Genomic DNA, 225,369 nt, shown 5'->3' on the forward strand with positions numbered 1-225,369 from the left:
TTTCGCGGCCCCGCCGGTGGGGGGCCCGCGGGTTTGGGCTTGATGTGTCTGGGGTATGACGGGGGGCGCCGGCCGGCTTTGGCCGCCCGGAACCCGCCGGCCGGCGCCGCCGTGCGGGGTTTCCCGGGGCGGGGCGGCCGGTCAGCGCAGGACGACCGTGCGGCTGCCGTTGACCATGATGCGGCTCTCGGTGTGCCACTTCACCGCGCGGGCGAGGACCTGCGCCTCGACGTCGCGGCCGAGGGTGACCAGGTTGTCGGGGCCCTGCGAGTGGTCCACGCGGACGACGTCCTGCTCGATGATGGGCCCCTCGTCGAGGTCCGGGGTGACGTAGTGCGCCGTGGCACCGACGAGCTTGACGCCGCGCTCGTGCGCCTGGGCATACGGCCGCGCCCCCTTGAAGCTCGGCAGGAACGAGTGATGGATGTTGATCGCCCGGCCTTCGAGCTGCTTGCAGAGGTCGTTGGAGAGGATCTGCATGTAGCGGGCGAGGACCACCAGGTCGACGTCGAGTTCGTCGACGAGCTCCAGCAGCCGCGCCTCCGCCTCGGGCTTCGTCTCCCGCGTCACGGGGATGTGGTGGAACGGAATCCCGTGGCTCTCCGCGAGGGGCTCGAAGTCGCGGTGGTTGGAGACGATCGCCGGCACTTCGATGTTGAGCGCGCCGGTGGTGCGCCGGAAGAGCAGGTCGTTCAGGCAGTGGCCGAACTTGGACACCATGATCAGCGTCCGGGTCGGGGTCGCTGCCTCGTAGAGGTTCCAGGAGATCCGGTACGCCTCGGCCACGGGGGCGAAGCCGGAGCGCAGATCGTCCAGCGACGTGCCCGGATCCGGGATGTCGAAGCGCATGCGCAGGAAGAAGCGGTCCTGGAGCCGGTCGTCGAACTGCTGGCTTTCCTGGATGTTCCCGGAGTGCTGGACGACGAAGCCGGTGACGGCGTGGACGAGGCCGGAGCGGTCGGGGCACGAGACGGTGAGGACGAACTCGCGCTCGGGCTGCGGTCGAGGGGACATCGGGCCTCCAAGTAGAAGCGCAATACGCAACAGCGTGTTTGATACGCAACATGGTCCGGACGCAGCCGCTCGCGGTCAAGCCCCCGTTCCGACCTTGCCCACCTGGGAGTTGAGGTGCCGCGCACACCAGTGGACGCCGCTCCAACTCACCCGCGGAGTACCGGGGATCACCTCTTGACAGCGCTCCGGGCGGGCTGCACTGTGTGTTGCGCAACCCGATGCGCGTTGCGCATAAAGCAACTTCTTGAGGGGAGGGTGGTGGCGATGACGGGACCGCGCGCGGTCATCGTCGGTGCGGGTGTCGTGGGGGCGGCACTGGCCGACGAGCTGTCCGTCCGGGGCTGGACCGAGGTGACGGTGGTCGACCAGGGGCCCCTGCCGGTCACCGGCGGGTCCTCGTCCCACGCTCCGGGCCTGGTCTTCCAGACGAACGCCTCGAAGGCCCTGACGGAGATGGCCCGCTACACCGTGGAGAAGTTCTCCGCGCTCAAGGTGGCCGGGGAGCCGTGCTTCCTCCCCGTGGGCGGCCTGGAGATCGCCACGTCGCCGGAGCGGCTGGCGGAGCTGCAGCGCCGGCACGGCTGGGTGACGTCGTGGGGCGTCGAGGCACGGCTGGTCGGCCCCGAGGAGTGCGTCCGGCTGCACCCGCTGGTCGACCCCGGCCGGGTCCTGGGCGGGCTGCTGATTCCGACCGACGGCCTGGCGAAGGCGGTACCGGCGGTCGAGGCGCAGCTCAGGGCGGCCGAGGACCGCGGAGTGCGCCTCCTGGGCGGGCACGAGGTCCTGGACATCCGCACCGAGGACGACGGCGTTGGTGGCGACCGGGTGGCCGCGGTGGTCACCGACCACGGCGAGATCGCCGCGGACATCGTGGTGTGCTGTGCCGGCATCTGGGGCCCGAAGGTCGCCCGCATGGTGGGCATGGACCTCCCCCTGACCCCGCTCGCCCACCAGCTCGCCTGGACAGGCCCTGTACCGGCCCTGGCGGGGCAGGACGAGGAGGCCGTCCGCCCGATCCTGCGCCACCAGGACGCCGACCTCTACTACCGGGACCGCTTCGACCGGCTGGGCATCGGCTACTACGGCCACCGCGCGATGCCCGTATCGGCCGACGACATCCTCCCGGTGGACGAGGCCGAGGAGATGCCGTCCGTCCTGCGCTTCACCCCTGACGACTTCGCCCCCGCCTGGACCGAGACGCAGTCGCTGCTCCCGGCGACGCGGGACGCCGAGGTCGAGGAGGGCATCAACGGACTGTTCTCCTTCACCACCGACGGGATGCCGCTGCTGGGCGAGTCACCGCGGGTGGCGGGCTTCTGGGTGGCGGAAGCGGTGTGGGTGACCCACTCCGGGGGCGTGGGCCGGGCCGTCGCCGAATGGCTGGTGGACGGGTACTGCTCGTCGTTCGACCTGCACGAGTGCGACGTCAACCGGTTCGAGCCGCACCAGCTGGCCCCGGAGTACGTCCTGGCGCGGGACTGCCGGAACTTCGACGAGGTCTACGACATCCTCCACCCCCTGGAGCCGGCTGGTGCGTCACGACCCCTGCGCACCAGCCCCTTCCACCCCCGCCAGCAGGAGCTCGGCGCGTACTTCCTCGAAGCGACGGGCTATGAGCGGCCCCAGTGGTACGCGGCCAACGAGCACCTGCTGGCGGGGCGGGAGATCCCCACGCCCAACGACTGGGCGGCCCGCCACTGGTCGCCGATCGTCGGCGCCGAGGCACAGGCGACCCGCGAGGGCGTCGCACTGTACGACATGACCGCACTCCAGCGGCTGGAGGTCACCGGCCGCGGTGCCGCGGCCTTCCTCCAGTGGCTGACCACAGGCAACATCGACAAGTCGGTGGGCTCGGTCACCTACACCCTGCTGCTGGACGTGGACGGCGGCATCCGCAGCGACGTGACCGTCGCACGGCTGGGCCGGCAGCACTTCCAGGTCGGCGCGAACGGCGCGCTGGACCTGGACTGGTTCACCCGGCACCTCCCCGCGGACGGCTCGGTGGCGGTGCGCGACATCACCGCCGGCACCTGCTGCATCGGCCTGTGGGGCCCGAAGGCGCGGGAGGTGCTCCAGCCGCTGACCCACCAGGACTTCTCCCACGCAGGGCTGCGCTTCTTCCGCGCGAAGGAGGCGTACATCGGCTCCGTGCCCGTCACCGCGATGCGGCTGTCCTACGTCGGCGAGTTGGGCTGGGAGCTGTACACCACCGCCGACATGGGCCTGAAGCTCTGGGACACGCTCTGGGAGGCGGCGCAGCCATACGGCGGCATCGTGGCCGGCCGGGGCGCCTTCAACAGCCTGCGGCTGGAGAAGGGGTACCGGTCCTTCGGCACCGACATGACCTACGAGCACGACCCGTACGAGGCCGGCGTCGGCTTCGCGGTCCGCATGGACAAGGGCGACTTCCTCGGCCGCGAAGCGCTCCAGCGGCGCGCCGAGCGGGTGCGGCGACGCCTCACCTGCCTGACCATCGACGACCCCGGTGCCGTGGTCATGGGCAAGGAACCGGTCCACGACGGGGACCGCGCCGTCGGCTACGTCACCAGCGCCGCGTACGGATACACGATCGGCAAGGGCATCGCCTACGCCTGGCTGCCCGCGGAACCGGCCACGCCGGGCCGCACCCTGCACATCGGCTACTTCGACCGGTCCGTCCCGGCGGTCGTCACCGAAGAGCCACTGTTCGACCCGAAGATGCAGCGTCTCCGAGGCTAGGCCAGCCCACCCGGAAAGGGGAGGAACATGAGCGCAAACATCCTTGACGGCCGCCGCACCGCGGCCGCCATCCGCGCCGAACTCACCGAGCGAGTAGCGGTGTTGGCCGAGCGGGGCATCGTACCCGGCCTCGGCACGGTACTGGTCGGTGACGACCCCGGCAGCCACGCGTACGTGGGCGGCAAACACCGCGACTGCGCACAGGTCGGCATCGCCTCCATCCGCCGCGAACTGCCGGCCGACGCCACGCAGGACCAGGTCGAGGCAGTCATCGACGAACTCAACGCCGATCCGGCGTGCACCGGCTACATCGTCCAGCTCCCCCTGCCGCGCGGGCTCGACGCCAACGCCGTACTGGAGCGGATGGACCCGGCGAAGGACGCCGACGGCCTGCACCCGGTCAGCCTGGGCAGACTGGTCCTCGGCGTCGAGTCGCCGCTGCCCTGCACCCCGCGCGGCATCGTCGAACTGCTGCGCCGCCACGACGTGCCGCTCGCCGGCGCCCGGGTCTGCGTGATCGGCCGCGGTGTCACGGTCGGCCGGCCCATCGGCCTGCTGCTCACCCGCAGGTCGGAGAACGCCACGGTGACGCTCTGCCACACCGGCACCAAGGGCCTGCCCTGGCACGTCCGCGAGGCGGACATCGTCGTCGCGGCGGCCGGCTCGCCCGGCCTGATCACCCCGGACATGGTCCGGCCCGGCGCCGCCGTCCTCGACGTCGGCATCACCCGCACCGACGAGGGCCTGCTCGGCGACGTGCATCCGGACGTCGCCAAGGTCGCCGGGTGGGTCGCCCCGATGCCCGGCGGCGTCGGCCCCATGACGCGGGCGATGCTGCTCGCCAACGTCGTCGAGGCGGCAGAACGCGCCGCCGGGACCTGACCGGGACCGGCGCTCCACCGCGTCCGCCTTTCTGCCTTTACTTTCCCCTCCCCCCTTCCCCTTCCCTCTTCACGGCACTTCTCTTCGAGGTGAACCATGACTACGACCGGACTGCCGGAGAGCCTGATCGCGACTCTCCCCGGTGATGACTACACGGACCCGGAGATCTTCCGCCTGGAACAGGAACACATCTTTGAGTCGATGTGGTTCTGCGCGGCCCGCTCCGCGGACCTGGCCAAGCCGGGTGCGTTCAGGACCGTGGACGTCGGGCGTGAGAGCATCCTGCTGACCCGCTCCCGGGACCACTCCGTCCGCGCCTTCTTCAACGTGTGCCGGCACCGTGGCGCGAAGCTGTGCACGCAGGAGTCGGGCGAGGTGAAGCGCGCTTTCCAATGCCCGTACCACGCCTGGACCTACGACCTGAACGGCAAGCTCGTCGCGGCCCCGAACCTGACGAAGATGCCGGACATCGGCCGCACCGAGTTCGGTCTGGCGCACGTCGCGGTGCGCGAGTGGCTGGGCTATGTCTGGGTGTGCCTGGCCGAGAACCCGCCCTCGTTCGAGGAGTCGGTGGTCCAGGACGTGGTGGCGCGCCTGGGCGACACCGAGTCGATCAGCGCGTACGGCATCGAGAACCTGGAGCTGGGCAAGCGGATCGTCTACGACGTCCGGGCGAACTGGAAGCTGATCATTGAGAACTTCATGGAGTGCTACCACTGCGCGACGATCCACCCGGAGCTGACCGAGGTGCTGCCGGAGTTCGCCGACGGCTTCGCGGCGCAGTACTACGTGGGCCACGGCGCGGAGTTCGGGGAGGACGTCCAGGGGTTCACCGTCGACGGCTCGGAGGGTCTGGACCGCATTCCGGGGGTCTCCGAGGACCAGGACCGCCGGTACTACGCGATCACGGTGCGGCCGCAGGTGTTCATCAACCTGGTGCCCGACCACGTGATCTTCCACCGGATGTACCCGGTGGCGGCCGACCGCACGATCGTGGAGTGCGACTGGCTGTACCTGCCGCACGTCGTGGAGTCGGGCAAGGACGTCAGCCGCTCCGTCGAACTCTTCGACCGGGTCAACCGGCAGGACTTCGACGCCTGCGAGCGCTGCCAGCCGGCGATGAGCTCCCGCCTGTACGCCAAGGGGGGCGTCCTGGTGCCGAGCGAACACCACATCGGCGAATTCCACGACTGGGTACGCGGCCGCCTCGGCCTCGCCTGACCCCGGAAGTTCCCGAACAACAACACACCTCGGCCCGGTGCCGGGCGGCAAGCGGCGAGACATCCGCGCGCCGCCCGGCACCGGCGCGTGACGCCCGTCAGCGGCGCGTGACGCCCATCAGCGGGGGACCGCGGGATGCGTCCGCCGGCCGCACTCGCGCACCGCGGCCGCGTACTCCTCGTACTCCTCGGCCGTCGCCGCCGCGGCGCCTTCGCTGAGGTTTTAGGGGGTGGCGGTCCGCCAGATCTGCACCAGACAAAACTGGTGCTGTCCGTCCAGATCGGCCTCGTGGCTGCCGGGGTTGTCGAGCACGTCGAAGCAGTTCTTCAGAGGGGAAGTGAAGGCACGGCCGATGTCCGGATTGAACACCCACTGCCACCGCATCCGGTACGTGCCCGGCGACGGCAGCACCACCGGAATCTCCCACGGCCCGGCGTCCAGGGCTTGCAGTTGGAGCTCGCCTTCGGGAAGTTCCACCTCGACTTCTTCCTGCCCCGCCCACGGGCCGGGCGGCGGCGCCGGTGCGGTGGTCCACGACTCCAGGCGTATCGCCACCGTGCCCACCTCCGGCGGAGTCTGGAGATACACCAGGCCCGGCCCGGGAAGCAGCCACTTCGTTCTGTCCGCATCGTCATCGAACGTTTCGGCCGCCATGGTCGTGTCGTGCAGCCCGAGCAGCCGATAGCTCGCCGACACCTTCGCCTCGCAGGAGTCCAGCAACCTACTCAACTGACACCTCTCATCGACAGCCACGACAACAAAGCCCATTGTGCACCGGGTCAAGGCTCCCGCTGATGTGGGGAAGTACAGACCGAGCCAGCGCTTCCGAGCCTTGTCACGAGAGGCGAGCCAGGTGTCCGTAGCGGCCAGGCCGCGCCTGCCGGCCTCCGGCATGAGGCGGGCGTACTTTGGCCATTCTTCCGCGATGCCGAGTGTGATGGACCGCTTCCGCTTAGCGGTGCGGTGGGGGAACGGCGTTATGGAGAGAGGAGAGGGCCGCGTCTGGCGTGCGGGGCCCGAGTGACTGTCGGCGCGTTCCGGATCTCGGTGGGGTCAGCCACTTTCGGGCAAGCCGGGTTTGGTGCCGGGCGGCCTCGGACAGCACTTGCGCGTCCGTTTCCCCGAGTACGAGGAGAATCCTGTGATCCAGGCAGCCGTGACGTGGAAGGACCACGCCTACCTGTTCCGGGGCGATGCCTACGCCAAGTTCGACATGCCGGCCAACAAGACGGTCACCGCGACCGGCAGCATCCCGGTCGGCTGGCCCGGCCTGGCGGGCACCACGTTCGAGCGGGACATCGACGCGGCCGTCGAGTGGATCGAATTCGATGTCGACACCCGCTACATCCACTTATTCAAGGGCGACCAGTGCGTCAAGTACTACCCGGCCAAGGACGAGGTGATCCGCGGTCCGGTTTCCATCGCCGAGGCGTGGCCCGAGCTCGCGGCGGTCGGCTTCGACCGGGACATCGACGCGGTCGTGTGGACCGACAGGCCGCCCTTCGTGACGGGCCCCTACACCTTCGAGGTCTACTTCTTCAAGGGTGACAAGTACGTCACGTACGACGGCCGGAAGCACACACTGATCGCCGGCCCGAAGAGCATTGCCGGGAACTGGCCCGGCCTCAAGGAGGCCGGCTTCGACAGCGGCCTGGAGGACGCCGTCTTCTGGACGGTCAAGGAAATGTTCGGAGCCGTCCAGCACCGCTCGGTGTACTTCTTCAAGGGAGACAAGTACCTCAAGTACGACTTCGACAAAAACCAGGGCGGCAGGGCGCGGGACATCGGGGAGAACTGGCCCGGCCTCGGCGGCACCGACTTCGCCGGCGCCCAGGCCCCGGTCGTCACCGCACCAGCGGCACGGGCCACCTACACGATCACCTTCACCAACCCCGATGACGGCGAGGAGCCCGAGCCCTACGGGAAGGTCTGGCTCACGACCAAGGACGGTGTCTCCTTCCGGCTGTGGACGCAGGAATACCACCGGGTCATCCCCACGGTCCACCGCTTCTCCAACGCCATCGACCTGCCCGTCACCGCGGCGGACATCGCCTCCGTCGAAGCCTTCGTGGACGAGGACGACCCCCTCTACGACGACATCCTGGCCCGCGATGCGAAGCCGTTCACCGGCAACGGCACCTACACATGGACCACGGACGACGGATCGGTCGCGATCGACCTGACCATCGTCTGACCAGCCCGAGCAGCGAGCCCCTCCGGGACGGCGGACTCGCCGGCCCCGGAGGCGGCCCGATGCACCAAGTAGGCGGCCGGCACGACGTAGCGGACAGGACGGTGCCGGTCCAACGGTGCGGGCTGCTCACCTGACATTGCCCCGCGCTCCGCGCGGCCGCCCGAGCAGGCCGTGTGACCCAGCGGGAGCCAGCTGCTTGCGTCGCGTACGGCCAGGATGAACTTGGCCCCCGGTCAGGCGACGTCGAGCTCCTCGTCGTACGGCACGACGGCGTACGGCTCGTTCCCCGCCGGCGGGTCGGCGAGCCCGTCGAGGTGGAACTCGGCACGGGCGATGTGCTGCTGTTCGCCGGTGATCACTTGCACGCCACCCGCCCGAACACCGGCTCCGAGACTTGCTGGGTGATCACCAAGCGGGTCTGCCTCGGCCCTCCCCGCTACCATCCGTGCGCCACAGGCTGGGTGCCCTACGCCGATCCTCGCCTGCTCGGCACCCCTCTCGGGCCGCCGGCGCCCTTGCGCTCGACGCTGACCGCAGGCCGTGACCGTCAGCTGCTCCGCTCCACACGGCCCTCGTGCCCATGGCCACGTCTCGGTCACGGTGTGTGTGGCGTGCTCCAGGTCGAACGGTGGACACGGGACAAAAGCCCGCCCCGAGGCCGATCAGCCCGATTCGGTAGTCATGTGGTCTCGGAGGGGGCACGCGTGCCCGGGAGGGTCATGCTGGAGACACCTTGGGCTGCGGAGGGAGATGAGTGCCGTGACCGCCAAGGCACAGAAGAAGGGCCATGGCCGCGCTTGTGCTGCTGACAAGCGTGGCCGTCTGCCCCGCTCCGTCTATGAGAAGGAGCTCTACCGTCTCCAGGCCGCCCTGGTCGAGTTGCAGGAGTGGGTGCGGGCCGAGGGGGAGCGGCTCGTCGTGATCTTCGAGGGCCGCGACGCAGCCGGCAAGGGAGGCACGATCAAACGCGTCACCGAGCACCTCAACCCGCGCTTCACGCGTGTGGTCGCCCTGCCGGTGCCGACCGAGCGTCAGCGCACCCAGTGGTACTTCCAGCGCTATGTCGAGCAGTTGCCAGCGGCGGGAGAAATCGTGCTGTTCGACCGCAGCTGGTACAACCGGGCCGGTGTGGAACGGGTCATGGACTTCTGCACGCCGCAGGAACACCAACGATTTCTGCGCCAGTGCCCCTTGCTCGAGCGGATGCTCGTCGAGGACGGAATGCGTCTGCACAAGTACTGGTTCTCCGTGAGCGACGCCGAGCAGGAAAGGCGCTTCCGTAGGCGGCTGGAGGACCCGGTCCGGCGTTGGAAGATCTCCCGGATGGACATGGAGTCCTTCACCCGCTGGGAGGCATATTCCCGGGCGAAGGACGAGATGTTCGTGCACACGAACATCCCTGAGGCGCCCTGGTACGTGGTGGAGAGCGACGACAAGCGCGCGGCGCGCGTCAACATGATCGCCCACCTGCTCTCGGTCGTTCCCTATCGGTCGATCGAGTCCCCACTGCCACCCCTGCCCCCGCGGCCGGAGCCCACCGGATACAAGCGTCCGCCCAAGGAGCTGCAGACCCTTGTGCCGGACCATGCGGCCACACTCTCCCCTCATCAGCAGGGTGGCTCCGCGCGGTAGGGCACCAGAGCGCGGGGTAGTACCTGTGGCGCGCAGGCCGCCCACACGATGTCATGCGTTGCCCGTTGCTGCGTAGCGGTGGGAGGGGGCTACGCGTGCGACTGCGCGACGGTCGTTACCGTGCGTGCGGACCTGCGCGGGCCCGGTGACCGTTCGCCTTCCTGGTGCGATTCAGCCCGTGGGTACCAGCACCACCGGGCAGTGGGCGTGGTGGAGGGCCGCGTGGGTGACCGGGCCCAGTTGGAGACCGAAGTGGCGTGGCCGGCGGTGGGCCGCCAGGATGACGACGTCGGCCTCCCGGCTGTACTCGACGATCGCTTGGGCCGGGCTCTGGCAGACGGCCAGTGTGGATGCCCGGACGTCGGGATACTCCTGTGTCAGGCCGGCGACGGCATATTGGGGTACAGCTTCTGCGGCCTTGCGCAGCCCGGTGACATCGTCCCAGCCCAGCTGTGAGGGTCGGGCCTGTCCGCCGTGGGGCGCCGGGAATTGCCAGGCGTGCAGGACCCGTAGCTCAGCTTCGCGGCGGGCTGCCTCGTCGAAGGCGAAACGCAGGACCTTTATGTCGGAGTCCGCGTCCGATGCCAGGCCGAGGACGACGGTGCCGCGGATGCGGTCGAGGTCACCGCGCACCACCATCAGCGGGCTGATGCAGTGCGCCGCGACGCGCAGGCTGACCGAGCCGAGCAGCAGTCCGGCGAAGCCGCCGTGTCCGCGCGTACCGACGACGGTCAGTGAGGCGGTGCGACCGCAGCGCAGTAGTGCCCCGGCTGCGGATTCCGTGGTCAGTGAGGGGAACATTGTGGTGTTCGGCGCGCGTGATCGCGCGCGTTCCACGGCACCGTCCATCATGCGGCGTGCACTGCTGTAGAGCAGCTTGCCCTCGTCGTCCTGAACCCCGTAATCGGGCAGTGGGCGTTTGGGCCAAGGCCAGCCGGCCAGGATCTCCAGGGCCGTGCCACGGAGCCGGGCCTCGTCGGCCGCGCGGTCCAGAGCCCGCTCGGCGTTGGCCGAGCCGTCGAATCCGACGACCACCCGGCCATGCGGCGCTTGCGGCGGCTGGGACATACGGACCTCCTCGGATCATGGCGCCTGAGCTGATGTGGTCGGGGATCACGCGTGCGGGGCGAGTTCGGCCAGGCTTCGGGCCACGTGGGCCGCTCCGCGTTGGTACAGTTCGACGGCGTTTTCTGTGCGGCCCTCCCGGTCCACTCCGAAGGTGAGCGCGAAGCCACCCCGGTGGGCCGCGGTGATCCAGGCGGGAGCCGCGACGACGACGGCGCTGTGCTCGGGCACTGTTCGCAGTTGTCGGGTGCCTTCGGCCAGCAGGGCCGGGTCCGGGCCGGCCGGCACTCGGAGCCGGGCGCGGTCGCAGCCGTCGACGATGGCGTCGAACCGGCTGGTCAGACCGGCTGACTCCAGGAGGCGACGGCCGTGCCGGGAGGCCGAGACCGCGGCGACCGGGATGGCATGGGCGTGCATCGAAGCCACGAGATGGAGGCTGTCCGGCCACACCGGTACGCCGCATCTGCGCAACTGCTCGTCGAAGAACCGGTCCTCGTCGTCCGCCAGCGTCCGGAGTATGGACGGGGCGTCGGGACGGCCGGGGTCGTAGATGCCTCGGTCGGTGAGGAAAGCCCGGAGGCCGTCGAGCCTGGCCCGCCCCTGGAAGAAGCGGCGGAAGTCGGCCTCGGGGGCGAACGGCCGGACGGACAGGCGGTGTACGTGTCCGCGGTCCCGCAGGAAGCCGTCCAGGGTGCGTTTCCAGGCGTCGGCGTGCAGGCGTGCGGTGTCGGTCACCAGCCCGTCGATGCCGAGTAACAGGGCCCGGCACTGGAACAGCCGGGAGGGGCGTTGGAGGGCGGGCGAGATGCTTGCCGGTTCCCGGCCGTTGGCGTACGTGTTGTGCTCCTGCTGGTACGTGCTCATGGCTCACACCTCCTGAGTGCTTTCGTCGGAGCTGGGCACCCCGCGTGCGGTGGCGTCGCGGTGTCGGGAGATCTCCGTCTCCACGGCATTCGCGAGGGGTTCGACGGTCTCGGCCACCGCCGTGGTGAGGCCCGTACCGAGCGAACGGTCCGCGCCTTCGACGGCGAGGACGAGGAGACGGCCGGGCAGCCTGCCCAGTGCCTCGGAGAGTTGTAGAGCTTCGCCCAGCCCCAGACCATGAGAACTGGTGGGTGGTGTGGTCGGAGGAGAGGCCGTGAGGCTGACGCGGTGCACGCGGCCCGGATGTACGGGTTCGGCGTGGGCGGCGTCAATGACCACGGCCAGCTCCATGCCGTCCCAGAGCGCGATGAGCCGGCCCGGGTCACCGTCGCAGTCCGCGAGCCGGACCGACGGCGGCAGCGGGCGGCTGAGCGCCCGTTCGCGCAGGCGCTGGACCACGGCCGGTCCGATGCCGTCGTCGTGCCGGAAGGTGTTGCCGACACCGATCACTGTGATGCGGAACGGCTGGGCCATGGCGTTCCTCCGGTCGTCAGTGGGAGCGCTGCCCGGAGCGTTTGTGCGAATCAGATCCGGCGCAGCCACTCCTCGGTGCTGCCGTGCAGGGCTTGTTCGCTCGGTCGGAGGCGGGAGCCGTCCTCCTGGTAGCCGAGGTGGTCGATGACGTCGCCGAGGGACTGTCGTGGGCCGACTGTGACGGTGGGCTTGGTCATGGCTCCCTCCTGCTCTTGTCCGAGCGGTGGTCGGTTGAGGCCCGGCGGTGCCGGGTCAGCGTGCCCGTAGGCGACGCAGGTACGGATCGTGTGCGGTGCGCGGCACCAGGCGGATGCGTACGTCCAGGGCGGTGACGGGGGCGCCGGCGCGTGCGAGCACCGGGTTGAGGTCGGCCTCGGCCAGCTGCGGCAGATCGCAGGCCATGCGGGAGAGGCGGTGCAGCAGCTGCTCCAGACCTTCCAGGTCGACCGGGCCGGCGCCGTCCTGTCCGAAGAGCAGTGGCGCGCAGCGCGGTGCGGTGATCAGCGCGTGCACGTCCTGGTCGGTGAGCGGGGCGAGCCGTGCGGCGTGGTCTGCCAGCACTTCGGTCGCGGTGCCGCCGAGTCCGAAGAGGACCAGCGGGCCGAAGACATCGTCCTGCGCGACGCCGGCGACCAGCTCGATGCCTCGCTGGGCCATGGGCTGTACCACGGCTCCCGTCATCAGCTCATCGAATTGCTGGGCGAAGGACCGGTAGGCGATGCGTACGGCGTTCGGGCTGTTGAGGTCCAGGCGGACGGCGCCCACCTCGCTCTTGTGCACGATGCCGGGCCAGTGGGCCTTGAGCGCCGCGGGCAGGCCCAGGCGTTCCGCGGCGGTGGCCGCGGCGTCCGGGCTGTTGGCCCACGCCCAGGGCTGCTGCGGTATTCCGTACGCGTCGAGCAGGGCGCCGCACAGCCGGGGGTCGGCCCAGCCGCCCTCGGGCGAGTGCTGGAGGAAGTCCGCCACGAGCAGGGTGGCGGTCGGAGTGTCGATGCGGTCGAGTGCGGGCACCGAGCCGAGCGGTTCCGCGCGCCATCGGCTGTACTGGACGGCGTGGGCGAGTGCCCGTGCGGCATCGGACGACTCGGCGTACGTGGGTACCGACCGGCCTCCGGTTCCCGGCAGGAGGCGGACGGGTGCGGCCTGGTCGAGCAGGACCGCGGTGACCGGGCGGGGCCTCGGGCGGTTCGGCTCGGCAAGGGCGCGTACGACGGCCTCGCCGGTCGCTGGACCGATCGCGGTGGGCACCAGTACGGCCAGCACCGCATCCACCGCGCCGTGCCGCGCCAGCCGCTCCACACACTGCGAGAAGGCGTCGGCGGTGACAGCCGGTGTGGTGTCCACGGGGTTGGCCACCCCGGCTCCGGCCGGCAGCACGGCGGCGAGTTCCGCCGCCAGGGGCGCCGGCAGCTCCGGGACGGTGAGGCCGGCGTCGGCGCAGGCGTCCGCGGCCAGTACGGCGGCTCCGCCGGCGTTGCTCACGATCGCCACACGAGGCCCCGACGGCAGCGGCTGGGAGTGCAGGAGTGCCGCGGACTCGACGAGTTCGCCCAGCCCATGGGTGGGAATGATGCCGGCCTGCCGGAACAGCGCACGGCGGGTCATCGTCGGAGTGGCCAACGCTGCGGTGTGGGAAGCAGCGGCCCGCCTGCCGGCCTCGGAACGGCCCGCGTCGACGGTGAGCACGGGCATCCGCCGAGCCAGTCGCCGTGCGGTACGGGAGAAGGCGCGCGGGTTGCCGAAGGACTCCAGATGCAGCACCGCCAGGTCGGTCCGGCCGTCACACTCCCACCACTGCAACAGGTCATTGCCGCTGACGTCGTACTTGTCGCCGAGCGAGACGAAGCTGGAGACGCCGATGCCCAGCCGGGACAGCGCGCCGAGCAGCGCGATGCCCACTCCGCCGGACTGGACGGCGACCCCGGCCGTGCCGGGACGTGGTGCGGTGGCGGCGAACGTCGCGTTCAGGTGTGCCGCGGGATCGGTGTTCGCCAGGCCGAGGCAATTGGGGCCGACCAGTCGCATGCCGTGCCGTCGGCAGGCCGTCAGCAACCCGGCCGCCTCATCGTTCCGCAGTCCGGCACCGATCACCACGAGGGCCCGCACACCGCGCGCACCGCATTGCTCCGCCACATTCGGCAACGCAGGAGCGGGCACGGCGAGCACCGCCAGTTCGGGCACCTCCGGCAGCAGGGCGACGCTCGGGAAGGACGGCACGTCGGCGATGGACGCGGCATGCGGATTGACCGCGTACAGCGCACCGTTGAAGCCGCTGTGGAGGAGGTTGGTGAGAACGGCGCGGCCCACCGATGTCTCCTTGCGGCCGGCTCCGATGACGGCGACGGACCGGGGCCGCAGCAGGGGCCGCAGGCTGGCCACATCGGCGGTACGCCCCCGCGTGTCGACCGCCATGAGGTACTGCTCGTCCTCCTGCAGCTCGATGGTGCTGTACACCTCGCCCTGCTCGAAGCGCCGGGTGGTGCGCAGCCCCAGATCCGCGACGACCTTGAGCATCAGGTGGTTGTCGGCGAGGGACTCCGCCGTGAACGCGGTGACACCGGCGGTGCGTGCGGCGTGCGCCAGGTGTTCCAGGAGCAGTGTGCCGACGCCGTGACCATGCCAGTCGTCGGCGACCGTGAGACCGATCTCCGCGAGCTGCGGCCGGTCGGGGGAGTCGATGCGGTGGTACTCCGCCACCCCGATGACCTTGTCACCGACGAGAGCGAGCAGTGCCTGATCGGTGGGGCTGCCGAGTGTGCAGATGCGCTCCGCGGCCTGTTCGGCGCTGCGCCTGCTCGCGGCGAAGAAGCGCCGGCGCAGATTGTCCGGGGACATCCGCCGGTACATCTCCAGAACGCGCTCGCGGTCGTCCGGGCGGACGGTCCTGATGGACGCGGTCGTGCCGTCCGTCAGAAGCGCGTGCACCGCATCCGGTTCTCCGGCGTGCATGGCCATCGCTGCCCTTTCGCCGACGTGGGCTGAAGTCCTGAGGTCATCGTCGGACCGTGCCCCGTCCGGCATGAGGGGCCGAGCGGGGCCGCTGCGGGGCTGAACGGCCCTCCTCCGGACGCCCCGTCGGCCCCGGGCCGGGGAGAGCGGTGCTGCTGCTCATCCGCATGCGTGCATGGTCTTCGGTGGGCAGTGGTTCGCCCAGTTCGCCCGCCACGGCATCACCCATCGCCCGCAGCACGTCGAGCGTGCGCTGCGCCTCTTGCTCGTCCACGGTGGCGATGGCGAAGCCGACATGCACGATGACGTACTCGTCGACGGACGCGCCGGGGGTGTACTCCAGGCACACCTCACGGCGCACACCACCGAAGTCCACCGTCGCCATCCGCAGTCCGGCATCGTCGTGAACCGACAGGACACGGCCGGGTATACCGAGGCACATGACCGTTCACGTTCCCTTCTGCAGCAGGGCGGCGGCAACGGCTGCCTGCCCGTAACTGATCCCGCCGTCCCCGGGCGGCACGGCGCTGCCGACGTGGACCCGCACGTCCAGCGCCTGCAGCAGCCGGCGTACGTCGGTGACCAGGCGGCGGTTGGCGAAGCAGCCGCCACCCAGGCACACCGTCCTCGGCGCCCCCGCGCTGATGGCCCTCTCGACGAGTGCCGCGGTCACCTCGGCGATCGTGGTGTGGAAGGCGGCGGCGAGCCGGCCGGTGTACTGCGGCCCGGCGGACACGCACAGCGACGTGAGGGTCGGCGTCGGGTCATAGACCCACAGGTCGCCCACCCGTACCAGCCGCCAGGGCAGCGCGGGCGCGCTGAGCCGTCCCGCCGCGGCTTCCAGGGCTATCGCTGCCTGCCCCTCGTACGTCACTTCGTCGCACACCCCGAGCAGTGCCGCGGCCGCGTCGAAGAGACGGCCCGCGCTGGAGGCCCTGGGGGAGTTGATGCCGCGGCGCACCATGGTGCGAAGGGTGGCGTGCGTGTGGCCGTCGAACCGGTCGGTGAAGGCCGCAGTCGCTTCCGGCGATGGCGGGAGCGCGCCGAGGGGCTCGGCGCCGTAGAGGTAGCCCAGGGCCATGCGGTCGGGGTGGCGTACTGCCGACTCCCCGCCGGGCAGCGGAGCGGTGGCGAAGCGGCCGACCCGGCGGAAGCGTGCGTAGTCGGCGAGCAGCACCTCACCGCCCCAGAGAGTGCCGTCGTCGCCGAGGCCGAGTCCGTCGTAGGCCACGCCGAGGAAGGGACCGCGTAGGCGGTGCTCGGCGGCGCAAGCGGCGATGTGGGCGTGGTGATGCTGTACAGGTATGCGGCGCTGGGCGGGAAATCGCGTCGCCCACTGTGTGGACAGGTACCGCGGGTGGAGGTCGTGGGCCACTGTCCGAGGAGCGACGCCGGTGAGCCGGGTGAGGTCCGCGTAGGCGCGCTCGAACGCCTCCAGCGTGTTGGCGTCGTGCAGGTCGCCCGTGTGCGGTCCGAGCACGGCTTGCCGGTCGTCCGCCAGTGTGAACGTGTGCTTGGACTGGGCTCCGACGGCTATCAGGGGAGCCGGCGCGGGCTGCGGCAGGGGCAGCGGTGTGGGAGCCAGGCCGCGGGCCCGGCGCAGCGTCATACGGGTGTTGTCCACCACTTGAACAACCGAGTCGTCGTATCGCGAGCGGATGCCCCGGTCGTGGGTGAGGAAGCCGTCGGCGATCCCGGCAAGCCGCTCGCGTGCGTCGACGTCATCGATGGTGAGGGGCTCCCCGGAGACATTGCCGCTGGTGACGATGAGCGGGCGCGCCAGGTCCCGCAGAAGGAGGTGATGCAGGCCGCTGGTGGGCAGGAAGATACCGATGCGCCCGGTGCCCGGATGGACCGCCGTGCCCGGTACGGGACTTCCGGTGCGGGCGGGGAGAAGTACCACCGGCCGGTGCGGCGCGCTCAGTTCGCGGGCCGCGGCCCGGCCGACATGAGCCAGTCGTCGTGCCGCGGCAAGGCCGGAGACCATGACCGCGAGCGGCTTGTCCGGGCGGTGCTTACGTCGGCGCAGCTCATCGACCGTCCCGGGCCGGGTCGCATCACACAGGAGCTGGTATCCGCCGAGGCCCTTCAGCGCAACGATGCCGCCGACCGATACCAGCCCCTCAGCTGCACGGAGAGCGGACTCGTCCCGCAGCGAGTCCCAGATGAGCCGGGGTCCGCAGCGCGGGCAGGCGAGGGGCTCGGCATGGTGACGCCGGTCGGACGGGTCCTCGTACTCCCCCGTGCACGCCGCGCAGAGGCCGAAGGCCCCCATGGTGGTGCGGGCCCGGTCGTACGGCAGCGCTTCGATGACGGTGGCGCGCGGGCCGCAGTCCGTACAGTTGATGAAGGGGTGGCGGAAGCGCCGGTTGCCGGGGTCGAACAGTTCCCTGAGGCAGGCGTCGCAGGTGGCGGTGTCCGGTGGAATCTCGCGGATGCCGCTCTGCCTCGGGCCGGCAGCGCTGGGACTGATAGTGAAGCCCGTACCGGGTGGCGTGTCGTCCGGCGTGCGGTCGACCTCGACACTGCCGACCGTTGCCGCCGGAGGAGCCTGCGTGCGCAGCGCCGTGACGAGCCTGGACAAGGACAGCGGTGCCCCGGCAGCGACGATCACCACGTGCCCGTTGACGTTGCGTACTGTGCCGTCCAGTCCCAGACGGGTCGCCGTCCGGTGGACGAAGGGGCGGAAGCCCACCCCTTGCACCGTTCCGCGTACCACGATCCGCACTCCGTGCCGCCCTGCCGCGTCGCGGGCCGGCCCCGAGGCCCGGACCGGTCGGCCGACCCCGCCGTTCCTCCTTCGAGCTCCTGGCTCCGGCTCGTCCATAGGGCACCCATCCCTCCGCTGTGGCTGTCCACAGCATGAAGCCCGGCCGACGCGCCGCGCCCGGGGCCGAAAGGCCCTGGGCCGGAGCCGGTCCGGCCCCTGCCCGGAGCCGAACGGCAGCCCTGATGCTGGCCGTAGATTCCGGGGCTCATTGCCGAAGCCGCGGTGACGAGAAGGGGCAGCTTCATGGAACATCCGCTTGTGGTGGGGGCCGATGGTTCGAACGCCAGCCTGGACGCGGTGGACTGGGCAGCCGACGCGGCCGCGCGGTACGGCATCCCCCTGCGCATCGTGTACGCCTCGCGCTGGGAGAGGTACGAGGGACATCTCCCCGAATGGTCGACCGAGCGCTCCTCCGAACGCGTCATGGAAGAGACGATCGTCGGTGTGGCGGGCGAGCGAGCCTCTCGACGCGTGCCGGAGCTGGACGTCACCACCTACCTCGCTCCGGACGAGCCGGTGGAGGCCCTGCTGGCCGAGGGACTGCGGGCGAAGGCAGTGGTGGTCGGGCACCGTGGTCGAGGCCGGCTGACGTCGTTGCTGCTCGGCTCGGTGGGGCTGGGCGTGGCGTCCCGTGCCCACTGCCCCGTGATCGTGGTGCGCGGCCGTACGGAGAACATCCGCGGTGGTGAATGCAAGGTGGTCCTGGGGATCGGCGAGCGCGCGGCGGACACGGCCGCGGTGACGTTCGCCCTCGAAGGGGCCGCCCTCCGCAACTGCGCCGTCGAGGCCGTCCATGCATGGCGCTGCGCCGGGACCGAAGTACCCGAACAGTGCGGTGCGCACGGCGAATACCACGCGGAACACGAGCGCCGTGCGGAAAAGTTGCTCGATGAGGTGCTGAACAAGCCGGTCGCCGCCTTCCCGCAGGTGGCCGTGGAACGCCGGGCGGTCGAGGGAGCACCGGGTACCGTGCTGGTGGCAGCGTCGCACGCCGCCGACCTGGTAGTGGTGGGCGCGCATCGACGGCGTGGACATATCGGTCTGCAACTCGGCCTGGTCAGCCACACGGTGTTGCACCATGCGCAGTGTCCGGTCGCGGTCGTTCCGGAAAGCTGAGCGCTCACGGGCCGCCGCTCCGTCAGCAGAACCGGCGAGCACGGAGAGGAAGGCGAACAGCGGCCTCCGGGTTGGTCTGCCGGAAGCGGATCGTGCACGGGGGAGCGGGGAGGCTCGCCCTATGCCGCACTCAACGGACAAACAGCGGCCGATGGGCCCACAGCGGCAGGGGAAACTGCCGTTGGTTCGCCTGGACGGACTCCTGGACGAGCTGCAGGCCCGGCTCGCTGCCGCCCGCGCCACCCATGACCGTATGCACAGCCTGCTCGACGCGGTTCTGAACATTGGCGGTGACCTTGATCTTGAGCAGGTGCTGCAGCACATCGTCGAGGCCGCTGTGGTGCTTGCCGATGCCGAGTACGGTGCTCTGGGCGTGATCGGCGAAGGCCAGCGGCTCTCCCGCTTCCTGCCTGTCGGAATCGACGGGGAACCAGCAGAGAAAATAGGCCCGTTGCCCTCCGGGCACGGCATCGTCGGCGAGCTGATCCGCCGCCCGAAGCCCTTGCGGCTGACGGATCTCACCACCCATCCCAGCAGCTACGGATTCCCTGAGCACCACCCGCCGATGCGGACCTTCCTCGGGGTGCCGATACGCGTCCGTGACGAAGTCTTCGGCAATCTCTACCTCATGGAGAAGCGTGGTGGTGCACGGTTCGACGCGGAGGACCAAGCCATGCTTTCCATGCTGGCGGTCGCCGCCGGCGTGGCGATAGACAACGCGCGGCTCTACGACGAGAGTCAGCGGCGGGAGCAGTGGCTCGAAGCGCTGGGCGAGATCACCCGGACGCTGCTGTCCGGAGCCGGGACCAGCGAGGTGCTCGACCTGATCGCGCGGTGCAGTGGCGAACCGGCCGATGCGGAGTCGGCCGCAGTGTTCCTGCCGGACACTGTCACCGGCGAGCTGACAGCGGCAGTCGCACAAGGCGTGGGCGCGGACCAACTCGTGGGATCGGTGGTGCCGAGCGACGGCTCGCTCGCAGGCCTGGCTGCCTGCACCGGTGAACCGGCCGTCACCACTGACCTTGCCACTGATCCACGGGCGTACGCGGCGCGGATCCACACCTCGGCCACCGGCCCGGCCGTCGCCGTTCCGCTGCGGAGCGATGCACAGACGCGCGGCTCCCTCAGGCTTTGCCGCACGGCGGACCGGGAACCGTTCTCGGACAGCGACGTACGGCTGATTTCCGGATTCGCCGAGCAAGCCGCCCTCGCTCTGGAACTGGACCGTGGCCGCCGGGAGCCGGAGCAGATGAACGCCCTGCGGGAACGCGACCGGATCGGGCAGGACCTCCACGACCTGGCCATACAACGCCTCTTTGCGACGGGGATGACGCTGCAGAGCGCCGGGCGGCTGATCGATCGGCCGGAAGCCGCGGCGCGCGTTGCACGAGCGGTCGATGACCTCGACGAGACGATCAAAATCATCAGATCCACCATCTTCGGCCTGCGCACCTCCGCGGACCCGAGGGAGGCTGCCGGTCTGCGGCGCCGGATCCTCGACGTCGTCAGGGCGACGAGGCCGTCCTCAGTGTCACGGACGACGGGGTGGGGCCGGCCTCCGGCCACGCCGGGCGGAGGGAGGGGGCGCCAACCTCCGGTCCCGGGCTGAACTGGGCGGCGGAAGCCTGCACCTGGAAGCGCCGGAAGGGGGCGGAACCCGCCTGGTCTGGCGTGTTCCGTTGTCACGAAGGTAGGTCCCGGCGCACGGGGGAGGGGCGGTGCCGATGGGTTCGGGGGACGCCGGCACCACTCCGCCCGTGTGTCCCGTGCTCAGCAGCCCTGCCGCTTTCCTTCGGCGGCGCTCCTTGTTCCCGTACGCGTTCGGAGATGACTGCGGCCTGTATGCGCCTGCCGACCCTGAGCTTGGTGAGGATGGCGGAGATCAGGTTCTTGACGGCCCTTTCGGCAAGGTGAAGCCGCTCGGCGATCTGCCGGTTGGTGAGACCCTCGCCGATCAGATCCAGCATTTCCCGCTCACGCGGGGAGAGACGGGCGAGTTCCGGCGGACCGGTTGTGCCGCGGTCGACGGGGCTGCGGACACGGGCCAGCACACGCGCGGTCGCACCGGGGTCCAGCATCGACTTGCCTGCCGCGACGGTACGTATGGCCGTCACCAGATCCGACCCGCGGATCTGCTTGAGCACATAGCCCGCGGCCCCGGCCATGATGGCGTCGAAGAGCGCTTCGTCGTCATCGAACGACGTCAGCATCAGGCAGGCGAGATCAGGGAGGGCGGCGCGCAGGTCGCGGCAGACGCCGATGCCTTCCTGATCCGCGCCCTCCGCCGTGGTCCCCAGCCGGACATCGAGTACCGCAACGTCCGGCCGCAGGCCGGGGGCCCGGGCGAGTGCCTCGCGCACGTCGGCCGCTTCGCCGACGACAGTCAGGTCCGGCTCCGAGCTGAGCAGGTCCTGTAGTCCGCGGCGGACGAGTTCGTGGTCATCCAGCAGGAAGACCCGGATGGGAGGGGCGTCGGGTGATGCCGGACTGGCGTTCATGCTGTCGGCTCCCGTCCTCGTTCTCAGCAAGTTGCGGCCGCACTGACCAGTGGTCCTGTGCCTGCCGGATCCTCACACGCATGGGTTCAGCTGCCCCGTAAGGCCGTGAGACGGCGCTGGTACTCCTCCTCGTCGATATCGCCGCGTGCAAGGCGTTCCGCCAGAACCTGTTGCGGCGTCTGATGGGCGGACGGTGTGCCTGCGTCACGGTGGCTGCGAACGAGGTAGCGGACAAGAAGCGCTACCCCGATGAGCAGCAGGCCCCAGAAGATCAACTGCGCGACCGCCATGGCAATGAATCCCCAGCCCTGCATCCCGGTGCCGTACCCGTACATCACGTCACTCACCTCCCGGACAGTCGACTCAAGCGTGCGCTGACGGGGGGAGGGACAGCCATGGGCCGGTCAGCCCTGCGCGCTGCCGGACGGCCCTGCCGGTCCGCCCGGTCAGCAGATGCGGGGCAACTGTTCCCCCAGCGGCATGTCGATGACGCGGCGGGCGCCGACCAGCGTACGCAGCACCACACGGCCTGCATCGTCCGGCACGACCTCACCGACCCGGGTGGCATCGCGGCCTTCGGGCAGCGAGCGCAGTGCTGCCAGCGCAGCGTCGGCTGCGGAGGCGTCGATGTACGCAACGAAGCAGCCTTCGTTGGCCACGTGCAGAGGATCGAGCCCGAGCAGGTCGCAGGCTGCCGCGACCGGCACGGGCACCGGCAGACGGGCCTCGTCGATCTCCGTGCCGACCCCGGAGTCGCGGGCGATCTCGTTGAGCGTGGCGGCCAGCCCCCCGCGTGTAGGGTCGCGCAGGGCGTGCACGTGTCCGGCGAGCGGGGCGAGAGCCCGCACGAGGCGGTGCAGTGGGCGCGAGTCGGAGGCGATGTCCGCCTCGAAGCCGAGGCCCTCTCGGGTGGAGAGCACCGCGGTGCCGTGCAGGCCGATGGAACCGGTGAGCAGGACCGCGTCGCCGGGCCGGGCGCCGGTGGCGGTGGGCCGCATGAAGGGGAGACGGCGGCCGATCCCCGTAGTGGTGAGAAACATCCGGTCGACGGCGCCCCGCTCGACGACCTTGGTGTCTCCGGTGACGACGGGTACGTCCGCCCCGCTCGCCGCCTTGCCGACGGACTCCATCACCGTACGCAGCTCGCTGAAAGGGAGTCCCTCCTCCAGAACGAGGGAAAGGGTCAGGGCCACCGGCATGCCACCCCGCATGGCCAGATCGTTCACGGTCCCGTGAACGGCCAGGGAGCCGATGTCACCGCCGGGGAAGAACAACGGGCTGACCACGAAACTGTCGGTGCTGACGACGAGTTCGGGATGACCGGGGAGCACAGCGGCATCTTCCAGCGGGGTATCCGGCGCCCCGAGCGCGGGCAACAGCACAGCATCCAGCAGCTCGGCGCTGAGGCGCCCGCCGGCTCCGTGGCCGAGCAGCACCCGCTCGTCCTCGTGGTGCGGAGCAGGACAGTCGAGGGTCATGAGGCGCTCCTCGGAGTGGGTGCTCGTCCGGCGGCGTGGAACGCGGCGCAGGTGCCCTCGGCGGAGACCATGGGGGCGCCGAGCGGTGTGCGCGGGGTGCAGCGCGTTCCGTAGGCCGCGCAGTCCGTGGGGAGCCGGGCGCCGGTGAGGATGGCGCCGGCGATGCACTCGGCATGTTCGGTGGCGTGCAGGCGGCCCACGTCGAAGCGGCGGGCCGCGTCGAACTCCGCGTATTCCTCAGCGAGTTCCAGGCCGCTGCGGGGAAGTGGCCCGATGCCGCGCCAGCTGCGGTCGGTGACGCGGAAGACCAGGGTGACGACCGAGCGTGCGTCCGGGTTTCCCTGGCGGCGCACGGCGCGTGCGTACTGGTTCTCCACCTCCGCTCGCCCGGATTCGAGCTGCCGGACCGCCATGAGGATGCCCTCCAGCAGATCGAGCGGTTCGAATCCGGTGACGACGATCGGTACGCCGTACCGTGCGCAGATCGGCTCGTACTCCCGCCAGCCCATCACCGCGCAGACGTGTCCGGCGGCGAGGAAGGCCTGCACCTCGCAGTCGGGGTCCGCCAGCAGCGTGGTCATCGCCGGTGGCACCAGAACGTGGCTGACCAGGACGGAGAAGTTGCGCAGCCTCAGCCGCGCTGCTTGAAGCACGGCCATGGCGTTGGCCGGCGCTGTGGTTTCGAAGCCGACGGCGAGGAAGACCACCTGCCGCTCCGGGCGGGCGGCGGCCAGACGTACCGCTTCCATGGGCGAGTAGACGACGCGTACGTCCGCTCCCCGGGCACGCAGGGACAGCAGGTCGGTGTGCGTGCCCGGGACCCGCAGCATGTCACCGAAGCTGGTGAACGTGACGTCCGGGCGGGCGGCGATGGCCATGGCCCGGTCCAAGGTCTCCAGCGGGGTGACGCAGACCGGGCAGCCGGGGCCGTGGATCATCCGTATCCCGGCGGGCAGCAGTTCGTCGATGCCCTGGCGGACAAGTGTATGGGTCTGGCCGCCGCAGACTTCCATGATCCGCCAGGGGCGGGTCGCCACAGCGGTCAGTCTGTCCAGCAGTCGCCGGGCGAGCGCCGGGTCCCGGTATTCGTCGAGGTACTTCACCAGCCGCCTCCGGCGGGACTGTGCGTTTCAGGACGGTGCGTGGTGGCGGATACCGGTCAGCCGCATGTCGGCGTCGACCACGCCTTCCACACTGCGGATCAGCCGGGCTGCCACCGGCACCAGGGAACAGTCCTTGATCTCACCGCGGACGGTGACCACGCCGTCGGTCACCTCGATGGCGACCTCCTGCCCGTGAGCACGGAACAGCGGCCCGACGATTTCCCGGCGGACCTCCTCGGCGATGTCGGCGTCTTCCCGGAGGAACACCTTCAGCAGGTCGCTCCGGCTGACCACACCTTCCAGACGCCCTTCGGAGTCGATGACCGGCAGCCGCTTGATTTTGTAGACGGCCATGGTGCGAGCGGCTTGGGCGATCGTGGCGTCGGCGTGCACGGTGATGGCCGGCGCGGTCATGAGTTCACCGGCCGTCATGCCGCCGGACTTCACCAGGGCCTCCAGCTCCCGGGCCTGTTCGATCCGGGAGGGGGTGTGGTCACGGAACTGTTCCTTGGGCAGCAGGTCGGCCTCGGAGACGACGCCGACGACCCGGCTCTCGCCCTCCAGGACGGGCAGCGCACTGATCTTCCACTGCTCCATCGTCTTGACGATCTCCTTGAACGGCGCCTCGCGACCCAACGCGATGACCGTGCGGGTCATCACGTCGTCGACGGTGTGCGGGGACTGCGGAGCGGGCGAGACGTCAGGCATGGGGACTCCTCAGGAGCGGTCGACGGTCAGGTCGAGGAAGTGGGCCGAGCAGGAGATGCACGGGTCGTGGTTGCGGATGCCCCGCTCGCACAGGGCAGTGAGTTCGGCATCGGTCACCGGACCGCCCTCGTCGTCGAGCCGGCGCTGGACGAGGCACCGCAGGTCCTCCTCGATGGCTCCCTGGTTCTGTGCGGTGGGCGGAATCAGGAGGGCGTCGGTCACGGTGCCGTCCGCGTCCACGGCGTAGCGGTGGTACAGCAGGCCGCGCGGTGCCTCGGTCGCGCCATGGCCGGTGTCCGCGCGGGGGAGCACCTCCAGGTGGGGGTGGGGCGGCGGCCGGTACGCATCGATGATGCGCAACGCTTCGTCGATCGCGTACAGGGCCTCCACCGCCCGGACGACGATGCTGCGGAACGGATTGCGGCACGCCGTCCCGGACAGCGGATCACCGAGACCGGCCTCGTGTGCTGCCTGCCGGGCCACGGGGGAGAGCCATCGCCCGCTGAGGGCGTAGCGGGCGAGCGAGCCGGTGAGGTAGCGCTCGCCGCCGAGTGTCGCCTGCAGTGCGGTGGAGTACGGCACCTGCCGCTCGGTGACCTCCTCGGTGAAGGCGTGCACCGGGAACTGGCGGAGCGGGAGCGGCCGGTCGGTATCGCCGGTCAGGCCGTGCGTGTGCGGCGCGGCCATGACCGCCGGAATGCCGCCTTCGATGGCGTAGCGCCCCGGCTCGATCAGCGCCAGCAGCGCGTGGTCCGCGCTCGCGTCGGGGAAGTCGAAGCCGGCCACCCAGCGAACCGTCTCCCAAGCATCGTCCCGCGCTCGGGCAAGCTGTTCGCGCAGTGGGCGCAGCTCGGCCCGGTGGGGGACGCGGTGGAAGCCGCCGAGACGGACGTTGACCGGGTGGACGGCCCGCCCGCCGAGCAGCTCCAGGATCGCGTTGCCCGCCTGCTTGATGCGCAGCCCCCGCTCCACATCGGCGCGCCGGGTGCGCGCCATGTCGACGGCGCTCGCGTACCCCAGGAAGTCGGGGGCATGAAGGAGGTGGATGTGCAGGATCTGGCTCTCGATCCATTCGCCGCAGTACAGCAGCCGCCGCAGCGCGCCCAGCTGTCCGCCCACCTCCACACCGCAGGCGTCCTCGATGGCACGGCACGCACTGAGCTGGTACGCCACCGGGCAGATGCCGCAGACTCGTGAGGTGATGTCGGGCGGCTCGGTATACGCACGACCGCGCAGGAACGCCTCGAAGAACCGCGGCGGCTCGTAGATCCGCAACTCCGTCTGGGCCACCCGGCCGTCATGCAGCCGCAGATGCAGGGCGCCCTCACCTTCCACCCGGCTGAGCGCCCCGACCCGCAGCACCCGTGAGCCCCGGTGCGTCATGACGGCCGCCCCTCTCCTGAACGCGCCTCCAGCTCGGCGAAGGCGGTGGCGTTGTAGGTGCGCAGCGCCCGATGGAGGGTCGGCTCGTCCATGCCGTCCCGGCGCAGCAACGGGATCAGAGCGGGCAGGTTCGGGGAGGCCGAGGGGCCGAAACAGCCGTAGCAGCCACGGCCGTAGGCGGGGCAGATCGCCCCGCAGCCGGCGTGGGTGACAGGACCCAGGCACGGCGTGCCGTGGGCCACGGTGACGCACACGGTGCCGCGTCGCTTGCAGGCGAAGCAGACGCTGTGATCGGGGATGTCGGGCTTGCGGCCCACCAGGAAAGCGGTGATGACCTCCAGCAGCTGACCACGGTCGATGGGACAGCCCCGCAGTTCGAAGTCGACAGGGACGTGGGCAGACACGGGAGTGGAAGTGGCGAGCGTGGCGATGTATTCGGGGCGGGCATACACGGTCGCCCGGTATTCGGCGACGTCCGCGAAGTTCCGCAGGGCCTGGATGCCGCCGGCGGTCGCGCACGCGCCGATGGTCACCAGATGACGCGCGGCAGCCCTGATCTCGTGGACGCGCCGCTCGTCCTCGGCCGTCGTGACCGAGCCTTCCACGAGCGCCAGGTCGTACGGTCCGGACCCGACGGCGCTGGACGCCTCCAGGAAGTGCCGGATCTCGATGCGTCCGGCCAGTTCCAGCAGCTCGTCCTCGCAGTCCAGCAGGGTGAGCTGACAGCCGTCACAGGAGGCCAGCTTGAAGACGGCGAGGGTGGGGCGGGGCTCACGTGCTGCTGCGGGCACGGTGCTCACCTCACAGTTCCGGAACAGTCAGCAGGGGTTCGGCGCGGTGCCACCCGACCACCGGACCGTCCCGGCACAGCAGGACGGGCCCGAGCTGGCAGTGGCCGCACTCGGCCGCCCCGCAGCGCATGTTGCGTTCGAGCGAGACACGGATGCGCTGCGCCGGAACGCCTCGCGCGACCAACTGCCGAGCCGTCGCCCGGATCATCGGCTCGGGCCCACAGACGTACGCGACGGTGTCGTCCGGCCGGAAGACGGCCCGGCCCAACAGCCGGGTGACCACACCCACCGAGCCCGGCCAGCCCGGCGCCGGGCGGTCCACCGTGACCGCTACGTCCGCCGTCGCGCCCCACACCCTCGTCTGCAGCTTGTACAGCAGGTCCGCGGGAGTCCGCGTCCCGATCAGAACGCTCAGCCGACCGAAGCGCTCCCGCTCACCCAGGACGTCGAGGACGACCGGCCGCAAGGGAGCGAGACCAATACCTCCTGCGATGACCAGCACGTCCCTGCCCATGGCCATGCCGAGGTCCCAGCCTGTGCCGAACGGGCCGCGCACCCCAACCGTCTCCCCAGGAGCCATCGAGTACAGCGCATCGGACACAGCACCGACCGTGCGGACCGTGTGGACGAGCGCATCTTCACCCACCGGCAGTCCCGCAACGGACACCGGGATCTCTCCGATGCCGAAGGCGCAGAGCATGGCGAACTGTCCCGGCAGGAACGCAGGAAGCGTCTTCCCCACCGGCGTCAGCTTGAGCGTGGCGGAGTCCGCGGTCTCCGGACAGCGCCGGACGACCCGGTACGGCACCGGAACGGCGGGTGCAGCGCCGAGGCGAGCGGCGGTCGCCTCCAGGGCAGGGGGCATCACACACCGCTCCCGTAGGGCCCGTACAGATCCATCAGGCGCGTGCGCGCACACTGCAGCCGGTGCCCGATAACCTCGGCACAGGCCAGTACCAGGTCACGTCCGAGAACCGGGTCCTCGTGGCACATCCCACGCACCACTTCCGCATCGAACTCCCAGGCGCGTACGGGGCTGAGTGCCTCAGCGCCCAGATGCCACGTGCGTGGCGGGAACAGCCAGGCCCAGCCGAGCAGATCTCCCTCACCCAAGGTCTCGATCACCGCGGACCGGCGACCGGGCACGTGCAAGTCGAGCTTGACGGCACCGCTGCGGATGATCCAGAAACGGTCGGCTTTCCGGCCTTCCTCGAAGATGCGAGCGCCTGCGGGGAAGGAGACCTCGCGACCCAGCGCCATCAACTTCCTTCGCTGGTTCTCCGGGAGCCCGCCAAGCCGCTGTGTCACGGTCGTCATCGGTCCTCACCACCCTTCTGCCCGGCGGATCGCTCATGCTCCGCCGGCCGTGCGCGGCCTGCCTCCCCGGCCTGGCGCGCTTCCTCGGCCAGCGCCGCGGCCTCCTCGGTGATGTCGATGCCGACCGGGCACCACACGATGCAACGCCCGCAGCCCACGCACCCCGACTCGCCGAACTGGTCGTGCCAGGTGCCGAGTTTGTGGGTGAGCCACTGCCGGTACCGGCTGCGCCCGCTCGCCCGAACCGGCCCACCGTGCAGATGACTGAAGTCGAGATCGAAGCAGGAGTCCCAGCGCTGCCACCGCTCGGTGTGGTCGCCCGTGAGATCGGTGACGTCCTCGGTGGTGGTGCAGAAGCACGTAGGACACACCATCGTGCAGTTTCCGCAGGTGAGGCACCGGCTCGCTACGTCGTCCCAACGCCTGGCCTCCAGTGAACCGGCCATCAGCGCGTGCAGGTCGACCGGCGGCATGGACCGTCCCATGCGCTCCGCGGCGTCCGCCACCACACGTCGCGCTGCGGACTCCGTCACCGGTGCCGCGCGCTCCACCGGCAGCCGGGTCAGCAGCTCCGTCCCCGCGGCACTGCCTGCCCGTACCAGGAAACGGTGCCCGCCCCCGTCCAGCAGCTCCGTCATCGCCAAGTCGTAGCCGCGCTCCTCCGCGCCCACCGCAGGACCACTGCCCATGGACGTGCAGAAGCAGGTCGCTCCCGGATCGGTGCACTCCACGACGACGATGAACGCCCGCTCCAGTCGACGCCGGTAGGCGGTGTCGGCTCCCGGCCCGCCCCCGAGCACCCGTCCCTGAACGGCGATCGCCCGCAGATCGCAGGGACGCACGCCGAGGAATGCGTACGCGGGCACCTCGCCCTCACCCGCCCCCTGTACGGTCCACTCGCCCCCGGCGTTCCGGTCAGCGGTCCAGCGACGCACCCGCTGCGGATGCAGATACGCCTTCCAGGACTGCGGTCCCGCGCTGTGCGCGAACACCATCGCGTCCTCGCGGCGCACCAGCCGGTACCGGCCGGCCTCCAGCTCGACGCCCCAGCCATGGGGCAGCTCTGCCGCGTCGTCGATCTCGGCGAGCACGATCGCGCCGTCCCGGACCGTCGGCCCGATCACCTGCCGACCCTCGCGCGCAAGCTCTCGGACCAGGGCTGCCAGCCCGTCGTCGCGCAGTATCCAGGCATCCCGCCCTACGTCGTTCACCGAGACCTCCCGCGCGTGCTCCGGCCGTCATGCCCAGCGTCGTACGCAGGCCGGTCCCGGTGACATGGGCCGAAGAGCCCCCTTCAGGGACCGGACAGCCCCAGGCGCGCGTCCGTCGGAGGTGGCCGCACGGGTGCGGGGGTAGGAGAGCGTGGGGAAGCGCACCAGGATACCGGGGAGCGCCACGCAATTGCCTTTGCCGAAGGAGCAGTAGCTGCGGGGGCGGAAGATTCGAATGCCCGCGAGTGAGTGAGAGGAACCACGAAAGGGCCATATGGCTCTGTTTTGATTCCCTTCGGCCGCGCACCGCCATACGGCGGAGAGCGACAATACAAGTAGAAGCTCTCTTCGGGCCGACCGGCGGGAGGAGCCCGGACCCTGCTCTCTCGCGGGATAGCAGGGGACGGGCTTCCCCAACGGGAGACAGTGCCGTTGGGGGCTGCGGTCGCTGCTTCATCCTTGCAGCGGCCGCAGCCGCTGCAGGTGTCGATTCGGGGCTTCGCTCGTTCGGTAATGGCTGGGTACCTCAGTCACGGTCTGCTGCCATACAGAACGGAAAAGGTCGTCCGCTCGGCTCTTCCATGCTGCAGGCAGCCCGCGCAACGGTACGGGGCGCGGCCGTGCAGGTCCCAGCCGTCACTCCTCCCGGGGCAGGCACCCGGCTCCCACTCCCTCGATGTCCATCGCCGCGTCGTGAATCAGCAAGCGGCCCATGGCCGCCAGCGCACGGCCCGCCGCCAGTTCGTCGCCGATCTCGGGCACCGGGGCGTCGTGCGGGTTCCGGTGTGCGTGGCCTCGCGTTTCGAGGATGTTGTCGCCGGTGTCCAGCACGAGCCAGGCGGTGGTCTTTGGACCCGTCTCGTAAAGGTGCAGGCGCAGCTTCCATTCCTTGACGGCCAGCTGTTCGCTGTCGGTGGTTGCGGACATGGTGTGGTCCTCCTCTGGCGCCGGTGCTCCGGGGCGTGAGTACCGACCGGGGCCATTGCAGTGTCTTCACAATGGCGTCTCCGGCAGCGAGGCACATCGGGCCGAATGGCCTTCGCGCGTGGGCGTCTGCGGTGGATCTGCAGGCGAACCGTCCCCAGCGGCAGCGGCAGAATCTTCCGGCCGTGCGGAGGGCGGCATGATGAAAGCGCCGACAGACCGCGGCCGGATGCGCACCGGGCACGCGACTGCTTGCCGGGATTTGCCCACCGCCGAGAGGGGCCGGACTACCCTGGGGCCAGAGCGAGCGGGCTCGCGCTTGCCGGGCTCGTCATCGCCGAGAGGAGGCGCGCGATCCCGGTGGCACCGCTGGACACGAAGACCGTTGTGGCTCTCGTCCGCGACGCGACTGCCGCCCCGTCCATGCACAACGCCCAACCGTGGCGCTTCCGGTATCTCACCGAACGCCAGACCCTGCAGCTTTCCGCCGACCTCGAAAGAGCCATGCCCCGCAGCGACTCCGTGCACCGGGGGCGACGGCGCCGAGCACACCGGCCTGGAGCCGCGTGCGCACCTGCTGCCCGATGCCGCCGATCCGCAGTTGCTCGCCGATGTGCGTCTGACCGAGCGCGCAAAGGGTGATGCTGCCCTCGTTGCTCTGCACCCGGCCATCCGCAGGCGGCACACGAGTCGTTACCCGTTCGCGGACAAGGAGATCCCCGAGGCGGTGCGGGCAGCACTGAGCGAGGCTGCCCGGTTGGAGGGCGTCCGGCTGGATTTCCCCACTCCCTGGCACACCCGGTCGCTGCTGGAACTCGTCAGTGACGCCGGGGGGCGTGACACGCTGGATCCGCGCAATGCCGAAGATCTGAGCCGCTGGACCCGCATCGGAACTGCCGAGGCCGACACCGCTGTGGATGGTGTACCGGATCATGCCTTCGGGCCGCGCAAGTGGTATGGCGGCGCCCCGGTCCGTGACTTCGCCGGCCGTCGTCCGGTGGCCGACCGCGCGACCGTGACCTTCGAGAACGCGCCTCATCTCGCCCTGCTGAGTACCGCCAGGGATGGCACCGAGGACTGGTTCCGCGCGGGTCAGGCGCTGGAGCGCGTCCTTCTGCTCGCCACTGCACACGACCTGGCCACCTCCCTCACCTCCCATGCTCTGGAGTGGCCCGACCTGCGGTGGCTGGCCCGCGACCCCCGGTCGGCGACCGGCTTCGTGCAGATGGTTCTCCGCATCGGTTATGGCGCTCAAGGTCCTGCCACCCCGCGCCGCCCGGTGCGGGAGGTACTCGACATCGAGTGAAGTGACGTGCGGCGTGGAAGACCGGGGTCCTTGAAGGCCGTTGTCGGCGCGATCGGTGTCACGGGTTGTGTGTCGGCAGTCATGTGCGCCTGCGTCCCCAGCGGGGACCGACTTCGGCCCACTCGCGCTCCCACTGCTGCGTGCGGTGGTGCTCCAGCCACAGGTGAATTCCGTACAGAGCGCTCAGCACGAGGCTGCACCAGCCGATCGCTGCAACGGTTCCGGCCAGCGCCGCCTCGATGGCACTGATGACCGGGCCGGGAGGCCGCGTGGTGAGCCGGCCGTGCTCGTCGACCCAGACAGTGATCTTCGTGCCGGCCGGACGGTCCGGCTCGACCCGCGTCGTCCCCGTACGGGAGGTGCCGTTCCGGTCCTGCCAGCGGACCGTGACGCTCACCTTGGTGTCACCGGTCCGGTACGCGGTGCCGGAGGGCCGGTCGGGTGCGTCATCGACCAGTACGGCCGTGGTCGGAGTGCGGCCCTGGCGCTGTTCGTGGAGGTTGCTTCTGGCTGTCTGCCCGGTCACGATCGCGGCGGTGAGGCCACCGGCCAGGAGGAGCAGGACCGCCACGAGAATGATCCTCGCCTCCAGGATGTCGCAGGGCCGCCTGAGCGGGTTGCTCCGCCAACGCCACAGTAATCTCGTTTGCTTCATCGTCCGGCCTCCCTGTGACCGCGAGCCGGCGCGCTCGCTAAGGCTGGTGTGCGGCTCCCGCCGCAAGCCAGGAGACGGCGCGACTGATGTCCGAACGCGACACGATGCCGACGAGGCCGCCGGTCGTGGGCAAGATGACCAGGGCGCGGCGCCCCGCACCGCTTTCCAGTAGCGGCAGCAATTTCACCACCGGGGTGTCGGGGAGGGCGGTGGCCACGTCGGCCAGCGGGCTCATGATGTCGCCGAGCGTGGTGGTGGCGCGGCGGCCCGTCGGGGTGTGGTCGATCTGTGTGACGGAGACCAGGCCGACCGGCGCCCCGTCCATGTCTGCCGAGGGCATGACGGGAAAGGCCATGTGGCGGTAGTGGCCGGTGGGCAGGTGCGCGAGGAAGTCCTCGACGGTGGCTGTGGCGGGGACGGTAACGGGGTGCGGAGTCATCACCTGCCGTACCGGGACGCCGGACAGCGTGCTGCGGAGCTGGGCCTGCTGGCCTTCCGCTGTCGCCGTCGCGATCATGAACCATCCGATGAGTGTCAGCCAGAGCCCTGACAGGTCACCGCCGAGCAGAACCGACGCGAACCCGAGCAGCACCAGGATCCAGCCGACGAAACGTCCGGCGGCAGTGGCGCCGAGGGCGGCCTTCAAACGGTCGCCGCTGCGCCACCACAGGAACGCCCGCAGCAGCCGTCCACCATCCAGAGGGGCGGCGGGCAGGGAGTTGAAGACCGCCAGCAGGATGTTGACGGCGGCGAGCCAGCCGACGGCCTCGGTGAGGAGCTGTGGGGCGGGCAGGCGGTCCAGCCACAGGAACAGGCCGGCGAACAGAACTCCCAGTACGGCGCTGGTCAGCGGGCCCACCCCGGCGATGCGCAGCTCGGCGCGCGGGGTGGAGGCTTCGTCGCGCAGACGCGCCACTCCGCCGAGCATCCACAAGGTGATGTCTTCGACCTTGACGTGATTGCGGCGTGCCACGACGGCGTGCGCCACTTCGTGCATCAGTAGCGAAGCAAGGAAAACCACGGCGGTTCCGAGAGCCACGGCCCAGTAGCCCGCGGCCGAGTAGCCGGGATTGCCGGCGGGAAGACGCCCTTGGGCAAGGGCCAGCGTCACCAGTGCCAGGATGACCAGGACACTCCAGTGGACGCCGACCCGTACGCCGGTGATCCGGCCGAGGGTGAGTGTTCCCTTCACAGCCCTTCCCCTTCAGATGTCCGGCGGCCTGCTCGCGCTGCCGCGGAGACCTCTAGGTGGTTGGGGTCTCATGTTCGGCGCCGCCGCAGATGCGGCAGGTCGCGCGGCGGGCGGAGCGCTTCCCCCAAGCGGGGCCGGTACCCGCCTCGTGGTGTACTTCCTCGGTCGCGAGGAGCAGGTGCTCGGCACAGATTCCCGTGCCGCAGTGACAGCAGATCGCTACCGCTGGGGTGCTCTTCTGCTGTTGTGTGCAGTCGAAGCAGTTCATAGCGAGAACCTCGGTGTTCGGACTTCTCACTTCGCCCTACGGCCAGTGTGCAGCGCGGTGCCGCACGGCACTTGAGGCCGGATGGCCTCATGTGCGCGGCAACCGGCTCTGGACATGGGGCTCAAGACCTTCCTCACTCGATGTCAATACGCCGTCCGCTGATACGGAGCGGCTTGATCGACACCCAGAGGGGGCGGTCTCCGCCCGCCCACGGCAACGAAGGAGCATGAGCGGACAGGAGATCGGCGGCCGGTCCTGTCACGCGTCGCGCAGGCCCGACCAGCAGTACGCTCCAGCCCCGGCTCATCGCCTCGTCGATGTGATCCACCTGGAACGCCGCCAGTTTCCCCACCGCAGCGGCTGGGACGGTGCCCGGCGCCGTGCGGTAGACGACGGTCTCATCCAGTAGCGCGTAGTTCACAGGTATTACCTGTGGCCCTTCGGCGGTCGTGATGGCCAGGCGTCCCACGCCGCGTGAAGACACCAGGCGCAGGCATTCCTCCGGCCCGAGTTCGCGAAGGCGCGGATGGTGGGCCGCACGGCCCGCGCCCGGAGGCCGCTCCACACCGGCGCCCCGTAGCGCATCGGGTGTGGTCTCCAGCGCGGCTGCCAGGCTCAGCACAGTGGCGGCCGACGGGTCGGCCGGCTGCTGTTCGAGATAGGCGAGGTAACCCTCGGCCATCCCTGCCCGGGCGGCCACCTCGGCCCGGCTCAGGCCCAAACGCTGCCGTTCGTGGGCCACGCGGCGTCCGAAGTCGCTTCCGGGAGGGGACGGGGCGAGTGCCATGTCCGGAACGCGGGGAGGGGCCGCGTCAGCAGCCTCTGGCGGGTGCGTACGCCGGATGCGAGCATCCGGTCCCGGGTAGACGAGCGTCACCTGCCCGGTGTCCGACCAGCGCACGTCGTAGGGGGGAGAACCGTCCGTGTGATGCAAGCCGACGATCTCTCCGTCCCGCACACGGCTTTTGGTGGTGGGGCTTTCCACCACCAGTTCGTCACCGAGTTGGGCTCGCATGCGTGCCACTCTCCTCTCCCGCTCCTCCGTTGCTGGTGTCCTCGGCGGGGGGACTAGGCCGTCAGCACGACTTTCAGCGCGTCCGTTTCGCCCGCCCGCGCGAAGGTGTCGTACGCCTCCGCCATCTGCCCGAGGGAGAAGGTGTGCGTCACCATCGGTGTGGTGCGGAGCCGGCCGTCGGCCGGCATGCGCAGCAGAGCGGGCGTGGTGTGGGTGTCGACCAGCCCTGTCGTCAGCGTGATTGCTCCACAGGTCTTCCAGGTGCAGTGTCGCCGGCTTGCCGTGCACGCCGACGTTGGCCATATGGCCACCGGGCCGCACCATGCGCCGGCGTCCCGGTCGCTCACGGCGCTCGGCAGGGGGTGCACGGAGAGGTCCGCCAAGGGCACGCGCACGTACTCGGCCTGAGTGCCGTGCAGGGTGTGACCCAGGATCCAGCCGCCCCCACCGCGGCACTGGCCGTAGGCGCCCACCCGGCAGTAGCTGCACCGGCCGCACGCAGAGATGCACGACACCAGCACCCGGTCCCCGGACCGCACGCTGTGCACCTCGCTGCCGGTCTCGACCACCTCGCCGACGGCCTCGTGGCCGAGCACCGCCCCCGGCCGTACCTCAGGTACGTCCCCTTTGAGTATGTGCAGGTCGGCCCCGCAGATGGCGACGGCCGAAACCCGCACGGTCACGTCGGCGGCGCCCTGGATCACGGGCTCCTTCACGTCTTCCCAGTACGACCGGCCCGGTGCGTGAAAGACGTACGCCTTCATGGGGTCCCCTTGGCTCCGTTCGCTGCGAGCGCGGCGCTTCGGTACGTACACGGCCGCCCGAACCGGCCGTGGCTCCAGCTTTCGCGCATACCAGCATCCGCACCAGGGCCGAACGGGCCCGGCCGCTGCCGACCGGCGGCCGGCCGGCCCAGGAAAAGGGCCCTCGTCCGGGGCCGGATCGGCCCTCCCCGCAACTACCCGCATACGCGAGGGTGTCGCTCGGGTCCTGGAAATCCCGGGGCTCGCGGGGCGGCGAAAGGACGACATGGTGGATCACCGTCCTGTGGTCGTGGGAGCCGATGGTTCGGCATGGAGTCTGCGCGCCGTCGACTGGGCTGTCGACGCGGCAGTGCGGTATGGCGTGGGGCTGCGCATCGTGCATGCCTTCAGGGAGGAGGAGCGGCACACCGGGCGTGTTCCCGGCCGCTCCCCGATGGAGTTACCGGGAAGCCTCGTCAGCGCTGCGTACGAGCATGCCTCCCGGCGCGCTCCGGGGCTGGACATCACCCCGCACCTGATGGCGCACGATCCGGAGTTGGCCCTGACGGCTGAGAGCCGGGAGGCCAGGATGGTGGTCGTCGGTCACCGTGGCCGCGGACGGCTGGCATCGTCGCTGCTCGGCTCGGTGGGGTTGTACGTGGCCGCCCGCGCGCACTGTCCGGTGGTTGTCGTACGGGGCCTCCCGGCGAACATCGCAGGGCGTAACCGCCGCGTATGCCTGGGAATCGGCAAGCGGCCGGGCGGTTACGGAGCGGCAGCGTTCGCCTTCGAAGAGGCAGCGCTCCGCCGTGGGCACATGGAAGCCGTCCACGCCTGGCTGTGCACCAGCGTGGAAGGACGCGAGCGGCACGGCCTCCTCAGTGAGTGCCGGGCGGCTCATGAACGGCGAGCCAAAACACTCTTCGACGAGGTGCTGAACGAACAGGTCAGGGCGTACCCGCGGCTGGACGTCCAGCACCGGACGGTGGAGGGGGCGCCGGGCACCGTTCTGACAGCCGCGTCGATGAGCGCCGACCTGCTGGTGGTGGGCGCCGGCCGCAGGAAGGCGCCCTTCGGCCGCCACCTCGGCTCGGTCGGCCACGCGGTACTGCACCACGCACTGTGCCCGGTCGCAGTCGTCCCCGAAGGCCGGCCTCGGTGAACGACGGCCGTGTCCCTCGGTGGTGGTCGCTGTCCGACCGGCTTGACCGTGGACGCCAGTCATTTCGGGGCGGGGACCGGACACATGGTCCGCCGCAGGGGCCGACCGGCCCCTGGCATCGGTCCGACCCGGTACCGAAAGTGGAGCCCCCGGGGTGGGCAACCGCCACCTTCCACCGCGACAGGAGGAGAAGCCATGGCTGGAGCAGTCGAGCGTTTTCCGGGGTGGCCGCCGATGCTGCCGGACATCTTCGACTGGATCGAGGCCGGAATTCCGGGCCGTCGGGCCTCGGGACCACACGGCATACGTGTCGAGGAGGAAGTGACGGACACGGAGTACCGGCTGCGGGCCGAGATCCCTGGTGTCGACCCTGAGAAGGACATCGAGCTGAGCGTGTCGGGCGACGTCCTGACCATGCGTGCCGAGCGGTCCGAGCGCACCGAACACCGGCACCACTCGGAGTTTCGGTACGGGGTGTTCTCCCGGTCGGTGCAGTTGCCGTCCGGAGCCCGCCCGGAGGAAGCCACCGCCACCTACACGCAGGGCCTGCTGACTGTGACGGTGCCATTGGCCGAGGCCAAGACGGGTTCGCGAACGATTCAGGTGCAGCCTGGGTGAGGACGACTGCCTGGCTGGGTGGTTCCCGATGCAGAATCCGCGGGCTTCACCACATGTCCGCTCGGTGTGCGCGGGCGGCACACCGAGCGGACGGAGACCGCCGATGTCAGGGCCCGAGGCGCATACGCCGGCTTCCGCGGTCCGGGAGCAGGGAGACAGCCGACGTGAACGGTGCGGAGAAATCGGAGGCCGTGCGTGAGCACGCCCGCGCGAAGCTTGCCGGTCGTCTCCGTGACGTACGAGCCGTGGTGTTCGACACGGACGGTGTGCTCGTCGATTCGGCACGGTTGCATGCCGCCGCCTGGAAGGAGGCCTTCGACGCATGTCTGCGTACTCACGCGCCCGATGACCCGGCGCAGCGCCGCCCCTTCGACGAGCGGGAGGACTACCGGCGGTACGTGGATGGCAAGTCACGGTTGGACGGGGCGCTCGCCTTCCTCGAATCTCGTGGACTGCGGCTCCCTGAGGGCGAGATGGGGGAGCGGCCGGGCACGGAATCGGTGCGCGCCGTGGCGGCGGAGAAAGAGCGGCGCTTCGTGGCGCGGCTGCACGCCTCGGGAGCACGGACCTGGCCGGGCACCGTTCGCCTGTTGCGTTGCCTGCGAGCTGCGGGCATTCCTTGCGCCGCGGTGTCGGCTTCCCGGCATGCACGGGAGTTGCTGACGACGGTGGACCTGATGGAACTGTTCCGCACTGTCGTGGACGGGCAGGAAGCGGCTCGGCTCGGCCTGCGCGGTAAGCCCGACCCGGCGCTGTTCCTCGAAGCGGCCCGGCGACTGGAGGTCACCGCCGCCGCGTCGGCAGTGGTGGAGGACGCGCTGGCCGGCGTGGCGGCCGCGCGGCGCGGCGGCTTCGGCCTGGTGGTGGGCGTGGACCGGACGGCGACGCCGGAGAGCGCCCGCGACCTGCGCGACCACGGAGCCGATGCCGTGGTCGGCGACCTGGGGGAGCTGCTGACAGCTGCACCCGGAAGCGCGGAGGACTGAGGGGATGGCGGGCTGGACGTGGGAGTACGAAGGATACGACCCGCAGGAGGAGCGGCTTCGCGAGGCGCTGTGCACGCTCGGGAACGGCTACTTCGCCACGCGGGGCGCGGCGCCCGAGACCCCCGCCGGCCCCGTGCACTACCCGGGTACGTATGCAGCGGGCTGCTACGACCGGCTGCTGTCGGACGTGGCCGGCCGCCAGGTGGAGAACGAGGACCTGGTCAACCTGCCGAACTGGCTGCCCCTGCGATTCCGCGTCCGCGATGACAGAGACTCCGTACCGTCGTGGTTCACGTCGGACGACGGTTCCCTGCTGGCCCACCGGCAGGTGCTGGACCTGCACGGCGCCACTCTCACCAGGTATCTGAGAGTGCGAGTGGGCGGCGGTGCCGGGCGGGAACTGCGCGTGGTCCAGAAGCGGCTGGTCCACATGGGCGATCCCCATCTGGCCGCGCTGCGAACCGAGTTCACCGCCATCGGCTGGTCCGGCACGCTGGATATCGAATCCGCGCTCGACGGTGACGTGACCAACGCCGGTGTGGACCGTTACCGGGATCTCGCCGCCCGCCACCTCACCCGCCTGCACACCGGCACGGTCGACCCCAGCACCTGCTGGCTGCGCTGCCGCACCGTGACCTCCGACGTGCGCATCGCCCTAACCGCCCGGACCCGGGTGACCGCCGGCTGCCTCGTCGGTTCAGACCCGCTGCGGGAGGTCTCCCGCACAGGCCGGCGGCTGACGGCGGAGGTGACCGACGGCACGCCGCTGGTGGTGGAGAAGACCGTGGCCCTGTACACCTCCCGTGACCCGGCCATCAGCGATCCCTTGCTGGCCGCGCTCGACAGTGTGAGCCGGGCCGCGGACTTCCCCGGTCTGCTGGCGACGCACCGCGCGGCCTGGAAACGCCTGTGGCGACGAGCCGAGCTGGAGGTACCGGGCCAGGCCGGCGATGTCCTGCGGCTGCACACCTTCCACCTGTTGCAGACGCTCTCGCCGCACACCGCGGAGCTGGACGTCGGTGTACCGGCGCGTGGACTGCACGGCGAGGCGTACCGGGGGCACGTCTTCTGGGACGAGCTGTTCGTCCTCCCCTACCTCAACCTCCACTTTCCCGAGGCCTCCCGTGCGCTGCTGGACTACCGCTACCGACGGCTGCCGCAGGCCTGCCGGTCGGCGGACGCGGCCGGCCGGGCCGGTGCGATGTACCCCTGGCAGAGCGGCAGCGACGGCCGGGAAGAGACCCAGGTTCTGCATCTCAACCCGCGCTCCGGCCGCTGGCTCCCGGACCATTCCCGGCTCCAGCACCATGTCGGTTCGGCCGTGGCGTACAACGTCTGGCGGTACTGCGAGGCCACCGGCGACACGGCATACCTGCACACCAGGGGAGCGGAGATGGTGTGGCGGATCGCCCGCTTCTGGTCGAGTGCTGCCACGTACGACGCTGCGCTGGACCGCTACCGCATCCGGGGGGTGGTCGGCCCCGACGAGTACCACGACGGCTATCCGGGCGCGGCCGAGCCGGGACTGGACGACAACGCGTACACGAACGTCACCGCGGCCTGGGTGCTTACCCGGGCCCTCGACCTCACCCAACTCCTCCCGGCCCCTCGGAGACGAGAGCTGCTGGAGCAACTGGACATCGACGACAACGAACTCGACCGCTGGGGCGCCCTCTCCCGCCGGCTCCACGTGCCCTTCCACGCCGGCGTGGTGAGTCAGTTCGACGGATACGGTGACCTGGCCGAACTGGACTGGCCGGCGTACCGCGCACGCTACGGCGACATCCGGCGCCTGGACCGCATCCTGGAGGGCGAGAACGACACGCCCAACCGCTACCGGGTCTCCAAACAGGCGGACGTCCTGATGCTCGGCTACCTGTTCTCCCCAACGGAGCTGGCGGCGCTCTTCCAGCAGCTGGGCCACGTGATGAACGAGGAACTGTGGCGGGCCACGGTCGATTACTACCTCCGACGTACCGCGCACGGCTCGACGTTGAGCAGCCTCGTGCACGGCTGGGTCCTGGCCCGGGCCCGGCGACAGGAAGCCTGGGAGCACTGCCTGGAGACGCTGAAGGGCGATGTGGCCGACACCCAGGGCGGCACCACGGCCGAAGGCATCCACCTCGGGGCGATGGCCGGCACGCTCGATCTCGTGCAGCGGGGGCTGACGGGCCTGGAGACGCGAGAGGACGCCCTACGGTTCGACCCCGCCCCGCTCCCGGAACTCTCCGACTTCGGTTACCGGCTGCGGTACCGGGGCCACTGGGACATCGGGGTGCGGGTCGGCGGCGGACGGCTGCTCGTCACCGTGCCGCTCTCGGAGCAACGCCCGGTTCCGGTCGTATGCGGGGGACGGTCGCTGATCGTGTCGCCGGGTGAGACACGGGAGTTCGCCCTGGACGCGCCGCGCGGCCATCGCCTCGCACCGTAGAACGATCGCTGTGCCTGCCTGGTGCCGCCGTATTTCCTCAGCCGGGGCCGGTCGGCCCCGGCTGTGACCGACCGGCCTGCTGCCGCCGCGCGCCGACGGACGGATGCTGTGGTGAGGCGACGCGGGAAGGACACGGCGACGCGTGACCGACGCCCTTCTCCCCATGGAGGTGACGACCGTGCCGGATTGCATAGTTGCCGGACTGGACGGCTCCAGGGAAAGCCTGGCCGCCGCGGACTGGGCGGCCAGGGAAGCCCGGCGGCGAAGTCTGCCCCTGCGGCTGGTCCATGCCTGGGAAGGGCTGACCTCCGCCGGTGCCGACCCGGACCTCCCGGAGCTCGCCGTTCCCCGCCGTTGGGCTCACCAGATCCTGAGCGAGGCCGCCGATGCGGTGACTCAGCGCTACCCGGACGTGCATCTCACCTGTGAGCAGGTCGGCAGCGTCCCCACAGAGGCGATGCGCGAGGCAGCCGAGAACGCAGAGCTGCTGGTGCTCGGCTCCCGAGGTCTGGGAGGTGTGGCCGGCGTCCTGGTCGGCTCCGTGGCGCTGGCGACGGTTGCGCATGCCAGGCGGCCTGTGGTGCTGGTACGAGCCGGAGAAACAGCTGGGGACGAACGGCTGCCGCCCAGTGGCGGGCAACAGGGGAGGGACACTCCGTACCGCGAGGTGCTGCTCGCGCTGGACCCGGACTCCGCATGCGACGCGCCGGTCGCGTTCGCCTTCGATGCCGCGGTACGACGCAGGGCACCGCTGCACGTGCTGCATGTGTGGAACCCGCCTGCGGGATACGGTGACCTGCCGACCACCGCTTACGCGCTCGGTATCGACTCCGAGCTGGAGGCCCGGGCACGGCGGGCGGTGGCGGCAGTCCTGCACCCGTGGCGGGACAAACTGCCGGAACAACCCGTGATCGAGACGGTCACCATGGGGCGAGCCGCGAACAGCGTCCCGGCGGCCGCGCACCGCGTCGGCCTGCTCGTGGTGGGCCGACGCATCCGGCACTCGGCCGTCGGCGCGCACATCGGGCCCGTCACCCACGCGGTCATCCATCGCGTCCACTGTCCGGTCGCGGTCGTGCCGCACGAGTGAGCCGCCGGGGTACACAGGGGCCGGGCCGTTCCTCGTGGTGCACCCGGTAAGTCGGACCACCTGTCCAGAGGGCAGTACCCGTGGTGTTGCGGTTGTGGGGTGACACTTCCCGAATATCCCTTTTTCTGTGACCCTCCACAGGATTCAGGTTGCGTTGTCCGTCCGGCGGTTGCACAGGTACTGAGGACGGGGGCGAGGCGCAGCGAAGGATTCTTGCAGGGAGTTCTCGACACGGTTGAATACGAGGAAGATGTTGGACCGGGGGAAAGGGGTGATGTTGCCTGTGGATCCATGCATGAGGTTCGAGTCGAACATCACCGCGAAGCCGGCCGGTCCGGTGATCTGCTCGATTCCATGCTCGGCTGCCATCTGCGACAGGTGATGCCGCGTAGGCGAGCCCACTGCCATGCGCTCGTTGGCGAGTGACTGCTTGTGGCTGTCCGGTGGGGTTTCACCTACCGAGGGGTAGAACGTGTGGTGGGTTCCCGGCATCACCATGAGCGGACCGTTGAAGGGGAAATTCTCGCTGAGGGCGATTGACATGCTGAAGGCCCGGGGCAGTGGCATGCCGTCTTCGGCGTGCCAGGTCTCGAAGTCGGAGTGCCAGTCCCAGCCGGAGCTGGCGTAGCCCGGTTTGCAGTTGATGCGGCTCTGGTGGAGGTAGACAGACCTCTGAGCCGAGGACCTGCCGGGCGATGTCCCACAGGTACGGTGCATTGATCAGTTCCGCGAAGACGTCGCTGACCTTCTCCGGCTCGAAGACTGAGCGGACCTGCTCCGAGTCCGTCTCCAGCACGATGCGTTCGCTCCCACGCAACTCCGCGTCCTCGCCGAGCCGCTGCAGTTCGTCGGTGCAGGCGGCTACCTGATCCAACGTGAGAACGTTGGCCAGGGGCAGGTAGCCGTCCACCGCGTAGCGGCGCAGCACCTGCTGCTCCAGGGGCCCCGGTCCGTGGCCCCACACGATCGGCTCCGCACGGGGCCGGGGGACAGCTTCTCCGGTGATGCGGGTGGGATACGGGTCCGAACGTACGGTGGCGGTCATGGAGGTTTCCTTCCCGGTGGGTTCGGTATGGGGAGAATCCCTCGTCGGTCAGCAGATGCTTCTCGTGGCCGTGCAAAGCAGGGGAGAACACGGAGATCAGCACCAGGTCCTCGTCGGCTGAGGCCACGAGATGGCATGACCTGGCAGTTGCCATAGCCGGTGCCTTCTCTTCGGGTCCGACGGCTTGGAGGGCCGAGTCGTGAACTCGGCCGGCCGTTTGGGGTGCGGCGTCACGAACGACACCCGAACCGCCTTGCCGAAATCCTAGTGCGGATCAGCCCGGTCGACTCCGATGGCACGTCCCGCTCCCATTGTGAAGCCGATCGGTGGGTGCAAGACGTGGTGGACCTTGACCTCAGAGCGCCTCGCTGAGCGGAGAGGACGCGCACCACGTCGCGGAGGTGACCAGCCCAGTCGGCCAATCCTCGCGTGAGGAAGCAGGCATTGGCGTCGCACCGTCGGCTTGCCCGTCGAGCTTCCAGACGCTCCTCCAGCAAATGGCTCGCATCCAGGTACTTGAGAGGCCTGCCACGCGTGGCGAAGTACATCAGGAAGAACGGCTCGGTGAGGTCGCGGAGGTGGCTCAGCTTTTCCGCCTCCGAACGGTCGGAGAGCATCACCATGCGCGCGGTGCCGGCAAACCGCGTGGCGAGTGCCCCCAGCCGTGTGCCGGGGTAGGTCAGCGCGAAGTGCTCGAAGTTGTCCACCAGGTAGCGCGTGACCTCGTCGATCTGCTCACGCCATCGGTCCCGTTCCTTCTCCTGGGCCTCCGTATGGTCGCCTGGTGTTGTGACCGCATACGTCCACCGGGTTGGTGACCCCGGGCGTCAGGAACTGCTGCTTCTAGAGTGAGGCGTCACGTTTCAGCAGCAGGATGGGTTGGGCGTATGTCGGAGGTCGAGGTTCCCGGGCCAGAGCCGGAGACTGGGAACGTGCTCCGGAATTCCAGACGCCCGGGCCAGCAGGACGTGGGCGATGACGGTGCCCTGGTCGTCCTCGGCGACGGGGGAGAGCTCAGGGACCAAGCAGTCGTCGGCGCGCGGGGCGTCGACGCGGTCGGCGGCGTCCTCGGGGGAGTCGAATGCATAGGTGATGACCTCGTGTACGTACGGGTGCCGGCCGGGGTCTCTGTCCTGATCTTCATGGCGAGGATGTCCTTCCAAAGTCGTTGTAGTGGCGTTGAGTTGCGGGGCGGCCCGTACCGGTCGGGCCACGGGGGTCGGCGTGGTGCCGGTGGTTCCCGTGGCCCGGCGTGTGGTCACAGGGTGAGCAGCGCGCGCTGTGCGATGCCGGTCCCCGTGCCCTGGAGCGGTCTGAGGACCAGACGCACCAGAGCGAGTGGGTTGTCGTCGCCCGCGATGCGGTTGACGCTCAGCTCACCGCAGCTCAGGCACTGGTGGATGAGCATCCACTCACCGTCGGGGCGCGCGGACATGCTCAGCGCCTCCATGCGGCCCCGGCACGAGGCGGCGCGGTCGCCCGGGACGCGGGCATCGACATGCAGGCTGGCCAGGCAGTGGGGGCAGTGGTTGCGGTGCCCGGTGCCCGGCGCGTCCAGGGACACGTCGAGGCGGCAGCCGGCGCATTTGAAGTCGTGTCCGCGGTGCCCGCCGTGCTCGTGGAGCACGTCCTTGTGCCGCTGCGGACGGCGGCGTACGGAAGCCTGTCCTCGTGCGGTGTTGCGTCGAGGCATGGTCGTCTCCTCCTCCCGGCCCGCTACAGGGCGCCGAACGCTTCGAGCGGGAACGGCGGTTGGGCGAGCGGACGCACGGCCATGCGCATCAGGACGAGCTGGTTGTCGTCCGCGCAGATCGGGTTGGAGGTGAGTTCGTCGCAGCGTACGCAGCGGTGGATGAGCATCCAGTCGCCGGTGCGCAGAACGGCGATGGCGATCGGCGCCATCCGGCCGTGGCAGTCGCCGGGGCCGCCCTCGACGTGGTCGGTGACGTGCCGCGAGTGCAGACAGGACGGGCAGTGGTTGCGACGAACGCCGTCGCTGGCAGTGGCGGACACGGTCAGGCCGCACCACGCGCAGGTGAAAGTGTCGATCTTGAGGGTGTGGTACGGGTCGCTTTGGCGAGCGGAGTTGTTGCTGGGCACCCGGGTGCTCCTTGCTGAGAGGTCAGACATGACAGCAAGAGCAGGCCGAGCGGCCTCGGTGAAGGAGGATGCGCCGACACACCATACCCACGGAGAAGGGGCGCAGGGGCACAGGCGATTCAGGGCACCGGAAACTCAGGTCCGGCTGCCGCGCTCAAAACGGCGGCAAAGAGAACGGACGGTTATGCGGTGCGGCGAGGCGCGCTCGGCGCGGTCCGGGGCATCAAACACTCTTCCTAGGGCACACGGGCCCGGTTCATGATCCGCGACCTGCGGACTTTGACCACCGTAACAAGGACACCGAAACGCGAGCCAACGATTTACCGGGCGTGGTCCGGATGCGACCGCACACCAGGACCGAGATCATCCCGCTGACCATGGTCTCGTGGCCCCTGCAACTCGGAGCACGGCCCCTGTTTCCGTCGAGTCTGAACCTGTGTGCTTGCGGTGCTCGACGGCCCGGGGCGGGGGTCAGTTTTCAGGCCGTGCCGGTGTGGAAAGGGCGGCAGTGGCGAGGGTATGGAGGTCGTCGAAGGCTTGGAGGAGGTGGGCGTCCAAGCTCTGTGCGGGGTCGTCGATCCAGGCTTGGGCCGCTTGGTGGAAGGTGGCCCACCCGGTCTGGGCCGCCAGGCCGGCCAGCCGGGGGGCGACACCGCGCTGCCGCAGTGCCTCGGCCAGTGCGTCGATGAGCGATGCGGCTTTGGCCAGGTCGCGTTCGCGGAGTGCCGGTGTCGCCGCGATGATGCGCAGTCGCGGTTCGGCGAACGGGCGATTGTCCTCAAGGATCCGCCGGACCTTTCGGAAAGCGCCCAGCAGTACGTCGAGCGGCTGGAGTCCCTCGGGCGCTTCGGCCACCGCCCGTGTCAGCGCGGCGCGCAGGTCGGCTTCGCCGTCGAAGAGCACCTCGCGCTTGTCCGGGAAGTGCCGGAAGTAGGTGCGCTCGTTGACGCCGGCCCGGGCGGCGATCTCGGCCGTGGTGGTCTGGTCGAATCCGCGTTCCTGGTACAGCTCCAGGGCCGCCTGCTGGAGGCGGCGGCGCGCTTCTAGACCGGCCCCGCAGTCGTCACCGAACTCATCACGGCCGGCCACACCATCACCGCTCTGGCGCGCTCGGACACCGCAGCTGCCCGGCTGAAGTCACTGGGCGCCACACCGCACCGGCTCCCTGGACGACCTCGACAGCCTGCGCAACGGCGCCGAAGCCGCAGACGGCGTCCTGCACATGGCCTACGGCGGCGACTTCTCCGACCTCGACGGCATGATGCGACGCGACCGGTCCGCCATCGAGGCGCTCGGCCGGCCGCTGGAACACTCGGGCAAGCCGCTCGTCATCACCTCGGGCACCCTGGTCATGCCCGCCGGCCGAGAGACCACCGAGAAAGATGAGCCCGACGCAGCCGGCATCGCCGCCTTCCGCATCGCAGGCGAGCGAGCCTGCCTGCGCTTCGCCGCCCGGGGAGTGCGTGCGAGCGTGGTCCGCCTCGCCCCCACCGTCCACGGCCCGGAAGACCACGGCTTCATCCCCATGCTCATCGCCACCGCGCGAAAGACCGGCGTCTCCGCCTACGTCGGAGACGGCACCAACCGGTGGCCCGCGGTGCACCGGTACGACGCGGCGGTCCTCTTCCGTCTGGCAGTGGAGAAGGCACCTGCAGGCAGCGTGCTGCACGGAGCAGCCGAAAGCGGCGTCACCTTCAAAAGCATCGCAGAGACCATCGCCCGAGGCCTGGACCTGCCCATGACCTCGCTGACCCCCGACCGGGCCGCCACGCACTTCATCAGCCCATTCATGGCCATTGCCTACGGCTTCGACGGCCCCGTCTTCAGCACCCACACCCAAGAACTGCTCGGCTGGACGCCCAGCCACCCCACACTGCTCGCGGATCTGGAACACGGCGACTACCTGACCACGACCGCCATCTGACCCCTCACACCGAGGTCCGCAGGTCCGCGGACGAGCCGGCTCACCCGGTCAACGCGCCGTCACCGTCGAACTCGCTGGACTCAGCGTTTCTCCTCTCCAAGGTGGCGGTCACCCACGACCGCCGTCAGGACTCACCGCCGGCCGGGAGGCCTGGGCGTCGGACCGGGAACGACCTAGGCCCCGTACTTACGGATGGAGACATGTTGAAGCGACACAAGCGCTCGGGAGCTTCGGTTCGCCTGCTGGGCCTGTCGGCGGCGGCGCTGTCCGTGGCCGCAGCCGCCTTCACGTATACGTCTACGGCGGGCGCCGTGGGAGTGAACGAGGCGACGGGACGGAGCCCGGTTGTTTCCTCCGGGGCCACGAAGACGGTCCGCTACGACGTGGGGGATGCGGCCTGGCATCTGCCACAGACGGGCGAGCCGGTCGAGTTGACCGGTGTGGTGCGCTATCCCGCCGACCTGGGCACGGGGCGTCATCCGCTGATCGTGATGATGCACGGGTTGCACGAGACGTGCGCCGACCGAAAAGCCGACGCAGCGCGCACGGCTGCGGAGCACAATGGTGACGACGCCGCGTATGAAGCTGCCACCGTGAAGCTGGTCGCCTGGCCGTGCGCACCGGGAACACCCACGTTGCCCAATGAGCTCGGGTACGACTACCTGGCCCGGACGCTGGCCGGACAGGGGTTTGTCGTGGTCTCGATCGGCGCCAACGGCATCAACGCCTCCTCCGTGACGGGCGATGACAACGCCGCCGCGCGGGCGGATCTCCTCAACCGGCAGCTGCGAAGGACACCCCGGGCAGTGCACTGACCGTGAGGGTGCGGCGCCGGCCAGGCAGCTGACCGAGCCGCAGCAGCGCCACGTCGGTACCACGTACCTCGGTGCCTTCTTCCGCCGCTACCTCCTCGGCGACACCGGGCAGGACCAGGTACTGACGGGGGCGCGGCATCCCGACGCGGCCATCACGGAGGTGGACGTCATCACCGCTCCCTGAACGGGCAGCCGTCTGCGAAGAGATGCTCTATTCGCGCACCGCCCGGTCCGCAGGACATCTCCTCGCCTCGTGTACGGGGCAGCAACCACGCAAGGTCCGAACCCGGTGCACCCCTCATGCGTGCGACGGGAACCGGCTTGTTCACCACACCCAACTCCGCAGCCCACCCCCGAGCCTCAACCATCCCCACCATGCACCGACAACGACGACCGCCAACTCAGAACACGAAGCGCTGCTGCGTCGCCGGCACCACCGTCCCGCGACGGGCGAAAATCCTGATGTTCCTTGGTGCGGCTAATCGGGTCAGCACGTGGCCCGCCTGGAGGCGGAGACCCTGCTGACCGCCCTCGCCCGCCGCGTCCACCGCATCGAGCTCGCGGACGAGCCGCGCCGCCACCTCGACAACACACTCCGCTCGTGGGCGTCGCTTCCCGTGCGCGTCGGATCGGCGGTATGACGCGGCGCCGAGGCCGGGCGCTCCGGCCCGGCCCTGGCCGCGGGCGGAGCCCGAGACCAGGGCTGCTTTGTCCTCTGGCCACCTATGAGGTCCCTGAGCGCAGAGCGTCGGAGACCGACTTGACCCCGCCGTGTGCTGTCAGGCCCCCGTCCACGGGAATCTCGGCTCCGGTGATGAAGGACGACTCGTCCGAGAGGAGGAAGACCACAAGCGGCGCGACCTCGTCGACGGTCCCGGTGCGGCCCAAAGGGGTCTCACGGACGTTGGCCGCACGGAATACCGGGGCTGCTGAGGTGGCCATGTCGGTCTCGATGTAGCCGGGATGGATCGTGTTGACGCGGATACCGCGCGGGCCGAGTTCGGTGGCCGCGGTCTTCGACAGGCCACGCAGCGCCCACTTGCTGGTCGTGTAGGCGACCGGGTAGTGCGCGGTGAGAGCCGCGGAGGAGCCGACGTTCACGACCGAGGACCCGGGATCCATGAGCGGCGCGAGATGCTGGATGCCGAGCAGGGGACCGGTGACGTTCACCGCGTGGACGCGTGCCATGTCCTGGGGGCGAACGTCATCGATGCGGGCGCGCCAGGTGATGCCGGCGTTGTTCACCAAGCCGTCGACCCGTCCGTATGTTGCCCGTAGTTCGGCAGCCAGTTCGGCCCAGTCGTTCTCATCGCTGACGTCGAGGCGTCGGCAGCCCTCCGAGGGCTCGACGCCGGTGGCGATGACGCGAGCGCCCTCGAGGGTGAGTGCCGCGGCCTCCGCTGCCCCCTGGCCGCGGGCGGCACCGGTGACGACCACGACCTTCCCGAGCAGTCTTTTGGGAGGCTGGTCGCTCACGGCCGCTCCCGGTTGCGACGCCGGCCGGTCGGCAGGGGCACCGGTTCGACACCGGGGCGGACCGTGTTGGTGAGCGTGCCGATGCCTTCGACGGTGAGGGCCACGGTGTCTCCCGGCTTCAGTGGCGACGGGTTCTGCTCGCCTCGCAGGCCCCACAGTTCGGCGAGGCAGCCGCCGTTGCCGCAGGTGCCGGAGCCGAGTACGTCGCCTGGCACGACGCGGGTGCCCCGGGAGGCGTAGGCGGTCATCTCCTCGAAGGTCCAGCTCATGTTGGACAGCAGGTCCTTGCCGATGACCTCACCGTTGAGCTCGGCGGTCAATGCCAGGCGCAGAAACCCGTCGGGGTCCCGGTAGCGCTCCAGCTCGTCCGCGGTGACGAGGTACGGGCCGAGAGTGGTTGCGGTGTCCTTGCCCTTGCACGGGCCGAGACCCACCTTCATCTCAGCGGATTGCAGGTCGCGTGCGGACCAGTCGTTGAAGACGGTGTAGCCGACGATGTGTTCGCGGGCCTGCTCCGCGGTCAGGTCGCGTCCCTCGCGACCGATCACGGCACCCACTTCGAGCTCGAAGTCGAGCGTGGCCGAGCCCGGCGGTACGGGTACGGAGTCACCGGGGCCGTAGATCGCGTGGGGGTTGGTGAAGTAGAACGTCGGGGCTGCATACCACTGTTCGGGTACGCCGGCCACACCGTCGACTGAGCGGCGCACGCCCTCGACATGTTCTTCGAAGGTGACGAAGTCGCGCACCGACGAGGGCTGCAGAGGTGGCAACAGCCGCACCTGGGATACGTGCGGGCCAGGTGGCACCTCGAGCGCCGCCGCGCCGGCGGCCAGCAGCCCCGGCAGGCCGTCGGTCTGCGGCAGGAGAGCGGTGAGCGACGTGGTGTCGGGCAGTGGGTGGAGCATTCCGTCGTCCGCCACGACGGCAAGTCGGTTGCGGTGCTGATGCTCGTAGGCGGCAAAACGCATGGTGTGACTCCTGCGGAAGTAAGGGGTCAGTCAAGGGTGATGCTGAGCCAGGGCGTTCGTCAGGGACGTCGAGCCCTCGGCGTAGGGGCGCTCGCTCAGACCGGCGGGGCGACGAAGCAGCCGCGGTCGGGGTCGTTGAAGGACTCCTTGGCGACGAGTTCGTTCATGGGGTTGGCCGTGCCCCACTGGTCGGTGACCTCGGGCTGGGAGAAGTCGTAGACGTGCGGGTGCCAGGTGTCCTCGTCGAGCGTCTCCAGCTCGGTGGTGTACTCGACGGTGTTGCCGTGCGGGTCGAGGAAGTACGTGAAGGTGTTGTCGCCCGCCATGTGGCGTCCCGGCCCCCAGATCTTGCGGTACCCGGCCCGCATGACGCGTCCGGAGCCGCGCATGTACTCGTCCAGGCCGCGCATCTCGAAGGAGACGTGGTGCAGCGCGGTGTGCGGCCCCTGGGCCAGGGCCATGGAGTGGTGCTGGTTGCTGATCCGCATGAAGTGCATGACCTCGCCCATGTGCGGAGAGCTGAGCGTGTCGCTGAGAGCGAAGCCGAGGTGGCGCTCGTACCACTCGCGGGTGCGGTTCAGGTCGGGGGAGTTGAGGACGACGTGGGAGAGCTTGACCGGGATGGCCTCCTTCTCCTCGATCTTGCGGTGCTGCCGGACCGCGACGTCGGCGGAGACCTCGATAGTGCGCCCGTCCACGTCGAAGAAACGGAATCCGTAGCCGCCACCGGGGGTGTCGACCTTGCCCGGCCGGGTGAGCAGCTGGACGCCACTCGCGAGCAGGCGCTCGGCGAGCGTGTCGACGTCGGCCGGGCTCGCGGCACCGTAGGACACGAGGTCGAGACGCTTCTCGTCGGCCTTGCGCAGCCGTACGACGTACTGCTCGGGGGAGCCTTCAGCGGCGAGGAAGGAGATGCCGGAGTCCTCGGCGACTTTGGTCAGGCCCCAGACGCCGGCGTAGAAGTCGAGCTGCTTGTCGTAGTCGGGCACGGCGAGGTCGACGTGGCGCAGGTGGGTGAGCAGGCGTGCGCTCATGAGTTTTCTCCTCGGACGAGGGGTTGGTCGAGCAGGGCGGCGGCGTTCCCGCCGCGTACGGCATCGAGGTCGGTGTCGGGCAGCCGAGCGGCCCGTAGCGCACCGACGGGGTCCTCGGTGCCCATGTCGAAGGGGTAGTCGGAGCCGAGCAGGACCCGGTCCGCTCCCGCGACACGCACCAACTCCCTCAGTGCGTCCGGGTCGTGGACGAGGGAGTCGAAGTACAGCCGCCTGAGGTAGCTGCTGGGCGAGTGGGCACAGCCGGCGCGGGCGTCGGTGCGGGCGGCCCAGGCGTGGTCGCTGCGGCCGATGTGGGTGGGAAGGTAGCCGCCGCCGTGCGCCGCGATGATCCTGAGGCCGGGGTGGCGGTCCAGCACCCCGGAGAAGATCAGGTGGGAGAGGGCAACGGCGTTCTCGGTGGGCTGGCCGACGGTGTTGGACAGATACCACCGGTCCAGGCGCTCATCGAGGGTGCACCCGAAGGGATGCAGGAACAGCAGCGAGTCGGTCTCCGCGGCCCTCGCCCATAGTGGCTCGTACGCCGGGTCCGACAGTTCCCGGCCCGGTGCGTGGCTGGAGATCTCGGCGCCCAGCAGCCCGAGCGCCCGCGCGTGGTCCAGCGCCTCGACCGCTCGCTCCGGATGCTGGAGCGGTACGAGCCCCAGGCCGCGCAGCCGGTCGGGGGCGGCCGAGCAGTGTGCGGCCGTCGCCTCGTTGGCGAGCCGGTACACCTTCTCGGCCGTGTCCTGGTCGGTCCAGTAGTGGTAGTGCGAGGGGGAGGGGCTGACCAGCTGGATGTCCACGCCCTGGGCGTCCATGGCGGCCAGGCGGACGGCGGGGTCGGTCAGCTTCGGAATGCGGTCGCGCACCATGGGGCCGCTCACGGCGAGAGCGGTGGGACCGTTGCGGCGGGCGTCGAGGGCCTTGGCCGTGTCGTGGCCGGGCCGACCGGCCACCAGCGCCTCGATCTCGGGCAGCAGGACGTGCGCGTGTACGTCGACGGTGGGAGCGGCGGCTCCCTGCGGGGCGGGCAGTGCGTCGGTGGTCACGGCAACTCCCTGAGCATCGTCATGGTGCGGCCCATCAGGCCCGCGACATCGGCGTCCCGTACCCCGTCGAGCTGCCACTGCCCGATCTGCACGGACGCTTCCACCACCGGGCGCACACGCCGCACACGCCGTTCGTAGTACGTCCGGAACAGCGCGTCGTCCCACTGCTCGGTATCGGTCAGCAGCTGAGCGAGCACCCAGGCGTCCTCCAGGGACAGGGCGGCGCCCTGTGCGAGGGTGGGCGGGCAGCAGTGGGCGGCGTCGCCGACGAGGACGACGCGGCCGCGGTGCCAGGAGCCCTCGACCAGCATCCGTTCGAACCAGGTGTAGTTGACCTTCTCCGGGTCGGTGATGTGCCCGGTGATCTCCGGCCAGAAGCCGCCGTAGCCGGAGGTCAGGCGGCGCATCTCGTCGGCGTACGCCTCCGGCGGGATCGCGGCGCGGTCGCGGTTGGCCTCCACGACGTAGGCGTACAGGGTGTGCTCACTGGTGGGGCAGTAGCCCGCGATGTAGGCCGGTCCGCCGTAGGCGAGGTCGGTGCGGGTCACGCCGGCCGGGCGCGGGGCGGCGACGCGCCAGATGGCCATGCCGGTGGGCTCGGGCCTGTCCGCGATGCCGACGGCGGCGCGGGTGGCGGAGCCGAGGCCGTCGGCGGCGACGACGAGGTCGTAGCGGCCTACGGTGCCGTCGCCGAGGCGGACGGAGACACCCTGGGCATCCTGAGCGAGGATCTCCGCCGTGGTGCCGAGGCGGACGGAGGCGCCGCTCGCGCGGACGGCGTCGATGAGGATCTGCTGCAGGTGAGGGCGTTGCATCCCGACGGTGGCGGGCAGGTCGTCGCCCCCGGTACGCAGGTCGTCCTGCACGTGCAGGACGGTGCCGTCGGGTGCGGTGATGCCGACGGGGTTGAAGCCGAAGCCGGACGCCTGCACCTGCTCCCGGACGCCCAGTTCGCGCAGGACTCGCAGGGCGTTGCCCTGGAGGGTGATGCCGGAGCCGGCCGTGGCGTTCCAGTCGTCCTTGGCCTCGATCAGGTCCACTGCGATCCCGGCGCGGCGCAGCAGAACGGTCACGGCGTTGCCGGCCGCGCCGCCACCGATGACAAGGACGGTACGGGAGGTGGTCATGGGGAAAGTCCTCGTTCTGCTGGTTACTTGACGGCGATCGGGTTGACCGGGGAACCGACGGCGCCGGTGATGGGCAGCGGGGCGGCGGTGAGCCAGAAGTCGTACACACCGTCGGCCGCGCAGTCCGCCGCGAGCGCGTCCAGGTCCCACATCTCGCCGATGAGCAGACCCATGTTGGGGATGACGACCTGGTGCAGCGGCTGGAAGGCGTGCGCGAACTCGTTGGGCCGTACCTCGAAGCCCCAGGTGTCGGTGGCGAGGGCGGCGAGCTCCGTACCGTGCAGCCAGCCGGCGGTGGTGAACGACAGTCCTGGTGCGGGGCCGCCTGCGTACTCTCCCCACCCGTCACGGCGGACCCGCGTGAGCTGTCCGGTGCGTACCAGGACGATGTCGCCGCGTCCCACGGTCACGCCGTGGGCCTCGGCGGTGGTGGTCAGGTGCTCCTCGGTGATCGCGAACCCGTCGGCCAGCTCGCCGTCGGTGCCGATCACCCGGCCGACGTCCAGGAGCACGCCGCGCCCGGCGACGTGCGGTGCCATGTGCTCGATGCCGGTGACCAGGTCGCCGTCGGAGGTGACGACCTGGTCGGCGGGGCGTCCGTTCCAGGCCCTGCCGTGGTCGAAGATGTGTCCGAGCCCGTCCCACTGCGTGGAGCACTGGAGCGGCATCGTGATGACATCGTCGGCGCCGCCGAGGCCGTGCGGGAAGCCCTGGTGGCCCGCGGCGGCGTCGGTGCCGGTGTCGAGCATGGTGTGCACCGGATTGGTACGCCGCCGCCAGCCTTTCTGCGGGCCGTTCATGTCGAACCGCTGGGAGAGCGAAAAGCTGACGCCCCGTCGGACGAGCGCGGCGCCTTCCCGGCGCTTGGCCTCGTCGAGGAAGTTGAGCGTGCCGAGTACGTCGTCCGCTCCCCACCGGCCCCAGTTGGAGTACGCCTTGGCGGCCCGGGCTATCGAGCCCTCGGGGTCGTTCCGGTCGAGCCTCATACCGCCTCCGCCACGCAACGGGTCCGCTGAGCACCGAGGCCGGTGATCGATCCCTCCACGATGTCGCCGTCGCGCAGCAGCCGCCCCCAGCGCATGCCGTTGCCGGCCGGACTGCCTGTCAACACCAGGTCGCCGGGGAGCAGCCGGGCGGTCCGCGAGGCGTAGGACACCATGTGAGCCACGTTGAAGATCATGTCCTTCGTGGACTCGTCCTGCATCACCTCGCCGTTGAGCTTCAGCGTCAGCTGCACGTCGTCCGGGGCGCCGACTGAAGCGGCGGGCACGATCCACGGCCCGAGCGGTGTGAAGCCGGGCGCGTTCTTCGACCGCAGCCAGTCGGTGCCGATCTGCGGCATGTCCCGCCGGAAGACGCTGGCGCGGTCGGTCAGGTCATTGGCGATGGTGTACCCGGCGACGTACTCCAGCGCTTCCGCCACCGAGACCTGGTAGGCGGGTCGGCCGATGACCGCCGTCAGCTCCAGCTCCCAGTCGGGCTTCTCTGCCCACGCGGGGAGGACCACGTCGTCGTACGGCCCGGTGATCGCGCTCGGCAGACCGATGAACACGTACGGCAGGTCCTCGGCCGCCCGCCGGTCCATGAGCTCCGCGGCCTCGGCGCGCCGTTCCTCCTCGGGGCGGTCGTCCCCGGGGGCACGGTGGGCGACGTGGAGGTCGATGACGTGCCGGCGGTAGTTGGCACCGGACTGGAACACCTGCCGCGGCTCCACCGGTGCGTGCACCCGGAAGTCGTTCAGCGGCTGCCGTTCCAGGTTCCTGTCCACGGCCAGCCGGTGCAGCCGGGGAAGGGCCGCCTCCCAGTCCTCCAGCAGTGAACGCATCGTCAGCTGGGGGTTATCGAAAGCCTTCCGGAGGTCGAGTGCGCGCCCGTCCGGAGTGACCAGCGCGGGAAAGCCGGGTCCTGGCGGGACGGAGAGTGTGCTGAGAGCAAAGGGGCCCAAGAAAGTCGTGGACGCGGGGGCGGGTGCGGATTCCACAGGTCATACCTTCCGGTCGTGAGGTGACTAGTGTGTGCGCGACCCCATCGATCATGGAAATAGATTTCATGGATCACTACCATCCATGCGGTGAATGGCCGGGCTCGGTCATCGGCCCCACGTGCGCTACCTGGCCCTCATCAGTCCTCTGGAGAATTCGTGAATCTGGCGAGTCTCGACCTCAACCTCGTCGTCGCGCTGCGCGCCCTCCTGGAGGAGCGCAATGTCACCCGCGCCGGCCGGCGAATCGGCCTCAGCCAACCCGCCATGAGCGCCGCCCTGGCCCGCCTGCGCCGGCACTTCGACGACGACCTGCTGGCCAGAGTCGGCGGCCACTACGAGCTCACCGCCCTCGGCCAGGTGCTCCTCGACCGCACCTCTACCGCGTACGACCTACTGGAGCGTCTCTTCTCCAGCCAGGCCGACTTCGATCCGGCCGTGGAGAAACGCGAGTTCACGCTCCTGGCGTCCGACTACGCCGTCACCGTCTTCGGCACCGAGCTCGCCCGCGTCGTGCACGAAGAGGCTCCGGGCATCCGGCTGCGCTTCACCCAGACGCCGCCCACCGTGGTGGACGACACCGCCACCCTGCTGAGTGCGACCGACGGCCTGCTCATGCCGCACGGCGTCATCAGCGACTTCCCCGCCACCGACCTCTATGACGACCGCTGGGTCTTCGTCGTCGCGGACGACCACCCCGGCATCGGCGACCGGCTCACCCGCAAAGACCTGGCCCGGTTGCCGTGGGTCACCTATCAGCGCACCTACGACGCGCCGGCCGTACGCCAACTCGGCATGCTTGGCATCGAACCCCGCGTCGAGGTGTCCGTCGACAGCTTCCAGCTCCTGCCGCTGCTGGTGGCCGGCACCCGGCGGATCGCCCTGGTGCAAGAGCGTCTGGCCCGGTCGCTCGCGCCGCTGGCGCCGGTACGTGTGTTGGAGCCTCCGTACGAGGCGGTACCGCTGCGCGAAGCACTGTGGTGGCACCCGGTGCATACGCACGACGCTGCCCATATCTGGCTGCGCGAGACGGCTGCACGGGTCGGGAGCCGACTGCCCGACTCGCCGCAGGCATGAGCGGTGGCTGGCGGAGCGGCTTCCCACGCCTCGGCAGCAGGGCCGGCGGGCCATCCACGGTTTGGATCGACGCCATCGGAAAATGAGGTGGCTGTGTGGGCTCACCCAGCTCACCGAGAACCGCCATCTGTACGAGGTTTTCGCCGAATTCTTCGATCCGGAGGGCTCGGAGACCTACCTCAAGCCCGCGACGGACTGGCTGCCCGGTGTGCAGGCGGACTTCGCCACCGTCATCGAAGCGGTCCGCCGTCGCAGCGATACACCATCGGCTATCGGCTTGCCCGTCTCGCCGAATTCTGTTCTGACATGTGTTTCTGGCCTGGCTGGCCACCCAGAACAAGGCCAGCCCGTCCCCCCCGCCAGGCTGCTGAGGTGAGGCCCAGGACGCGGTGATCCGGGGCCCATTTCGTAGGCGCATGCCGCTTCACCCCATTCCGCCCCACGTGACGTCCCCGGTGCCGTCGGGGCCATCCTTCCCCTCGGAAGAAGCCACGGCCGAGGGGTGCGTGGACGCTGCCACGCTGATCGCCGAGCCACTGTCCTATGAGGTGGCCTGCCGTGGATCTCGCTGCCCTGTTGATGATGCCGGCCCCAGCCTGACGGGTGCGACTCGAGTATCAAGGCGTGCACGCGAACGCGGTGTGACGAGTTATCAAGTGGGTAAGCGCGCACCGGCCAAACGCACCAGACGTACGTGGGGAATCGCATGAATGTGAAGAATCGCTCAGTGATAGTTGGCGCCCTCGCAGCTGCCACGTTGGCGTCGTTCGCCGTCGCGCCAGCTCAGGCCAAGGCCACCCACGCGTACACCAGCAACAAGTGCGGTGGGCTGACATTCGACGATGTGGGCGAGTACTTGGTGGTCCAAGACTTCTGCGCGGATGGGGCCGGGGTGGTTGGGTACTACTCCGCGGCGGGAAGCTCCGGCCACGACAAGGCAGTCAGCCTCCCCGGCGGGGAGGACAGCAACAGGGTGGTGAACAAGAGCTGGCCCGAGGGAAGGCTGATGAAGTTCAAGGTCTGCCAGTATCAGCCGGGCACCGTCTACGGCTGCTCGAAGTACATGCAGCGCTGGACCTGAGCTACCTGCTGTCATCAGATGACCGCCGCGGGCCAGGGCAAGGGAAACCGGCCTGCTCCTGCCTGCCCAGAGGCGCGAGCCGATCCCGGTGCCGACGGCTCGATTGACGCTGCTTCCACCACGGATCGCGCCATCGAGGCAGTGGGTCGGCACGGCGACATCGTCATGCCCCCGTATCGAGGGCTGCGGCGCACTGGCCGAGGACGAATGCGCCGAAGCCCGACCCGCTCATCCAAGTGTTGGTGTCTTCGACGACGTGGTGCGTGATGCCGTAGTTGCGCTCCCGTAGCGGAACGTTTTCATCGACTGGGGCCCGGCTCCGGGGGCTCATGTGGATGCGGCGTGCTGCGGGGGTGCCAGGTGGTGACGCAGGTCTTGCAAGGGGTGCCAGGTGAACCACCACTCGGCTGGTCCTCGCGTTGGAGAAGACCAGGTCAGGGGCCGGACACGGACAGGCAGGGACACCCCAGGGACTTTCCGTCGCGGAGAAGGGCAAGTCCGTGACAGCGTTGAAAGTTGCAAATCACCCCGTCGGAAGGCCTCCGCTCAGCACTCGATGACATTCACCGCCAGCCCGCCCCGCGCCGTTTCCTTGTACTTGACCTTCATGTCGGCGCCCGTGTCCTTCATGGTCTTGATGACCTTGTCGAGGGAGACGTGGTGGCGGCCGTCGCCGCGTCGGGCCATGCGGGCGGCGGTGATGGCCTTGACCGCTGCCATGCCGTTGCGTTCGATGCACGGGATCTGGACGAGGCCGCCGACCGGGTCGCAGGTGAGGCCGAGGTTGTGTTCCATGCCGATCTCCGCGGCGTTCTCCACCTGTTCCGGGGAGCCACCGAGGACTTCGGCGAGGCCGCCGGAGGCCATGGAGCAGGCGGAGCCGACCTCGCCCTGGCAGCCGACCTCGGCGCCGGAGATCGAGGCGTTCTCCTTGAAGAGCAACCCGATGGCGCCGGCCGCCAGCAGGAACCGCACGATGCCGTCGTCGTCCGCGCCGGGGACGAAGTCGAGGTAGTAGCGCAGGACGGCGGGGATGATGCCGGCCGCGCCGTTGGTGGGCGCGGTCACGACGCGGCCGCCTGCCGCGTTCTCCTCGTTGACGGCCATCGCGTAGAGGGTGACCCATTCCATCGCGCGGCCCGCCGGATCGCCCTCCGCCCGCAGTGCCTTGGCCGCGGCGGCGGCCCGGCGGCGGACGCGGAGCCCGCCCGGCAGGATGCCCTCGCCGGTCATGCCGCGCGCCACGCACGCCGCCATCGCGTGCCAGATCTCCAGCAGGCCGCCCCGGATCTCGCTCTCGGTGCGCCAGGCCCGTTCGTTCTCCAGCATCAGGGCCGAGATCGACAGCCCCGTCTCCCGGGTCAGGCGCAGCAGTTCGTCGCCGCTGCTGAAGGGGTACTTCAGCACCGTGTCGTCCGGCTTGATGCGGTCCTCGCCGATCGCGTCCTCGTTGACGACGAAGCCGCCGCCGACGGAGTAGTACGTCTTCTCCAGCAGCGGTTCGCCGTCCGGGCCGTACGCGAAGAGCGTCATGCCGTTCGCGTGGTACGGCAGGGAGCGACGGCGGTGCAGCACCAGCCGGCGGTCCGGGTCGAAGCCGATCTCGTGGGCGTCGCCGACGTCGCGGCCCAGCAGCCGCAGCCTTCCGGTCGCCATGATGCGCTCGACGTCCTGCTCGGCCCGCGCCACGTCGACCGTGTGCGGCTCGTTGCCCTCCAGGCCGAGCAGGACGGCCTTGGGCGTGCCGTGGCCGTGCCCGGTGGCGCCGAGCGAGCCGAACAGCTCGGCCCGTACCGATGCCGTCCGGGCCAGCAGCCCCTCCTCTTTGAGCCGGACGACGAACATGTGGGCGGCCCGCATCGGGCCGACGGTGTGCGAACTGGAGGGGCCGATGCCGATGGAGAAGAGATCGAACACGGAGATGGCCACGGGTGGGCTCCCTTGTCTGCGCCTCGGTGCGGTGGACGGGGCCGACGAGGTTCGTCTCTGATGACGCAACCACCATCGCTATACGCAACAGCCTTTCTCGCGGGTTCAGGCGCTGTCAAGGGGGAGGAAGCGCCCCGCGCCATGGCGTGTGCCGCCGCTAGAACGCACTGTCGTCCCACTGGTCCAGCAGCGCGTCACCCAGGTCCTCGCCGGCGTCGGACGCCGGGCCGCGCAGGGACTGTTCGGTCCAGATGACCTTGCCGCGGGCGGTGTACCGCGTGCCCCAGCGCTGCGCGAACCGGGCGACCAGGAACAGACCGCGCCCGCCCTCGTCGCCCGTCTTCGCGCGGCGCAGATGGGGCGAGGTGCTGCTGCCGTCGGCGACCTCGCAGATCAGGGTGGCGTCGTCGTACAGCAGGCGGAGCCGGATGGGCTCGGCGCCGTAGCGGACGGCGTTGGTGACCAGCTCACTGACCAACAGCTCGGTGGTGTAGGCGAGCTCCTCCAGCCCCCAGGCCGCCAGCCGTCGGGCCGCCTCGGCGCGCACCCGGGAGACGGCGGCGGGATCGCGCGGCACGTCCCAGGCGGCGACGCGGTCCGGGTCCAGCAGCCGGGTGCGGGCGACGAGCAGCGCGACGTCGTCCGCCGGCCGCGCGGGCAGCACCCCGTCGATGACGGCGCGGCAGGTCTCCTCCGGGGTGCGGCCGGGGTGGGCCAGGGCGGTGCGCAGCAGGTCCAGGCCGGTGTCGATGTCGCGGGCGCCGTCCGTGAGGAGGCCGTCGGTGTACAGGACCAGCTGCGCACCCTCGGGCACCGGGAACTCGGCCGTCTCGTACGGCAGGCCGTCGCCCAGGCCCAGCGGCGGGGAGACGGGCACGGCCGGGTACTCCACGGCGCCGTCCGGGTGGACCACGGCCGGTCCCGGGTGGCCGGCCCGGGCGAGCGTGCACGTACCGGGGACCGGGTCGTAGATGGCGTACAGACAGGTGGCTCCCGTGACCTCCGTGCTGTCACCCTCGGGGGCCTCGTCCGCGTCCAGGCGGGTCACCAGCTCGTCCAGGCGGCCGAGCAGTTCGTCGGGGGGCAGGTCGAGGGAGGAGAAGTTGTGCACGGCGGTGCGCAGCCGGCCCATCGTCGCCGCGGCGTGCAGCCCGTGCCCGACCACGTCGCCCACCACCAGCGCCACCCGGGCTCCGGGCAGCGGAATCACGTCGAACCAGTCGCCGCCCACCCCGGCCCGCGCCGGCAGATAGCGGTGGGCCACCTCGACGCCGGAGTGCGCGGGCAGGGCGTGGGGCAGCAGGCTGCGCTGCAGGGTGACCGCCATCGTGTGCTCGCGGGCGAAGCGGCGGGCGTTGTCGAGGGACACCGCGGCGCGGGCGGCCAGCTCCTCGGCGCCCGCCAGATCCTCCGGGGTGAAGGGTGCCTTCTCCGAACGCCAGAAGTTGACCGCGCCCAGCACCGTTCCGCGCGCCCGCAGCGGCACCGAGATCAGCGAATGGATGCCGTACTCCAGGACCCGCCGGGCGCGGTCCGGCTGCTGTGCGCGCCAGCCCTTGGAGGCGGCCAGGTCCGGTTCGAGTACCGCGTGCCCGCTCGCCACGGCGACGGCCATCGGTCCGGCGGGCGCCGACCGGACCACCGCGCCGACCGGGAGGAGGGGCTGGTCGGTACGGATGCCGCGGAGCGCGGTGCGGCGCAGCTCGCCGCTCGCGACGTCGGGCTCCTCCCCGCGCGCGACGGCCTCCAGCAGTTCGACGCTGGCGAAGTCGGCGAAGCGGGGGACCGCCACCTCGGCCAGTTCCTCGGCGGTGCGCTCCGCGTCCAGCGTGGTGCCGATGCGCGCCCCGGCGTCGTAGAGCAGCTCCAGGCGCTGCCGGGCGACCTCGGCGCGCCCCGCCAGCGCTCGCAGATCGGTGGTGTCGCGGAGGGTGACCACGCTGCCCGCGCGGTCGCCGCGGTCGTCGACCGGCCGCACATTGACCGCCAGCAGCCGGTCACCGGCCGGATGCACCTCGTCGGTGGCCGTCCGGCCCGACGCCAGGAGTTCGGCGGTACCCGCCGCCAGCCCCAGGTCGGTGACGGGCCGCCGCTCCGCGTCCGGCGGCAGGTCCAGCAGGCGCTGCGCCTCGTCGTTGGCCAGCAGCAGCCGGCCCTCACCGCTGAGGACGAGTACCCCTTCCCGGACCGAGTGGAGCACCGCGTCGTGGTGCTCATACATCCGCGTCATCTCGGCCGGCCCCAGGCCGTGGGTCTGCCGCAGCAGCCGCCGGCTCACCCAGGCCGACCCGGCCGTGGCCAGTACCAGTGCGCCGGCGGCGGAACCGAGCAGCAGCGGCAGCTGGTCCGTCACCCGCGCGTTCACGCTCTCGACCGTGATGCCGACGGACACCAGCCCGGCGACCTTCCCCTCGCCGTCGACGACGGGAACCATCGTGTCCACCGCGCGGCCCACCCCCGGCGTCCGGTACGTGGTCTGGTAGACGTTGCCCGCGAGCGCTTCGGAGTAGGGGCCGACGACGTGCTTGCCGATCAGCTCCGGGTCGGGGTGCGTCCAGCGGATGCCCGCGGGGCTGAACGCGATGATGTAGGTGACCCCGGACCGCTTCCTGGCCTCCTCGGCGCGCGGCTGGAGCAGCGCACTGGGGTCGGCGGACCGCATGGCGGCGAGCGTCCCCGGGGCGTGCGCGAACGCCTCGGCCCCGGCGAGCGACCGGCTGCGGGCCTCCTGCAGGCTCGACGCCCTGGCCTGCAGGAAGAGGGCCACCACGGCGGCGAGGACGAGCAGCAGCACCACCCCCAGATACAGCAGGAAACCCTGTCCGGCGACGCTCCGCGCGCTCATCAGCGAGCGGGGGCGGCCGTCCGTCGAGGGACGCCGGTTCCGTGCGCGCCGGCCGGCGAGGCGGCGGGAGGGCGACAGGGAGGACAGCCGGAAGGGGGACATATCCATACATCCAGTATGCTCGGCGATCGTTGGGCGGCCGCGGTGCCGGGCCGGTCCCCGGCAGACAGCCGGCCGGCCTCGTCGGAGGCCGGCCGGCTGTCTGCCGCGTGGAGCGGTGCCCTTACGGCGTCAGGAATTGTCGAATTCGTCTTCCCGGAGGCGCAAGCGGTGCTCCTCACCGGCCGTGGCGGGATGCGACGCGGGGAGGGCGCTGGTCTCCGCCAGTGTGCGGCCGCGGGTCTCCTCGGCCCACAGTACGGACACCAGCCAGCCCACCAGGGTGATGCCGGCGCCGATCAGCATGGTCACGCCGATGCCGAGCTTGCTGAGCGAGATGGGCAGCAGATAGGTGCCCGCCGCGGCCCCGACGCGGCTGATGGAGGTGGCCACGCCGCCCGCCGTCGCCCGGATGCTGGTGGGGAACAGCTCGTTGGGGTAGGTCCACTCCAGCACGGTGGGCCCGCCGGAGAAGAGGGCGTAGGCGCAGAAGCAGAGCACGACCACCGCGAGGGGCAGCGAGGAGCCGCCGCCGAGCACCACGAGCGGCACCGCCATGAGGGCGAACGACCAGATGATGACGGGCCGGCGGCCGACCCGGTCCACCAGCCGCAGCGCCGGCAGGCAGCCGAGCACGAACACGATGCTGATCAGCGCCGAGCCGAGGTTGTTGTCGTTGCCCTCCCCGAGGCCGAAGGAGCCCAGGATGGTGGGGCCGAAGGTGTACAGCGCGAACATCGGCGTGATCTGACACATGTAGAACAGGCCGCAGAACAGCGTGCGCCGCAGATACCGGCCGTGGAACAGGTCACGGAAGCCGTGCTGTTGCAGCGACTGCTCGGTGGCCGAGGCGGCGAGCAGCTCGTTGGTCGGGACGGTGCGGCCGAGGGCACGCTTGATAGCCTTCTGCGCTTCCTCGGTACGGCCCTTGTTGACCAGCCACAACGGTGATTCGGGTGTGCCGATGCGCAGGAGCAGGATGAGTGCGCTCAGTACGGCGGAGGAGGCGATCATCCAGCGCCAGGTGCCGGACCCGCCGATCTCGGCCAGCACGTAACCGACGGCGTACGCGGCGGCCGCGCCGATGTACCAGGCGAGGATGAGGACGCCGAGCAGCCGGCCGCGGTGCTTGTTCGGCACCCACTCGGCCAGCAGCGAGGTCGCGATCGGGTAGTCGGCCCCGATGGCCACGCCGAGGATGAAACGCAGGATGACGAACTGCCAGGTTTCGGTGGCGAAGACCGACAGGACGGATCCGCCGACCAGCACCGCCAGGTCGATGGTGTACATCGCCTCCCGGCCGAGCCGGTCGGTGACGGCCCCGAAGAAGAGGCCGCCGATGAAGATGCCGACCAGGGCGGCGGCGCCGATGAGGCTCTCGTCCGCGGTGGTCAGGTGCAGTTCGTTGCTCATGCCGATCAGCGAGACGCCGATGATGCTGAGCAGGTAACCGTCGAGGAACGGGCCGCCCGCGCAGGCCCAGGTGAGTTTTCGATGGAACGTGTTCAGGGGTGCCTCGTCGATGGCACGGATGGACATCACGGATCTCCCGGGGCAGGGGACGGTGGACGGCGCGGGCCGCGCAGCGCGACGCCCGTCCCGCCGTCGGCCGCACCCGGCCGTGCGGTCGGGGGATCGCCCCGAGGCACGGCAAAGCGGGTCGTGCGGCGGTACGAGGGGCCGGAGCGCGTGGTCGTCGGCTGTCCTGAACGGCGCCGTCGCGCCGGCGGCTCACACGGTGAATATGTTTCTCATAGAGCGACGTGTTTCTGCATACGCAACGGAACATCGAGAGCTCGTTCACGTCAAGACCGCCAGCCGAAGATCTCTCGGACCGTCGACGGCCCCCGTGCGGCACGGCGCAACGGCCGCCGCCGACGGGGGATTCGATTGCCTTGACACGGGTTCGGAGCCGCCCGCAGACTGGCATCGCGCTGTTGCGCTGACCGCAATCCGTTTCGCTATACGCACCGAGGTGTCATGATGATTCCCGCGTGCCGTCTCGAGGACCTGCCCCGAGGCGAGGCCTTCCGGCTCGACATCGATCCGCCCATCTCGGTATTCCATACCGACGACGGCGAGATCTTCGCCATCGACGACACCTGCACGCACCAGGACGCCTCGCTCGCCGACGGCTGGCTGGAGGGCTGCGAGGTGGAATGCCCCCTGCATTCCTCGAAGTTCGACCTCCGGACCGGAAGCGTGGACGCGCCGCCGGCCCGGCGTCCGGTCCGTACGCACGAGGTGCTCGTCGCGGACGGCGTGGTCTACATCGAGCCGTCCACGGCAGCCCCCAACCTGCCGCCCTGCGTCGCGGCCCGCCTCACCGCGGGAAGCGTCTGAGGAGCAACGGCGCCGCACGACGCCGAACCGCGGCAGGCTTCACCTGGATGGGCTAATCGGGGTGAGGTCGGCCGGGCGCCGCATCTGTTGGGGGAGCGAGGATCCGCCGGTCGCCGGGGCGCACCGCGCCCGGTGACGAATTGCGGGCAGCCGGCCGCCTGCCCAGCCTGAATGCCGGAGACGCAGCCAACGCCACCGCGGTGTGCTCTCTCCGGCGAGGAGCGTGGGCGGCCGACCGGCTGCCGCTTCGTCCCGCGGGGCACCCGACCGAGGTTCGGTGATCCACGCGCATGTGCAGAATCTTCGGACACTTCGACGCCCGGACCACACCGCACGAGCTCCGGTCGGTGGCCGCGCTCCAGCGGCACGGCGGCCCCGACGCGCAGACCCGTACGACCGGCGCCGGGTGGGCCCTGGGCGTCGACCGGCTGGCCATTGTGGACCTCGACGGAGGTGAGCAGCCCTACACCCTCGGCGAGGGCATCGTGGCCGTCTTCAACGGCGAGATTTACAACCACGACGAGCTGCGCGACCTCCTCACCGGCCGCGGCCACACCTTCGCCGACCGCTGCGACGGTTCGGTGATTCCGGCGCTGTACCAGGAGTTCGGCCCCGCCTTCGCCGAACACCTCGACGGCATGTTCTCCGTGGCGGTCGTCGACCTGCGTACGGAACCCACCCTCTGGCTCGTCACCGACGACGTCGGCATGAAGCCGCTCTACTACCACTGGGACCGGGCGCGCGGGCACCTGCACTTCTCCTCCGAGCTGCCTGCATTGCTCTCCTTCCGCGCCGTCGCCGCGCGCCCCTGGGAACCGGGGCTGGACGCCTACCTCGCCACCAAGACCCCCTTCGGCGAACAGACCATGTTCGAGGGGGTCAAGGTGCTGCCGCCCGCCACCACCGCCCGCTTCACCCGCTCCGCCGGACTCCGCCTCGTCCGGCGTCCGGCCGCCGGGCCGCCGGACGAGGCCGACGCGAGGCCGGGCCCGGAGGAGGCCGCCGAACGGACGCTGGGCCTGCTGCGCCGGGAAGTCCACCGGCTCACCCGCGCCGACGTCCCGGTCTCCGCCGTCACCAGCGGCGGACTCGACTCCAGTCTCGTCACGGCCCTCGCCGCGGAGAAGGTCGCCGACCTGCACACCTTCAACATCGCCTACCGCGGCACCTGGCCCTTCGACGAGCGGGACTTCGCCCGCGAGGTCGCCGAACGCTGCGGCACCCGGCACCACCAGGTGGAGATCGACCCGGCGGACTTCCCCGGCCTGCTGCCGGACGTCATCTGGCACCTGGGCCAGCCCAACGCGGACCCGATCACGCTCAGCACCTACGCGTTGTTCCGTGCGGTGCGCGACGCCGGCTTCAAGGTGGCCCTCACCGGTGACGCGGCGGACGAACTCTTCGGCGGTTACGGCCGGATGAGAGCCGCGGTCGACGCACCGTCAGGTACCGACTGGGTGGACCCGTACGTCGAGGCGCTGGCCGCCGTGCCCCGCGCGCTGCGCGAATCGCTCTACACCGAGGACTACCGCGCGTTCGTGCGGCAGGAGGGCTCCGTGGCCGACGGCATCGCCGAGCGGCTGCGCTCCGCCGGCACCGGCCGGCTGCGGACGCTCACGGACTTCGAGATCGCCTCCCGGATGCCGGCCTACCACCTGCGCCGCGTGGACCATCTGTCGATGTCCGCCTCGGTCGAGGTGCGGCTGCCGTTCTGCCAGCCCTCCGTCCTCCGTTACGCGCGTACCCTGCCGCAGGCGCTGAAGATGGCGGGGGAGCAGGGCAAGAAGGTGCTCTACGGGGCGGCCGCCGGCCGGCTGCCCGACTCGGTGCTCCGCCGGCCCAAGCAGCCCTTCACCCTCCCGGTCACCGCCATGCTGCGGCCCGGCGAGGCGCTGATGGCATACGCGCGGGACCTTCTCACCGGTGAACGGCTGCGTCGGCGCGGCCAGTTGGACCCGCAACGGGTGGCCGGGCTGTTCAAGCAGCAGGCCGACACACCCAACGACACCGCCGCATTGGCCATCTGGTCGTTGCTGGTGCACGAGCTGTGGCTGGAGCAGTTCTGCCCCGCCACCACCGGCCTGCCGGACGGCGGCGCCGGTGCCGTGGGGAGCCCGATGACCGCGCACATCGCGCAGGCGGAGGGCGCACCGTGCCCGACCGTGGTGCTGGACGCCGCCCGGCTGCCGCGGAACGAGGACGTCCTGCGGCCGGCGCTGACCACCGTACGGGAGTGGCTGACCGACACCGGCCGGGGACATGTGCTCAAGATCGCGCTGGTCAACCCCTCGGAGCACCCGCTCTTCGACCTGGACTACCGCTTCGTGCAGGCGCTCCCCGGCGGACTGGACCGATTCGACTTCCGGGGCAGCTGCGGACACTCCATCCTCGCGTCCATCGTCGCGGCGGAGGAACGCGGCTGGCTGCCCCGGCTGGCACCCGGCGGCCGCGTACGCGTCCGCGTGCTCAACAACGGTGATCACGTGGTGTGCGAGGTGGACGAGGTACGCCGCCACAGCGGCAGTTTCACCGTGCACTTCGTCCAGGACACCGCGCTGCCGCTCGCCCGGCTCCTCCTCACGGGCCGCACCACCGACCAACTGCTGACCCGGGCCGGCGCGCTCGATGCCTCACTCGTCGCGGTGGGCAACCCCTACGTCTTCGTCGATGCCCGATCGCTCGGCCTGACCAGCAAGGAGGCGCTGTTCGCCGCGGGGGAGCAGGTCTTCGGCCGGCTGCAGGACATCCGCACCGCCGCCACCGAACTGCTCGGCCTGCCCGGCGGCGGGGCGTTCCCGAAGATCGCGGCGGTGGGGGGTTACGAGTCGGGCCGGCTGGCCGTCCGCGCCGTCTCCGTACCCGGCTGGCATCCCAGCGTCGCGCTGACCGGGGCCACCTGCCTGGCCGCCGCGACCACCATCGCCGGCACCGTCCCGCACCGGCTGGCCAGGGAAGCGGGCTGTCCCCGCGGTGCGATCGAGATCGACACCCCGAGCGGTTCCACCGCCGCCACCGCGGCCGTCGTCCCCGCGGCCGATCCGGCACCCGGCGAGGACAACGAGTCCCTCGCGCTCCAGTGGGTCAGCGTCAGCCGGAAGCTCGCCCACCTGACCGGCAGCGCCCGCATCACCTCGCTGTGCGACTTCGGCCCGGAGGAGGACCCGGTATGCCGGCCGCTGACCGCCTGACCAGAGGCGGCGACGGCGCCGCGAACGGGGGCCACGACCTCCTGGTGAGCAACGCGCGGGTGGTCACCCCGGACGGTGTGCTCCGCGCCGGCGTGGCGGTCGACGGCGGCCGCATCACCGCGCTGACCGCACCGGACGCCCGGCCCGCCGCGCGGTCCGTACTGGACGCCGCCGGCCGCCATCTGCTGCCCGGTGTGATCGACTCGCACGTGCACTTCCGCACCCCCGGCCTGACCCACAAGGAGGACTGGGAGCACGGCAGCCGGGCGGCGGCGGCAGGGGGCGTGACCACCGTCATCGACATGCCCAACACCGAGCCCCCGCTGACCGATCCGGAGCAGGCCGCAGGGAAGGCCGCGCTCATCGGCGGCGCCTCGCTGGTGGACTACCGCTTCCACTTCGGAGTGACCGAGGCGACCGTGGACCACCTCCGCCACCTCACCCCGCAGCACGCGACCTCGGTGAAGGTGTTCATGACCGGGCACCACACCGCACCGCACGTCATCCGCGACCCGGAGGCCCTGGACCGGATCTTCGCCATCGCCGCCGAGCGTGGCCTCCGCCTGGTCCTGCACGCGGAGGACGACGGGGTGTTCACGCTGCTCGACGCGTTCCTGGCCCCGCCGGACAGCTACGAGTCCTACGAGTCCCGCCGGCCGCGCAGCGGTGGGATCGTGGCCGCTGCCCGCGTCATCGAGCTGGTGCGCAAGCACGGCACAGCGGCGCACGTCGTGCACGTCTCCTCCGCCGAGGAGTCCGACCTGCTGCGCGCCGCGGCCGCTGCCGCACTGCCCCTCACTCATGAAGTCACCGCGCACCACCTGTCGTTCTCCGCCTCCGACACCCGGCGGCTGGGCGCACGGCTCCGGCTCAGCCCGGCCATCCGCACGTCCCACGACCAGGACCGGCTGTGGGCGGCGCTGATGGCCGGCGGCGTCGCCACGATCGGCAGCGACCACGCGCCCCACACCATCGAGGAGAAGGTGCGGGCGGTGCCGGACGCACCGCCCGGACTGCCCGGCACGCAGGAGCTGCTGACCGCCGTCCACACCGGTATGCGGCGCCGTCACCCCGGGCTGACGGCCGACGAGGCGCTGCTGCGGGTCGCCCGGCTGGCCTCCGCCGCGCCCGCCGACCTGTTCGGCCTGGGCGGGCGCAAGGGGCGCATCGTTCCGGGGCTGGACGCCGACTTCGTGCTCTTCGACGCCGAACGCACCTGGTTCATGTCCGGGGAACACGTCCGGTCCAAGTGCGGCTGGTCGGCCTACGAGGGCTGGACCTTCACCGGCCGCCCGGACGTCACCGTACGCCGCGGCGAGGTGATCTACGACGGACGCGGCGCGCAGCCGCGGTTCGGCTCGCCCGACGGGATCTGGCTGTCCGCCGGAGCGGCCGGCCCGGACCGTACCGGCTCCGCCGGCGGTCCGTCCGGCGGCCGGTGAGCCCGGTGGCGCGGAGCGGCGCGCCACCGGGGGCCGTCAGGTGTCCGGTCAGCCGGCGAGGGCCCGCGTCACGTCGTCGAGGACGGTACGCGCGGCGATCGGTCCGCCGGAGCTGTTCCACGCCGAACCCTCGACCACCACGGTGTGCTTCTTCCGCACCGCCTTCAGCTCCGTGAAGTTCGCGACCTTCCGGGCCTCGCCGTACGCCTTCCTGCCGTCGGCCTCGCTGCCGAGCGTGCCGAAGAACAGCCAGTCGCCGTCGATGGTGTCCAGCTTCTCCAGGCTCACCGGCTCGCTGTGCCCGGTGCTGGCCCCCTGCTGCTCCTTCGGCCGTTCGAGGCCGAGTGCCGACAGGGTCGACCCCACGTGCCCGACACCCTTGCCGACCACGGACGGCGCGCCGTCCTGCCAGCGAATCACACTGGTGACCGCGCCGGCGTTGGCACCCAGCCGCTTCTTCGTCCGCGCCACGTCCGCGTCGAACGAGGAGAGTTCCTTCTCCGCCGCCGGCTTCTTGTTCAGCGCGTCGGCCGTCGCGACGAACGCCTTCTTCCAGTCCTCGTTGAGCTTGGCGGTCAGCACCGTCGGCGCTATCCGCTGGAGCTTGTCCAGTACGCGCTTGGAGCCGGTCGTCTCGTCGAGGAGGATCAGGTCGGGCTGGAGCGTGGCGAGCTTCTCCATGTCGGGCTCGGCCACGGTGGCGACGACCTCGGCGTCCTTCGCCTTCGCCGACAGGTAGCTCGACACGCCCTGCTGGCCGCGTCCCGCGGTGGCCCCGACCGGCTGGACGCCCAGCGCGAGTGCCGCGTCGAGGGTGGGCTCGCTCAGGGTGACGACCTTCTTGGGGGCGGCCGGCACCGTCACCTTCCGGCCCTGCGCGTCGGTGATCTTCCGGGTGGCGGAGCCGGCGTCCGCGGCCTTGTCCGACCCGGAGTCCTTCGCGTCACCGCCGCACGCGGTGAGTGTGACGGCGCCCGCGAGGAGGGCGGCGAGCAGGGCGGCGGGGCGGTACGAGCGTCTGGCGAGCATGGGAGTGGCAGTCCTTTGCGGAGAGTGGGGGATGGGTGGGTGGTGGACACGGCGGCACCTGTGTGCCGTCGTGTGCTGTCGGTCAGGCGGGGGTGTCGCCGAGCAGGTGCGCCAGGCCGTCCGCCAGGGCACCTCGCCAACAGGCGTAGTCGTGACCGCCGTTGAACTCGGTCAGCGTGACGTCGTACCGCAGGGAGCGCAGTGTGTCGTGGAGGGCCCGGGCCTGGTCGACCATCGTTCCCTCGTGCAGCCCGACGTCGAGCCGCACGCGCAGGGGGCGTTGCTCCGCCGCCGCGTACCGGGAGAGGAGCCAGGGGGGTGCGGCCGCGGTCTCCTGGGGGATTCCCGCGGCCAGGCCCGGGCGCCACCAGAGGGACGGCGAGTGGGCGAGGGCGTTGCCGAAGCGGTCCGGGCGGGTGAGGCAGGCGTACAGCGCGGTCACCCCGCCGAGGCTCTGGCCCGCGACGACGGTGCGTGCCGGGTCCGCGGTGACCGGCCGGCGCGTGGCCGCCCAGGGCAGCACCTCGTCGGCCAGGAACGTGACGTACGCGTCCCGTCCGCCCAGCTCCTGCCACCGTGTGGCGTTGTCCACGGCGTGCGGGGCGAGCACCGCGAACGGCGGTACGGCCGCGTCCGCGATCAGGGCGTCCAGGGTGTCCTGGAGGTCGAGTTTGCCGAACCACATGTCGCCGTCGCCCAGCACGAGCACCGGCAGGTCGTCGTGGTGGTCGCCGGGCGGCAGATACGCCCACACCTCGCGGTCGCAGCCCAGTGCGCGGCTGGTGACGCGGTGGCGTTCCGTCCGGCCGCGCGCGATGCCTGCCCGGCGGCCGGCCCAGGGCTGCGGCGGCGCGTGCGGCAGGGCGAAGACGGAGTTCTGCGTGTGGTCCCACCGGGAGGCCAGGGTCTCCTTGTTGAGCGGGTCGGGCACCGCGTGCCGGGTCAGCGCGCGAAGGTGTGACTGCAAGCCGCGGGGGTCGGTGGGTGGTTTGTGCGGGCCCGTGTCGGGCGCCATGCGGTAGGAGCCCCGGTGGTCGTCGCGGAGCCGGTACGTCAGGTACCAGATGTCGGTGCCGGGCAGGCGGGACAGCAGGGATCCCGCGAGATGCTCCCGGTCGCCGAGCCGGTTGGCCACGAGCAGCACCTGGCGGGTGCCGGGCTCGCCGCGCCACAGGAAGGTGACCGCCCGGTGGTCCGGTGCGTCCGGCAGGGGTTCGATCAGCGGCGTGCCGGCCTGTCGCGCCGCGGCCCAGAAGGCTTCGACCAGTGCGGCGCGGTCACCGGACGGTGTGGTGGCGAGCCGTTCGCGCAGCAGCTCCACGGAGAGGCTGCCGGCGAGCGCCGGGCGGGCGGACCCGGGAGTGCCCGGTGTGGCACCCGCGCGCCGGACGGTGACCGTCTCCGTGCCGGTCATCGCAGGTCACCGTGGCTGCGTGCCAGCTCGACGAGACGTGGCACGGTCTCCGCGGGGCTGGGCATGGACGCCATCTCGCGGGCGACGTCCCGTGCGGTGGTCCGCAGGGCCTCGTCGGTGAGCAACCGCGTGACGAGCTTCGCGTCGAGGCCGTCGGGGGAGTCCGGTACCAGTCCGCAGCCGCGCCCGGCGACGGCTGCCGCGTTGGCCGGCCGGTCGGCGCCCTGCCCGAGGACGAGCTGCGGCACTCCGGCGTCGAGGGCGGTGAGTGTGGTGCCGGCGCCGCCGTGGTGGATCACACCGTCGCTGGCGGCGAGCAGGGCGCCGAGGGGGATCCAGTCGAGCGGGCGCACGTTGTCCGGCAGCGTGCCGAGTTCGGACAGGTCGGATCCGCCGAGGGCCAGGACGAACTCGGCGTCGGTCTCCCGCGCCGCCGCCACCACGCCGTGCAGCGGTGAGATGCCGTCGACGACGGGCTGGACGGTGCCGAGCGTCACCGCGACACGGGGCCGGGTACGCGGCTCCAGCAGCCAGCCGGGCAGTTCGGCGCCGCCGTTGAAGGGGACGTACCGCATGAACCAGCGGCGCGGCTCGTCGGTGGTGCTCATGCTGGTGGGGGCGATGTCGAGCCAGGCGGCGACCGGTTCGGGGCCCGGCAGGCCGTGCCGCTCGTAGGCGTCGGCCAGTGCGTTGTTCACCATGCCCACATGCGCCGACGTGTGGCCGAACCCGACGGCGTGGAGCACCGACGGTACGCCGAGCCGGGCGGCGACGAGCTGTCCGACCACCCCGATCGGCGGGTGGACGACCAGATCGGGACGCCAGGCGAGAGCGACCTCTGTCATCCGGTCGGCCATCTCGTCGCTGAAGAAGGAGAATCCCTTCCCCTTCGGGGCCGCACCGGCTTCTCCGGGGCCGGGTGGCTTGCGCCCCTGTCTGTCGCGCTCCATCCGCCGGTAGACCGCGTCGGGGTCGGCACCGGGCGCGCAGTCCACGGTGAGCAGGCCCGCGTGGGCCAGCTGTTCCCGTGCGGCGCCGCACGTGGCGACGAGGACGTCGTGCCCCGCCGATCGCAGCGCGTGGGCGAGCGGAACCATCGGGTAGTGCAGGCCGAAGAAGGGCGGACAGGCGAAGAGGACACGCATACGTTCCCGCTTTCTGGGGGTCCCGAGAGGCAGCTCGTACGTCAACTGACCGGCGGCGTCGGCAGAAAGCGAGCGCCGAAAGCGTGATCAGCGGTACTTAGGATAGCCTAAGCTAAGTTCATGCTTCACGGATCTCGCACACCATCCGGAGGGCTGGGCAGACTTGCGCTTGCCTGCCGCCGACATCCGGGCCTGCTCACCGCCGTTCTGCTCAGCTCCGTCCTGGGTACGGGGCTGGAAGCCTTCGGGCCGATGCTGGCCGGCATCGCCGTGAACGACGCCGTCGCCGGGCACACGCACCAGGTCGGCGTGCTGGCCACCGTCCTGTGCGCGCTCGCCGTCGTGCAGTTCGCCGCCGAGTTCACCCGCAGGTTCGCCGCCGGCAAACTGGCCCTCGCCGTCCAACACCGCCTGCGCACAAAGGTGTTCGCCTCGGTCCAGCGCTACGACGGCGTCAAGCAGGACGCACTCCGCACCGGCCAGGTCGTCTCCCGTGCCAACAGCGACCTCCAGCAGGTACAGATCCTGCTCGGCATGCTGCCCATCCCCATCGGCGTGAGCGCCCTCTTCCTCGCCTCCGTCGCCGCCATGCTGTGGCTCTCCGCGCCCCTGACCCTCGTCGCGCTGCTGGTCGTCCCCTCGCTCGCGGTCATCGCGGCGCGCAGCCGGACCCGCATGGTGCCCGCCACGCGTGCCGCGCAGGCGCAGGCCGCGACCGTCGCCGAGCACGTGGAGGAGGTCGTCACGGGCGTCCGCGTGGTCAAGGGACTCGGCCAGGAGGACCGCGAGACCGAGCGCCTCGCCCAGCGGGCACGGGCCTTGTTCGCGCGCCGCCTCCGGCTCGCCCGCCTCCAGGCCACCGTCACCGCGATCATGACCGCGCTGCCCGCCGCCGGCCAGGTCGGCATCCTTGCCCTCGGCGGCTGGCTCGCCCTGCGCGGCAGCATCGACGCCGGTACCTTCCTGGCCTTCGCCGGCTATCTGACCCTCCTCACCGGGCCGGCCAAACTCCTCGCCAACTTCACCGTCACCGCCCAGCAGGCCCGCGCCGCCGCCGAACGCGTCCACGAACTGATCGACGCCACCCCCGACATCACCGATGCCCCGGACGCCGCGGACCTCCCCGCCGGCCCGCTCGCCGTGGAGCTGCGCGACGTCACCTTCGGGTACGCACCGAGCGACCCGGTCCTGAGGGACGTGCACCTCACCGTCCGCGCCGGCGAGACCCTGGCCGTCGTCGGACCGCCGGGCTCCGGCAAGTCCACGGTCTCGCTCCTGCTCAGCCGCTTCTACGACCCCCAGGCGGGCAGCGTACGCATCGGCACCCAGGACGCCACGGCAGACCTCCGCGACGTACGCCTCGCCTCGCTGCGCACCACGGTCGGCACCGTCTTCGAGGACCCGTTCCTCTTCTCCTGCTCCCTCCGCGACAACATCGCGCACGGCCGCCCCGAGGCGAGCGACGAGGAGGTACGGGCCGCCGCGCGCGCCGCGGACGCCGACACCTTCATCAGCGCACTGCCGGACGGATACGCCACCGAGGTGGGGGAGCGGGGCGCCCAGCTCTCCGGCGGCCAGCGCCAGCGGATCGCCCTGGCCCGGGCCCTGCTCACCGACCCGCGGGTGCTCGTACTGGACGACGCCACCTCCGCTGTCGACCCGGCCACCGAGGCCGCCATCCAGCACGCCCTGCGCACGGTGTGCGCCGAACGCACGACCCTGCTGATCGCCCACCGCCGCTCCACCCTCGCGCTGGCCGACCGCATCGCCGTCCTCGACGCGGGCCGGGTCGTGGACGTGGGAACCGAGGAAGAACTCAGCCGTCGCTGCACCGTCTTCCAGGAACTCCTGGCGGGCCCCGGCGGCTCCGTCGACGAACGCGTCGGCGTCCGGCACGAAGCGGCCGACTCCGGCATCACCCCGGAACTGTGGCCCGAACCGGTCGCCGCCGACGCCGGACCGGCACCACGGTCGCCCGGCGACCGCACGCCCGCGGCGCGGCCCGCGGCCGGCGCCACCGACAACCAGGAACCCACCGAGGACCCGGCGCTCGACGAGACGGACCTGCGGACGCCGCACGCCCGCATCACCCTCGGCCGGCTGCTGCGCCCCGTCCGCGCCGCGCTGCTGCTCGGACTCCTCCTGCTCGCCACCGAGACCGCGGCCGGCCTGGCCCTGCCCCAGTTCGTCCGGCACGGGCTCGACAACGGGGTGAGCAAGGGGGACGGCTCCACACTGACGCTCTACGTCGTACTCGCCGGCGCGGCCGTGCTCATGGCCTTCGCCGCACTGGCCGTACACGGCCGCCTCACCCGGCGGGCCGGCGAGCGCGTCCTGTACGGGCTGCGGGTGCGCTCCTTCGCCCATCTCCAGCGACTCGGGCTCGACTTCTACGAGCGCGAACGCGGCGGGCAGATCATGACCCGCGTCGTCAACGACATCGAGGCCCTCGCCTCGTTCCTGCAGACCAACCTGCTCGCCTCCGTCGCCTCCCTCGCCACCGTGGCCGGCGTCGTGTGCGCGATGATCGCCATCCACCCGCCCCTGGCGCTGGCCGCGCTCGCCCTGCTGCCCCTCGTCCTCGCCGCGACCTTCGTCTTCTGGCGGCTGTCCTCGGCCGCCTACACCGACGCACGCAAGCGCATCGGCGAGGTGAACTCCACACTCCAGGAGAACGTCAGCGGACTGCGCACCGCCCAGGCCAACGCCCAGGAGAAGGGCGCAGCACAGGACTTCGGACGGCTCTCCGACGCCTACCGCACCGCGCGGCTGCGGGCCCAGCGCTACGCGGCGGTGTACTTCCCCTCCGTCAACCTCACCGCCGAACTCTCCCGCGCCTTGGTGCTGTTCGTCGGCGCGCACCAGGTCGCCGCAGGCGACATCACCTCCGGTGTGCTGGTGGCCTTCATGCTGTACCTCGGCATGTTCTTCTCGCCCCTCCAGCAGCTGTCGCTCGCCTTCGACAGCTACCAGCAGGCGTCGGTGGGACTCCGCCGCATCGTCGAACTGCTGCGGGTGACGCCGTCCGTACCGCAGGAACCCACCGACCCGGCGCCGCTGCCCGACCGCATCCGGGGCGCGGTGGAGCTGACCGGCGTCGGGCACTCCTACCCCGGGGCCGGGGCACCCTCCCTCACCGACGCGAATCTGCGCATCGAACCCGGTCGCACCGTCGCGCTCGTCGGCGCCACCGGCGCGGGCAAGTCCACCGTCGTCAAGCTCCTCGCCCGGTTCTACGACCCGACCGAGGGCAGTGTGCGCATCGACGGGACCGACCTGCGCGGCTGGGCCCCGTCCGCGTACCGCCGGCTCATCGGGTACGTACCGCAGGAGGCGCACCTGTTCACCGGCGACATCGCGAGCAACATCCGCTACGGACACCCCGACGCCACGGACGCGGAGGTGGAGGCGGCGGCCCGGGCGGTCGGCGCGCTGGACGCCGTCGCGGCCCAGCCGAACGGATTCCGGCAGCCGGTGGGCGAACGCGGCCAGTCCCTCTCCGCCGGCCAGCGCCAGCTCATCGCCCTGGCCCGGGCCGAGCTGACCTCCCCGGGACTGCTGCTCCTGGACGAGGCGACGGCATCGCTCGACCCGGCGACCGAACGCGCGGTGGCCGTGGCACAGGAACGCCTCTCCCGGGACCGCACGACGGTGGTGGTGGCCCACCGCATGGCCACGGCAGCGCGCGCCGACCTGATCGTCGTGCTGGACCAGGGGCGCGTCGTGGAACAGGGCACCCACACCGACCTCCTGGCGGCCGAGGGCACGTACGCCGGCCTGTGGCGGCACGCCCAGGAGGACGCACCCGGACCCGGCCCGGCCGCCGACCCCTCCCTCCCCGTCAGTTCCGCATCAGCGTCAGGAGTGACCCCCTCATGAAGGCCCTCGTCCTCGCCGGCGGCACCGGCAGCCGCCTCCGGCCGATCACCCACACCTCCGCCAAGCAACTGGTCCCGGTCGCCAACAAGCCCGTGCTCTTCTACGGCATCGAGTCCCTGGTCGCCGCCGACATCACCGACATCGGCATCGTCACCGGAGACACCTCGGCGGAGATCGAGGCAGCGGTCGGCGACGGCTCCGCCTTCGGCGCCCGCGTCACCTACCTCGCCCAGGAGAGACCCCTCGGCCTCGCCCACGCCGTACACATCGCCCGCGACTGGCTGGGCGACGAGGACTTCGTGATGTACCTCGGCGACAACTTCGTCGTGGGCGGCATCAAGGAACTCGTCGACACCTTCCGGGCCGAGCGCCCCGACGCCGGCATCCTGCTCACCAAGGTGGCCGACCCCAGCGCCTTCGGCGTCGCCGAACTCGACGCCGAGGGACGGGTGGTGAACCTGGAGGAGAAGCCCGCCGCACCACGCAGCGACCTGGCCCTGGTCGGCGTCTACCTCTTCTCGCCGGCCGTGCACGAGGCGGTCGCCGCCATCGGCCCGTCCGCCCGCGGCGAACTGGAGATCACCGACGCCATCCAGTGGCTCGTCGAGCACGGCCGGCACGTGCAGCCCACGGTGATCAGCGGCTACTGGAAGGACACCGGCAACGTCACCGACATGCTGGAGGTCAACCGCTCCGTCCTGGAGCAGGTCGAACCCGCCCGCCTCGGTGCCGTGGACGACGCCAGCGAACTCATCGGCCGGGTCCGCATCGAACCGGGCGCCAGCGTCGTACGCTCCCGCATCGTCGGCCCCGCCGTCATCGGCCCCGACACCACCGTCATCGACTCCTACGTCGGCCCGTCCACCTCTGTCGACGGCGACTGCGTGATCACCAGCAGCGAACTGGAGTTCTCCATCGTCCTGGGCGGCTCCCGCATCGAGCACGCCGGACGCATCGAAGGCTCCCTCATCGGCCGCGGCGTCCACGTCACCGGCGCACAACGCGCCCCGCGGGCCCACCGGCTCGTCCTCGGCGACCACAGCCGCGTGCAGATCACCACATGACGCCGCCGCCTCCCGCACCGGCCGCAGCCGCCGCTGCACGCACCGCACAGGAGACACCCATGCGCCTACTCGTCACCGGCGGAGCCGGCTTCATCGGCTCCCACTTCGTCCGCTCCCTCGTCGCCGACGGCGCCTCCGCCCACGGCGCGGCCCCCTGCGCCGTCACCGTCCTCGACGCCCTGACCTACGCCGGGAACATCGCCAACCTCGGCGCCGCCCTCGCCGACCCCTGTGTCGACTTCGTCCAGGGCGACATCCGCGACCGCCCCCTGGTGGAAGCCCTCATGGCGGACCACGACGCCGTCGTGCACTTCGCCGCCGAGTCCCATGTGGACCGGTCCATCGCCGACGGCGCCGACTTCGTCTCCACCAACGTCCTGGGCACCCAGACCCTCCTGGCGGCGGCGGTACGCGGCGGCGTCGAGAAGTTCGTCCACGTCTCCACGGACGAGGTGTACGGATCACTCGACGTCGGCTCCTGGAGCGAGGACCAGCCACTCGCCCCCAACTCCCCGTACTCCGCGTCCAAAGCCTCCTCCGACCTGCTCGCGCTCGCCCACCACCGCACCCACGGCCTGGACGTCCGCATCACCCGCTGCTCCAACAACTACGGCCCGTACCAGCACCCGGAGAAGGTCATCCCGCTCTTCACCACCCGGCTCCTCACCGGCGGCCGGATACCCCTCTACGGCGACGGCCGGCACAGCCGCGACTGGCTGCACGTCGACGACCACTGCCGCGCCCTCCGCCTCGTACTGAACGGCGGCCGCCCCGGCGAGATCTACAACATCGGCGGCGGCACCGAACTCACCAACCGCGAACTGACCGGGTACCTGCTCAAGGAGTGCGGTGCGTCCTGGTCCAGCGTCGACCACGTCACCGACCGCAAGGGCCACGACCGGCGCTACTCCGTCGACTGCTCCAAGATCCGCGACGAACTCGGCTACCGGCCGCAGCACACCTTCGAGGACGGCATCGCCGACACCATCGCCTGGTACCGCGCGAACGAGAGCTGGTGGCGACAGTGAACCGATGGCTGGTCACCGGCGCCGCCGGCATGCTCGGACAGGAGGTGTGCGAGGCGCTGACCGAGGCGGGCCACGCCGTACTTCCCCTCGCCCGCACCGACCTCGACCTCACCCACCCCGGCGCCGTCACCCGCACCCTCCACCGCGCGCGCCCGTCCGTGGTCGTCAACTGCGCCGCCTGGACCGATGTCGACGCGGCGGAACACGCCGAGGCCGACGCGCTCCGCATCAACGGTGCCGGTGTGCGCACCCTGGCCCGGGCCTGCGCCACCGTCGTCGCCCGCCTGCTGCACGTCTCCACCGACTACGTCTTCGCCGGGGACACCGATGTGTCCCGCGCCGAGGACGCCGCACCGGACCCGCGTACGGCATACGGCCGCACCAAACTGGCCGGGGAACGGGCGGTCCTGGAGGAGCTGCCGCACCTCGGCACCGTCGTGCGCACCGGATGGCTCTACGGACGCCACGGCCCCAACTTCGTCACCACCATGCTCCGCGAGGCGGCGGCGGGCGAGCGCGTACGCGTCGTCGACGACCAGCACGGACAGCCGACCTGGGCACGTGATGTGGCCGAGGCGCTCATCGGCCTCGGCACCCTGCCCGACCGGCTCGCCCGGGGCGTCTTCCACGCGACCTCCGCGGGCCGCACCACCTGGCACGGCCTGGCCCGGCACGTCTACCGGGCCGCAGGCGCCGACCCCGGGCTGGTCGATGCCTGCTCCACCGCCGAACTGGGCCGCCCCGCACCCCGCCCGGCCCACTCCCACCTCAGCCACCGCCGCTGGGCACTGACCGGCCTGCCCGCGCCACGCGCCTGGGAGGACGCCCTCGAAGCCGCCCTGCCCGCACTCGGCGTCCCGCCCGTCCCCGCAGCACGACACCACTGACAGCACACGAGGAGGACCACCATGCGCCCCTTGAGCATCGAAGGAGCCTGGGTCCGCACACCCACCGTCCACCGCGACGGCCGCGGCAGCTTCCACGAGTGGTTCCGCGACGACGAGTTCCGCGCCGCCTGTGGCCACCCGGCCGCCCTCGCGCAGGCCAACTGCTCGGTCTCCGGCCGCGGCAGCCTGCGCGGCATCCACTTCGCCGACGTACCCCCCGGCCAGGCCAAGTTCATCACCTGCCTCCGCGGCGCCGTTCTCGACGTCGTCGTCGACCTGCGCGTGGGATCGCCCGGCTTCGGCACCTGGGAGGCGGTGCGCCTGGAAGCGGACAAGGGCGAGGCGGTCTCTCTCTCCGAAGGGCTGGGCCACGCCTTCCTCGCCCTGACCGACGACGCCACCGTGGTGTACCTGTGCTCCACACCGTACCGCCCGCGCAACGAACACACCGTGCACCCGTTCGACCCCCGCCTCGCCATCGACTGGCCGGCGGACATCACACCGCAACTGTCCGACCGCGACGCCGCGGCCCCCACCCTCGCCGAGGCGGAGGAGCGGGGCATCCTGCCCTCGTACACCGAATGCACCCGGTACCGGGCCGCCCGCGCCGCCGAAGCGGCCGTCCCCGTCGTCGCCGCGCACAGGCCACGCCCGTGACCGCCCGCGTCACCCCCGGGCCCGCGGTCGCACCGGCCGCGGGGGAACCGGCCCCCACCCGACGGAAACGCTCCCGCCGCGTGCTCGGGCTGGGCCTCGGCGTCGTCCTGCTCGTGGCGGCCCTGGCGGTCTCGCTCGCCGTGGGCACCCGGCAGATCCCGCTCGACCAGGTGTGGACCGCGCTCTTCGACCCGGCCCACACCGAGAACGACGCCATCGTGCGCCGGCTGCGCCTGCCCCGCACCCTCATCGGTGCGGCGGTGGGCGCGGCCCTCGGCCTCGCCGGCGCCGTGATGCAGACACTGACCCGCAACCCGCTCGCCGACCCCGGACTGCTCGGCGTCAACGCGGGCGCCTCGGCCGCCGTCGTCACCGCGATCAGCGTCCTCGGCATCGACAGCTTCAACGGCTACCTCTGGTTCGCGCTCGCGGGCGCCGCCCTGGCCGCCGTACTCGTCAACGCCCTCGGCGGCAGCCGCGCCGCGACACCCGTACGGCTCGCGCTGGCCGGCACCGCGGTCAACGCCGCGCTGTTCGGCTACGTCAACGGCCTCCAGCTCGTCGACCTCGCCACCCTGGACCGGATGCGCCACTGGACCGCCGGCACCCTCGCGGGCCGCGCCCCGGACGCACTGTGGCGGGTCCTGCCGCTGCTCGCGCTCGGTGCCCTGCTCGCGTTCGCCCTCGCCCGCCCGCTCGGCGCGCTGTCCCTCGGAGACGACACGGCCCGCGCGCTCGGCTCCCACCCGGGTCACACGCGGATCCTCTCCATCGCGGCCATCACCCTGCTGTGCGGCAGTGCCACCGCCGTGTGCGGCCCCATCGGCTTCATCGGCCTGATGATCCCGCACGCCGTCCGCCCGCTCAGCGGCCCCGACCCGCGCTGGCTGCTGCCCTACTCCGCGCTGTACGCACCGACGTTGATGCTCGTCTCCGACGTCGTCGGCCGCGTCGTCGTCCCGCCCTCCGAGATCGAGGTCAGCATCGTCACGGCGTTCCTCGGCGGCCTCCTCTTCATCCACCTCGTGCGCCGACGGAAGGCAGTCCAACTGTGAGCACCGCCAACAGGGCGACCGGCAGCCGTACGGCACACCCACGCGCACACCTCGCGCGGGACCACGTCCGGCTGGGCATGTGGTCGCTGCGGTTCGGGCGCCGCGCCGTCCTGGTCTCCCTCGTCCTCTGCCTCGTCTCCCTCAGCGCCGCCGTGCTCGCCATCGGCACCGGCCGGTTCGCCATCGACCCGGTGGACGTGCTGCGGACCCTGGCCGGCGGCGGACCGCCGGGCGCGGAGTTCATCGTCATGGACCTCCGCCTGCCGCGCGCCCTGGACGGACTGCTCGTGGGCTTCGCGATGGGCATGGCAGGCGCCGTCTTCCAGTCCCTCACCCGCAACCCGCTCGGCAGCCCCGACATCACCGGATTCGGCAACGGCGCCTCCGCAGGCGCACTGGTCGCCATCATCCTCTTCGACTCGGGCACCCTGCAGACGGCCCTCGGCGCCGTCGGCGGCGGCCTGGCCACAGCCGCCGCCGTGTACCTGCTGGCCTGGAAACGAGGCGTGCACGGCTACCGGCTCGTGCTGGTCGGCATCGGCGCCTCCGCCGTCCTCGGATCGCTGACCAGCTTCCTCTTCGTACGGGCCGACATCGGCAAGGCCGCCCAGGCCGCCACCTGGATGGTCGGCTCCCTCAACGGACGCGACTGGGGCGACGTACGCATCGCCGCCGTCGGACTGCTCCTCCTCGTCCCCGTGGTACTGGCGCACGCGCGCAGGCTCGCCCTGCTGGAGATGGGAGACGACTCCGCGGCCGCACTGGGCATCCCCCCGGAGCGCACCCGCCTGGTCCTGCTCACCACCGCGACCGGACTGACCGCCATGGCCGTCGCCGCGGCCGGCCCCATCCCCTTCGTCGCGCTGGCGGCCCCGCAACTGGCACGCCGGATCACCCGCACCGCCGGCCCCAACCTGCTGCCCGCGGCATGGACCGGCGCCGTCCTGGTCTGCGGCTGCGACTGGGCCACCCAGCGCATTTCGCACTCCGCGCTGCTCCCGGTCGGCGTGGTCACGGGCGTCGCCGGCGGGGCCTACCTCGGCTGGCTGCTGTGGAACGAGCGCACGTCGGGCCGCCTGTAGGGAGCAGCGCCGGGCACTCGGGGCGGGCGCACAGGGCTGTCCTATAGTGCCGCGCATGCGTACAGAAACACCCCGCGGTGCGGCCCTCGCACCGGACGGCCACCACCGCCCCCGCACCCCGGCCGAGCCGCACCTTCCCGCCCGGCGGGCGACGTCATGACGCTGAATCAGCTGCGGGCGTTCGCCGAGGCGGAGCGGCTCGGCTCCTTCACCGCCGCGGCGGCCGCCATGGACATCGCGCAGGCCTCCGTGTCGGAGCTGGTGCGCCGCCTGGAGGAGGAACTCGACGCCGTCCTGTTCGTCCGCGGCAGCCGCCGGCTCGCCCTCACCGCGGCCGGGCGCGAGCTGCTGCCGTACGCGCAGGAAACGCTGCGCGCTGCGGACGGCGGAGCGAAGGCGGTGCGGTCCCTCGGCTCGCTGGGCGGCGGCACCGCCACGTTCGGCGTCCTGCGCAACGCCGACTACTACCTCCTCGCCAACCTCGCGCAGACCTTCCACGCCCGGTACCCCGCCGTCCGCGTACGGCTCGTCGGCCAGAACTCCGCCGAGACCGCCCACGCCGTCGCCGCCGGGAAGATCGAGGCGGGCCTGGTGGTGCTGCCGATCGACGACGAGGGCCTGGTCGTACGGCCGCTCATGCGGGACGAGGTCTTCTACGTCACCGCGGACCCGGAACGCGCAGCGGCGCCCGTGACCATCGAGGCCTTCGCCGCGGCGCCCCTCGTGCTGTACGACGCCCACTACGGCTGGCAGGACCCGACCCGGCGGCAGATCGCCGAGCGCGCCCAGCTGGCCGGCGTCCGGGTGGAACCGCTGATGGAACTGGAACGCGTCGAGGCGGCGCTGAACCTCACCGCCGCCGGGGTGGGCGACACCATCGCCAGCCGAGCGGTGATCGACAGCCCCGGCTTCCCCGCCGGGCTGCGCACCGCGCCCTTCGCCGAGCCGCTCTACGACACCATCGCCCTGGTCAGGCGGCGGGGCCACCCCCTGTCCCGGGCCACCCGGGAGCTCGCCCGCCTCGCGGAGGACACCATCCGCGAGCTCCGTGACGAGGCGCAGCGGGTGACGCAGGAGCCATAGGGAAAGCCTGTGGGAAGCCCAGGAATCACTCCTCTGGTCCTGTGGCGGAGCCGCGTCTACCGTCCCTGACATGCAGATCACGCACCACGAAGCGCAAGCACTCGCCCCGTTCCAGTGGCTCAAGAAGCCGGCCGTCGACGGCCCTCCCGCGCAGCGCGACCCCAAGGTCGTCGAGCGCGTATCGGAGATGCTCTCCACCATCGAGCGCAAGGGCCTCGACGCCGTACGCGCCTACGCCGAGGAGCTCGACGGCTGGTCCGGGAAGCTGGAGATCGGCGCCGAGGAGCTGAAGAAGTCCGGCGACGCGCTCCCGCCCGACGTCCGCACCGCGCTCGAAATGGGCTACGAGCGGACGAACCGCTTCGCCACCGCTCAGCGCGAGCACCTGACCGACTTCGAGATCGAGCTCGCCCCCGGAGTGCGGGGCGGCCAGCGGTACGTCCCCGTCACCCGGGTCGGCGCCTACCTCCCGGCCGGCCGCTTCCCCCTGCTGGCCAGCGCCTTCATGACCGTCGGCGTGGCGAAGGCCGCCGGGGTGCCCACCGTCGTGGCATGCACCCCGCCCTCGGGTGAGCACGGTGCGCACCCGGCCGTGCTGTACGGCGCCTACCTCTCGCAGGCCGACCGGGTCTTCGCGGTCGGCGGCGTGCAGGCCCTGGGCGCGATGGCCTTCGGGCTGCTCGGCGAGGCCCCCGTCGACATGCTCGTCGGCGCCGGCAACGCCTTCGTCACCGAGGCGAAGCGGCAGCTCTTCGGGCAGGTCGGCATCGACCTGCTGGCCGGCCCCTCCGAGGTCGCCGCCATCGCCGACGACACCGCCGACCCGGCCTGGGTCGCCGCTGACCTGCTCGGCCAGGCCGAGCACGGGCCGAACTCGCCGGCCGCGCTGATCACCACCTCCGAGGAGCTGGGCCGCAAGGTCATCGCCGAGGTCGACCGGCAGCTCGAAACCCTCACCACCCGGGAGATCGCCGGCGCCGCCTGGCGCGACTACGGCTCCGTCATCGTCGTCCGCGACGCCGCCGAGGCCGTCGCCGTGTCCGACGTCCTCGGCCCCGAGCACCTGGAGATCCAGACCGAGGACGACGACTTCTACCTCCGGAACCTGACCAACTACGGGTCGCTGTTCATCGGCCCGTGGAGCACGGTGGCCTACTCCGACAAGGGCATCGCCGGCACCAACCACGTACTGCCGACCGGCAAGACGGCCCGGTACAACGCCGGGCTCTCGGTATCCCGCTTCCTCAAGCCGCTGACCTACCAGCGGGCCGCCAAGGAAGGCACGGCAGCGCTGGCCCCGGCCGTCGAGCGGATCTCCGCCTTCGAGGGCCTCGCAGCGCACGGCGCCACCGCTACCCTGCGCATCGACGAGATCGGCCGGCGTTCGGGCGCCTTCGACTCCGTCCCCGCGGCCCTGCGCGACCAGCTGTAGCCTCGTCCGCCCCGCCTCCGCGGCAACCGGGAGGCGGGGCCCGTCACACGTCCCGAGGACCACCCCATGCCACACGAGTCACCCGTCCCACCGCCATCCGGCGAACCCGGCAGAGCAGAGCTCACCCAGGGGCTCAAGGGCCGCCAGATCACCATGATCTCCATCGGCGGTGTGATCGGAGCCGGCCTGTTCGTCGGTTCGTCCACCGCCGTCGCCACCGCCGGACCCGCCGTCATCCTCGCGTTCCTTGCCGCCGCCGCGCTGGTGGTCCTGGTCATGCAGATGCTCGGCGAGATGGCCGTCGCCAACCCCGACACCGGCTCCTTCTCCACCTACGCCGACCGGGCGCTGGGACGCTGGGCGGGATTCTCCATCGGCTGGCTCTACTGGTGGTTCTACGTCCTCGTCATCCCCATCGAAGCCATCGCAGCGGGCGAGGTCCTCGGCGGCATGGCCGGGGTGCCGACCTGGATCCCCACCTTCGCGGTCATCGCCGTACTGGCGGGCACCAACCTGCTCGCCGTCCGCAACTACGGCGAGTTCGAGTACTGGTTCGCGCTGTTGAAGGTCATCGCGATCGTGGGCTTCCTAGTCCTCGGCCTCCTCGCGGTGTTCGGCGTGCTGCCGGGCTCGGGCACCAGCGGGGTGTCGAACCTCTGGAGCAACGGCGGATTCGCGCCCAAGGGCGGCATCGCCGTACTCGCCGCGCTGCTCACCGCGATGTTCAGCTTCCAGGGCAGCGAGATCGTCACCATCGCCGCCGCCGAGTCGGAGGACCCGAAGAAGAACATCAAGAAGGCCATCAAGGCCGTCGTCTGGCGGCTCGGCCTCTTCTACATCGGGTCGATCTTCCTCGTGGTCAGCCTGGTGCCGTGGAACGCCGACGGGCTGGCCAACGGCTCCTACCAGGCCGTCCTGGAGCGCATGAACGTCCCGGGCGCCCGCCAGATCATGGACGTGGTGGTCGTCATCGCGGTCTGCAGCTGCCTGAACTCGGCCATCTACACCGCCTCCCGCATGGCCTTCTCCCTCGCCAGGCGCGGGGACGCCCCGGCGGCCTTCGCGACCGTCTCGCGCGGCGGCGTACCCCGCAACGCGGTCGCCGCCTCCACCGTCGTCGGCGTCGTCGCGGTGACCGCCAACTACGTCGTACCGCAGGTCTTCACGTATCTGCTGGCGTCCAGCGGTGCGATCGCCCTGATGATGTACCTGGTCATCGCGGTCACCCAGTACGCCACCCGGCGCCGGCAGGAGGAGCCCGCAGAGGTGCGGATGTGGCTCTTCCCGTACCTCACCGTGGCCACGATCGTGTTCATCGCGGGAGTGCTGGTGCTCATGGCGATCCTCCCCGGGCACCGCCTGGAACTGTGGCTCTCGTTCGGCCTCGCCGCGGTCCTCGTCACCATGGGCATGCGGCTCCAGCGCAAGTACGGCAGCGGCACCGGCCCCGGCCACTCCGACGGTGCGGAACCGCCGGACGCCGGCGCCCATGACCCGGCCGCCCGGCACGAGACCGCGCCGCAGCGCTGACCGGCGATCCGGCGAGTGGTTCAGTGCAGACGCGCGTGGGTCGCCCGGGGGACGAATTCGGTCGGCAGGACGAGGCGTTCACCGGCCGGATCGGCCTCCCCGGTGATCCGGCGCACCAGCAGGCGCGCCGCCTGGCGGGCCAGCTCCCGCAGGTCGTGGCGGACCGTGGTCAGGCGGAACACCTCCCAGTCCGCCATCGGGAGGTCGTCGAAGCCGATCACCGTCAGGTCGTCCGGCACCCGAAGCCCGGCCGCGATGGCGGCGTTGAGCACGCCGATGGCGACCACGTCGTTGCCGCAGAAGACGGCGGTGGGCGGCTCGTCGGCGGCCAGCAGCCGGGGGAGTGCGTCGTACCCCGTCGCGTACTCGAAGGCCCCGCGGACGACGCGGCTGTCCGGCAGGCCCAGGCCCGCTTCGGCGAGCGCCAGGCGGAAGCCGAGCTCACGGTCCCGGCCGGTGGTCGTGTTGGGCGAGCCGAAGATGCCGGCGATGCGGCGGTGGCCCAGCTCGGTGAGTACGCCGGCCACGAGCCGGCCGCCGCCCTCGTTGTCCACGACGGAGGCGTAGTCGCCCGGCTGTCCGGTGTCGCGGTTGAGGAACACGTAGGGGATGTCGCGGCGGTCCAGCTGGGCCGGCAGCCGGGACTCGGTGGTCGCGGTCGCCAGGACCACCCCGTCCAGGGACTGGTCCAGGAGCTTCTCGCCCGCCACCGCCTCGTCGGACCGCTCGGTGATCAGCATCATGCGGTAGCCGAGGGCCTGGAGTTCGTCGTGCAGCGGGGCGACGACATGCGGGTAGAACGGGTTCGTCAGATCGGTGACGATCACCCCGATGCGGCGCGTGGCGCGGGTGGACAGGGTGCGTCCCGCCTCGCTGGGGAAGTAGTTCAGCGCCTGCGCGGCCTGCCGGACCTTCTCGCGGGTGGCCGCCGAGACCCGGTGGTCGTCACGGAGCGCACGGGACACCGTGGCCTGCGATACGCCCGCCAGCCTCGCCACATCGTGACTCGTGATCGCCACCCGTCCTCATCCCCTCGCCATGGTCCGCGCGCTGTCCCGCACGGCCATGAGTATACGTATGTACCTTCCGGTGCGGGTGGCGGCCCCAGGGCCCGGCCCCATGGCCCGATCTCGTCAGGCATACGTCTGCAATCGATCCCTGTTGACCCCTTGACAGTGCAGGAGGCGTGGTTGTCAGATCAATGCATACGTATTCCACGGGGAATTCCGAGAGAAGGAGCGACCGTGACCGACGCCGTCGTGACCACCGAAGAACTGGATCGCCGCACGATCCGCCGCAGCGACTTCGTCTCCTGCAACCAGGCCTTCATCGACTGCCGTACGCCGGGCTCGGACCGGAAGGAGAACTACGCGATGATCGGGCCCGGGGTCTCGCAGTCCTCCGGGCAGCACGTCAACCTCCGCCTGCCGCACGGCTTCCAGATCGGCGCCGCGGCGATGCCGAACGGCATCACCAACAACCTCCACCTGCACTACACCGCCGAGGTGTTCGTCTGCACCGAGGGCGAGTACCTGCTGCGCTGGGGCGCCGACGGCACCGAGGGCGAACTGACCCTCAAGGCCGGCGACGTGGCATCCGTCCCCACCTGGATCTTCCGCGGCTTCACCAACACCGGACCGGACGACGGCTGGATGTTCACCGTGCTCGGCATGGACAACACCGGCGGCATCATCTGGGGCCCCTCGGTGCTGCGCGAGGCGGAGGGCCACGGCCTGTACCTCACGGCCGACAACAAGCTCATCGACACGGTCGCCGGCGACGAGGTGCCCGCCGACACCGAGCTGACCAAGCCGATGGCGCAGGAGTACATCGACCGGCTGCGCAGCTACAGCCCCGAGCAGATGAAACGGCGCATCGCGGCCTCCGACGAACTGGTCTGGTCCGACCGCCCCTTCCTCGACAGCACACTGCCCGGCGGCGGAGCGCGGCTGAGCTGCGTCATCGGCTACGGCATGACCGAGGACCTGCACCAGGAGCCCCGGATCCACAACCCGCACGGCCACAACGCCGCCTGGCTGCGCGCCGAGCCCGGCCAGGGTGTCTCGCCGCACCGCCAGCAGGAGACCCAGACGCTGATCGTCAAGGACGGGCTCTGGGAGGTCACACTGAACCGCACCGACCCCGTCTCGGTACGCCTGGGGCCGCGCGACATCCTCTCCGTCCCCGAGGGCGCCTGGCGCACCTTCCGGAACGTGGGGGAGTCGGAGGGCGACGTCCTGATCGTCAACGGCGGCGACGCCCGGGTGCGCCTGGAGTGGGACGAGGAGGTCGTCAAGGCCGCGGCCGACGCCGGTCTCGGCGTCGACCACAACGGCTACGTCGCCCCGTACGCCCTGCTGCCCCGCTCCGCGCGACGCTGATGGCCGGCGCACTTCCGGACGGGGCGCCCGGCCCGCTGCCGCTCGTGGTGGTGCCCGGCATGCTGTGCGACCACGGCCTCTGGTCCGGCGTGGCGTTCCCCGAGCACCACCAGGTCCGGCACGTCGCACTGACCCGGCCGGACATCGGCCGGCAGGCGGAAGAGGTGCTGTCGGCGGTACCCGGCCCCTTCGTCCTCGTGGGGCTCAGCCTCGGGGCGATCGTCGGCTTCGAGGTGCTGCGCCGGGCGCCCGAGCGGGTCGCGGGCTTCTGCGCGATGTCGACGAACGCGGGGGCCCCGCGCCCCGAGCAGTACGCCGCCTGGCGTGCCATGGACGGGCTGATCGCCGAGGGCCGCTTCGAGGAAGCCGTTGCGCAGACGCTGCCCGGCATGTTCGATGTGCCCGCCCCGCCGCCCGAACTGGCCTCCCGCTACCGGGACATGGCGTACCGGGTCGGCCCGGACGCCGCCCGCGCCCAGCTCGCCGCCCAGGCCACCCGCTCGGACGCGCACGACGCACTGCGCACCGCCCGCTGCCCCGTGACCGTCCTGTACGGCACACGGGACGCGCTGTGCCCGCCGGACTTCCACCGCGCGATCGCCGACGCCGCACCGGACGCCCGGCTGACCGCGGTCCCCGGCGCCGGTCACCTGCTGCCGGTCCAGCAGCCAGCGCCCGTCACCACCGCGCTGCGCGCCCTGGTCGCGGCGGCGGAAGGGGCCCGGCCGGCACCCCGTACACCCGGCGGCGCCTCGGCGTTCCGACCCAGTTGACCTGCGGTTTCGCCGCTCGCGCCGGCCCCCGTCCGAGCACCCCCTGCCCACCGCCCGCACAACGCCACCGCTTTCCGCACCCCTGCTTCCGCACCCGAGGAGAGTCCGTCATGCTCCGATGTCCACCACCCACCGAACCCACCGGAGAGGCGGGCGTCCACAACGGCACACCGCCGCGTCACACCGGAGGTGCCGCATGACGGCCGCGGCGGGGCCGCTGGCCGGGCGTACCGCACTCGTCAGCGGTGGCGGCAGCGGACTGGGGGCCGCCATCACCCAGGCCCTGCTGGCGGATGGCGCGCGAGTGGTGATCACCGGCCGCAACGAGCGCGCCCTGAAAGAGACCGCCGCGCGGCTCGGCCCCGGCGTCTTCCCCCGCGTGTGCGACGTGTCCGACCCGTCCGAGGTGGCCGCGCTCGCCGACGGCCTCGCCGGTGAGGAGATCTCGGTCCTCGTCAACAACGCCGGCATCGCGGGACCGGTGGCCCCGCTGACCGAGATCCGGGCGGACGACTGGGACGAGGTCTTCGCGGTCAACGTCCGCGGTGTGTTCTTGATGTGCCGCGCCTTCCTGCCCGCCATGACGGCGCGCGGCGCGGGCGACGTCATCAACATCGCCTCGGTGTCGGGGAAGCGGCCGCTGTTGCGCCGCACCCCCTACTGCGCGTCGAAGATGGCGGTCATCGGCCTCACCACGACGCTCGCGGGCGAGGTGGGCCCGCAGGGCGTCACGGTGAACTCGCTCTCGCCCGGCCCGGTCTCCGGCCCCCGGATGGCGCGCAACTTCCGGCTGGAGGCGGAGCGGACCGGCAGCAGTTACGAGGAGGCCGAAGCGGCCTTCGTGTCCCGGTCGGCGCTCGGCCGGATGGTCACCGAGGAAGAAGTGGGGGCCGCCGTGACGGCGATGCTGCGGATGCCGGGCCTGTGCGGTGCCGACATCGACCTGTCCGCGGGGATGGTGGCGCGATGACGGACGCGACGGAGGGGCGCCCGGCACCGCGGCCGCGTCCCTCGCTCAGACAGCGGCTGGCCGCGGGGGAGCGGCTGTACGGCGCGCTGTTCCGGCTGCCGTCGGAGACGCTGGTGGAGATGGCGGGGGTGGCGGGCCTCGACTACGTGGTCATCGACTGCGAGCACGGTCCGGCCGACACGACGGCGCTCCAGCACCATCTGACCGCGGCCGCCGCGCAGGGCATCGACGTACTCGTCCGGGTCGGTTCCGCCGAGCCCGCGCTCGCCCTGCGCTGCCTGGACCTGGGGGCGGCCGGGATCATCCATCCGCACATCGACAGCGCGGCGGACGCCCGGCGGGCGGTGGCGGGGGACCGTTATCCACCGCTGGGGGAGCGGGGGTTCGCCACGTACAGCAGGGCGGGCCGTTTTGGTACGGTCACCGCGGCCGAGCATCTGGCGGCGGCGGAAGAGACCCTGGTCGTCGCGATGGTGGAGACGGCGCGGGCCTGTGCGGCGGCCCCGGAGATCGTCGCGACGGAAGGCGTCGACGCGGTCCTGGTCGGCCCTGCCGACCTGGCCGTGGACTGCGGCTTCCCGCCGAAGGAGACCCTCGACGGGCTCATCGCCGCGACGTACCGGGCGGCGCACGATGCCGGTACCGCGGTCATGTCCATCGTGCCCGGCATCGCCGCCGCCAGGGCCGCCGAACGGGCCGGGGCCCAGCTGGTGCTCTACAACGCGGCGCAGGTCCTGATGGACACCTTCCGGGCCCTCACCGCGCCCGGTGCCGAGGCGGCCGGAGAAGACGGCCGCTGACCCGCGTCACACCTCTTGACGCTCCCCACCGCCCTCTCTAGTGTCGGCGCATCGCATTTCATACGTATGCACATCGCGTGTGCATACCTCGCACGTACCTCCCCCCACCGCCCTGTGAACCCCCTCTGACTCCCCCATCGCGCGAACGGAGAAGCCATGTCCGCTGTAGCGCCACCCACAGCTGTCGACGGCACGCAGACCGCCGACCCCGAGAAGCGGAAGGCGATACGCCGGGCCATCGGCGCAGGCAGTATCGGCAATTTCGTGGAACAGTTCGACTACGGGCTCTACGGCTACCTGGCCCCGATCCTCGCCCCCGCCTATTTCCCCGCGAGCAACCCCACCGTCGCGGTGCTCAGCACCTACGCGGTCATCGCGATCGCCTGTCTGTTCCGCCCCCTCGGTGGCAGCCTGGTCGGCCGCTGGGGCGACCGGGTGGGCCGCAAGAAGACGCTGCTGTGGACCATCGTGGTCATGGGCGTGTCCACCGCCATGATCGGCGCGCTGCCGACGTACCACCAGATCGGGCTCGTCGCGCCGCTGCTCCTCCTGGTGATCCGCATCGTCCAGGGCATGGTCTCCGGCGGGGAGTACGTCGGCGCGGTGGCCTTCGTCGTGGAGTGGGCCGAGCCCCACCGGCGCGCCTACTACGCGTCGTACGCCTCGAACAGCTGCTTCTTCGGCATCCTCGCCGGGGCCGGCACCGCGGCGCTGACCAGCGCGGTGTTCCAGGGGGAGGCGCTCGACTCCTACGGCTGGCGCATCCCGTTCCTGCTCGCCCTGCCGCTCAGCGCCGTCGGCGTCTGGCTGCGGAAGCGCATCGAGGAGACCCCCGAGTTCGTCCGCGCCACCGCGGACGGCGCCCAGGTCGTCAAGGCGCCGATCCGCGAGGCGCTCCGGTCCCAGCTGCGGCCGATCCTCGTCTACTGCGGCGTCTCGATCATGCTGGCGATCCTGTCGTACAGCTGGGTCACCTTCTATCCCGAGTACCTCACGGGGACGCTGGGGCTGCCCCGCTGGATGGCGCTGGCGTCCAACGCGATCTCGGTCGCGGTCCTCATCCCGCTGCTGCCGCTCGCCGGCATCCTCTCGGACCGGATCGGCCGCAAACCGATGCTGATCATGGGTGCCGTCGCCTGCATCGTGCTGGTGCCGCTCGCCTTCTACGTCGGCGAACAGGCCACCTTCGGCGCCGCGATCGCGAGCCAACTCATCTACATCATCCCGGAGTTCTTCCTGACCGGCATCGTGACGGTCTGCCTTTCGGAACTCTTCGCGACCCGTACCAGGTTCAGTGCCGGCGCGATGGCGTACAACGCCTCGTTCTCCATCTTCATGGGCATCACGCCCTTCGTGGCGACGCTGCTGGTCTCCTCCTTCGGCACGATCTACGCCGTGTGGGTCTACCTCGCGGCGGCCGCGGTACTGGCCCTCGTCGTGGTGACCTCCTTCATGACGGAGACGTACCGGAGCCACCTGGGCGCGGACAAGTTCGCGCGCTGAGCGCCACCGTCCCGCGGCCCGACGCACCGTCAGGAACCGCGCCGGGCAACCTGATCCGAACCCCCTGACCGACCCCTTCGTGCATACGCATTCATCTCTGGAAAGGAACAGCACCATGGCACTGGATCCCGTCGCCTACCGCCCCTACGAGGACCCCGACGACTTCATCCGCGAGGTCACCGACCGCATCTGGGTCGGCCGGGACATCTCCTACATCGTGGACAACTACGAGCCGGACTCGATCGTCCACACGAGCCTCGGCACCGTCGTCGGCCGCGACGGCGTGATCGAGGGCAGCACGATGCGGATGGGCAGCACGCCGCAGCACATCGGCCAGGCCGAGGACGTGGTGTGGGAGGCCCGCGGGGACGACGCCTTCCTCAGCTCGCACCTGGTCTTCTCCGCCGACGAGCACCTCGTGGACGGCAAGAACGTCCGGATCCGCAAGCGCACCATCCCCAACTGCCTCTACCGCAGGGGCCGGATGGTCGAGGAGTGGGTCGTCCGCGACGAACTCGCCGACTGCCTCCAGCGCGGCCAGGACCCGGACGAGGCGGCCCGTGCCCTGCGCTTCCAGGGCTGGACCGGCTCGATGCTCGACGCGCCGCCGAAGGACGTCCTCGCCGAGGGCGTCAGCGGGCCGCGCCCGGACGACTACCGGCCCGAGTGCGAGATGGTCCTCGAATTCATCGACGAGGTGTGGACTCAGCGCCGGCTGCAGAAGGTCAACGACTTCATGGCGCGGGACCTCTTCCTGCACACGATCGGCGACCGTACCGTCATCCGTCCCGAGCGCTACCAGCGTGACCTGCTGGCCATGGTCGGGCCGTTCCCCGACGCGCGCTTCGAAGTGCGGGACGTGCAGACCAACTACGCCGAGCGGTACGCGGGGCTGCGGGTGGCCGTCATGTGGACGATGCAGGGCACCTACCGCGGCAACCCCGAGTTCGGCCCGCTGACGGGCAAGCCGGTCACCGTGCTGGGCATGTCCCAGTTCCTGATCCAGGGCGGCCGGATCGTGAAGGAGGTCCGGGTCTACGACGAGATCGCGCTCCGGGCGCAGATCGACAGCACCCGCAGCGACGGCCCGTCCGTCGACGCCAACATCTACTGATCCCGCGACGGACCGACCGCTCAACGGGAAGACGCCTCTCCAGCAGGACGCGAAAGGGCCCGGACTCCCAGGAGTCCGGGCCCTTCCTGTCAGTGCTCCCGCGGCGTCACGGTACGTCCGCGCCGCTGTCGTCGCAGAGGCCGTTCTCCCAGCTCCAGGCGGCGATCTCGACGCGGTTGCGGGCGGCGAGCTTGCGCTGGACGTTGCCGAGGTGCGTCTTGACGGTGGAGAGGGTCACATACAGCTCGGCGGCGATCTCGTCGTTGGTGCGGCCGCGCGCGACGAGGCGTACGACGTCCCGCTCCCGCTCCGTCAGCGGTTCGGACGGTGCGGTGGTCCGGGGCGCGGCGCCCGTGCGGGAACGGGCCGTGGTGCGGGGCGGCTCCGGCGGTGCCATGTGCCGGAGCAGCCGGACGGTGATGGCGGGCGAGATCAGGGAGTTGCCCTTGGCCGCGGCCCGGACGGCCTCGGTCAGCAGGGCGGGGGAGCCGTCCTTGAGGAGGAAGCCGCAGGCGCCGTTGCGCAGCGCCCGGTACACGTACTCGTCGAGGTCGAAGGTGGTGGCGATGAGGACGTGCAGCGGATCGGGGACGTCGGGCCCCGCCAGCAGCCGGGTGGCTTCCAGGCCGTCGAGCTCCGGCATGCGGATGTCGAGCAGGCAGACGTCCGGGCGGTGCGAGCGGGCCAGCTCCACCGCGGCAGCACCGTCCGCCGCCTCCGCCACGACCTGCATGTCCGGCTGGGAATCGAGGATCATGCGGTAGGCGGACCGGATCATCTCCTGGTCGTCGGCAATGAGCACCCGGATCGTCATGCCGTCCATGATGACAGCCCCCGGCAGCGGGATCCGGGGACCCGGCTTGACCCTCACGTCGCGTGAGGCCGGAGAGTCGGGTGCATGAGCGACTACTACAACGCGTTCGAGATCAGCCCCGTGCCCGCTCCCGGCCCGGACGCCGTTCCGCCGGAGCCGTTCCGCGGCATCTACGGCATGCCGGCGTTCCCGACGATCCCCACCGGCGACCTGGCGGCGTCGGTGGACTTCTGGACCCGTGGACTCGGGTTCTTCGAGCTGTTCGCCATCCCCGGCCGGGTGGTGCATCTGCGCCGGTGGGCGTTCCAGGACGTACTCCTCGTCCCGGCGGCGAGCGTTCCGGAGCAGGCGCCGGCGGTGAGCTTCAGTTTCGCGTACGTGCTCAGCCAGGTCGATGCGCTTGTCGAGGCCTGTCGCGCGCTGCGCCCGGACTCGGTCGAGGGCCCACGGGACACCCCCTGGAACACCCGCGACGTGGCGGTGACCACCCCCGAGAACGTACGGATCGTGTGCACCGCGGCGAAGCCCTTCGATCCGGCCGGTCAGGAGGCACGGAACCTTGCAGCCGTCGGGATCACCCCACCGGGCACCGGCCGCGGCGACAATGAGAAGCATGCATGATGCCACCGATGCCGATGGCCTGACCGTCGGTCAGGTCTCGGCGCAGCTGGGCGTGACGGTCCGCGCGCTGCACCACTGGGACGAGATCGGCCTGGCGCGGCCGTCGCTGCGCACGGCTGCCGGATACCGGCTCTACACCGCCGGCGACCTGGAACGCCTGCACCGCATCGTCGTCCACCGTGAGCTCGGTCTCGGCCTGGACAGGATCCGGACCGTCCTGGACGGCCCGGCAGCGGACGTGCCCGGCGCACTGCGCGCGCAGCGCACGCAGGTCGCGGAACGGATCGACCGTCTCCAGCAGCTCGGCGCCGGACTGGACCGGATGATCGAAGCGCACGAGCGCGGCCTGCTGCTCACCGCCGAACAGCAGGCCGCGATCTTCGGCCCCCGGTGGAACCCGGACTGGCCCGCCCAAGCCCGGCAGCGCTACGGAGACACCACGCAGTGGCGGCAGTACGCCGAACGCTCGGCCTCGCGCGGTCCGGAGGAATGGCAGACCATCGCCGACGCCGTCGCCGACTTCGAACGCGCCCTTGGTGAGGCGATGGACTCCGGTGTCGCACCCGGCAGCCCGGCAGCGAACCGGCTCGTCGAGCGGCACCGCGAGGTCTTTGCCTCGTACTTTCCCCTCAGCAGGCAGATGCAGGTGTGTCTCGGCCGCATGTACGAGGCCGATCCGGGGTTCGCCGCCCACTACGACGGCATCCGCACCGGCCTCGCCACGTGGTTCCGTCACCTCGTCGACGCCAGTGCGCGCGCCCACGGCATCGACCCCGACACCGCGACCTGGGAGTAGCGCGACCGGGGACGCCTAGCGGCGTCCGGCCCCCAGCGGCAGGTCCGCGACCACCCGCCAGCCGCCGCCCGCCCCGGGCCCGGCGGTGAAGTGCCCGCCGGCTCCTTCGATCCGTTCGGCCAGGCCGAGCAGGCCGTAGCCGCCGTCGCCCCGCGTGCGGTGACCCGGCCGGGCCGCCCGTCCGTCGTCGGCCACGGTGATCTCCAGGCGGCCCGCGTCCTCGGGGCTCAGCCGTACGTCGACGGTGACGCGGCCCACGTCGACGCCGTGCTTGCGGATGTTGGTCAGGCTCTCCCGGGCCAGCCCGTGCACCGCCGTGGTGACCGCGGGCGGCAGCGTACGGTCCGCCAGCCGCGGGTCGAGGGTCAGCTCCGCCGGCGGGCCGGTCCGGGCGAAGTCCGCGACCAGCGGGCGGATCCGGTCCAGGGTGCCGCCGGGCCGGGTGTCGGCCGGGTCCGCCGAGGTGCGCAGGACGGAGACGATGCCCCGCATCGACTCCATCGCCTCGGAGCCCGCCTCCTCGATCCGGCCGAGCATGGTGTCCAGCTCGGCGGGGGCCGGGGCGTGCCCGGATGCGGTGGCGAACCGTACGGCCTTGGTCTGCGCGACGATCGCGGTGATGTGGTGGGCCACGAAGTCGTGCAGCTCCCGGGCGTACTCCAGACGCTGATCCTGCCGGTCGGCGAGGAGCTCGCGCTCCCGCAGGGTGTCGAGCACGCGCAGGTACAGGCCCAGAACGACCGCCAGCGCCGCGCCGAGAAGGACGACCGGCGCGAGGACGGTGCCGGCCGTTGGCCACTCGGTACCCGGCAGCCGCAGCAGCAGGAGACCGGCGGCGCACGCCGCGGCGGGGACGAGCACCACGGCGCGCAGCAGGGCCATCAGCCGGACGGCACGGGCGGTGAGCAGCAGCAGCGCGCACAGCTCGACCATGCCCGGCGTGTTCTCCGGACGGTGCGTCAGCTGCGTGGTGACCACGGTGAGGACGACCGAGGCGGTCACCGCGACGCCCGCCGCGAGCGGAAAGCGGACGGGCCGTACGACGAGCGCCGCCACGCACAGCGCACCGGTCAGCACGGTGGCCACCGCGGTGGGCACGAAGCCGGTGTTCGCCCCCTCGGCGACGAGCAGGGAGAGCACGGCGGCAGCGGCCAGGAGGAGCAGGGCCTGCTGAAGTACGGAGCGGTTCCGGAACGTGCGGATCATGTCCTCGACGTTACGGCGGACGGGCGCCGCCGGCCTCGGCCTTTCGGTCGACCCGGACGGCCCGCGCACCCCGCAGGCTCGGCAATACGGCTGATCCGCGGGGTGCGGTCGGCGCCGGATGATCGCATCGCGGGCCGATTCCGGTCCGCGCAGCCCTGCCGCGGCGCGCCTCCCGGACCCGTGACGCCGTGCCCCGACCGACCCACTGGAGCGTTCTCCCATGCAGCTGAGCCCTGCCACGGCCGCCGTGGCCACCGCGGCCGGCCTGACCAAGATCTACGGAAGCGATGACACCCGCGTCGTGGCGCTGGACGCCGTCTCGGTGGAGTTCCGGCGCGAGCAGTTCACCGCGATCATGGGACCGTCCGGCTCCGGAAAGTCCACGCTCATGCACTGCATGGCCGGCCTGGACACGGTCTCGCACGGCTCGGCGCGGATCGGCAGCACCGAACTGGGCACGCTGAAGGACAAGGAGCTCACCCGGCTGCGCCGCGAGCGGATCGGCTTCGTCTTCCAGGCGTTCAACCTGCTGCCGACGCTCACCGCGCTGGAGAACATCACACTGCCCCTCAGCATCGCCGGCCGCAGCCCCGACCGGTCGTGGCTGGAGCACATCGTCGCCACGGTCGGGCTCGGCGCCCGGCTGGACCACCGGCCGAACCAGCTCTCCGGTGGCCAGCAGCAGCGCGTCGCGGTGGCCCGCGCCCTGGCCGCCCGGCCCGAGATCGTCTTCGCCGACGAGCCGACCGGCAACCTCGACTCGCGGGCCGGCGCCGAGGTGCTCGGCCTGCTGCGCGGCTCCGTACGGGAGCTGGGCCAGAGCGTCGTGATGGTCACCCACGATCCCCTCGCCGCCTCGTACGCGGACCGGGTGGTCTTCCTCGCCGACGGCCGCATCGTCGACGAACTGGCGCGCCCGGACGCCGACTCGGTGCTGGAGCGCATGAAGGCCCTCGACCACGCCGGCTGACCGCCCGCCCGGCCGCGCCGGCCCCGACCCGCCCGTCCGCACTCGTCCGAAGGCCCCTTGTCATGCTCCGCACCGCTCTGCGCTCCTTGCGCGCCCACCGGCGCCGCTTCCTGCTGCCCGCCCTGGCTGTCCTTTTGGGGGTGGCGTTCACCTCCGGTGCCCTCCTCTACACCCAGTCCGTGCGTACGGCGCTGACACAGGCGCGGACCGCCGCACAGCCCGACGCGTCCGTGACCGTCCGGCCGGACCCCTCCGCCGACGACACCGGCAAGGCCACGGCACCGGCGCTCGACGAGCGGCTGCTGAAGCGGCTGCGCACACTCCCGGACGCGGCCGCCGCCCGCGGGACGGCGGAAGGCACCGCCTTCGTCGTCGGCCCCGAAGGCGAACTGGTCGGACCCCGGCAGGCGGCGGGCGGCGCCAACTTCGTCGCCCTGCGCGGCGGCGACGATCCGCGCTACCCGCTCACCGCCGGCCGCGGCCCCCGTACGGCGGGCGAGGTCGCCCTGGACGAGTCCACAGCGCGTCGGGCCGGCCACCGCGTCGGCGACGACGTACGCATCGTCGTACGGGGCCGGGCCCGCACCGCGCGGCTGGTCGGCATCGTCACCGCCCACGACCCGCGGCTGGTCTCCGGCGGGACCCTGGCCCTCTTCGACACCGCCACCGCACAGCGGTGGTTCGCGCCCGCCCCGGACGCCTACACCGCACTCACCCTCACCGCCCGCGACGGCACCTCCGAGCAGCGGCTCGCCCGCGAGGCCGCGGCGGTGCTGCCGGACGGGCTGCGTGCCGTCACCCGGCAGGACCTGAACGCCGAGCAGGAGGCGGCATCGGGCGGCGACGAGGACAAGCTGACCGGCATCCTGCTGAGCTTCGGCGCCATCGCGCTGCTGGTCGCCACCTTCCTCGTCGCCAACACCTTCACGATGCTCAGCGCGGCCCGCGCCCGCGAACACGCACTGCTGCGCGCGGTCGGCGCGTCCCGCCGTCACGTGCTCCGCCTGGTCCTGACCGAGGCGCTGCTGATCGGCACCCTCGCCGCGGTCCTCGGCCATCTGCTCGGCATCGGTGTCGCGACCGTACTGGGCCGCCTGTTCGGCGCCACCGACGGGCCCGGCGCCCCGCTCCAGGTCCTCGCGCCGCTGCCGCTGGCCGCCGCCTTCGGGGTCGGCATCGTGGTCACCCTGCTCGCCGCGTACGTACCGGCCCGCCGCGCCGCCGCCGTACCGCCCGTCGCGGCGCTGCGCAGCGGTGAGCCGCCCACCCCGGCCTCCCTCCGCCGCCGCCATCTGGCCGGCGCGGCCGTCACCGTACTGGGAGTGCTGCTGGTCGTCGCGGCATCCGGCACCGAGGACCCGGGCTTCGTCACGGTCGCCGGCGCGGTCCTGCTGCTCGGCCTGATCATCTTCACCCCCGCCGTCGCGCTCGGCGCGACCGGCCTGATCCGTCGCCCGCTGACCCGGCTCACCGGCATCCACGGCACGCTCGCCGTGGAGAACGCCCGCCGCAACCCGCGCCGCACGGCCGCCACCGCGGCGATGCTGATGATCAGCCTCGCGCTGATCAGCGCCGTCACGGTGGCGGCCGCCTCGCTCAGCAAGGCCTCGGCAGCGGAGGCCGAGCACGCCATGGTCGCCGACCTGCGGGTGACGCCCGTCGACTACGCCGAGCTCGACGCCGGCGCCGCGGCGCGGATCGCCCGGCTGGAGGGCGCCACCGCGGTCACACCCACCGTCTCCGCGTACCTGGAACTGCCCGGCGGGAACTACCTGGACGCGACCGCGGTCGACCCCCGCACGGTCGGCCGGACCGCACAACTGACAGCCCTGGAAGGCTCGTTGGACCGGCTCGGCAACGGAATCGCCGTCACGCGGGAGGAGGCGCGGGCACACGGCTGGCACCTGGGCTCCCGGATCACCGGCACCGTCGAAGGCACCGGCGAAAAGATCGGGCTGCCGGTCGTCGCGCTCTACGACGGCCCCGAAGCGCTCGCCCCCGCCCTGCTGCCCCTCGGCGCCCTGCACATCCCCACCGACCCCGCCGTACAGGGCCCGCGTACCGAATCCGTACTCGTCAAGGCGGCACCGGGACGCACCGCCGCCCTCCGCGAGGACATCCGCGAGACCCTGGACAACCCGGCCCTGCTCGTCCAGGACCGTGCCGAGGCCGGACGCGAGGCGGTACGCCCGTTCACCCCGCTCCTCAACATCGTGTACGCACTGATGAGCCTGGCCGTGCTGATCGGGTCCCTCGGCGTGGTCAACACCATGGCCATGGCCGTCTTCGAACGCGTCCGGGAGATCGGCACCCTGCGCGCCATCGGCCTCGAACGCGGCCGGGTCGCCGCCGTCCTGCGCCTCGAATCGCTGCTGATCTCCCTCCTCGGCGCCGCGCTCGGCGTACTGTCGGGCACCGCGATCGGCCTCGCCGCCGTTGCCGGACAGGAAGGTGCCCCGTTCGTCCTTCCCTGGGGGAGGCTCGCCCTCTTCTTCGCGGTCGCCGCCGCCGTCGGTGTCCTGGCCGCCACCTGGCCCGCCCGGCAGGCCGCCCGCGTGCCCGTACTGCGCGCCGTCCGGACGGACACCGAATGAGCCGGACGACGTGGCGGTGGGGGCGCCGCTGACGCTCAGACCCCGGGCCCGTCACCAGGGCTCGGGGGCCTCCGGGGGGTCCACCACTCGACGAGCGCCCACTCCCCGAGCCCGAGCGCGGCCACCGCCGCGAGCGCCGCGACCCAGGGCCGCCCCAGCCAACGGTGGGTCAGCACCAGGACCAGGAGCGGCAGCAGGGCGCCGCCGAGCAGGACGAGCGGCAGGTCGATGAAGAGCACACTCGGGTCACGGGATTCGTTCTCGAATCCGCCGTGCACGCTGATCGCCGCGCGCGGCGCCCACACCAGCGCCGCCGTCGCCGCACCGAAGGCGCCGAGGGCGCATCCGGCGCAGCCGGCGGCGTCCGAAGGGCGGCCCGTGCTCCGTATCCGTGATTTCCCGCTCATGCCGGCCACAGACGCGCGTGACGGGGTGCGCGGTTCCCCGGAGCCCCGCGCCGAAGTCCGAGGTCCCGTCAGCCGGTGGCCGTTGCCGGGGTGCTCTTCTTCCGGGCCCGGTAGGCGGCGGCCTTGATCCTGTTACCGCAGGACTCCATGCCGCACCACTGCCGGCGCATGCCGCGCGAACGGTCGATGTAGGTGCGGGTGCACTCCGGATTGCCGCACTCCTTCAGCAGGGGGACATCCGGGCCGCTGAGCAGTTCCACCCCGTACCGGGCCACCGTGGAGAGTGCCTCCCGCGGCGTCGCCGCCGTCCACCGTCCGGAACGCGTGAGCCGCGGCGCCGCCGGAGCCACGCGGGCCGCCTCGTTCACCACGGCCAGCGCCTCGTCGTCGTATTCCTCTTCGAGGCGCCGGGCCGTGATCAGCCGGTAGAGGGCCTCCCGCAACGCTTGTGCCGCCGCCACGTCGGCTTCTCGGCAGGGGGAGACGGCATCGACGATGCCCGATTCCACGTACCAGGCGGCCAGTCGGTCCGGTGCCGCGAACATCTCGAACCGCGTGGTACGTCTGGCCCGGAGCGTGGCGGCGAAGTCGAGGGCCGGATTGCCGCAGACGAAGACGTGTTGCGGGTTCACGGTGCCAGATCCGCCGCCAGGCAGGCGAAGGACCGCCACGAGCCCTCGGGGTCGTGGGCGTCGCGGGCCGGGTCCCGCGGCGCGCCCGGCCGCTCCTCGACCATGTCCTCGTAACGGACTCGCGCGGGCAGGACGCCGAACCGCGCGCGGCGCGCCGCGGAGGCGTGGTGTTCTGGGGTGTGGTGTTCGGGGGTGTGGTGTTCCGTCACGTCATGGATGCCCATCGTCATCTCCACTCGATCGGTGGTCGTTGGTCAGTGGTTGTCGGACGTCGGTCGTCGGTTCAGAGGTGATCCGCGTCGACGACGGCCCGGACGAAGGCCGCGGGGGCCTCCTGCGGGAGGTTGTGGCCGATGCCTTTCAGGGTGCGGTGGTCGTACGGCCCCGAGAACCGGTCCCGGTACGAGGCGCCGTCGCCCGGCGCGGTGAAGGGGTCCCGCTCGGCATCGAGGGTGATGGCCGGCACCTCGATGACCGGGCGGGTGGCGAGCTGCTTCTCCAGCCGGTCGTAGCGGCGCTCGCCGTCCGCGAGGCTCAGCCGCCAGCGGTAGTTGTGCAGCACGACGGCGGCGTAGTCCGGGTTGTCGAAGGCGGCGGCCGTGCGCGCGAAGGTGGCGTCGTCGAAGTCCCACGTCGGCGACACGGTCTTCCAGACGAGCCGGGCCAGGTCGTGCCGCTTCTCCTTGTCCTCCATGGCGATCCGGCCCCGTTCGGTGGCGAAGTAGTACTGGTACCACCACGCGTACTCCGCTGCCGGTGCCAGCGGTTGGAGGTTGGCTTCGAGGTCGGTGATGAGGTAACCGCTCACCGACACCAGTGCCTTGCAGCGCTCGGGCCACAGTGCCGCGACGATGTCGGCGGTCCGGGACCCCCAGTCGAATCCGGCGAGCACGGCCTTCTCGACGGCGAGGGCGTCCATCAGCGCGATGATGTCGAGGGCGATGGCCGACTGCTGGGCGTTGCGGAACGTCCGCGCGGAGAGGAAGCGCGTCGTGCCGTGCCCGCGGAGGTAGGGGACGATCACGCGGTACCCCTTCGCCGCCAGCAGCGGGGCCACCTCGACGAAGCTGTGGATGTCGTACGGCCAGCCGTGCAGGCAGATGACCACCGGCCCGTGCGCGGGCCCCGCCTCTGCGTAGCCGACGTTCAACAGCCCGGCCCTGACCTGCTTCAGCGAGGCGAAGGACGGAGTGTCGCCGGTGCCGGCCGCGGGGGCATTCGCCGGCTCGGCCGCCTGCGCCGTGGCGGCGGAGGCGGCCGGGAGGCCGGGCGGACCGGTGAGTGAAGCGGCGGCCGCGGTGCCCGCCCCCACCCCTAAGACCTTGCTGAACGTACGCCTGTCGATCATGCAAAGCCTCCGCGCGTTCGTCACCGCTCTTGCCGTGCGCCATGACTCTGGCACGCGGTGCGTCACCGGTCAAGCCGGTGACGCAGCGGGAGGGGAAGTGGGAGTCAGGCGTCCGGGGCCAGCGCCTCCCGGATCAGTTGGACCGGGTGCCAGGCCGTGCGTTCCGTGCCGTGGAAGATCTGCTGGCGGCAGGAGACGCCGGAGGCGACAACGACCGTGGCGGTGGGTTCCGCGGCGATGGCGGGGAAGAGGCGGTCGCCGCCGACGGTCATGGAGAGGTCGTAGTGCTCCGTCTCAAAACCGAAGGAGCCGGCCATCCCGCAGCAGCCGGCGTCCAGTTCGGCGACCTCGACGCCCGGGATACGCGACAGCAGTGCGACCGTCGCTGCCGTCCCGACCTCCGCCTTCTGGTGGCAGTGCCCGTGGTACAGGAGCTTCCGCCCGCGCAGCCAGGAGTCGGCACGCAGTCGCAGCCGGCCGTCGTCCAGCGCCTCGGTCAGCAACTCCTCCACCTGGCGGACGCGCCCCGCGATGTCCTGGACGGCCGTGTCGTCCGGGAGCAGTGCGCGGTGCTCGTCCCGCAGCGTCATCACGCAGGAGGGCTCGCAGCCGACCACGGGCGATCCGGGCGGCGCGTACCGGGCGATCCGGTGGGCGAGGTCGTGCGCCTTGTCGCGCGCGTCGTCGAGCAGCCCCTTGGAGAGGCTGGAGCGGCCGCAGCAGCCGCCGCTCTCCAGCCGGACGTTCCAGCCCGCGCGTTCCAGGAGTTCGATGGCGGCCCGGCCGATCTCCGGCTCGGTGTAGGTGGTGAAGGAGTCCGCCAGCCAGGTCACCGTCCCGGCGGGCCGCGTGTCCGCCGCCGCGGTACGGCCACGGAACCAGCGCACCAGGTTCCGCCGTGCGAAGCGGGGCAGCGGCCGGGCCGGTGCGATGCCGAGCCGGCGGTCCAGCAGCCGGCGCAGCACCCCGGTGCGGCCGGGCAGGTTGGACAGCGGTGCGGTGGCCGAGCCGAGCCGGTTGAGCAGGCGGATCGCGCCGAAGACGCGGGAGCGCAGCGGTACGCCGTGCAGGTCGTGGTGGTGGGAGAGCGCCTCGGCCTTGAGCGAGGCCATGTCCACGCCGAGCGGGCACTCGCTCTTGCACGCCTTGCACATCAGGCACAGGTCGAGCACCTCGTGCAGCCGCTCGTCGCCCAGCGCACGCTTCGGCTCGGGCTCGGACAGCGCCTTCACCAGGGCGCCGGCGCGCCCGCGCGTGGAGTCCTCCTCGTTCCGCGTCGCCATGTACGAGGGGCACATCGCCCCGGATTCCGCCTTGCGGCACAGGCCGATGTTCATGCAGCGGTCGGCCGCGCCGCGCATGCCGCCGACCACTTCGAAGTCCAGCCGGGTGCGGAGGGCGGGCGCGGGCGGCAGGGCCGGGTCGCGGAGGTGGTCGGTGAGGGCCGGCGCGTCCACGATCTTCCCCGGGTTCATCCGGTTCTCCGGGTCGAAGATCCGCTTCACCCGGCGCATCGCTTCGTACAGGTCCGGGCCGAACAGCTCCCGGTTGAACTCGCTGCGTGCCAGCCCGTCCCCATGCTCGCTGGAGTTGACCCCGCCGTACTCGGCGACGAGGTCCTTGACCTCCTCCGCGACGGCGCGCATCGTCCGCTGCTGGTGGGGGTCGGTGAGGTCGATGAACGGGCGGACGTGCAGACAGCCGACCGAGCAGTGGCCGTAGAAGCCCGCCGTCAGCCCGTGCCGGTCCAGCACCGCCTTGAACCGGCGGGTGTAGTCGGCGAGATGGGCCGGGTCGACCGCGGTGTCCTCGACGAAGGCCAGCGGCCGTTTGGTGCCTTCGCTCGCCGCCATCAGCAGGCCCAGGCTCGACTTGCGGACCTTCAGCAGCGCGGACTGCTCCGCCGGGGTGACCGCCTGGAGCGTGTGGTAGCCGTGGCCGTGCCGGTCCCACAGCGCCGCCAACCGTTGCAACTGCCCGCGGAGTTCGGCCTCGTCGTCGCCGGTGAAGGAGACGAACAGCAGTGCTTCCGGATCGCCGTGCAGGATGGTGCCGAGCGAGGCGTACTCGATCTTCTGCCGGGACAGGTCGAGGATCGTCCGGTCCATCAGTTCCACCGCGGCCGGGTCGCAGGCCAGCGCGTCCTCGGTGGCGCCGATGGCCCCGGCCACGGAGGTGAAGTGGCCCACGGCGATGACGGTGTGCGCCGGCTTGGGGACGAGGTCGACCAGGGCCCGGGTGACGACGACGAGGGTGCCCTCGGAACCGACGACGAACTTCGCCAGATCGAACGGGGTGTCCTCGCGGGCCAGCCGGTCGAGGCGGTAGCCGCCCGCGCGGCGCCAGAAGCGCGGGAAGCCCTCCTCGATGGCGTCGGCGTTCTCCCGTACGAGCGCCGGGAGCTCGCGGTAGAGGCGGCCTTCGAGCGTGGCGGCTTCGGCACGCCGCCGGCGTTCCTCCTCCGTCACCGGGCCGAGGCGGGCGGTCGTCGCGTCGGACAGCACCACGTCCAGGGCGCGGATGTGGTCGATGGTCATGCCGTAGCGCAGGGAGCCGCTGCCGGCCGAGTTGTTGCCGGCCATCCCGCCGATGGTGGCGCGGTTGCTGGTGGAGGTGTCCGGGCCGAACATCAGGCCGTGCGGCGCGGCGGCGCGGTTCAGCTGGTCCTGGACCACGCCCGGCTCCACCAGCGCCGTACGGGCCTCGGGGTCCAGCTCCAGGATGCGGTTCAGGTGCCGGGACAGGTCGAGGACCAGCCCGGGGCCGGTGGTCTGGCCGGCCAGGCTGGTGCCCGCTCCGCGCGGCAGCAGCGGTACGCCGTGCTCCGCCGCGGCCGCCACCGCGGCCCGTACGTCGTCCGCGTGGCGCGGGAACACCACCCCGAGCGGTGTGATCGCGTACATGCTCGCGTCCCGCGAGAACAGGTGGCGGGTGTACTCGTCGAACCGCACCTCCCCGTCGAGGTCCTCCCGCAGCCGCCGCTCCAGGTCGCGGGCGTGACCGGCGGGCGCCTCGGTGACGCCGGTCCGGGGAGCGGGGGTGCCGTCGCTGATCGCTGTCATGGGTGGAGACTCCAAGTGAGCGATGGATGCGGGGAGTTGTGGTGTGTGCTGATGCGGGGCTCGCACCGGACGTCCAGCACGAGGGGGAGGCGGCATGCGTGCGCGGGCTCGGGTCCGCCTTCGGGTCACGCCGCGCGCAGGTGCTCCAGGGCGGCGAGGGTTCCGGCCGGGTCGACGGGTACGCCCGCGAGCTCCAGGCCCATCTGGACGCCCGCGAGCGTGCCCGCCAGCGTCAGGTCGTTGAAGTGGCCGAGGTGGCCGATGCGGAAGACCCGTCCGGCGAGCCGGCCGAGGCCCGTACCGAGCGACATGTCGAAGCGGTCGAGGATGACCTTGCGTACGGCGTCGGCGTCGTGGCCGTCGGGGAGCAGTACGGCGGTGAGCGAGGCGGAGTGTTCGTGCTCGTCGGCGCAGAGCACTTCGAGGCCCCAGCCGCGGACGGCCGCCCGGGTCGCCGCGGCGTGCCGCTGGTGGCGGGCGAAGACGGCCGGCAGCCCTTCGTCGGCGAGCATGCGCAGCGCCTCGTCCAGGCCGTAGAGGAGATTGGTGGCCGGGGTGTACGGGAAGTAGCCCCGCTCGTTCGCCTCGATGATCGGGGCCCAGTCGAGGTACGCCCTGGGCAGCCGGGCGGTGCGCGCGGCGTCGAGGGCCTTGCCGCTGACGGCGTTGAAGGCCAGGCCCGGCGGGAGCATCAGGCCCTTCTGCGAGCCGGCGACGGTGACGTCGACCCCCCACTCGTCGTGGCGGTAGTCGATCGAGCCGAGCGAGGAGATGGTGTCCACCAGCAGCAGCGCGGGATGATCCGCCGCGTCCATGGCCGCGCGGATGTCGGCCACCCGGCTGGTCACGCCGGTGGAGGTCTCGTTGTGCACGACGCAGACGGCCTTGACGCGGTGCGCGGCGTCCGCGGCCAGCCGGTCGGCGAGCGTCTCGGGGCTCGCGCCGTGGCGCCAGTCGCCGGGGACGAAGTCCACCTCCAGCCCGAGCCGGAGCGCCATCTCCCGCCAGAGGGTGGCGAAGTGGCCGGTCTCGAAGCACAGCACCCGGTCGCCGGGGCTGAGGGTGTTGACCAGGGCGGCCTCCCAGGCCCCGGTGCCGGAGGACGGATAGATCACCACCGGTCCCGTCGTACCGAAGACCGGCTTGAGGGCGGGGAGCAGACGGTGCGTCAGCTCGGCGAACTCGGGGCCCCGGTGGTCGATGGTGGGTGCCGCCATGGCGCGGAGCACCTGATCGGGGACGTTGGTGGGGCCGGGGATCTGCAGGAAGTGGCGGCCGGTGCGGGAGGTCATGCGGTCAACTCCCCTTCCACGCTTGTGCCGTGAGACGGCACGGCGTATCGTCTTGTGGCACGCGGAGCATAGGTGTGGTCCGTGGAGGGAGTCAACGGGTGCAGAACGTCCTCAACGCACTGCGGGCACTGGAGGAGATCGCCGCCCGGCAGCCGGTCGGCGTCGCGGACCTGGCCCGGGCCATGGAACTGCCCAAGAGCACCGCCCAGCGCACGCTCACGACGCTGCGCGCCGCGGGCTGGATCAGGCCCGCGGCGGGCACGCCGACCCGCTGGGTCCTCACCACCAAGGCATTGCTGGTCGGACGGCGGGCGGCCGGTGAACTCGGCCTGCGGGACGTGGCCGTACCGGTGATGGAGGAGCTGCGCCGCCGCACCGATGAGACGGTCCACCTGGCCGTTCCCGAGGGAGAGCGGGTCATCCTGATCGAGCGTCTGGAGACGAGCCAGCCGGTCCGGATCATCCTGCCGCTGGGCCAGAACCTCCCCGCGCACGCCTCCGCCAACGGCAAGGCCGTCCTGGCCGCGCGCTCCGACGACGCCGTGGAGCGCTATCTCGCCGAAGGGCTCGCCGGCTACACCGGCACGACGATCACCGATCCGGCCCGGCTGCGCGCCGAGATCGAGGGGATCCGGCGGCAGGGCTATGCCACGAACGGCGGGGAGTGGCGCGCGGACGTCTCGGCGGTGGCCGCTGCGGTACGGAACGACGCCGGTGTCCCGGTCGCGAGCATCAGTGTGAACGTGCCGACGAGCCGGATGGCCGCCACGTCCGAGAAGGAACTCGGCGCGCTGGTCGCCGCGGCGGCGAAGGAGGTCGAAGCCGCACTCGGTCAACTCCCGGGCGGGCGCCGGGGCTGAGGGGTTCGTACGGCACCCCTTGACGCGGTGTGGCGCCGCTCACATACTCGCCCCGGATTGGAAGAAGTGTTCCGCCATGCGGAACACCTTTGGCGTGCGCGGACGCGCTCCGACGACGCCTGCCACCGGTGGCGGGCGGCCCGTCGGCACGGCCGGCCCCGTGGCATGAAGGGGAGTCGCGCGCGCCTCTCCTCATGACCGTCGACCGAAGGCGAGGCAGCCTCGTGTCAGATCACGTCATCTCCATCATCGCGCTGGTGGTGGTGTTCGCCGTCGCCACCCTCACCTCCGTACACATGGGCGCCCTGGCCATCGTGGCCGCCTTCGTGGTGGGTACCGCCGTCGCGGGCGAGACCGCGGACGACATCTTCGGCGGCTTCCCCGGCGACCTGTTCGTCGTCCTCGTCGGCGTCACCTTCCTCTTCGCCATCGCCAGGAACAACGGCACCGTCGACTGGCTCATCCACACCGCGACCCGCGCCGTCCGAGGCCGCATCGCACTGATCCCCTGGATGATGTTCCTGGTCACCGCGGTGCTGACCGGCGTCGGCGCGGTCGTCCCGGCAGCCGTCGGCGTCGTGGCCCCCATCGCCATCGGCTTCGCCACCCGCTACCGCATCAGCCCCGTCCTCATGGGCCTGTTCGTCATCAACGGCGGCAGCGCGGGCGGCTTCTCCCCGATCAGCATCTTCGGCAGCATCACCAACGGCGTGGTCGCCCGCAACCATCTGCCGGGCGACCCCGTGCTGCTGTTCGTCGCCTCCTTCCTCTTCAACGCCGTGCTCAGCGTCCTGGTCTTCTTCCTCTTCGGCGGTCGCAGGCTGATCGGGCGGCGGGCGCGGGACGTGACGGCGGAGGATCCCGGCACACCCGCGGCCGACGAACGGCCCACGGGCGGCACCGGAGCCCCGGCACGGCCGGCCGCGTACCCCAACGGCTCCACCGCGGCGACCCTCGCACCCGCGACCGCGCCCGCCGCGACCGGAGCGGACGGCAGCCCCCTCGCCGCCGCGCCCGTCACCCTCGACCGGATGCGCGCCCTCACCCTCCTCGGCCTGCTCTGCCTCGTCGTCGGCGCGCTCTTCTTCGACCTCGACGTCGGTCTCATGGCACTCACCGTGACCGTGGTCCTCGCGCTCTTCTCACCCCGCGCCGCCAAGGGCGCGGTCGACCGCTGCGCGTGGTCCACTGTCCTCCTGGTCTGCGGCATCGTGACCTATGTCAGCCTGATGGAGCGCATGGGCACCATCACCTGGCTCGGCGACAGCGTCGCCTCGGTCCGGGCCCCGCTGCTCGGCGCGCTGCTGATCTGCTTCATCGGCAGTGCGGTCTCCGCCTTCGCCTCCACCACCGGCATACTCGGCGCGCTGATCCCCCTGGCGGTGCCGTTCCTCCTCGGCGGCCACGTCGGCGCGGTCGGCATGATCACCGCGCTGGCGATCTCGGCGTCCGTGGTGGACTCCTCACCGTTCTCCACCAGCGGCGCCCTGGTCACCGCCAACGCCCCCGAACCCGTCCGGGACCAGGTCTTCCGGCGGCTCATGGCCTGGGGGATGAGCATGACGGTGGCCGCGCCGCTGGCCACCTGGGCGGTCTTCGTCGTACCGGGATGGCTCTGAGAGCTCGCGCGCCGCGGCGGCAGGGGCGCCTCAGCGCCCCGTCCACCTCGGCGGCTCCTTGCGCAGGAACGCCTCGACGCCGTGGTGGAAGTCCGCGCTGCCGAACACGGTGGAGACGATGTCGTCACCGTCGGGCACGGCCGCCCGGCGCAACCGCGCCACCGCCTCCTTCGCCGCCCACATCGACAGCGGGGCGTGTGCCACGAGCGTGCGTACCGTCTCCTCGACGGCCTCCTCCACCGTGTCGTCCGCGCACACCCGGGTGACGAACCCCGCGGCCGCCGCCTCCTCCGCGTCCAGCAGCCGGGCCCGCAACAGCAGATCGAGCGTGCGCCCGCGGCCCAGGTGCTGGACCAGCAGCGACATGGTGTTCATGGACAGGCAGTTGCCGAGCGTCCGGGCGATCGGTGCGCCGAAGCGCGCGGCAGGTGTGGCGATGCGCAGGTCGCAGACGGCCGCGAGGATCAGGCCGCCGCCGACGCAGGGGCCGGTGACCATGGCAACGGTCGGCACGGTGACCGACTCCAGCCGGTCCACGACCTCGGTGATCCCCGCTTCGTACGCCACACCGTCCCGCCCGTCCCGGAACTCCCGGAACCGACCGATGTCCGTACCGGCCACGAACGCCTTCCCACCGGCGCCGCGCAGCACCAGTACGCGGATGCCCTCCTCCCGGTCGGCCCGCTCGCAGGCCTTCCGCAGCCCCTCGTACATCCGCCACGTCATCGCGTTGTGCTGGGCCGGCCGGTTGAAGGTCACGGTGAGCACCGGCCCGCGCCGGTCCACCAGCAGTTCGTCGTCCGGCGCCGTCTCATCCATCGCCGCGCTCCTGTCCGTCGTCGTGGAATTGGTCCGGGCCGTGCACGACCCCGTCAGCCATCAGCGCACTGATCCGCTCCGCCGGGTACCCCAGGTCCGCCAGCACTTCGGCGGTGTCCGCGCCGAGCACCGGCCCTGCCGTGTCCCGGCGGGCCGGCGTCGCGGAGAACCGCATGGGGGAGCCGAGCTGCCGCACCGGGCCCAGCAGCGGGTGGCCGGCGTCCCACAGGAAGTCGCGCTCGGCCAGGTGCCGGTCGGTGAAGACCTGGTCGGTCGTCGAGATCGGCGCGCACGGCACCCCGGCCGCGTCCAGCCGTCCGACGATCTCCGCGCTGTCCAGCGTCGCGGTGACGGCCTCGATCGCCGGGATCAGTGTGTCGCGGTGCGCGTGGCGGTCGGTGGTGGTCGCGTACCGCGGATCGGCCGACAGCTCTTCCAGCCCGAGCGCGGTGGTGAAGTCCTTCCAGGTCCGCGGTGTGATGGCACCGACCGTCACCCAGCCGTCCCGGGAACGCACCGCCTGGTACGGCGCGTTGGTCTGGTGCGCGGACCCCAGCCGCTGTCCGGCCTCACCGGTGGCGAAGTAGCGGCCCGCCTCCCAGATGGTCAGCGACACCGCCGATTCGAGGAGCGACACGTCGATGTACTGTCCCTCGCCGGTGACGTCCCTGGCCCGCAGCGCGGACACCGCCGCCAGCGCGCCGTACAGCCCGCACACGAGATCGCACACCGGGACCCCCGCCTTCACCGGACCGCTGTCCGGCTCACCGGTGATGCTCATGATCCCGGACCGGGCCTGCGCCATGATGTCCAGGCCGGGGAGGTGGGCCAGCGGCCCGTCCTGGCCCCAGCCGGAGGCGGAGACGTAGACCAGCCGCGGACAGGTGGCGCGCAGGTCCTCGTAGCCCAGGCCGAGCCGCCGCATCGCGCCCGGCCGCAGGTTCTCCACCAGGACGTCGGCGGTGCCGGCCAGATCCCGCAGCAGCTCCGCGCCCTGCGGGGTCTTCAGGTCCACCGCCAGGGACCGCTTGTTGCGGTTGAGCCGGAGGAACGGCGAACTCTCCGTCCCGACGAACGGCCCGTTGGCACGCGTGGGATCGCCGGTGCCGGGACTCTCCACTTTGATCACCTCGGCGCCCAGGTCGGCGAGCTGCATCGCCGCGAACGGGGCGGCCATGTACGCACCGATCTCGACGACCCGTACGCCGCTGAGCGGGGCTGTGCCGTCCGGGGAGGGGGGCATGCGGTACCTGCCTCTCAGCCGGGCCCGGCCCGGCGGTACGGTCGGTTCTGCTGCGCCGTCCCGTGTCTACAGTCGGCACAACCCCTGAGCAAGAGGGCAGTGGTGCCCGGGTTCCGGGCGGCTCAGCGGAACAGTGCGCCCGACACCTCCGTCGCCCACTGCCACGGTGCGGCCGTGCCGCCCGGCTCGGAGTTGAAGTACTCCCAGCCGGCCACTCCGCCGAAGCCGCTGTACTTCGCGCGCAGCTCGGCCAGCGTCCGGGTGAGGGCCGGCACGTCGACGTAGCCGTTGCCGTTGCCCGGGGAGGTCAGCGCGCCGGCGACCACCTTGTCGGCGGGGATCAGGCCGCGGCCGACGATCGCGTCGTAGTCGCGGGTGGCGGTCATGCTGCCCCAGCCGTTGTAGAACTGGGCGTTGAACCAGGCGATGTCGCCGCCGCGGTCCCGGTACAGCTGCTCGTAGTCGAAGCCGGAGAGGTTCCCGCCGCCGCCGAGCGCGCTCGCCACCGGCGCGAGCGTGATGAGGAAATCCGGTCCGAAGTCGGCCCGCAGCGCGTCGACGACCCGCTCGATCCCGGCGAGCGACATCCGCTCCTCGACATCGAGGTCCACGCCGTCCAGACCGTAAGCGCGCAGGAAATCCCGCAGCAGCGGATAATACGTACTGAATTCGGAGTCCAGCCGCTGGAAGCTGCCCGGTGCCGCGCCGCCCAGCATGGCGAGCACCCGCACGCCCTGCCCCTGCATCGTCTTCAGGTCCCGCCACATCGGGGCGAACTTCGCCGCCTCCGGAGGATCGTCGTTCAGATGCACCGGCGCGTACGGCCCGTTCACGTCGTTGAGATGAACTGCCGCCACCAGTACGTGTGTTGTGCCCGTACCGTGCTCGGTGAGGCCGAGCGGGGAGACGTACGTGCCGTTCGTGTACTGCGTCTGGTAATAGACGGCGAGCCGCCGGCCCGGCGCGGCGGAACCCGCCGCCCACGCCGGTGCCGCCGCGGTCATGGACAGTGCCATGGACGCGAGGAGTACGCCACGTCTGGTCATGTGCATCGGGTCTCTCCCTCTTTCCGGACGAACACGGGCCGGGCCGCGGGCAATTCTGGCGAGGGAGGAATGCGGAAGGCCAGACCCCGGCGACAACTAATGCGCTTTAGTCGCCGCCGGGCGCGGCGCCTCAGAAGGACCGGGGCGGGAGCAGTACGGCGAGTTCCTGGGCCGCGTTCGCCAGGGCGGGGCGGAATGCCAGGAGTTCGTCGAGCGGCATGCGGAAGGCGGGGGCCGCGATCGAGAGCGCGGCGTGCGCGACGCCGTCCGGGCCCGGGATGGGGACGCCGAGCGCCCGGATGCCGGGCTCGTGCTCCTCGTCGGCGACCGCGTGCCCCTGGGCGCGTACCGTCTCGATCTCGGCCCGGAACGCGGCGCGGTCGGTGAGGGCGTGGGGGCCCAGTGCGGTCAGTTCGACATTCTCGACGAGCGCGTCGCGCACCTCGGGCGGGGCGAACGCGATCAGCACCTTGCCCATCGAGGTGCAGTGGACCGGACCGTGCTTGCCGGGCTCGCCGCGCACGCTGACCTGCTGCGGGCCCTCCACGTGATGGATGTAGAGCTGCTTGTCGCCGTCCAGTACCGACATCAGGACCGCTTCCCGGCAGGTCTCGGCGAGCTTGCGCATCACCGGGAGCGCGACGCCCGCGAAGCCGTGCGCGTGCGAGACCCGCTGGCCGAGCTGGTACACCCGCAGGCCGAGCGTGTAGTGCTTCGCGCGGGTGTCGAACTCCACGAAGCCGTCCCGGGAGAGGGACTTCAGCAGGCGGTAGCACGTGCTGGTCGGGAAGCCGGAGGCGCGGGCCAGCTCGGAGAGGGTGACGCCGGCCGGGCGTTCGCCGAGCAGGGTGAGGACGTGCAGGGCCTTGCCGACCATGTCGGAGGGCGGTGCGGGGGAGGGGGCACTGGCGGACATGCCGCCAGTTTCGCACATCGCTTCTCGCATCGCGGCAAGGTTTTCTTCCATGCGGAAACAATCCGTTGACAGGCAGAAACGCGCCCGTCATTCTCTTTTTCAACTTGCGGAAGCCCTTGCCGCATCGTGGCAAAACTACTGCTCTCTGCCCACCTGCCGTCTCGGGAGAAAGGCCTCCTGGATGTCGACCCCGCCTCCGGCCGCCGCTCCGGCGCCCGCCGCCGCTCTCAGCCGCCGGCGCTGGACCCGGCTGATGCCCGTGGTCTTCGTGACCTACAGCTTCGCGTACCTGGAACGCTCCAACTTCTCCGTGGCCGCCGCCGGCGGCATGGCCGACGACCTGCACATCACCGGTTCGGTCTCGGCCCTGCTCGGCTCGCTGTTCTTCCTCGGCTACTTCGCCTTCCAGATCCCCGGCGCGATCTACGCCGAGCGACGGAGCGTCAAACGGCTCATCGTCTGGTGCCTGCTGCTGTGGGGCGTGCTCGCCACCGCCCAGGGACTCATCCCGGACGTACGCGTGCTGATGGTGGTGCGGTTCCTGCTCGGCGTCTCGGAGGCCGCCGTGCTGCCCGCGATGGTCATCCACATCACCCACTGGTTCACGTCCCGCGAGCGCGGCCGTGCCAACACCTGGCTCATCCTCGGCAACCCCGCCACCGTCCTCTGGCTCACCGTCGTCTCCGGCTACCTCGTCGAATGGGTCGGCTGGCACGGCATGTTCATCGCCCAGGGCGTCCCCGCGCTGATCTGGGCGTTCGTCTTCCACAAGACCATCGACGACCACCCGCGCGACGCCAGGTGGCTCACCCCCGAAGAGCGCACGGCCCTCGAAGGCGCCCTCGCCGCCGAACAGCGCCGGCTGCCGCCCGGCGCCGGCGGCTACCTCGCCGCACTCCGCTCCCGCAACGTCCTCCTGCTCTCCCTCCAGTACTTCCTGTGGAGCCTCGGCGTCTACGGCTTCGTCTTCTGGCTGCCCTCCATCGTCCGCGCGGGCAGTGACGAGGGCATCGGCCTCACCGGACTGATCTCCGCCCTGCCGTACCTCTTCGCCTGCGCCGCGATGCTCTGGAACAGCCGCGCCTCGGACCGGGCCGGCGCACGCAACCGCTACGTGTGGCCGTGGCTGCTGCTCGGCGCCGCCGGCTTCTACGGCTCCTACCTCCTCGGCGACGCCTTCTGGCTCTCCTACCCGCTGCTGTGCCTCGCCGCCGCCGGCATGTACGCGCCGTACGGCCCCTACTTCGCCACCATTCCCGAACTGCTGCCGCAGAAGCTGAGCGCCGCCGCCGTCGGCCTCATCAACTCCTTCGGTGCGCTCGGCGGATTCGCCGGCAGCTACCTGATCGGCACCCTGAACGACGTCACCGGCTCCACCGCCGCCTCGTTCCTCACCATGGCCGGCTGCCTGGTCCTCGCCGCGCTGCTGATGTTCGCGGTACGGGCGCCCCGGAGCGAAGCGGCCCCGGACGCCGTCCCGGAGCCGCGGCCCGTCCCCACCCCGAAGGACGCCTGACAGCAGCATGCGCATCGCTCGAATCGCCCACGCCGGCGGCACCGCCCACGCCGTACTCGACGGAGACACCGCCGAACTGGTCGCCGACCCCTTCGCCGACGGGGGAGCGGCGGACGGCGCAGCCGGCCCGGCACCCGTACGGCTCGGCCGCCGCCTCCCGCTCGCCGAGGCCCGGCTGCTCGCGCCCGTCGAGCCGTGCACCGTCGTCGGCATGGCCCACAACGCCGGCCCGGCCGACCGCGCCCTGCCGCCGCAGGCCTTCCTCAAACCCGCCCGCTCCGTCATCGGCCCCGGCGAGCCGGTGCACCTCCCGCACGGCATCGGGCGTGTCGACGCCGAGGCCGAACTCGCCGTCGTCCTCGCCGCGCCGCCCGCCGGACACACCCCCGACACCGTCCTGCGGACCGTCTTCGGCTGGACCGTCGCCAACGACATCACAGCCCGCGACCTGCAACGCAGCGATCCGCTGTGGACCTCGGCCAAGGGCCGGCCGGGCTTCACCCCGCTCGGCCCCTGGATCGAGACCGACCTGCCCGCACCCGACGACACCGAGGTGGCCCTCGCCCTCGACGGCGTACCACTGCGCCCCGCTTCCACCGGCGGCCTCGCCCGCTCGATCGCCGAAATCCTCTGCTACGTCGGAGAGTTGCTGCCCCTCGGTCCCGGTGACGTCGTCCTCACCGGCGCGCCGGGGGAGTACGGCCCGCTCGTTCCCGGCGGCCGCGCCGACGCCACAGTCGCCGGCATCGGCACCCTGACCACCCCCGTACGCGCCGGAGGCCCCCGATGAAACCCGCTCTCGTACGCGCCGGAGGCCCCCGATGACCCCCACCGCCGCTCCCGCGGCCCGGCCCCGACTCGATGTGGTCACGTTCGGCGAGATCATGGGGATGCTCGTCGCGGCCGACGCCGGACCGCTGGCCGACGTCACCCACTACACCCGCTCCCTGGCCGGCGCCGAGATCAACGTCGCCACCGGGCTGGTCCGTCTCGGCCACACCGCGGGCTGGGTGGGCCGCGTCGGCGACGACCCGCTCGGCAGCCACGCACGCGACGCGCTGCGCGCGGAAGGCGTGGACATCAGCCGGGTGACCGTGGACCCCGAGGCCCGTACCGGCTTCCAGCTCAAGAGCCGCGTCCTGGAGGGCGACCCGGAAGTGGTGTACTTCCGCAAGCACTCCGCCGGCAGCCGCCTCGCCCCCTCCGAAGCCGCCGACGCCTACATACGCGACGCCCGCCACCTCCACCTGACCGGCATCCCCGCCGCCCTGTCACCCACGGCCCGCGCCTTCACCCACCGCGCCCTCGCCGCGGCCCGCGACGCCGGCCGCACCGTCTCCTTCGACCCGAACCTGCGGCCGGCGCTCTGGCCGGACCCCGCCGAGATGGTGCGGACCGTCAACGACCTCGCGGTGCGCGCGGACTGGGTGCTCCCCGGACTGAGCGAGGGCCGGCTCCTCACCGGCGCGCGGGAACCGGCCGACGTGGCCCACTGGTACCTGGAGCGAGGCGTCCGCCGTGTCGTCCTGAAGGACGGCGCCCGCGGTGCCACCCTGTACGACGCCACGGGCGGGACCTGGGCGCAGCCGGTGTTCCCGGTCCGCGCCGTGGACACCGTGGGGGCCGGCGACGGCTTCGCGGCCGGGCTGATCAGTGCCCACCTGGACGGCCTCGGCCCGGCTGAGGCGCTGGCGAGGGCCGCCGCCGTGGGCGCGCTCGCCACCACCAGCCACGGCGACCGCGACGGCCTGCCCACCCGCGCCCGGCTGGCCGCCTTCCTCCACTCCCGCGCCGCCGCCTGAACCACCGAAGTACCCGAGTAACACGAGGAGTTGGCCACATGGCCGTACAGCTGCAGATCGCCCTGGACCGGATGCCGCTGGCACGGGCGGTGCGGATCACCGAGGCCGTCGCGCCGCACACCGACTGGATCGAGGTCGGCACCTCGCTGATCAAACACTTCGGGATGCGGGCCGTGACCGAGGTCGCCGCGGCGGCCGGGCCCGTCCCCGTACTCGCCGACCTGAAGACCGCGGACGACGCGGTGTTCGAGTTCACCCTCGCCTACGACGCGGGCGCCGCCTCCGCGACCGTCCTCGGCACCGCCGCCGACGCCACCCTGGACGCCGCCGTACGCGTCGCCGCCGACCGCGGCACCGAGACCGTGGTCGACCTGATGCAGACCACCGAGGAGCGGCGGACAGCGCTCGCCGCGCGACTGCCCGCCCGCACCGTGCTCGCCGCGCACGTCGGCAAGGACGCCCAGCACACCGGCGGCAGCCCCGCCGACCTTCTCGGGGACTGGCGGCACGGCCGCCGGGTCGCCGTCGCGGGCGGCCTGACCGCCGCCGACCTGCCGTCCTTCACCGGCCCCGACCCCGTACGCGTCATCGTCGGCTCCGCCGTGACGGCCGCCGACGACCCCGAAGCGGCGGCCCGCTCCCTCGCCGCGGCCGCCGCCCGCTGACCCACCGATCCACCCACCACACAAGGAACCATCACCATGACCGACCGGCCGGAACTCCCCACCACCGCGGCCCTGCTGAACACCGTGCAGGACGAGATGCGCGGCGTGCTCGGCGCCGTCGACACCGCCTCGCTCGACACGCTCGCGGCCGTACTCCTGCGCGCCCGCCGCGTCTTCGTCGCCGGCGAGGGCCGCTCCGGCTTCATGGCCAGGGCCTTCGCCATGCGGCTGATGCACCTCGGCCTGCCCGTCCACGTCATCGGCGAGACCACCACCCCGGCCGTCGGAGCCGGCGACACCGTCGTCGCCGTCTCCGGCTCGGGCACCACCGCCGGCCCGGTCCGGGTGGCCGAACAGGCCGTCAAGGCCGGCGCCGACGTGCACGCCGTGACCACCGCACCGGACTCCCCGCTCGGCTGTCTGGCCGCCACCGTCCTGCTGCTGCCCGCCGCGACGAAATACCGCCGCGCCGGTGAGGCCGCCAGCGTCCAGCCGCTGTCCAGCCTTTTCGACCAGGCGACCCACGTCACCCTGGACGTGGTGGCACTCCGCCTCGCGAACCTCCTGGAGGTGGACAACGACCGCGCCCGCGCGGCCCACGCGAACACCGAATGACCGACGGGGTACGGGTGTGCGCTCGCGCCGCGCCCGTACCCCGTCTGCCGCCCGCCCTCAGTCGTTGGCCGGATTGCCCGCCGTCAGCGCCGGGTCCCGGGTCGCCACCGGGGCCAGGATCTCCTCCATGGCCTTGAGCAGGTCGGCCTCCAGCCGCACCCCGGCCGCCTCGACGTTCTCCGTGACCTGCTCGGGCCGCGAGGCACCGATGATCGCGGCGGAGACATTGCGGTTCTGCAGCACCCACGCCACGGCCAGCTGCGCGAGCGAGAGCCCCGCGTCCTCCGCGAGCGGCCGCAGCTGCTGGACCCGCTCCAGCACCTCGTCCCGCAGCCAGCGCGCGACGAACGTCGCACCGCCCTTCTCGTCCGTGGCCCGCGTCCCCGCCGGCAGCGCCGCGCCCGGCAGGTACTTGCCGGTCAGCACGCCCTGCGCGATCGGTGACCACACGATCTGGCCGATGCCCAGCTCCTCGCTCGCCGGCACCACCTCCGCCTCGATCACCCGCCACAGCGCCGAGTACTGCGGCTGGTTCGAGATGAACGGGATCTTCAGCTCGCGGGCCAGCGCATGTCCCGCGCGCAGCTGGTCGGCGGTCCACTCCGACACACCGATGTAGTGCGCCTTGCCGGAGCGGACCACGTCGGCGAAGGCCTCCATGGTCTCCTCCAGCGGTGTGGAGTGGTCGTACCGGTGTGCTTGGTACAGGTCGACGTAGTCGGTGCGCAGCCGGCGCAGCGACCCGTCGATCGACTCCATGATGTGCTTGCGGCCCAGCCCCCGGTCGTTCCGGCCGGTGCCGGTCGGGAAGTAGACCTTGGTGAAGATCTCCAGGCCCTCGCGCCGCTCGCCCTGGAGCGCGGTGCCCAGCACCGACTCGGCCCGCGTCTCGGCGTAGACGTCGGCGGTGTCGAAGGTGGTGATGCCCGCGTCCAGTGCGGCACGGATACAGGCGGTCGCGGCGTCCTGCTCCACCTGCGAACCGTGCGTCAGCCAGTTGCCGTACGCGATCTCGCTGATGGTCAGGCCACTGCGGCCCAGGCGGCGGTATTCCACGGTGTCAGCTCTCCATCCATCGGACGTGAAGTCCCTGCGGGGACCATCCTGCCCCGCTTCGCCCCGCCCATCCGGTACGCCCCGGCGATCACATCCGGCCACAGGAGTTTCCCGCGCATCTGCATGACTCCGGCGTGCTGGGTACCCGGCGGACCGATCCCCGGGGCAGGCGCGTGGCGCGCCGGCCCTCACGCGTGTCCGCGATGACGCGGACCGCGTGTACACGGCAGAAGGACGGGTGACCGGGGCCCGTGGCTGAAATGAAGGAGGTCCCTTGACCAGGAAGAACATCTTTGTCGTCGGTATGGACGAGGGAAACCGGCAGGAACTGGAAGCCGTTCCCGACGCCGCCGCATACGCATTTCACGGCCTGCTCACCCCCGAAGAACTGCAGGAGGGGGAGGTGTCCGTGCCGGAACTGCTGGAAAAGGCCTACGGAATTCTGGACGCCTTCGAGGGCAGCATCGACGCCATCGTGACCTACTGGGACTTCCCCGGCTCCACCCTCGTACCGATCCTCGGCGAGCGGTACGGCACCCGCCACACCTCCCTGGAATCCATCGTCAAGTGCGAGCACAAGTACTGGAGCCGGCTGGAGCAGCAGAAGGTCATCGGCGAACACCCGCGCTTCGGCCGGGTGGACCTCACCGCCGAGCACCCGGAATCACCCGAGGGCGTACGGTTCCCGATGTGGCTCAAGCCCGCCCTCTCCTATTCCTCGGAGCTCGCCTACGGCGTCAAGAACGAGGCGGAATTCCAGGAGGCGGTCGAGAAGATACGGCAGGGCATCAGCCGGGTGGGGCGCCCCTTCGAATACATCATGGGGCAGCTGGAGCTGCCCCCGGAAATGGCCGGGGTCGGCGGTCAGGTCTGCCTCGCCGAAGAGGCGATCGAAGGAATCCAGGTGGCCGTGGAGGGCTACGTCCGCGACGGTGAGGTCACCGTGTACGGCACGCTGGATTCCATCAATTACCCGGACAGCTCCAGCTTCCTCCGCCATCAGTACCCCTCCACCCTGCCGCCCGAGGTCGTCCAGCGGCTGCGGGTCGCCAGTGAACGGGTGATGCGGCAGATCGGCATGGAAGCGGCGACCTTCAGCATCGAGTTCTTCTACGATCCGCACACCGACCGGATCAACCTGCTGGAGATCAACCCCCGGCACTCCCAGTCGCACGCCGAGCTCTTCCATTACGTCCACGGCGAACCGAACCACCACGTCATGGTCGCCCTGGCCCTCGGCGAGCACCCGGGGTGGACGCCCGGCCCCGGCCCGTACCGCATGGCCGCCAAGTGGTACTACCGCTGGTTCACCGACGCGGTGGTGAAGAACGTGCCCACCCCGGCGGACATCGAGCGCATCGAACAGGAGATACCCGGCGTTCAGATCGAGATGGTGCCGGAAGAGGGCAGGCGCCTCTCCGACAGTTCGCAGCAGGACAGCTACAGCTGCGAACTGGCACACATCGTCACCGGCGCCGACAGCGTCGCGGAGATGACCGAGAAGTACGACCGCTGCGTGGCCGCCCTCAACCGGCACTTCGAAGGCACCCCGCCGCCGGCGGCCACCGCCGCCTGAACACCCGCCCCCGTCGGCACGGCGAGCGCACACCGGCACATCGGAAAGGAGTACGGCAGCCGCATGCAGTACGTGAGCGACCTGCCCTACGCGACCAAACAAGAACACCACGTCGCGATCCCCATGCCCGACGGCACCCGGCTCTCCGCACACATCTGGCGCCCCGTCACCTCCGACGGGGAGCCGGTGCCGGCCGTCGTCGAGTACATCCCGTACCGCAAACGGGACCTGACCTCCGTCCGCGACTCGGTCCACCACCCCTACCTCGCCGGCCACGGCTACGCCTGCGTCCGCGTCGACCTGCGCGGCACCGGCGACTCCGAAGGGGTCCTGCTGGACGAGTACCTGGAACAGGAACAGGCCGACGCCGAAGAAGTGCTCGCCTGGGTCGCCGACCAGCCCTGGTGCGACGGCAACACCGGCATGATGGGCATCTCCTGGGGCGCCTTCGCGGCGCTCCAGGTCGCCGCCCGGCAGCCCGCGAGCCTCCGCGCCATCGTCATCGCGTCCTTCACCGACGACCGGTACAGCGACGACATGCACTACATGGGCGGCGCCCTCCTCTCGGACAACCTCGCCGAGGCCGGCACCATGTTCGCCTACGCCACCTGCCCGCCCGACCCCGCCGTCGTCGGCGACCGCTGGCGCGACATGTGGCACGAACGCCTGGAAGCCACCCGCCCCTGGGCCCTGGAATGGCTCCGCCACCAGCGCCGCGACGACTACTGGCGGCACGCCTCGGTCTGCGAGAACTACGACGCCGTACAGGTACCCGTACTGGCCTCCAGCGGCTGGGCGGACGGCTACTCCAACGCCGTGAGCCGCCTCCTCGGCAACCTCGACGTACCCCGCAGGGGACTCATCGGCCCCTGGTCGCACAAGTTCCCCCACCTCGGCGAGCCCGGCCCCGCCATCGGCTACCTCCAGGAAGTCGTGCGCTGGTGGGACCACTGGCTCAAGGGCGCCGACAACGGTGCCATGGACGGCCCCATGCTCCGCACCTGGATGCAGGACAGCGTCCCGCCCTCCACCGCCTACGAGGAGCGCCCCGGCCGCTGGGTCGGCGAACCCACGTGGCCCTCCCCGCGCGTCAAGCGGACCGTGTACCCCCTCACCCGGCACCGCATCGGCCCGCCCGACGAAGACACCGCGGTGGACGACACCCGGGACGAAGCCCGCGGCGACGCCCTGCGGGGCGACGCGCTGACCGTCGAATCACCCCTGTCCGTCGGCCAGTTCGCCGGCAAGTGGGCCTCCTACAACGCGCCCCCGGACCTCCCCTACGACCAGCGCGAGGAGGACGGCGGCTCGCTCGTCTTCGACAGCCCCCCGCTCAACGAACCCCTGGAACTCCTCGGCACCGCCACCGCCGAGCTGGAGGTCTCCGTCTCCGAGCCGGTCGCCATGGTCGCCGCCCGGCTCTCCGACGTCGCCCCCGACGGCAGCGCCACCCGCGTCACCTACGGCCTGCTCAACCTCACCCGGCGGGACGGCACCGGCACCCCCCAACAGCTCGAACCCGGCCGCCGCTACCGCGCCACCGTGCAGCTCAACTCCATCGCACAGGCGTTCCCCGCCGGCCACCGACTGCGCCTCTCCCTCTCCACCTCCTACTGGCCGCTGGCCTGGCCGCCGCCCCGCCCCGTCCGCCTCAGCGTCTACGAAGGCACCAGCACCCTCACCCTGCCGGTGCGCCCCAACGACGTACCCGACGACGTACCCGAGCCCGCGTTCGGCGAGCCCGAAGGCACACCGCCGATCCCCACCACCCAGCTGCTCCCCGCCGAACAGCGCTGGGACGTCAAACGCGACCTGGTGAACTACCACAACGCACTGGAGATCGTGAAGGACGCCGGCCTCGTCCGTTACGAGGAAGCGGGCATCGACGTGGCCCGCCGCGCCTACGAGCGGTACACCTCCGTCGCCGACGACTTCTCCTCCGTACGCGGCGAGACCACCTGGACCATGCGCTTCCGGCGCGACGACTGGGACGTCCGCATCGTCACCAGCCAGGCCCTCCGCTCCGACGAGGACAGCTTCCACATCGACGCCACCCTCGACGGCTACGAAGGCGACCGCCGGGTCTTCTCCCGCACCTGGAACGAGACCGTCCCCCGCGACTCCCTGTGACGACGGGTACCCGGGCAGCGCGTCGACGGTGAAAGGGCGAACATGCGGTGTTTTGATGGCAGCATGGCGCGGCGCCGGATGCGTGACACGGTCGAGGTGGCGGTGTGGTGGGCCGCCCTCCTCGCCCTGTGGGCCGTCCTCATCAGCACTGTCGGCACACTGGAGCTCCTGGTCGGGGCCGCCGTCTCCCTCGTGGGCGCGGTCGCGGCCGGAGCCGCCCGGCGGGCGGTGACCGACCGGTGAACGGCTGGCTCGCGGCCGCCGCCGCGCTCATGGCACTCGGCGTCACCCCCGTCCTGTGGTACGCCGCCACCGGACCACTGCGCCGCCGCGTCGCCGCACAGAACACCGGCACCCTCCTCGTCTGCCTCGTACTCCTGCTGCTCGCCCGCGGCTACGACCGGCCCCCCTACACCGACGTCGCACTCGTCGTCGCCCTCCTCGGCCCTGTGGGCACCCTCGTCTACACCCGGCTGCTCGGCCCCGAAATGGGCGACGACCCCCAGCAGGGCCCCCGCACCACCGCCTTCGCCGTGGCCGCCACCCTCGCCGTCCTGCTGCCCCTGTGCCTCGCCGAGCCCCCCGGCCGCTCCCTGATCAAACTCCTCGTCATCGGCGCCCTCCTCGTCGGCGGCAACCTCGTCTCCGCCAAAGCCCTGGCCGGCGCCCGCCCCAAGGAGGCGGACGACCATGGCTGACCTGCTCATCGCCCTCGCACTGCTGCTCGTCGCCGCGGCGGCCACCGCCGCCGTCGCCGTCCGCGAACCCGCCCGCCAGTCCCTCGCCCTCTCCCTCCTCGGCCTCACCCTCACCCTCCTCTTCACCGTCCTCCAGGCCCCCGACGTCGCCCTCTCCCAACTCGCCGTCGGCTCCGCACTCACCCCCCTGCTCGTCCTCCTCTCCGTACGCAAGGCCCGCCGCCGCTCCCTCGACCGGACACACGCCGCACAGAAAGCGGAGGAGCGGCCATGAGCCGACGACAGCGGTGGTGGGTACTCCTCCTCGGCCTCGCCGGCGTCGCCGCACTCCTGATCGCCGCCGCCTTCCGGCTTCCCTCCTTCGGCACCGACCACCACCCCTACGGCGACCGCGCCGTCCACGAAGCACTCGCCCGGCACACCGCCAACGCCATCGCCGCCGTCAACTTCGACCAACGCGCCTTCGACACCCTCGGCGAGGAATCCATCCTCTTCGCCGCCGTCCTCGGCACCGTCGTCCTGCTCCGCCAGGCCCGCGACGAACACCAGGTCGCCCCCGCGCCCGCCCGCGTCTCCAAACCCGTACGCCGCTACGCGCTCGTCCTGCTCCCCGTCACCCTCGTCACCGGGCTCTACATCGTCGCCCACGGCCAGCTCACCCCCGGCGGCGGCTTCCAGGGCGGCGTCGTCGCCGCCACCGCCCTCCATCTGCTCTACATCGCCGTGGACTACCGCGCACTCGAACGCATCCGCCCCCTGAGCGTCTTCGAAGTGGGCGACGCGGCGGGCGAAGCCGCCTACCTGATCACCGGCGCCGCCGGACTCCTCACGGGCACCGCCTACCTCACCAACGTCCTCCCCTTCGGCACCCTCGGCTCCCTCGCCTCCGGCGGCACCGTCCCCCTGCTCAACGCCGCCATCGGCATGGAAGTCGCCTGCGCCGTCGTCGTCCTGCTCGCCCGCTTCCTGGACCAGGCCGTCGAGATCGAGGAGGAAGGCGGAGAGTGCGGGGGAGAGGGCGGCGGAGAGTACGGCGGAGAGGAAGGCGAAGTGGAAGGAGAAGAACGACGATGACAGCGCACCCGGCGCACCCGGCGCACCCGGCGCACATGACGCGCATGGCCCACCCCGCGCACCTCGCGCCCCCGGCGGACAGGAGGAAGACGCCATGATGGACGTCCTGCCCTACCTCGTCGCCGCCTGGATCTTCCTCGTCGGCTGCTACGGCCTCGCCACCAGCCGCAACCTCATCCACGCCGTGGGCTGCCTCGCCGTCTGCCAAGCCGCCACCTACGTCCTGCTGCTCGCCGTCGGCTACCGCGACGGCGGCACAGCCCCCGTCTTCGCCGACATCGCGCCCCACTCCCGCCCCGTCGTCGACCCCGTCGTCCAGGCCCTCGCCCTCACCGACGTTGTCGTCGGCGCCACCGTCACCGCGCTCCTCCTCGCACTGGTCATACAGGTCGCCAAACGGCACCACACCCTCGACCCGGACGAACTCCAGGAACTGCGCGGATGAACCACCTGCTGCCGCTCGTCATCGCCACACCACTCTTCGGCGCCGCCCTCCTCGTCGCCGCCGGCCGCTTCGTCCCCCGCCCCGCCGCCGAAGCCCTCGCCTGCGCCTTCACCGCCGCCACCGCGGCCCTCGCCCTCCACCTGCTCCTGCACGCACCCGCACCCGTCATCGAATGGCTCGGCGGCTGGACACCCCGCCACGGACACAGCGTCGGCATCGTCCTCCACGCCGACCACCTCGCCCTCGGCATGGCGGCCCTCGTCTCCCTCCTCGTCCTCGCCGTCCTCGTCTACTCCTGGCGCTACTTCGACGAACCACCCCGCAAACACGCCGGCTCCTTCCCCGCCCTCGTGCTCCTCTTCCAAGCCGGCATGTGCGGCTTCGTCCTCACCGGCGACCTCTTCAACGCCTTCGTCTTCTTCGAACTCATGGGCGTCGTCGCCTACGCCCTCACCGGCTACCGGGTCGAAACCGCCAAAGCCGTCCAGGGCGGCCTCACCTTCGGCGTCGTCAACTCCCTCGGCGCGTACGCCATGCTCATGGGCATCGGCCTGCTCTACTCCCGCACCGGCGAACTCGCCATGCGCCACATCGGCGCCGCACTCGACGCCCGCGGCGCCCCCGACGCACTGGTCCTCGCCGCCTTCGTCCTCCTCCTCACCGGACTCCTGGTCAAGGCCGCCGCCGTCCCCTTCCACTTCTGGCTCCCCGACGCACACGCCGTCGCCCCCACCCCCGTCTGCATGCTGCTCTCCGGCGTCATGGTCGAACTCGGCCTCTACGGCACCGCACGCGTCTACTGGACCGTCTTCGCCGGCCCCGGCGGCATCCCGCCCGAATCTGTCACCCGCACCCTCCTCACCTTCGGCGTGCTCTCCGCCGCCGTCGGCGCACTCATGTGCTGGTACCAACGCCACATCAAACGGCTACTGGCCTACTCCACCGTCGCGCACACCGGCCTCTTCCTCATCGGCCTCGCCCTGCTCACCCCCGAAGCCACCGGCGGCACCGCCCTCTACCTCCTCGGCCACGCCGGAGTGAAAGCCGCACTCTTCGCCTGCGCCGGCATCCTCCTCGACCGCTACGGCTCCATCGACGAATACGCCCTGCACGACCGCGCCCGCGAACTCCGCCTCACCGCCGTCTACTTCACCGCCGGCGGACTCGCCCTGGCCGGCCTCCCGCCCTTCGGCACCGGACTGGGCAAAGCCGTCACCGAAGAGGCCGGCGGTCCCTGGCTCACCGCCCTCTTCGTCCTCGTCTCCGCCGTCACCGGGGGAGCGGTACTCCGTGTCGCCGCCCGCGTCTTCGGCGGCTGGGGCACCCCGCCCGCCCACGACGAAGAGCGCGAGACCAGCGGCGAAGGCGAACAGCCCGAAACCCAACAGCAACTCACCCGGGTACCCGCCACCATGCTCGCCGTCCCCGGCCTCCTGCTCGCCGGCGCCCTCCTCACCGGCCTGCTGCCCGCCCTGCACAGCGCGGTGGGCAGCGCCGCCGACGAAGCCCTCCCCGGCGTCACCGTGTCCCTCACCCCACCGCACTGGTCGGCCGCCGGCCTCCTCCTCGGACTGCTCTCCGCCGCCGTAGCCACCGGCCTCGCCACCCTCGCCGTACGCCGCCCCCAGCACACCCGCAGCCGCCACTGGCTCGACCCCCTCCGCCTCCTCCACTCCGGCCACATCGGCGACTACATCGCCTGGACCCTGACCGGCACCACCCTCTTGGGCGCCCTCACCCTGACGGGGCTGCTCTGATTTCGTACCCCGCCGGCACGGCTGCCGGGCCCGATCAGCGGGCCGTGGTCAGCCGCCCGCCACCCCCGAAGCGTCACTCGCCACCGACGCGTCCTCGGTGCCCGCCGGGGCTTCGGTGATGTCCAGGAAGACGTGGTCCGCCTGCGGCCATGTGCGCTCGACCTCATGCTTGATCCGCACGCAGACGAGTTCCACCCGCTCGCTGTCCATCCCCGGCGCCAGATCGATGCGGGCAGCCAGTAGCCAGCTGTCCTCGCCGAGGCGCATCGTCAGCAGCTCCGCGACGTTGTCCACCTCCGGCTGCCCCATCAGCAGCTCCTTGATGCTCTCCCGCAGCTCCGCGTCGACCGACTCACCGATCAGATGGTCCCGAGCCTCCTTGCCGAGCCGGTACGCCACGAACACCAGCAGCAACCCGATGGCGAAGGACGCCGACGCCTCCCACACCGCCTCGCCCGTCACCAGGTGCAGCACCATCCCGGCCGCCGCCAGCAGCACACCCAGCACGGCCGCACCATCCTCGGCGAGCACCGTACGCAGCGCCGGATCGCTGCTGCCGCCCTTCTGCACCCGCAGCTGGTACACCGCACGGACCAGCGAACTGCCCTCCGCGACGAACGCCACGCCCAGCACGATCAGCCCGGCCGTGTAGCCGCTCTGTGTCTCGTGCGACCCCTCGCTCAGCGCGTCGAAGCCCTGGAAGAAGGAGAAACAGCCGCCCATCACGAAGATGCCCACCGCGGCGAGCAGCGCCCAGAAATAGCGCTCCATGCCGTACCCGAACGGGTGCCGGTGGTCGGCGGGGCGGCGGCTGCGGCGCAACGCGGCGAGCAGGAAAAGCTCGTTCAGACTGTCCGCGACGGAATGCGCCGCCTCCGACAGCAACGCGGGCGAGGCGGACAGCAGACCGCCGACGGCCTTTGCGACCGCGATGAGGAGATTCGCCGCGAGTGCCACGACGACCGTCACGCGGGTCCGGCCGTCGGAATCCTTCCGCTTCACCATGAATCACCGCCGCCATTCGGGGGACGCGGGGGGTGCGATCGATCGGTAATACACATCGACGGAGCGTGTACCCGGTTCGATGAATGAGAACCGCGGAGGGATTTCCGCAACCAGCCGAATGCCGAAAAGGTGAGTGACGATGGTGGACGTCGGCTACACGATGATGACCGAACAGGCGGGCCCGCGCGAACTCGTCGACCACGTGGTCCTGGCCGAACGCGCCGGTTTTGATTTCTCGGTCACCTCGGACCATTACTTTCCCTGGCTGGCCTCCCAGGGCCACGCCCCGTACGCCTGGAGCGTGCTGGGCGCCGCGGCGCAGGCCACCTCGCGCATTCCCCTGATGACGTACGTGACCTGCCCGACCACCCGCTACCACCCCGCGGTCGTCGCCCAGAAGGCGGCGACGATGCAGCTGCTCGCGGAGGGCCGGTTCCGGCTCGGCCTCGGCTCGGGCGAGGCCCTCAACGAGCACGTCGTCGGGCAGGGCTGGCCCACGGCGCCGGTCCGGCTGGAGAAGCTGGAGGAGGCCATCGAGATCATCCGGGCGCTGTTCTCCGGTGACGAGGTGACGTACCACGGCGAGTACTTCGACGTGGACCAGGCCGTGCTGTGGGACCTGCCGGACAAGCTGCCGGAGATCGGCGTCGCGGTGTCCGGCGGCCTGTCCTGCGAGATCGCGGGCCGCTTGGGCGACCTGGTGATCGCCACGGAGCCGAAGAGCGAGCTGCTGCGGAAGTTCGACGAGCACGGCGGCAAGGGCAAGCCGCGCATCGGCCAGATCCCGGTCTCGTACGACACGGACCGGGACGCGGCGATCGCCCGGGCGCACGACCAGTTCCGCTGGATGGTCGGCGGCTGGCCGGTCAACAGCGAGCTGCCGGGGCCGTCCGGTTTCAGTGGCGCGACGCAGTACGTACGCAAGGAGGACATCGCCGAGGCGTTCCCGTGCGGCGACGACGTCGAGACGTACGTGAAGGCGGTCAAGGCGTACGCGGACGCCGGCTTCACCGAGGTCGCTCTCGTCCAGATCGGCGGCGACCAGCAGGAACCGTTCATCGACTGGGCCCAGAAGAACCTGCTGGACGAATTGCGGGCGTTGTAGGGGAGAGGGGCGGGGGCTACCTGCCTTCGCGCTCCCGGCGGCTCTGCCGTTGGGGCTCCACCGTGTACCTCGGGTCTTTCGCCGAGGCGATGCCCGCGTGGAAGACGGCGAAGCGGGTGAGGGCCGAGCCGGTGAGCAGGGCGAGGCCGGCCGCGGCTGCCGCCGGGCGGCTGCGGCCGCCGAGCAGGCCGGCGGTCGCCGCGCCCGCGACGGTGAGTGCCTGGGCGCAGCGCATCAGCCGGCCGGCCTTGCCCGCGCGGTACGTCTCGGCCACCATCCCCAGCCGCCGTTCGGCCGCGGTCGTCGCCGCCTTGTCGGCCGCCGCGGCCAGCAGCGCGGCGTACCGCGCGGGCGCGTTCTCCCCGGTGGGGGAGGCGACCAGGGCCATGCCCGAGGCGGCCGCTGTCGCGGAGGCGGCGAAGAGGTACGGGAGTTCGCGGTGCGCGCCGTGCCAGGCGGGCACCGCCGTGTCGGCCGCGAGCACCGCGGTGTACGTCGCGACGGCCGGGCCGAGCAGCGCCGCGGCGCCGGTCGCGGCGGCTCCGGCGCGTGGCAGCCGGCCGGTCACCGCGCTCGCCGCCGCCGCGCCCGCCATCGGCCCGTACCCCGCCAGCAGCCAGGAGCCGACGCTCATCGGGGAGGTCGGCTTGCAGACGCGGAGCATGTTGGCGAAGCGGGACGGGCGGCCGAGGTCGTTGACCAGGGCGGCGGTGGAGAGGGAGAGGGCCGCGAGGGAGGAGATCTTCATCGCCCTGGCCATCGTGGGGCGGCCGGTGAGGTGGGCGCCCGCGGCCAGTACGGAGCCGGCGCCCGCCAGGCCGCCGGTGAAGAAGTACCCGGCGATGTCCCGGGCCGCCCACGACGGGGCCTTGATGACGGGCCGGCCGTAGTACGAGTCGAACTCGGCGCGGGGCACCATCAGTTCCTCGCCCTTGCGGCGCCGTCCGCCGTCCTTGCCGCCTTTGGGCCGGGTGCCGGTCGTCCCGCTCATCGCCGTCCCTTCCGTCGCAGGAGTGCGGGGAGTACGAAGGAGGCGGCGGCGCCGGCCGCCAGGGACAGGGCCGCGGCGCCCGCGTGCTTCCACATCGTGGGCAGGTCGCGGGTGGTGACCACCGGGTCCGGCGGCAGCCCGTACACCTCCGGTTCGTCCAGGAGGAGGAAGAACGCGCCGTCGCCGCCCACGCCGTCCTCCGGGTCGTGCCCGTAGAGCCGGGCCTCGGGAGTGCCGGCCTCGTGGAGCCGGTCGACGCGGAGTGCGGCGCGTTCGCGCAGTTCGTCCAGGGGGCCGAACTGGATGGAGTCGGTGGGGCACGCCTTCGCGCAGGCGGGTTCCTGTCCGGCGCCGAGCCGGTCGTAGCACATGGTGCACTTGAAGGCCCGGCCGTCGTCCTTGCGCTGTTCGATCACGCCGTACGGGCAGGCCGGTACGCAGTAGCCGCAGCCGTTGCAGATGTCCTCCTGGACGACGACCGTGCCGTACTCGGTGCGGAAGAGCGAGCCGGTGGGGCAGACGTCCAGGCAGGCCGCGTGCGTGCAGTGCTTGCAGACGTCGGAGGACATCAGCCAGCGGATGTCCCCGGCGGGCCGCCGCGGACCGTCCTCGGCGAGGGGGAGGGACGTACGGCCGTCCGGTGCGGGCGGCTCCGCCGGGACCTGGCGGGGTGCGGACTGTTCGATGAACGCGACGTGCCGCCAGGTGGAGGCGCCGAGGCCCTGGGTGTTGTCGTACGACATGCCGGTGAGCGACAGCCCGTCCTCGGGGAGCGCGTTCCACTCCTTGCACGCCACCTCGCAGGCCTTGCAGCCGATGCAGACGGAGGTGTCGGTGAAGAAGCCCATGCGCGGGGGCGGGTCGGGGTGTCCGGCGTCGCCGGCCGGGTCCGGCTCCGGGCCGCTGAAGAGGCTGCCGGTCTCGAAGAAGACGCCGGTCATGTCTGCTGCTCGCTTCCCGTGCGATCGGTGATACCGGCGCGCCGCCGGTAGTCGGCGACCAGCCGGGGCAGGTCGGGTCCGCGCGGCCGGCGGCCGGGGCGGATGTCGGCGGTCAGCGCCTTGTCCTCCTGGATGTGCGCGTTCGGATCCAGCGCGATGGCCATCAGTTCGTTGGCGGCGTCGCCCGTCACCGTGCCGTTGGGGCCCCAGTGGAACGGCAGGCCGATCTGGTGCACGGTGCGGCCCTGTACGGTAAGCGACTTGATCCGCTCGGTCACCAGGACGCGGGCCTCGACGGCGTTGCGGGCCGTGATGATCGTCGCCCAGCCGGTGTGCGTGAGGCCGCGTTCGGCGGCCAGCTCCGGGGACACCTCGCAGAAGAACTCCGGCTGGAGTTCGGAGAGGTACGGCGACCAGCGGCTCATGCCGCCCGCCGTGAAGTGCTCGGTGAGCCGGTGGGTGGTGACCACGTACGGAAAGATGCCCGCGCCGGGCTCGTCGCCGCTGGGGTGGTAGCGGTTGCCGGGGCGGGAGTGAAGCTGCCGGGCGGGGGACCGTGGGCGGTCGGGATACAGGGCGTTGGTGAACGGGGAGTCCTGCGGCTCGTAGTGGGTGGGCAGCGGCCCGTCGAGCAGTCCGGCGGGCGCGAACAGCCAGCCCTTGCCGTCGGCCTGCATGATGAACGGGTCGTCGCCGCGCAGCGCGTCGGCGCCCTCGGCGCCGTCCGCCGGTACGTACCCCGGTTCCTTGTCGGGCACAAAGTCCGGGATGTCGTGCCCGGTCCACCTGCCGGCCTCGGCGTCCCACCAGACGTACGCCTTGCGGTCGCTCCAGGGGGTGCCGTCGGGCGCGGCCGAGGCGCGGTTGTAGAGGATGCGGCGGTTGGCGGGCCAGGCCCAGGCCCACTCGGCGGCGACCCAGTCCTGTTCGGTGTGGGGCTTGCGGCGCGCTGCCTGGTTCACGCCGTCCGCGTACACCCCGCAGTAGATCCAGCAGCCGCAGGCCGTCGAGCCGTCGTCCTTGAGCTGGGTGTACGCGGAGAGCGGTGCGCCGTCCGGGCCGCGGCCGTTGATCTCCGCCAGTACGGCGTCGGCGACCGGCTCGTCCAGCTCGCCCTGTACGGGGTAGTCCCAGGCCAGGTCCTGGATCGCGCGGTCCATCGGGTCGGTGGAGGCGGCCAGCTTCTCCTTGATGCGGCGGCCGAGGTGGTACGTGAACCACAGGTCGCTGCGCGCTTCGCCGTCCGGCTCGACGGCGGCGTGGTGCCACTGGAGCCAGCGGTTGGTGTTGGTGAAGGAGCCGGACTTCTCGGTGTGCGAGGCGGCGGGGAGGAAGAAGACCTCCGTACCGATGTCCTCGGTGCGCAGTTCGCCGGACTCGATCTCCGGGCCGTCCTGCCACCACGTCGCCGACTCGATGAGGGAGAAGTCGCGGACCACCAGCCAGTCGAGGTTGGCCATGCCGAGCCGCTGGAGACGGGTGTTGGCGGAGCCGACGGCCGGGTTCTCGCCCATGAGGAAGTAGCCCTTGCAGGCACCGTCCAGCTGTGCGAGGACGATGTCGTACGCGCCGTGCGAGCCGGTGAGCCGGGGCAGGTGGTCGAAGCAGAAGTCGTTACCGGGCTGGGCCGCGTCCCCGTAATAGGCCTTGAGCAGGCTGACGAAATAGGCCCGCATATTGTTCCAGAATCCCTTGTCCGTACGGCTCGCCGTGACGAACGTGTCGAGATCCTCATGGGCGTGGGCATGCGGCATCGGAAGATATCCGGGCAGCAGGTTGAAGAGCGTCGGAATGTCGCTGGAGCCCTGGATGGAGGCGTGGCCGCGGAGCGCCTGGATTCCGCCGCCGGGCCGTCCGATGTTTCCCAGCAGCAATTGCAGGATGCTGGCCGCGCGGATGTACTGCGAGCCGACGGTGTGCTGCGTCCAGCCCACCGCGTACGCGAAGGCGCTGGTGCGGTCCGGGCCCGAGTTCTCGGTGAGGGCTTCGCAGACGCGCAGGAACGTCTCCTTGGGGACGCCGCAGATCTCGGCCACCATGTCGGGGGTGTAGCGCGCGTAGTGCCGCTTGAGGATCTGGAAGACACAGCGCGGGTGCTGGAGCGTCGGGTCCCGTTCGGGGTCGGGCTCGGCCTGCGGGCCGCCCGAGCCGTGCGTCTCGGCGTGGGCCGCCTCGTGCAGCCGGCGGCCGGTCTCGGGGTCCTTCTGCAGGCGCTGGTCGTGCCGCTGTTCCACGTCGCCCGCCGGGGCCTGGACGCCGCCGCCCGCGTACTGCCAGGTCTCCGCGTCGTACTGGTGCCGCTCCTCGTCCAGGCCGGAGAAGACGCCGTCCAGATCTTCGGTGTCCTGGAAGTCCTCGCCGACCAGGGTGGCGGCGTTGGTGTACGCCAGGACGTAGTCGCGGAACTCCTTGCCCCCGGCCAGGACGTGGTTGATGATCCCGCCGAGGAACGCGATGTCGGTGCCGGCCCGCAGCGGTACGTGCAGGTCGCACAGGGCGCTGGTGCGGGTGAAGCGCGGGTCGACGTGGATGAGGGTCGCGCCGCGTGCCTTGGCCTCCATGACCCACTGGAAGCCGACGGGGTGGGCCTCGGCGAAGTTGGAGCCCTGGATGACGATGCAGTCGGCGTGCTGGAGGTCCTGCATGAAGGTGGTCGCGCCGCCGCGGCCGAAGGACGTGCCGAGGCCGGCGACCGTGGAGCTGTGGCAGACCCGCGCCTGGTTCTCCACCTGGACGATGCCGAGGCCGGTCAGCAACTTCTTGATCAGGTAGTTCTCTTCGTTGTCCAGCGTGGCGCCGCCCAGGCTGGCGATGCCGAGGGTGCGGGCCACGCGCGCGCCCTCGGACTCCCACTGCCAGGTGTCGCGGCGGGTCCCGATCACCCGGTCGGCGATCATGTCCATCGCGGTGTCGAGGTCGAGCGGCTCCCAGTCGGTGCCGTGCGGCCGCCGGTACAGCACCTGGTGCCGCCGCGCTTCGCCGGTCGTCAGCTGGAGCGTCGCCGATCCCTTGGGGCAGAGCCGGCCCCGGCTGACGGGCGAGTCGGGGTCGCCCTCGATCTGCACGACCCTCTCGTCCTTGACGTACACCTGTTGGCCGCAGCCGACCGCGCAGTACGGGCAGACCGACTGCACCACCCGGTCGGCGGAGTCCGTGCGGGGCCGCAGCCGCTCGGTGTGCTCCGACATCGCGGCGCGTCCGCGGCCGAGCGGGTCCTTGCCGGTGAGCTGCCGGTACACGGGCCAGTCGCGGATCAGCCGCTGTACGCCCATGGATCCTCCAGCTGTCGGCGCCTGCTGAGCGGGTGCGGGGGCGGAACTAATGCCTCCAGGGTTGCCCCAGGTGCGTACGGGTGCCCGGCGACATGCCGCTCACACCCGCCGAACGGGGGAGCGGCCGCGGAAGCCGGCGGCCGGACGGAGACCGGCGTGTCCGAGGTGAGAAGCGCGGCCCACCGGTCAACCCTGAAGGGGTGAGTACTACCGCCCTGATCGTCATCGACATGATCAATACCTACGACCACGAGGACGCGGAACTGCTGCTGCCGTCGGTGCGCAAGGCGCTGCCCGCGGTGGTCCGCCTCATCGACCGGGCCCGCGAGGACGGCGTACCGGTGATCTACGCCAACGACAACTTCGGGGAATGGCGCTCGCACCACGGCGAGATGCTGGAGACGGCGCTCGCCGGGCCGCACGCGGAGCTGGTGGACCCCGTCCGCCCCGACGACTCCTCGCTGTTCATCGTCAAGGCCCGGCACTCGATCTTCTTCGAGACCCCGATGACCTATCTGCTGTCGCAGCTGGGCATCGACCACGTGGTGCTGTGCGGCCAGGTCACCGAGCAGTGCGTGCTGTACTCGGCGCTGGACGCGCACATCCGGCACCTGAAGGTCACCGTCCCGCACGACGCCGTGGCACACATCCACCCGGACCTCGCCGACGCGGCGCTGCAGATGATGGAGCGCAACATGAACACGCATCTGTGCACGGTCGACACGCTGGACTGGGAGGCGGCGGCGCGGCGTGATTGACCGCCGAGGCGCCGGGCACCCGGGGCGGGAAAAAGCCGAGCGGAACGCGAGGCGCGTTCCGCGGGAGGAAGGGAGCGCATGATGCCCAGCGGCTCCAGCGCCAAGCGCGAACGGCAGTACGAGCACATCAAGGAAGGCGCCGAGAAGCGGGGCTCTTCCACCGGCCGGGCGAAGGAGATCGCCGCGCGCACGGTCAACAAGGAACGGGCGCGCTCCGGCGAGGCGAAGAGCGCGAGCAAGGAGTCCATCCGGGACCCGAAGTCCGCGCCCGAGCGGGGCGGCCGGCGAGCGGGCAAGGGCACGGGGCCGAAGGGCCCGACCAAGGACCAGCTCTACGCCGAGGCCAGGCGGCGGAACATCGACGGCCGCTCCTCGATGACCAAGGACGAACTGGCCGAGGCGCTCGGCCGCTGACCGCCCGCGCCGCCTACCGGCCGTCGCCCGGGTGCGCCAGGTCGTACGGGCGCGGATAGGGCCCCGGGCGGAAGGCGAGGTAGCGCGCCGCCGTCGTCGGGTCGGACCGCCGCGCCTCCGCGTTGAGCGCGCCAGGCGCGGTGTCGCCCCACCGTCCGGTGCCGGCCCTGCGGTCGACCGTGTGCAGCGCGGCGAGCTGCTCGGCGGGGGTGAACGTGCAGTGCCCCGCGTTGTCGACGAACCCCTGGCGCAGCATCCCGCCGGCCCCGGCAGCGGTGACGGCACGGCGGTGCGCCGAGGTCACCTGGACGGGGACCAGCGGGTCGCCGGTGGTGTGCACGTCCAGCTGCGGGGTGCGCAGCCTGCCGGTGAAGGCGATGTTGCGCGTCATGTAGCGGACGGCCGCGGGGTCGGCCTTGATGCGGGGCGCGCCCGCGAGCGTCCGCAGGTCCTCGTCCAGCGACAGTCCGGCCGCCGCGTACAGCGCCTCGACCTCCGCGTACCCGGCCGACCGGCGCAGCATCGCGGTGTAGTCCACGCCGGTGTTCCACGCCATGTTCCCGCCCGCCCGCTGCTCGGCTTCCTGGCGGCGCCGGAAGGCGGCGTCCACCAGCATCGTGCTGACGGCCCGGTACTGGTTGGCCTGCTGCGCCTCGTAGTCGTCCGGTGCGGGCCGGTCCTGCTTCGGGTCGTTCCAGCCGGGGATGTTGTGCAGGGCGGCGGCCAGGGCGATGCGGGCCCGGCCGGCGGCGCTTTCCTGGGCCCGGGAGAGGACGGTGCCGAGGCGGCCCGCGGCCCGGTCCGCCGCGTCGGCGTCGGCGAAGCCGGTCAGCGGGATGCCGGAGCCGGGTGCCAGCAGCGTCTTCAGCGCGAAGGCCGGGTCGAGGGTGGAGTTCCAGTTGGCGACGCCGCCCTGGACGAGGCCGCAGAGGGACAGTGAGCCGTCGATGCGGCCGGGGTGCCGCTCGGCGATCGCGGTGGTGACCAGGCCGCCGTAGGACTCGCCCCAGGCGAGTGTGCGGCGGGCCGGTCCCACCCGGCCGGCGAAGGCGTCGAGGGTGGCGACCTGGTCGGGCACGGCCTGCTCCACCGCCCAGCCGGTGCCGGCGTACGAGGAACCGGCGAGCGCGTACCCCTCCTCCAGCAGCAGCTTCTTCGTGGCGTCGTCGGAGGCGTCCACGGCTTCGTTCGGGGCGCCCGCCGGCCGGTACCCGTGGCTGAACAGCAGCAGGGTGCCGTTCCAGCGGGCCGGGGTGTCGATGACGTACGTGGCACCGGAGGGCAGTGCGCCTTCGAGGTGGCGGGGTCCGGCCGGCGCGGCGGTCGCGGGCGGCACCGCGGCGGTGAGGAGCAGCGCGGCGACGGCCGCGACGATCCCCGCCCGGTTACTTGCTCTCATTGACGGGTTCCTTCCGGTCGGAACGGTTCTCCTGGTGCTGCCCGGCGCCGAATGGGTCGTGGCTGGTCTCCCTGACCCGCCACACGGTGAGCGCGGTGACGGCGGCGCCCGCGGTCAGCAGCAGGGCGACGGGCGTGCTGCTCCCGTACGCGGTGAGCAGGCTGCCGGCGATCAGCGGGGAGAAGCCGGCGCCGAGCAGGGTCGCGGTCTGGTAGCCGAGCGAGGCGCCGGTGTAGCGGACCCGGGTGCCGAACATCTCGGTGAGCAGCGCGCCCAGCGGCCCGTACATGGTGGACTGGGCGACGCCGTGCCCGAGGACGAGCGCGAGGATCAGCAGCCCGGGGCGGCCGGTGTCGACCAGCGCGAACACCGGGAACGCGGTGGCGGCCGAGAGGACCGCGCCGGCCAGCACGACCGGCCGCCGCCCGAACCGGTCGGACAGCGCCCCGGCGGCCGGCAGCACGAGCAGGGCCGTGCAGGAGGCGAGGGTGACGCCGGTGAGGACCTGGGTGCGGGAGAAACCGTGGCCGACGGCGTAGGACACCATGAAGCTGGTCAGCAGCGACTGGGCGGTGAACGCCCCGATGCCGGCGCCCGCCGCCATCAGTACGGCGCGCGGTCTGCGTACCACGTCGAGCAGCGGCAGCCGGGCCGGCGCCCGCTCCTCCTTCAGCGCGCGGAACAGCGGGCTCTCGGTGACCTTCAGCCGTACGTACAGGCCCGCGAAGAGCAGGACCAGGCTGAGCAGGAACGGTACGCGCCAGCCCCAGGCGCGGAACTGCGCGTCGGGCAGGGCGGCGACGAGGGTGACCACGGCGGTGGACAGGACGGTGCCGAGCGGCGCGCCCAGCTGGGTGAGGCTGGTCCAGCGGCCGCGCGGCCTCCCGCCCGCGTGCTCGGCGACCATCAGCGTCGCCCCGCCCCACTCGCCGCCGATGGCGATGCCCTGCACCACGCGTAGCAGCACCAGCAGGACCGGCGCCCACACGCCGATCGCGTCGTAGGTCGGCAGCAGCCCGATGAGAAAGCTGCCGACGCCCATCAGCACCATCGTCGCGAGCATCATCGACTTGCGGCCGAGCCGGTCGCCGAAGTGGCCGAAGACGATGCCGCCGAGCGGCCGGGCGACGTACCCGGCGGCGAAGGTGCCGAACGCCGCGACGGTGCCGGCGGCGGGATCGGCGGCGGGGAAGAACAGGTCGCCGAAGACGAGCGCGGCGACCGTTCCGTAGACCAGGAAGTCGTAGAACTCCACGGCCGTGCCGAGCAGGCCGGAGAGCGCGACCCGTCTCAGCTGCCGGGCGTCCGTGGCATCGCGCACGGCGGTCATCCGTAGAAGCGGGAGAGGCTGCGCAGGACGCAGGCGGGCTTGGTGCCGTCCTCGATCTCCACCGTGCCATCCACCGCGATCTGCACTCCGCCCTTGACCTCGTCGACCGAGGCGAGCGCGGCGGCCAGCCGGATCCGGGAGCCCACCGTCACGGGGGAGGGGAAACGGACCTTGTCCAGGCCGTAGTTGACCTTGGTGGTGACGCCCCGCACGTCGAGCAGTTCCGTGAAGAGCGGTATGAACAGCGAGAGCGTCAGGTAGCCGTGCGCGATCGGCGCGCCGAACGGGCCCTGCGCCGCCTTCTCGGGGTCGGTGTGGATCCACTGGTGGTCGCCGGTGGCGGCGGCGAAGGTGTCGATGCGGTCCTGGGTGACCTCGGTCCAGTCGCTGGTGCCCAGGTCGCTGCCGGCGAGCTTCTTCAGTTCGTCGAGGCCGTTGACGGTGACGGTCATGAGAGTTCTCCCTGAGTGGTGAGGTGCTGTTTTCCGCGCATGCGTGACGATGCGTCAGCCGAGGTCGCCGTACAGCGCGCGGACGCGGGGCTTGAGGAGCTTCCCGGAGGCGGTGCGCGGCAGTTCGTCCGCCACCACGAGCGACTTGGGGATCTTGTACTTGGCCAGCCGGCCGGTGAGCGAGGCGAGCACCTCGGCGGGGTCCGGGGCGCAGCCGTCCCGGGCCACGACCACGGCGCGCGGCACCTCGCCCCACCGCTCGTCCGGTACGCCGATGACGGCGCACTCCGCGATGGCGGGATGGGCGAGCAGAGCGCCCTCGACCTCGGCCGGATAGATGTTCTCGCCGCCCGAGATGATCATGTCCTTGAGGCGGTCGACGACGGTGACATAGCCGTCCGCGTCGACCCGGGCGGCGTCCCCGGTGCGGAACCAGCCGTCGGCGAGGGCCGCCGCGCTCTCCTCCGGCAGGCCCCAGTAGCCGGCCATCACGTTCGGGCCGCGCACCAGCACCTCGCCGGGCTCGCCGACGCCGGCGGGGGAGAGGTCGGGACGGACGACCCGTACGTCGGTGAAGAAGTGCGGCACCCCGGCCGAGCCCGCCTTGCGCACGGCGTGCTCGCCGTCCAGGAACAGCGCGCCGGGCGCGGCCTCGGTCATGCCGTAGCCCTGCTGGAAGGTGAGCCCGCGCTCCTGATAGGCGGCGATCAGCGGCGCGGAGACCGGGGAGCCGCCGCAGGTGAGGATGCGCAGTGAGGAGAGGTCGGCGGCCGGCCAGCGAGGGCTGCGCGCGATCCGCTCGAACATGGTGGGCACGCCGAACATGAAGGTGATCCGGTGCTCGGCGATCAGGTCGAGGGTGGCGTCCGGGGCGAAGGACTCCACCAGGACGCAGGTGCCGCCCTTGAGCAGCACCGGCAGGGTGAGCATGTTCAGCCCGGCGGTGTGGAACAGCGGCGCGGAGACCAGTGCCACCTCGTCCGCCGTGAGGTCGGTGTCGACCAGCACGTTGACGGCGTTCCAGGTGAGGTTGGCGTGGGTGAGCATCGCGCCCTTGGGGCGGCCCGTGGTGCCGGAGGTGTACATGATGATGCACACGTCGTCGCCGGAGACCGGTTCGTCGAGCGGCCCGTCCGCGGCCCCCGCGAGCAACTCCTCGTATTTCGGCCCCACTTCGAGGTACGTGCGGACCGGCCCCGCCGGGTCCCGGAGCGCGTCGACGAGGCCGGCCTGCTCGGGGGTGTGGACCAGGGTGGCGGCGCCGGAGTCGGCCAGCTGGTAGGCGAGTTCGGGCCCGGCCAGTCGGGTGTTGAGCGGGACGAACACGGCGCCCAGCGCGCCGGCGGCGAAGAACGTCTCCAGGAAGGACGGGTGGTTGGGGCCGAGATAGGCGATCCGGTCGCCGCGCCGGACGCCGGTGGCGCGCAGCGCGCGGGCCAGCCGGGTGGTGCGGTCGTGCAGCTCCGCGTAGGTGGTCGCCGCGCCCTCGTGGCGGACGGCGATACGGTGCGGGGTCTTGCGGGCCCGGCGGGCGGGCCACGACCCCAGTCCCTCGTTGCGCACAGCGGCTCTCCTTGCGGTGGGGTCAGGCGAGCCCGAGCAGCCGGGCGGCGTTCTCCTTGAGGATCTTGGGCCGGACGGCTTCCTTGATTTCCAGCTTCTCGAAGTCCGCGAGCCAGCGGTCCGGCGTGAGCACGGGGTAGTCGGAGCCGAACAGCACCTTGTCCTTGAGCAGGGTGTTGGCGTACTGCACGAGCTGCGGCGGGAAGTACTTCGGCGACCAGCCCGACAGATCGATGTGCACCCCGGGCTTGTGCGTGGCGACGGCCAGCGCCTCGTCCTGCCAGGGGAACGACGGATGGGCCAGGATGATCTTCAGGTGCGGGAAGTCGGCGGCCACGTCGTCGACGTGCAGCGGGTTGGAGTACTTCAGCCGGATCCCGCCGCCGCCGGGCACGCCCGCGCCGATCCCGGTCTGCCCGGTGTGGAAGAGGGCGATGGCGCCGGTCTCCTCGATGACCTCGTACAGCTCGTACGCCAGCCGGTCGTTGGGGAAGAACGCCTGGATGCTCGGGTGGAACTTGAAGCCGCGTACGCCGTACTGCTCCACCAGCCGCCGGGCCTGCTTCACGGCCGCCCTGCCGCGGTGCGGGTCGAGCGAGGCGAACGGGATCAGCACGTCGGCGTTGTCGGCGGCGGCCTCGGCGACCTCCTCGTTGGGCACCGGAGCGGTGCCGGTCGCGGACTCGGCGTCCACGGTGAAGACGACGGCCGCCATCCGCCGCTCGCGGTAGTACGCGGCCATCTCCGGCAGTGTCGGCCTGCGGTTGCCCTCGACCTTGAAGTACGCGCTGGAGGCGTCGGCCAGCCCCTCGTCCAGGGAGGCCCGTCCCTTGCTGGACACCTCGGCGTGCGTGTGCACGTCGATGGCCACCAGCTCGTCCACGTTCATCGCAGGGGTCGTCGTCATGGCTCAGGCCTCCGCGATCACGGGGGCGGGGATGCCCACGGACTGCGGTTCGCGGCCCACGGACGTGTGCCAGGCCGCCGCGACGGTCTCCGGGCGCCAGCCCCCGTCCGCGTACGCCACCGCCACCTCCTGCGGGTGCGACCACAACGCGAGCCTGTCGCCGCCGATGCCGACACACTGGCCGGTGACGTCCTGCGCGGCGTCCGAGGCGAGGAACGGCACCAGCGCGGCGCAGTCCTCGGCGGTGCCGAACCCCTCGCCCTTGCGCAGGAAGTCCGGCAGCGGCTCGCCGCGCCGCATCGCCTCGATGTACGGCGCGAACGCCGGGATGGTCTCCGTCATCGCCGTCGCCGCGACGGGCACGATCGCATTCACCGTGATGCCCGCTCGTGCCAGCTCCATCGACCAGGTACGGGTCATGGCGGCGATGCCGGCCTTCGCGGCGGCGTAGTTGGTCTGGCCGAAGTTGCCGCGCTGCCCGGCGGGGGAGCCGACCAGGATCAGCCGGCCGCCGCCGCCCTGCTCCCGCATCCGTACGGCGGCGGCCCGGGCGCATGTGAAGGTGCCCCTCAGGTGCGTGGTCAGCACCTCGTCGAAGTCGTCGTCGGTCATCTTCCACAGCACCCGGTCGCGCAGGATGCCCGCGTTGGTGACCATCACGTCGAGGCGGCCGAACTCCTCGACGGCGCGGGCCACCAGCCGGTCAGCGGCCTCCGCCGTGCCGACGGCGGCGGCCTCGGCGACGGCCCGGCCGCCGGCCTCCGTGATGCTCTTCGCGGCCTCCTCGGCCACGGCCTCGTCGAGGTCGTTGACGACGACGGAGGCGCCGGCGGCGGCGAGCGCCGCGGCGTACGCGAAGCCCAGGCCGCGGCCGGAACCGGTCACGACGGCGACCTTGCCGGTGAGGTCGAGGGGGTCGGGGGAAGCGGGTCCGGGCATGGCGAAGTCCTCTCAACAGGCATGCGAAGTACGGGTGTTGGCGTCAGGGGTGAAGGGCGGTCCGGCTGCCGGTTCGGTCGGCGGCCCCGCCGTGATCGAAGCTAAGACCAATCATTGTTGACGTCAATGGTTGTTCTCGTAATCAAAAATGCGGCATGCTGGGTCCGCTGGTGAGATGGAGAACCGGAAAGACCGCCCCGCACCGGGGGCACGGAACAGGGAGCGCCATGACCGCCCAGGGAACGCCCACCGCGCAGGCCAGGCCCGTCGACGCCGACGAGCCGTGGATGCGGGGGCTGCACGCCGACACCGGATACCTGCTCTACCGGCTCGGCCTGCGCTCGGGGCAGCTCTTCAACGCCGCCCTCCAGGAATCGGGCCTCCGGCTGCGTCACTACGCGGTGCTGCGGTACCTCGCCACGGTCGAGGGCGCGCCGCAGCGGGAGCTGAGCGAACGGCTCGGCTACGACCCGAGCGCCATCGTCGGCCTCGTCGACGACCTCGAACGCCTGCACCTCGTGGAGCGCCGCCCGGCCCCCGCCGACCGGCGCCGCCGCATCGTCGTGCTGGCCGACGCGGGACGTACGTACCTCCGTGACACCGACGAGGCCAGCCACCGCGTCACCGACGAACTGACCGGCCCCCTCACCCCCGAGGAATCCGCGACGCTGCACGCACTGCTGCTGCGGGTCGCGCAGACGGGCGACGCGTAGCCCCGGGGGCGGTCTGCCTGTGGTGCCCTAGGGCACGAACTTCAGCGTGGCGGGGCCCTCCTGCGACGTCACTCCGGCGCCGGAGCAGGCGGTCGGGTCCAGCGCGGGCAGGACCACTACGCGGGTGGCCTTGCTGCCCGCTCCCAGGCCGCTCGTGACCTCACCCACCGAGGTGACCGTGGTGATTCCGGTGCCTGCGCGCACGACGTTGGTGACCTTGAACGCCACGGTACTGGTCTTGCCGTTCCTCCACCCGTACTCGATCACGTCGGTCCGGCCCGGCTGCGCGGTCACCAGGCAGCTGGCCTTCTCCTCGAACGACGCTGTGCCGTCACCACCGTTGATGCCGCCCGGCGCCGGGGCGCATGTGTCGTAGCTCTCCGCGATCGTGGCGGTGAGGGTCTGCTCCTTGTTGGTCATTGCGGGGCTGTACGAGGCGGTCTGTTTGCCCTCGCAGCTGAGAAGAGTCGGGGCGGCGTGAGCGGAGGGAGTCAGGAACAGGGTCCCGGTGGTCATACCGAGCAGTGCTGCCGTACAGCGCGCGAACTTGCGCATGAACCCATCCTTGTGTCGGTCGGTCGGCTTTCCCGGAACGACGAGCACAGCCAACCCAAGCGACACCGGAGGGGCCGGACAACACAGCACCGTACGGCCGCACCGTGAACCGGCCAGCTGCACGGCACTGTCCGTGCACCACACGCACCAACGCACTGGCCGGCAAGGCAGCGGCCCGATCGGTCACTTCTGCGAGGCGACTGAGATCCCCTCACTCACACCAGTGAACCGGTGTGCGGCTCAGGCCGTGGGAACGCGGGTGAAGCGCCCCGCGATGTGCAGGTCCGCCTCGATGCCGGCCACGGCGGCCCGCAGCTCGGGCAGGACGTCCGTGAGGCACTCCTCGGTGCTGCGCCGGACGGTGTGCATCGCGACGTTCACCGCCGCCACCACCTCGCCCGCACCGTTGTGTACCGGCACCGCGAGCGACCGCAGGCCCTCCTCCAGCTCCTCCTCCACCAGTGCGCAGCCCTGGTCGGCGACCCGGTCGAGGAGCGCGGCGAGTTCGGCGGGGCCGGTGACCGTGTGCGGGGTCAGTGGCCGCAGTCCGGTGCGGGCGAGCCGTGCGTGCCGCTCGGCGGGCGGCAGGCCGGCCAGCATCACCCGGCCCAGTGCGGTGGCGTACGCGGGCAGCCGGGTGCCGGTGGTGATGTTCACGCTCATCACGCGGGTGGTGGCGACCCGTGCCGTGTACTGGATGTCGTCCCCCGCGAGCACGGCCAGCGACGCGGAGTCGTGTACGCGCGCGGCGAGCGTGGCGAGGTGCGGTGCCGCGATCCGGGGGAGCGTGGTGCGGGAGAGCGGGGGGTAGCCGAGCGCCAGCACGCGCGGGGTGAGCCGGAAGGCGCGCCCTTCGGAGGCCACGTACCCCAGGTGCTCCAGGGTGATCAGGGCGCGGCGGGCGGTGGCCCGCGCCAGGCCGGTCGCCTCGGCGGCCGCGGACAGTGTCAGTTCGGCCCGGCCTTCGCCGAACGCCGTCAGCACGGTCAGGCCGCGGGCCAGCGACTCGATGAACTCCCGCCCCAGCTCCTGCTTGGAGGCGGCGGTCCAGGCCGCGAGCGGCGCGGGCGACGGGACGTCCGCCTCCCGCGGCGCCTCCTGTGCCCGGACCAGCTCCCGCTCCATCGCGGTCACCGTCTCGCGCAGCCGGGGCAGCAGTGTGTCGCGCAGGGAGGCCGCACTGTGCCGACTGGTGTGGCTCACCACGCTCGCGGCGCAGGCGACCGAGCCGTCCGGGGCGCGCACCGGCACGGCCAGCGCGACCAGTCCGGGCTCGATCAGCTGGTCGTCCAGCGCCCAGCCCCGCGCACGCGCCTGCCGGGCGCGTTCCTCGAAGCCGTCGCCGTATGCCGCGGCCCGGACGGCGTCGTACGGCGGTACCGCCGGGAAGCCGCGGTGCTCCGGATCGGCGGCCCGGCGCTCCCGCCAGCGTGCCCACTCCTCCTCGGACCATCCGGCGGCGAACAGCGAGCCCGGTGCGGTGCGCTCGGCGGGCAGCAGGTCGCCGATGCGGAAGCTCAGGGACATCGCGCGGCGCCGGGTCGCCTGGTGGAGGAAGCGGATGCCGTCCCGGTCGGGCACCGCGAGCGACACCGACTCGTCCAGCGCGTCGGCCAGCGCGTCGGCGTGCCCGCCGAGCAGGCCGGGCAGCCGCAGCGCGGCGAGGTAGGCGTTGCCCAGCTCCATGACGCGCGGGGTGAGCACGGCGTCCCGGCCGTCCAGCCGTACGTAGCCCATCCGCGCCAGGGTCGCGGTCACCCGGTCGACGGTGGAACGGGCGAGGCCGGTGGCGCGCTCCAGCTCGCTCGGGCTCAGTGTGCCGTCGGCCTCGGTGAGCCGGCGCAGCACGGAGACGCCGCGCATCAGCGGCGTGACGGCCTCGGCCGGCACCTCGTCGGTGGCGGCGGGCGGCGTGGTGTCGGTCGGTGGCATCGGCTCTCCGTCGCGGTCTGTGCAGGACACCGTAAGGAATGCGGGCGGCCGCCCGCACCGCGGGTCCGCGGCGCGGTGGCCCCGGTCCGTTGCCGGCGAACCGTTGACAGGCGGCGGCGCCGCGCGCAAACTCTGCGGAACGTCAGTGAATAATACTTCACCACGCGAACATCCTGCACAAGCCCGCTTCCTGGGACGACGGAGAGCGGGCCCGTCCTCGACGACGAGGAGAGACGTATGCACACCACCGTCGGGATCATCGGCGGCGGCCCCGCCGGCCTGCTGCTCGCCCGCCTGCTGCACACCGCCGGCATCGACAGCGTCCTGCTGGAGCGCCGCGACCGCCAGTACGTGGAGCAGCGCCAGCGCGCCGGAATCCTGGAACAGGCCACCGTGGACGCCCTCCGGGCGTGCGGTGCCGGGGCCCGGCTGGACGCCGAGGGCATGGTCCACGACGGGATCGAGCTGCGCTTCGACCGGCGCGCCCACCGCCTCGACTTCCCCGCGCTCACCGACGGCCGGCGGGTGACGGTGTACGCACAGACCGAGGTCGTCAAGGACCTGATCGCGCTCCAGCTCGCCGAGGGCGGCCCGCTGCTCTTCGAGGCCGAGGTGCACGCGGTCGACGGCGCCGACACCGGCCGGCCGTCGATCCGCTACACCCACGAGGGCAAGGAACAGACCCTCACCTGCGACTACGTCGTCGGCTGCGACGGCTTCCACGGCGTCGCCCGCAATGCCGTACCGGAACGCCTGCGCACCACGTACGAGCGCGTCTATCCGTACTCCTGGCTCGGCATCCTCGCCGACGCACCGCCCGCCGCCGACGAGCTGATCTACGCCCACTCCGACCGCGGCTTCGCCCTCGCCAGCATGCGCTCCCCGTCCGTCAGCCGGCTCTACCTCCAGGTCCCCAACGGCACCGACCCCGCCGACTGGTCCGACGACCGGATCTGGGACGAGCTGGACGCCCGCTTCGCCCTCGCCGCCGACCCCGGCCGGCGCCTCGAGCGGGGCCCGATCACCAGCAAATCCGTCCTGCCGATGCGCAGCCACGTCACCGAGCCGATGGCGTACGGCCGGGTCCTGCTGGCCGGCGACGCCGCCCACATCGTGCCGCCCACCGGCGCCAAGGGCCTCAACCTCGCCGCCGCCGACGTCATCGTCCTGGCCCGCGCCCTGACCCACTGGCGCACCACCGGCGCCACCGACCTGCTGGACTCCTACTCCGACACCTGCCTGTGCCGCGTCTGGCGCGCCGAGCACTTCTCCTTCTTCATGACCACGACGTTGCACACCGCCCCCGACCAGTCCCCCTTCGAGACCCGCCTGCAGCTCTCCCAGCTCGACCGCATCGCCACCTCCCCGCACGCCGCGGCCGAGCTGGCCGAGAACTACACGGGCCTGCCGCTCCCCACGGCCGCCACGGCCTGAGCCGACCCCGACGGCCGGCGGGCTGCCCGCACCACCGTGCGCCCGACGGCCGCGCCCGGCCTCACCCGTTCGGACGGCGGCGGTCGGCGGTGGTGCGGGGGCGTGGTCACGCTGTGACGGGTACGCGGGTACTCCGCAGCCCCCGGACGGAAAGGCACAGCCATGGCACGCGCGGCACTCTTCGACGTGGACGGCACGCTCGCGGACACCAACCATTTGCACGTCACGGCCTGGTGGGAGGCGTTCCGGCAGCGTGGGCACCAGGTGCCGATGACCACCATCCACCACGCGCTCGGGCGCCCGTCGAACGACCTGATCGGCCACGTGCTGGGGGAGGACCGGGACACCGGCCAGGACGCGGACATCAGCGCCGCGCACAAGACGCTGTACGGGACGTACTTCGACCGGCTGCCCGCGCTGCCGGGCGCCGGCGACCTGCTGCGCGCCCTCGCCCGGCGCGGCTGGCACAACATCCTGGTCACCTCGGCGGGCGGCTACGAGCTGGGCGCGCTGCGCCGTGCCATCGAGGCCGACGACGCCATCACCGACACCGCGAGCGCCGACGACGTGAAGGAGGGCAAGCCCGCACCCGAGCCCGTGGAGTACGCCAGGGAGCTGGCCGGGGTGACCGCAGGGCAGGCGGTGTTCGTGGGGGACTCGGTCTACGACATGCAGGCCGCGACCCGGGCCGGGGTCCGGGCCGTCGCCCTGCTGTGCGGCGGGATCCCGCGCGCCGACCTGGAGGAGGCCGGCGCCGCCGAGGTGTACGCCGACCCGGCGGAGCTGCTGGACCGGCTCGGCGACAGCCTCTTCGCCGAGGTGGCGGACGAGGAGGGAGCCGGGCGGAGCGCCCCGTGATGCCGGATATGACGTGTCCCACCATCATGAATCGAGGCCCCGCGCGGAGGGCACCCGGACGGTCCCCGCACGGAAGGAACGGAGTGTGATGACCCGGAAGAACGAGCAGCACGAGAACGGCCACAGCGCGGCGAAGGGCGCGGGCCGGGGCGACGGCCGGGACCGCGACACCGCGGCGAAGGAGGTGCTGGCCGAGTTCGAGGACGCCGAGACCCGAGTGGCGGAGCCCGAGGAACGGCGGCACGTCGTCGGCGAGAGCGGCGACCCCCTGACCACCAGCCTGGCCGCGCAGGAGTCCGTCGACGAGGACGAGCGCGCCGAGGCCGGCACCCGGCGCGACCCGCATCGGTCCCGGCACGCCGGGCCGCCGCGCGCGGACGAGGACTGAGCGCGGTGGCGGTGGTCCCGTCCGCGCTGTCCGACAGCACCCTCCCGCTCCTGGTGGAGGGGTACGCCTGGCTGCCCGACCGGCGGCGCCGCAACGGCGGCGCGCCGGTCCGCACCCGGCTGCTGGGCAGGCCGGCGATCGCCCTGCACGGCCCCGACGCCGTGCGGTTCTTCTACGACGAGAGCCACATCCGCCGGCGCGACGCACTGCCGGGCCCGGTCCTCGACACACTCTTCGGCCGCGGCGCCGTGCACACGCTCGACGGCGAGCGGCACCGCGTACGCAAGGCCCTCTTCGTGCACCTGCTCAAGGACCGGGAGAGCATCGCCGACCTGACCGAGCGCGCGACCGCCGAATGGGAGCGCGCCCGCGCCGACTGGGCCGGCCGGTCACAGGTCGTCCTCTTCGACGCGTTCGCGCTGCTCCTCACCCGTACCGTCTGCGGTTGGGCAGGCCTCCCGCTCGACGACGAGGAGGCCCGGGAGACCGCGGACGACCTGGTCGCCATGGTGGACGGCTTCGCGACACCGGGGCCGCGCCACTGGCGGGCCCGGCGCGCCCGCCGCCGCCAGGAGGAGCGGCTGGCCCGCCGCATCGAGGACGTCCGGCGCGGCGGCCCCGGCCACACCGAGCAGGGCGCCCCGGCCGGCGCGGCGCTGACGGAGGTGGCCCGGCACCACGAGGCCGACGGCGCCCCGCTGGACCCGCACACGGCCGCCGTGGAGATCCTCAACATCATCCGGCCGACCGTCGCGGTCGCCTGGTTCCTGACCTTCGCCGCGCACGCGCTGCACCGCCGGCCCGAGCAGGGCGCGCCGCTCGCCAAGGGCGACACCGGGTACGCCGGCGCCTTCGCCCACGAGGTACGCCGCTTCTACCCCTTCGTGCCGTTCCTCGGCGGGCTCGCGGCCCGCGACCTGGAGTGGCGGGGCGAGCCCGTCGCGGCCGGCACGATGGTGCTGCTCGACGTCTACGGCCACCTGCACGACCCCGAGCTGTGGCCGAGCCCGTACACCTTCGACCCGACGCGCTTCACGGACGCGGAGCCGGGGCGCGACGACCTCATCCCGCAGGGCGGCGGCGAGGTCTCCGGCGGTCACCGCTGTCCGGGCGAGGACATCGTGCTCGCTCTCCTCCGGACACTCGTCCCCCTGCTGGCCCGGCTGGAGTACCGGGTGCCGCGCCAGGACCTGAGCATTCCGCTGCACCGCGTGCCGACCAGGGTGAACAGCGGCTTCGTCGTCACCGACGTGCACTGAGCGGTCCGCGCGCACGCGGGCGGCCCGGCCTCCCGCCGGACCGCCCGCCCTCGCCCGCCCGGACTCACGCCGCCCGGGGCCGGTGAAGCCGCCGATGACGAACTCCTGGCCGCGGGTGCACTTCAGCTTGAGCCAGTCGCCGGAGCGGCGCGGCACGTACGGCCCGTCGGCCCGCTTGGCGATCAGCCCCTCCCACCCCCGCTCGCAGGCGTCGGCCAGCTCCTCCGGGCCGCCCTGGTTGCGGTGCGGGTGAAGCGCAGCGGGGAGACGAAGCTCAGGGTGCGGCGGAGCAGTGACTTGCGGGTGCGCAGCGGCAGCCGGGTGCGGTCCTGGCCGTCCAGCCGCAGCCGGGTGCGGTCCTGGCCGTCCAGCCGCAGCAGGTCGAAGACGTAGTACGTGACCGCCACCGAACTGGCGCGGGCCTGCGCGCGGTCGGTGATGCCCATCCGCTGCTGGAGGCGGGAGAACTCGGTGCGGCCGCCGGAGAACGCGACGACCTCGCCGTCCACGGCGAAGTCCCGGCAGTCCTGGGCGGCCAGCGCGTCGACGATTTCCGGGTACGTGCCTCCATGGAGCGACCAGTCCGGGACAGCAGCTTCGCGCGGTCCCCGTCGCGTACGGCCAGCGCCCGTACGCCGTCGAGCTTGCGTTCGAAGATCCAGTCCCGGTCGAAGTCCCGGAGGTCGGAGAGGACCGCGAGCATGGGGTGGGCTGCCAGCTCCTCGCCCGGAGGCGCGGCCGCCAGCAGCCGCCGTTGCGCGCCGGGCAGCGACTCCAGCGGTTCTCCCGCCACGGTCAGCTCTTCCCGTCCGCTTCGGTGCCCTCGTCGGCCGCGACCTGCTTGAGCGTCCGGCCGCTCCGTGCCGACCTGGCGCGGCGCGGGTCCGGGGCGCCGCGCCGCCCGGCCCGCTCGTCGTTCTCCTTCACCAGCAGCCAGGACTCCCGGCCCTCGGACTCGGCCGTGCGGAAGCGGGTCAGCGCGTACCCGCCGTGCAGCTTCTCGCCGTCCATCCAGAACGTCACGTGCCCGTGCTCCAGCCGCTCGGCGAAGGTGGCGTCGCGGTCCTTGCGCTTCTTCGGCGGCAGCGGGCGGTACGTCCCCCGGTCCCACACGATGACCGTGCCGCCGCCGTACTCGTCCTGCGGGATCACCCCTTCGAACTCCCGGTACTCCATCGGGTGGTCCTCCGTGGGCATGGCCAGCCGCTTGTCGTGCGGGTCGGTGGACGGGCCCTTCGGCACCGACCAGGACTTCAGGACGCCGTCCACCTCCAGCCGGAAGTCGAAGTGCATCGTGGAGGCGTCGTGGATCTGCACGACGAAGACCGGATCTGCGCCGTCGGCGGACGGCGCGCCGGCGTCCTGCTGCCCCTGCGGCTCACGGGTCCGCTCGAAGTCGCGCTTGCTCCGGTACGTCCCGAGGTCTCGCTCGCTCTGCACGCCAACCCCTTCCCTGCCGGTGCCCGCTGTGGTCACTCTCGCTCACGGGCGCGTACGGCGCATGCGGGAGCGGCGGGCCGGGCGGTCACGCTGAGCGCAGGGTGAAGGGGTGGCCCGCGGGGTCCCGGAAGGTCCGCAGCTCGTCGGTGCCCTCGCTGCGCGGGGAGTCCATGGGGCTGCCGCCGTAGTCGATCACCTGGCGCTCCACGTCGTCCATGCGGTCCTTGGGCACCGTCAGGTGCAGATGGGCCTGCTGGGAGTCGTCGGGCCGGGGCCAGGAGGACGGCGCCGCGCCGTGGTCCCGCCGGAACGCCATCAGAGTGCCGTTCCTGCTGGTGATCTCGATGAGCTCGACGCCCAGCTCGGCCGGCAGGTCGGCGCCGAGGAGCTTGGCGTAGAACTCCGCGACCGGTTCGGGCTCCGCGCAGTCCAGCACCAGTACCGCGGCGTCCACGTGGACGGGGGGTTCCTGGAAGGGGCCGGCGCCCGGGTTCTCTGTCATCACCTGTGTCTCCCGTTCCGGAGCCGTCCGGCGGTGCCGCCCGCCGGAGTGGGCCGCCCGGCCGTCGCCGGGTGGTGCCGGTCCGGGTATCCGCGTGCCGCGGCTTCATGCACCGGGCGGGGCGGGAGCGAGGCCGGGAGAACCGTGCGTCGGCCGGTCCGCGCGCGGACCGGCCGACCTGTCCGGTGTTCGGCTGTCGAGGTGCTTCCTTTCCTTGTTCCGCCCTCCGCTACGACCGCTTGCCGACTTTCGCGGCCGCGCCCGCACAGGTCATCCCGAGCAGCACGGTGAGGGCGCCGACGATGACGTTGTTCCAGATGACCCCCGCGTCGGGGCTGCTGCCGACGATCCACGGCGAGAGGATCAGCCACACGCCGATGGCGGACATGGCCCAGCTCATGCCGTACATCCGCTCCGGCGTGACGGTGAATCCGAGTGCCAGCAGGCCGAGCGCGATGCCCAGGATGAGGTTGTGGGCCACGAGGGCCGGCTGGTTCGCGGTGAAGTGGAGTGTCCACGGCGAGATGGCGCAGTACAGGCCGATGAGGAAGACCGGTCCGTCCACGAGCGCCACGTCGCGACCGCCGAGCATGCGGGCGTACCGGTCCCGCATCTCGGGAACATCAGGGTGACTGGCGATATCGCCTCTGGTGTGTGAGACGTCTGCCATCAGACTCGTCTCCTTCGATCTCTTCTCTGCGGCCCTGTCTCCTGAAGTGGCAAGCGCCGCTACGGCTATCTTGCGCTTATTTCGCCCTTATGTGTAGCGGAGAGCGGTAGACGCGGTTCCGGGCCGTCCACGGCCCCGCGGTGCGGCCGGTTCCGGCCGTCTCGGGCGCCGGGGCAGGGGTACTCGCCCGCCGTCCCGCACGACGAGACGAGAGGGGCCCGCACGACATGGCCGAGAAGCAGAAGAACGTCGTGGAGCTGCTCGAACAGCAGCACCAGCAGATCCGCCGCCTCCTGGACGACGTCGTGAACAGCAAGGGCGAGGACCGCAAGGCCGCCTTCCACCGCGTCGTACGCCTGCTGGCGGTGCACGAGACGGCGGAGGAAGAGGTCGTCCACCCCTACGTCCGCGATCACATCGAGGGCGGCGAGAAGGTGATCGGCGAACGGCTGGCGGAAGAGAAGCGCGCCAAGGAGATGCTCAGCAGGCTGGAGGACATGGACACCGAGTCCCAGGAGTTCCTCGACCTCTTCAAGGAGCTCAGGACAGCCGTGCTGGAGCACGCCAAGGCGGAGGAGAAGAGCGAGTTCACCCACCTGCGCGCGGTTTCCGACCAGCGTGCGATGAGGGGGCTGGCCAAGGCGGTCGAGGCCGCCGAGGCAGTGGCGCCGACCCACCCGCACCCGGGCACCGAGTCCGGGCTGAAGGCCGCGGTCACCAGTCCGGTGGCGGCGGTGGTGGACCGCACCAAGGACGCGATTCGCGCCGCCATGGGGAAGCACTGACCGGCCGGTCCTCCGTAACGACCGGTGAACCGGGCCGGTGAACCACAGACGGCCCCGCCACCTGGGCGGGGCCGTCGGCCCGTGGCGCCGGGACCCGGCACGCCGGGCGCCACGGAGCTTTCCCGTCACCGGTCTCTCACCGGTGCGCCTCCTACCGGTCCTCCTCCCGCGGCAGCAGCGAGCCGAGCGGGCCCAGGTCGAGGTTCAGCTCGTCGCGCCCCACGTCGTACCGCGTGCACAGCTCGTCCATCCGGCGCTCCAGCAGCATCAGCGTCATGCCGATGCGCTCCTCCTGGTCGTCGGAGAGGTCGCCCTGGTCGACACGGCGCAGCGCCTGCCGCTCCATGAGCTGATGCAGCAGCTCGACGACGGTCAGCACGAGCCGTACGAGATCCCGCTCGACGCTCTCCTCGTCCAGCTCCACCCGCCTGCTCACGGCCGCACCGCCTCCTCGACCCGTACCGTGGCGGCGGCCCGCGCGCGGCCCGTCACCCGGGGCGGATCCGACCCGGCCGGCTCCTCAGGGGCGAGCCCGGCGAACGGCGACGGCACGTTCTCGTTGACCGAGCTGATCAGGGCCCGCAGGTCCACCCGCACCAGGTCCACGTCGGCGATGCGCAGGGTCAGGTCCCCGGCGATCACCACGCCCCCGGCCAGCAGCCGGTCCAGCAGATCGATCAGGGCCACGGGAGTGCTGGGGGAGGGGGTGCTCATGGTGCCTCCTCCGGCAGATCGGTGAAGGAGTACGGCGCCCACGGACCCGTCAGCTCGATCCGCAGGGCGGGGGAGCGGGCCGCCAGCTCCCCGACCCGCTCGGCGAACTCCCCGGCCTGCTCGCGGCGGACCAGGTAGGCGCCGTTCAGGAGGTTCGCGCCGCGGGTCACGGCGGCGCGGGTCCCGGCGGGCGCGTGGCCGTCGGCATCGGCCGCGCCGGACGCGGCGACGGCCTCGGCCAGCCGCGGGTCCTGCGGGCGGTGCAGCCGGCTCTCCTCCGCGGCCTGCGTCAGCGTGTCGTGCACCGCCCGCGCCAGCCCGTCGGACTCCTGCCGTGCGGTGTCCCGGACCTTCCGGTCGCGCAGCCGCCGCCGCAGGAAATCCCGGCCGGACTCCGCGCCGGCCGCCGGCCGCGCGGCGGACTCGTGGCCCGCCGCCGGCCGGGAGTCCTCCGAGGCGCGGGCGTACGCCTTCACGCCCCACTCCAGCCGGCCGTCCAGCCGCGCCAGCAGCAGTTCGAACCGCTCCGCGTTCGCGGCCAGCACGGCCCGGACGGAGTCCTCGTCGTGGTACACCGTGACCAGCCGCAGCGGCAGCACGCCGACCTCCGCCGCGGTCTCGTCCACGACCCGGCGGTGCGCCCGCGCGGTGGATTCCAGCCACGCCAGGTCCTCCAGGCGTTCGCGGACCTGCGGCTGGTCGAACTCGGCCGCGGGCACCGTGGAGACCAGCGCCGCCAGCGGCCCCTCGGCCACGGTGTGCACGGGCGCGTCCCCGATGCCGAGCAGGCCGCCGGGCGGCCGCGCGCCGCTCCGGAGAACGGCGTAGGCGTACATCAGCCCGCCGTTGTCGTGAGGCGTGGTCACGGTGCCTCTTCCTTTCCGTCCTCCAGGGCGTCCCGCCGGCCCTCCAGGGCGGCGATGCGTTCGCGCAGCTCGGCGTTCTCCCGGGCCAGTTCCCGCTGCTCCCGGTCCTCCCGGTCCAGCTCTCGGCGGCGGGCGCCGGCCGACAGCGACGGGTCGTCCCGCCACCAGTCGATGCCCATCTCTTCGGCACGTTCCACCGACGCCACGATCAGCCGCAGCTTGATGGTCAGGAGTTCGATGTCGAGCAGGTTGATGCGGATGTCACCGACGATCACCACGCCCCGGTCCAGGACGCGTTCGAGGATGTCGGCCAGGTTGGCGCCGCCGGCGCCGGTTGCGGGATACGACATGGGGCGCGTGCTCACCTCACCCGTTCCGGCTCGGGCTCGTCCTCGTACTCCTCGGCCTCGGCCTCGGCGTCAGCATCCTCAGCGTCGGCGTCCTCGTCCTCGTACGCCTCCGGCTCCTCGTCGGCGTACTCCTCCTCGTCGCCGGCTTCCTCGTCGCCGAACTCCTCGTCGTCGTAGGCCTCTTCCGGCTCCTCCAGGTCCTCGGAGTCCTCCGGGGCGTCCTGGTCCGCCGGTTCCGCGGGCGCGTCCTGCTCGTCCCGCTCGTCCGCTGCCGCGTCGGGCGACTCCGGCTCCTGTTCCTCCTCGCGGTCCACCGCGTCCTCGTGGGACTCGACGACCTCACCGTCGCGGATCTCCCCGCGCCAGCTGCCGGTCGGCTCGCCGCGCAGCATCACGAAGCGGCGGAAGTGCTTCAGGTCCAGCCGCGCCCGCCGCCCCTGCGCGCGCCAGAGATTGCCGGTCCGCTCGAAGAGGCCCTTCGGGTAGTACTCGATGACCAGCAGGACGCGGGTCAGCTCCGGCGCCAGCTCGTGGAAGGTGACGACCCCCTTGAGGGACGCCTTCGCCCCCTGCGCCGTCCAGGCGATGCGCCGGTCCGGCAGCTGCTCGGTGACGCTCGCCTGCCAGCTGCGGGTGGACCAGAAGACCTTGGCGCGCCAGTTGGACGTGGTGTCGTCGGTGCGGTCCACGTTCTGCACGCCCTTGGCGAAGGAGCTGAACTCCTGGAACTGCGTCCACTGGTCGTACGCGGTGCGCACCGGCACCCCGACGTCCGTGTCCTCGACGACGGTGACGAACTTGCCCTGTCCGGTGCCCGTCCGGGTGCCGCCGCCCACCTTCCGCAGCGTCTCCTTGATGCGCTCCTTCGCGCCGGTCGCACCGGCGCCGACGGCCGCCCGCAACGGCCCCTCGCCCTCGGCGAGGCGACGGCCGCCGTCCAGCACCATCCGGCCGAGGCCGGGGCCGTTGCCCTCGGCCATGTCCTGCAGCCGGGTGGTGGCGGAGCCCAGCTTCCTGCCGCCGGCGATCAGCAGCCGCTGGGCCTGGGCCGCGGCGAACGCGGCGGCCTCCTCCTTGAGCCGGTCGGTCGCCGGGCCGTTGACGATGGTGTCCTTCAGTTGAGTGGCGGTGCCACCGCCCTTGTCGTCAGCCATCGCTGCGCTCCCGGCTCCGGCCGGAAGACGACCGGGTACCGCCCGTCGTCCGGGTGCCGGCCTTGCCACCAGACCCGGTGCCCGTCCTGGTCCCGGACCTGCCCGTGGCCTTGGTGCCGGACCTGCTCACGGCCTTCGTACCGCCCTTCGCCGCGGCCCGCGCGGGGCGCCGGGCAGCGGTCGCCTTGCCGGCGGCCTGCTTGCGCGGCTTGCGCGGCGTGCGGTTCCCGGCCGGTGTGCGCTCCTCCTCCGGCTCGTCGCCCCCGGCTTCGCCGTCCGCCGTGCGGTCCGCGTCCTCGGGCTCCCGGTCCGGTGCCTGCTCGGCGTCGTCGTCCCGCTGCTGCGGGAGCGTGCCGCCGGCGATCCGGTCCTGGACGCCGAGGGTGCGTTCGTGGAGGCTGCTCGCCAGCCCGTCGATGCGGCGGTTGACGAACGCGCCCGCCGCCGCGCGGCCCACGCCGCTCAGGTCGTTCCGCAACTGGTCGCGCAGCTCCGAGAGTTGCGGGTCAGCCTTGAGCCGTTCGTCGACCAGGCTCAGCAGCCGCTGCGGATCAAGTTGCAGTCGCCGTCCCAGGACCATGCCGCCGACGCTGAGCGCGAGTTTCATCTTCTTCGTGCGGCCCAGTGCGTATCCTCCGGCGACGGCCAATGCCAGTGCCGCCCGGTTGTTCATCTCACCCGTCTCCTCGTATTTCCCGTTGGCCGTGTGATGCCTGTCCTTGCGATGTCCGTTGTGCCGGTGCCGGTCCTCGCGGTGCCTGTCCCCGTGCCACCGCGAGCCGGTCCAGCAGCTCGTCCTCACGCCGGTCGAACTCGGCCTCGTCGATCAGGCCGTCGTCCAACTGCCGTGCCAGCGCCCGGAGTTCCTTCTGAACGACCTGCGGGTCGTAGTACTGCCGCTCCGCCTCCGCCACGACCTGGCGCAGCACCCACGCGGTGCCGCGCACGGGGGCGGCGGGCAGCAGCAGCAATTCCTTGAGCAGACCCATCAGCCCCGGCCCGACCCTTCCGGAGTCCGCTCCCGAAGCTCCCCGCCCGCGGCCGAGTGGGCCGGGCGGACGAAGCTGTACGGCGGGAGCGGGCCGTTCACCAGCAGCTCCAGGTGCGGCTGCGCCTCGGCGAGCCGGTGTGCCGCCTCGGCGAAGGACGCGGTGTCCGAGCGCGGCAGCAGGAAGGAGAGGTTGACCAGCCAGCCCGAGCCCTCGGGGCCGGGCGCCGACTGCTCCGCCAGGGGTGTCAGCGTGTGTTCGACCGTGTGGGCGTCGCGCACCTCGCGGGCCCGTACGCCGTTGGCCACCAGCTCGCCCAGCCGTACCCGCTCGGGGTAGCTGCCGCCGCCGGCGGACTGGAGGGCCTCCGTGAGGCGGCGGACCTCCGGCTCGTCGTCGACGACGAGCCGCAGCACGGCTTCCTCGCGATGCGCCGCCTTGACGTTGAACTCCACGCGGCCGGCCAGCTCGGCCAGCTGCGTCTTGTAGTGCTCGGTGTGTTCGCCGAGCGCCCCGCGCACCGCGTCGTCGTCCGTCGAGAGCGAGCCGAAGCGCAGCGGCAGCACCGCCCCCGTGCTGCCCATCTCGGTCAGGACGTGCTGGTGGGCCAGCAGATCGCGGCGCTTGGGGCGCAGCCCGTCGGGGCAGTCGCTGACCACGGCGGCCAGCTCGCCGGCCCGCACGATGCGCACCGGGCGGGGCGGGTCACCGACGCCCAGCACCTGCTGCTCGGGCGTGGGGTGTTCGGCGTGCGCTATGCCGTAGACGTACGTGGTCATCAGCTCTCCTCCTTCTTGCGGGAGCTGGTGGTGCGCCGGGTGCGGCGCGGGGCTTCCTCGCCGTCCGGCGCGGACGATCCGTTCCGTCCGCCGGCCGCTTCCCGGCCCTGGCCGATGGCGTCGGCGAAGGTCTCCGCGGCGCCGGAGAGGGCGCCCTTGCTCTTGCCGCGGGCCCCGGATTCGGTGATCTCGCCGACCAGGCCGGGGAGGCCGGGGTCCTTCTTCGGCCCGGACTCCAGGTCGAGCCGGTTGCAGGCCTCGGCGAAGCGGAGGTACGTGTCCACACTCGCGACCACGACACGTACGTCGATCTTGAGGATTTCGATGCCGACCAGGGAGACACGCACAAAGGCGTCGATCACCAGGCCGCGGTCCAGTACGAGTTCGAGGACGTCGTACAGGCCGCTGGAGCCGCCTCCTCCCCGGCCGTTCTCCTGCTGAGCGGGAACCACGGTCATGTCACTGGTGTCCTTTCGCTCGTTCGTAACGGCCGACGCGCCGGTACCCCGTGAGCTGGCCCTCGTGGTCCAGGACCAGCTCGTAGAGCGCCATGAGACTCATCGTGTCGGGCACCCTGGCCAGCTCCAGCACCTCCGCCTCCAGCAGCCAGCCGTCCTCGGTCCTCTCGAACCGGGTGACGGTCTCCGGCTGGAGTCCGGTGAGTTCGGCGAGCTGGGCTCGTGCCGCGCGCATCAGCTCGGGCAGTGCCGGGGGCTTCTTGGCGGCCCGCCGGTCGCCTTCGTCCGGTGTGTTCGTCATGAGGCCACCCCGATCGGGGTTCTCCGTCCGGGAGCCTCCGCAGGGAAGTCCATGAGGCACCGGGTACCGCCCCGGGACGAAAGGAAACCCGTCGGTCTCGGGTTCCGCCCCGTGTCTCCCGGGTGACGCCCGGTCGCCGATCCTGCCGGGCGGCCCGATGACGGGGTGAGGCCTGTCGGCCGGCGTGCCGGGTGTTCCGGCCGAAGCGCCGTCAGTAAAGGTGATGTACCGTCAGGAGGCTTTACTACGGCGGGAGTTCTTCGAGCCGCTGCCGGAGAGGGCCTCGATCAGTTCGTCCCGGCTCATCGATGAGCGGCCGGATACGCCGGCGTCGGTGGCCCGCCGGTACAGCTCCGTCCTGGTGAGTCCGTCGAGGCCGTCCCGGCCGGACCCCCGGCCCCGGTCGGACTTCCGTGTCCCCCCGGATTTCGCCTTTCCCCCGGTTTTCGCCTTCCCACCGGACTTCCGGCGGTCCTTCGCGCGGTCCACGCTGGCCTGGAGGGCCTCGCGCAGGTCGATGACGTTGGTCGGCTCCGGAGCGGGCTCGGCCTTGTCCACCGACTCGCCGGTACGTTTGGCCTCGATGAGCCGGCGCACCTTCTCCTGGTACGTGTCCCGGTACTCCGCCGGATCCCACTCGACGGTCAGCGCGTCGACCAGCGCCACCGCGGTGTCCAGCTCCTTCTTGTCGGGCTTGGTGCGCCCCGGCAGCGTCGGCAGCTCCTCGTGCGGGTCGCGCACCTCGTCGGCCCAGTGCAGCGTGTGCAGGGCCAGGATGTCGTCCTCGGCCTTCACGGCGACGAGGTACTCGCGGTTGCGCATCACGAAGGTGGCGATGCCCGCCTTGTTCGCCCGCGCCAGCGCCTCCCGCAGCAGGCCGTAGACCTTGGCGTACTCCTTGCTCTTGGGCGCGAGGTAGTACGTCTTGTCGAAGTAGATCGGCTCCACCGCGTCGAGGTCGACGAAGCCGGAGATCTCCAGCGACTTGGACCGGCCCGGCGCGATCTCGTCCAGCTCCTCCGGCTCGACGAGCACGTACTCGTCCCCGGCGTCCCAGCCCTTGACGATGTCGTCGTACCGGACTTCCTTGCCGGTGCGTTCGTTGACGCGTTTGTTGCGCACCCGGTCGGAGGTGCCGCGCTCCAGCTGGTGGAAGTGGACCGTGTGGCTCTCCGTCGCGGTCACCAGCTGCACCGGCAGGGCGACCAGCCCGAACGAGAGCGCACCGGACCAGACCGCGTGTGCCACGTACCGCCACCTCCTCCGCCCCATCGCACCCCGTACGGGCGGCGGCCGCATCCCGGCGTGCGCCGTACGGCGGTCCGGGGAGGGGGTGGTTTGGGCGCGCGGGAGTGTGGCACCCGGCACCCCGGCCGAGCTGCCGGCCACTGGGAGATGGGAAAGCGCCGGGCCGGAAGGGAGATCCGGCCCGGCGCACTCCTGCCCGGGGAAGGCCGCCGCGGCGGTCGGCGCGAGGTGTCCGCCGGTCCGGGTCAGGTCCGCCGTTCCTCGACGCCCAGGCCGAGCGCCCGCGCGATGTCCTGGACGTTGGCGAACGGCTGCCCGCCGGGGAGGTGCTCGGCCCGCGCCAGGACGCTGTCGGGCGCGTTGTTGCCGCGCAGGGACTCCAGCACCGTGGCCCGGTCGGCGGGGTAGATGCTGGGGTCGAGGTGGCGGGCCAGGTCCGAGCGGATCTCCACGTCGTCCCCGGTCATGCCCGGCGGTGTGCCGCCCTCGAAGGCGCCCTCGGGGGAGCGCCGCACCGCGGGCTGGTCCTCACCCGCGGGCTCGGGCTCGTGCTCCTCCTCCATCCGGATGCCACGATTGGCCCGCAGCTCGCCCTCCAGGCGCTTCTTCGCCTCGTCGTCGCGCAGCGGGCTGTCCGGCCCGCTCCCCTTGTCGGCCATCTCTTCCTCCAGAGGTTCGGTACTGATGGGCCGCGTGCCGCCGGGACCGTCCGCGGCGCGCACAGCGGCGCGGTGACCGGCCCGCGGCGCTCCCGGAGTGCCCGTCACCCCGCACCGGGAAACTCGTGAACGATCAAGTTCGGCCCAACGGCGCAGCGGCCCGGAGAGCGGCCCCGCGCACCTCGCCCGTCAGGCGGTCTTCGGCCGGGTCGCCAGCGGTGGCGTGGGCGCTCCGCTCGCGTTGCGCAGGCCGCTGAGCAGCGCGTCGACCGCCTCGGTCGCGGTGCGTTCCGGCCGCCAGCCCAGCTCCTCGCGCGCCCGGCGGCAGTCCATCAGCGGCAGTCCCAGTACCGCGTCGAAGAGATGCGGCGAGGCACCCACCAGCCGCAGCCGCCAGCCGGCGCCCAGCGCGGCGCGGGCGGCCGCCGCGGGCACCCGTACCGTACGGGCCTTCAGCAGCCGGGCGAGGAAGGGCATGTCCACCGGCGGCTCGGCCGCGAGGTTGAAGGCGCCGCGGGCCTCGCCGAGGACGGCCAGCCGGTAGGCGCGGGCCGCGTCGTCGGTGTGCAGCACCTGGAAGCGCAGCCCCGGGATGTCCGGCAGGAACGGCAGCAGCCCGGGCCGGGCCAGCTTGCCGACCCGCGCGGGTGTCGCGATGCCGCCGAAGATGCGCCGCTGCTCGGAGGCCGACTCCTCCTTGAAGAGGAACCCCGGGCGCATGCGGACCACGCGCATGTCGGGGTGGGCGCGCTCGAAGCCGTCCAGGACCCGTTCCAGATACGCCTTCTCGCGGCAGTACGCGGCGTCCGGCCAGCCGTGGGTCGGCCAGTCCTCGGCCACCTTGTGGTCCTTCGGACCGGGGGAGTAGGCGCCGACCGACGAGGCGTGGACCAGCGCGGGCACCCCGGCCGTGGCCGCCGCCTCGAAGACGCGCATGCTGCCGAGCACATTGGTGCGCCAGGTCTCCGGCGGGCGGTGGGTCGGCTGGAAGGCCCACGCGAGGTGGACCACGGCGGACGCGCCGGCGAAGTCGGCGGCGAGGTCGTACTCCTCGTCCGCGATGTCGGCCGCGGTCCAAGTGGTCTTCTCCGGCGAACTGCGCGGCATCCGGCGCGCGATGCAGTGGACCTCGTCGATCCCCGGGTCCTCGCTCAGCACACGGACCACACTGGTGCCGACGTTTCCGGTGGCGCCGGTCACCACGACCCGCCGCTGGGAAGCACTGCTCATCAGCTGTTTCCTCTCTGCGTGCACGAGGCCGGCGAGGCGGACGGACGGTGCCCGTGCTGGGTTCCCCGCGCGCCGCGCGTTACACGTCGGAGCCGACGTCGAGCTGCTCCAGCGGGTGCAGCGCCGGACCCTGCAGTACCGTGCCCTCCGTGCCGAAGCGGGACCCGTGGCAGGGGCACTCCCACGCCGTCTCCGCCGCGTTGAAGGCGACCAGACAGCCCAGGTGGGTGCAGCGGGCCGACACCGCCTGCACCGTGCCCTCCTCGTCCCGGTACACCGCGCAGCGCCGGCCGCCCACCCGGACCACCGCGCCGGTGCCCGGCGGGATGTCCGCGACGGAGTCGACGTGCGTGGTGTGCAGCCGGTCGCCGATGAAGTGCTTGCCGACCTTCGCCTGGTGGCTGAGGAAAGCGGGCGCCTCGCGGACCGGGCCCCACAGCCGCCGCGGGTCGTACAGCCCGGTCCACGGGGGCGGGTCCCCGGTGATCAGCCCGGCGATGAGGCGGCCCGCCATCACGCCGCCGCTCAGCCCCCAGCCGCCGAAGCCGGTCGCCACGTAGGTGTGCCGGGCGCCGGGGTGGAAGGGCCCGACCAGCGGCACCGTGTCGGTGGAGTCGTTGTCCTGGGCGGCCCACCGGTAGGCGACCTCGGTGCCGGGGAAGTTCCGCACCGTCCAGTCGGCGAGCTTCTTGAACCGCTCGATGGTGCCGCCCGCGCCGGGGGTGAAGGTCTCGCCGGTGACGACGAGCAGCCGCCGGTCCTCGCCGTACGGGGCGGTGCGCACCGAGCGCTTCCCCTCCTCCTCGGTGATGTACATCCCGCCGATGTCCCGGCCGGTCTCGATGGGCGCGGCCACCACCAGTTCCCGGCGTGGCGCCAGCCGGGTGAACAGCAGGGCCCGGTCGAACACCGGGTAGTGGGTGGCGACGACCACCTCGCGGGAGGTCACCGTCGCGCCGGTCTCGGTGGACACCCGGCACGGCGAGCCCTCGTGCAGCCCGGTGGCGCGCGTGCGCTCGTACACCGCGCCGCCGTGCCTCCGCAGGTCCTCGGCGAGCGCCAGCAGGTACTTGCGGGGGTGGAAGAGGATCTGGTCCTCGACCCGCACGGCACCGGCCACGTCGAACGGCAGCTCCGTCCTGGTGACGTACGAGGCGGGCAGGCCCGCTTCCCGCGCGGCGTCGGCCTCGGCGCGCAGCTGGTCGGTGCCGGCCGGGTCGCGGACGTAGGTGAAGGCGGGAAACCGTTCCAGCTCGCAGTCGATGCCCAGCTCCTGCGCGACCTCGGCGACCCGCTCGACCGCGCCCTGCTGCGAGACGGCGTACTGCAGCGCGGCGCCGCTGCCGCGGGTGCGGCGCAGCCGGTCGTAGACCAGGGTGTGCAGCGACGAGAGCTTGGCCGTGGTGTAGCCGGTGACGCCCGCGGCGATCCGGTCCGCTTCGAGGACGACGACACGCCGGCCCGCTCTCGACAGCTCCCATGCCGTGCAGAGCCCCGCGATGCCGCCCCCGATCACCGTCACGTCGGCGTCGGTGTCCTCGGTCAGCGGAACGTACGACGTGGTGTCCGCGCTGGCCATCCAGTACGACTCGTCGATGCCGGGAAGGTCTGAAGTGTGGAACATGCGGGGACGGGTGCCCCTCCCGGCCGGGACCGAAGCCTGCCGGGCCGGTGATGCGCCCGTACGGAGGGGCGGGTGCGGGGCCTGCGGGGCCGGCGCCCGGTGTTGCGGGTTCCGCCCGGTGCCGGACGATGGAGGGGAAGCAGAGAAGGGCGGCAGCATGGGCGGCGACCTGCTCGCGGCGGTGCGGACTTCGGGGCGCTACCGGACCGCGGTGGAGGCCGAGCGGGCGGTCCGGGAGGTGCTGGCGGCCTTCGCGGGACAGCTCACCGGCGAGGAGCGCGTCGCGTTCCTCGGCGCCCTGCCGCCCGAGACCGCGGCGATTGTCGCGGGGGCGGTGCGGGACGAGCGGCGCCGGACCGCCAGTGCGTTCGTGGACCGGGTGGCGGCCCGCACGGAGGGCGCCACGCACGCGACCGCGCGCTGGGACACCAGCACCGTCCTCACCGCCGTCGGCGCCCACCTCGGTGCGGAGCTGCTGGAGCGGGTGCTGGCGCAGCTGCCCCGCGGATACGCCCTGCTGTTCGGCCGGGCCGACCTGACCCCCACCGTCTGACGAGTCCCTCCCGCACCACCCTGGCCTGCCGGTACCGGGGAATTTTCGGCAGGAGGAGGTTTGACCCCGCCGCGGCATGGGACCCGGACGCCGGGCCATGGGGTCCATGGGATGGGAGGCGCCGGGCCGGTAACCGTCGAGCCGGCCCGGCGCGCATCCTTGCGCCGAGGCACACCGCCTTGTGCCGAGGCACCCTCCTTGTGCGGAAAGTGGCCTGTTCGGCCCAATCCTTTCCGGTCGGTCGAGTTGCGGCGTTACGCCCCCGAGGTATCGGGAACTCGTCCGGGGGCGCCCGGAAGGACCGGTCGCGCCGCTTCGGCGAAAGGTGGCAGCACTCATGGGGCACGGCGGCGACGTCATCGAGGAACTGACCACCGACCACCGAGAGGTGACGGAGCTCTTCGGCCGCATCGAGGGCGCCGTACCCGGGTCGGAGGAGCGCAAGCGCCTGGCCGACGAGCTGACGATCCAGCTGGTCCGGCACTCCGTGGCCGAGGAACAGCACCTCTACCCCGCCGTGCGCAAGCACCTCCCGGAGGGCGACGCGCTCGCCGACAAGGAGATCGCCGACCACGGCCGGGTCGAATCGCTGCTGAAGGCCCTGGAGAAGACCGGGGCCGGGCACCTCGACTTCAGCCATCTCATCGTCAAGCTCCGCACCGAGGTGACCGCACACCTCAGGGACGAGGAGAACCACCTCTTCCCGCAGCTGCGCGACGCCTGCCCGCAGGAGGAACTGGACGCGCTCGGCGAGAAGATCCGCAGCGCGAAGAAGACGGCGCCCACCCGCCCGCACCCCAAGTCCCCCAGCACCCCGCCCGCCAACAAGCTGCTGGCCCCGGGCGCGGGGCTGGTCGACCGGGCGCGGGACTTCGTCACCGGGCGCGGCAAGTAGCCACGGCCCTGGCGCCCCGGCGACGACGGCGGTACCGAGGCGGGGACGGACGAGGAGGTGACCATGGCGCCTGATGAGCGGGCGGCGTTCACCGAGCGCAAGAGCGCGATGCCCGACGGCGTGGACCTGGATGTGGTGGCGCTGGAACGGGCGCTGCGCGAGCGGGTCGAGGGGGAGGTGCGTTTCGACGCGGGCAGCCGGGGCGCGTACGCCACCGACGGCTCGAACTACCGGCAGGTGCCCATCGGCGTGGTCGCTCCCCGGAACGTGCGGGCGGGTGCCGAGGCCGTCGCGGTCTGCGCGGAGTTCGGCGCTCCGGTGCTCTCCCGGGGCGGCGGCACCAGCCTGGGCGGCCAGTGCACCAACACCGCGGTCGTGATCGACTGGACGAAGTACTGCCACCACCTGGTCTCGGTCGACCCCGAGCGCCGCACCTGTGTCGTCGAGCCGGGCATCGTGCTCGACGAACTCAACCGGAAGCTGGCGGAGTACGGCCTGAAGTTCGGCCCCGAGCCGGCCACGCACAGCCACTGCGCGCTCGGCGGCATGATCGGCAACAACTCCTGCGGCGCCTCGGCACAGGCGTACGGCAAGACCGCCGACAACGTGCGCCGCCTGGAAGTGCTCACCTACGACGGCACCCGGATGTGGGCCGGAGCCACCACCGACGCGGAGTTCGAGGAGACCGTCGCCGCCGGCGGCCGCAAGGGAGAGCTGTACCAGGGGCTGCGCCGCATCGCCGACCGCTACATGGCCGACATCCGGCGCGGCTACCCGCGCATCCCGCGCCGGGTCTCCGGCTACAACCTCGACGCGCTGCTGCCGGAGAACGAGTTCCACCTCGCCCGCGCGCTGACCGGCAGCGAAGGCACCCTGGTCACCGTCCTGCACGCGGAGCTGGAGCTGGTACCGGTACCGGCCGCCGAGGCGATACTGGTCCTCGGGTACGACGACATCTGCGCCGCGGCCGACGACGTGCCCCGGCTGCTGAGGCACTGCCGGCCCACCCAGCTGGAGGCGCTGGACGGGCGGATGGCCCAGCTCATGCGCGAGGAGCACGCCTTCCTCGACTCACTCGAACGCTTCCCCGAGGGCGAGAGCTGGCTGCTGCTGCAGTTCAGCGGCGACAACCAGGAGGACGTCGACGGGCAGGCCTGCGACCTGCTGCACGCGATCGACCGCGGCGAGGGCGACCCGGACGTGGCCTTCTCCGACGACCCCGCGCGCGAGCAGAAGATGCTCAAGGCCCGCGAGGCGGGGCTCGGCGTGACCGCGCGGCCCCCGGACGGCCGGGAGACCTGGGAGGGCTGGGAGGACTCCGCCGTACCGCCGGACAGGCTCGGCGACTACCTGCGCGACCTCAAACGACTGTTCGCTGAGTTCGACTACGACCACCCGTCCCTCTACGGGCACTTCGGGCAGGGCTGCGTGCACACCCGCATCCCCTTCGAGCTGAGGACCGCCGACGGCATCGCCGCCTTCCGGGAGTTCCTGCACCGCGCCGCCGACCTCGTCGGTTCCTACGGCGGGTCGCTCTCCGGCGAGCACGGCGACGGGCAGGCCCGCGGCGAACTGCTGCCCAAGATGTTCGGCGACCGGCTGGTCACCGCGTTCGGCGAGCTCAAGGCGCTGTTCGACCCGGACGACCGGATGAACCCCGGCAAGGTCGTGGCGCCCCACCGCGTGGACGAGAACCTGCGGCTCGGCGCCGACTGGCGTCCCGAGAGCCGCACCACGCACTTCGGCTACCCCGAGGACGACCACTCCTTCACCCGCGCGGTGCTGCGCTGCGTCGGCATCGGCAACTGCCGTACCCACTCCGGGGGCGTGATGTGCCCCTCGTACCGGGCGACCGGTGAGGAGGAGCACTCCACCCGCGGCCGGTCCCGGCTGCTGTTCGAAATGCTCGGCGGGCACCACGACTCGCCGGTCACCGACGGCTGGCGCTCGACAGAGGTCAAGGACGCCCTCGACCTCTGTCTGGCCTGCAAGGGCTGCAAGTCCGACTGTCCGGTCGGCGTCGACATGGCCACGTACAAGGCCGAGTTCCTCGCCCACCACTACGAAGGACGGTTGCGGCCCGCCGCGCACTACTCCATGGGCTGGCTGCCGCTGTGGGCCCGGCTCTCCCGCGCGGCCCCGCGGCTGGTCAACGCCGCACTCGGCGCACCCGGCCTCGGCCGGCTCGGCAAGGCCGCGGCCGGTGTCACGGGGGAGCGCCCCGCGCCGGTCTTCGCCGAGGAGTCGTTCGTGCAGTGGTGGCGGGCGCGCCACACACCGGAGCCCGACCCTGCCGACCCCCGTACGGTCCTCCTCTGGCCCGACACCTTCAGCACGTACTTCCACCCGGGCATCGCCAAGTCCGCGGTGCGTGTGCTGGAGGACGCGGGCTTCCGCGTCGCCGTGCCCACCCGGGCCGTGTGCTGCGGGCTGACCTGGATCTCCACCGGGCAGCTGCGCACCGCCAAGCACGTCCTCGGCCGCACCCTGGAGGTCCTGCGGCCCTGGCTGGCGGCCGGTACGCCGGTGATCGGGCTGGAACCGTCCTGCGCGGCCGTCTTCCGCGCCGACGCGCCCGAGCTGCTGCCGGAGAACGAGGATGTCCGGCGGCTCGCCGGGCAGTTCCGCACCTTCGCCGAGCAGCTGCTCCACCACGCGCCCGGCGACTGGCGGCCGCCCCGGCTCGCCCGCAACGCCACCGTGCAGACCCACTGCCACCAGCACGCCGTCCTCAAGGACGACGCCGACCGGGAGCTGATGCGCCGGGCGGGCATCCAGGCCGAGGTGCTGGACGAGGGGTGCTGCGGACTGGCCGGCAACTTCGGCTTCGAGCGCGGCCACCACGACCTGTCGATGAGCGTCGGCGAGCTGGGTGTACTGCCCGCCGTACGGGGCGCGGCGCCCAGCGACATCGTCCTCGCCGACGGGTTCAGCTGCCGTACCCAGATCGAGCAGGGCGGTACGGGGCGGCGCGCGCTGCATCTCGCCGAGGCGCTCGCGCTCGGTCTCGACGGGCCGCTGCCGGCCACCCGGCCCGAAGCGCTCGCCCAGCGGCCCGCCGTCAGCACCCGCGACGGCCGGCTGTTCACCGCGGGCGTGCTGGCGGCGCTCGGCGCCGCGGCCGCCGTCGCCCTCCGGTCGGCCCGCCGCCCGCACCCCATGTCACCCACCGGAAAGTGAGAGGTAAGCCTAGTGTCGATCAAGGTGTCCGACTACATCCTGCAGCGGCTGCGCGAGTGGGACGTCGACCACGTCTTCAGCTACGCGGGTGACGGGATCAACGGGCTGCTGGCCGCCTGGGGGAGGGCCGACAACAAGCCGGAGTTCGTCCAGGCGCGGCACGAGGAGATGGCGGCGTTCGAGGCCGTGGGGTACGCCAAGTTCTCCGGCCGGGTCGGCGTCTGCGCCGCGACCTCCGGGCCCGGTGCCATCCACCTGCTGAACGGCCTCTACGACGCCAAGCTCGACCACGTGCCCGTCGTCGCCCTCGTCGGCCAGACCAACCGCAGCGCCATGGGCGGTTCCTATCAGCAGGAGGTCGACCTCGCGAGCCTGTACAAGGACGTCGCCTCCGACTTCTGCGAGACGGTGACCGTCCCCGAGCAGCTGCCCAACGTCATCGACCGGGCCATGCGCACCGCCATCGCCCGGCGTACCGTCACCGCGGTCATCGTCCCCGCCGACGTGCAGGAGCTGGACTACACCCCGCCGAAGCACGCGTTCAAGATGGTGCCCTCCAGCCTGGGCATGGCCGACTACGCGCCGCTGCCCGCGAAGCCCGCGATCGCCGAAGCCGCCGAGGTCATCAACGCGGGCGAGAAGGTCGCGATCCTCATCGGGCAGGGCGCGCGCGGCGCCCGCGCCGAGGTCGAGGAGCTGGCCGACGTCACCGGTGCCGGCGTCGCCAAGGCGCTGCTGGGCAAGGACGCGCTGCCGGACGACCTGCCGTACGTCACGGGCGCCATCGGCCTGCTCGGCACCCGGCCCTCCTACGAGCTGATGATGGAGTGCGACACCCTCGTCGTCATCGGCTCCAGCTTCCCCTACACCCAGTTCATGCCCGAGCTGGACCAGGCACGCGCCGTCCAGATCGACATCGACCCGCACATGGTCGGCCTGCGCTACCCCTTCGAGGTCAACCTCGTGGGCGATGCCAAGGAGACCCTGCGGGCGCTGCTGCCGCAGCTGAAGCGGAAGAAGCACGGCGACTGGCGCAAGAAGATCGAGAAGAACACCAAGCGCTGGTGGGAGGTCATGCAGCGGCGCGCCGCCGTGGACGCGGACCCGGTCAATCCCGAGTACGTCGTGCACGCGCTGGACCAGCTGCTGCCCAACGACGTGATCCTCGCCGCCGACTCCGGCTCCGCCGCCAACTGGTACGCGCGCCACCTGCGGATGCGCGGCGCCATGCGCGGCTCGCTGTCCGGCACCCTGGCCACCATGGGCCCCGGCGTGCCCTACGTCATCGGCGCCAAGTTCGCCCACCCCGGGCGGCCCGCGCTGGCCCTCGTCGGCGACGGCGCGATGCAGATGAACGGCATGGCCGAGCTGATCACCGCGGCCAAGTACTGGCACCGGTGGTCCGACCCGCGGCTCATCGTCGCCGTGCTGAACAACCAGGACCTCAACCAGGTCACCTGGGAGATGCGCGCGATGTCCGGCGCCCCGCAGTTCGAGCCCTCGCAGCACATCCCGGACGTGCCGTACGCCGACTTCGCACGCTCCATCGGGCTCGGCGGCGTCCGCGTCGAGAAGCCCGGAGACGTGGAGTCGGCGTGGCGCCAGGCCCTCTCCGCCGACCGCCCGTTCGTCATCGACTTCCGTACCGACCCGGCCGTCCCGCCGATCCCGCCGCACGCGAGCTTCGACCAGATCGAGGCCGCCGCGACCGCCGTCCTCAAGGGCGACAGCGACCGCGCCGACGTGATCAAGCAGGGCCTCAAGGCCAAGGTGCAGGAGATGCTGCCCGGCAAGCGGCACCGCGAGGACCGGCCGGGCACCGAGGGCGGCCGGAACGAGTGAGACCGCCCGGCGGCCGCACGACGGCGCCGGCGGAACGCCAGCGGGAAGGGGAAGTTGAGACCTTCCGCCGGCGCGGCGCCGGTGCCGACGGCGGGCCCGAACGGCCCAGCTCCTCTCGCGGACCGCGGAGGTGAGAGGTGGAGTGGGACGTGCCGCGGGCCCGCCCTCCCGGCGGGCCGAGGCCGACCACGAGGAGACATGACATGCCGCAGGGCTCCAGCAAGAAGCGCGAGCGACAGTACGAGCACATCAAGGAGGGCGCCCAGAAGCGCGGCACCTCCACCGGCCGGGCGAAGGAGATCGCCGCGCGCACGGTCAACAAGGAGCGGGCCCGCACCGGTGAGTCGAAGACCGCGAGCAGGACCTCCACCCGGGACCGCAAGTCCGCACCGCAGCGCGGCGGCGAGCGGTCGGGCAACCGCATGGGCCCGCAGGGACCGACCAAGGACCAGCTCTACGCCGAGGCCAGGAAGAAGAACATCGACGGCCGTTCCTCGATGAACAAGGGCGAGCTGGCCAAGGCGCTCGGCCGCTGACCTGCCGTCCTCCCCGGGCCGGAGCCGCGCGCCGCGCTACGAGCGGTCGACCGTGATCGATCCATTGCTCGTCGTCAGGTCGAGCCGGTACCGGCCGTCCGGGTCGTCGGACACCCCGATGCGCTTGTCGCCATTGCTGGTCCGCGCGGACACGTCGTACCGCGCGGCCGGCACGGTGAGCGTGATGGCGCCGTTGGAGGTCTCCGCCCGTACGTCCTGCGGCCGTTCCGGCGCCAGGTCGATCTCGCCGTTGGTCGTCCGCGCCGTGATCGGCCCGCCTGCCAGGCCGCGTCCATGGATCCGGCCGTTGCTGGTCCGTACGTCGACGGAGCCGCTGACGCCGGTCAGCTCGACAGCGCCGGAGTCGGTGCTGACACCGACCCTCCCGACCCGTTCGAGGCGGATCGCGCCGGCCGACGTGCCGCCGGTGACCGGCAGACCGGCCGGCAGGTCGACGGTGTACGTCACCGAGCAGCGCTCGCCGCAGCCGCGCAGCACCAGGACGCCGTCCTCGACACGGTGGCTCGCGCCGCGCGGCCGGTCGCCCCGGTAGCTGACCTCGCGGTGCACGGACACCCGTGTGGTGCCCTTCGCGCCGTGCAGTTCGACGGCGCCCGCGCGGGAGTCCAGCCGTACCGCCGTGATCTTCTGCGACACCTCGGCGTCGTCCTCGAACGTCCGCCCAGGCACGGCGTCGCACGCGGCGAGCGCGAGCGCGCCGGCCCCGGCGGCCACGGTGAGCATGATGAGGCGGCGCGGCCGCTGACGCATGGATCCCCCTGGTGGAAAGGCCGTTGCGGCGCCCTCTCAGGTCCGGGGCCGCGATCCGCCGAGCCTACGGTGAGCTGCCGGGGCCGGACCATCGGGTAAACCCCCGGATCATCCTTACGGGGTGCCCCCGCTTCCCGGCGGGCGCCGGGGCTTGGCGGGCCGGGCGGTACAACTCCGGGGCCGGGCCGTGCGTCAGGGGGCGCCCGGGGCGGTCCAGCCCGGGGGGAACGGGTCGGGGCCGGCGGCCGGGGGCGCGGGCTCGCCGGCCGCGGTGGCGAAGGCGGTCAGCGCCGACACCAGTTCGGCGCGGTGCGCGGCCGGCATCCGCCCGACGATCTCCGCGATCTCGGCGTGCCGCCGCGCGGTGACCTCCTCGACGATGTGCCCGCCCGCTTCGGTCAGCTGCAGAATCGTTTCTCGGCGGCTGCGGGGATTGACCTCGCGGCGCACGAAACCGGCCGCGATCAGCCGGTCGACCATCCGCAGCGCGGTGGAGGGATTGACCCCCAGCAGCTCCGCGACGGTCACCAGCTTGGCGCCCCCGTGCGCGGACAGCACGGCCAGCAGCCGGAACTGCGGCAGCGTGACGGTCTCCCCGATGGCGGCCAGCGAGCGCGCCGAGACGGCCACCAGCACTTGGGACGCGGTGAGCACCGCTCGTGTCACCGCGTCCACGTCGTCGTGTGCCTGCCCGGCGCCCTCGGTCATGACCCCTTTCTACCCTGTCAGCGCAGCGGCGGGGACTGGTCGTCGGTCACGTTCTCGTCGTCCACGACATGCACCGCGGCCTCCTCGGCGCCCGCCGCGCCGCCGTCGATGCCCACGTCCCGGGCGACGACGTCGTTGGCGTTGCGGCCGCGGTCCGGGAAGCCCTGGTCGCCGCCGACGATCCGTCCGGCGCGGTCCTCGCCGACCTGGTCGTCGATCGGTTCGCCGTCCGTGTCCAGTGCGTCACCGATGCCGTCGCCGTCGGGCGCGGTCACGTCCGGCACCTCCTCGGCGAGCCGCTCGTCCAGGCTCTCGCCCTCGCGCTGCTCGTTCGCCGTGGTGCCCTTCTTGTTCACCCCGAGGGGCTTCTCGGGCGGGGAGTATCCCTGGTCCAGCTGCTCGTCGGCGTCCGGTTCGTCGAGGGCGTCCTGCATGTCGAGGTCGTCGGGCTCGGCCGGCCCCTCGCCGGCCGGGGGCTGGTAGACCTCGTCACCCATCGCCTCGTCGGACATGGCCGCTCTCCTCTCCTGGACTGCCGTTCCGCGGGATCGCGCCGGTGCGTTCTCCGGTGTGTGCTCCCGGCCGGTGCGGAACGGGTGCCCGTTCCTGTCCCCGTGCACCCCACCCTGCGGAACCGTCACATATCGCGCAAACGCAACGTCGTGCGGTGGGCGAGTACCCGTGTGCCACCGGCTCACCGTCCGCTGCGGGAATCCGCACCCGCTCGGCGGATCCCTTGGGGCGCAAGGGATCCGCTGCAGGGTGCCGGCCGGGGCCCGGTGGCGCCTCCGTCGAGCGCCACCGGACGGTGCGCGTCATCGGACGGTGAGGACCAGCTTTCCGGTCGTGCGCCCGGTCTCGCCGGCCGTGTGCGCCGCGGCGGCGTCCGCGAGCGGGAAGGTCCGGTCGACGTGGACCCGCAGCGCGCCCTCCTCGACGAGGCCGGCGATCGCCCGCATGCTCGCGTGGTCGGCCTCGACCATCATCGCCTTCAGGCCGACCCCGAGTTCCGCCGCCTTCGCGGCGTCCTCAGGGGTGCCGCCACTCAGGATCGACACGAGGGTGCCGCCCTTGCGCAGGACGCCGAGGGACCGGGTGAGGGTCTCGCCGGCGAGGGTGTCCAGCACGACGTCGACCTCGCCGGCGGCCTCGGTGAAGTCCGTACCGCGGTAGTCGATCAGCTCGTCGGCGCCCAGCCCGCGCAGGAATTCGTGCTTGCCCGCGCTCGCCGTGCCGATCACATACGCGCCGCGCGCCTTGGCGATCTGCACGGCGAGGTGGCCCACCCCGCCCGCGGCCGCGTGGATCAGTACGCGCTGCCCCGGCCGGACGCCGGCGGTGTCGACGAGCGCCTGATAGGCGGTGAGTGCGGCCAGCGGCAGGGCGCCGGCCCGGACGTGGTCGAGGCCGGCGGGCTTGCGGACGAACGCCCGCGCGGGCCCGGTGACGTACTCGGCGTGGGTGCCGACGCCGTGCGGGTAGGGCACCATGCCGAAGACCTCGTCGCCGGGCTCGAACAGGGTGACGCCGAAGCCGACCGCCGTCACGACCCCGGAGACGTCCCAGCCGAGGACCAGGGGCAGCCGGTGGACGAACCGCCCGCCCGCGCGGTGCTTCCAGTCGGTGGGGTTGACGCCGGCCGCGTGGACGGCGATGAGGACCTGGCCCGGACCGGGCTCCGGCCGCGGGAGCTCGGTCTCCTTCAGCACCTCGGGACCGCCGTGCACGTCCTGGCTGATGGCTCGCATGGTGAATTCGTTCATGCCCCCAGCCTCGCGAGGCGGGGAGAGCGGGACAATGGCATGAATGCCAACAACCGCTAGGATCGTGCCATGTCCGCGCATCGAGTCGTGATCCTGGCCCTCGACGGGGTCTTCCCCTTCGAACTCGGCATCCCCAGCCGCATCTTCGGTGCGGCGGACGGCCGCTACGAAGTGCTGACCTGCACCCCCGACGGCCGTCCGGTCCACGGCGAGTCCGGCATCACGATCGCCTCCGAACACGGCCCGGAGATCCTGGCCACGGCCGACACCGTGGTGGTCCCCTCCATCGTGCCGTCCCGGGTCACCGAGCGGCTCACGGAGCCGGTGGCCGCCGCGCTCGCGAGGGTCCGGCCCGGTACCCGTACCGTCTCCATCTGCACCGGCGCCTTCGTGCTGGCCGCCGCCGGGCTGCTCGACGGCCGCGCCGCCACCACGCACTGGGAGCTCGCGGACCTCTTCCGGCGGTGGTTTCCGCGGGTCGCGCTCGACCCCGATGTGCTCTTCGTCGACGACGGTGACGTGCTGACCTCGGCCGGCGCCGCGTCCGGCCTCGACGCCTGCCTGCACATCCTGCGCAACGACCACGGCAGCGAGCTCGCCAACCACGTGGCGCGGCGCTGCGTGGTGCCGCCCTTCCGCGATGGCGGTCAGGCGCAGTACATCGAGGAGCCGGTGCCCCGGCCCACCGCGACCGGCACGGCCGCCACGCAGAGCTGGGCCCTGGAGAACCTCCACCGGCCGCTGACCCTGGCCGATCTCGCCGGCCACGCCCGGATGAGTCTGCGCACCTTCGCCCGCCGGTTCCGGGAGGAGACCGGCGTCAGTCCCGGCCGCTGGCTCACCCAGCAGCGGGTGCTGCGCGCCCGTCGCCTTCTGGAGACCAGCGACCTCCCGGTGGACCGGATCGCGGGGCAGGTGGGCTTCGCCACGGGTGCGTCGCTGCGTCAGCACCTGCACGCCGCCATCGGCGTCTCGCCGGGGGCGTACCGGAGCACGTTCCAGCAGGCCCGCTGAGCCCGGCGGCGCTGCGGCCGGACTCAACGGACCCGGGTTCGGTGGGCCGAGGGTTCAGGAGCTTTCCGCCGCCACGTCCTCCACGACGTCCTTCTCCAGCGCGGCGCGTACCAGGGCGGCGGCGAAGGCGGCGGTGTCGTCGGCGGACACCAGCCGCGCCAGCGCTTCGGGGTCCTTGGGGAGCCCCAGCCGCTCCGCGCCCTGCAGGGCCTTGCCGTCGATGTACGGGGTGAGGTCCGGCCAGACGGCCTGGGCCTCGCGCAGGAAGATGCCGGCGCCGGCCGGGCCGAGCCCCGGCACCTTCTGGAGCAGGGCCCGCAGCCGGCCGACGTCGCCGCCGGCCTCCTCGCGGAGCTTCCGCAGATCTCCCTTGTAGTGGTCCAGCAGCAGTTGCGCTCCGTCCCCGAGCTGGGTGGCGGTGCGCTCGTCGTAGCGGCGGTAGCCGCCCCGTCCCAGGGCGTCCACCCGCTGCTGCCAGGTGGCGTCCCGCATGCTCCGGGCGTCCCGCATGCCGGCCTCGAACAGCTCGTGGGCCGCTGAGACCGCCACCGAGGCCCGGATGCGGGCGCTGAGCAGGCAGGACAGGACGAGCAGCTGGTACAGCGGCTGTGGGGTGTCGCGGAGCGTGATGCCCGCCTCCGCCGCGTACGTCTGCGCGTGCGTCCTCAGCAGGGCCTGCGCGGTCTTCCGCTGGTCACCCGTCATACGCAGGGCTCCTCGTGCAGGTCGGTTCGCGTGGGGGCCGCGTGGGGACTAGTGCGCGCCTCGCGAGGCGCCGCCGAAGAGGCGGGCGAGTGCGCGGAAGGGGAGCGTCACCACGGCGGCGAGGGTGCTGCCGATGGCCCGCAGAACGTCGGCGATGGCGCTGAGCACGATTCCTCCTTGTATGGGTGGACTGTTCCTGTCCCTCGGGTTACCGGAATCGCGGAACGTAATCATGGCCGGTGGGACGTGCGGGGTCCACGCAGTTCAGCCGGGCGGGTCACCCGGTCGGCAGGGTGGATCGGGGGCCTCGGCGGCGTACTCGGCAGGCGCACCCGGGCCGTCGCCGGTAGAACGGTACGAGATACGTGAGGGTGCCGAGAGGTGACACCCAGTGATGCTGTCCACCCGCGTGCTCGTCCCGCCGTTCGCCGTCGCCCACCTGTTGCGCGGCGAGCCGGCCCACCGCCGTACGACGTCCTGGCGAGGTGCCGCATGACCGAATCCGTTCACGACGGCGCGCCCCGCGCGGGCGGCCGTCCCGCCGGGCGGCACGAGCGGCCCGCCGCCGTGCTCTTCGACCGTGACGGCACGCTCATCGAGGACGTGCCCCACAACGGTGACCCGCGGCTGGTCCGCGTGCTGCCCGGCGTGCCCGAGGCGCTCCGGCTGCTGCGCGACGCCGGCATCCCCACCGCCGTCGTCAGCAACCGGTCGGGCGTGGGCCGCGGCCTGCTGACCGAACAGCAGGTGCGGCTGGTCAACGCCCGGGTGGACGACGCGCTCGGCGGGTTCGGTACCTGGGTGTACTGCCCGCACCGCACCGACGCCGGCTGCCACTGCCGCAAACCGAAGCCGGGGCTGGTGATCGAGGCGGCCCGCCGGCTCGCCGTACCGGCCGAGAAGTGCGTGGTCATCGGTGACATCGGGGCCGACGTGCTGGCGGCGCAGGCCGCCGGGGCCCGCGCCGTCCTCGTCCCCAACGCCGTCACCCGCTCCGAAGAGGTCGCGGCGGCGTCCTGCACCGCACCCGACGTGCTCACGGCCGTACGGGGGCTGCTCGGCCCCGGCCCCGAGACCGTGCCCGTCGTCGCCGAGACCTGGGGGTGGGACCGGTGATGTCCCCCGTGGCACGCCTCGTACGCTTCGACAGGATGGTGTGACATGACCGCCGCAGCCGAACCCACCGGACCCTGCTCGCCCCGGCCCCGCCTGCTGGTGCTGCGCGCGCTGGGCCTGGGCGACCTGCTCACCGGCGTACCCGCACTGCGCGGCGTCCGCCGGCACTTCCCCCACCACGCCGTCGTGCTGGCCGCGCCGCCGGCGCTGACCGACGCGGCGCTGGCCACCGGCGCGGTGGACGCGGTGCTCGCCGCGCAGGCGCCGGGCCGCGGCGTCCCCGCGCTGCGGCACTGGCCCGGCGCGGCCCCCGACGTCGCCATCGACCTGCACGGCAACGGCCCGGACAGCGCGGACGTACTCGCGGAGCTGCACCCCGGGCGGCTCATCGCGTACGCGGCGCGGGACTCGCCCGCCGCGGCGCTCGGCGTCTGGGAGCGCGGCGAGCACGAGCGCACCCGCTGGTGCAGCCTCCTCGCCGCGTACGGCATCGCCGCCGACCCCGAGGACTACCGGCTCCCGGTACCGGCGGACCCCTCGCCCGCGCCGGGCGCCGTGGTGATCCACCCCGGGGCCGACGCCGGGGCCCGCCGCTGGCCGGCCCACCGCTTCGGTGCGGTCGCCGAGCGGCTGCGGGCCGCCGGACGGCGGGTGGTGGTGCTCGGCGGGCCGGGGGAGGAGGACCTGGCCCTGACCGTGGCGGCGGCCGCGGGGCTCGGGCCGGGCGAAGTCCTCGCCGGCGGGCTGCCGTTCGGTGAACTGTCCGCGCTCGTCGCGCGGGCCGCCGTGCTCGTCGGCGGCGACACCGGAACCGCCCACCTCGCCACCGCGCACGGCACGCCCTCGGTCACCCTCTTCGGCCCCGTCCCGCCGCGCCTGTCGGGGCCGCCGCCCGGCGACCGGCACACCGCCCTGTGGCACCCGGGCCCGCCCGGCGACCCGTACGGCACCGAGCCCGACCCGCTGTTGCTGCGGATCGGCGTGGACGAGGTGGTGGAGGCGGCGCTGTGGCACGACCGCGGGGTCGCCCCCATGCCGCGGATCACCGAAGCCGGCGGCGCGCCGATCGGCCGCTCCCGGCTGCGGCGCAAGGTGCGGGCGCCGGGCACGCTCCCGCACCGCGGCGCTCCCGGTGCACGGCCCCGGGCGACCGGGGAGGTCGGACCGTGACCGCCGGGCGGCAGGCGTCCTCATCGGGCGTGCGTGCGCCCGGCAGCCGCGGGTACTGCGACAGCGGGTCGCCGCCGCCCGGCGGTACGTGGGCCGGGCAGCCCGGAGGCGTGTGCGGAATCAGCCGGCACGCATGATCCACCGTGAGCGTGGAACTCTGGACAAGGCGCTCATAACGCCCACTTGTTTCCGATGATGCGTGAGGACGTGAACACCATGCAGGTGGCATTCCTGGTGGCCCCCGAAGGCGTCGAGCAGGTCGAGCTGACGGAGCCCTGGCAGGCAGTGCAGGACGCCGGTCACGAACCGCGGCTGGTCTCCACGAAGTCCGGGACGATCCAGGGCTTCCACCACCTCGACAAGGCCGACACCTTCGACGTCGACTCCGCCGTCGCCGACGCTCGGGTCGAGGACTACGGCGGCCTCGTGCTGCCCGGCGGTGTCGCCAACCCCGATTTCCTGCGCATGGACAAGAAGGCCGTGGCCTTCGTCAAGGGCTTCTTCGACGCGGGCAAGCCCGTCGCCGCGATCTGCCACGCCCCCTGGACGCTGGTCGAGGCCGACGTGGTGCGCGGCCGTACCCTCACCTCCTGGCCCAGCCTGCGGACCGACATCCGCAACGCGGGCGGCGTCTGGGTCGACGAGCAGGTCAAGGTGTGCACCGGCGGCTCGAACACCCTGATCACCAGCCGCAAGCCGGACGACCTGAGTGCCTTCAACGGCGCCCTCGTCAAGGAATTCACCGCCCAGGACCACCGGTCCTGAGCCGACCCCTCACCTGACCCACGGCTCTCCGCGAGCGGGAGGCAGCGATGCGCGCCCTCACCTGGCACGGGAAGCGGGACGTACGGATCGACACCGTGCCCGACCCGAAGATCCAGGATCCGACCGACGTGCTGGTGAAGATCACCTCCACCGGCATCTGCGGCTCGGACCTGCATCTGTACGAACTGCTCGGCCCCTTCCTGGAACCGGGTGACATCCTCGGCCACGAGCCCATGGGCATCGTCGAGGAGGTCGGCCCCGAGGTCACCCGGCTCAAGGCGGGGGACCGGGTCGTGGTGCCCTTCAACGTCTCCTGCGGCACCTGCTGGATGTGCTCCAAGGGCCTGCACTCGCAGTGCGAGACCACGCAGGTCCGGGAGCGCGGCAAGGGCGCCTCGCTCTTCGGCTACACCAAGATGTACGGCCAGGTGCCCGGCGGCCAGGCGGAGTTCCTGCGGGTGCCGTTCGGCGACCGGCTGCCGATCAACGTGCCGCACGGCCCCCCGGACGACCGGTTCGTCTATCTCTCCGACGTACTGCCCACCGCCTGGCAGGCGGTGGAGTACGCGGACATCCCGGCCGGCGGCACCCTTACGGTCCTCGGCCTCGGCCCCATCGGTGACATGGCGGCGCGGATCGCGCTCCACCGGGGCGCGTCGCAGGTCATCGGCGTCGACCTGGTGCCCGAGCGCCTCGCGCGGGCGCGGGCCCGCGGCGTGCACACCCTGGACCTCACCGAGTACGGCAAGGACACCGCCGACGAGATCCGCCGGCTGACCGACGGCCGGGGCACCGACGCCGTCGTCGAGGCCGTCGGCATGGAGGCGCACGGCACGCCGGGCGCGAAGCTGGCCCAGCAGGCCGTGGGACTGCTGCCGAGCGCGGTCGCCCAGAAGGTCACCGAGCGCGTCGGGGTGGACCCGCTGGCCGCCCTGAACCTGGCGATCGATGCGGTCCGGCGCGGCGGCACCCTCTCCATCTCGGGCGTCTACGGCGGCAACGTCGACCCGCTGCCGCTGCTGACCATGTTCGACAAGCAGATCCAGATCCGCATGGGCCAGGCGAACGTCCGCCGCTGGGTGGACGACATCCTGCCGCTGCTGGACGACGCGGACGTCCTCGGCGTCGAGGACTTTGCCACCCACCGGCTGCCGCTGGAGGAAGGCCCCCGGGCCTACGCCACCTTCCAGGCCAAGAAGGACGGCATGGTCAAGACGCTGCTCCAGCCGTGAACTGACGCTGCGTCACCGCGGGCGTACCGCTGCGGGCCCGCCGGACTCCGGCCGACCCGCAGCGGTACGCCCGCGTCCGTGCTCCTCAGGCCGGCAGGCCGAACTCCGCCGCCCAGCGCATGATGTCCCCGGGCGAGGCGTTGCCGCCGCACAGCACCAGGCCGATCCGGGCGTCGTCGCCGACCCGCTCGATCACCCGGCGGGCCGCCGGGAGCAGGCAGCCGGCGGCCGGCTCGGCCCAGACCTTCGCGTGCTCCGCCAGGTCGAGTACGCCCCGCACGGCCTCCCGGTCCGGCACCACCAGCACCTCGTGCACCAGCGCCGCCGCGTGCTCGTACGTCAGCTGCGAGGCCGCCGGGGCGCTCAGCGTGGAGACGATCGAGGACAGCCGCACCGGCACCGGGCCCCCGGCGGCCAGCGCCTCGGACATGGCCTGCGCGCCTTCCGTCTCCACGCCCCAGACCCGCACGCCGGGCCGGAGCGCGTGCAGCGCCGCAGCGACGCCCGAGATCAGCCCGCCGCCCCCGATGCTGACCAGCACGTCGGTCAACTCCCCGGCGTCCTCGGCGAACTCCTTCCCGACCGTGCCCTGCGCGGCCACCACGACCGGGTCGTCGAAGGGGTGCACCAGCGTCAGGCCCTCCGCCTCCAACTCCTGCACCAGCTTGAACGCGCCGTCCATGTCATCGGTCAGCTGCACCGAAGCGCCGGCGGTCGTCGCGATGTCCACGGCCCTGGCGGGCGCGGACCGCGGCATCACCACCGTCGCCTTCAGCCCCAGCACCCCGGCCATCACCGCGAGCCCGATCCCGTGGTTGCCGCCGCTGACCGCCACCACGCCCGCCGCGCGGTCCGCCTCGCTCAGCGAGAGCAGTTTCGCCGTCGCGCCGCGCGCCTTGAAGGAGCCGGTCCGCTGCAGCAGTTCGAGCTTGGTGGTCACCGGCGCGCCGAGCAGCGCGGAGAGGCCCGGACTCGGCACCGTCGGGGTCCGCACGACGTGTTCGCCGATCAGGCCGGCCGCTGCCTCGATGTCCGAGATGCCGATCACGGCACCCTCCCTCTCCATTGGCGTCCGCTCCGCTGCCACCTGCGCTTCCGCGACGGCGGCGCCCTCGACCCTACAACCGGTCGGCGGGGGCGGAGTCCGGCTCAGGACAGCTCGGCCGACGGGGCCTGCGTGCCGGCGAAGTAGGCGGTGGGCGTCGTCCCGAGGGCACGGTGGAACATCGCGGTGAAGGCGCTGGGCGTGGCGTACCCGACGGCGCCGGCGACGGTGGTGACCGGCGTACCCCGGGCGAGCAGGGTGACCGCGTGCACGAGCCGGGCCTGCTGCACCCAGCGGGCGAGGCCCATGCCGGTCGCGGCGGCGAACCGGCGGTGCAGGCTGCGCGTACTCAAGTGCGCGGCGGCCGCGGCCTCCGAGGCCGTCCACCGCTCGCCGGGACGCCGCTGGATCGCCGCGCACACCTCGGCCAGCTGCGGGTCGGACGGCGCCGGGAGGTGCAGCGCCGGGACCGGGTGCGGGGTGAGTTCGAGCAGCAGCAGATCCATGAGCTTCCCGTCCCGGCCCGCGCGGTCGTACAGCACCGGCAGCCGGGTCGCCTCGTCGATGAGCTCCCGCAGCAGTGGGGAGACCGAGACGACGGTGGGCACGTCGGGCAGGCGCAGGGCCGCCCGCCGCTCGATGTAGAGGGTGCGCATGGCGACCGGTCCCGCACAGGTCATCGCATGGGTGAGGCCGGGCGGCAGCCAGACGCCCCGGGTGGCGGGCACCACCCACGCGCCGTGCGCGGTGGTGACCGTGATGGCTCCGGACGTGCCGTAGATCAGCTGCGCGCGGACGTGCCGGTGCGCGGGGATGTGGTGCCCGTCGGGCAGATCGCGCGCCATGGCGGCCAGGGGCCTCGGCACGTGCTGGTAGTCGTCGCGGTTCTCGCTCTTGCCGTACATGGCGCAATCTCGACAGGTGATGGCGGGACAGCGAAAGTATGCCACCGGCGGGCGTCCTAGCGTCGACGTACGTGAACGCACCACTGACCGCAGCGCCGGGCCGCGAGCAGGCCCGCACCCCGACCCTCCTGCTGGCCGCCACCAGCGCCGTGACGGCCGCCAACGTCTATCTCGGCCAGCCCCTGCTCGGCTCCGTGGCCGCCTCGATGCACGTGGCACCCGACGCCCTCGGGGCCGTGCCGACCGCCACCCAGCTGGGGTACGCGGCCGGCATCCTGCTGATCGTCCCGGCCGGCGACGGCCGCGACCGGCGCCGCCTGATCCTCGGCCTGGGCACCGCCTCGGCGGTGGCCCTCCTCGCCTGCGCGCTCGCCCCCTCGGTGTGGTGGCTGACCGTGGCGGGCTTCGCCCTGGGCGTGCTCTCCCCGGTCCCGCAACTGGTCGCGCCGCTCGCCGTCGCGCTGTCCGGGGCGCCCGGCGGAGGGGGCAGCGGCCGGATCGTCGGCACCGTCCAGGGCGGCCTGCTGGTCGGCGTACTGGCCTCCCGCGCCTACGCCGGCGCCCTCGCCGACCTCGCCGGATGGCGCGCCGTGTACCTCTGCTCCGCGGTGCTGACCCTGGCGCTCATGGCCGTGCTCCGCCGGACCCTGCCCGCCGCCCCGGTCGCCGCCACCACCCCGTACCGGGCCTCGCTCGTCTCCCTTCCGCGGCTCGTCCGGCACCCGCTGGTGTGGCGGGTCGTCCTCTCCGGAGCCCTGGTCGGCATCGCGTTCGGCGCCTTCTGGACGACGCTGACGTTCCTGCTGGCGCACCAGTACGGGCTCGGCGCGACCGCCACCGGGCTGTTCGGGCTGGTGGCCGCGGTCAGCGCCCTCGCCTCGCCGTACGCCGGGCGGGCGGCCGAGCGCCTGGGGCGCCGCGGCGCGCTCGCCCTCCTCACCGGCCTGGTCGTGGCGGGCTGGCTGATCATGCTGCCGGGCGGCACGGCGCTCGTCCCGCTGATCGTGGGCGTCGTCGTGCTCGACGTCGGCGTCTGGGGCGGCCAGGCCGTCTGCCAGACCGTCCTGTTCACCCTCGACCCCGCCGCCCACAGCCGGCTGAACACGGTCTATTTCACCCTGCGCTTCCTGGGCATCGCCCTCGGCTCGCTGGCCGGCACACTGGCCTGGGCGGCCGGCGGCTGGCCCGCCGTGGTCGGCACCGGCGTCGCCGCCGCGCTGGCCGGCCTGTTCATCGGCGTGATACCGACCGGTAGGCAACCTTTTCGGGACCTCGGCGGTCTCTGAGGCACGCACGTCCAACGGGGGAGTCGCGCATGACCGGAAGCCGCTTGATCGTCAGCCTCATCGGCGCCGTCCTCGCTCTGTGGGGCCTCGTCATCTACGGACAGAACCAGAGCGCGGCCGGCCCGGCCGACCGGACGGCCGTCAGCGCCGGTGACGACCGGTACGGCGGCTTCGCCGCGGTCGGCACCGACAGCACCGGCCCGGCGGCGAGCAGCGCCGACGCCGAGCTGGTCCAGCAGGGCAGGACGCTCGGCATCGGCATGGCCGGCGGCGGTGTGCTGATCGGCGCGGTGCCGTGGATCGTACGGCGCCGCGCCGCCTGACGCGGACCCCGCGCCGGTCGTCGCGGGGACCGCGTCACGTCGAGGGGCTACGTCACCAGGCCGACCGCAGCGGCCACACCGTCAGCCGCTCGACCCGCACCCCGCCCTCCTCGGCGAAGGTGCCCAGCCCCGTGGCGTCCGGACCGGGGAAGATCTGGTCGGTCAGGCAGACCGCGCCGCCGTCCGCGAAGACCTCCACCGAGGAGCGGTCCACGAGCACCCGCAGCTTCAGCACGCCGTCCGTGAGCGCCAGCGGTGCACGGTGCACGGCCGGAAAGTCCGCCGAGAACCCGACGTCGCCGGAGGCGGTGCGGTCCACGTACAGCTCGCCGCCGGCGGTGTCGTAGCCGATGCGGGTGCGCTGCCCGCCGCCGGTCCGCACCTCCAGGCCGCAGCGCCGCGCCCCGTCCGGCCGCAGCTCCGCCTCGATCTCGTACGTCAGCGCCGCGTCCCGCAGCAGCCGGGCGGTGCCCGCGGCGATCCGGCGCCCCGTGATCCGCAGGGCGGGGCGCCTGCGCAGCGCGGCCAGCTCGGCGACCGGCTGCTGCACGAGGACGGCCGCGCCGTCCGCCGCGGCCCGCAGCCCCAGCTCCCGGGGGAAGCCCATCGCGCTCCGCCACGGGTCGGTGGGGATCTTCTCGCCGTACAGCCAGTTGTTCATCCAGGAGACCAGGACGCGGCGGCCGTCCGGCGCGTCGTTGTAGGTGACGCCCGCGTACGCGTCGGCGCCGTGGTCCAGCCAGCGCGGCGCGTCCTGCGGATCGGCGGTGAAGGTGGTCCCGTCGAAGTCGCCGGTGAAGTACTGCCCTGCCGAACCGCCCGCCGGGCCACCGGGGTTGAGGTTGACGATCAGTACCCACCTGCGGCGTCCCGGGGCGCCGGCCACGGGCAGCTCGAACAGGTCCGGGCACTCCCACACGCCGCCGGTCGCCCCGCTCGGCCCGAAGTCGCTCAGGTGCGTCCAGGTCTTGAGGTCGGGCGAGGCGTAGAAGCGGATGCGGTGCTCGGCGGCCATCGCCACGGCCATCACCCAGCGGCCGGTTGGCGCGTGCCAGAAGACCTTGGGGTCGCGGAAGTCGTTCGAGCCGATGTCCAGCACGGGGTTGCCCGCGTACCGGGTCCAGGTGTCGCCGCCGTCCGTGCTGAAGGCGAGCGACTGGCGCTGCCGCCCGGTCGCCTTGACCATGCTGGTGTAGACGGCGACCAGCGGGGGAGCGGTCGCGCTGCCCAGGCCGCTGGTGTTGTTCCGGTCGAAGACCGCACTGCCGGAGAAGACCATCTCCTCGTCGTCGTGCGCGAGGGCGACCGGCCGCTCCTCCCAGTGCACGAGGTCGGGGCTGGTGGCATGGCCCCAGGACATGTTGCCCCAGGTGTTCCCGGCCGGGTTGTACTGGAAGAAGAGGTGGTACGTGCCGTCGTGGTGTAGGAGCCCGTTGGGGTCGTTCATCCAGTTCCGGGCGGGGGAGAAGTGCACCTGCGGGCGGTGGGGCTCGTTGTACGCGCGGAGTCCGGCCGCCGTGGCCGGTGCGGTGGACCAGGTGGTCAGGGCGCCGGTGCCGGCCAGGGCGAGGGCGGCCGTCAGAACGTTCCGCCGGCTCACGGGGCGGTGCGGGGTGTCGGGCATGAGGTGCCTCCAGTCGGGCAGCGCAATGCGGGCTGCTACCAGGGAAGGTGGGCCGTACCAGGGAGGTGGCCCGCGTCCTCGGCTCCCGACGAACCGGACGGCTGAGCGGTCGATCGCGCGGCGGCCGCTGCCGACGAATGGCGGCCGCACCGCGGGACGTTGCCCGGCGACACCCGGGTGCGGTCCGCCGCAGACTGTAGGAGGCCGGACCGGCCGTGTCCAGAGGGGCGGTCAGCGCACCGGCTCGGCGGGGCAGCCGCAGGACGTGCGGTGCACCAGCGTCGGTTCCAGCAGCACGGTCCGCTTCGCGCCGTCCGGGTCCGCGAGCCGGTCGATCAGCATCCGTACGGACCGGGCGCCGATCTCCTCCACCGGCTGCGCGATGGCGGTCAGCTGCGGCTGGAGCAGATCGGCCCACTCGAAGTCGTCGAAGACGCTCAGGGCGACGTCCTGCGGCGCCTTGAGGCCCAGCCGGGACAGCGCGCGCAGCACGCCGAGCGTCATGTGGTTGTTGCCGACCACCAGCGCGGTCGGCGCGTCCTTGCCGCGCAGCAGCTTCTCGGTGACCTGCTCGGCCATGTACGCGTGGCTGTGCCCGGGGACGACCAGTTCCTTGGCCGGGTCCAGGCCCTGCCGCCGCATGCCGCGCTGCCAGCCGCGCACCCGTTCCGTGCTGGTGCGGATCCCCCGCCGCCCGGCCACCATGCCGATGCGGGTGTGGCCGAGGTCGGCGAGGTGGTCGACCAGCCGGGCCGTGGACTCCACGTTCGCGGTGCCGATCTGGTCGAAGGCGGCGGAGGCGCAGCGGTCGATCAGGACGGTGGGCAGGCCGGTGTCCTTGAGGTAGCGCAGCGCGGCACCGCGGGCGCCGGCCGCGGTGGCCAGCAGCAGGCCGTCGACGCGGCGCTGGTGGAGGTTCTGCACGACCCGCAGCTCCTCGGCCGGGTCGTCGTGGGTGTCGGCTATCAGCAGGGTGTAGCCGGCGGCGCGGGCCGTGGCGTCGATGGACGAGACCATGTCGGCGAAGTGGAAGTTGGTGACGGCCGAGACCGCGAGCCCGAGCGTCTTGGTGCTGGAGGTCACCAGCGAGCGGGCGATGGTGTTCGGGATGTAGCCGGTGTCGCGCATGGCGGCGTGCACCTGGTCCCGGGTCTCCTCCTTCACGAACCGGGTCTTGTTGATCACGTGGGACACGGTCGAGACCGAGACACCGGCCCGACGTGCCACGTCGGCCATGGTCGCCATGCGTGCCTCCTCAGCGGTCTGTGCGTCCCCGCGATCGTACGTGAGGCCGGGCTCGGGAAAAGCGCTTGCGCAAACGCTTGCGCGAAATCGCTCGACAGGTCACGATGCCGTACCGGCGGTCACTCCCGACCGGAACTCCGGCACCCGGCGTCGCGTGCCGGAGTTCCGTGACCGCCCCCTCCGGCTGCCGTGACGCGGCACCGGCTCCCGCCGCCCGTCCCGCCGACGGACGGCGGCGGGAGCAACCGCACGCACCGGGCCGCCGGACGACCGGCCCGGCGCGTGGGGCGCACCGGTACCAGCTGACCGCGCGTCAGCCCACCTGAAGGAGAGCTGTCTTGTCCCGCACCGACACCGTCCTTTCGCCCGATCCGGGCGCACCGCCGCGCACGCGCGGCCGCGCAGCGGTCCTCGGCGCCTCCGCCGTCGCCGCGCTCGGCGGCTTCCTCTTCGGGTACGACACCGGGATCATCTCCTCGGCGCTGCTCCACATCACGCCCGAATTCCACCTCAGCGCCGGCATGCAGCAGATCACCGTGGCGTCCCTGCTGCTCGGTGCGATCGTCGGCGTACTGGTCAGCGGCGCGGTCACCGACGCGGCGGGCCGCCGCCGCACACTGCTCACCGCCGCCGGCATCTTCACCGTGGGCGCCTTCGGCTGCGCCGTGGCGCCGGGTGTCGGCGTGCTGACCGGCGCCCGCTTCGTCCTCGGCCTCGCCATCGGCACCGCCTCGCTCGCCGTCCCCGCGTACATCGCCGAGATCGCGCCCAAGGAGAGCCGCGGCAAGCTGGTCTCGCTCAACCAGCTGATGATCACCGTCGGCATCTTCGTCTCCTACCTCGTCGGCTACGCCTTCGACGACGTGGCGCAGGGCTGGCGCTGGATGCTCGGCCTCGGCGCCGTACCGTCCCTGCTCATGCTCGTCGGCGTGGCGCGGCTCTCGGAGAGCCCGCGCTGGCTGCTCACCCACGGCCGCCCCGACGAGGCGCGCGCGGTCCTGCGGCGTACGCGCACCGACGAGGAGGCCGAGCGCGAGATCCGTGAGATCGAGACGCTGGCGGCCCAGGAGTCGAAGATCGGCTACCGGGACCTGCTGCGCCCCGCCATGCGGCCTGCCGTGCTGCTCGGCGTGGTCGTCGCCGCGACGAACCAGCTCGTCGGCGTCAACGCCGTCATCTACTACGCCCCCACCATGCTCCAGCAGGCCGGCTTCGCCAGCTCCGCCGCGATCCTCTCCTCGCTCGGCATCGGCCTGGTCAACATGGTCCTCACCGGCGTCGCGCTGCTCCTGGTCGACCGGGTCGGCCGCCGCCCGCTGCTCCTCGGCGGCACCGCCGTCGTCGTCCTCGCCCTGGTCCTGCTCGGCGCGCTCTACCTCGCCGGCGACGGACAGCCCGCGCACAGCGGCCTGCTGGTCGCCGGACTCTGCCTCTACATCGGCGCGTTCGCGCCCAGCCTGGGCCTGGCGATCTGGCTGATCAACAGCGAGATCTTCCCCACCGCGGCACGCGGCAAGGCGTCCTCCTTCGGCAACGTCACCCACTGGGGCCTGGACTTCGCCATCTCGCTCACCGTGCTGACCACCATCCAGGCCCTCACCCCCACCGGCCTGTTCTGGCTCTACGCCGCCTTCGGCCTCCTCGGCGTCGCCTACCTCCACCGCAAGCTCCCCGAGACCAAGGGCCGCAGCCTGGAGGACATCTCGGCGTCGCTGCGCGGGGACCGCACGCGGGCCGGGAACTGACCGCCACCACGGCTACTCGTTCACAGAGGTGTCCCGGCGCTCACAGCCGCCGGGACACCTCTGCCGCCGCTTGACACACCGCCGGCGCGAACTCCTGCAGCTGATCCTCCGTCACCAGGAAGGCCAGCGCGGACACCGACACCGCGCCCATCGGGTAGCCCTCGCCGTCCAGTACGGGTGCGGCCACCGAGCACACTGCGCCGTCGGCCTCCTCGTACTCCGTCGCGAAGCCCCGCTCCCGTACCGTCGCCAGCTCCGCCGCCAGCCGGTCCCGGTCGGTGATCGTGCGGGGCGTCCGGGCGGGCAGGCCCGCACGGTCCAGCAGCGCGGCCGCCTCGTCCGCCGGGAGATGCGCCAGCAGTACCTTCCCGGCGGCGCTGGCGTGCAGCGGGAGCGCCATGCCGACCTCGGTGGCGATGCGGTACGCGTGCCCGGGGTCCACCTTGTGCGTGTACGTCGCCGAGCCGCCGCTGAGCGCCGCGAGGTGCACGGTCTGCCCCAGCCGCTGCTGGAGCGCGCGCAGTACCGCCTCGATGCCCGTCGCGTCCTCGGGCAGCACTTCGGAGGCCAGGGCGCGGAGTTCGGGGCCGATGCCGTACCGGCCGTCGCCGTCGGCGCGCGCGTACCCCTCCTCGATCAGCGTGGCCAGCAGGCGGTGCGTGGTGGCCTTCGGGACGCCGGCCCGGTCGGCGATCCCGCTCAGTTTGCGGGGCGTTTCGAGCCCGGCGAGCGCGCGCAGGACGCGCAGCGTCTTCGCCGCGGAGCTCAGCGGTTTCGCGGGCACCGACTTCGCCTGATCCATTGACCCTCCGTGCTGCGTGCAGCTACTTTGCCGTGCATGCGCGGTCCGTTCTACGGAATGCTAATCCATTCTACGGAACGGACCGACATCCCGCGGCGGTTCCACCCCGCCGTCCGGCTCACCGGGAAAGGCGGTCCGCCATGCACCCTCCCGACCCGTACCGATTCGACCTCGTCGTCCGCGGCGGCCTGCTGGCCGACCCCGAACGCGGCACCCTCGCACCGGGCGAACTCGCCATCCGCGGCGGCCGGATCGTCCGCACCGGACCGCCGGGCAGCCTGCGGGACCCGCGGGCCGAGCGGACATACGACGCCACCGGTCTCCTCGTCACGCCCGGCCTCATCGACCTCCACACCCATGTCTACGGCGGTCGCACCGGACTCGGCGTGGACGCCGACGAGGTGGGCGTCCGCCAGGGCGTCACCACCGTCGCGGACGCCGGCAGCTGCGGCAGCGACCACTGGGACGACTTCGCCGCGCGGGTCCTCGCGCCCGCCCGCACCCGCGTCCTGAGCTGGCTCAACATCTCCCGGCACGGCCTGGTGCACGGGACGCGTGAACTGGCCGGCGGCCCGGCCGACATCGATGTCGACGCCACTGCCGCACTGCTCGTACGGGAGCGCGCCGCCATCCGCGGCATCAAGGTCCGCATGAGCGCGTCCGTACTGGGCGACAGCGGCCTGGCACCGCTCCGCGCCGCCAAGCGGCTGGCCGCCACGGCAGCGCCCGAGCGCGGCCGGGTGCCCGTCATGGTGCACGTCGGCAACGCGCCGCCCGCACTCGGCGACGTGCTCGACGAACTGGGCCCCGGCGACGTCGTCACCCACGCCTTCCACGGCAAGCCGGGCGGCCTGTTCGGCGGCGGCACGGCACCGGTCCCGCAGGCCCGCGCGGCATACGAGCGAGGCGTGCGGTTCGACGTGGGGCACGGCAGCGCCAGCTTCTCCTTCGCCACCGCCGAACGTGCCCTGGACGCGGGCCTCCGCCCGTACACGATCAGCACGGACCTGCATCGCCGCAACGTCGGCGGCCCCGTCCACTCCCTGGCCACCACCCTCGGCAAGCTGCTCGCCCTCGGCCTGCCGCTGACCGACGTGCTCGCCTGCGCCACCGCACACGCCGCCGACGTGCTCGGCCTCGCGGACGGCCTCGGCACCCTGCGCCCCGGCGCCGTCGCCGACCTCGGCCTGCTGGAACTGCGCGAGGAGGAGCGCGTACGGCTGACCGACGCGGCCGGCGCCGTACGCGAGGCGCCGCGGTGTCTCGTGCCCCGCGCGGCCGTACGGGCGGGCACCGTCCACCCCCTCGCCCCCACCCCGAAGGCGGCCGTATGACCCCGACCTCCCACGAAGCGCCCGACATCGAGCGGCTGGCGGCGGCCGTCGCCGGCACTGCCCGCCCGCTGACCGGCCAGGACCGCGCCGAACTCGCCGAGCTGCTGCCGCTGGTCGGCCGGCACGCGCGGGATGCCGGGCTGCGCCTGGAGGGTGACCGCCGGCTCGCCGTCACCGTGCACGCCCTCGCCTTCCTCCGCCGGGTCCGCGACGGCGAACGCCTGGACCCCCTGGGCCCCGAGGTGCACGCCGAGATACCGGCGGCGGGCCTGAACGCGGCGCGCGTACTGGTCGCCGCGTACTGCGAGCCGCGCGGCCGGGCCGCCGACGACACCGAAGCCGCGCTCTTCGCCCTGCACTTCGAGGCCGCACGGCGCGCACCCGAACACTCCGACACCGAGGAGACCGCCATGGCAGTGAAGATCGTCATCGGACACCGGCTCGGCAAGGGCCAGGCCGTCGCCGAGGGCGTCCGCAAGGCCGGCGCCGAGCCCGTCCTCATCCCGGGGCCCGGCGCCGACATGAAGGTCGGGGACGTGATGGCCGCGGAAGGCGCCGTCCTGGGCATCTCCTTCTGCGGCAGTGGCGGGGCCGGCGCGGTCACCGCGAAGGCGAAGTACGGCCACGACATCGAATTCGGCATGCGGTCGGCGCAGGCCGGGGTGACCGCCGTCCAGCAGGGCCGCACCGTGCTCGGCTTCGGCTTCCTGGACACCGAGGAACTGGGCTTCGCGGTGACCGAAGCGCTGCTGAAGAAGCTGGGGGAGGAGGAATGACGGACTCCCGGCTGACGGTGCGGGTGGCCGGCTCGGGACCCACCCGCGAGCGGGCCTTCGCGGCCGCGATGGGCGAGGTGCGGAAGCGGGTCGGGGAGGCGGCCCCGGGCGTCTGCTACCGCGTCGAACCGCTCGCCCTGGACGTCGTCTCGGCCGTCGAGCACCGCTGGACCGAACGGTTCCTCGGAGTGCTCTTCGCGCGGCAGCGGCGCCGCTACGACCTGGAGTTGCGGGTGACCGTACGGGCGGGCGCGCTGGACCTGGCGGCGCTGGACTTCGCCGTCCGGGAGGAGCGGCTCTCCCCGCTCCAGCACGCGCTGCGGATGAGGTGAGCGCGCCGTGCCGCAGACACTGACGATCCTGCTGGAGTCCGCCGTCATCGGGGCGCTGATCGGCTTCGGCGCCTCCGCGGGCGTGGCCCGGATGTTCCACGCGCCCAAGGTCCAGGGCATGGGCGCCTTCCGCACCCTCGGCGAGCTGAACGCCTGCGAGAACGACCCCGTGGCCCACTTCTCCTTCGGCCTCGGCTTCTTCTTCAACGCCTGGGCCAGCGCGGTCGGCACCGGGGCACTCACCTCCGACGTGGACCACCGCATCGTCCCGCACTGGGCCGCCGCGCTCTCCATGGCCAGGAACCGCAACCTCGCCGAGACCCTGCACAATCCCCGCCGGATGGCCTTCTTCGGCGCCGGTGTGGGCATCGTGCTGGTCTCCGTACTGAACACCACGGCGGCCTCCATCCCGTCCTCGCTGCAGAAGGTCGCGGCGGACGTGCTGGGGCCCGCGTCGGAGTGGCTGATCAACCCCGTGATGCCGATCGTCTTCTGGATGGCCGCCGTCGACGCGGGCCGCCGCACCGGCGGCTTGGGCACGGTCCTCGGCGGCCTCGCACACGTCGTCATGGGCAACGCCGTACCGGGCATCGTGCTCGGCATCGTCGTCGGCAAGGCCGTGGACGACCTCGGCTGGACCCGGGTGTCCCGCGTCCTGGCCGGCGCCGTCGTCCTGCTCTTGGCCGCCAGCGCCTTCCTGCGCGGCGTCGACCTGCAACTGCTCGCCCAGATGAAGGTGTCCGCACCCGGGTGGCTGAGCCATCTGCACGCGGTGACCGGCACCGAACCCGCGCCGTGAGGAGGAGCACGTGAGCACAGACATCAGTGCGGAAGGGGCGGGCCGGACCGCCGAGGAACGGTTCTGGCTGGCCGAGTGGTCCTTCCCCGTGTTCGTCGCGCTGCTGGCCGCCGGGATCTTCGCTGGCACGCATCTGTACTACGTCTACCGCACCGGCACCTTCAGCGACGTCGCCGTCACCGCCATGCTCAAGGCGGGCATGGAGAACGGCAGTTACGGCGCGGCCGCCGCCTTCGGCGCGGGTTTCCTCTTCGCCCGCGTCATCGAGGGCCCGATGGTCGGCATCCTCGACATCGGCGGCTCGCTCCAGACCGGCGTCGGCATCGGCATCCCCGCGATGCTGCTGGCCGCCGGGGTCACCGCACCACTGGAGCACTTCTGGCTGGCGGTCCCCACGGGCGCGCTCTGCGGCGGCCTCATCGGCTGCGTGATCCTCGCGATCCGCCGCGCCACGGTCAACTCCACGGGCGGCACCTCCACCTTCGGGGCCGACGTCATGATGGGCGCGGGCAACTCCGCAGGCCGCTACCTCGGCCCCCTCGTCATCATCGCCGCCGCCACCGCCTCCCTCCCGGTCGGCCTCGGCTCGACCGCGGGCGCCGCCCTCTTCTACTGGTGGAAGAAGCCGCTGACCGGCGGCGCCATCCTCGGCGCGATGGTGGCCGGGTTCTTCTTCCCCCTCACCGGCACATGAGCACGAGGAGCCGAAACATGGCGGACAACGCCTTTTATGCCTCGCTGGGCCTGACGCCCGCCGTCAACGCCAACGGGAAGATGACAGCGCTCGGCGGCAGCCGGCCGTCCGACGCGACACTCGCCGCCATGGCCGAAGCGGCCCGCGGCCACGTGGTCATGGACGACCTGCTGACCGCGGCCGGGCGCGAACTGGCCGAAGCGGCCGGGACGGAGGACGCCTGCCCGACCACCGGCGCCGCCGCCGGCATCGCCCTCGCCGTGGCGGGGCTCGTGGCCGGCACGGACCTGGCCCGCATCGAACGGCTCCCCGACCCCGGCGACCGGCCGAACGAGGTGATCCTGCCGAAGGGCCACGCGGTCCACTTCGGCGCGCCCCTGGTCCAGATGATCGCCCTGGGCGGCGGCCGGGCGGTCGAAGCGGGCGCCGTCAACAAGGTCCGGCGCGCCCATCTGGAGGCGGCCATCGGCCCTCGTACGGCGGCGCTGCTCTACGTACAGTCGCACCACGCCGTGCGGACGGGCACCGTCACCCTCGCCGAGACCGTCGCCACCGGGCGCGCGCACGGCATCCCCGTCATCGTGGACGCGGCTGCCGAGGAGGATCTGCGGGCCTGGCCCGCGACCGGCGCCGACCTGGTGATCTACAGCGGCGGCAAGGCCCTCGGCGGCCCCACCTCCGGCTTCGTCTGCGGCCGCGCCGACCTGATCGCCGCCTGCCGGGCCCAGTACGCGGGCATCGGGCGGCCGATGAAGGTCGGCAAGGAGACGGTGGCGGGCCTGGTCCAGGCCGTCCGCGCGTACGGCACCCGCGACCACGCGGAAGCGGCCGGGACCGCGGCGGAGCAGCATGCCCGTATGACGGGGCTCGCCGCGCGGCTCGGCACCCTGCCGGGCATCCGTGCCGACGTCGTACGGGACGAGGCCGGGCGGCACATCCACCGCGCCCTGCTGACCGTCGACCCCGAAGGCGCGGGCCGGGACGCGGAGACGCTCGCGGCCGAGCTGGCGGCCGGCACCCCGCCGGTCTTCCTGCGCGGCCACCACGCGGCGGAGGGGCGGCTCGCCGTCGACCCGCGCGCCCTGACCGCCGAGGAGGAAGAGCTCCTCGTCCGGCGGCTCACCGCCCTGCTGACGGGGGCGCCCGCATGACCGGAACCGCCGAGCCGACGGGAGTGCCCGCATGACCGGAACGTCCGACCGTCCCGCCGCTCCTCGGGGAGGATCCGCCGTGCCCACCCTGGAACGCCGTCTGGTGGTGACCGGGGACGCCGGGCTGCACGCCCGCCCGGCGGCCGCCTTCGCGCAGGCCGCGGCGCGTGCCGCGGCCGAGGTGACGGTCGCCAGGGCCGACGCGGGAGCCGCCGCGCGCCCCGTGCCGGCCCGCAGCGTCCTGTCCCTGCTCGGTCTCAACATCCGGCGCGGCGACGAGATCGTGCTGCGGGCCTCGGGCGCGGACGCCGAGCGCACCCTGGACGCCCTCGCGGCCATCGCCGCCCCCACCTGACCGGCGGTTCCCGCCCGCCACGCCGCTGCCATGACGCTCACACGGCCCCGGTCGGTGGACACACCGTCCACAATCGCCGCGCGCGGCGAACCCGTTGGTCGTTGACCCTCCCCGCCCCTCTCCCACAAGGTGAGTAGAAGCCTGTGTCCGATCCATCCGGGATCGGGCATCGGCGCACCGTCCATCCGCACCGCCTCAACGCCGTGGGAGAGAGCTGTCGTATGAGCCACCTTTCCGAGCATCTGCGCCAGGCCACACCCGTCGTCGCCGAACGCGGCGAGGGCGTCCACCTCTTCGGTACGGACGGCCGCCGCTATCTGGACTTCACCGCCGGCATCGGCGTCACCAGCACCGGCCACTGTCACCCGCGCGTGGTCGCCGCCGCCCAGGAGCAGGTGGCCACCCTGATCCACGGCCAGTACACGACCGTCATGCACCAGCCCCTCCAGAAGCTGGTCGAACGGCTCGGCGACGTACTGCCGCAGGGGCTCGACAGCCTGTTCTTCGCCAACTCGGGAAGCGAGGCGGTCGAGGCCGCGATGCGGCTCGCCCGGCAGGCCACGGGCCGGCCCAACATCGTCGTCTGCCAGGGCGGCTTCCACGGCCGCACGGTGGCCGCCGCCTCCCTCACCACCTCCGGCACCAAGGTCCGTACGGGCTTCGGCCCGCTCATGAGCGGCGTACATGTCACGCCCTTCCCGAACACCTACTACTACGCCTCCCGTTACGGCTGGGACGAGGAGGCCACCACCCGCTTCGCGCTGCGCGAGCTCGACCACCTCCTGCAGACCGTCACCGACCCCGACGACACCGCCGCGATCATCGTGGAGCCGGTGCTCGGCGAGGGCGGCTACACCCCCGCCAACACCGCCTTCCTCCAGGGGCTGCGGGAGCGCGCCGACCGGCACGGCATCCTGCTGATCCTGGACGAGGTGCAGACGGGCGTCGGCCGCACCGGCCGCTTCTGGGGCCATGACCACTTCGGTGTCCGGCCCGACGCCATCATCACCGCCAAGGGCCTGGCCAGCGGCTTCCCGCTGTCCGGCATCGCCGCCTCCGACGAGGTGATGTCCAAGGCCCGGCCCGGCTCGCAGGGCGGCACCTACGGCGGCAACGCGGTGGCCTGCGCCGCGGCCCTCGCCACCCTCGACGTGGTCGAGGACGAGGGACTGGTCGCCAACGCCGCCACGATGGGGGCCCGGCTCCGCGCCGGCCTGGAGGACGTGGCCGCCAAGACCCCGGCCATCGGGGACGTACGGGGACTCGGCCTGATGCTGGCCAACGAGTTCGTCACCGACGACGGGGAGCCGGACGCGAAGACCGCCGTCCGCGTCCAGCAGGCCGCCGTGGACGAGGGACTGCTCCTGCTGACCTGCGGCCCGTGGGGCAACGTGGTCCGGCTGATCCCGGCGCTGATCGTGTCCGAGGAGCAGATCGACGAGGGGCTGCGGGCCTGGTCCGCAGCCGTCCAGGCGGGCTGCGCCGACCGCTGAGGCGCCGCACCGACCGGACCGGCCGGCCCCCGCACGACAGGGGGCCGGCCGTACGGGCAGGGCGCCGGCCGCCCGTACCCCTGTCCGTACGGCGCCGGCGGCCCGTCCCCCGTCCGCACTCCGCCCGCTCCGCGCACCGAACCGCCGGGAGGCACCGATCATGACCACGACCACCAGCACCCAGCCGTCGGGCGCCGCGGACGCACCGCGCTCCGGCATCGGCGTCGTCGACGCGGCGCCCAAGCAGCTGTTCCTCGACGGCCGGTGGCAGGACGCCGCCGGCGGCCGCACCCTGCCCGTCGACGACCCGGCCACCGGGCGCGAGCTCTGTCAGGTCGCCGACGCCGCACCCGAGGACGGCCGGCGCGCCCTGGACGCCGCGGTCGCGGCCCAGGAGTCCTGGGCGGCCACCGCGCCGCGCGCCCGCAGCGAGATCCTGCGCCGCGCCTACGAGCTGATCATCGAACGCAAGGAGGACCTCGCCCTCCTGATGACCCTGGAGATGGGCAAGCCGCTGGCCGAGGCGCGCGGCGAGGTCGGCTACGCGGCGGAGTTCTTCCGCTGGTTCTCCGAGGAGGCCGTACGCATCGACGGCGGCATGTCGCGCACCCCCGACGGCGCCAACCGCGTCCTGGTGATGCGCCAGCCCGTCGGCCCCTGCATGCTCATCACCCCGTGGAACTTCCCGCTCGCCATGGGCACCCGCAAGATCGGCCCGGCGGTCGCGGCCGGCTGCACGATGGTCCTCAAGCCGGCGCCGCAGACGCCGCTCTCCAGCCTGGCGCTGGCCGCCATCATGACCGAGGCCGGGCTGCCGCCCGGCGTCCTGAACGTCGTCACCACCACGGACGCGGCCGGCGTCGTGGAGCCGCTGCTGCGCAGCGGCGACATCCGCAAGCTGTCCTTCACCGGCTCCACCCAGGTCGGCCGCATCCTCCTGTCCCAGTGCGCCGACACCGTCGTACGGACCTCGATGGAGCTGGGCGGCAACGCGCCGTTCCTCGTCTTCGCCGACGCCGACCTGGACAAGGCCGTGGACGGCGCGATGGTCGCCAAGATGCGGAACATGGGCGAGGCCTGCACCGCCGCCAACCGCTTCTTCGTGCACCGCTCCGTCGCCGACGCCTTCGCCGCCCGGCTCGCCGAGCGGATGGGTGCCCTCACCGTCGGCCCCGGCACCCAGGACGGCACGGACGTCGGCCCGCTGATCGACGCGGCCGGCCGCGACAAGGCCGCCGGCCTGGTCCAGGACGCCGTACGGCGCGGCGCCAAGACCGTCATCGGCGGTGAGGCGCCGGACGGCGCGGGCTATTTCTACCCGCCCACCGTCCTCACCGGCGTGCACCCGGACTCCGAGCTGATGTCGACGGAGATCTTCGGCCCGGTCGCCGCGATCCTCACCTTCGACGACGAGGACGAGGCGGTCCGCGCCGCCAACGACACCGAATGGGGCCTGGTCGGCTACCTCTTCACCGAGAACCTGGACCGCGCGCTGCGGGTCGGCGAGCGGCTGGAGACCGGCATGGTCGGCGTCAACACCGGCCTGGTCTCCAACCCGGCCGCGCCCTTCGGCGGCGTCAAGCAGTCCGGGCTGGGCCGGGAGGGCGGCCGCGTCGGCATCGAGGAGTTCCTGGAGTACAAGTACCTGGCCATCCCGACCGGGCAGGGCTGACCGGGGGACGCCCGTGCCCCGTTCGGCCCGATGTGCTACTGCAATCAGGCGGTCCCGGCGCTTTCCAGGTGGCGAACCAGCCGCGAAGGGTCATTCTCCCAATGAACAAGCACCCCTCTTCACGGGAGAGAACATGTCCATCCGTACCGCCCTCGCGGCGACCGCACTGGCCGCAGCGACCGTCCTCGGCGGCGCCACCGCCTCCTTCGCCGACGCCAACGCGGGAGGCAAGGCCCACGGCAGCCCGGGCGTCCTGTCCGGAAACGTCGTCCAGGTGCCGGTGGATGTGTCCGCGAACGTCTGCGGCAACAGCATCAACGTCATCGGCCTGCTGAACCCCGCGGCCGGCAACAGCTGCGCCGCGGACTCGGACCACCACGGCAAGCACCACAAGAAGCGCTGAAGTCGCAGCTGACCGGCTGACGCCACACCGCATCCGCCGCCGGGTCCCGGACCCGGCGGCGGATGCGGCTGTGTGCTTCCGGGCAGGACTCAGGGTTTGAGCAGGAAGGTGAAGTCGCCGGAGAGCCTGCCGTTCAGCCGGGCGGCCGACACGAGCTTCCCCTCCGTGAGCAGTCGCCCGACCTCGGCCCGTGAAAGACCGCACCCTTCAGCGATCAGGCGCACCGGCCGGACGGGAATCCGGGCAGCGAAGCGGACCGAGACGTCCAGTACCTCGCGGTCCGGGTCGTCCGATCCGCCGGTGTCGAGGCGCCAGGCGCCGGCCCAGTCGAGGGCGATGCGGTTGCGGCGCCGTAGGACCGGGTCCTGGAGCAGCTCGGCCGCCAGGCCGGGGTCGTTGTCGTGCATCCGGTCCAGCAGCTCGGGCCGTACGGAGCGCACATGCGTCCGCTCCAGGACCGTCAGCTTCGCCGTGTCCCCGCAAGCGGTGCAGAGCACGAGGAGCCAGGCGTCGAGGAGCTTGTGGTGGGCGTTGACGCGGAATTTGCCGTTCGCCCGGAAGCGCTCGGACGCGCACGCGTGGCAGCGGCGGAGAACGGTCGGCAGGCAGGTGGGCATGACCACCCAGTTCTTGAGCACAGAAGTACACCGGTTTCAGTGAGAAGTCCGCAGCAAAAAGCAGCGCGGCGCACATGCGCGACGCGCGACAGATCAGCTCTCGGGAGGTCTCACAGGGTGTACAACGGCACGTCCTTGCCTTGACGACTCGGGTCGGCAGCACGGTAGGGCCGGCAAGTGGCGCTGTGCCACTGGTTTTTCGAGGGCCTCAGGCGTTGGTCGTCGCCGGCAGCGTCGCCACGACCGGTCATCGATCGATGGGGTGGTGGGAAGGCGAGGGGAGGCCCGCCAGGGCCTCGACGTGGTCGCGGTGGTACGGCGTGGGGCCGTGCCACTCCACCAGGAGGACGGTGGCGTCGTCGTCCAGCCGACCGTGGTGGTAGTCCAGGTGACGCCGGATCAGCCGGCGCAGGGTCTCGGGGAGCGGCAGACCGTCCGCGTGGCGGCGGATGAGGAAGTCGGTGAAGCGGTCGAGCCCGAACTCCTGGCCCTCGGGGTTGCGGGCCTCGGTGATGCCGTCGGTGTAGAGCAACAGCCGGTCCCCGGGCTCCAGTTGGTCGTGACAGAGCGAAGGGGACGGTTCCAGGTCGGTGCCGAGCGGCGTGCTCGGCGGGCAGTACAGGGAGAGCGCCGTACGGCCGCCGCGGATGATGACCGGCGCGGGGTGTCCACAGCTCGTCCAGCGCAGGGCGCCGCTGGTGAGGTTCAGGTCGGCGAGGATTCCGGTGGCGTAGCGGCTGCTGTCGAACTGCGTGGCCAGCGCGTGCTCGACGGCCGCGGCGGTGCGCAACATGCCCGACCGCTGGCGGCGGTGGTTGCGGCAGGCGGCGAGCGCGAGGTTGGCGGTCAGCCCGGCGGCGGTGTCGTGGCCCATCGCGTCGAAGATGGCCAGATGGACGGTGTCACCGGCGATGCCGTAGTCGAAGACGTCGCCGCTGACCTCGTACGCCGGCTCCATCACGGCGCTGATCAGTACCCGGTCGGTGGCGAACGTGCGCGGCGGCATCAGCCGCCACTCCATCTCGGCGGCCACGTTCATGTCGCGGCGGCGCACCAGCCGGGAGTACGTGTCGCTCGTACCGCGCTTGCTGACCAGCATCAGCGCGATCAGGGAAGCGAGGTTGCGCAGGTCGTGGGGGAGGGCCGGGTCGGTGGGCGCTTCGACCCGCAGGACGCCCATCCGCTCCGTGCCGTTGACCAGCGGTACCCACCACTGGCCGCCGCCCGCCGCGTTCGCGGGCACGATCGTGCCGAGCTGGAAGGCGCGGCCCGCGACCGTCCCGTCCACCCGCAGTTCGGCGGGCCGGTCCGCGCGCACCTGGCGGGCCGGGCCGTACATGGCCCGCGGGCCCCGGTCGGTCAGCAGATGCAGCATCTGCTGCTGCAGGTCGGCGAGGTAGATCAGCACGCCGGGCCAGCCGGCCCGCGCCGCGTGCCGGGCGACCAGGCCGGGCAGTTGCTCCAGCGTGATCAGATGGCTGGCGGCAAGGAGGTCGCCCAGGAGGTTCTCCCGGGCGGCCGAGGTGCTCATACGGGGCCCTCCCTCGGCGTGGAGGCACGGCGGCCCCGAGACGGTCGCCGTGTGCCCGCAGTACCCGCTGCCGGTACCTCCGTAACCCCCTGGGGTGCGACACCGGGAGGAAGCCCGTACAACCGGAGGAACCAGGCGTTTGCCGCGTGAGGCCCGGTGGTACGGCTGTGGGCGCACGCCCGGCGCCCTGTCGGGCCGGGATGACCGGCAAGCCCGCCGGACCGCCTGAAGACCGTCGAAGGAGACAGTGCCGTGGCCTCGAAAGCCGACTCGAAGCTCGCCTATACGGTTCCGGGCATGAGCACCTCCGCAGGCTCGGAGGTCGTCCAGCTGCTGCGGATGCGGCTGCACGCGCTCAACGACCTGGCGCTCACCCTCAAGCACGTGCACTGGAACGTGGTCGGCCCGCACTTCATCGCCGTGCACGAAATGCTCGACCCGCAGGTGGACGCCGTACGCGACATGATCGACACCACCGCCGAGCGGATCTCGACGCTCGGCGGCGAGCCCGCCGGCACGCCCGGCGTCATGGTCGCCGAGCGTACGTGGGGGGACTACGCGATCGGGCGCGCCGAGTCCATCGAGCACCTGGGCGCGCTGGACGTGGTGTACACCGGTGTCATCGAGGACCATCGCGAGGCGGTGCGCGCCACCGACGAGCCCGACCCGATCACCCAGGACATGCTCATCGAGCAGCTCCGCAGCCTGGAACTGTTCCAGTGGTTCATCCGCGCCCACCTGGAGAGCTCCGGCGGCAAGCTCAGCACCGCCAGCGAGACCAGCGAGGAGGGGGCCGCGCGGGCGGCCGGGAGGCAGGCGCGCCGGCAGCCCTGAGGCTCCGGAGGGCCGGGTGGCGTGTGCGTCGCCTGAATCGTTTTTCGCTGTGCCCGGCCGTGGGGTGGCCGGGCGCAGTGCTTCGTGCGGACACCCTCTTGACGCTCTCTCCTTCGGCGGCCTAACTTAGGCGTACTGAAACGATTCAAAAAGCGTTTCGCCGTCGCACACCGCCGAGGTGACCCATGCCGAGCACGCCCGCCCCGTCCGCCGTGAAGGCCGCCCTGAAGGGACAGGTGATCGAGACACCGTCCTGGGGTTACGGCAACTCCGGCACCCGCTTCAAGGTGTTCGCGCAGCCCGGCGTCCCCCGCGACCCGTACGAGAAGCTGGACGACGCGGCGCGGGTGCACGAGTTCACCGGGGTCGCGCCCCGGGTGTCGCTGCACATCCCGTGGGACACCGTCGAGGACTACGGGAAGCTCGCGGAGTACGCGGCGCAGCGCGGCCTGACGCTCGGCGCCATCAACTCCAACACCTTCCAGGACGAGGACTACAAGCTCGGGTCCGTGACCCACCCCGACCCGGCCGTCCGCCGCAAGGCCGTGGACCATCTCCTCGCCTGTGTCGACATCATGGACGCGACCGGCTCGAACGATCTGAAGCTGTGGTTCGCCGACGGCACCAACTACCCGGGCCAGGACGACATCGCCGGCCGCCAGGACCGGCTGGCCGAGGCGCTGGCCGAGGTCTGCGCACGGCTCGGGGACGACCAGCGGATGCTGCTGGAGTACAAGTTCTTCGAGCCGGCCTTCTACACCACCGATGTGCCGGACTGGGGCACCTCGTACGCGCACTGCCTGAAGCTCGGCCCCAAGGCGCAGGTCGTCGTCGACACCGGACACCACGCGCCCGGCACCAACATCGAGTTCATCGTCGCCTTCCTGCTCCGCGAAGGGAAGCTCGGTGCCTTCGACTTCAACTCGCGCTTCTACGCCGACGACGACCTGATGGTGGGTTCGGCGGACCCGTTCCAGCTGTTCCGCATCATGCACGAGGTGATCAAGAACGGCGGGCTGGAGCCCGAGCGCGGCGTGAACTTCATGCTCGACCAGTGCCACAACATCGAGGCGAAGATCCCGGCCGTCATCCGCTCCGTCATGAACGTGCAGGAGGCAACGGCCAAGGCGCTGCTGGTGGACACGGATGCGCTGCGGGCAGCGCAGCGTTCCGGCGATGTGCTCGCGGCGAATGGCGTCCTGATGGACGCCTACAACACCGACGTTCGGCCGCTGCTCGTCGAGGTACGGGGGGAGATGGGGCTGGACCCCGACCCGATGGCGGCGTACCGGGCCTCCGGCTGGCAGGAGCGGATTGCCGCGGAGCGGGTGGGGGGCCGGCAGGCCGGGTGGGGCGCGTAGGCGCCTGCCGCGCCTGAGGTCCTGCTGCGCCTGAGCGTCTGCCGCGCTCTGTTCATCGGCGACTGCGGGCCGTCTGTGGCTGGTCGCGCAGTTCCCCGCGCCCCTGACGGGGCGCGTCAATCCACTCTCTCGTCTCGAAGGACGGACATGCTCATGGCCCCGCACCCCGAAGTCAGCGCACTCCTCGCGCGTGCCCACCGGCTCGGCTCCGACCCCCGTAACACCAACTACGCCGGTGGCAACGCCTCCGCCAAGGGGGTGGCCACCGACCCGGTCACCGGCGGGGATGTCGCGCTGATGTGGGTCAAGGGCTCCGGCGGCGACCTGGGCACCCTCAAGGAGTCCGGGCTGGCCGTGCTCCGGCTGGACCGGCTGCGCGCGCTGACCGAGGTGTACCCGGGCGTCGAGCGCGAGGACGAGATGGTCGCCGCTTTCGACTACTGCCTGCACGGCAAGGGTGGTGCGGCGCCCTCGATCGACACCGCGATGCACGGCCTCGTCGACGCCGCACACGTCGACCATCTGCACCCGGACTCCGGCATCGCGCTGGCATGCGCCGCCGACGGCGAGAAGCTGACCGCCGAGTGCTTCGGCGACAAGGTCGCCTGGGTGCCGTGGCGGCGCCCAGGTTTCCAGCTCGGCCTGGACATCGCCGCCGTCAAGGAGGCCAACCCGCAGGCCGTCGGCGTGATCCTGGGCGGCCATGGCATCACCGCGTGGGGCACCACCTCCGAGGAGTGCGAGCGCAACGCCCTGTGGATCATCCGCACGGCCGAGAAGTACCTCGCCGACCACGGCAGGGCCGAGCCGTTCGGCCCGGTCGTCGAGGGGTACGAAGCGCTGTCCGAGGACGCGCGCAAGGAGCGGGCCGCAGCGCTGGCCCCCGTCGTCCGCGGCCTCGCCTCCGCCGACAAGCCGCAGGTCGGCCACTTCACCGACGCCGAGCCCGTGCTCGACTTCCTGGCCCGCGCCGAGCACCCCCGGCTCGCCGCGCTCGGCACCTCCTGTCCCGACCACTTCCTGCGCACCAAGGTCCGGCCGCTCGTCCTCGACCTGCCGCCCACCGCCCCGCTCGACGAGGCGATCGCCCGCCTGAAGGAACTGCACGCGGAGTACCGGGAGGAGTACCGCGCCTACTACGAGCGGCACGCCACCCCCGACTCGCCGCCCCTGCGCGGTGCCGACCCGGCGATCGTGCTGATTCCGGGCGTCGGCATGTTCAGCTACGGCAAGGACAAGCAGACCGCCCGGGTGGCGGGGGAGTTCTACCTCAACGCGGTCAACGTGATGCGCGGCGCCGAGGCGGTGTCCTCGTACGCGCCGATCGAGGAGGCCGAGAAGTTCCGCATCGAGTACTGGGAGCTGGAGGAGGCCAAGCTGCGGCGGATGCCCGCGGCCAAGCCGCTGGCCACCCGCATCGCGCTGGTCACCGGCGCGGGCTCGGGCATCGGCCGGGCCATCGCGCACCGGCTGGCCGCCGAGGGTGCCTGCGTGGTGGTCGCGGATCTGAACGCCGACGGTGCCGCCACGGTGGCCGAGGAGCTGGGCGGCGCGGACAAGGCCGTCGCGGTGACCGTGGACGTGACCGACGAGGAGCAGATCGCCGCGGCCTTCCGTGCGGCCGTACTCGCCTTCGGCGGCGTCGACCTGGTGGTCAACAACGCCGGCATCTCCATCTCCAGGCCGCTGCTGGAGACCAGCGCCAAGGACTGGGACCTCCAGCACGACATCATGGCCCGCGGCTCCTTCCTCGTCTCCCGCGAGGCCGCCCGCGTCATGACCGCCCAGGACATGGGCGGCGACATCGTCTACATCGCTTCCAAGAACGCCGTCTTCGCCGGCCCCAACAACATCGCCTACTCCGCCACCAAGGCCGACCAGGCCCACCAGGTGCGCCTGCTCGCCGCCGAGCTGGGCGGGCACGGCATCCGCGTCAACGGCGTCAACCCCGACGGCGTGGTGCGCGGCTCCGGGATCTTCGCCGGGGGCTGGGGCGCGCAGCGCGCCGCGACGTACGGCATCGAGGAGGAGAAGCTCGGCGAGTTCTACGCCCAGCGCACCCTCCTCAAGCGCGAGGTGCTGCCGGAACACGTCGCCAACGCGGTGTTCGCGCTGACCGGCGGCGACCTGACCCACACGACGGGACTGCACGTCCCCGTGGACGCCGGGGTCGCCGCGGCGTTCCTGCGCTGAGGGGACGACGTGACCAGCACCCGTACCTTCGCCGCCGTCGACCTCGGTGCCACCAGCGGGCGCGTGATGCGCGCCCGGGTGGGGCCCGACAGACTGGAACTGACCGAGGCCCACCGCTTCCCCAACACCCCGCTCCGGCGGCCCGACGGGCTGCGCTGGGACGTGGACTCGCTCCACCGGGGCATGCTCGACGGGCTGCGCGCGGTGGCCCGGACGGGCGGCGCCGACTCCGTCGGCATCGACACCTGGGCGGTGGACTACGGCCTGCTCGACGCCGAGGGGGAGCTGCTGGACCAGCCGTTCCACTACCGCGACGCGCGCACCGAGGACGTGGCGGAGCGGGTGCGCGCGTCGGTGGGACCGGCCGAGCTGTACGCGGTCACCGGCCTCCAGCACCTGCCGTTCAACACCGTCTACCAGCTGGCCGCTGACCGTGACAGCGGCCGGCTCGCGGCCGCCCGCACCCTGCTGCTGATGCCGGACCTGCTGGTGCACCGGCTCACCGGGGAGGCGGCAGCGGAGGCGACCAACGCCTCCACCACCGGCCTGTTCGACGCCCGCACCGGCACCTGGTCGAAGGAGCTGCTCGGCCAGCTCGGCCTCGACCCCGCGCTGTTCCCGCCGCTGCGCCGCCCCGGCGAGCCGGCGGGCACCCTGCTCCCGCACGTCGCCGAGGCCACCGGGCTGCCGGCCGGTACTCCCGTCACCGCCGTCGCCTCGCACGACACCGCCTCCGCCGTGGCCGCGGTCCCGGCCGAGGAGCCGGACTTCGCGTACCTCTCGTGCGGCACCTGGTCGCTGGCCGGCCTGGAGCTGGCCGCGCCCGTGCTCACCGAGGAGTCCCGCGCCGCGAACTTCACCAACGAACTGGGCATCGACGGCACCACCCGCTACCTCCGCAACATCATGGGCCTCTGGCTGCTGGCCGAGACCCAGCGCACCTGGCAGGACCAGGGGCTTCCGCACGCGCTGGGCCCCCTGCTGGCGGCGGCCGCGCAGGCCCGCCCCTTCGCCGCCGTCATCGACCCCGACGCGCCCGAATTCCTCGCCCCCGGTGACATGCCGGCCCGCATCGCGGCGTACTGCGTCCGGACCGGCCAGCGCCCGCCCGAGGACCAGGGGTCACTCGTCCGTACCATCCTCGAAGCGCTCGCCCTGGCCCACGCCCGCACCCTGCGCCGCGCCGCCGAACTCGCCGGGCGGGAGATCCGCACCGTCCACCTGGTCGGCGGCGGCAGCCGCAACGAGCTGCTCTGCCGGCTCACCGCCGACGCCACCGGGCTGCCCGTCGTCGCGGGCCCCGCCGAGGCCACCGCGCTGGGCAACGTCCTCGTCCAGGCCCGCTCGCACGGCCTCGTCCCGGACCGTACCGCGATGCGCCGCCTGGTCGCCGGAACCCAGCCGCTCCGCCACTACGCCCCGGGCGGCGACCGCGCGGCCTGGGACGCCGCGGCACGCCGCATCGGCCTGGACTGACGCCTCCCGGTTGGTCCGAGCGAGGTGTGGAGCCGGTTTGTCCGTTTTCGGGTGAGGCCTTCAGGGGCACTGGTGACTCCATGAGAAGCACGGAGGGCACAGGCGGCGCGGACACCACCACCGCGCTCACCCTGCACATCAACGGCGAACGCCAGGAACGCACGGTCGACAACCGCACCTCGCTCCTCGACCTGCTCCGCGAGGACCTGCGGCTGACCGGCGCGAAGAAGGGCTGCGACCACGGCCAGTGCGGGGCCTGCACCGTCCTGCTGGACGGCCGGCGGGTCAACTCCTGCCTGCTGCTCGCGGTGGCCGCCGACGGCACGGAAGTCACCACCGTCGAGGGCCTGGCCGACGGCGACGCGCTGCACCCGCTCCAGGAGGCGTTCCTCGCGCACGACGGCTTCCAGTGCGGCTTCTGCACCCCCGGCCAGCTCTGCTCGGGCGTCGCCGCGATCGCCGAGGCGCGCGAGGGCTGGCCCAGTGCGGTGACGCCGGACGGCGTGCCCGACGGGCCGGTGGAGCTGACCGGCGGCGAGGTGCGCGAGCGGATGAGCGGCAACATCTGCCGCTGCGGCGCGTACGTGAACATCGTCGACGCGGTGCGGGAGGCGGCCCGGTGAAACCCTTCCGGTACGAGACGGCCACCGACCCGGCAGCCGCCGTCGACCTGCTCTCCCGTCGGCCGCGCGCGGCTTTCCTCGGCGGCGGCACCAACCTGGTGGACCTGATGAAACTCGGGGTCGAGGTGCCCGAGATGCTGGTCGACGTCAGCCGGCTGCCGTTCGACGAGATCACCGAGACCGAGGACGGCGGGCTGCGGGTCGGCGCCACCGTACGCAACAGCACCCTCGCCGTGCACCCGCTCGTCCGCGAGCGCTACCCGGCGCTGTCCCAGGCGCTGCTGGCCGGCGCCTCGCCGCAGCTGCGCAACCTCGCCACGATCGGCGGCAATCTCCTCCAGCGCACCCGCTGCGTGTACTTCCAGGACATCGGCAAGCCCTGCAACAAGCGGCGGCCCGGCTCCGGCTGCCCCGCGCGCAGCGGCATCCACCGCGACCTCGCCGTCCTCGGCGCCTCCCAGCACTGCGTGGCCACCCACCCGTCGGACATGGCGGTGGCGCTGACCGCCCTCGACGCGACGGTGCACTGCGTGTCGGTCGAGGGCACCCGGACGCTCCCGGTGGCCGAGCTGCACCGGGTGCCCGGCGACGCACCGGACCGCGACACCGTACTGGAGCACGGCGAGCTGATCACGGCCGTCGAGCTGCCGCCGCCCGCGCCCGCCGCCCGCTCGGCGTACCGCAAGGCCCGGGAGCGCGCCTCGTACGCCTTCGCGCTCGCCTCGGCCGCCGCCGACCTGCGGGTGAGCGAGGGCACCGTACAGCACGTGCGGCTCGCGTTCGGCGCGCTGGCGGCCAAGCCCTGGCGGGCCCGGGCGGCGGAGGCCGCGTTGCTCGGCGGGCCCGCCACCGAGGAGTCCTTCGGCCGGGCCGTGGACCAGGAACTGGCGGCCGCCGAGCCGCTCCGCGACAACGGCTACAAGATCCCCCTGGCCCGCCGGCTGGCCGTCGCCCTGCTGACGGACCTGACGGAAGCCCACGCGGGAGGTGCGCGATGACGACCCTGCCCCGCACCCTGGGCGCGGACACCGCGCGGCTGGAGGGCCGCGCGAAGGTGACCGGCACGGCGCGGTACGCCGCCGACCACGGACACCCCGACGGCCTGTTCGCCTGGGCGGTACCCGCCACGATCGCCCGTGGGGAGATCACCGGCGTGGACACCGGCGCCGCGCTAGCCGACCCCGCCGTCCTCACCGTGCTCACCCACGAGAACGCGCCCCGCCTCGAAGAGGGCGAGGACCCCACGCTCGCCGTCCTGCAGTCGTCGCGCGTCGCGCACCGCGGCCAGATCGTCGCCCTCGCGGTCGCCACCTCCCTGGAGGCGGCCAGGGCGGCGGCCGGCGCGGTCCGCCTGGACTACACCTCGGAGCCGCACGACGTCCTGCTCGGCCCCGACCACCCGGGCCTCTACGCGCCCGAGACCGCCAACGGCGGCCACCCCGCCGACCGGGAACGCGGCGACTTCGACACCGCGTACGACGGAGCGGCCGTCCGGCACGACGCCGTGTACGAGACCCCGCCGCTGCACAACCACCCGATGGAGCCGCACGCCGCCACCGCCTGGTGGGAGGGCGAGCGCCGGCTGTGCCTGTACGACTCCAGCCAGGGCTCGTCCACCGTCCAGCGGATGCTGGCCCAGCTCTTCGGGCTCGGCCCGGAGCAGGTGCAGGTCACCAGCGAGCACGTGGGCGGCGGCTTCGGCTCCAAGGGCACACCGCGTCCGCAGTCGGTGCTCGCCGCCATGGCCGCCCGCGTGACGGGTCGCCCGGTGACCCTCGCCCTGCCGCGCCAGCTGCTGGAGGCCGTCACCGGCCACCGTGCCCCCACGATCCAGCGACTCCGCCTCGGCGCCGACCGCGACGGCCGCATCCAGGCGTTGGCGCACGAGATCGTCACCCAGTCCTCCACGGTCCAGGAGTTCGTGGAGCAGGCGGCGTGCCCCAGCCGCACGATGTACGTCTCGCCGCACAGCCGCACCACCCACCGGGTGACGCGGCTGGACGTCCCCACGCCCTCGTGGATGCGGGCGCCCGGTGAGTGCCCCGGCATGTACGCGCTCGAATCGGCCATGGACGAACTGGCCCTCGCCTGCGGCCTGGACCCCGTCGAGCTGCGGCTGCGCAACGAACCCGACCGCGAGCCGGACTCCGATCGCCCGTACAGCAGCCGCCACCTCGTGGCATGCCTGCTGGAGGGGGCCCGCCGCTTCGGCTGGCGGGACCGCGATCCGGCGGTCCGGGGCCGCCGCGACGGCCGGCTGCTGCTCGGCACCGGCGTGGCCGCCTCGACGTACCCGGTGCTGGTCGCTCCGTGCCGGGCCGAGGCGCACGCCCGCGCCGACGGAATGATCGACGTACGGGTGAACGCCACCGACATCGGCACCGGCGCCCGGACCGTGCTGGCCCAGATCGCCGCCGACGCACTGCGGATGCCGCTGGAGCGCGTCCGCATCCACGTCGGGTCCAGCGACCTGCCCACGGCCCCCGTGGCAGGCGGATCGGCGGGCACCTCTTCGTGGGGCTCCGCGGTGCACAAGGCGTGTGACGGGCTGCGGCGGCAGCTGGAGGAACACAGCGAGGTACCGGAGACCGGCCTGACGGCCACCGCCGACACCACCGAGGACGCCAAGCGCGGCGCGGAGTACGCACGGCACGCGTACGGTGCCCAGTTCGTCGAGGTGCAGGTGGACACCGTGACCGGCGAGACGCGGGTACGGCGGCTGCTCGGCGTCTTCGCCGCGGGCCGCATCCTGAACCCGCGTACAGCCCGCTCGCAGTTCCTCGGCGGCATGACCATGGGGCTCGGCATGGCGCTGACCGAACACAGCACGATGGACCGGGAGTTCGGCGACTACGCGGAACGCGACCTGGCGATGTACCACGTGCCGGTCTGCGCCGACGTGCCCGACATCGACGTGCACTGGCTCGACGAGGAGGACCCGCACCTCAACCCGATGGGCTCCAAGGGCATCGGCGAGATCGGCATCGTCGGCACAGCGGCCGCCGTCACCAACGCCGTTCACCACGCCACGGGCGTCCGCGTCCGTGCCCTGCCGGTCACCCCGGACGCGCTGCTGCCGCACCTGTGACGGCGCCCGTACCTGCGACGGTGTCCGGCCGCCCGGTGCCTGTGACGACGCCTCGTATCTGATGCACCGTCAGTGTCGCGGCAGGGCGGCGGCGAAACGGGTCGCTATGGCGGCCGGCGCGGTGATGGCACCGCCCACGACGACGCCCCACGCCCCGGCCCGAACCGCGGCCGCAGCCTGCTCCGGCGTGTGCAGCCGGCCCTCGGCGAAGACCGGCACATCCACGCGGGCCGCCAGCTCGGCGACCAGCTCCAGGTCCGGGCCCGGCTGCCGGCGGCTGTACGGGGTGTAGCCGGAGAGGGTGGTGGAGACGACATCGGCGCCGAGCGCGGCGGCCGCCACCCCCTCCGCCACGGTCGAGACATCGGCCATCAGCAGCCCGCCCAGGCCGTGCACCGCCTCGACCGTCTCGCGCAGCGGCCGGCCGTCCGGACGCGGCCGGTCCGTGGCGTCGACGGCCACGATCTCGGCCCCGGCCTCGGCGACGGCCCGCGCGTGCGCCGCGGTCGGAGTGATGTAGACACCTTCGGCGCCGTCCTTCCACAGCCCGATGAGCGGCAGGTCCACCACGGCCCGTACGGCCTCGATGTCCGCCACGCCCTGCACCCGGACGCCCGCGACCGGCGCGCCCGCGGTCACCGAGGCGGCCACCGCCGCCATGTGCTCCGGGGACCGCAGCGGGTCACCGGGCGGCGCCTGGCAGGAGACGACCAGCCGGCCGCGGAGCCCTTCGAGCAGCTCGCGGGCGCGGTCGGCGGGCATGGTGGTGCGGCCGGGGCCCCGGTCGTGTGCGGGGCCGGGAGTGGTCTCGGTCATGCTCAGTCCCTCGTCGTCCTTGGTCGCGTACGTGCGGTGGTTGTTCTGCTCCGTGTGTCCCGTGCTCACCGGTGCTCCGTGCGCGGTTCGCCGGCGTCCGCGACGCCGTCCTCCTCCAGCAGCAGTGCCGCCGCGCCGACCACCGCGGCGCGCGGGCCGAGCGCCGCCGGTACGGGACGCAGCCCCGAGGGGCCCGGCAGCAGCTCCGCGGTGAACGCCTCGGTCAGCGGTTCCCAGAACGGTGCGCCGATCGAGGCGACCCCGCCGCCGACCACCACCCGTTCCGGGTCCACGGTGTTGACGAGCCCCGCCAGGGCACGGCCCAGCGCGCCCGCGCCCTCCGCGAGGGCGGCCCGGGCGGCCTCCGCACCCGTCCCGGCCGGCCCCTCGGCCAGTGCCGCGACCTTCCGGAGGTCGTGCACGTTCCCGTCCCCGGTCAGTTCGCGGAACCGGGCGGTGATGGCGGGGCCGGGCGCGACGGCCTCCAGGTGCCCCGGCCGGCCGCAGTTGCACGGCCGGCCCGCGGCTTCCGCCACCGCGAGGTGGCCGAACTCGCCCGCCGTCCAGTGCGCACCGCGCAACAGCCGCCCGCCGCTGACCAGCCCGCCGCCGATGCCGGTCCCCACGCTCACGTACAGCGCGGAGACGCACCCCGCGCCGGCGCCGTAGGTCTGCTCGGCCAGTGCGAAGACGTTCGCGTCGTTGTCGGCGGCCACCGGCAGCCCGAGCCGGCCGGCCAGCTCCTCGCCCAGCCGGGTGCCCGCCCAGCCGGGGAGCAGTGCGTTGGCCGACAGCACGACGCCACGGGCGCGGTCGATGACGCCGCCGGTGCCGATCCCGAGGCCCACCGCCCCCTCCCGGCCGGGCAGCTCGCGGACGGCCGCCGCGATGGCGTCCAGCACCGCGGTCCGGCCCTCGGCGGCGGGCGTGGGCCGGACGACCGTCGCGAGGAGGGTGCCGTCGGGCGCGACGACCCCGGCGGCGATCTTCGTTCCGCCGACGTCGACGCCGAGCAGCGGGCGCGGCGCGGGGGAGGCGGGCCCGGACTCCGGTACGTGCCGCGGTCGCGGCTCCCGCGCGGCCGTCACGGCTGCGCCCTGCGGACGGTGAAGCGGATGTCGTAGCGGTCGGCGCGGTAGATCGTGGTGGTCGCCTCGACGGGGGTGTCGCGGCGGTCCAGGCCGACCCGCTGCACCCGCAGCCCCGAGCTGCCCAGCGGCACGCCGAGGAGGGCCGACTCGGTCTCGTCGAGGTCGACGGCGCGGATGATCTGGTCGGCCGCGCGGATGTCGAGCCCGTAGCGCGCGTCGAGCAGGGCGTAGAGCGAGCCGTTCAGGTCCTCGTCGACGAGGCCGGGGACCCGGTCGGCGGGGAAGTGGACGTTCTCCAGGCACATGGGGGAGCCGTCCGCCAGCCGCAGCCGGGAGACCCGCACGACGTCGGAGTCGGGGGCGATGCCGAGCCGGTCGGCGATCTGCCGGCCGGCCCGTACCGTCCCAGCGGCCAGCAGCCGTGAGGCCGGTTCGAGGTCACGGGCGCGCATGTCCTCGGAGAACGAGGTGAGGGTGAGCGACTTGGACACCACGGGCGGGGCGACGAACGTCCCCGCGCCCTGCACCCGGTAGACGTTGCCCGCCGCTTCCAGCGCGTCCAGCGCCTGCCGGACGGTGTTGCGCGAGACCCCGTGGTCCGTGGCGATCTCCCGCTCCGTGGGCAGCGGCGTGTGCGGGGGAGCCCCGGCCGTCTCGGCCAGCAGCGCCAGCCGCAGTTCCTCGTGCTTGGCCTGTCGGGCCACGCTTCACCATCCCGGGTCGTTGTGATTGGTGCTGACCAATACCGAAATTATTACGGCAGATCTTGTGCAGCACCAAGCCGAGTGTCAGATTGGTACCTTCCAATCTCTGGCTGAGCGAAAGGAAGCGCGATGGCGTCGCTCGATACGGCAACGGTGACGCGGAGCGGCGGAGGCACCACACTGCGACCGGTGATCGGCGTGGCCCTGGTCACCGCGCTCGGCGGCCTGCTGTTCGGCTACGACACCGGCGTCATATCCGGCGCCCTGCTCACGATCGAGTCCGACTTCGGGCTCACGGCCTTCGGCTCCGGCGTCGTGGTGAGCGCCATCCTGGTCGGTGCGATGGCCGGCGCGGCCGCCGCCGGCAACCTCGCCGACCGCTACGGCCGCCGCCCCGTCCTCGTCGCCGCTGCGGGCATCTTCACCGCCGGCGCCGCCCTGGCCGCCCTCGCGCCGTCCGCCACCGTGCTCACGGCGGCCCGCCTCGTCCTCGGCCTGGGCATCGGTACGGCGTCCAACCTCGTCCCGGTCTTCCTCGCCGAGGTCGCCCCGCCCCGCTACCGAGGGCGGCTGGTGGGCCTCAACCAGCTGATGATCACGCTCGGCATCGTCCTCGCCTACGTGGCCAACTACGCCCTGGCACACGCCACTCACGGCTGGCGCTGGATGTTCGGCATCGCCGCCGTGCCCGCGCTGCTCTTCGGCGCCGGCATGCTGCTGATGCCCGAGTCCCCGCGCTGGCTGGCGCTGCGCGGCCGTACCGAGCGCGCCCGCGCTGTCCTGGCGCGGCTCCGCGGTCCCGGCGACCCCGCGGCGGTCGATGCGGAGCTGGCCGGGATGACGGCCGGGCGCGCGGACGGTACGGCGCCGGCCCGCCGTGGACGGTGGCGGGCCCTGGCCGGCCGCTCCGTGCGCCCGGCGATCATCGCGGGCGTGGGCCTGCAGATCCTCGGCCAGGCGTCCGGCGTCAACACCGTCATCTACTACGCCCCGAAGATCTTCGAGAGCAGCGGCCTCGGCTCCTCCTCGGCCGTCCTCGCCACCGTCGGCGTCGGCGTGGTCAACCTGGTGATGACCCCGGTCGGGATGCTCGCCGTCGACCGCATCGGCCGCAAGAAGCTGCTGGCGTCCGGCGCCGCGGTGATGACGCTCGCCCTCGCCGGGCTGGCGGCCACCCTCGCGGCCGGCGGCCGGGACTCCTCGTTCGGCTGGCTCGCCGTGGCGTTCGTGGTCCTCTTCATCGCCGCGGTCGCCACCACGCTCAACGTGGTCGTCTTCATCATCCCCTCCGAGCTGTACCCGCTGCGCATCCGGGGCACGGCCATGAGCGCCACCATGTTCGCCAACTGGACCATGAACTTCCTGGTCTCCCTCACCTTCCTCACCCTGCTCGACGCGCTCGGCGGGGCCGCCACCTTCACCGCGTACGCGGTGGTGTGCGCGCTGCTGACCCTGTTCACGGTCCGCTGCATCCCGGAGACCCGCGGCAAGAGCCTGGAGGAGATCGAGCGCGAGCTCACCCGGGTATGACGGCGCGTCAGCGGGTGGCCGCGCGCTCGGCCTCCACCTGCTGCAGCGACTTGCCCGCCGTGTTCGGCATGAACAGGCCGATGACGGCGCAGATGAGGAGCGAGGCGGTGAGGAAGGCGGCGACCGGCGCGATACCGGTGCTCGCCAGGGCGGGCACGAAGAACGACCAGATGCCGAGCACGACGCGGGAGGTGCCGAAGGTGATGCCCTGCGCCGTGCCGCGCAGCATCGTCGGGAAGACCTCCTGGCTGATCGTCTTGTAGACGGCCTCACCCGCCATGGCCTGGCCGACACCGAACAGCACCACGTTGAACACGATCACGGGCAGCGTGAACGGCAGGAAGAGGAAGACGCCGTACGCGCAGACCTGCATGACCGACCCCGCGATCCACATCGCCTTGCGGTACCGGTGGCCGCGGTCGGCGTACCGCATGTAGACCGCCACCGTACCGACGATCACCAGCGCGAAGCTGGCGCAGGAGAGGCCCACGCTGGTGGCCTGGCTGCCCGCGCCCAGGCTCTTGACCATGTACGGGGTGAAGATGCCGTTCGTGCCGGCCGCGAGGTTCCAGAAGAGGTAGATGCCGCCGGTGAACAGCAACGCCCGCAGATGGGCGCCGCGCAGCAGGTCACGCACCTTCGGGCGGGCGGCGGCACCGGCCTGCGCCGCGGTCCGCCAGACCGCCGACTCGACCATGCCGCGACGCATCGCGTACGTCACCAGCGCGACCACGAACAGGTGCAGGAAGACGATGCGGATGCCGAGCAGCCCGAGGTCGGACAGCGCCAGCGCCAGCAGCAGCACGACCACCGGGCCGAGGCTCCAGGTCACCTGTGTCAGCCCGAGCAGCTTGCCGCGCGCCTTGGCGGGCGAGAACTCACCGACGAGCGCGAGCGAGGTCGGCACGTCGGCACCGACGGCCAGGCCCACGATGAACGTGCCGGCGAAGAGCATCAGCGGGTTGACCGCGAAGGCGATGAGCAGGATGGCCGCCGCGTACACCAGCAGGTCGTACTGGTAAATGCGCTTGCGGCCGAGCTTGTCGCCCAGCCGCCCGCCGATGAACGCGCCGATCGCCGCGCCGATGGCGTTGGGGCCGATGGCGGTGAGCGCGCCGAGTCCGTTCTGGGAGAGGCCGAAGCGGTCCTGGAAGAAGGCGAGGCCGGAGCTGAGCGCGACGATCGACCCGGCGTCCAGGTACGACGCCATGCCGGCCAGCCCGGTCCACTTCCACTGCTGCCGCGATACGGCCCCGTCCCCGCCCGGGGCGTCCTCGGCGGGTGGGGTGCTCTGCAGGGATGTCACCTGGACTCCTTCGTCCTCGCACTGTCGTGAAGCGGGCTGCGCGAAGCAGCCGTGTTACGCCGTCTTGAAACGACTCAAACAATGAGTGCGTGTAGCTCGGGGGTCAATACCCAGTGTGCAACTTTCCTCTGAAACCTTTCAATAACTTCCTGGTGCTGCCGGGACGGGAGTGCCGACCGGGTGGGCCGGAGGTGAGCGCGACCGCGGGCCCGGCTTCCCCTCCGGGTCACCGGGCCGCCTCGCAGGCCCTCGCGAACCCTCTCCAAAAAGTGTCTCCAGGGGGTCACAAATGCCCTCTGGCCAGCGACTTTTGTCAGTGGGGCGGGGTAATATAGAAGCAGTGTTCGAGAGAGCCCACGGGGGGATCCGGGGCTCTCGACCACGACAGGAGGGACCCTGTGACGGCTGCCGCAATGACCCCGACGTCCGCTCTGTTCGACCTTCCGTACTCCCCGCTCGCCAAGAAGCCGCTGCCCGCCGGCCGGCCCCGCGAGTGGTACATCGCCCACAACCGCCGACTGAAGGCCATGCGCCTGGCCATCGCGCTGCTCGACTCCGGCGTGCACACGCCGGACCGCGCACCGAACCGGCTCATCCGCGACACCGCCGCGCTCGTCGGCATCCACCGCCCGTCCGACACCACCTGCCACATGGTCCGCACGCTGATGCGGTACACCCGCTGACATCACTCCTGAACGCACACGAAGGGGCGGCCCGCTCTCCCGGGCCGCCCCTTCCGCGTGTACGGCCCCGCCATACCGCCCGCCGCGCCGGGCTGTTGCTCCGCCGACTGCCGTGGTTCTCTGGGTACTTGACGTTGCACTCGGCGACGGGGGGAACGATCGCCATGACCGAACTCGCGGAACTGGCCTCGGCCGGTGCCCTTGCGGTGATCCAGGCCGCGGGCACCGACGCCTGGTGGACGATGCGGGACGGACTGGCCCGTGTGTTCGGGAGGGGAGACGCGGCCGAGGCCCGTGCCACCGCCGCGCGCCTCGACCGTACCGCCGCCGAACTGACCGCCGCCGACGACAACCAGTACCGTCCGGCCCGCGAAGCCGCCCGTGCCGCCTGGTGCGTACGCCTCACCGACCTGCTGGAGGGCATGCCGGAGGGCGAGCGCGCCGAAGCCGTGGAACAGCTCGCAACACTGCTCGCCGCCGTGCCGGCGCCCGGGGCACCCTCGCCGACCGCCGGCGACGGCGGACTGGCGGTGCACGGGGACGTGTCCGTACAGGCGGAAGGGGGGTCCGTCGCCGGTGGCGTCATCAACGGGGGCGTACGTGTCGGGGACCCTTCCCGGCCGGGTGGCACGCCGGGCTGAGGCCACCTGGAACGCCGCAACCGCACATCGAAGCCCGTACCTCACTCTTCGCGCACACCGGTGCGGTCGCCGCCGGGCGCGTCGGCGCCCTGCACGTCCATGCGGCCGTCCCGCCGGCGTCGGGTACGCCGGGGAGCCGGTCCCTCGCGGTACCCGCCGGGCGGCTGGACGACGCCTTCACCGGTCGCGAGCCGCTGCTGCGCGAGCTGGACCGGGTGCGGGGCGCCCCGCCGGGCGACTGCCGGAACCTGGTGCTGTGCGGTCTGGGCGGCTGCGGCAAGACCACCGTGGCGATCGCCGCCGCCCGCTCCGCCGCGCGGAACGGCGTCGAGGCGTGGTGGGTCTCGGCGGCCACTCGACCCGAACTCCACGACGGCATGCGCCAAGTGGCCGTACGGCTCGGCGCCGGCGACGCCGAACTCACCCGCGCCTGGAGCGGGATGGACAGCGCGACGGACCTGCTGTGGCGGATGCTGGGGCGGCATCCCCGGCCGTGGCTGCTGGTGGTCGACAACGCGGACGACCCGGAGCTGCTGGCCGCCGAGGGAGGCGCCTTCGCGGACGGGACCGGATGGCTGCGGCCGGTGGCCGCGGGGGCCGGGACCGTGCTCGTCACCAGCCGCCATCGCAATCCGCGGGCCTGGGGCGCCTGGTGGCGACTGCGGACGGTCGGCCCGCTGACCCGGCCGGAGGCCACGCGGGTCCTGATGCGGGTGGCCGGACCCGGTGCGGGCACAGCGGCCGACGCGGCGGCGCTCGCCGACCGGCTGGGGCGGCTGCCACTGGCACTGCGGCTGGCCGGGGCACAGCTCGCCGCGGCGTCCGGAGCCCCGTGGTCCGACGCCGTCACGACCTTCGACGCCTACGGGCGGCAGCTGGCGGCGGGCGGCTGGCAGCAGCTGTTGGAACCGGAGGAGGCCGCGATGGCCGAAGCGGACCGTGCGCCCCGGCGCATCGTCAGCCGGACCTGGGAACTCTCGTTGGACCACCTCGCCCGGCGGGGCATGCCGGAGGCGCGGGAACTGCTGAGGCTGCTCTCCTTCTTCGCCGAGGCGCCCGTACCGTACGCGCTGCTGACCCCGTCGGTCCTGGGTGCGCCCACCGGCGTACTGCCCGGCCTCGACGGAACCCGTCTGTGGCGGCTCCTGAGAGCGCTCGCCGACCTGCACCTCGTCGACATCCCGGAAAGCGGCCCCGGCGGCGCGCCGTCCGGGAACAGCGCCGGGAGCGAGGGCGCGGACGAGGCCCCGGACGACGACGGTGCCGAAGCGCCGCGCGACGCCGTTCGCCTCCACCCTCTGGTACGTGCCGCCGGCCGCCTCCGGGGCGAGGCGACGATGCGGCAGGCCGCGTACCTGGAGGCGGCGACGGACCTGCTCGTCTCGGCCACTCAGGGCGAGTCGCACGTCTCCCCGGAGGATCCGGCGCGCTGGCCGCTGTGGCAGGCGATCACACCCCATGCCCAGCACCTCCTGCGCGAGACCGGCGCACACGCGGCCGGTTCCGCACGGGCGGTGGCACAGGCGGTCCGGGTGGCCGTGGCCACCGGGCGCGCTCTCCGGGCCCGCGGGCTGTACGGCCAGGCCGAGGATACCTTCGCCGCCGCTTTCGAGACCGGACGGCGCGTCCTGGGTGAGGGGCACGACGCCACGCTGACCGCCCATCATGAGGTTGCCGCCATGCACCACGCCCGTGGCCGGCTGGCGGAGGCGGAAGGCGGTTTCCGGGACCTCGTGCGCCACCGGAGCGCGGCGCTCGGGCCGGACCATCCGCAGACACTCCTGGGCCGCCACATGCTGGCGTACGTCCGGCACGACCAAGGACGGCTCACGGAGGCGGAAGCGGAGTACCGGGCGGTGCTGCGGACCCGCACCCGCGTGCTGGGCGAGGCCGATCCGCTGACCATGGCCACCCGCTATCGCGTGGCCCGCGTCCTGGGTGACCTGGGCCGCCCGGCGGAGGCCGAGACCGAGTACGCGGCAGTGCTCGCCCTGCGGACCGAGGTGTTCGGCGCCGCACACCCCCGCACACTGATCGTGCGCCGCGAACTCGCCCGACTGCACCACGACATGGGCCGCCCGGACCTCGCCGGACCGGAATTCGACGAGGTCATCGCGGTGCAGCGGCGGGTGCTCGGCAACACCCACCGCGACACACTTCTCAGCCGCAGCTGCCGCGCGCGGCTCTGGCAGGCACAGGGCCGGACGACGCGGGCCGCAGTGGAGTTCCGGGAGGTGCTCCGGGACCTCGCCACGGTGATGGGGGAGGACCATCCGTACACCGTGACTGCCAGGCGCTACCTGGCAGAGGCGCTCGACGAACCGACCGGGCCACCCAGGACCGGCGGCAGGCCCCCCGGCTGATGCCGCATCCGGTCCGTGACGTACCCGGCCGGGCCTCCTCGGTCAGGGCAGGGCGACCGAGGGTGTTTTCGCCGGGGGGAGGGCCGGGGGGCGGTCGGTGTCCTGGGGCGGGGGGAGCAGGAGGGTGAACCAGACCGTCTTGCCGACGGTGGTGGGGCGGGTGCCCCAGGCGGCGGCGAGGGCCTCGACCAGGATCAGGCCGCGGCCGTTCTCCTCCATGCTCTCCGCGAGGCGGGCACGGGGCCGGGGCACGCTGTGGTCGCTGATCTCCACGCCCAGTTCGCGGACGCTGTGCCACACCCGCAGACCGATCGGCCCCTCCGCGTGGCGCACCCCGTTGGTGAGGAGTTCCGAGGCCAGCAGCAGTGCGGTGTCCGCCAGTCCCGCCAGGCCCCAGGCCTCCAGGTGCTGCCGCAGGAAACGCCGTCCGGCCGGTACCGAGACGGCCTCGCCTGGCAGCTCCGTCTCCGCGGTCTCCAACGGGGCCGTGGGGAAGCTGACGAGCAGCAGGGTCACGTCGTCGGCGTACGCCGCGGTGTCCGGCAGGAGGGTGTGCAGGACCCGGTCGGCGGCCTCCTCCAGGCCGTCGGCGGTGTCCCGCGACCCTTCGGCGGTGGTGGTGAACGACTGCTCCAGCGTGGTCGCCAGCAACGCCAGCTGGTGGTCGAGGTCGCCGTGCGCGGTCTCCACCACGCCGTCGGTGTACAGCGCGAAGGCCGTGCCCGCCCGGAGCGGGAAGCGGACCTGCTGGTGCGGTACGCCGCCCACGCCCAGGGGGATACCGGTCGGCATCGGCAGCTCACGGACCGGCGCGTCCGGCTCGATGAGGAGGACCGGCAGATGGCCGGCCGAACAGGCCGTCACCTCGCCCCGCGCCGGATCGGCCTCCAGGTAGACACAGGTGACGAACTGTTCGGGCAGGTCGTGGGTGAACGCGTCCAGGGCCCGCATCAGTTCCCACGGCGGAAGGCCGGCCAGCGCGAGGGCACGGGCAGCGGACCGCAGCTGGCCCATCACCACGGCCGCGTCCAGGCCGCGCCCCATCACGTCCCCGACGAAGACCCCAACCCGCCCGGCGCCCAGGTCGATCAGGTCGAGCCAGTCGCCGCCGACGCCCTGTCCCTGGGTCGACGGCAGGTACCGGCTGGCCGCCCGGGCCCCGGGGATCTGCTTCGATGCCCCCATGAGGTTCAGCGCCAGGGAGATGTGCCGTTGCTGTGCGTACAGTTCGGTCAGCTCCGCCTCGGCGCGTTTGCGGTCGGTGATGTCGCGCATGATGGAGCAGGCAGCGGTGATCCTGCCGTCCTGGGTGCGGATGGGCCACAGAGTGACGTCGATGTCCAGGACGCGCCCGTCCTTGGTGGTACGGCGGGTCTCGTAGTGCTCGATCCGCACGCCGCGGGCGATGCGCCCCAGCAGCTCGTCCTCCTCGCTCTTGAGGTCGGGGGGTACGAGCATGCCGACGTGGCGGCCGACGGCTTCGGCGGGTGCGTAACCGTAGAGGCGCTGGGCGGCCGCGTTCCAGAAGGTGATCTCCCCGCCGAGGGTCTTGATCAGGATCGCGTCCTGGGAGGACTCGACCACCACCGCCAGCTCGTCGACCCGTGCCTCGGCGCGTTTGCGGTCGGTGATGTCGCGCATGAGGGAGCAGGCGGCGATGACGGTGCCGTCCTCGCCGCGGAGGGGCCACAGGGTGACGTCGATGTCCAGGACGCGGGCGTCGCCGGTGGTACGGCGGGTCTCGTAGTGTTCGATCCACTCGCCGCGGGCGATGCGCCCCAGCAGCTCGTCCTCCTCGCTCTTGAGGTCGGGGGGTACGAGCATGCCGACGTGGCGGCCGACGGCTTCGGCGGGTGCGTAACCGTAGAGGCGCTGGGCGGCCGCGTTCCAGAAGGTGATGACCCCGTCGAGGGTCTTGATGAGGATCGCGTCCTGGGAGGACTCGACGAGCCCCTGGAACAGTCCGTACCGGCTCCCGTCGCCCCGCAGCGCTTCGATTGACAATTGGTGCCTCGCTTCACATGGCGGCGCCGCACTCGGGCGACGAGGCCACGGCCCCCTGTTCGCCCTGCGTTCCGCGCCGTCCAACACCTGCTGAGATGCCCGACATTGCAGCACATCGCCTGTCAGTAGCGTTAACTTGCAGGTATTTGACCGCGCCGGTTCGTAGTTGAACTCTTTATGCACCGCTCGGGAAGATCACGCAGCGCATTGGGACCACTGGAACCACCAGAAGCGATCCGGGGGAATTGCCGACGAACGGCAGCCGGTACGGCCCGTACCGGTCGGCCTCAGCTCTTCCGCAACGCGTCGATCAGCTCCTCCTCGCGGTCCTTCGTGAGCGACGTACGGAGCACGACGGGCTCGAAGGGGCGCAGCGCCTCCCGTACCCGGTCCGGTGTCGACCGCCGTACGAGGGCGAAGACCGCCGCCCTGCCCGGCTCCAGCGTGCCCGCCACCTCTTTGATGAACGCGTCGTTGACCCCGACGTCGGTGAGCTTGCCGAGGAGCCCGCCGGAGGCGGCTCCGACGGCCGCGCCGAAGACGGGCATCAGGAACAGCATGCCGAACAGCGTGCCCCAGAGGGCACCGCCCGCGGCCCCGGCGGCAGCGGGGTGGTACGTCTGCTGCACGTGGATCTTGCCGTCCTGCGTCCGCCAGGCCAGCGCGGCGTCCTCCAGGTCGAGCAGCTCCTGGCGGGAGAGGTCCTTCCCGAGCCGCATGACGGCCTCGGCCTTCTCCTTGTCGGGGAAGCCGAGCACGACGAGATCGGTCATCGCAACCTCCTACGGATCCGACGGATCCCGGGTCCCATTGAGCCGCCGTACGCGCCGCCGGGCGTCACCCGGAACGGGTGAGGTCGCGCCCCGGAGATCCGCGGTACCAGTCGTGCACCACCGTGCTGGCCGCGACCACGTCCTGGAGCGACCTGCCGTGCCGGCTGACCGGGATCCAGAGCAGGCCCCAGGGGAAGACGACGCACAGCACCGCCCGCAGCAGGGCGCGGCCGGGGCCGAGCGGCCGCCCCGACCGCCCGGCCACCCGAAGCCCCATGAGCCGGCCGCCGACGGTGCGGCCGGCCGTCAGCCAGCTTCCCGCGAGGTAGCCGACGGCGAGCGCGGCCGCGCACGCGGAGCTGACCCGGGGCGGCAGGTGCGGCAGGGCGAACGGCGGCCCGGTCACCATGAACCGGAGGGCGCCCGCGGCCAGCAGCGTCACGAGTCCGAGGGCGAGCACGACGCCGGTGTCGACGACGGCCGCGACGGCACGGGAGACGAGCCCGGCCGCCCGCCCCTGCATCGCGGCCGGGCCGGGCGGCGGCGCGGACGCCGTCACGGCGCCCCGGGGTGGGTGGGGCCCGGGGGAGGGGCGGGTGCGGGACCCGCGCCCTCGCCCCTGCGCAGCAGCCGTCCCGCGGCCCGGTTCACGAGGTGGTCGGCGCGCATGGCCCGGAGACGGAACGCGTCGACGGTCTCCTCGGCCATCCCGCCGCCCGTGTCCCGCACGATCCGGCCGATGTCGATCTCCTTGAGCACCTGCTCGACGATGGCCGCCAGATCGATCCGCGCCAGCACCGCGTCGATGTCGACACGCTCGGCGATCCGGTCCACGTCCACCCGCTCGGCCACGCGATGGACGTCGACCCGGTCCGCGATCCGGTTCACGTCCACCCGGTCCGCCACGCGGTGGACGTCGACCCGGTCCGCGATCCGGTCGACATCCACCCGCGCCACCACGGATTCCACATCGGCCCGCGCCACCACGGCGTCCACGTCCACGCGGTTCACCACGGCGTCCACGTCCACCCGTGCCACTGCCGCGTCGAGGTCCACCCGTGCCACCACGGCGTCCAGATCCAGTTGGTCGAGGACCGCATCGACCATGGCGCGAACCGCCGAACGAATCGTTGACCGGATCGCGGACCGCACCGTCGCCCGGAGCGAGGAGTGGACCGCCGTTCGCATCGCCGAGCGCGCCGCAGACCGGGCCGCGTCCGCCGCCTCCGTCACGCCGGCGGGTACGAGCCACCGTGTCACGGCCCGGCTCCAGGTGACGGCCCGTCCGCCGAGCGACACCGCGCCGAGCACGCCGTACTCGGCGTGCCGGCACAACGCCGCCCCGACATGCCCCTTCACCCCGGCATCGCAGCACACCGGCCGGCGGCCCGCCTCCTCCGTTGCGGGTGACCGGATCGGTGGCGGGGCGAGGCGGGGAGGCGGCTCAGCTCCGGTACACGTCCACGATCCGGTCGATCACCGCGGCGGTGGTGCGCAGTTCCTCCTCGGAGAAGCCGTGCAGCGCGTCGGAGAGCCACTGCCGGCCGGTCGCCTCGGCGCGCAGTACGACGTCCCGGCCCCGGTCGGTGACCTCGGCGCGGCGTACGCGCTGGTCCCCGGGCTCGGGCGTGGTCCGCACCAGGCCGAGGTCCTCCAGGCGCCGGACCTCGCGCGTCACGTGCGGGGCACGGACCAGCAGCGCCTCCGCGAGTTCGCCCATGCGCATGGGGGAGGGGGCGGCGGCGAGCGCCCGCAGCAGGGCGAGGGAGCCGCGGTCGACGGCTACTCCCGACTCCGAGCGGAGCCGCTTGTGTGTGCGGTTTCCGGCCATTACGTAGGCGAGGCCGGAGAGTGCGGCGTGCAGGTCGGTTATGGGTTCCCGGTCGGGGGTTTCGGTGTGGTCCACGCCCCGATCATGTCGCAGTGGCGGGGAGCGTGGGCAGCACGGGGCGCACATAAGGGCTGGCGAAAAACGTGCCTCTTGCACGTACCGGCTTGGACGAGGGGATTCCGGTGCGCTGATCGCGGTGTTAGCGTCAGCGGCACGTAGTTACTTTTGTTAAGTAATACGCAGGCAATGCCCGTCAAAGGAGTCGGCAAGAAACGCTCGAAGAAGTGTCAACTTCCGCTCTGTGCAACCGAATCAGCGGCCCTACCCGCGCGGAGTGCGCTCCGCGGGGGAGCAGGAGGAGAAACCGTGCGCATCATCATCGACGAGGACAAGTGCTGCGGTGCCGGGCAGTGTGTGCTGGCGGCGCCCGAGGTGTTCGACCAGCGGGACGAGGACGGCGTCGTGGTCCTGCTGGACGCCGAGCCGCCCGCCGACCAGCACGCGGCCGTCACGGAGGCCGCGCAGATCTGCCCCGCTGCGGCCATCGCGCTCGCCTGACCCACCGTCACCACCGGCTCCTGCCCGCCCCACCGTGGAAGGACAACCATGACCGAGGCTCCCGCCGCCCCTGCCCCCGCCCTCACCACCCGACGCGCCCCCGGCTGCCCCTTCGATCCGCCTCCCGTGACCCAGGAGCTGCGCGAGCAGGCGCCCGTGACCCGTGTGTCGTTGTGGAACGGCTCGACGGCGTGGCTGGTCACCCGGCACGAGGAGCAGGTCGCGGTGTTGCGCGACCCGCGGATCAGCGCGGACAGCCGGCATCCCGGCTACCCCAGCGTCAGCGCGTCGTTCGAGGCGACCCGGGCCCACAACCGCACGTTCATCACGATGGACGAGCCCGAACACAACGCCCAGCGGCGCCGGTTCACCGGTGACTTCACCATCAAGCGCACGCAGGCCCTGCGGCCGCGCATCGAACGGATCATCACCGACCTGCTGGACTCCATGGAGCAGACGGGCCCGCCGGCCGATCTGGTCACCGCGTTCGCGCTGCCCCTGCCGTCCCTCGTGATCTGCGAACTGCTCGGCGTGCCGTACGAGGACCACGACTTCTTCCAGCGGTGCAGCGCCGTCATGATCGACACCCGCAGCGCGCCGGAGGCCGCCCTCGCCGCCTCCCAGGAGCTGCTCGACTACCTCGAAAAGCTCGTGGAGGCCAAGGCGGCAGAGCCCGGCGACGACCTCCTGAGCCGGCTCGCCGCGCAGTACCTGCTCACCGGCGAGAGCACCGTCGACGAGTGCGCCAAGCAGGCCCGGCTGCTGCTGGTCGCCGGGCACGAGACCACCGCCAACATGATCGCGCTCGGCACCTGCGCCCTGCTCCAGCACCCCGAGCAGCTGGCCGCGGTCCGGGACGGCAGCCCGCAGCGGGTCGCGGGCGCGGTCGAGGAGCTGCTGCGGTACCTGACCATCACGCACATGGGGCGGCGCCGCGTCGCGGTCGCCGACATCGAGGTCGGCGGGCAGCTCATCCGGGCCGGTGAGGCCGTGATCTGCGCCAACGACCTGGCCAACCGGGACCCCGAGGTCTTCGCCGACCCCGACCGGCTCGACGTGGACCGGGCCGCCCGGGCACACCTCGCCTTCGGGTCGGGCCCCCACCAGTGCCTGGGCCAGAACCTCGCCCGCATCGAACTCCAGCTCGCCTACCCGGCGTTGCTGCGCCGCTTCCCGGGCCTCCGGGTGGACCGCCCCCTGGAAGAGCTGCCCTTCCGTACGGACATGGCGGTGTACGGCCTGCACGAACTGCCGGTCAGCTGGTGAGACCCGGGCCGGCCCCACGGATCCGGCCGTGCCGGGTACGGACCCGTGGGGCCGGCCGGTACGTCAGCGGTGCGGTCAGCCGACCGGGAGCCGGCT

At 72.2% G+C, this 225,369-nt stretch carries 208 protein-coding genes and 5 pseudogenes (1 of these 213 only partly in view); 102 read left to right on the forward strand and 111 right to left on the reverse strand.

Annotated features, from left to right (window positions below):
- Positions 1-141: 141 nt before the first annotated feature.
- Positions 142-1,014 (reverse strand): formyltetrahydrofolate deformylase, encoded by an 873-nt coding sequence (gene purU, locus ACZ6WH_RS00585; RefSeq protein ID WP_432850782.1) that lies wholly within the window; start codon positions 1,012-1,014, stop codon positions 142-144.
- A 264-nt stretch (positions 1,015-1,278) separates the two neighbouring features.
- Here purU and ACZ6WH_RS00590 point away from each other — a divergent pair, with 264 nt between their 5' ends.
- From ACZ6WH_RS00590 to ACZ6WH_RS00600, 3 genes are all read left to right on the forward strand, one after another.
- On the forward strand, positions 1,279-3,732 hold the full coding sequence (locus ACZ6WH_RS00590; protein WP_469724916.1) for a GcvT family protein: 2,454 nt from the start codon (positions 1,279-1,281) through the stop codon (positions 3,730-3,732).
- Positions 3,733-3,759: 27 nt separating this feature from the next.
- Positions 3,760-4,614: a bifunctional methylenetetrahydrofolate dehydrogenase/methenyltetrahydrofolate cyclohydrolase gene (locus ACZ6WH_RS00595; protein ID WP_469724918.1), complete on the forward strand. Its 855-nt coding sequence runs from the start codon at positions 3,760-3,762 to the stop codon at positions 4,612-4,614.
- 96 nt (positions 4,615-4,710) lie between these two features.
- Positions 4,711-5,835, forward strand: coding sequence for an aromatic ring-hydroxylating oxygenase subunit alpha (locus ACZ6WH_RS00600; protein ID WP_469724919.1), 1,125 nt, complete (start codon positions 4,711-4,713; stop codon positions 5,833-5,835).
- A 222-nt stretch (positions 5,836-6,057) separates the two neighbouring features.
- On the opposite strand, the gene ACZ6WH_RS00605 is transcribed toward ACZ6WH_RS00600, so the two are convergent.
- Positions 6,058-6,588: a hypothetical protein gene (locus ACZ6WH_RS00605; RefSeq protein ID WP_469724920.1), complete on the reverse strand. Its 531-nt coding sequence runs from the start codon at positions 6,586-6,588 to the stop codon at positions 6,058-6,060.
- A 388-nt stretch (positions 6,589-6,976) separates the two neighbouring features.
- Between ACZ6WH_RS00605 and ACZ6WH_RS00610 the strand changes: the two genes are divergently transcribed.
- Entirely contained in the window at positions 6,977-8,029 is a 1,053-nt protein-coding gene (locus tag ACZ6WH_RS00610) for a hemopexin repeat-containing protein (RefSeq protein WP_469724922.1), read from the forward strand.
- A gap of 233 nt (positions 8,030-8,262) precedes the next feature.
- On the opposite strand, the gene ACZ6WH_RS00615 is transcribed toward ACZ6WH_RS00610, so the two are convergent.
- The gene (locus ACZ6WH_RS00615) at positions 8,263-8,388 is read right to left on the reverse strand and encodes a hypothetical protein (protein ID WP_469724923.1); all 126 of its coding nucleotides are present in this window, start codon (positions 8,386-8,388) and stop codon (positions 8,263-8,265) included.
- Between the two features lie 400 nt (positions 8,389-8,788).
- Here ACZ6WH_RS00615 and ppk2 point away from each other — a divergent pair, with 400 nt between their 5' ends.
- Entirely contained in the window at positions 8,789-9,661 is an 873-nt protein-coding gene (gene ppk2, locus ACZ6WH_RS00620) for a polyphosphate kinase 2 (RefSeq protein WP_469724924.1), read from the forward strand.
- Positions 9,662-9,832: 171 nt separating this feature from the next.
- Here ppk2 and ACZ6WH_RS00625 read toward each other — a convergent pair whose 3' ends face one another.
- From ACZ6WH_RS00625 to hypF, 7 genes and pseudogenes are all read right to left on the reverse strand, one after another.
- The gene (locus ACZ6WH_RS00625; protein WP_469724925.1) at positions 9,833-10,729 is read right to left on the reverse strand and encodes a universal stress protein; all 897 of its coding nucleotides are present in this window, start codon (positions 10,727-10,729) and stop codon (positions 9,833-9,835) included.
- A 45-nt stretch (positions 10,730-10,774) separates the two neighbouring features.
- The gene (locus ACZ6WH_RS00630; RefSeq protein WP_469724926.1) at positions 10,775-11,590 is read right to left on the reverse strand and encodes an HAD family hydrolase; all 816 of its coding nucleotides are present in this window, start codon (positions 11,588-11,590) and stop codon (positions 10,775-10,777) included.
- Between the two features lie 3 nt (positions 11,591-11,593).
- A complete protein-coding gene (locus tag ACZ6WH_RS00635) occupies positions 11,594-12,124 on the reverse strand; it encodes a hydrogenase maturation protease (RefSeq protein WP_469724928.1) in 531 nt (176 codons plus the stop codon).
- Between the two features lie 50 nt (positions 12,125-12,174).
- Positions 12,175-12,321, reverse strand: a complete 147-nt coding sequence (locus tag ACZ6WH_RS00640) for a hypothetical protein (RefSeq protein WP_469724929.1) — start codon at positions 12,319-12,321, stop codon at positions 12,175-12,177.
- Between the two features lie 55 nt (positions 12,322-12,376).
- Positions 12,377-15,079 (reverse strand): bifunctional acetate--CoA ligase family protein/GNAT family N-acetyltransferase, encoded by a 2,703-nt coding sequence (locus ACZ6WH_RS00645; protein ID WP_469724930.1) that lies wholly within the window; start codon positions 15,077-15,079, stop codon positions 12,377-12,379.
- Between the two features lie 181 nt (positions 15,080-15,260).
- A pseudogene (locus tag ACZ6WH_RS00650) lies at positions 15,261-15,515 on the reverse strand (HypC/HybG/HupF family hydrogenase formation chaperone); the annotation flags it as partial.
- Between the two features lie 6 nt (positions 15,516-15,521).
- Entirely contained in the window at positions 15,522-17,792 is a 2,271-nt protein-coding gene (hypF, locus tag ACZ6WH_RS00655; RefSeq protein WP_469724932.1) for a carbamoyltransferase HypF, read from the reverse strand.
- 294 nt (positions 17,793-18,086) lie between these two features.
- Here hypF and ACZ6WH_RS00660 point away from each other — a divergent pair, with 294 nt between their 5' ends.
- Together ACZ6WH_RS00660 and ACZ6WH_RS00665 are read left to right on the forward strand one after the other, a co-directional pair.
- Positions 18,087-18,959, forward strand: a complete 873-nt coding sequence (locus ACZ6WH_RS00660) for a universal stress protein (RefSeq protein WP_469724933.1) — start codon at positions 18,087-18,089, stop codon at positions 18,957-18,959.
- Between the two features lie 181 nt (positions 18,960-19,140).
- Complete coding sequence (locus tag ACZ6WH_RS00665) at positions 19,141-20,568, forward strand: GAF domain-containing protein (RefSeq protein WP_469724934.1); 1,428 nt, start codon at positions 19,141-19,143, stop codon at positions 20,566-20,568.
- Positions 20,569-20,641: 73 nt separating this feature from the next.
- Here ACZ6WH_RS00665 and ACZ6WH_RS00670 read toward each other — a convergent pair whose 3' ends face one another.
- The 11 genes from ACZ6WH_RS00670 to ACZ6WH_RS00720 form a co-directional block, all read right to left on the reverse strand.
- A complete protein-coding gene (locus ACZ6WH_RS00670) occupies positions 20,642-21,457 on the reverse strand; it encodes a response regulator (RefSeq protein WP_469724935.1) in 816 nt (271 codons plus the stop codon).
- An 86-nt stretch (positions 21,458-21,543) separates the two neighbouring features.
- Positions 21,544-21,804: an SHOCT domain-containing protein gene (locus ACZ6WH_RS00675; RefSeq protein ID WP_469724937.1), complete on the reverse strand. Its 261-nt coding sequence runs from the start codon at positions 21,802-21,804 to the stop codon at positions 21,544-21,546.
- 99 nt (positions 21,805-21,903) lie between these two features.
- Positions 21,904-22,935, reverse strand: a complete 1,032-nt coding sequence (gene hypE, locus ACZ6WH_RS00680) for a hydrogenase expression/formation protein HypE (protein WP_469724939.1) — start codon at positions 22,933-22,935, stop codon at positions 21,904-21,906.
- Entirely contained in the window at positions 22,932-24,038 is a 1,107-nt protein-coding gene (gene hypD / locus ACZ6WH_RS00685) for a hydrogenase formation protein HypD (RefSeq protein WP_469724940.1), read from the reverse strand. Before hypD ends, hypE begins: the two co-directional genes overlap by 4 nt.
- 27 nt (positions 24,039-24,065) lie before the next feature.
- Positions 24,066-24,746 carry a CBS domain-containing protein gene (locus ACZ6WH_RS00690; RefSeq protein WP_469724942.1) on the reverse strand — a complete coding sequence of 227 codons (681 nt, stop codon included), beginning with the start codon at positions 24,744-24,746 and terminating at the stop codon, positions 24,066-24,068.
- A 9-nt stretch (positions 24,747-24,755) separates the two neighbouring features.
- Positions 24,756-26,129 (reverse strand): Ni/Fe hydrogenase subunit alpha, encoded by a 1,374-nt coding sequence (locus tag ACZ6WH_RS00695; RefSeq protein WP_469724943.1) that lies wholly within the window; start codon positions 26,127-26,129, stop codon positions 24,756-24,758.
- Positions 26,126-26,920 carry an NADH-quinone oxidoreductase subunit B family protein gene (locus ACZ6WH_RS00700; RefSeq protein WP_469724945.1) on the reverse strand — a complete coding sequence of 265 codons (795 nt, stop codon included), beginning with the start codon at positions 26,918-26,920 and terminating at the stop codon, positions 26,126-26,128. The genes ACZ6WH_RS00695 and ACZ6WH_RS00700 overlap by 4 nt, the downstream gene beginning before the upstream one ends.
- A gap of 10 nt (positions 26,921-26,930) precedes the next feature.
- Positions 26,931-27,785, reverse strand: a complete 855-nt coding sequence (locus tag ACZ6WH_RS00705) for an FAD/NAD(P)-binding protein (RefSeq protein ID WP_469724946.1) — start codon at positions 27,783-27,785, stop codon at positions 26,931-26,933.
- Positions 27,785-28,237: a Crp/Fnr family transcriptional regulator gene (locus ACZ6WH_RS00710; RefSeq protein WP_469724948.1), complete on the reverse strand. Its 453-nt coding sequence runs from the start codon at positions 28,235-28,237 to the stop codon at positions 27,785-27,787. Before ACZ6WH_RS00710 ends, ACZ6WH_RS00705 begins: the two co-directional genes overlap by 1 nt.
- Entirely contained in the window at positions 28,234-29,448 is a 1,215-nt protein-coding gene (locus tag ACZ6WH_RS00715) for a 4Fe-4S dicluster domain-containing protein (protein ID WP_469724950.1), read from the reverse strand. Before ACZ6WH_RS00715 ends, ACZ6WH_RS00710 begins: the two co-directional genes overlap by 4 nt.
- A 636-nt stretch (positions 29,449-30,084) precedes the next feature.
- Positions 30,085-30,375: a dsRBD fold-containing protein gene (locus ACZ6WH_RS00720; protein WP_432850060.1), complete on the reverse strand. Its 291-nt coding sequence runs from the start codon at positions 30,373-30,375 to the stop codon at positions 30,085-30,087.
- Positions 30,376-30,726: 351 nt separating this feature from the next.
- On the opposite strand from ACZ6WH_RS00720, the pseudogene ACZ6WH_RS00725 reads away from it, so the two are divergent.
- A pseudogene (locus ACZ6WH_RS00725) lies at positions 30,727-31,678 on the forward strand (Acg family FMN-binding oxidoreductase).
- A 79-nt stretch (positions 31,679-31,757) separates the two neighbouring features.
- On the opposite strand, the gene ACZ6WH_RS00730 reads toward ACZ6WH_RS00725, so the two are convergent.
- From ACZ6WH_RS00730 to ACZ6WH_RS00750, 5 genes and pseudogenes are all read right to left on the reverse strand, one after another.
- Entirely contained in the window at positions 31,758-32,333 is a 576-nt protein-coding gene (locus tag ACZ6WH_RS00730) for an Rv1733c family protein (protein ID WP_469724951.1), read from the reverse strand.
- Positions 32,334-32,370: 37 nt separating this feature from the next.
- Positions 32,371-33,525: a site-2 protease family protein gene (locus tag ACZ6WH_RS00735; protein ID WP_469724953.1), complete on the reverse strand. Its 1,155-nt coding sequence runs from the start codon at positions 33,523-33,525 to the stop codon at positions 32,371-32,373.
- Positions 33,526-33,577: 52 nt separating this feature from the next.
- The gene (locus tag ACZ6WH_RS00740; protein WP_469724954.1) at positions 33,578-33,793 is read right to left on the reverse strand and encodes a DUF2180 family protein; all 216 of its coding nucleotides are present in this window, start codon (positions 33,791-33,793) and stop codon (positions 33,578-33,580) included.
- A gap of 133 nt (positions 33,794-33,926) precedes the next feature.
- Positions 33,927-34,808, reverse strand: coding sequence for a DUF1918 domain-containing protein (locus tag ACZ6WH_RS00745; protein ID WP_469724956.1), 882 nt, complete (start codon positions 34,806-34,808; stop codon positions 33,927-33,929).
- A gap of 53 nt (positions 34,809-34,861) precedes the next feature.
- Positions 34,862-35,572, reverse strand: a pseudogene (locus ACZ6WH_RS00750) (alcohol dehydrogenase catalytic domain-containing protein).
- A 268-nt stretch (positions 35,573-35,840) separates the two neighbouring features.
- On the opposite strand from ACZ6WH_RS00750, the gene ACZ6WH_RS00755 reads away from it, so the two are divergent.
- From ACZ6WH_RS00755 to ACZ6WH_RS00775, 5 genes are all read left to right on the forward strand, one after another.
- Entirely contained in the window at positions 35,841-36,713 is an 873-nt protein-coding gene (locus ACZ6WH_RS00755; protein WP_469724958.1) for a universal stress protein, read from the forward strand.
- Positions 36,714-36,908: 195 nt separating this feature from the next.
- Positions 36,909-37,331, forward strand: coding sequence for an Hsp20/alpha crystallin family protein (locus ACZ6WH_RS00760; RefSeq protein WP_469724960.1), 423 nt, complete (start codon positions 36,909-36,911; stop codon positions 37,329-37,331).
- A gap of 164 nt (positions 37,332-37,495) precedes the next feature.
- On the forward strand, positions 37,496-38,317 hold the full coding sequence (locus tag ACZ6WH_RS00765) for an HAD family hydrolase (protein WP_469724962.1): 822 nt from the start codon (positions 37,496-37,498) through the stop codon (positions 38,315-38,317).
- Between the two features lie 4 nt (positions 38,318-38,321).
- Positions 38,322-40,748, forward strand: coding sequence for a glycoside hydrolase family 65 protein (locus ACZ6WH_RS00770; RefSeq protein ID WP_469724964.1), 2,427 nt, complete (start codon positions 38,322-38,324; stop codon positions 40,746-40,748).
- A 142-nt stretch (positions 40,749-40,890) separates the two neighbouring features.
- The gene (locus tag ACZ6WH_RS00775) at positions 40,891-41,838 is read left to right on the forward strand and encodes a universal stress protein (RefSeq protein WP_469724966.1); all 948 of its coding nucleotides are present in this window, start codon (positions 40,891-40,893) and stop codon (positions 41,836-41,838) included.
- A gap of 144 nt (positions 41,839-41,982) precedes the next feature.
- Here ACZ6WH_RS00775 and thpD read toward each other — a convergent pair.
- From thpD to ACZ6WH_RS00800, 5 genes and pseudogenes are all read right to left on the reverse strand, one after another.
- Positions 41,983-42,883: pseudogene (gene thpD, locus ACZ6WH_RS00780) on the reverse strand (ectoine hydroxylase).
- Between the two features lie 230 nt (positions 42,884-43,113).
- Complete coding sequence (locus ACZ6WH_RS00785) at positions 43,114-43,590, reverse strand: hypothetical protein (RefSeq protein WP_469724968.1); 477 nt, start codon at positions 43,588-43,590, stop codon at positions 43,114-43,116.
- Positions 43,591-44,141: 551 nt separating this feature from the next.
- Positions 44,142-44,576, reverse strand: coding sequence for an RNHCP domain-containing protein (locus tag ACZ6WH_RS00790; RefSeq protein ID WP_469724970.1), 435 nt, complete (start codon positions 44,574-44,576; stop codon positions 44,142-44,144).
- A 23-nt stretch (positions 44,577-44,599) separates the two neighbouring features.
- A complete protein-coding gene (locus tag ACZ6WH_RS00795; protein WP_469724971.1) occupies positions 44,600-44,983 on the reverse strand; it encodes an RNHCP domain-containing protein in 384 nt (127 codons plus the stop codon).
- Between the two features lie 471 nt (positions 44,984-45,454).
- Positions 45,455-46,072 (reverse strand): TetR/AcrR family transcriptional regulator, encoded by a 618-nt coding sequence (locus ACZ6WH_RS00800; protein ID WP_469724972.1) that lies wholly within the window; start codon positions 46,070-46,072, stop codon positions 45,455-45,457.
- Between ACZ6WH_RS00800 and ACZ6WH_RS00805 the strand changes: the two are divergent.
- The 3 genes and pseudogenes from ACZ6WH_RS00805 (at position 46,058) to ACZ6WH_RS00815 (ending at position 48,363) form a co-directional block, all read left to right on the forward strand.
- Positions 46,058-46,907 (forward strand): annotated as a pseudogene (locus ACZ6WH_RS00805) (SDR family oxidoreductase). The gene ACZ6WH_RS00800 and the pseudogene ACZ6WH_RS00805 sit on opposite strands and share 15 nt — an antisense overlap.
- Before the next feature lie 200 nt (positions 46,908-47,107).
- Positions 47,108-47,722, forward strand: coding sequence for a hypothetical protein (locus ACZ6WH_RS00810; RefSeq protein ID WP_469724974.1), 615 nt, complete (start codon positions 47,108-47,110; stop codon positions 47,720-47,722).
- Positions 47,723-48,216: 494 nt separating this feature from the next.
- A complete protein-coding gene (locus ACZ6WH_RS00815) occupies positions 48,217-48,363 on the forward strand; it encodes a hypothetical protein (protein ID WP_469724975.1) in 147 nt (48 codons plus the stop codon).
- 82 nt (positions 48,364-48,445) lie between these two features.
- On the opposite strand, the gene ACZ6WH_RS00820 is transcribed toward ACZ6WH_RS00815, so the two are convergent.
- The 7 genes from ACZ6WH_RS00820 to ACZ6WH_RS00850 all read right to left on the reverse strand — a co-directional run bounded on the left by ACZ6WH_RS00820 (position 48,446) and on the right by ACZ6WH_RS00850 (position 55,201).
- Positions 48,446-49,198: an SDR family NAD(P)-dependent oxidoreductase gene (locus ACZ6WH_RS00820; protein ID WP_469724976.1), complete on the reverse strand. Its 753-nt coding sequence runs from the start codon at positions 49,196-49,198 to the stop codon at positions 48,446-48,448.
- Entirely contained in the window at positions 49,195-50,166 is a 972-nt protein-coding gene (locus ACZ6WH_RS00825; RefSeq protein WP_469724978.1) for a fumarylacetoacetate hydrolase family protein, read from the reverse strand. Before ACZ6WH_RS00825 ends, ACZ6WH_RS00820 begins: the two co-directional genes overlap by 4 nt.
- 95 nt (positions 50,167-50,261) lie before the next feature.
- Positions 50,262-51,200, reverse strand: coding sequence for a VOC family protein (locus ACZ6WH_RS00830; RefSeq protein ID WP_469724979.1), 939 nt, complete (start codon positions 51,198-51,200; stop codon positions 50,262-50,264).
- Positions 51,197-52,249 (reverse strand): amidohydrolase family protein, encoded by a 1,053-nt coding sequence (locus tag ACZ6WH_RS00835; RefSeq protein ID WP_469724980.1) that lies wholly within the window; start codon positions 52,247-52,249, stop codon positions 51,197-51,199. Before ACZ6WH_RS00835 ends, ACZ6WH_RS00830 begins: the two co-directional genes overlap by 4 nt.
- Complete coding sequence (locus tag ACZ6WH_RS00840; RefSeq protein WP_469724981.1) at positions 52,246-53,376, reverse strand: FAD-dependent oxidoreductase; 1,131 nt, start codon at positions 53,374-53,376, stop codon at positions 52,246-52,248. The genes ACZ6WH_RS00835 and ACZ6WH_RS00840 overlap by 4 nt, the downstream gene beginning before the upstream one ends.
- Before the next feature lie 23 nt (positions 53,377-53,399).
- Entirely contained in the window at positions 53,400-54,362 is a 963-nt protein-coding gene (locus ACZ6WH_RS00845) for a cyclase family protein (RefSeq protein WP_469724982.1), read from the reverse strand.
- Positions 54,359-55,201: a fumarylacetoacetate hydrolase family protein gene (locus ACZ6WH_RS00850; RefSeq protein ID WP_469724983.1), complete on the reverse strand. Its 843-nt coding sequence runs from the start codon at positions 55,199-55,201 to the stop codon at positions 54,359-54,361. The genes ACZ6WH_RS00845 and ACZ6WH_RS00850 overlap by 4 nt, the downstream gene beginning before the upstream one ends.
- Positions 55,202-55,516: 315 nt before the next feature.
- On the opposite strand from ACZ6WH_RS00850, the gene ACZ6WH_RS00855 reads away from it, so the two are divergent.
- The 3 genes from ACZ6WH_RS00855 (at position 55,517) to ACZ6WH_RS00865 (ending at position 57,515) form a co-directional block, all read left to right on the forward strand.
- Complete coding sequence (locus ACZ6WH_RS00855; RefSeq protein WP_469724984.1) at positions 55,517-56,434, forward strand: LysR family transcriptional regulator; 918 nt, start codon at positions 55,517-55,519, stop codon at positions 56,432-56,434.
- 82 nt (positions 56,435-56,516) lie between these two features.
- Positions 56,517-56,810 (forward strand): hypothetical protein, encoded by a 294-nt coding sequence (locus tag ACZ6WH_RS00860; RefSeq protein WP_469724985.1) that lies wholly within the window; start codon positions 56,517-56,519, stop codon positions 56,808-56,810.
- Positions 56,811-57,140: 330 nt separating this feature from the next.
- The gene (locus ACZ6WH_RS00865; protein ID WP_469724986.1) at positions 57,141-57,515 is read left to right on the forward strand and encodes a hypothetical protein; all 375 of its coding nucleotides are present in this window, start codon (positions 57,141-57,143) and stop codon (positions 57,513-57,515) included.
- A gap of 546 nt (positions 57,516-58,061) precedes the next feature.
- Here ACZ6WH_RS00865 and ACZ6WH_RS00870 read toward each other — a convergent pair.
- The 3 genes from ACZ6WH_RS00870 to ACZ6WH_RS00880 form a co-directional block, all read right to left on the reverse strand.
- Positions 58,062-59,444, reverse strand: coding sequence for an L-serine ammonia-lyase (locus tag ACZ6WH_RS00870; RefSeq protein ID WP_469724987.1), 1,383 nt, complete (start codon positions 59,442-59,444; stop codon positions 58,062-58,064).
- Positions 59,445-59,601: 157 nt separating this feature from the next.
- The gene (locus ACZ6WH_RS00875; RefSeq protein ID WP_469724988.1) at positions 59,602-62,397 is read right to left on the reverse strand and encodes a SpoIIE family protein phosphatase; all 2,796 of its coding nucleotides are present in this window, start codon (positions 62,395-62,397) and stop codon (positions 59,602-59,604) included.
- A 123-nt stretch (positions 62,398-62,520) separates the two neighbouring features.
- Complete coding sequence (locus ACZ6WH_RS00880) at positions 62,521-63,927, reverse strand: MFS transporter (protein ID WP_469724989.1); 1,407 nt, start codon at positions 63,925-63,927, stop codon at positions 62,521-62,523.
- Between the two features lie 441 nt (positions 63,928-64,368).
- Here ACZ6WH_RS00880 and ACZ6WH_RS00885 point away from each other — a divergent pair, with 441 nt between their 5' ends.
- From ACZ6WH_RS00885 to ACZ6WH_RS00895, 3 genes are all read left to right on the forward strand, one after another.
- Positions 64,369-64,731 carry a bifunctional 3-phenylpropionate/cinnamic acid dioxygenase ferredoxin subunit gene (locus tag ACZ6WH_RS00885; RefSeq protein ID WP_469724991.1) on the forward strand — a complete coding sequence of 121 codons (363 nt, stop codon included), beginning with the start codon at positions 64,369-64,371 and terminating at the stop codon, positions 64,729-64,731.
- A 290-nt stretch (positions 64,732-65,021) separates the two neighbouring features.
- Entirely contained in the window at positions 65,022-67,919 is a 2,898-nt protein-coding gene (gene asnB / locus ACZ6WH_RS00890; RefSeq protein ID WP_469724992.1) for an asparagine synthase (glutamine-hydrolyzing), read from the forward strand.
- Positions 67,898-69,361, forward strand: a complete 1,464-nt coding sequence (locus ACZ6WH_RS00895) for a dihydroorotase (protein ID WP_469724994.1) — start codon at positions 67,898-67,900, stop codon at positions 69,359-69,361. The genes asnB and ACZ6WH_RS00895 overlap by 22 nt, the downstream gene beginning before the upstream one ends.
- Before the next feature lie 48 nt (positions 69,362-69,409).
- On the opposite strand, the gene ACZ6WH_RS00900 is transcribed toward ACZ6WH_RS00895, so the two are convergent.
- The 3 genes from ACZ6WH_RS00900 to ACZ6WH_RS00910 all read right to left on the reverse strand — a co-directional run bounded on the left by ACZ6WH_RS00900 (position 69,410) and on the right by ACZ6WH_RS00910 (position 72,949).
- A complete protein-coding gene (locus tag ACZ6WH_RS00900; protein WP_469724995.1) occupies positions 69,410-70,390 on the reverse strand; it encodes an ABC transporter substrate-binding protein in 981 nt (326 codons plus the stop codon).
- Positions 70,391-70,472: 82 nt separating this feature from the next.
- Positions 70,473-71,804, reverse strand: a complete 1,332-nt coding sequence (gene fes / locus ACZ6WH_RS00905; protein WP_469724997.1) for an enterochelin esterase — start codon at positions 71,802-71,804, stop codon at positions 70,473-70,475.
- Positions 71,801-72,949, reverse strand: a complete 1,149-nt coding sequence (locus ACZ6WH_RS00910; RefSeq protein ID WP_469724998.1) for a nucleotide disphospho-sugar-binding domain-containing protein — start codon at positions 72,947-72,949, stop codon at positions 71,801-71,803. Before ACZ6WH_RS00910 ends, fes begins: the two co-directional genes overlap by 4 nt.
- Before the next feature lie 120 nt (positions 72,950-73,069).
- Between ACZ6WH_RS00910 and ACZ6WH_RS00915 the strand changes: the two genes are divergently transcribed.
- The 10 genes from ACZ6WH_RS00915 (at position 73,070) to ACZ6WH_RS00960 (ending at position 86,646) form a co-directional block, all read left to right on the forward strand.
- A complete protein-coding gene (locus ACZ6WH_RS00915; protein WP_469725000.1) occupies positions 73,070-76,828 on the forward strand; it encodes an ABC transporter ATP-binding protein in 3,759 nt (1,252 codons plus the stop codon).
- On the forward strand, positions 76,825-77,892 hold the full coding sequence (locus ACZ6WH_RS00920; RefSeq protein ID WP_469725002.1) for a glucose-1-phosphate thymidylyltransferase: 1,068 nt from the start codon (positions 76,825-76,827) through the stop codon (positions 77,890-77,892). Before ACZ6WH_RS00915 ends, ACZ6WH_RS00920 begins: the two co-directional genes overlap by 4 nt.
- Before the next feature lie 59 nt (positions 77,893-77,951).
- Complete coding sequence (gene rfbB, locus ACZ6WH_RS00925) at positions 77,952-78,920, forward strand: dTDP-glucose 4,6-dehydratase (protein WP_469725004.1); 969 nt, start codon at positions 77,952-77,954, stop codon at positions 78,918-78,920.
- Positions 78,908-79,807, forward strand: a complete 900-nt coding sequence (gene rfbD / locus ACZ6WH_RS00930) for a dTDP-4-dehydrorhamnose reductase (protein WP_469725006.1) — start codon at positions 78,908-78,910, stop codon at positions 79,805-79,807. The genes rfbB and rfbD overlap by 13 nt, the downstream gene beginning before the upstream one ends.
- Positions 79,808-79,828: 21 nt before the next feature.
- Positions 79,829-80,464 (forward strand): dTDP-4-dehydrorhamnose 3,5-epimerase family protein, encoded by a 636-nt coding sequence (locus tag ACZ6WH_RS00935; protein ID WP_469725008.1) that lies wholly within the window; start codon positions 79,829-79,831, stop codon positions 80,462-80,464.
- Positions 80,461-81,519: a FecCD family ABC transporter permease gene (locus ACZ6WH_RS00940; protein ID WP_469725010.1), complete on the forward strand. Its 1,059-nt coding sequence runs from the start codon at positions 80,461-80,463 to the stop codon at positions 81,517-81,519. Before ACZ6WH_RS00935 ends, ACZ6WH_RS00940 begins: the two co-directional genes overlap by 4 nt.
- Positions 81,516-82,601 carry a FecCD family ABC transporter permease gene (locus ACZ6WH_RS00945; RefSeq protein WP_469725011.1) on the forward strand — a complete coding sequence of 362 codons (1,086 nt, stop codon included), beginning with the start codon at positions 81,516-81,518 and terminating at the stop codon, positions 82,599-82,601. The genes ACZ6WH_RS00940 and ACZ6WH_RS00945 overlap by 4 nt, the downstream gene beginning before the upstream one ends.
- Positions 82,602-82,757: 156 nt before the next feature.
- Entirely contained in the window at positions 82,758-83,684 is a 927-nt protein-coding gene (locus tag ACZ6WH_RS00950) for a LysR family transcriptional regulator (protein ID WP_432850723.1), read from the forward strand.
- Between the two features lie 70 nt (positions 83,685-83,754).
- The gene (gene hisD, locus ACZ6WH_RS00955; protein ID WP_469725013.1) at positions 83,755-85,116 is read left to right on the forward strand and encodes a histidinol dehydrogenase; all 1,362 of its coding nucleotides are present in this window, start codon (positions 83,755-83,757) and stop codon (positions 85,114-85,116) included.
- Positions 85,117-85,182: 66 nt separating this feature from the next.
- Entirely contained in the window at positions 85,183-86,646 is a 1,464-nt protein-coding gene (locus ACZ6WH_RS00960) for an amino acid permease (protein ID WP_469725014.1), read from the forward strand.
- 20 nt (positions 86,647-86,666) lie between these two features.
- Here ACZ6WH_RS00960 and ACZ6WH_RS00965 read toward each other — a convergent pair whose 3' ends face one another.
- The gene (locus ACZ6WH_RS00965) at positions 86,667-87,665 is read right to left on the reverse strand and encodes a LacI family DNA-binding transcriptional regulator (RefSeq protein WP_432850717.1); all 999 of its coding nucleotides are present in this window, start codon (positions 87,663-87,665) and stop codon (positions 86,667-86,669) included.
- A 225-nt stretch (positions 87,666-87,890) separates the two neighbouring features.
- Between ACZ6WH_RS00965 and ACZ6WH_RS00970 the strand changes: the two genes are divergently transcribed.
- The 6 genes from ACZ6WH_RS00970 (at position 87,891) to ACZ6WH_RS00995 (ending at position 94,187) form a co-directional block, all read left to right on the forward strand.
- Positions 87,891-89,027, forward strand: coding sequence for a cupin domain-containing protein (locus ACZ6WH_RS00970; protein ID WP_432850715.1), 1,137 nt, complete (start codon positions 87,891-87,893; stop codon positions 89,025-89,027).
- Complete coding sequence (locus ACZ6WH_RS00975; RefSeq protein WP_469725016.1) at positions 89,027-89,800, forward strand: alpha/beta fold hydrolase; 774 nt, start codon at positions 89,027-89,029, stop codon at positions 89,798-89,800. The genes ACZ6WH_RS00970 and ACZ6WH_RS00975 overlap by 1 nt, the downstream gene beginning before the upstream one ends.
- A 196-nt stretch (positions 89,801-89,996) precedes the next feature.
- Positions 89,997-90,770, forward strand: a complete 774-nt coding sequence (locus tag ACZ6WH_RS00980; protein WP_469725017.1) for an SDR family NAD(P)-dependent oxidoreductase — start codon at positions 89,997-89,999, stop codon at positions 90,768-90,770.
- On the forward strand, positions 90,767-91,570 hold the full coding sequence (locus ACZ6WH_RS00985) for an HpcH/HpaI aldolase family protein (RefSeq protein ID WP_469725018.1): 804 nt from the start codon (positions 90,767-90,769) through the stop codon (positions 91,568-91,570). Before ACZ6WH_RS00980 ends, ACZ6WH_RS00985 begins: the two co-directional genes overlap by 4 nt.
- A gap of 156 nt (positions 91,571-91,726) precedes the next feature.
- Positions 91,727-93,073, forward strand: a complete 1,347-nt coding sequence (locus tag ACZ6WH_RS00990) for an MFS transporter (protein WP_469725019.1) — start codon at positions 91,727-91,729, stop codon at positions 93,071-93,073.
- A 115-nt stretch (positions 93,074-93,188) separates the two neighbouring features.
- Positions 93,189-94,187: a nuclear transport factor 2 family protein gene (locus ACZ6WH_RS00995; protein ID WP_469725021.1), complete on the forward strand. Its 999-nt coding sequence runs from the start codon at positions 93,189-93,191 to the stop codon at positions 94,185-94,187.
- Positions 94,188-94,293: 106 nt separating this feature from the next.
- On the opposite strand, the gene ACZ6WH_RS01000 is transcribed toward ACZ6WH_RS00995, so the two are convergent.
- Positions 94,294-95,010, reverse strand: a complete 717-nt coding sequence (locus ACZ6WH_RS01000) for a response regulator (protein WP_469725023.1) — start codon at positions 95,008-95,010, stop codon at positions 94,294-94,296.
- Between the two features lie 75 nt (positions 95,011-95,085).
- Here ACZ6WH_RS01000 and ACZ6WH_RS01005 point away from each other — a divergent pair, with 75 nt between their 5' ends.
- Both ACZ6WH_RS01005 and ACZ6WH_RS01010 read left to right on the forward strand, forming a co-directional pair.
- Positions 95,086-95,622 (forward strand): VOC family protein, encoded by a 537-nt coding sequence (locus ACZ6WH_RS01005; RefSeq protein WP_469725025.1) that lies wholly within the window; start codon positions 95,086-95,088, stop codon positions 95,620-95,622.
- Positions 95,615-96,418, forward strand: a complete 804-nt coding sequence (locus ACZ6WH_RS01010) for a MerR family transcriptional regulator (RefSeq protein WP_469725027.1) — start codon at positions 95,615-95,617, stop codon at positions 96,416-96,418. The genes ACZ6WH_RS01005 and ACZ6WH_RS01010 overlap by 8 nt, the downstream gene beginning before the upstream one ends.
- A gap of 15 nt (positions 96,419-96,433) precedes the next feature.
- Here the strand turns inward: ACZ6WH_RS01010 and ACZ6WH_RS01015 are convergent, their stop codons facing one another.
- Positions 96,434-97,624: a sensor histidine kinase gene (locus ACZ6WH_RS01015; protein ID WP_469725029.1), complete on the reverse strand. Its 1,191-nt coding sequence runs from the start codon at positions 97,622-97,624 to the stop codon at positions 96,434-96,436.
- Positions 97,625-97,844: 220 nt separating this feature from the next.
- Between ACZ6WH_RS01015 and ACZ6WH_RS01020 the strand changes: the two genes are divergently transcribed.
- Positions 97,845-98,594, forward strand: a complete 750-nt coding sequence (locus tag ACZ6WH_RS01020; protein ID WP_469725031.1) for an ABC transporter ATP-binding protein — start codon at positions 97,845-97,847, stop codon at positions 98,592-98,594.
- Positions 98,595-98,656: 62 nt separating this feature from the next.
- Complete coding sequence (locus ACZ6WH_RS01025) at positions 98,657-101,188, forward strand: ABC transporter permease (RefSeq protein WP_469725033.1); 2,532 nt, start codon at positions 98,657-98,659, stop codon at positions 101,186-101,188.
- 35 nt (positions 101,189-101,223) lie between these two features.
- Here the strand turns inward: ACZ6WH_RS01025 and ACZ6WH_RS01030 are convergent, their stop codons facing one another.
- From ACZ6WH_RS01030 to ACZ6WH_RS01055, 6 genes are all read right to left on the reverse strand, one after another.
- Entirely contained in the window at positions 101,224-101,595 is a 372-nt protein-coding gene (locus ACZ6WH_RS01030) for a hypothetical protein (RefSeq protein WP_469725034.1), read from the reverse strand.
- A 68-nt stretch (positions 101,596-101,663) separates the two neighbouring features.
- Positions 101,664-102,227, reverse strand: coding sequence for a CGNR zinc finger domain-containing protein (locus tag ACZ6WH_RS01035; protein ID WP_469725036.1), 564 nt, complete (start codon positions 102,225-102,227; stop codon positions 101,664-101,666).
- Positions 102,224-102,451 (reverse strand): hypothetical protein, encoded by a 228-nt coding sequence (locus ACZ6WH_RS01040; protein WP_469725038.1) that lies wholly within the window; start codon positions 102,449-102,451, stop codon positions 102,224-102,226. Before ACZ6WH_RS01040 ends, ACZ6WH_RS01035 begins: the two co-directional genes overlap by 4 nt.
- 59 nt (positions 102,452-102,510) lie before the next feature.
- Entirely contained in the window at positions 102,511-103,575 is a 1,065-nt protein-coding gene (locus ACZ6WH_RS01045; RefSeq protein ID WP_469725040.1) for an alpha/beta fold hydrolase, read from the reverse strand.
- 104 nt (positions 103,576-103,679) lie between these two features.
- A complete protein-coding gene (locus ACZ6WH_RS01050) occupies positions 103,680-106,637 on the reverse strand; it encodes an FAD-binding and (Fe-S)-binding domain-containing protein (RefSeq protein WP_469725041.1) in 2,958 nt (985 codons plus the stop codon).
- 125 nt (positions 106,638-106,762) lie between these two features.
- Positions 106,763-107,929, reverse strand: a complete 1,167-nt coding sequence (locus ACZ6WH_RS01055) for a pyridoxal-phosphate-dependent aminotransferase family protein (RefSeq protein WP_469725042.1) — start codon at positions 107,927-107,929, stop codon at positions 106,763-106,765.
- 98 nt (positions 107,930-108,027) lie between these two features.
- Here ACZ6WH_RS01055 and ACZ6WH_RS01060 point away from each other — a divergent pair, with 98 nt between their 5' ends.
- Together ACZ6WH_RS01060 and ACZ6WH_RS01065 are read left to right on the forward strand one after the other, a co-directional pair.
- Entirely contained in the window at positions 108,028-108,789 is a 762-nt protein-coding gene (locus ACZ6WH_RS01060; protein ID WP_469725044.1) for an IclR family transcriptional regulator, read from the forward strand.
- A 224-nt stretch (positions 108,790-109,013) separates the two neighbouring features.
- Positions 109,014-110,408, forward strand: a complete 1,395-nt coding sequence (locus ACZ6WH_RS01065) for an SLC13 family permease (protein ID WP_469725045.1) — start codon at positions 109,014-109,016, stop codon at positions 110,406-110,408.
- Between the two features lie 30 nt (positions 110,409-110,438).
- On the opposite strand, the gene ACZ6WH_RS01070 is transcribed toward ACZ6WH_RS01065, so the two are convergent.
- The 4 genes from ACZ6WH_RS01070 to ACZ6WH_RS01085 form a co-directional block, all read right to left on the reverse strand.
- Positions 110,439-111,227, reverse strand: coding sequence for an enoyl-CoA hydratase/isomerase family protein (locus ACZ6WH_RS01070; RefSeq protein ID WP_469725047.1), 789 nt, complete (start codon positions 111,225-111,227; stop codon positions 110,439-110,441).
- Complete coding sequence (locus ACZ6WH_RS01075; RefSeq protein WP_469725049.1) at positions 111,220-112,470, reverse strand: CaiB/BaiF CoA transferase family protein; 1,251 nt, start codon at positions 112,468-112,470, stop codon at positions 111,220-111,222. Before ACZ6WH_RS01075 ends, ACZ6WH_RS01070 begins: the two co-directional genes overlap by 8 nt.
- A gap of 122 nt (positions 112,471-112,592) precedes the next feature.
- Positions 112,593-113,522: a glycosyl hydrolase family 18 protein gene (locus ACZ6WH_RS01080; RefSeq protein WP_469725051.1), complete on the reverse strand. Its 930-nt coding sequence runs from the start codon at positions 113,520-113,522 to the stop codon at positions 112,593-112,595.
- Between the two features lie 124 nt (positions 113,523-113,646).
- The gene (locus tag ACZ6WH_RS01085; RefSeq protein ID WP_469725053.1) at positions 113,647-114,432 is read right to left on the reverse strand and encodes an IclR family transcriptional regulator; all 786 of its coding nucleotides are present in this window, start codon (positions 114,430-114,432) and stop codon (positions 113,647-113,649) included.
- A 181-nt stretch (positions 114,433-114,613) separates the two neighbouring features.
- Between ACZ6WH_RS01085 and ACZ6WH_RS01090 the strand changes: the two genes are divergently transcribed.
- The 5 genes from ACZ6WH_RS01090 to hxlB are packed head-to-tail and all read left to right on the forward strand — an operon-like array spanning position 114,614 to position 119,030.
- Positions 114,614-115,948 carry an MFS transporter gene (locus ACZ6WH_RS01090; protein WP_469725054.1) on the forward strand — a complete coding sequence of 445 codons (1,335 nt, stop codon included), beginning with the start codon at positions 114,614-114,616 and terminating at the stop codon, positions 115,946-115,948.
- A gap of 7 nt (positions 115,949-115,955) precedes the next feature.
- Positions 115,956-116,738 carry a fumarylacetoacetate hydrolase family protein gene (locus ACZ6WH_RS01095; protein ID WP_469725055.1) on the forward strand — a complete coding sequence of 261 codons (783 nt, stop codon included), beginning with the start codon at positions 115,956-115,958 and terminating at the stop codon, positions 116,736-116,738.
- A 31-nt stretch (positions 116,739-116,769) separates the two neighbouring features.
- Entirely contained in the window at positions 116,770-117,750 is a 981-nt protein-coding gene (locus tag ACZ6WH_RS01100) for a sugar kinase (RefSeq protein WP_469725056.1), read from the forward strand.
- A gap of 38 nt (positions 117,751-117,788) precedes the next feature.
- The gene (locus ACZ6WH_RS01105) at positions 117,789-118,415 is read left to right on the forward strand and encodes an orotidine 5'-phosphate decarboxylase / HUMPS family protein (protein ID WP_469725058.1); all 627 of its coding nucleotides are present in this window, start codon (positions 117,789-117,791) and stop codon (positions 118,413-118,415) included.
- Between the two features lie 36 nt (positions 118,416-118,451).
- A complete protein-coding gene (gene hxlB, locus ACZ6WH_RS01110; RefSeq protein WP_469725059.1) occupies positions 118,452-119,030 on the forward strand; it encodes a 6-phospho-3-hexuloisomerase in 579 nt (192 codons plus the stop codon).
- Positions 119,031-119,087: 57 nt separating this feature from the next.
- Here the strand turns inward: hxlB and ACZ6WH_RS01115 are convergent, their stop codons facing one another.
- Entirely contained in the window at positions 119,088-120,086 is a 999-nt protein-coding gene (locus ACZ6WH_RS01115; protein WP_399711923.1) for an aldo/keto reductase family protein, read from the reverse strand.
- 304 nt (positions 120,087-120,390) lie between these two features.
- Between ACZ6WH_RS01115 and ACZ6WH_RS01120 the strand changes: the two genes are divergently transcribed.
- From ACZ6WH_RS01120 to ACZ6WH_RS01155, 8 genes are all read left to right on the forward strand, one after another.
- A complete protein-coding gene (locus ACZ6WH_RS01120) occupies positions 120,391-121,662 on the forward strand; it encodes an ATP-grasp domain-containing protein (protein WP_469726199.1) in 1,272 nt (423 codons plus the stop codon).
- 63 nt (positions 121,663-121,725) lie between these two features.
- Complete coding sequence (locus tag ACZ6WH_RS01125; protein WP_469725060.1) at positions 121,726-123,792, forward strand: CocE/NonD family hydrolase; 2,067 nt, start codon at positions 121,726-121,728, stop codon at positions 123,790-123,792.
- A gap of 63 nt (positions 123,793-123,855) precedes the next feature.
- Complete coding sequence (locus ACZ6WH_RS01130) at positions 123,856-124,035, forward strand: hypothetical protein (RefSeq protein WP_469725061.1); 180 nt, start codon at positions 123,856-123,858, stop codon at positions 124,033-124,035.
- Positions 124,032-124,490, forward strand: a complete 459-nt coding sequence (locus ACZ6WH_RS01135) for an MrpF/PhaF family protein (RefSeq protein WP_469725062.1) — start codon at positions 124,032-124,034, stop codon at positions 124,488-124,490. The genes ACZ6WH_RS01130 and ACZ6WH_RS01135 overlap by 4 nt, the downstream gene beginning before the upstream one ends.
- Complete coding sequence (locus ACZ6WH_RS01140; protein WP_469725064.1) at positions 124,483-124,764, forward strand: Na(+)/H(+) antiporter subunit B; 282 nt, start codon at positions 124,483-124,485, stop codon at positions 124,762-124,764. Before ACZ6WH_RS01135 ends, ACZ6WH_RS01140 begins: the two co-directional genes overlap by 8 nt.
- Positions 124,761-125,564 carry an MnhB domain-containing protein gene (locus tag ACZ6WH_RS01145; protein WP_469725065.1) on the forward strand — a complete coding sequence of 268 codons (804 nt, stop codon included), beginning with the start codon at positions 124,761-124,763 and terminating at the stop codon, positions 125,562-125,564. Before ACZ6WH_RS01140 ends, ACZ6WH_RS01145 begins: the two co-directional genes overlap by 4 nt.
- Positions 125,565-125,658: 94 nt before the next feature.
- Positions 125,659-126,009: a sodium:proton antiporter gene (locus ACZ6WH_RS01150; RefSeq protein WP_432850648.1), complete on the forward strand. Its 351-nt coding sequence runs from the start codon at positions 125,659-125,661 to the stop codon at positions 126,007-126,009.
- Positions 126,006-127,766: a complex I subunit 5 family protein gene (locus ACZ6WH_RS01155; protein WP_469725068.1), complete on the forward strand. Its 1,761-nt coding sequence runs from the start codon at positions 126,006-126,008 to the stop codon at positions 127,764-127,766. Before ACZ6WH_RS01150 ends, ACZ6WH_RS01155 begins: the two co-directional genes overlap by 4 nt.
- Positions 127,767-127,814: 48 nt before the next feature.
- On the opposite strand, the gene ACZ6WH_RS01160 is transcribed toward ACZ6WH_RS01155, so the two are convergent.
- Positions 127,815-128,771 (reverse strand): cation diffusion facilitator family transporter, encoded by a 957-nt coding sequence (locus ACZ6WH_RS01160; RefSeq protein WP_469725070.1) that lies wholly within the window; start codon positions 128,769-128,771, stop codon positions 127,815-127,817.
- Between the two features lie 139 nt (positions 128,772-128,910).
- Between ACZ6WH_RS01160 and ACZ6WH_RS01165 the strand changes: the two genes are divergently transcribed.
- Positions 128,911-129,876 carry an LLM class F420-dependent oxidoreductase gene (locus ACZ6WH_RS01165; RefSeq protein ID WP_469725071.1) on the forward strand — a complete coding sequence of 322 codons (966 nt, stop codon included), beginning with the start codon at positions 128,911-128,913 and terminating at the stop codon, positions 129,874-129,876.
- A gap of 16 nt (positions 129,877-129,892) precedes the next feature.
- Here the strand turns inward: ACZ6WH_RS01165 and nrfD are convergent, their stop codons facing one another.
- From nrfD to fdh, 3 genes are read right to left on the reverse strand one after another with little or no spacing between them, the layout of a single operon-like run.
- Positions 129,893-130,867, reverse strand: coding sequence for an NrfD/PsrC family molybdoenzyme membrane anchor subunit (gene nrfD / locus ACZ6WH_RS01170; RefSeq protein WP_469725073.1), 975 nt, complete (start codon positions 130,865-130,867; stop codon positions 129,893-129,895).
- On the reverse strand, positions 130,864-131,808 hold the full coding sequence (locus ACZ6WH_RS01175) for a 4Fe-4S dicluster domain-containing protein (RefSeq protein WP_469725074.1): 945 nt from the start codon (positions 131,806-131,808) through the stop codon (positions 130,864-130,866). The genes nrfD and ACZ6WH_RS01175 overlap by 4 nt, the downstream gene beginning before the upstream one ends.
- Entirely contained in the window at positions 131,805-135,080 is a 3,276-nt protein-coding gene (gene fdh / locus ACZ6WH_RS01180; RefSeq protein WP_469725075.1) for a formate dehydrogenase, read from the reverse strand. The genes ACZ6WH_RS01175 and fdh overlap by 4 nt, the downstream gene beginning before the upstream one ends.
- Positions 135,081-135,280: 200 nt before the next feature.
- Between fdh and ACZ6WH_RS01185 the strand changes: the two genes are divergently transcribed.
- Together ACZ6WH_RS01185 and ACZ6WH_RS01190 are read left to right on the forward strand one after the other, a co-directional pair.
- A complete protein-coding gene (locus ACZ6WH_RS01185; RefSeq protein ID WP_432850633.1) occupies positions 135,281-135,838 on the forward strand; it encodes a cysteine hydrolase family protein in 558 nt (185 codons plus the stop codon).
- Positions 135,839-135,919: 81 nt separating this feature from the next.
- A complete protein-coding gene (locus ACZ6WH_RS01190) occupies positions 135,920-136,252 on the forward strand; it encodes a plasmid stabilization protein (RefSeq protein WP_469726201.1) in 333 nt (110 codons plus the stop codon).
- Positions 136,253-136,265: 13 nt separating this feature from the next.
- Here the strand turns inward: ACZ6WH_RS01190 and ACZ6WH_RS01195 are convergent, their stop codons facing one another.
- The 6 genes from ACZ6WH_RS01195 to ACZ6WH_RS01220 are packed head-to-tail and all read right to left on the reverse strand — an operon-like array spanning position 136,266 to position 142,842.
- Positions 136,266-137,651, reverse strand: coding sequence for an alpha/beta hydrolase family protein (locus ACZ6WH_RS01195; RefSeq protein WP_469725076.1), 1,386 nt, complete (start codon positions 137,649-137,651; stop codon positions 136,266-136,268).
- Positions 137,638-138,981, reverse strand: a complete 1,344-nt coding sequence (locus ACZ6WH_RS01200) for an MFS transporter (protein ID WP_469725078.1) — start codon at positions 138,979-138,981, stop codon at positions 137,638-137,640. The genes ACZ6WH_RS01195 and ACZ6WH_RS01200 overlap by 14 nt, the downstream gene beginning before the upstream one ends.
- Positions 138,978-139,433 (reverse strand): MaoC family dehydratase, encoded by a 456-nt coding sequence (locus ACZ6WH_RS01205; protein WP_469725079.1) that lies wholly within the window; start codon positions 139,431-139,433, stop codon positions 138,978-138,980. Before ACZ6WH_RS01205 ends, ACZ6WH_RS01200 begins: the two co-directional genes overlap by 4 nt.
- A gap of 54 nt (positions 139,434-139,487) precedes the next feature.
- Positions 139,488-140,996, reverse strand: a complete 1,509-nt coding sequence (gene menE / locus ACZ6WH_RS01210; RefSeq protein WP_469725080.1) for an o-succinylbenzoate--CoA ligase — start codon at positions 140,994-140,996, stop codon at positions 139,488-139,490.
- Positions 140,997-141,018: 22 nt separating this feature from the next.
- Complete coding sequence (locus ACZ6WH_RS01215) at positions 141,019-141,885, reverse strand: amidohydrolase family protein (protein ID WP_432864062.1); 867 nt, start codon at positions 141,883-141,885, stop codon at positions 141,019-141,021.
- A 21-nt stretch (positions 141,886-141,906) separates the two neighbouring features.
- On the reverse strand, positions 141,907-142,842 hold the full coding sequence (locus ACZ6WH_RS01220) for an SDR family NAD(P)-dependent oxidoreductase (RefSeq protein ID WP_469725081.1): 936 nt from the start codon (positions 142,840-142,842) through the stop codon (positions 141,907-141,909).
- 227 nt (positions 142,843-143,069) lie between these two features.
- Between ACZ6WH_RS01220 and ACZ6WH_RS01225 the strand changes: the two genes are divergently transcribed.
- Positions 143,070-143,555, forward strand: a complete 486-nt coding sequence (locus ACZ6WH_RS01225) for a MarR family winged helix-turn-helix transcriptional regulator (RefSeq protein ID WP_469725082.1) — start codon at positions 143,070-143,072, stop codon at positions 143,553-143,555.
- Between the two features lie 27 nt (positions 143,556-143,582).
- On the opposite strand, the gene ACZ6WH_RS01230 is transcribed toward ACZ6WH_RS01225, so the two are convergent.
- Together ACZ6WH_RS01230 and ACZ6WH_RS01235 are read right to left on the reverse strand one after the other, a co-directional pair.
- Positions 143,583-144,110, reverse strand: a complete 528-nt coding sequence (locus ACZ6WH_RS01230) for a hypothetical protein (RefSeq protein WP_469725083.1) — start codon at positions 144,108-144,110, stop codon at positions 143,583-143,585.
- Between the two features lie 240 nt (positions 144,111-144,350).
- Entirely contained in the window at positions 144,351-146,042 is a 1,692-nt protein-coding gene (locus tag ACZ6WH_RS01235; protein WP_469725084.1) for an IclR family transcriptional regulator domain-containing protein, read from the reverse strand.
- A 237-nt stretch (positions 146,043-146,279) separates the two neighbouring features.
- Between ACZ6WH_RS01235 and ACZ6WH_RS01240 the strand changes: the two genes are divergently transcribed.
- From ACZ6WH_RS01240 to ACZ6WH_RS01255, 4 genes are all read left to right on the forward strand, one after another.
- Positions 146,280-147,476 carry a 4-hydroxybenzoate 3-monooxygenase gene (locus ACZ6WH_RS01240; RefSeq protein WP_469725086.1) on the forward strand — a complete coding sequence of 399 codons (1,197 nt, stop codon included), beginning with the start codon at positions 146,280-146,282 and terminating at the stop codon, positions 147,474-147,476.
- A gap of 162 nt (positions 147,477-147,638) precedes the next feature.
- Positions 147,639-148,334 carry an HAD family hydrolase gene (locus ACZ6WH_RS01245; RefSeq protein WP_469725087.1) on the forward strand — a complete coding sequence of 232 codons (696 nt, stop codon included), beginning with the start codon at positions 147,639-147,641 and terminating at the stop codon, positions 148,332-148,334.
- A gap of 88 nt (positions 148,335-148,422) precedes the next feature.
- A complete protein-coding gene (locus ACZ6WH_RS01250) occupies positions 148,423-148,722 on the forward strand; it encodes a hypothetical protein (protein WP_469725088.1) in 300 nt (99 codons plus the stop codon).
- A gap of 26 nt (positions 148,723-148,748) precedes the next feature.
- The gene (locus ACZ6WH_RS01255; protein ID WP_469726203.1) at positions 148,749-149,981 is read left to right on the forward strand and encodes a cytochrome P450; all 1,233 of its coding nucleotides are present in this window, start codon (positions 148,749-148,751) and stop codon (positions 149,979-149,981) included.
- A 182-nt stretch (positions 149,982-150,163) separates the two neighbouring features.
- Here the strand turns inward: ACZ6WH_RS01255 and ACZ6WH_RS01260 are convergent, their stop codons facing one another.
- The 4 genes from ACZ6WH_RS01260 to ACZ6WH_RS01275 all read right to left on the reverse strand — a co-directional run bounded on the left by ACZ6WH_RS01260 (position 150,164) and on the right by ACZ6WH_RS01275 (position 152,593).
- Positions 150,164-150,490 (reverse strand): ATP-dependent DNA ligase, encoded by a 327-nt coding sequence (locus tag ACZ6WH_RS01260; RefSeq protein ID WP_469725090.1) that lies wholly within the window; start codon positions 150,488-150,490, stop codon positions 150,164-150,166.
- Positions 150,491-150,776: 286 nt separating this feature from the next.
- Positions 150,777-151,421: a DNA polymerase ligase N-terminal domain-containing protein gene (locus ACZ6WH_RS01265; RefSeq protein ID WP_469725091.1), complete on the reverse strand. Its 645-nt coding sequence runs from the start codon at positions 151,419-151,421 to the stop codon at positions 150,777-150,779.
- Positions 151,422-151,506: 85 nt separating this feature from the next.
- Positions 151,507-151,923, reverse strand: a complete 417-nt coding sequence (locus tag ACZ6WH_RS01270) for a VOC family protein (RefSeq protein ID WP_469725093.1) — start codon at positions 151,921-151,923, stop codon at positions 151,507-151,509.
- 229 nt (positions 151,924-152,152) lie between these two features.
- The gene (locus ACZ6WH_RS01275) at positions 152,153-152,593 is read right to left on the reverse strand and encodes an SPW repeat protein (RefSeq protein WP_469725094.1); all 441 of its coding nucleotides are present in this window, start codon (positions 152,591-152,593) and stop codon (positions 152,153-152,155) included.
- 227 nt (positions 152,594-152,820) lie between these two features.
- Between ACZ6WH_RS01275 and ACZ6WH_RS01280 the strand changes: the two genes are divergently transcribed.
- Positions 152,821-153,378 carry a hemerythrin domain-containing protein gene (locus ACZ6WH_RS01280; protein ID WP_432850609.1) on the forward strand — a complete coding sequence of 186 codons (558 nt, stop codon included), beginning with the start codon at positions 152,821-152,823 and terminating at the stop codon, positions 153,376-153,378.
- Between the two features lie 151 nt (positions 153,379-153,529).
- On the opposite strand, the gene ACZ6WH_RS01285 is transcribed toward ACZ6WH_RS01280, so the two are convergent.
- The 14 genes from ACZ6WH_RS01285 to ACZ6WH_RS01350 form a co-directional block, all read right to left on the reverse strand.
- On the reverse strand, positions 153,530-153,814 hold the full coding sequence (locus tag ACZ6WH_RS01285; protein ID WP_361562138.1) for a gas vesicle protein K: 285 nt from the start codon (positions 153,812-153,814) through the stop codon (positions 153,530-153,532).
- Entirely contained in the window at positions 153,811-154,092 is a 282-nt protein-coding gene (locus ACZ6WH_RS01290; protein WP_469725095.1) for a gas vesicle protein, read from the reverse strand. The genes ACZ6WH_RS01285 and ACZ6WH_RS01290 overlap by 4 nt, the downstream gene beginning before the upstream one ends.
- A complete protein-coding gene (locus ACZ6WH_RS01295) occupies positions 154,089-154,958 on the reverse strand; it encodes a GvpL/GvpF family gas vesicle protein (RefSeq protein ID WP_469725096.1) in 870 nt (289 codons plus the stop codon). Before ACZ6WH_RS01295 ends, ACZ6WH_RS01290 begins: the two co-directional genes overlap by 4 nt.
- The gene (locus ACZ6WH_RS01300; protein WP_469725097.1) at positions 154,955-155,308 is read right to left on the reverse strand and encodes a gas vesicle protein; all 354 of its coding nucleotides are present in this window, start codon (positions 155,306-155,308) and stop codon (positions 154,955-154,957) included. The genes ACZ6WH_RS01295 and ACZ6WH_RS01300 overlap by 4 nt, the downstream gene beginning before the upstream one ends.
- A gap of 11 nt (positions 155,309-155,319) precedes the next feature.
- Positions 155,320-156,462 (reverse strand): SRPBCC family protein, encoded by a 1,143-nt coding sequence (locus tag ACZ6WH_RS01305; protein ID WP_469725098.1) that lies wholly within the window; start codon positions 156,460-156,462, stop codon positions 155,320-155,322.
- Positions 156,455-157,135 carry a DNA primase gene (locus ACZ6WH_RS01310; RefSeq protein ID WP_469725099.1) on the reverse strand — a complete coding sequence of 227 codons (681 nt, stop codon included), beginning with the start codon at positions 157,133-157,135 and terminating at the stop codon, positions 156,455-156,457. Before ACZ6WH_RS01310 ends, ACZ6WH_RS01305 begins: the two co-directional genes overlap by 8 nt.
- 1 nt (position 157,136) lies before the next feature.
- Complete coding sequence (locus ACZ6WH_RS01315; RefSeq protein ID WP_469725101.1) at positions 157,137-157,451, reverse strand: gas vesicle protein GvpG; 315 nt, start codon at positions 157,449-157,451, stop codon at positions 157,137-157,139.
- Positions 157,451-158,230: a GvpL/GvpF family gas vesicle protein gene (locus tag ACZ6WH_RS01320; protein WP_469725102.1), complete on the reverse strand. Its 780-nt coding sequence runs from the start codon at positions 158,228-158,230 to the stop codon at positions 157,451-157,453. Before ACZ6WH_RS01320 ends, ACZ6WH_RS01315 begins: the two co-directional genes overlap by 1 nt.
- Positions 158,230-158,688, reverse strand: coding sequence for a gas vesicle structural protein GvpA (locus ACZ6WH_RS01325; protein WP_432850593.1), 459 nt, complete (start codon positions 158,686-158,688; stop codon positions 158,230-158,232). Before ACZ6WH_RS01325 ends, ACZ6WH_RS01320 begins: the two co-directional genes overlap by 1 nt.
- 1 nt (position 158,689) lies before the next feature.
- A complete protein-coding gene (locus ACZ6WH_RS01330; protein ID WP_469725103.1) occupies positions 158,690-158,989 on the reverse strand; it encodes a gas vesicle protein GvpO in 300 nt (99 codons plus the stop codon).
- Positions 158,990-159,220: 231 nt separating this feature from the next.
- On the reverse strand, positions 159,221-160,237 hold the full coding sequence (gene ku / locus ACZ6WH_RS01335) for a non-homologous end joining protein Ku (protein ID WP_469725104.1): 1,017 nt from the start codon (positions 160,235-160,237) through the stop codon (positions 159,221-159,223).
- A gap of 245 nt (positions 160,238-160,482) precedes the next feature.
- Complete coding sequence (locus tag ACZ6WH_RS01340) at positions 160,483-160,896, reverse strand: DUF2795 domain-containing protein (protein ID WP_469725105.1); 414 nt, start codon at positions 160,894-160,896, stop codon at positions 160,483-160,485.
- Positions 160,897-161,085: 189 nt separating this feature from the next.
- Positions 161,086-162,126: an SDR family oxidoreductase gene (locus ACZ6WH_RS01345; RefSeq protein ID WP_469725106.1), complete on the reverse strand. Its 1,041-nt coding sequence runs from the start codon at positions 162,124-162,126 to the stop codon at positions 161,086-161,088.
- A gap of 79 nt (positions 162,127-162,205) precedes the next feature.
- Positions 162,206-163,750 carry an FAD-dependent oxidoreductase gene (locus ACZ6WH_RS01350; protein ID WP_469725107.1) on the reverse strand — a complete coding sequence of 515 codons (1,545 nt, stop codon included), beginning with the start codon at positions 163,748-163,750 and terminating at the stop codon, positions 162,206-162,208.
- Between the two features lie 157 nt (positions 163,751-163,907).
- Between ACZ6WH_RS01350 and ACZ6WH_RS01355 the strand changes: the two genes are divergently transcribed.
- The 5 genes from ACZ6WH_RS01355 (at position 163,908) to ACZ6WH_RS01375 (ending at position 170,756) form a co-directional block, all read left to right on the forward strand.
- A complete protein-coding gene (locus ACZ6WH_RS01355; protein WP_469725109.1) occupies positions 163,908-164,303 on the forward strand; it encodes a DUF2267 domain-containing protein in 396 nt (131 codons plus the stop codon).
- A 337-nt stretch (positions 164,304-164,640) separates the two neighbouring features.
- On the forward strand, positions 164,641-165,198 hold the full coding sequence (locus ACZ6WH_RS01360) for a hemerythrin domain-containing protein (RefSeq protein ID WP_469725110.1): 558 nt from the start codon (positions 164,641-164,643) through the stop codon (positions 165,196-165,198).
- Between the two features lie 108 nt (positions 165,199-165,306).
- On the forward strand, positions 165,307-168,378 hold the full coding sequence (locus tag ACZ6WH_RS01365) for an FAD-binding and (Fe-S)-binding domain-containing protein (RefSeq protein WP_469726205.1): 3,072 nt from the start codon (positions 165,307-165,309) through the stop codon (positions 168,376-168,378).
- Between the two features lie 18 nt (positions 168,379-168,396).
- The gene (locus ACZ6WH_RS01370) at positions 168,397-170,220 is read left to right on the forward strand and encodes a thiamine pyrophosphate-requiring protein (RefSeq protein ID WP_469726207.1); all 1,824 of its coding nucleotides are present in this window, start codon (positions 168,397-168,399) and stop codon (positions 170,218-170,220) included.
- A gap of 203 nt (positions 170,221-170,423) precedes the next feature.
- A complete protein-coding gene (locus ACZ6WH_RS01375) occupies positions 170,424-170,756 on the forward strand; it encodes a plasmid stabilization protein (RefSeq protein WP_469725112.1) in 333 nt (110 codons plus the stop codon).
- A 36-nt stretch (positions 170,757-170,792) separates the two neighbouring features.
- Here the strand turns inward: ACZ6WH_RS01375 and ACZ6WH_RS01380 are convergent, their stop codons facing one another.
- The 4 genes from ACZ6WH_RS01380 to ACZ6WH_RS01395 all read right to left on the reverse strand — a co-directional run bounded on the left by ACZ6WH_RS01380 (position 170,793) and on the right by ACZ6WH_RS01395 (position 173,983).
- On the reverse strand, positions 170,793-171,527 hold the full coding sequence (locus tag ACZ6WH_RS01380; RefSeq protein ID WP_469725113.1) for a DUF4097 family beta strand repeat-containing protein: 735 nt from the start codon (positions 171,525-171,527) through the stop codon (positions 170,793-170,795).
- Positions 171,528-171,719: 192 nt separating this feature from the next.
- On the reverse strand, positions 171,720-172,235 hold the full coding sequence (locus ACZ6WH_RS01385; RefSeq protein ID WP_469725114.1) for a MarR family winged helix-turn-helix transcriptional regulator: 516 nt from the start codon (positions 172,233-172,235) through the stop codon (positions 171,720-171,722).
- Between the two features lie 17 nt (positions 172,236-172,252).
- On the reverse strand, positions 172,253-172,747 hold the full coding sequence (locus ACZ6WH_RS01390; protein ID WP_469725115.1) for a DUF5709 domain-containing protein: 495 nt from the start codon (positions 172,745-172,747) through the stop codon (positions 172,253-172,255).
- A gap of 303 nt (positions 172,748-173,050) precedes the next feature.
- Positions 173,051-173,983: an NADP-dependent oxidoreductase gene (locus tag ACZ6WH_RS01395; protein ID WP_469726209.1), complete on the reverse strand. Its 933-nt coding sequence runs from the start codon at positions 173,981-173,983 to the stop codon at positions 173,051-173,053.
- 84 nt (positions 173,984-174,067) lie between these two features.
- Between ACZ6WH_RS01395 and ACZ6WH_RS01400 the strand changes: the two genes are divergently transcribed.
- On the forward strand, positions 174,068-175,012 hold the full coding sequence (locus ACZ6WH_RS01400) for a GlxA family transcriptional regulator (protein WP_469725116.1): 945 nt from the start codon (positions 174,068-174,070) through the stop codon (positions 175,010-175,012).
- A gap of 54 nt (positions 175,013-175,066) precedes the next feature.
- Here the strand turns inward: ACZ6WH_RS01400 and ACZ6WH_RS01405 are convergent, their stop codons facing one another.
- Together ACZ6WH_RS01405 and ACZ6WH_RS01410 are read right to left on the reverse strand one after the other, a co-directional pair.
- Complete coding sequence (locus tag ACZ6WH_RS01405; RefSeq protein ID WP_469725118.1) at positions 175,067-175,717, reverse strand: HhH-GDP family DNA glycosylase; 651 nt, start codon at positions 175,715-175,717, stop codon at positions 175,067-175,069.
- A gap of 48 nt (positions 175,718-175,765) precedes the next feature.
- A complete protein-coding gene (locus tag ACZ6WH_RS01410; protein ID WP_432850571.1) occupies positions 175,766-175,885 on the reverse strand; it encodes an LPFR motif small protein in 120 nt (39 codons plus the stop codon).
- A 324-nt stretch (positions 175,886-176,209) separates the two neighbouring features.
- Here ACZ6WH_RS01410 and ACZ6WH_RS01415 point away from each other — a divergent pair, with 324 nt between their 5' ends.
- From ACZ6WH_RS01415 to ACZ6WH_RS01430, 4 genes are all read left to right on the forward strand, one after another.
- On the forward strand, positions 176,210-176,833 hold the full coding sequence (locus ACZ6WH_RS01415; RefSeq protein ID WP_469725120.1) for a D-glycero-alpha-D-manno-heptose-1,7-bisphosphate 7-phosphatase: 624 nt from the start codon (positions 176,210-176,212) through the stop codon (positions 176,831-176,833).
- Positions 176,834-176,878: 45 nt separating this feature from the next.
- Positions 176,879-178,003, forward strand: coding sequence for a glycosyltransferase family 9 protein (locus ACZ6WH_RS01420; RefSeq protein WP_469725122.1), 1,125 nt, complete (start codon positions 176,879-176,881; stop codon positions 178,001-178,003).
- A gap of 216 nt (positions 178,004-178,219) precedes the next feature.
- Positions 178,220-178,768, forward strand: a complete 549-nt coding sequence (locus ACZ6WH_RS01425; RefSeq protein WP_469725124.1) for a type 1 glutamine amidotransferase domain-containing protein — start codon at positions 178,220-178,222, stop codon at positions 178,766-178,768.
- A 47-nt stretch (positions 178,769-178,815) separates the two neighbouring features.
- Entirely contained in the window at positions 178,816-180,000 is a 1,185-nt protein-coding gene (locus tag ACZ6WH_RS01430; RefSeq protein ID WP_469725126.1) for a zinc-dependent alcohol dehydrogenase, read from the forward strand.
- 85 nt (positions 180,001-180,085) lie between these two features.
- Here the strand turns inward: ACZ6WH_RS01430 and ACZ6WH_RS01435 are convergent, their stop codons facing one another.
- Both ACZ6WH_RS01435 and ACZ6WH_RS01440 read right to left on the reverse strand, forming a co-directional pair.
- Positions 180,086-181,048, reverse strand: a complete 963-nt coding sequence (locus tag ACZ6WH_RS01435) for a threonine/serine dehydratase (protein ID WP_469725128.1) — start codon at positions 181,046-181,048, stop codon at positions 180,086-180,088.
- Between the two features lie 101 nt (positions 181,049-181,149).
- Positions 181,150-181,950, reverse strand: coding sequence for an AraC family transcriptional regulator (locus tag ACZ6WH_RS01440; protein ID WP_469725130.1), 801 nt, complete (start codon positions 181,948-181,950; stop codon positions 181,150-181,152).
- Between the two features lie 71 nt (positions 181,951-182,021).
- Between ACZ6WH_RS01440 and ACZ6WH_RS01445 the strand changes: the two genes are divergently transcribed.
- Together ACZ6WH_RS01445 and ACZ6WH_RS01450 are read left to right on the forward strand one after the other, a co-directional pair.
- Positions 182,022-183,236 carry an MFS transporter gene (locus tag ACZ6WH_RS01445; RefSeq protein WP_469725132.1) on the forward strand — a complete coding sequence of 405 codons (1,215 nt, stop codon included), beginning with the start codon at positions 182,022-182,024 and terminating at the stop codon, positions 183,234-183,236.
- Positions 183,237-183,265: 29 nt separating this feature from the next.
- Positions 183,266-183,559, forward strand: a complete 294-nt coding sequence (locus ACZ6WH_RS01450; RefSeq protein ID WP_469725134.1) for a hypothetical protein — start codon at positions 183,266-183,268, stop codon at positions 183,557-183,559.
- A 52-nt stretch (positions 183,560-183,611) separates the two neighbouring features.
- Here the strand turns inward: ACZ6WH_RS01450 and ACZ6WH_RS01455 are convergent, their stop codons facing one another.
- Positions 183,612-185,183 (reverse strand): glycoside hydrolase family 32 protein, encoded by a 1,572-nt coding sequence (locus ACZ6WH_RS01455; RefSeq protein WP_469725135.1) that lies wholly within the window; start codon positions 185,181-185,183, stop codon positions 183,612-183,614.
- Positions 185,184-185,414: 231 nt separating this feature from the next.
- Positions 185,415-186,428 carry a LacI family DNA-binding transcriptional regulator gene (locus ACZ6WH_RS01460; RefSeq protein WP_469725136.1) on the reverse strand — a complete coding sequence of 338 codons (1,014 nt, stop codon included), beginning with the start codon at positions 186,426-186,428 and terminating at the stop codon, positions 185,415-185,417.
- Between the two features lie 338 nt (positions 186,429-186,766).
- Here ACZ6WH_RS01460 and ACZ6WH_RS01465 point away from each other — a divergent pair, with 338 nt between their 5' ends.
- Positions 186,767-188,173: a sugar porter family MFS transporter gene (locus ACZ6WH_RS01465; RefSeq protein WP_469725138.1), complete on the forward strand. Its 1,407-nt coding sequence runs from the start codon at positions 186,767-186,769 to the stop codon at positions 188,171-188,173.
- A gap of 40 nt (positions 188,174-188,213) precedes the next feature.
- Here the strand turns inward: ACZ6WH_RS01465 and ACZ6WH_RS01470 are convergent, their stop codons facing one another.
- Positions 188,214-188,975 (reverse strand): IclR family transcriptional regulator, encoded by a 762-nt coding sequence (locus ACZ6WH_RS01470; protein ID WP_469725140.1) that lies wholly within the window; start codon positions 188,973-188,975, stop codon positions 188,214-188,216.
- 140 nt (positions 188,976-189,115) lie between these two features.
- On the opposite strand from ACZ6WH_RS01470, the gene ACZ6WH_RS01475 reads away from it, so the two are divergent.
- The 10 genes from ACZ6WH_RS01475 (at position 189,116) to ACZ6WH_RS01520 (ending at position 197,984) form a co-directional block, all read left to right on the forward strand.
- Positions 189,116-190,309: an amidohydrolase/deacetylase family metallohydrolase gene (locus ACZ6WH_RS01475; protein WP_469725141.1), complete on the forward strand. Its 1,194-nt coding sequence runs from the start codon at positions 189,116-189,118 to the stop codon at positions 190,307-190,309.
- A complete protein-coding gene (locus ACZ6WH_RS01480; RefSeq protein WP_469725143.1) occupies positions 190,306-191,085 on the forward strand; it encodes an SFCGS family glycine-rich protein in 780 nt (259 codons plus the stop codon). The genes ACZ6WH_RS01475 and ACZ6WH_RS01480 overlap by 4 nt, the downstream gene beginning before the upstream one ends.
- Positions 191,082-191,417: a DUF4312 family protein gene (locus ACZ6WH_RS01485; protein WP_469725144.1), complete on the forward strand. Its 336-nt coding sequence runs from the start codon at positions 191,082-191,084 to the stop codon at positions 191,415-191,417. Before ACZ6WH_RS01480 ends, ACZ6WH_RS01485 begins: the two co-directional genes overlap by 4 nt.
- A 7-nt stretch (positions 191,418-191,424) precedes the next feature.
- Positions 191,425-192,216: a DUF4311 domain-containing protein gene (locus tag ACZ6WH_RS01490; RefSeq protein ID WP_469725146.1), complete on the forward strand. Its 792-nt coding sequence runs from the start codon at positions 191,425-191,427 to the stop codon at positions 192,214-192,216.
- 10 nt (positions 192,217-192,226) lie between these two features.
- On the forward strand, positions 192,227-192,910 hold the full coding sequence (locus ACZ6WH_RS01495) for a DUF4310 family protein (RefSeq protein ID WP_469725147.1): 684 nt from the start codon (positions 192,227-192,229) through the stop codon (positions 192,908-192,910).
- A gap of 17 nt (positions 192,911-192,927) precedes the next feature.
- Positions 192,928-194,061, forward strand: a complete 1,134-nt coding sequence (locus ACZ6WH_RS01500) for a DgaE family pyridoxal phosphate-dependent ammonia lyase (RefSeq protein WP_469725148.1) — start codon at positions 192,928-192,930, stop codon at positions 194,059-194,061.
- Positions 194,062-194,140: 79 nt separating this feature from the next.
- On the forward strand, positions 194,141-194,416 hold the full coding sequence (locus ACZ6WH_RS01505; protein WP_469725149.1) for an HPr family phosphocarrier protein: 276 nt from the start codon (positions 194,141-194,143) through the stop codon (positions 194,414-194,416).
- 221 nt (positions 194,417-194,637) lie between these two features.
- Positions 194,638-195,909: an aspartate aminotransferase family protein gene (locus ACZ6WH_RS01510; RefSeq protein WP_469725151.1), complete on the forward strand. Its 1,272-nt coding sequence runs from the start codon at positions 194,638-194,640 to the stop codon at positions 195,907-195,909.
- Positions 195,910-196,069: 160 nt separating this feature from the next.
- Entirely contained in the window at positions 196,070-197,581 is a 1,512-nt protein-coding gene (locus ACZ6WH_RS01515; RefSeq protein ID WP_469725153.1) for an NAD-dependent succinate-semialdehyde dehydrogenase, read from the forward strand.
- Positions 197,582-197,714: 133 nt separating this feature from the next.
- Positions 197,715-197,984, forward strand: a complete 270-nt coding sequence (locus ACZ6WH_RS01520; protein WP_432850531.1) for a chaplin — start codon at positions 197,715-197,717, stop codon at positions 197,982-197,984.
- A gap of 89 nt (positions 197,985-198,073) precedes the next feature.
- On the opposite strand, the gene ACZ6WH_RS01525 is transcribed toward ACZ6WH_RS01520, so the two are convergent.
- Together ACZ6WH_RS01525 and ACZ6WH_RS01530 are read right to left on the reverse strand one after the other, a co-directional pair.
- On the reverse strand, positions 198,074-198,622 hold the full coding sequence (locus ACZ6WH_RS01525; RefSeq protein WP_469725154.1) for a DUF1062 domain-containing protein: 549 nt from the start codon (positions 198,620-198,622) through the stop codon (positions 198,074-198,076).
- A 226-nt stretch (positions 198,623-198,848) separates the two neighbouring features.
- Positions 198,849-200,132, reverse strand: a complete 1,284-nt coding sequence (locus ACZ6WH_RS01530) for a PP2C family protein-serine/threonine phosphatase (RefSeq protein WP_469725156.1) — start codon at positions 200,130-200,132, stop codon at positions 198,849-198,851.
- 297 nt (positions 200,133-200,429) lie between these two features.
- Between ACZ6WH_RS01530 and ACZ6WH_RS01535 the strand changes: the two genes are divergently transcribed.
- From ACZ6WH_RS01535 to ACZ6WH_RS01565, 7 genes are all read left to right on the forward strand, one after another.
- Positions 200,430-200,966: a Dps family protein gene (locus ACZ6WH_RS01535; RefSeq protein WP_361552257.1), complete on the forward strand. Its 537-nt coding sequence runs from the start codon at positions 200,430-200,432 to the stop codon at positions 200,964-200,966.
- Positions 200,967-201,151: 185 nt separating this feature from the next.
- Positions 201,152-202,327, forward strand: a complete 1,176-nt coding sequence (gene rhaI, locus ACZ6WH_RS01540) for an L-rhamnose isomerase (protein WP_469725157.1) — start codon at positions 201,152-201,154, stop codon at positions 202,325-202,327.
- Positions 202,328-202,402: 75 nt separating this feature from the next.
- The gene (locus ACZ6WH_RS01545; protein WP_469725159.1) at positions 202,403-204,520 is read left to right on the forward strand and encodes a bifunctional aldolase/short-chain dehydrogenase; all 2,118 of its coding nucleotides are present in this window, start codon (positions 202,403-202,405) and stop codon (positions 204,518-204,520) included.
- Between the two features lie 66 nt (positions 204,521-204,586).
- A complete protein-coding gene (locus ACZ6WH_RS01550) occupies positions 204,587-205,996 on the forward strand; it encodes a rhamnulokinase (RefSeq protein ID WP_469726211.1) in 1,410 nt (469 codons plus the stop codon).
- Positions 205,997-206,076: 80 nt separating this feature from the next.
- Positions 206,077-206,619 carry a 2Fe-2S iron-sulfur cluster-binding protein gene (locus ACZ6WH_RS01555; protein WP_432850520.1) on the forward strand — a complete coding sequence of 181 codons (543 nt, stop codon included), beginning with the start codon at positions 206,077-206,079 and terminating at the stop codon, positions 206,617-206,619.
- Positions 206,616-207,617, forward strand: a complete 1,002-nt coding sequence (locus ACZ6WH_RS01560) for an FAD binding domain-containing protein (protein ID WP_469725160.1) — start codon at positions 206,616-206,618, stop codon at positions 207,615-207,617. The genes ACZ6WH_RS01555 and ACZ6WH_RS01560 overlap by 4 nt, the downstream gene beginning before the upstream one ends.
- Positions 207,614-209,707 (forward strand): xanthine dehydrogenase family protein molybdopterin-binding subunit, encoded by a 2,094-nt coding sequence (locus ACZ6WH_RS01565; RefSeq protein ID WP_469725162.1) that lies wholly within the window; start codon positions 207,614-207,616, stop codon positions 209,705-209,707. The genes ACZ6WH_RS01560 and ACZ6WH_RS01565 overlap by 4 nt, the downstream gene beginning before the upstream one ends.
- A gap of 69 nt (positions 209,708-209,776) precedes the next feature.
- Here the strand turns inward: ACZ6WH_RS01565 and ACZ6WH_RS01570 are convergent, their stop codons facing one another.
- The 3 genes from ACZ6WH_RS01570 to ACZ6WH_RS01580 all read right to left on the reverse strand — a co-directional run bounded on the left by ACZ6WH_RS01570 (position 209,777) and on the right by ACZ6WH_RS01580 (position 212,318).
- Positions 209,777-210,469, reverse strand: coding sequence for an N-acetylmannosamine-6-phosphate 2-epimerase (locus ACZ6WH_RS01570; RefSeq protein ID WP_469726213.1), 693 nt, complete (start codon positions 210,467-210,469; stop codon positions 209,777-209,779).
- Positions 210,470-210,588: 119 nt separating this feature from the next.
- A complete protein-coding gene (locus tag ACZ6WH_RS01575) occupies positions 210,589-211,611 on the reverse strand; it encodes an ROK family protein (RefSeq protein ID WP_469725164.1) in 1,023 nt (340 codons plus the stop codon).
- A complete protein-coding gene (locus ACZ6WH_RS01580) occupies positions 211,608-212,318 on the reverse strand; it encodes a GntR family transcriptional regulator (RefSeq protein WP_469725165.1) in 711 nt (236 codons plus the stop codon). The genes ACZ6WH_RS01575 and ACZ6WH_RS01580 overlap by 4 nt, the downstream gene beginning before the upstream one ends.
- Before the next feature lie 129 nt (positions 212,319-212,447).
- On the opposite strand from ACZ6WH_RS01580, the gene ACZ6WH_RS01585 reads away from it, so the two are divergent.
- Positions 212,448-213,848, forward strand: coding sequence for a sugar porter family MFS transporter (locus tag ACZ6WH_RS01585; protein WP_469725166.1), 1,401 nt, complete (start codon positions 212,448-212,450; stop codon positions 213,846-213,848).
- Positions 213,849-213,855: 7 nt separating this feature from the next.
- Here the strand turns inward: ACZ6WH_RS01585 and ACZ6WH_RS01590 are convergent, their stop codons facing one another.
- A complete protein-coding gene (locus tag ACZ6WH_RS01590; RefSeq protein ID WP_469725167.1) occupies positions 213,856-215,154 on the reverse strand; it encodes an MFS transporter in 1,299 nt (432 codons plus the stop codon).
- A gap of 413 nt (positions 215,155-215,567) precedes the next feature.
- Here ACZ6WH_RS01590 and ACZ6WH_RS01595 point away from each other — a divergent pair, with 413 nt between their 5' ends.
- The 3 genes from ACZ6WH_RS01595 (at position 215,568) to ACZ6WH_RS01605 (ending at position 218,841) form a co-directional block, all read left to right on the forward strand.
- On the forward strand, positions 215,568-215,837 hold the full coding sequence (locus ACZ6WH_RS01595; protein WP_361552423.1) for a hypothetical protein: 270 nt from the start codon (positions 215,568-215,570) through the stop codon (positions 215,835-215,837).
- A gap of 164 nt (positions 215,838-216,001) precedes the next feature.
- Positions 216,002-216,478, forward strand: a complete 477-nt coding sequence (locus ACZ6WH_RS01600; protein ID WP_469725168.1) for a hypothetical protein — start codon at positions 216,002-216,004, stop codon at positions 216,476-216,478.
- A 215-nt stretch (positions 216,479-216,693) separates the two neighbouring features.
- Positions 216,694-218,841, forward strand: a complete 2,148-nt coding sequence (locus tag ACZ6WH_RS01605) for a tetratricopeptide repeat protein (RefSeq protein WP_469725170.1) — start codon at positions 216,694-216,696, stop codon at positions 218,839-218,841.
- A gap of 42 nt (positions 218,842-218,883) precedes the next feature.
- Here ACZ6WH_RS01605 and ACZ6WH_RS01610 read toward each other — a convergent pair whose 3' ends face one another.
- From ACZ6WH_RS01610 to ACZ6WH_RS01630, 5 genes are all read right to left on the reverse strand, one after another.
- The gene (locus ACZ6WH_RS01610; RefSeq protein WP_469725171.1) at positions 218,884-220,845 is read right to left on the reverse strand and encodes a SpoIIE family protein phosphatase; all 1,962 of its coding nucleotides are present in this window, start codon (positions 220,843-220,845) and stop codon (positions 218,884-218,886) included.
- Between the two features lie 287 nt (positions 220,846-221,132).
- Positions 221,133-221,618 carry a DUF1269 domain-containing protein gene (locus ACZ6WH_RS01615; protein WP_432850502.1) on the reverse strand — a complete coding sequence of 162 codons (486 nt, stop codon included), beginning with the start codon at positions 221,616-221,618 and terminating at the stop codon, positions 221,133-221,135.
- Positions 221,619-221,682: 64 nt separating this feature from the next.
- Positions 221,683-222,177 (reverse strand): RDD family protein, encoded by a 495-nt coding sequence (locus ACZ6WH_RS01620; RefSeq protein ID WP_469725172.1) that lies wholly within the window; start codon positions 222,175-222,177, stop codon positions 221,683-221,685.
- On the reverse strand, positions 222,174-222,977 hold the full coding sequence (locus ACZ6WH_RS01625; protein WP_469725174.1) for a hypothetical protein: 804 nt from the start codon (positions 222,975-222,977) through the stop codon (positions 222,174-222,176). The genes ACZ6WH_RS01620 and ACZ6WH_RS01625 overlap by 4 nt, the downstream gene beginning before the upstream one ends.
- Positions 222,978-223,062: 85 nt before the next feature.
- Positions 223,063-223,524: a MarR family winged helix-turn-helix transcriptional regulator gene (locus ACZ6WH_RS01630; RefSeq protein ID WP_469725175.1), complete on the reverse strand. Its 462-nt coding sequence runs from the start codon at positions 223,522-223,524 to the stop codon at positions 223,063-223,065.
- A gap of 291 nt (positions 223,525-223,815) precedes the next feature.
- Between ACZ6WH_RS01630 and ACZ6WH_RS01635 the strand changes: the two genes are divergently transcribed.
- Together ACZ6WH_RS01635 and ACZ6WH_RS01640 are read left to right on the forward strand one after the other, a co-directional pair.
- Entirely contained in the window at positions 223,816-224,007 is a 192-nt protein-coding gene (locus ACZ6WH_RS01635) for a ferredoxin (RefSeq protein WP_469725176.1), read from the forward strand.
- A 48-nt stretch (positions 224,008-224,055) separates the two neighbouring features.
- Positions 224,056-225,273 (forward strand): cytochrome P450, encoded by a 1,218-nt coding sequence (locus tag ACZ6WH_RS01640; protein ID WP_469725177.1) that lies wholly within the window; start codon positions 224,056-224,058, stop codon positions 225,271-225,273.
- Positions 225,274-225,348: 75 nt separating this feature from the next.
- Here ACZ6WH_RS01640 and ACZ6WH_RS01645 read toward each other — a convergent pair whose 3' ends face one another.
- Positions 225,349-225,369, reverse strand: partial view of a DoxX family protein gene (locus ACZ6WH_RS01645; RefSeq protein WP_469725178.1) — the 3' portion only. It continues 495 nt past the right edge of the window; only the last 21 of its 516 coding nucleotides appear in the window; its start codon lies beyond the right edge, outside the window — the gene reads right to left on this strand; its stop codon occupies positions 225,349-225,351.

Source organism: Streptomyces sp. NPDC050806 (assembly GCF_055586425.1).

Bases quoted from the DNA above. Each gene is read 5' to 3' on its own strand.
- purU (WP_432850782.1), bottom strand. From the start codon at position 1,014: ATGTCCCCTCGACCGCAGCCCGAGCGCGAGTTCGTCCTCACCGTCTCG.
- ACZ6WH_RS00590 (WP_469724916.1), top strand. From the start codon at position 1,279: ATGACGGGACCGCGCGCGGTCATCGTCGGTGCGGGTGTCGTGGGGGCG.
- ACZ6WH_RS00595 (WP_469724918.1), top strand. From the start codon at position 3,760: ATGAGCGCAAACATCCTTGACGGCCGCCGCACCGCGGCCGCCATCCGC.
- ACZ6WH_RS00600 (WP_469724919.1), top strand. From the start codon at position 4,711: ATGACTACGACCGGACTGCCGGAGAGCCTGATCGCGACTCTCCCCGGT.
- ACZ6WH_RS00625 (WP_469724925.1), bottom strand. From the start codon at position 10,729: ATGTCCCAGCCGCCGCAAGCGCCGCATGGCCGGGTGGTCGTCGGATTC.
- ACZ6WH_RS00630 (WP_469724926.1), bottom strand. From the start codon at position 11,590: ATGAGCACGTACCAGCAGGAGCACAACACGTACGCCAACGGCCGGGAA.
- ACZ6WH_RS00635 (WP_469724928.1), bottom strand. From the start codon at position 12,124: ATGGCCCAGCCGTTCCGCATCACAGTGATCGGTGTCGGCAACACCTTC.
- ACZ6WH_RS00640 (WP_469724929.1), bottom strand. From the start codon at position 12,321: ATGACCAAGCCCACCGTCACAGTCGGCCCACGACAGTCCCTCGGCGAC.
- ACZ6WH_RS00645 (WP_469724930.1), bottom strand. From the start codon at position 15,079: ATGGCCATGCACGCCGGAGAACCGGATGCGGTGCACGCGCTTCTGACG.
- ACZ6WH_RS00660 (WP_469724933.1), top strand. From the start codon at position 18,087: ATGGAACATCCGCTTGTGGTGGGGGCCGATGGTTCGAACGCCAGCCTG.
- ACZ6WH_RS00670 (WP_469724935.1), bottom strand. From the start codon at position 21,457: ATGAACGCCAGTCCGGCATCACCCGACGCCCCTCCCATCCGGGTCTTC.
- hypE (WP_469724939.1), bottom strand. From the start codon at position 22,935: ATGACCCTCGACTGTCCTGCTCCGCACCACGAGGACGAGCGGGTGCTG.
- ACZ6WH_RS00690 (WP_469724942.1), bottom strand. From the start codon at position 24,746: ATGCCTGACGTCTCGCCCGCTCCGCAGTCCCCGCACACCGTCGACGAC.
- ACZ6WH_RS00695 (WP_469724943.1), bottom strand. From the start codon at position 26,129: ATGACGCACCGGGGCTCACGGGTGCTGCGGGTCGGGGCGCTCAGCCGG.
- ACZ6WH_RS00705 (WP_469724946.1), bottom strand. From the start codon at position 27,785: ATGCCCCCTGCCCTGGAGGCGACCGCCGCTCGCCTCGGCGCTGCACCC.
- ACZ6WH_RS00710 (WP_469724948.1), bottom strand. From the start codon at position 28,237: ATGACGACCGTGACACAGCGGCTTGGCGGGCTCCCGGAGAACCAGCGA.
- ACZ6WH_RS00720 (WP_432850060.1), bottom strand. From the start codon at position 30,375: ATGTCCGCAACCACCGACAGCGAACAGCTGGCCGTCAAGGAATGGAAG.
- ACZ6WH_RS00730 (WP_469724951.1), bottom strand. From the start codon at position 32,333: ATGAAGCAAACGAGATTACTGTGGCGTTGGCGGAGCAACCCGCTCAGG.
- ACZ6WH_RS00740 (WP_469724954.1), bottom strand. From the start codon at position 33,793: ATGAACTGCTTCGACTGCACACAACAGCAGAAGAGCACCCCAGCGGTA.
- ACZ6WH_RS00745 (WP_469724956.1), bottom strand. From the start codon at position 34,808: ATGCGAGCCCAACTCGGTGACGAACTGGTGGTGGAAAGCCCCACCACC.
- ACZ6WH_RS00760 (WP_469724960.1), top strand. From the start codon at position 36,909: ATGGCTGGAGCAGTCGAGCGTTTTCCGGGGTGGCCGCCGATGCTGCCG.
- ACZ6WH_RS00770 (WP_469724964.1), top strand. From the start codon at position 38,322: ATGGCGGGCTGGACGTGGGAGTACGAAGGATACGACCCGCAGGAGGAG.
- ACZ6WH_RS00790 (WP_469724970.1), bottom strand. From the start codon at position 44,576: ATGCCTCGACGCAACACCGCACGAGGACAGGCTTCCGTACGCCGCCGT.
- ACZ6WH_RS00810 (WP_469724974.1), top strand. From the start codon at position 47,108: ATGTTGAAGCGACACAAGCGCTCGGGAGCTTCGGTTCGCCTGCTGGGC.
- ACZ6WH_RS00825 (WP_469724978.1), bottom strand. From the start codon at position 50,166: ATGCGTTTTGCCGCCTACGAGCATCAGCACCGCAACCGACTTGCCGTC.
- ACZ6WH_RS00830 (WP_469724979.1), bottom strand. From the start codon at position 51,200: ATGAGCGCACGCCTGCTCACCCACCTGCGCCACGTCGACCTCGCCGTG.
- ACZ6WH_RS00840 (WP_469724981.1), bottom strand. From the start codon at position 53,376: ATGACCACCTCCCGTACCGTCCTTGTCATCGGTGGCGGCGCGGCCGGC.
- ACZ6WH_RS00845 (WP_469724982.1), bottom strand. From the start codon at position 54,362: ATGAGGCTCGACCGGAACGACCCCGAGGGCTCGATAGCCCGGGCCGCC.
- ACZ6WH_RS00850 (WP_469724983.1), bottom strand. From the start codon at position 55,201: ATGCGTTCACTGCTGGAGGACTGGGAGGCGGCCCTTCCCCGGCTGCAC.
- ACZ6WH_RS00860 (WP_469724985.1), top strand. From the start codon at position 56,517: ATGAGGTGGCTGTGTGGGCTCACCCAGCTCACCGAGAACCGCCATCTG.
- ACZ6WH_RS00865 (WP_469724986.1), top strand. From the start codon at position 57,141: ATGAATGTGAAGAATCGCTCAGTGATAGTTGGCGCCCTCGCAGCTGCC.
- ACZ6WH_RS00875 (WP_469724988.1), bottom strand. From the start codon at position 62,397: ATGGATATGTCCCCCTTCCGGCTGTCCTCCCTGTCGCCCTCCCGCCGC.
- ACZ6WH_RS00880 (WP_469724989.1), bottom strand. From the start codon at position 63,927: ATGTCCATCCGTGCCATCGACGAGGCACCCCTGAACACGTTCCATCGA.
- ACZ6WH_RS00885 (WP_469724991.1), top strand. From the start codon at position 64,369: ATGATGATTCCCGCGTGCCGTCTCGAGGACCTGCCCCGAGGCGAGGCC.
- asnB (WP_469724992.1), top strand. From the start codon at position 65,022: ATGTGCAGAATCTTCGGACACTTCGACGCCCGGACCACACCGCACGAG.
- ACZ6WH_RS00895 (WP_469724994.1), top strand. From the start codon at position 67,898: ATGCCGGCCGCTGACCGCCTGACCAGAGGCGGCGACGGCGCCGCGAAC.
- ACZ6WH_RS00900 (WP_469724995.1), bottom strand. From the start codon at position 70,390: ATGCTCGCCAGACGCTCGTACCGCCCCGCCGCCCTGCTCGCCGCCCTC.
- fes (WP_469724997.1), bottom strand. From the start codon at position 71,804: ATGACCGGCACGGAGACGGTCACCGTCCGGCGCGCGGGTGCCACACCG.
- ACZ6WH_RS00910 (WP_469724998.1), bottom strand. From the start codon at position 72,949: ATGCGTGTCCTCTTCGCCTGTCCGCCCTTCTTCGGCCTGCACTACCCG.
- ACZ6WH_RS00915 (WP_469725000.1), top strand. From the start codon at position 73,070: ATGCTTCACGGATCTCGCACACCATCCGGAGGGCTGGGCAGACTTGCG.
- ACZ6WH_RS00920 (WP_469725002.1), top strand. From the start codon at position 76,825: ATGAAGGCCCTCGTCCTCGCCGGCGGCACCGGCAGCCGCCTCCGGCCG.
- rfbB (WP_469725004.1), top strand. From the start codon at position 77,952: ATGCGCCTACTCGTCACCGGCGGAGCCGGCTTCATCGGCTCCCACTTC.
- ACZ6WH_RS00935 (WP_469725008.1), top strand. From the start codon at position 79,829: ATGCGCCCCTTGAGCATCGAAGGAGCCTGGGTCCGCACACCCACCGTC.
- ACZ6WH_RS00950 (WP_432850723.1), top strand. From the start codon at position 82,758: ATGACGCTGAATCAGCTGCGGGCGTTCGCCGAGGCGGAGCGGCTCGGC.
- hisD (WP_469725013.1), top strand. From the start codon at position 83,755: ATGCAGATCACGCACCACGAAGCGCAAGCACTCGCCCCGTTCCAGTGG.
- ACZ6WH_RS00960 (WP_469725014.1), top strand. From the start codon at position 85,183: ATGCCACACGAGTCACCCGTCCCACCGCCATCCGGCGAACCCGGCAGA.
- ACZ6WH_RS00975 (WP_469725016.1), top strand. From the start codon at position 89,027: ATGGCCGGCGCACTTCCGGACGGGGCGCCCGGCCCGCTGCCGCTCGTG.
- ACZ6WH_RS00980 (WP_469725017.1), top strand. From the start codon at position 89,997: ATGACGGCCGCGGCGGGGCCGCTGGCCGGGCGTACCGCACTCGTCAGC.
- ACZ6WH_RS00985 (WP_469725018.1), top strand. From the start codon at position 90,767: ATGACGGACGCGACGGAGGGGCGCCCGGCACCGCGGCCGCGTCCCTCG.
- ACZ6WH_RS00990 (WP_469725019.1), top strand. From the start codon at position 91,727: ATGTCCGCTGTAGCGCCACCCACAGCTGTCGACGGCACGCAGACCGCC.
- ACZ6WH_RS00995 (WP_469725021.1), top strand. From the start codon at position 93,189: ATGGCACTGGATCCCGTCGCCTACCGCCCCTACGAGGACCCCGACGAC.
- ACZ6WH_RS01000 (WP_469725023.1), bottom strand. From the start codon at position 95,010: ATGGACGGCATGACGATCCGGGTGCTCATTGCCGACGACCAGGAGATG.
- ACZ6WH_RS01005 (WP_469725025.1), top strand. From the start codon at position 95,086: ATGAGCGACTACTACAACGCGTTCGAGATCAGCCCCGTGCCCGCTCCC.
- ACZ6WH_RS01010 (WP_469725027.1), top strand. From the start codon at position 95,615: ATGCATGATGCCACCGATGCCGATGGCCTGACCGTCGGTCAGGTCTCG.
- ACZ6WH_RS01015 (WP_469725029.1), bottom strand. From the start codon at position 97,624: ATGATCCGCACGTTCCGGAACCGCTCCGTACTTCAGCAGGCCCTGCTC.
- ACZ6WH_RS01020 (WP_469725031.1), top strand. From the start codon at position 97,845: ATGCAGCTGAGCCCTGCCACGGCCGCCGTGGCCACCGCGGCCGGCCTG.
- ACZ6WH_RS01025 (WP_469725033.1), top strand. From the start codon at position 98,657: ATGCTCCGCACCGCTCTGCGCTCCTTGCGCGCCCACCGGCGCCGCTTC.
- ACZ6WH_RS01030 (WP_469725034.1), bottom strand. From the start codon at position 101,595: ATGAGCGGGAAATCACGGATACGGAGCACGGGCCGCCCTTCGGACGCC.
- ACZ6WH_RS01040 (WP_469725038.1), bottom strand. From the start codon at position 102,451: ATGGGCATCCATGACGTGACGGAACACCACACCCCCGAACACCACACC.
- ACZ6WH_RS01045 (WP_469725040.1), bottom strand. From the start codon at position 103,575: ATGATCGACAGGCGTACGTTCAGCAAGGTCTTAGGGGTGGGGGCGGGC.
- ACZ6WH_RS01050 (WP_469725041.1), bottom strand. From the start codon at position 106,637: ATGACAGCGATCAGCGACGGCACCCCCGCTCCCCGGACCGGCGTCACC.
- ACZ6WH_RS01055 (WP_469725042.1), bottom strand. From the start codon at position 107,929: ATGACCTCCCGCACCGGCCGCCACTTCCTGCAGATCCCCGGCCCCACC.
- ACZ6WH_RS01070 (WP_469725047.1), bottom strand. From the start codon at position 111,227: ATGGATGAGACGGCGCCGGACGACGAACTGCTGGTGGACCGGCGCGGG.
- ACZ6WH_RS01075 (WP_469725049.1), bottom strand. From the start codon at position 112,470: ATGCCCCCCTCCCCGGACGGCACAGCCCCGCTCAGCGGCGTACGGGTC.
- ACZ6WH_RS01080 (WP_469725051.1), bottom strand. From the start codon at position 113,522: ATGCACATGACCAGACGTGGCGTACTCCTCGCGTCCATGGCACTGTCC.
- ACZ6WH_RS01085 (WP_469725053.1), bottom strand. From the start codon at position 114,432: ATGTCCGCCAGTGCCCCCTCCCCCGCACCGCCCTCCGACATGGTCGGC.
- ACZ6WH_RS01090 (WP_469725054.1), top strand. From the start codon at position 114,614: ATGTCGACCCCGCCTCCGGCCGCCGCTCCGGCGCCCGCCGCCGCTCTC.
- ACZ6WH_RS01095 (WP_469725055.1), top strand. From the start codon at position 115,956: ATGCGCATCGCTCGAATCGCCCACGCCGGCGGCACCGCCCACGCCGTA.
- ACZ6WH_RS01100 (WP_469725056.1), top strand. From the start codon at position 116,770: ATGACCCCCACCGCCGCTCCCGCGGCCCGGCCCCGACTCGATGTGGTC.
- ACZ6WH_RS01105 (WP_469725058.1), top strand. From the start codon at position 117,789: ATGGCCGTACAGCTGCAGATCGCCCTGGACCGGATGCCGCTGGCACGG.
- hxlB (WP_469725059.1), top strand. From the start codon at position 118,452: ATGACCGACCGGCCGGAACTCCCCACCACCGCGGCCCTGCTGAACACC.
- ACZ6WH_RS01120 (WP_469726199.1), top strand. From the start codon at position 120,391: ATGGACGAGGGAAACCGGCAGGAACTGGAAGCCGTTCCCGACGCCGCC.
- ACZ6WH_RS01125 (WP_469725060.1), top strand. From the start codon at position 121,726: ATGCAGTACGTGAGCGACCTGCCCTACGCGACCAAACAAGAACACCAC.
- ACZ6WH_RS01130 (WP_469725061.1), top strand. From the start codon at position 123,856: ATGGCGCGGCGCCGGATGCGTGACACGGTCGAGGTGGCGGTGTGGTGG.
- ACZ6WH_RS01140 (WP_469725064.1), top strand. From the start codon at position 124,483: ATGGCTGACCTGCTCATCGCCCTCGCACTGCTGCTCGTCGCCGCGGCG.
- ACZ6WH_RS01145 (WP_469725065.1), top strand. From the start codon at position 124,761: ATGAGCCGACGACAGCGGTGGTGGGTACTCCTCCTCGGCCTCGCCGGC.
- ACZ6WH_RS01150 (WP_432850648.1), top strand. From the start codon at position 125,659: ATGATGGACGTCCTGCCCTACCTCGTCGCCGCCTGGATCTTCCTCGTC.
- ACZ6WH_RS01155 (WP_469725068.1), top strand. From the start codon at position 126,006: ATGAACCACCTGCTGCCGCTCGTCATCGCCACACCACTCTTCGGCGCC.
- ACZ6WH_RS01160 (WP_469725070.1), bottom strand. From the start codon at position 128,771: ATGGTGAAGCGGAAGGATTCCGACGGCCGGACCCGCGTGACGGTCGTC.
- ACZ6WH_RS01165 (WP_469725071.1), top strand. From the start codon at position 128,911: ATGGTGGACGTCGGCTACACGATGATGACCGAACAGGCGGGCCCGCGC.
- nrfD (WP_469725073.1), bottom strand. From the start codon at position 130,867: ATGAGCGGGACGACCGGCACCCGGCCCAAAGGCGGCAAGGACGGCGGA.
- ACZ6WH_RS01175 (WP_469725074.1), bottom strand. From the start codon at position 131,808: ATGACCGGCGTCTTCTTCGAGACCGGCAGCCTCTTCAGCGGCCCGGAG.
- fdh (WP_469725075.1), bottom strand. From the start codon at position 135,080: ATGGGCGTACAGCGGCTGATCCGCGACTGGCCCGTGTACCGGCAGCTC.
- ACZ6WH_RS01190 (WP_469726201.1), top strand. From the start codon at position 135,920: ATGCCCAGCGGCTCCAGCGCCAAGCGCGAACGGCAGTACGAGCACATC.
- ACZ6WH_RS01195 (WP_469725076.1), bottom strand. From the start codon at position 137,651: ATGAGAGCAAGTAACCGGGCGGGGATCGTCGCGGCCGTCGCCGCGCTG.
- ACZ6WH_RS01200 (WP_469725078.1), bottom strand. From the start codon at position 138,981: ATGACCGCCGTGCGCGATGCCACGGACGCCCGGCAGCTGAGACGGGTC.
- ACZ6WH_RS01205 (WP_469725079.1), bottom strand. From the start codon at position 139,433: ATGACCGTCACCGTCAACGGCCTCGACGAACTGAAGAAGCTCGCCGGC.
- ACZ6WH_RS01215 (WP_432864062.1), bottom strand. From the start codon at position 141,885: ATGAACGTGGACGAGCTGGTGGCCATCGACGTGCACACGCACGCCGAG.
- ACZ6WH_RS01220 (WP_469725081.1), bottom strand. From the start codon at position 142,842: ATGCCCGGACCCGCTTCCCCCGACCCCCTCGACCTCACCGGCAAGGTC.
- ACZ6WH_RS01225 (WP_469725082.1), top strand. From the start codon at position 143,070: ATGACCGCCCAGGGAACGCCCACCGCGCAGGCCAGGCCCGTCGACGCC.
- ACZ6WH_RS01230 (WP_469725083.1), bottom strand. From the start codon at position 144,110: ATGCGCAAGTTCGCGCGCTGTACGGCAGCACTGCTCGGTATGACCACC.
- ACZ6WH_RS01235 (WP_469725084.1), bottom strand. From the start codon at position 146,042: ATGCCACCGACCGACACCACGCCGCCCGCCGCCACCGACGAGGTGCCG.
- ACZ6WH_RS01240 (WP_469725086.1), top strand. From the start codon at position 146,280: ATGCACACCACCGTCGGGATCATCGGCGGCGGCCCCGCCGGCCTGCTG.
- ACZ6WH_RS01245 (WP_469725087.1), top strand. From the start codon at position 147,639: ATGGCACGCGCGGCACTCTTCGACGTGGACGGCACGCTCGCGGACACC.
- ACZ6WH_RS01250 (WP_469725088.1), top strand. From the start codon at position 148,423: ATGACCCGGAAGAACGAGCAGCACGAGAACGGCCACAGCGCGGCGAAG.
- ACZ6WH_RS01270 (WP_469725093.1), bottom strand. From the start codon at position 151,923: ATGACAGAGAACCCGGGCGCCGGCCCCTTCCAGGAACCCCCCGTCCAC.
- ACZ6WH_RS01275 (WP_469725094.1), bottom strand. From the start codon at position 152,593: ATGGCAGACGTCTCACACACCAGAGGCGATATCGCCAGTCACCCTGAT.
- ACZ6WH_RS01280 (WP_432850609.1), top strand. From the start codon at position 152,821: ATGGCCGAGAAGCAGAAGAACGTCGTGGAGCTGCTCGAACAGCAGCAC.
- ACZ6WH_RS01290 (WP_469725095.1), bottom strand. From the start codon at position 154,092: ATGAGCACCCCCTCCCCCAGCACTCCCGTGGCCCTGATCGATCTGCTG.
- ACZ6WH_RS01300 (WP_469725097.1), bottom strand. From the start codon at position 155,308: ATGTCGTATCCCGCAACCGGCGCCGGCGGCGCCAACCTGGCCGACATC.
- ACZ6WH_RS01305 (WP_469725098.1), bottom strand. From the start codon at position 156,462: ATGGCTGACGACAAGGGCGGTGGCACCGCCACTCAACTGAAGGACACC.
- ACZ6WH_RS01310 (WP_469725099.1), bottom strand. From the start codon at position 157,135: ATGAACAACCGGGCGGCACTGGCATTGGCCGTCGCCGGAGGATACGCA.
- ACZ6WH_RS01315 (WP_469725101.1), bottom strand. From the start codon at position 157,451: ATGGGTCTGCTCAAGGAATTGCTGCTGCTGCCCGCCGCCCCCGTGCGC.
- ACZ6WH_RS01320 (WP_469725102.1), bottom strand. From the start codon at position 158,230: ATGACCACGTACGTCTACGGCATAGCGCACGCCGAACACCCCACGCCC.
- ACZ6WH_RS01325 (WP_432850593.1), bottom strand. From the start codon at position 158,688: ATGACCGTGGTTCCCGCTCAGCAGGAGAACGGCCGGGGAGGAGGCGGC.
- ACZ6WH_RS01330 (WP_469725103.1), bottom strand. From the start codon at position 158,989: ATGACGAACACACCGGACGAAGGCGACCGGCGGGCCGCCAAGAAGCCC.
- ACZ6WH_RS01340 (WP_469725105.1), bottom strand. From the start codon at position 160,896: ATGGCCGACAAGGGGAGCGGGCCGGACAGCCCGCTGCGCGACGACGAG.
- ACZ6WH_RS01345 (WP_469725106.1), bottom strand. From the start codon at position 162,126: ATGAGCAGTGCTTCCCAGCGGCGGGTCGTGGTGACCGGCGCCACCGGA.
- ACZ6WH_RS01350 (WP_469725107.1), bottom strand. From the start codon at position 163,750: ATGTTCCACACTTCAGACCTTCCCGGCATCGACGAGTCGTACTGGATG.
- ACZ6WH_RS01355 (WP_469725109.1), top strand. From the start codon at position 163,908: ATGGGCGGCGACCTGCTCGCGGCGGTGCGGACTTCGGGGCGCTACCGG.
- ACZ6WH_RS01360 (WP_469725110.1), top strand. From the start codon at position 164,641: ATGGGGCACGGCGGCGACGTCATCGAGGAACTGACCACCGACCACCGA.
- ACZ6WH_RS01365 (WP_469726205.1), top strand. From the start codon at position 165,307: ATGCCCGACGGCGTGGACCTGGATGTGGTGGCGCTGGAACGGGCGCTG.
- ACZ6WH_RS01375 (WP_469725112.1), top strand. From the start codon at position 170,424: ATGCCGCAGGGCTCCAGCAAGAAGCGCGAGCGACAGTACGAGCACATC.
- ACZ6WH_RS01380 (WP_469725113.1), bottom strand. From the start codon at position 171,527: ATGCGTCAGCGGCCGCGCCGCCTCATCATGCTCACCGTGGCCGCCGGG.
- ACZ6WH_RS01385 (WP_469725114.1), bottom strand. From the start codon at position 172,235: ATGACCGAGGGCGCCGGGCAGGCACACGACGACGTGGACGCGGTGACA.
- ACZ6WH_RS01390 (WP_469725115.1), bottom strand. From the start codon at position 172,747: ATGTCCGACGAGGCGATGGGTGACGAGGTCTACCAGCCCCCGGCCGGC.
- ACZ6WH_RS01395 (WP_469726209.1), bottom strand. From the start codon at position 173,983: ATGCGAGCCATCAGCCAGGACGTGCACGGCGGTCCCGAGGTGCTGAAG.
- ACZ6WH_RS01400 (WP_469725116.1), top strand. From the start codon at position 174,068: ATGTCCGCGCATCGAGTCGTGATCCTGGCCCTCGACGGGGTCTTCCCC.
- ACZ6WH_RS01405 (WP_469725118.1), bottom strand. From the start codon at position 175,717: ATGACGGGTGACCAGCGGAAGACCGCGCAGGCCCTGCTGAGGACGCAC.
- ACZ6WH_RS01415 (WP_469725120.1), top strand. From the start codon at position 176,210: ATGACCGAATCCGTTCACGACGGCGCGCCCCGCGCGGGCGGCCGTCCC.
- ACZ6WH_RS01420 (WP_469725122.1), top strand. From the start codon at position 176,879: ATGACCGCCGCAGCCGAACCCACCGGACCCTGCTCGCCCCGGCCCCGC.
- ACZ6WH_RS01425 (WP_469725124.1), top strand. From the start codon at position 178,220: ATGCAGGTGGCATTCCTGGTGGCCCCCGAAGGCGTCGAGCAGGTCGAG.
- ACZ6WH_RS01430 (WP_469725126.1), top strand. From the start codon at position 178,816: ATGCGCGCCCTCACCTGGCACGGGAAGCGGGACGTACGGATCGACACC.
- ACZ6WH_RS01440 (WP_469725130.1), bottom strand. From the start codon at position 181,950: ATGTACGGCAAGAGCGAGAACCGCGACGACTACCAGCACGTGCCGAGG.
- ACZ6WH_RS01450 (WP_469725134.1), top strand. From the start codon at position 183,266: ATGACCGGAAGCCGCTTGATCGTCAGCCTCATCGGCGCCGTCCTCGCT.
- ACZ6WH_RS01455 (WP_469725135.1), bottom strand. From the start codon at position 185,183: ATGCCCGACACCCCGCACCGCCCCGTGAGCCGGCGGAACGTTCTGACG.
- ACZ6WH_RS01460 (WP_469725136.1), bottom strand. From the start codon at position 186,428: ATGGCGACCATGGCCGACGTGGCACGTCGGGCCGGTGTCTCGGTCTCG.
- ACZ6WH_RS01470 (WP_469725140.1), bottom strand. From the start codon at position 188,975: ATGGATCAGGCGAAGTCGGTGCCCGCGAAACCGCTGAGCTCCGCGGCG.
- ACZ6WH_RS01475 (WP_469725141.1), top strand. From the start codon at position 189,116: ATGCACCCTCCCGACCCGTACCGATTCGACCTCGTCGTCCGCGGCGGC.
- ACZ6WH_RS01480 (WP_469725143.1), top strand. From the start codon at position 190,306: ATGACCCCGACCTCCCACGAAGCGCCCGACATCGAGCGGCTGGCGGCG.
- ACZ6WH_RS01485 (WP_469725144.1), top strand. From the start codon at position 191,082: ATGACGGACTCCCGGCTGACGGTGCGGGTGGCCGGCTCGGGACCCACC.
- ACZ6WH_RS01500 (WP_469725148.1), top strand. From the start codon at position 192,928: ATGGCGGACAACGCCTTTTATGCCTCGCTGGGCCTGACGCCCGCCGTC.
- ACZ6WH_RS01510 (WP_469725151.1), top strand. From the start codon at position 194,638: ATGAGCCACCTTTCCGAGCATCTGCGCCAGGCCACACCCGTCGTCGCC.
- ACZ6WH_RS01515 (WP_469725153.1), top strand. From the start codon at position 196,070: ATGACCACGACCACCAGCACCCAGCCGTCGGGCGCCGCGGACGCACCG.
- ACZ6WH_RS01520 (WP_432850531.1), top strand. From the start codon at position 197,715: ATGTCCATCCGTACCGCCCTCGCGGCGACCGCACTGGCCGCAGCGACC.
- ACZ6WH_RS01530 (WP_469725156.1), bottom strand. From the start codon at position 200,132: ATGAGCACCTCGGCCGCCCGGGAGAACCTCCTGGGCGACCTCCTTGCC.
- ACZ6WH_RS01535 (WP_361552257.1), top strand. From the start codon at position 200,430: ATGAGCACCTCCGCAGGCTCGGAGGTCGTCCAGCTGCTGCGGATGCGG.
- rhaI (WP_469725157.1), top strand. From the start codon at position 201,152: ATGCCGAGCACGCCCGCCCCGTCCGCCGTGAAGGCCGCCCTGAAGGGA.
- ACZ6WH_RS01550 (WP_469726211.1), top strand. From the start codon at position 204,587: ATGCGCGCCCGGGTGGGGCCCGACAGACTGGAACTGACCGAGGCCCAC.
- ACZ6WH_RS01555 (WP_432850520.1), top strand. From the start codon at position 206,077: ATGAGAAGCACGGAGGGCACAGGCGGCGCGGACACCACCACCGCGCTC.
- ACZ6WH_RS01565 (WP_469725162.1), top strand. From the start codon at position 207,614: ATGACGACCCTGCCCCGCACCCTGGGCGCGGACACCGCGCGGCTGGAG.
- ACZ6WH_RS01570 (WP_469726213.1), bottom strand. From the start codon at position 210,469: ATGCCCGCCGACCGCGCCCGCGAGCTGCTCGAAGGGCTCCGCGGCCGG.
- ACZ6WH_RS01585 (WP_469725166.1), top strand. From the start codon at position 212,448: ATGGCGTCGCTCGATACGGCAACGGTGACGCGGAGCGGCGGAGGCACC.
- ACZ6WH_RS01595 (WP_361552423.1), top strand. From the start codon at position 215,568: ATGACCCCGACGTCCGCTCTGTTCGACCTTCCGTACTCCCCGCTCGCC.
- ACZ6WH_RS01600 (WP_469725168.1), top strand. From the start codon at position 216,002: ATGACCGAACTCGCGGAACTGGCCTCGGCCGGTGCCCTTGCGGTGATC.
- ACZ6WH_RS01615 (WP_432850502.1), bottom strand. From the start codon at position 221,618: ATGACCGATCTCGTCGTGCTCGGCTTCCCCGACAAGGAGAAGGCCGAG.
- ACZ6WH_RS01640 (WP_469725177.1), top strand. From the start codon at position 224,056: ATGACCGAGGCTCCCGCCGCCCCTGCCCCCGCCCTCACCACCCGACGC.